This window comes from Marichromatium purpuratum 984 (assembly GCF_000224005.2).
GTDB lineage: Bacteria > Pseudomonadota > Gammaproteobacteria > Chromatiales > Chromatiaceae > Marichromatium > Marichromatium purpuratum.
This window is the reverse complement of sequence record NZ_CP007031.1, coordinates 579,378-810,063: the sequence shown is the minus strand read 5'-3', so window position 1 is coordinate 810,063 and position 230,686 is coordinate 579,378. Positions and strand designations below refer to the sequence as shown.

General features: G+C 68.3%; 183 protein-coding genes, 11 tRNA genes and 3 pseudogenes (2 of these 197 only partly in view). 70 read left to right on the top strand and 127 right to left on the bottom strand.

From position 1 onward, the window contains the following. From rpsG to MARPU_RS03595, 16 genes and pseudogenes are all read right to left on the bottom strand, one after another. A protein-coding gene (gene rpsG / locus MARPU_RS03665; RefSeq protein ID WP_005224645.1) for a 30S ribosomal protein S7 crosses the window boundary here: on the bottom strand, positions 1-69 show its start. The gene continues 402 nt to the left of window position 1, outside the view; the window shows 69 of its 471 coding nt (coding positions 1-69); it begins with the start codon at positions 67-69; the stop codon falls past the left edge of the window. A 30-nt stretch (positions 70-99) separates the two neighbouring features. Further along, positions 100-474: a 30S ribosomal protein S12 gene (gene rpsL, locus MARPU_RS03660; protein ID WP_005224646.1), complete on the bottom strand. Its 375-nt coding sequence runs from the start codon at positions 472-474 to the stop codon at positions 100-102. Positions 475-758: 284 nt separating this feature from the next. Next, positions 759-2,912, bottom strand: a pseudogene (locus MARPU_RS18205) (DNA-directed RNA polymerase subunit beta'); the annotation flags it as partial. Positions 2,913-3,170: 258 nt separating this feature from the next. Continuing rightward, a pseudogene (gene rpoC, locus MARPU_RS18200) lies at positions 3,171-5,279 on the bottom strand (DNA-directed RNA polymerase subunit beta'); the annotation flags it as partial. 164 nt (positions 5,280-5,443) lie between these two features. After that, positions 5,444-9,616, bottom strand: coding sequence for a DNA-directed RNA polymerase subunit beta (gene rpoB / locus MARPU_RS03650; protein ID WP_005224648.1), 4,173 nt, complete (start codon positions 9,614-9,616; stop codon positions 5,444-5,446). Between the two features lie 231 nt (positions 9,617-9,847). Then, on the bottom strand, positions 9,848-10,225 hold the full coding sequence (rplL, locus tag MARPU_RS03645; protein ID WP_005224649.1) for a 50S ribosomal protein L7/L12: 378 nt from the start codon (positions 10,223-10,225) through the stop codon (positions 9,848-9,850). A 58-nt stretch (positions 10,226-10,283) separates the two neighbouring features. Then, a complete protein-coding gene (gene rplJ, locus MARPU_RS03640; RefSeq protein ID WP_005224650.1) occupies positions 10,284-10,811 on the bottom strand; it encodes a 50S ribosomal protein L10 in 528 nt (175 codons plus the stop codon). A gap of 301 nt (positions 10,812-11,112) precedes the next feature. Next, on the bottom strand, positions 11,113-11,805 hold the full coding sequence (gene rplA / locus MARPU_RS03635) for a 50S ribosomal protein L1 (RefSeq protein WP_005224651.1): 693 nt from the start codon (positions 11,803-11,805) through the stop codon (positions 11,113-11,115). Next, entirely contained in the window at positions 11,805-12,239 is a 435-nt protein-coding gene (rplK, locus tag MARPU_RS03630) for a 50S ribosomal protein L11 (RefSeq protein ID WP_005224652.1), read from the bottom strand. The genes rplA and rplK overlap by 1 nt, the downstream gene beginning before the upstream one ends. 149 nt (positions 12,240-12,388) lie before the next feature. Then, positions 12,389-12,922, bottom strand: a complete 534-nt coding sequence (gene nusG, locus MARPU_RS03625; protein WP_005224653.1) for a transcription termination/antitermination protein NusG — start codon at positions 12,920-12,922, stop codon at positions 12,389-12,391. 2 nt (positions 12,923-12,924) lie between these two features. Next, a complete protein-coding gene (gene secE / locus MARPU_RS03620; RefSeq protein ID WP_005224654.1) occupies positions 12,925-13,302 on the bottom strand; it encodes a preprotein translocase subunit SecE in 378 nt (125 codons plus the stop codon). A 32-nt stretch (positions 13,303-13,334) separates the two neighbouring features. Then, positions 13,335-13,410 (bottom strand) — tRNA-Trp (locus MARPU_RS03615). A 57-nt stretch (positions 13,411-13,467) separates the two neighbouring features. Then, entirely contained in the window at positions 13,468-14,658 is a 1,191-nt protein-coding gene (gene tuf, locus MARPU_RS03610) for an elongation factor Tu (RefSeq protein WP_005224655.1), read from the bottom strand. Between the two features lie 66 nt (positions 14,659-14,724). Continuing rightward, a tRNA-Thr gene (locus MARPU_RS03605) sits at positions 14,725-14,800 on the bottom strand. A 35-nt stretch (positions 14,801-14,835) separates the two neighbouring features. Beyond that, positions 14,836-14,910 (bottom strand) — tRNA-Gly (locus MARPU_RS03600). A 99-nt stretch (positions 14,911-15,009) separates the two neighbouring features. Further along, a tRNA-Tyr gene (locus MARPU_RS03595) sits at positions 15,010-15,094 on the bottom strand. Between the two features lie 288 nt (positions 15,095-15,382). On the opposite strand from MARPU_RS03595, the gene MARPU_RS03590 reads away from it, so the two are divergent. Further along, the gene (locus MARPU_RS03590; protein ID WP_005224656.1) at positions 15,383-16,720 is read left to right on the top strand and encodes a UDP-glucose dehydrogenase family protein; all 1,338 of its coding nucleotides are present in this window, start codon (positions 15,383-15,385) and stop codon (positions 16,718-16,720) included. Positions 16,721-16,771: 51 nt separating this feature from the next. Here the strand turns inward: MARPU_RS03590 and MARPU_RS03585 are convergent, their stop codons facing one another. From MARPU_RS03585 to MARPU_RS03555, 7 genes are all read right to left on the bottom strand, one after another. Next, positions 16,772-18,199 (bottom strand): OmpP1/FadL family transporter, encoded by a 1,428-nt coding sequence (locus MARPU_RS03585; protein ID WP_232229494.1) that lies wholly within the window; start codon positions 18,197-18,199, stop codon positions 16,772-16,774. A gap of 313 nt (positions 18,200-18,512) precedes the next feature. Continuing rightward, entirely contained in the window at positions 18,513-19,097 is a 585-nt protein-coding gene (gene pth / locus MARPU_RS03580; protein ID WP_005224658.1) for an aminoacyl-tRNA hydrolase, read from the bottom strand. Between the two features lie 119 nt (positions 19,098-19,216). Further along, on the bottom strand, positions 19,217-19,828 hold the full coding sequence (locus MARPU_RS03575; protein ID WP_005224659.1) for a 50S ribosomal protein L25/general stress protein Ctc: 612 nt from the start codon (positions 19,826-19,828) through the stop codon (positions 19,217-19,219). 136 nt (positions 19,829-19,964) lie between these two features. After that, a complete protein-coding gene (locus MARPU_RS03570; protein WP_005224660.1) occupies positions 19,965-20,918 on the bottom strand; it encodes a ribose-phosphate diphosphokinase in 954 nt (317 codons plus the stop codon). Positions 20,919-20,954: 36 nt separating this feature from the next. Next, positions 20,955-21,030: transfer RNA gene (locus MARPU_RS03565), tRNA-Gln, on the bottom strand. A 48-nt stretch (positions 21,031-21,078) separates the two neighbouring features. Then, the gene (gene ispE / locus MARPU_RS03560; RefSeq protein ID WP_005224661.1) at positions 21,079-21,981 is read right to left on the bottom strand and encodes a 4-(cytidine 5'-diphospho)-2-C-methyl-D-erythritol kinase; all 903 of its coding nucleotides are present in this window, start codon (positions 21,979-21,981) and stop codon (positions 21,079-21,081) included. Further along, positions 21,978-23,705, bottom strand: a complete 1,728-nt coding sequence (locus MARPU_RS03555) for a tetratricopeptide repeat protein (RefSeq protein WP_005224662.1) — start codon at positions 23,703-23,705, stop codon at positions 21,978-21,980. The genes ispE and MARPU_RS03555 overlap by 4 nt, the downstream gene beginning before the upstream one ends. A gap of 438 nt (positions 23,706-24,143) precedes the next feature. On the opposite strand from MARPU_RS03555, the gene hemA reads away from it, so the two are divergent. Genes hemA through prmC form a run of 3 tightly spaced genes read left to right on the top strand, consistent with a single transcriptional unit; the run spans position 24,144 to position 27,366 of the window. Continuing rightward, positions 24,144-25,418: a glutamyl-tRNA reductase gene (gene hemA / locus MARPU_RS03550; RefSeq protein WP_005224663.1), complete on the top strand. Its 1,275-nt coding sequence runs from the start codon at positions 24,144-24,146 to the stop codon at positions 25,416-25,418. Then, positions 25,415-26,497 carry a peptide chain release factor 1 gene (gene prfA / locus MARPU_RS03545; RefSeq protein ID WP_005224664.1) on the top strand — a complete coding sequence of 361 codons (1,083 nt, stop codon included), beginning with the start codon at positions 25,415-25,417 and terminating at the stop codon, positions 26,495-26,497. The genes hemA and prfA overlap by 4 nt, the downstream gene beginning before the upstream one ends. Before the next feature lie 2 nt (positions 26,498-26,499). Beyond that, positions 26,500-27,366 carry a peptide chain release factor N(5)-glutamine methyltransferase gene (prmC, locus tag MARPU_RS03540; protein ID WP_005224665.1) on the top strand — a complete coding sequence of 289 codons (867 nt, stop codon included), beginning with the start codon at positions 26,500-26,502 and terminating at the stop codon, positions 27,364-27,366. On the opposite strand, the gene MARPU_RS03535 is transcribed toward prmC, so the two are convergent. Next, complete coding sequence (locus MARPU_RS03535) at positions 27,319-28,122, bottom strand: lysophospholipid acyltransferase family protein (protein ID WP_005224666.1); 804 nt, start codon at positions 28,120-28,122, stop codon at positions 27,319-27,321. The genes prmC and MARPU_RS03535 overlap by 48 nt on opposite strands. Positions 28,123-28,330: 208 nt before the next feature. Here MARPU_RS03535 and MARPU_RS03530 point away from each other — a divergent pair, with 208 nt between their 5' ends. Genes MARPU_RS03530 through MARPU_RS03520 form a run of 3 tightly spaced genes read left to right on the top strand, consistent with a single transcriptional unit; the run spans position 28,331 to position 30,102 of the window. Then, positions 28,331-28,741 carry a hypothetical protein gene (locus tag MARPU_RS03530; RefSeq protein WP_005224667.1) on the top strand — a complete coding sequence of 137 codons (411 nt, stop codon included), beginning with the start codon at positions 28,331-28,333 and terminating at the stop codon, positions 28,739-28,741. A 39-nt stretch (positions 28,742-28,780) separates the two neighbouring features. Continuing rightward, entirely contained in the window at positions 28,781-29,527 is a 747-nt protein-coding gene (locus MARPU_RS03525; RefSeq protein ID WP_025275091.1) for a HesA/MoeB/ThiF family protein, read from the top strand. A 44-nt stretch (positions 29,528-29,571) separates the two neighbouring features. After that, positions 29,572-30,102: a hypothetical protein gene (locus tag MARPU_RS03520; protein ID WP_005224669.1), complete on the top strand. Its 531-nt coding sequence runs from the start codon at positions 29,572-29,574 to the stop codon at positions 30,100-30,102. Here the strand turns inward: MARPU_RS03520 and ubiA are convergent. Both ubiA and recG read right to left on the bottom strand, forming a co-directional pair. Then, positions 30,087-30,989: a 4-hydroxybenzoate octaprenyltransferase gene (gene ubiA, locus MARPU_RS03515; RefSeq protein ID WP_005224670.1), complete on the bottom strand. Its 903-nt coding sequence runs from the start codon at positions 30,987-30,989 to the stop codon at positions 30,087-30,089. The genes MARPU_RS03520 and ubiA overlap by 16 nt on opposite strands. A 175-nt stretch (positions 30,990-31,164) precedes the next feature. Then, complete coding sequence (gene recG, locus MARPU_RS03510; RefSeq protein ID WP_084015130.1) at positions 31,165-33,321, bottom strand: ATP-dependent DNA helicase RecG; 2,157 nt, start codon at positions 33,319-33,321, stop codon at positions 31,165-31,167. Between the two features lie 70 nt (positions 33,322-33,391). On the opposite strand from recG, the gene MARPU_RS03505 reads away from it, so the two are divergent. Beyond that, positions 33,392-33,808, top strand: a complete 417-nt coding sequence (locus MARPU_RS03505; RefSeq protein WP_005224672.1) for a secondary thiamine-phosphate synthase enzyme YjbQ — start codon at positions 33,392-33,394, stop codon at positions 33,806-33,808. 7 nt (positions 33,809-33,815) lie between these two features. Here the strand turns inward: MARPU_RS03505 and mltB are convergent, their stop codons facing one another. Both mltB and MARPU_RS03495 read right to left on the bottom strand, forming a co-directional pair. Next, entirely contained in the window at positions 33,816-34,898 is a 1,083-nt protein-coding gene (mltB, locus tag MARPU_RS03500; protein WP_005224673.1) for a lytic murein transglycosylase B, read from the bottom strand. Positions 34,899-35,023: 125 nt separating this feature from the next. Next, complete coding sequence (locus MARPU_RS03495; protein WP_005224674.1) at positions 35,024-35,410, bottom strand: RidA family protein; 387 nt, start codon at positions 35,408-35,410, stop codon at positions 35,024-35,026. 115 nt (positions 35,411-35,525) lie between these two features. Between MARPU_RS03495 and MARPU_RS03490 the strand changes: the two genes are divergently transcribed. From MARPU_RS03490 to hcp, 4 genes are all read left to right on the top strand, one after another. Beyond that, positions 35,526-36,410 carry a phosphoribosylaminoimidazolesuccinocarboxamide synthase gene (locus tag MARPU_RS03490; RefSeq protein WP_005224675.1) on the top strand — a complete coding sequence of 295 codons (885 nt, stop codon included), beginning with the start codon at positions 35,526-35,528 and terminating at the stop codon, positions 36,408-36,410. Between the two features lie 312 nt (positions 36,411-36,722). After that, positions 36,723-37,100 carry a c-type cytochrome domain-containing protein gene (locus MARPU_RS03485; RefSeq protein ID WP_005224676.1) on the top strand — a complete coding sequence of 126 codons (378 nt, stop codon included), beginning with the start codon at positions 36,723-36,725 and terminating at the stop codon, positions 37,098-37,100. 140 nt (positions 37,101-37,240) lie between these two features. Then, the gene (locus MARPU_RS03480) at positions 37,241-37,819 is read left to right on the top strand and encodes a DUF302 domain-containing protein (protein ID WP_005224677.1); all 579 of its coding nucleotides are present in this window, start codon (positions 37,241-37,243) and stop codon (positions 37,817-37,819) included. 118 nt (positions 37,820-37,937) lie between these two features. Further along, complete coding sequence (hcp, locus tag MARPU_RS03475) at positions 37,938-39,233, top strand: hydroxylamine reductase (RefSeq protein WP_005224678.1); 1,296 nt, start codon at positions 37,938-37,940, stop codon at positions 39,231-39,233. A gap of 3 nt (positions 39,234-39,236) precedes the next feature. Here hcp and MARPU_RS03470 read toward each other — a convergent pair whose 3' ends face one another. Then, complete coding sequence (locus MARPU_RS03470; RefSeq protein ID WP_005224679.1) at positions 39,237-39,935, bottom strand: Crp/Fnr family transcriptional regulator; 699 nt, start codon at positions 39,933-39,935, stop codon at positions 39,237-39,239. A 164-nt stretch (positions 39,936-40,099) separates the two neighbouring features. Here MARPU_RS03470 and MARPU_RS03465 point away from each other — a divergent pair, with 164 nt between their 5' ends. The 9 genes from MARPU_RS03465 to MARPU_RS03425 all read left to right on the top strand — a co-directional run bounded on the left by MARPU_RS03465 (position 40,100) and on the right by MARPU_RS03425 (position 48,534). Then, a complete protein-coding gene (locus MARPU_RS03465) occupies positions 40,100-40,486 on the top strand; it encodes a DUF805 domain-containing protein (RefSeq protein ID WP_005224680.1) in 387 nt (128 codons plus the stop codon). A 69-nt stretch (positions 40,487-40,555) separates the two neighbouring features. Continuing rightward, on the top strand, positions 40,556-41,704 hold the full coding sequence (locus MARPU_RS03460; RefSeq protein WP_005224681.1) for an efflux RND transporter periplasmic adaptor subunit: 1,149 nt from the start codon (positions 40,556-40,558) through the stop codon (positions 41,702-41,704). After that, entirely contained in the window at positions 41,701-42,366 is a 666-nt protein-coding gene (locus MARPU_RS03455) for an ABC transporter ATP-binding protein (protein WP_005224682.1), read from the top strand. Before MARPU_RS03460 ends, MARPU_RS03455 begins: the two co-directional genes overlap by 4 nt. A gap of 109 nt (positions 42,367-42,475) precedes the next feature. Then, on the top strand, positions 42,476-43,549 hold the full coding sequence (locus MARPU_RS16495) for a GGDEF domain-containing protein (protein ID WP_005224683.1): 1,074 nt from the start codon (positions 42,476-42,478) through the stop codon (positions 43,547-43,549). Further along, the gene (locus MARPU_RS03445; protein WP_005224684.1) at positions 43,549-44,754 is read left to right on the top strand and encodes an ABC transporter permease; all 1,206 of its coding nucleotides are present in this window, start codon (positions 43,549-43,551) and stop codon (positions 44,752-44,754) included. The genes MARPU_RS16495 and MARPU_RS03445 overlap by 1 nt, the downstream gene beginning before the upstream one ends. Positions 44,755-44,774: 20 nt before the next feature. Beyond that, positions 44,775-45,962 (top strand): ABC transporter permease, encoded by a 1,188-nt coding sequence (locus MARPU_RS03440; protein WP_232229492.1) that lies wholly within the window; start codon positions 44,775-44,777, stop codon positions 45,960-45,962. A 71-nt stretch (positions 45,963-46,033) separates the two neighbouring features. Further along, entirely contained in the window at positions 46,034-46,399 is a 366-nt protein-coding gene (locus tag MARPU_RS03435) for an Hpt domain-containing protein (RefSeq protein WP_005224686.1), read from the top strand. 474 nt (positions 46,400-46,873) lie between these two features. Further along, positions 46,874-47,695, top strand: coding sequence for a glycine/sarcosine N-methyltransferase (locus MARPU_RS03430; protein ID WP_005224687.1), 822 nt, complete (start codon positions 46,874-46,876; stop codon positions 47,693-47,695). Continuing rightward, positions 47,692-48,534, top strand: a complete 843-nt coding sequence (locus MARPU_RS03425) for an SAM-dependent methyltransferase (RefSeq protein ID WP_005224688.1) — start codon at positions 47,692-47,694, stop codon at positions 48,532-48,534. Before MARPU_RS03430 ends, MARPU_RS03425 begins: the two co-directional genes overlap by 4 nt. Positions 48,535-48,645: 111 nt before the next feature. Here the strand turns inward: MARPU_RS03425 and MARPU_RS03420 are convergent, their stop codons facing one another. From MARPU_RS03420 to MARPU_RS03390, 7 genes are all read right to left on the bottom strand, one after another. Continuing rightward, a complete protein-coding gene (locus tag MARPU_RS03420) occupies positions 48,646-48,858 on the bottom strand; it encodes a cold-shock protein (RefSeq protein WP_005224689.1) in 213 nt (70 codons plus the stop codon). Positions 48,859-49,875: 1,017 nt separating this feature from the next. Continuing rightward, the gene (locus MARPU_RS03415) at positions 49,876-51,219 is read right to left on the bottom strand and encodes an EAL domain-containing protein (protein ID WP_232229491.1); all 1,344 of its coding nucleotides are present in this window, start codon (positions 51,217-51,219) and stop codon (positions 49,876-49,878) included. A 219-nt stretch (positions 51,220-51,438) separates the two neighbouring features. After that, complete coding sequence (locus MARPU_RS03410; RefSeq protein ID WP_005224691.1) at positions 51,439-51,639, bottom strand: DUF2061 domain-containing protein; 201 nt, start codon at positions 51,637-51,639, stop codon at positions 51,439-51,441. A gap of 104 nt (positions 51,640-51,743) precedes the next feature. Beyond that, entirely contained in the window at positions 51,744-53,759 is a 2,016-nt protein-coding gene (locus MARPU_RS03405; protein WP_005224692.1) for an ABC transporter ATP-binding protein, read from the bottom strand. Positions 53,760-53,851: 92 nt separating this feature from the next. Next, positions 53,852-55,270 (bottom strand): ABC transporter permease, encoded by a 1,419-nt coding sequence (locus tag MARPU_RS03400; RefSeq protein WP_005224693.1) that lies wholly within the window; start codon positions 55,268-55,270, stop codon positions 53,852-53,854. Positions 55,271-55,283: 13 nt separating this feature from the next. After that, complete coding sequence (locus tag MARPU_RS03395) at positions 55,284-56,261, bottom strand: ABC transporter permease (protein WP_005224694.1); 978 nt, start codon at positions 56,259-56,261, stop codon at positions 55,284-55,286. Next, positions 56,258-58,390 carry an ABC transporter substrate-binding protein gene (locus MARPU_RS03390; RefSeq protein WP_043762978.1) on the bottom strand — a complete coding sequence of 711 codons (2,133 nt, stop codon included), beginning with the start codon at positions 58,388-58,390 and terminating at the stop codon, positions 56,258-56,260. Before MARPU_RS03390 ends, MARPU_RS03395 begins: the two co-directional genes overlap by 4 nt. A 451-nt stretch (positions 58,391-58,841) precedes the next feature. On the opposite strand from MARPU_RS03390, the gene MARPU_RS03385 reads away from it, so the two are divergent. After that, positions 58,842-59,618, top strand: coding sequence for an enoyl-ACP reductase FabI (locus MARPU_RS03385; RefSeq protein WP_005224696.1), 777 nt, complete (start codon positions 58,842-58,844; stop codon positions 59,616-59,618). Between the two features lie 305 nt (positions 59,619-59,923). Here the strand turns inward: MARPU_RS03385 and MARPU_RS03380 are convergent, their stop codons facing one another. The 16 genes from MARPU_RS03380 to htpG all read right to left on the bottom strand — a co-directional run bounded on the left by MARPU_RS03380 (position 59,924) and on the right by htpG (position 77,916). Beyond that, entirely contained in the window at positions 59,924-61,849 is a 1,926-nt protein-coding gene (locus tag MARPU_RS03380; protein ID WP_005224697.1) for a SurA N-terminal domain-containing protein, read from the bottom strand. Positions 61,850-61,925: 76 nt separating this feature from the next. Beyond that, a tRNA-Asp gene (locus MARPU_RS03375) sits at positions 61,926-62,002 on the bottom strand. Between the two features lie 57 nt (positions 62,003-62,059). After that, positions 62,060-62,135 (bottom strand) — tRNA-Val (locus MARPU_RS03370). Positions 62,136-62,186: 51 nt separating this feature from the next. Continuing rightward, complete coding sequence (locus tag MARPU_RS03365; RefSeq protein WP_198015490.1) at positions 62,187-62,600, bottom strand: HU family DNA-binding protein; 414 nt, start codon at positions 62,598-62,600, stop codon at positions 62,187-62,189. 298 nt (positions 62,601-62,898) lie between these two features. Beyond that, on the bottom strand, positions 62,899-65,340 hold the full coding sequence (gene lon / locus MARPU_RS03360; protein ID WP_025275087.1) for an endopeptidase La: 2,442 nt from the start codon (positions 65,338-65,340) through the stop codon (positions 62,899-62,901). Positions 65,341-65,570: 230 nt separating this feature from the next. Beyond that, positions 65,571-66,836, bottom strand: a complete 1,266-nt coding sequence (clpX, locus tag MARPU_RS03355; protein ID WP_005224700.1) for an ATP-dependent Clp protease ATP-binding subunit ClpX — start codon at positions 66,834-66,836, stop codon at positions 65,571-65,573. A gap of 191 nt (positions 66,837-67,027) precedes the next feature. Next, positions 67,028-67,672, bottom strand: a complete 645-nt coding sequence (clpP, locus tag MARPU_RS03350; RefSeq protein ID WP_005224701.1) for an ATP-dependent Clp endopeptidase proteolytic subunit ClpP — start codon at positions 67,670-67,672, stop codon at positions 67,028-67,030. A gap of 80 nt (positions 67,673-67,752) precedes the next feature. Then, positions 67,753-69,054 carry a trigger factor gene (tig, locus tag MARPU_RS03345; protein ID WP_005224702.1) on the bottom strand — a complete coding sequence of 434 codons (1,302 nt, stop codon included), beginning with the start codon at positions 69,052-69,054 and terminating at the stop codon, positions 67,753-67,755. A gap of 143 nt (positions 69,055-69,197) precedes the next feature. Beyond that, positions 69,198-70,730, bottom strand: coding sequence for a long-chain-fatty-acid--CoA ligase (locus MARPU_RS03340; protein WP_005224703.1), 1,533 nt, complete (start codon positions 70,728-70,730; stop codon positions 69,198-69,200). Positions 70,731-70,740: 10 nt separating this feature from the next. Then, positions 70,741-72,126, bottom strand: a complete 1,386-nt coding sequence (gene hemN / locus MARPU_RS03335) for an oxygen-independent coproporphyrinogen III oxidase (protein ID WP_005224704.1) — start codon at positions 72,124-72,126, stop codon at positions 70,741-70,743. A gap of 228 nt (positions 72,127-72,354) precedes the next feature. Then, positions 72,355-73,278, bottom strand: a complete 924-nt coding sequence (gene prmB / locus MARPU_RS03330) for a 50S ribosomal protein L3 N(5)-glutamine methyltransferase (protein ID WP_005224705.1) — start codon at positions 73,276-73,278, stop codon at positions 72,355-72,357. 171 nt (positions 73,279-73,449) lie between these two features. Beyond that, entirely contained in the window at positions 73,450-73,893 is a 444-nt protein-coding gene (locus tag MARPU_RS03325; protein WP_025275086.1) for an Rrf2 family transcriptional regulator, read from the bottom strand. Between the two features lie 157 nt (positions 73,894-74,050). Beyond that, the gene (locus MARPU_RS03320) at positions 74,051-74,557 is read right to left on the bottom strand and encodes a DUF1249 domain-containing protein (RefSeq protein WP_005224707.1); all 507 of its coding nucleotides are present in this window, start codon (positions 74,555-74,557) and stop codon (positions 74,051-74,053) included. Between the two features lie 76 nt (positions 74,558-74,633). Next, on the bottom strand, positions 74,634-75,008 hold the full coding sequence (gene trxA / locus MARPU_RS03315) for a thioredoxin (protein ID WP_005224708.1): 375 nt from the start codon (positions 75,006-75,008) through the stop codon (positions 74,634-74,636). A gap of 126 nt (positions 75,009-75,134) precedes the next feature. Then, complete coding sequence (gene adk, locus MARPU_RS03310; protein WP_005224709.1) at positions 75,135-75,794, bottom strand: adenylate kinase; 660 nt, start codon at positions 75,792-75,794, stop codon at positions 75,135-75,137. Positions 75,795-75,999: 205 nt separating this feature from the next. Next, positions 76,000-77,916, bottom strand: a complete 1,917-nt coding sequence (gene htpG / locus MARPU_RS03305; RefSeq protein ID WP_005224710.1) for a molecular chaperone HtpG — start codon at positions 77,914-77,916, stop codon at positions 76,000-76,002. 323 nt (positions 77,917-78,239) lie between these two features. Here htpG and MARPU_RS03300 point away from each other — a divergent pair, with 323 nt between their 5' ends. The 3 genes from MARPU_RS03300 (at position 78,240) to MARPU_RS03290 (ending at position 82,627) form a co-directional block, all read left to right on the top strand. Then, a complete protein-coding gene (locus MARPU_RS03300; RefSeq protein WP_005224711.1) occupies positions 78,240-79,874 on the top strand; it encodes an alpha-D-glucose phosphate-specific phosphoglucomutase in 1,635 nt (544 codons plus the stop codon). 22 nt (positions 79,875-79,896) lie between these two features. Beyond that, a complete protein-coding gene (locus tag MARPU_RS03295) occupies positions 79,897-81,849 on the top strand; it encodes a sensor histidine kinase (protein WP_005224712.1) in 1,953 nt (650 codons plus the stop codon). A 295-nt stretch (positions 81,850-82,144) separates the two neighbouring features. Beyond that, entirely contained in the window at positions 82,145-82,627 is a 483-nt protein-coding gene (locus MARPU_RS03290) for a Crp/Fnr family transcriptional regulator (protein WP_005224713.1), read from the top strand. Here the strand turns inward: MARPU_RS03290 and MARPU_RS03285 are convergent. The 6 genes from MARPU_RS03285 to MARPU_RS03260 all read right to left on the bottom strand — a co-directional run bounded on the left by MARPU_RS03285 (position 82,590) and on the right by MARPU_RS03260 (position 93,908). Beyond that, the gene (locus MARPU_RS03285; RefSeq protein ID WP_005224714.1) at positions 82,590-83,993 is read right to left on the bottom strand and encodes a sigma-54-dependent transcriptional regulator; all 1,404 of its coding nucleotides are present in this window, start codon (positions 83,991-83,993) and stop codon (positions 82,590-82,592) included. The genes MARPU_RS03290 and MARPU_RS03285 overlap by 38 nt on opposite strands. Before the next feature lie 7 nt (positions 83,994-84,000). Next, positions 84,001-84,603 carry an HvfX family Cu-binding RiPP maturation protein gene (locus MARPU_RS03280; protein ID WP_005224715.1) on the bottom strand — a complete coding sequence of 201 codons (603 nt, stop codon included), beginning with the start codon at positions 84,601-84,603 and terminating at the stop codon, positions 84,001-84,003. Positions 84,604-84,606: 3 nt separating this feature from the next. After that, positions 84,607-85,638 carry a GGDEF domain-containing protein gene (locus MARPU_RS03275; protein ID WP_005224716.1) on the bottom strand — a complete coding sequence of 344 codons (1,032 nt, stop codon included), beginning with the start codon at positions 85,636-85,638 and terminating at the stop codon, positions 84,607-84,609. 3 nt (positions 85,639-85,641) lie between these two features. Next, positions 85,642-86,397 (bottom strand): PstS family phosphate ABC transporter substrate-binding protein, encoded by a 756-nt coding sequence (locus MARPU_RS03270; protein ID WP_198015489.1) that lies wholly within the window; start codon positions 86,395-86,397, stop codon positions 85,642-85,644. Between the two features lie 120 nt (positions 86,398-86,517). Continuing rightward, positions 86,518-88,521: a penicillin-binding protein 1C gene (gene pbpC, locus MARPU_RS03265; protein WP_025275085.1), complete on the bottom strand. Its 2,004-nt coding sequence runs from the start codon at positions 88,519-88,521 to the stop codon at positions 86,518-86,520. A gap of 8 nt (positions 88,522-88,529) precedes the next feature. Beyond that, positions 88,530-93,908, bottom strand: coding sequence for an alpha-2-macroglobulin family protein (locus MARPU_RS03260; RefSeq protein ID WP_005224840.1), 5,379 nt, complete (start codon positions 93,906-93,908; stop codon positions 88,530-88,532). Between the two features lie 252 nt (positions 93,909-94,160). Between MARPU_RS03260 and MARPU_RS03255 the strand changes: the two genes are divergently transcribed. Beyond that, entirely contained in the window at positions 94,161-94,787 is a 627-nt protein-coding gene (locus tag MARPU_RS03255; RefSeq protein WP_005224841.1) for a hypothetical protein, read from the top strand. A gap of 139 nt (positions 94,788-94,926) precedes the next feature. Here the strand turns inward: MARPU_RS03255 and MARPU_RS03250 are convergent. From MARPU_RS03250 to rplU, 6 genes are all read right to left on the bottom strand, one after another. Continuing rightward, positions 94,927-95,011: transfer RNA gene (locus MARPU_RS03250), tRNA-Leu, on the bottom strand. Between the two features lie 54 nt (positions 95,012-95,065). Continuing rightward, positions 95,066-95,139: transfer RNA gene (locus tag MARPU_RS03245), tRNA-Cys, on the bottom strand. 85 nt (positions 95,140-95,224) lie between these two features. Continuing rightward, the gene (proB, locus tag MARPU_RS03240) at positions 95,225-96,349 is read right to left on the bottom strand and encodes a glutamate 5-kinase (protein WP_005224842.1); all 1,125 of its coding nucleotides are present in this window, start codon (positions 96,347-96,349) and stop codon (positions 95,225-95,227) included. Between the two features lie 3 nt (positions 96,350-96,352). Continuing rightward, a complete protein-coding gene (gene cgtA / locus MARPU_RS03235; RefSeq protein ID WP_005224843.1) occupies positions 96,353-97,444 on the bottom strand; it encodes an Obg family GTPase CgtA in 1,092 nt (363 codons plus the stop codon). Between the two features lie 146 nt (positions 97,445-97,590). Continuing rightward, positions 97,591-97,848 (bottom strand): 50S ribosomal protein L27, encoded by a 258-nt coding sequence (gene rpmA / locus MARPU_RS03230; RefSeq protein WP_005224844.1) that lies wholly within the window; start codon positions 97,846-97,848, stop codon positions 97,591-97,593. Between the two features lie 13 nt (positions 97,849-97,861). Further along, positions 97,862-98,173 carry a 50S ribosomal protein L21 gene (rplU, locus tag MARPU_RS03225; RefSeq protein ID WP_005224845.1) on the bottom strand — a complete coding sequence of 104 codons (312 nt, stop codon included), beginning with the start codon at positions 98,171-98,173 and terminating at the stop codon, positions 97,862-97,864. Between the two features lie 414 nt (positions 98,174-98,587). Here rplU and MARPU_RS03220 point away from each other — a divergent pair, with 414 nt between their 5' ends. Further along, complete coding sequence (locus MARPU_RS03220) at positions 98,588-99,556, top strand: polyprenyl synthetase family protein (protein ID WP_005224846.1); 969 nt, start codon at positions 98,588-98,590, stop codon at positions 99,554-99,556. A 13-nt stretch (positions 99,557-99,569) separates the two neighbouring features. Next, positions 99,570-99,646: transfer RNA gene (locus MARPU_RS03215), tRNA-Pro, on the top strand. A 143-nt stretch (positions 99,647-99,789) separates the two neighbouring features. On the opposite strand, the gene MARPU_RS03210 is transcribed toward MARPU_RS03215, so the two are convergent. Both MARPU_RS03210 and pdxH read right to left on the bottom strand, forming a co-directional pair. Next, entirely contained in the window at positions 99,790-101,097 is a 1,308-nt protein-coding gene (locus MARPU_RS03210) for an MFS transporter (protein ID WP_005224847.1), read from the bottom strand. Positions 101,098-101,589: 492 nt separating this feature from the next. Beyond that, complete coding sequence (gene pdxH, locus MARPU_RS03205) at positions 101,590-102,231, bottom strand: pyridoxamine 5'-phosphate oxidase (protein WP_005224848.1); 642 nt, start codon at positions 102,229-102,231, stop codon at positions 101,590-101,592. Positions 102,232-102,521: 290 nt separating this feature from the next. Here pdxH and aceA point away from each other — a divergent pair, with 290 nt between their 5' ends. The 4 genes from aceA (at position 102,522) to MARPU_RS03185 (ending at position 107,234) form a co-directional block, all read left to right on the top strand. After that, entirely contained in the window at positions 102,522-103,826 is a 1,305-nt protein-coding gene (gene aceA / locus MARPU_RS03200) for an isocitrate lyase (protein ID WP_025275084.1), read from the top strand. 77 nt (positions 103,827-103,903) lie between these two features. Continuing rightward, complete coding sequence (rraA, locus tag MARPU_RS03195) at positions 103,904-104,389, top strand: ribonuclease E activity regulator RraA (protein ID WP_005224850.1); 486 nt, start codon at positions 103,904-103,906, stop codon at positions 104,387-104,389. A gap of 9 nt (positions 104,390-104,398) precedes the next feature. Continuing rightward, on the top strand, positions 104,399-106,159 hold the full coding sequence (gene aceK, locus MARPU_RS03190) for a bifunctional isocitrate dehydrogenase kinase/phosphatase (RefSeq protein ID WP_005224851.1): 1,761 nt from the start codon (positions 104,399-104,401) through the stop codon (positions 106,157-106,159). A gap of 61 nt (positions 106,160-106,220) precedes the next feature. Beyond that, positions 106,221-107,234, top strand: coding sequence for a thioredoxin family protein (locus MARPU_RS03185; RefSeq protein WP_005224852.1), 1,014 nt, complete (start codon positions 106,221-106,223; stop codon positions 107,232-107,234). Positions 107,235-107,264: 30 nt separating this feature from the next. Here MARPU_RS03185 and serB read toward each other — a convergent pair whose 3' ends face one another. From serB to rlmH, 12 genes are all read right to left on the bottom strand, one after another. Beyond that, positions 107,265-108,494, bottom strand: coding sequence for a phosphoserine phosphatase SerB (gene serB, locus MARPU_RS03180; RefSeq protein WP_005224853.1), 1,230 nt, complete (start codon positions 108,492-108,494; stop codon positions 107,265-107,267). A 175-nt stretch (positions 108,495-108,669) separates the two neighbouring features. Beyond that, positions 108,670-109,899 (bottom strand): SAM-dependent methyltransferase, encoded by a 1,230-nt coding sequence (locus MARPU_RS03175; protein WP_005224854.1) that lies wholly within the window; start codon positions 109,897-109,899, stop codon positions 108,670-108,672. Beyond that, positions 109,899-110,666, bottom strand: a complete 768-nt coding sequence (locus tag MARPU_RS03170; RefSeq protein ID WP_005224855.1) for a DUF1365 domain-containing protein — start codon at positions 110,664-110,666, stop codon at positions 109,899-109,901. Before MARPU_RS03170 ends, MARPU_RS03175 begins: the two co-directional genes overlap by 1 nt. Further along, on the bottom strand, positions 110,663-111,997 hold the full coding sequence (locus MARPU_RS03165; RefSeq protein WP_005224856.1) for an NAD(P)/FAD-dependent oxidoreductase: 1,335 nt from the start codon (positions 111,995-111,997) through the stop codon (positions 110,663-110,665). Before MARPU_RS03165 ends, MARPU_RS03170 begins: the two co-directional genes overlap by 4 nt. A gap of 161 nt (positions 111,998-112,158) precedes the next feature. Next, entirely contained in the window at positions 112,159-112,431 is a 273-nt protein-coding gene (locus MARPU_RS03160; protein ID WP_005224857.1) for a hypothetical protein, read from the bottom strand. Beyond that, entirely contained in the window at positions 112,428-113,777 is a 1,350-nt protein-coding gene (gene pmbA, locus MARPU_RS03155; RefSeq protein WP_005224858.1) for a metalloprotease PmbA, read from the bottom strand. Before pmbA ends, MARPU_RS03160 begins: the two co-directional genes overlap by 4 nt. A gap of 71 nt (positions 113,778-113,848) precedes the next feature. After that, positions 113,849-115,291: a metalloprotease TldD gene (gene tldD / locus MARPU_RS03150; protein WP_005224859.1), complete on the bottom strand. Its 1,443-nt coding sequence runs from the start codon at positions 115,289-115,291 to the stop codon at positions 113,849-113,851. A 221-nt stretch (positions 115,292-115,512) separates the two neighbouring features. After that, the gene (locus MARPU_RS03145) at positions 115,513-116,343 is read right to left on the bottom strand and encodes a carbon-nitrogen hydrolase family protein (protein ID WP_005224860.1); all 831 of its coding nucleotides are present in this window, start codon (positions 116,341-116,343) and stop codon (positions 115,513-115,515) included. 148 nt (positions 116,344-116,491) lie between these two features. Next, entirely contained in the window at positions 116,492-120,337 is a 3,846-nt protein-coding gene (locus MARPU_RS03140) for a YhdP family protein (RefSeq protein WP_084015128.1), read from the bottom strand. A 106-nt stretch (positions 120,338-120,443) separates the two neighbouring features. Then, positions 120,444-121,898, bottom strand: a complete 1,455-nt coding sequence (gene rng / locus MARPU_RS03135) for a ribonuclease G (RefSeq protein ID WP_005224862.1) — start codon at positions 121,896-121,898, stop codon at positions 120,444-120,446. Positions 121,899-122,034: 136 nt separating this feature from the next. Then, entirely contained in the window at positions 122,035-122,679 is a 645-nt protein-coding gene (locus MARPU_RS03130) for a Maf family protein (RefSeq protein WP_232229490.1), read from the bottom strand. Further along, complete coding sequence (gene rlmH / locus MARPU_RS03125) at positions 122,651-123,124, bottom strand: 23S rRNA (pseudouridine(1915)-N(3))-methyltransferase RlmH (protein ID WP_005224864.1); 474 nt, start codon at positions 123,122-123,124, stop codon at positions 122,651-122,653. Before rlmH ends, MARPU_RS03130 begins: the two co-directional genes overlap by 29 nt. Before the next feature lie 426 nt (positions 123,125-123,550). Here rlmH and MARPU_RS03120 point away from each other — a divergent pair, with 426 nt between their 5' ends. Then, on the top strand, positions 123,551-125,812 hold the full coding sequence (locus tag MARPU_RS03120; RefSeq protein WP_005224865.1) for an NADP-dependent malic enzyme: 2,262 nt from the start codon (positions 123,551-123,553) through the stop codon (positions 125,810-125,812). Positions 125,813-126,308: 496 nt separating this feature from the next. Here MARPU_RS03120 and MARPU_RS03115 read toward each other — a convergent pair whose 3' ends face one another. Beyond that, the gene (locus MARPU_RS03115; protein WP_005224866.1) at positions 126,309-126,857 is read right to left on the bottom strand and encodes a hypothetical protein; all 549 of its coding nucleotides are present in this window, start codon (positions 126,855-126,857) and stop codon (positions 126,309-126,311) included. 172 nt (positions 126,858-127,029) lie between these two features. Between MARPU_RS03115 and MARPU_RS03110 the strand changes: the two genes are divergently transcribed. Further along, the gene (locus MARPU_RS03110; RefSeq protein ID WP_005224867.1) at positions 127,030-128,565 is read left to right on the top strand and encodes an AmpG family muropeptide MFS transporter; all 1,536 of its coding nucleotides are present in this window, start codon (positions 127,030-127,032) and stop codon (positions 128,563-128,565) included. Between the two features lie 21 nt (positions 128,566-128,586). Here MARPU_RS03110 and MARPU_RS03105 read toward each other — a convergent pair whose 3' ends face one another. Continuing rightward, positions 128,587-129,150 carry a hypothetical protein gene (locus tag MARPU_RS03105; protein ID WP_005224868.1) on the bottom strand — a complete coding sequence of 188 codons (564 nt, stop codon included), beginning with the start codon at positions 129,148-129,150 and terminating at the stop codon, positions 128,587-128,589. Positions 129,151-129,447: 297 nt separating this feature from the next. On the opposite strand from MARPU_RS03105, the gene MARPU_RS03100 reads away from it, so the two are divergent. Then, positions 129,448-130,233, top strand: coding sequence for a hypothetical protein (locus MARPU_RS03100; protein ID WP_025275083.1), 786 nt, complete (start codon positions 129,448-129,450; stop codon positions 130,231-130,233). Between the two features lie 28 nt (positions 130,234-130,261). Beyond that, on the top strand, positions 130,262-132,457 hold the full coding sequence (locus MARPU_RS03095) for a sodium-translocating pyrophosphatase (RefSeq protein WP_005224870.1): 2,196 nt from the start codon (positions 130,262-130,264) through the stop codon (positions 132,455-132,457). A 42-nt stretch (positions 132,458-132,499) separates the two neighbouring features. On the opposite strand, the gene MARPU_RS03090 is transcribed toward MARPU_RS03095, so the two are convergent. The 9 genes from MARPU_RS03090 to nifH form a co-directional block, all read right to left on the bottom strand. Further along, positions 132,500-132,799 (bottom strand): hypothetical protein, encoded by a 300-nt coding sequence (locus MARPU_RS03090; protein WP_223806118.1) that lies wholly within the window; start codon positions 132,797-132,799, stop codon positions 132,500-132,502. A gap of 168 nt (positions 132,800-132,967) precedes the next feature. Further along, complete coding sequence (locus tag MARPU_RS03085; protein ID WP_005224872.1) at positions 132,968-133,912, bottom strand: hypothetical protein; 945 nt, start codon at positions 133,910-133,912, stop codon at positions 132,968-132,970. Positions 133,913-133,958: 46 nt separating this feature from the next. Continuing rightward, positions 133,959-134,222, bottom strand: coding sequence for a DUF6129 family protein (locus MARPU_RS03080; RefSeq protein WP_005224873.1), 264 nt, complete (start codon positions 134,220-134,222; stop codon positions 133,959-133,961). Beyond that, positions 134,219-134,905: a dinitrogenase iron-molybdenum cofactor biosynthesis protein gene (locus MARPU_RS03075; RefSeq protein WP_005224874.1), complete on the bottom strand. Its 687-nt coding sequence runs from the start codon at positions 134,903-134,905 to the stop codon at positions 134,219-134,221. Before MARPU_RS03075 ends, MARPU_RS03080 begins: the two co-directional genes overlap by 4 nt. Before the next feature lie 62 nt (positions 134,906-134,967). Then, positions 134,968-135,168, bottom strand: a complete 201-nt coding sequence (locus tag MARPU_RS03070) for a 4Fe-4S binding protein (protein WP_005224875.1) — start codon at positions 135,166-135,168, stop codon at positions 134,968-134,970. Positions 135,169-135,192: 24 nt separating this feature from the next. Then, entirely contained in the window at positions 135,193-135,411 is a 219-nt protein-coding gene (gene nifT, locus MARPU_RS03065) for a putative nitrogen fixation protein NifT (protein WP_005224876.1), read from the bottom strand. Between the two features lie 89 nt (positions 135,412-135,500). Next, positions 135,501-137,072: a nitrogenase molybdenum-iron protein subunit beta gene (gene nifK / locus MARPU_RS03060; protein ID WP_005224877.1), complete on the bottom strand. Its 1,572-nt coding sequence runs from the start codon at positions 137,070-137,072 to the stop codon at positions 135,501-135,503. Between the two features lie 132 nt (positions 137,073-137,204). After that, positions 137,205-138,686, bottom strand: a complete 1,482-nt coding sequence (gene nifD, locus MARPU_RS03055) for a nitrogenase molybdenum-iron protein alpha chain (protein ID WP_005224878.1) — start codon at positions 138,684-138,686, stop codon at positions 137,205-137,207. A 115-nt stretch (positions 138,687-138,801) separates the two neighbouring features. Next, positions 138,802-139,683, bottom strand: coding sequence for a nitrogenase iron protein (gene nifH, locus MARPU_RS03050; protein WP_005224879.1), 882 nt, complete (start codon positions 139,681-139,683; stop codon positions 138,802-138,804). Positions 139,684-139,862: 179 nt separating this feature from the next. On the opposite strand from nifH, the gene MARPU_RS03045 reads away from it, so the two are divergent. Further along, a complete protein-coding gene (locus MARPU_RS03045) occupies positions 139,863-140,714 on the top strand; it encodes an NAD(+)--dinitrogen-reductase ADP-D-ribosyltransferase (RefSeq protein ID WP_005224880.1) in 852 nt (283 codons plus the stop codon). A gap of 94 nt (positions 140,715-140,808) precedes the next feature. Further along, positions 140,809-141,387, top strand: coding sequence for a L,D-transpeptidase (locus MARPU_RS03040; RefSeq protein ID WP_005224881.1), 579 nt, complete (start codon positions 140,809-140,811; stop codon positions 141,385-141,387). A 184-nt stretch (positions 141,388-141,571) separates the two neighbouring features. Here MARPU_RS03040 and MARPU_RS03035 read toward each other — a convergent pair whose 3' ends face one another. The 6 genes and pseudogenes from MARPU_RS03035 to MARPU_RS16960 all read right to left on the bottom strand — a co-directional run. Then, positions 141,572-143,470: a saccharopine dehydrogenase NADP-binding domain-containing protein gene (locus tag MARPU_RS03035; protein ID WP_005224882.1), complete on the bottom strand. Its 1,899-nt coding sequence runs from the start codon at positions 143,468-143,470 to the stop codon at positions 141,572-141,574. After that, positions 143,467-144,615, bottom strand: coding sequence for a saccharopine dehydrogenase NADP-binding domain-containing protein (locus tag MARPU_RS03030; protein ID WP_005224883.1), 1,149 nt, complete (start codon positions 144,613-144,615; stop codon positions 143,467-143,469). The genes MARPU_RS03035 and MARPU_RS03030 overlap by 4 nt, the downstream gene beginning before the upstream one ends. A gap of 156 nt (positions 144,616-144,771) precedes the next feature. Next, entirely contained in the window at positions 144,772-145,596 is an 825-nt protein-coding gene (locus tag MARPU_RS03025) for a thioesterase II family protein (RefSeq protein ID WP_005224884.1), read from the bottom strand. Then, on the bottom strand, positions 145,581-150,179 hold the full coding sequence (locus MARPU_RS03020) for a non-ribosomal peptide synthetase (protein WP_005224885.1): 4,599 nt from the start codon (positions 150,177-150,179) through the stop codon (positions 145,581-145,583). The genes MARPU_RS03025 and MARPU_RS03020 overlap by 16 nt, the downstream gene beginning before the upstream one ends. Next, entirely contained in the window at positions 150,176-156,958 is a 6,783-nt protein-coding gene (locus tag MARPU_RS17950; RefSeq protein ID WP_051415124.1) for a non-ribosomal peptide synthetase, read from the bottom strand. Before MARPU_RS17950 ends, MARPU_RS03020 begins: the two co-directional genes overlap by 4 nt. 49 nt (positions 156,959-157,007) lie before the next feature. Then, a pseudogene (locus MARPU_RS16960) lies at positions 157,008-159,911 on the bottom strand (amino acid adenylation domain-containing protein); the annotation flags it as partial. A gap of 1,723 nt (positions 159,912-161,634) precedes the next feature. Between MARPU_RS16960 and MARPU_RS03005 the strand changes: the two are divergent. After that, positions 161,635-163,869 (top strand): TonB-dependent receptor, encoded by a 2,235-nt coding sequence (locus MARPU_RS03005; protein WP_005222752.1) that lies wholly within the window; start codon positions 161,635-161,637, stop codon positions 163,867-163,869. A 262-nt stretch (positions 163,870-164,131) separates the two neighbouring features. On the opposite strand, the gene MARPU_RS03000 is transcribed toward MARPU_RS03005, so the two are convergent. Both MARPU_RS03000 and MARPU_RS02995 read right to left on the bottom strand, forming a co-directional pair. Next, positions 164,132-165,124, bottom strand: coding sequence for an aldo/keto reductase family protein (locus tag MARPU_RS03000; RefSeq protein WP_005222751.1), 993 nt, complete (start codon positions 165,122-165,124; stop codon positions 164,132-164,134). A 91-nt stretch (positions 165,125-165,215) separates the two neighbouring features. Further along, positions 165,216-165,788 (bottom strand): cytochrome b, encoded by a 573-nt coding sequence (locus tag MARPU_RS02995; protein ID WP_005222750.1) that lies wholly within the window; start codon positions 165,786-165,788, stop codon positions 165,216-165,218. Between the two features lie 115 nt (positions 165,789-165,903). On the opposite strand from MARPU_RS02995, the gene MARPU_RS02990 reads away from it, so the two are divergent. Then, positions 165,904-166,842 carry a LysR family transcriptional regulator gene (locus MARPU_RS02990; protein WP_005222749.1) on the top strand — a complete coding sequence of 313 codons (939 nt, stop codon included), beginning with the start codon at positions 165,904-165,906 and terminating at the stop codon, positions 166,840-166,842. A gap of 22 nt (positions 166,843-166,864) precedes the next feature. Here the strand turns inward: MARPU_RS02990 and MARPU_RS02985 are convergent, their stop codons facing one another. Then, the gene (locus tag MARPU_RS02985) at positions 166,865-167,230 is read right to left on the bottom strand and encodes a winged helix-turn-helix transcriptional regulator (RefSeq protein ID WP_005222748.1); all 366 of its coding nucleotides are present in this window, start codon (positions 167,228-167,230) and stop codon (positions 166,865-166,867) included. Positions 167,231-167,311: 81 nt separating this feature from the next. On the opposite strand from MARPU_RS02985, the gene MARPU_RS02980 reads away from it, so the two are divergent. Next, entirely contained in the window at positions 167,312-167,908 is a 597-nt protein-coding gene (locus tag MARPU_RS02980) for an NAD(P)H-dependent oxidoreductase (RefSeq protein ID WP_005222747.1), read from the top strand. 68 nt (positions 167,909-167,976) lie between these two features. On the opposite strand, the gene MARPU_RS02975 is transcribed toward MARPU_RS02980, so the two are convergent. Then, positions 167,977-168,052, bottom strand: a tRNA-Thr gene (locus MARPU_RS02975). Between the two features lie 135 nt (positions 168,053-168,187). Here MARPU_RS02975 and MARPU_RS02970 point away from each other — a divergent pair. From MARPU_RS02970 to MARPU_RS02950, 5 genes are all read left to right on the top strand, one after another. Then, the gene (locus MARPU_RS02970; RefSeq protein WP_005222746.1) at positions 168,188-169,675 is read left to right on the top strand and encodes an FAD-linked oxidase C-terminal domain-containing protein; all 1,488 of its coding nucleotides are present in this window, start codon (positions 168,188-168,190) and stop codon (positions 169,673-169,675) included. A gap of 45 nt (positions 169,676-169,720) precedes the next feature. Further along, the gene (locus MARPU_RS02965; protein WP_005222744.1) at positions 169,721-170,710 is read left to right on the top strand and encodes a ribonuclease T2 family protein; all 990 of its coding nucleotides are present in this window, start codon (positions 169,721-169,723) and stop codon (positions 170,708-170,710) included. 74 nt (positions 170,711-170,784) lie between these two features. Continuing rightward, positions 170,785-171,774: an adenosine kinase gene (locus tag MARPU_RS02960; RefSeq protein ID WP_005222743.1), complete on the top strand. Its 990-nt coding sequence runs from the start codon at positions 170,785-170,787 to the stop codon at positions 171,772-171,774. A gap of 91 nt (positions 171,775-171,865) precedes the next feature. Then, positions 171,866-172,543, top strand: coding sequence for a tRNA (adenosine(37)-N6)-threonylcarbamoyltransferase complex dimerization subunit type 1 TsaB (tsaB, locus tag MARPU_RS02955; RefSeq protein ID WP_005222741.1), 678 nt, complete (start codon positions 171,866-171,868; stop codon positions 172,541-172,543). Between the two features lie 8 nt (positions 172,544-172,551). Further along, the gene (locus MARPU_RS02950) at positions 172,552-173,787 is read left to right on the top strand and encodes a glycerate kinase type-2 family protein (protein ID WP_005222740.1); all 1,236 of its coding nucleotides are present in this window, start codon (positions 172,552-172,554) and stop codon (positions 173,785-173,787) included. 6 nt (positions 173,788-173,793) lie between these two features. Here MARPU_RS02950 and MARPU_RS02945 read toward each other — a convergent pair whose 3' ends face one another. Both MARPU_RS02945 and MARPU_RS02935 read right to left on the bottom strand, forming a co-directional pair. Beyond that, positions 173,794-174,717, bottom strand: a complete 924-nt coding sequence (locus MARPU_RS02945; RefSeq protein WP_005222738.1) for an SDR family oxidoreductase — start codon at positions 174,715-174,717, stop codon at positions 173,794-173,796. A gap of 192 nt (positions 174,718-174,909) precedes the next feature. Beyond that, the gene (locus MARPU_RS02935) at positions 174,910-175,269 is read right to left on the bottom strand and encodes an HPF/RaiA family ribosome-associated protein (RefSeq protein ID WP_005222736.1); all 360 of its coding nucleotides are present in this window, start codon (positions 175,267-175,269) and stop codon (positions 174,910-174,912) included. A gap of 359 nt (positions 175,270-175,628) precedes the next feature. Between MARPU_RS02935 and MARPU_RS02930 the strand changes: the two genes are divergently transcribed. Then, positions 175,629-176,573 (top strand): DMT family transporter, encoded by a 945-nt coding sequence (locus tag MARPU_RS02930; RefSeq protein ID WP_005222734.1) that lies wholly within the window; start codon positions 175,629-175,631, stop codon positions 176,571-176,573. Here MARPU_RS02930 and MARPU_RS02925 read toward each other — a convergent pair. From MARPU_RS02925 to MARPU_RS02900, 6 genes are all read right to left on the bottom strand, one after another. Then, on the bottom strand, positions 176,519-177,085 hold the full coding sequence (locus MARPU_RS02925) for a hypothetical protein (RefSeq protein ID WP_005222731.1): 567 nt from the start codon (positions 177,083-177,085) through the stop codon (positions 176,519-176,521). The genes MARPU_RS02930 and MARPU_RS02925 overlap by 55 nt on opposite strands. Before the next feature lie 20 nt (positions 177,086-177,105). After that, positions 177,106-179,046, bottom strand: a complete 1,941-nt coding sequence (locus tag MARPU_RS02920) for a GumC family protein (RefSeq protein ID WP_005222729.1) — start codon at positions 179,044-179,046, stop codon at positions 177,106-177,108. A 121-nt stretch (positions 179,047-179,167) separates the two neighbouring features. Further along, on the bottom strand, positions 179,168-180,307 hold the full coding sequence (locus tag MARPU_RS02915) for a RuBisCO large subunit C-terminal-like domain-containing protein (protein WP_005222721.1): 1,140 nt from the start codon (positions 180,305-180,307) through the stop codon (positions 179,168-179,170). A gap of 35 nt (positions 180,308-180,342) precedes the next feature. Further along, on the bottom strand, positions 180,343-180,936 hold the full coding sequence (locus tag MARPU_RS02910; RefSeq protein ID WP_005222718.1) for a GNAT family N-acetyltransferase: 594 nt from the start codon (positions 180,934-180,936) through the stop codon (positions 180,343-180,345). 4 nt (positions 180,937-180,940) lie between these two features. Next, on the bottom strand, positions 180,941-181,948 hold the full coding sequence (locus MARPU_RS02905) for a transketolase family protein (RefSeq protein ID WP_005222716.1): 1,008 nt from the start codon (positions 181,946-181,948) through the stop codon (positions 180,941-180,943). Continuing rightward, complete coding sequence (locus MARPU_RS02900; protein ID WP_005222715.1) at positions 181,948-182,892, bottom strand: transketolase; 945 nt, start codon at positions 182,890-182,892, stop codon at positions 181,948-181,950. Before MARPU_RS02900 ends, MARPU_RS02905 begins: the two co-directional genes overlap by 1 nt. A gap of 746 nt (positions 182,893-183,638) precedes the next feature. On the opposite strand from MARPU_RS02900, the gene MARPU_RS02895 reads away from it, so the two are divergent. From MARPU_RS02895 to nifM, 7 genes are all read left to right on the top strand, one after another. Then, entirely contained in the window at positions 183,639-184,055 is a 417-nt protein-coding gene (locus MARPU_RS02895; protein WP_005222712.1) for a hypothetical protein, read from the top strand. 200 nt (positions 184,056-184,255) lie between these two features. Next, positions 184,256-185,134 (top strand): Fe-S cluster assembly protein NifU, encoded by an 879-nt coding sequence (gene nifU, locus MARPU_RS02890; RefSeq protein WP_005222709.1) that lies wholly within the window; start codon positions 184,256-184,258, stop codon positions 185,132-185,134. A 56-nt stretch (positions 185,135-185,190) separates the two neighbouring features. Next, positions 185,191-186,414, top strand: coding sequence for a cysteine desulfurase NifS (gene nifS / locus MARPU_RS02885; RefSeq protein WP_005222707.1), 1,224 nt, complete (start codon positions 185,191-185,193; stop codon positions 186,412-186,414). A gap of 194 nt (positions 186,415-186,608) precedes the next feature. Further along, positions 186,609-187,760, top strand: coding sequence for a homocitrate synthase (nifV, locus tag MARPU_RS02880; protein ID WP_005222706.1), 1,152 nt, complete (start codon positions 186,609-186,611; stop codon positions 187,758-187,760). A 13-nt stretch (positions 187,761-187,773) separates the two neighbouring features. Next, positions 187,774-188,112 (top strand): nitrogenase-stabilizing/protective protein NifW, encoded by a 339-nt coding sequence (gene nifW / locus MARPU_RS02875; protein ID WP_005222704.1) that lies wholly within the window; start codon positions 187,774-187,776, stop codon positions 188,110-188,112. Beyond that, positions 188,096-188,563, top strand: a complete 468-nt coding sequence (locus tag MARPU_RS02870; RefSeq protein WP_005222702.1) for a nitrogen fixation protein NifZ — start codon at positions 188,096-188,098, stop codon at positions 188,561-188,563. The genes nifW and MARPU_RS02870 overlap by 17 nt, the downstream gene beginning before the upstream one ends. Continuing rightward, positions 188,560-189,408, top strand: a complete 849-nt coding sequence (nifM, locus tag MARPU_RS02865; RefSeq protein ID WP_005222700.1) for a nitrogen fixation protein NifM — start codon at positions 188,560-188,562, stop codon at positions 189,406-189,408. Before MARPU_RS02870 ends, nifM begins: the two co-directional genes overlap by 4 nt. Before the next feature lie 12 nt (positions 189,409-189,420). Here nifM and MARPU_RS02860 read toward each other — a convergent pair whose 3' ends face one another. Beyond that, entirely contained in the window at positions 189,421-189,867 is a 447-nt protein-coding gene (locus MARPU_RS02860; RefSeq protein WP_005222698.1) for a hypothetical protein, read from the bottom strand. Positions 189,868-190,237: 370 nt separating this feature from the next. Then, the gene (locus MARPU_RS02855) at positions 190,238-191,803 is read right to left on the bottom strand and encodes an alpha/beta hydrolase (RefSeq protein WP_025275081.1); all 1,566 of its coding nucleotides are present in this window, start codon (positions 191,801-191,803) and stop codon (positions 190,238-190,240) included. A 634-nt stretch (positions 191,804-192,437) separates the two neighbouring features. On the opposite strand from MARPU_RS02855, the gene MARPU_RS02845 reads away from it, so the two are divergent. The 3 genes from MARPU_RS02845 to MARPU_RS16490 are packed head-to-tail and all read left to right on the top strand — an operon-like array spanning position 192,438 to position 193,691. Further along, a complete protein-coding gene (locus MARPU_RS02845) occupies positions 192,438-192,644 on the top strand; it encodes a Trm112 family protein (protein WP_005222694.1) in 207 nt (68 codons plus the stop codon). After that, positions 192,607-193,176 carry a Slp family lipoprotein gene (locus MARPU_RS02840; protein ID WP_005222692.1) on the top strand — a complete coding sequence of 190 codons (570 nt, stop codon included), beginning with the start codon at positions 192,607-192,609 and terminating at the stop codon, positions 193,174-193,176. Before MARPU_RS02845 ends, MARPU_RS02840 begins: the two co-directional genes overlap by 38 nt. Before the next feature lie 26 nt (positions 193,177-193,202). Then, positions 193,203-193,691, top strand: a complete 489-nt coding sequence (locus MARPU_RS16490) for a Slp family lipoprotein (RefSeq protein ID WP_051415123.1) — start codon at positions 193,203-193,205, stop codon at positions 193,689-193,691. On the opposite strand, the gene rapA is transcribed toward MARPU_RS16490, so the two are convergent. The 4 genes from rapA to MARPU_RS02815 all read right to left on the bottom strand — a co-directional run bounded on the left by rapA (position 193,688) and on the right by MARPU_RS02815 (position 203,286). Further along, entirely contained in the window at positions 193,688-196,471 is a 2,784-nt protein-coding gene (gene rapA, locus MARPU_RS02830; RefSeq protein ID WP_005222689.1) for an RNA polymerase-associated protein RapA, read from the bottom strand. The genes MARPU_RS16490 and rapA overlap by 4 nt on opposite strands. A 258-nt stretch (positions 196,472-196,729) precedes the next feature. Then, positions 196,730-198,574 carry a methyl-accepting chemotaxis protein gene (locus MARPU_RS02825; protein WP_005222682.1) on the bottom strand — a complete coding sequence of 615 codons (1,845 nt, stop codon included), beginning with the start codon at positions 198,572-198,574 and terminating at the stop codon, positions 196,730-196,732. A 217-nt stretch (positions 198,575-198,791) separates the two neighbouring features. After that, positions 198,792-202,274 (bottom strand): efflux RND transporter permease subunit, encoded by a 3,483-nt coding sequence (locus tag MARPU_RS02820; protein WP_005222680.1) that lies wholly within the window; start codon positions 202,272-202,274, stop codon positions 198,792-198,794. A gap of 7 nt (positions 202,275-202,281) precedes the next feature. Next, entirely contained in the window at positions 202,282-203,286 is a 1,005-nt protein-coding gene (locus MARPU_RS02815) for an efflux RND transporter periplasmic adaptor subunit (RefSeq protein WP_025275080.1), read from the bottom strand. Between the two features lie 210 nt (positions 203,287-203,496). Here MARPU_RS02815 and MARPU_RS02810 point away from each other — a divergent pair, with 210 nt between their 5' ends. From MARPU_RS02810 to amt, 3 genes are all read left to right on the top strand, one after another. Then, the gene (locus MARPU_RS02810; RefSeq protein ID WP_005222678.1) at positions 203,497-204,066 is read left to right on the top strand and encodes a LemA family protein; all 570 of its coding nucleotides are present in this window, start codon (positions 203,497-203,499) and stop codon (positions 204,064-204,066) included. 10 nt (positions 204,067-204,076) lie between these two features. Further along, positions 204,077-205,003 carry a GIDE domain-containing protein gene (locus MARPU_RS02805; RefSeq protein WP_005222677.1) on the top strand — a complete coding sequence of 309 codons (927 nt, stop codon included), beginning with the start codon at positions 204,077-204,079 and terminating at the stop codon, positions 205,001-205,003. A gap of 231 nt (positions 205,004-205,234) precedes the next feature. Beyond that, positions 205,235-207,493 carry an ammonium transporter gene (gene amt / locus MARPU_RS02800; RefSeq protein ID WP_005222676.1) on the top strand — a complete coding sequence of 753 codons (2,259 nt, stop codon included), beginning with the start codon at positions 205,235-205,237 and terminating at the stop codon, positions 207,491-207,493. On the opposite strand, the gene ccoS is transcribed toward amt, so the two are convergent. The 12 genes from ccoS to surE all read right to left on the bottom strand — a co-directional run bounded on the left by ccoS (position 207,483) and on the right by surE (position 219,873). Continuing rightward, entirely contained in the window at positions 207,483-207,704 is a 222-nt protein-coding gene (ccoS, locus tag MARPU_RS02795) for a cbb3-type cytochrome oxidase assembly protein CcoS (RefSeq protein ID WP_005222675.1), read from the bottom strand. The genes amt and ccoS overlap by 11 nt on opposite strands. A 17-nt stretch (positions 207,705-207,721) precedes the next feature. Further along, complete coding sequence (locus tag MARPU_RS02790) at positions 207,722-210,229, bottom strand: heavy metal translocating P-type ATPase (protein WP_005222674.1); 2,508 nt, start codon at positions 210,227-210,229, stop codon at positions 207,722-207,724. 10 nt (positions 210,230-210,239) lie between these two features. Continuing rightward, a complete protein-coding gene (locus MARPU_RS02785) occupies positions 210,240-210,758 on the bottom strand; it encodes a FixH family protein (protein WP_005222673.1) in 519 nt (172 codons plus the stop codon). 39 nt (positions 210,759-210,797) lie between these two features. After that, complete coding sequence (gene ccoG / locus MARPU_RS02780) at positions 210,798-212,216, bottom strand: cytochrome c oxidase accessory protein CcoG (RefSeq protein WP_005222672.1); 1,419 nt, start codon at positions 212,214-212,216, stop codon at positions 210,798-210,800. Positions 212,217-212,351: 135 nt separating this feature from the next. Continuing rightward, positions 212,352-213,266 carry a cytochrome-c oxidase, cbb3-type subunit III gene (gene ccoP, locus MARPU_RS02775; RefSeq protein WP_005222671.1) on the bottom strand — a complete coding sequence of 305 codons (915 nt, stop codon included), beginning with the start codon at positions 213,264-213,266 and terminating at the stop codon, positions 212,352-212,354. Then, positions 213,253-213,471, bottom strand: coding sequence for a cbb3-type cytochrome oxidase subunit 3 (locus MARPU_RS02770; protein WP_005222655.1), 219 nt, complete (start codon positions 213,469-213,471; stop codon positions 213,253-213,255). Before MARPU_RS02770 ends, ccoP begins: the two co-directional genes overlap by 14 nt. After that, on the bottom strand, positions 213,464-214,210 hold the full coding sequence (gene ccoO / locus MARPU_RS02765) for a cytochrome-c oxidase, cbb3-type subunit II (RefSeq protein WP_005222654.1): 747 nt from the start codon (positions 214,208-214,210) through the stop codon (positions 213,464-213,466). Before ccoO ends, MARPU_RS02770 begins: the two co-directional genes overlap by 8 nt. A gap of 14 nt (positions 214,211-214,224) precedes the next feature. After that, a complete protein-coding gene (ccoN, locus tag MARPU_RS02760) occupies positions 214,225-215,658 on the bottom strand; it encodes a cytochrome-c oxidase, cbb3-type subunit I (RefSeq protein WP_005222653.1) in 1,434 nt (477 codons plus the stop codon). A 416-nt stretch (positions 215,659-216,074) separates the two neighbouring features. Next, entirely contained in the window at positions 216,075-216,905 is an 831-nt protein-coding gene (locus tag MARPU_RS16485) for a tetratricopeptide repeat protein (RefSeq protein WP_005222652.1), read from the bottom strand. 195 nt (positions 216,906-217,100) lie between these two features. Continuing rightward, positions 217,101-218,168 carry an RNA polymerase sigma factor RpoS gene (rpoS, locus tag MARPU_RS02750; protein ID WP_005222651.1) on the bottom strand — a complete coding sequence of 356 codons (1,068 nt, stop codon included), beginning with the start codon at positions 218,166-218,168 and terminating at the stop codon, positions 217,101-217,103. Positions 218,169-218,188: 20 nt separating this feature from the next. Beyond that, positions 218,189-219,052: a peptidoglycan DD-metalloendopeptidase family protein gene (locus tag MARPU_RS02745; RefSeq protein WP_005222650.1), complete on the bottom strand. Its 864-nt coding sequence runs from the start codon at positions 219,050-219,052 to the stop codon at positions 218,189-218,191. Positions 219,053-219,120: 68 nt separating this feature from the next. Further along, positions 219,121-219,873 carry a 5'/3'-nucleotidase SurE gene (surE, locus tag MARPU_RS02740; protein WP_005222648.1) on the bottom strand — a complete coding sequence of 251 codons (753 nt, stop codon included), beginning with the start codon at positions 219,871-219,873 and terminating at the stop codon, positions 219,121-219,123. A gap of 250 nt (positions 219,874-220,123) precedes the next feature. Between surE and MARPU_RS02735 the strand changes: the two genes are divergently transcribed. Together MARPU_RS02735 and lgt are read left to right on the top strand one after the other, a co-directional pair. Next, entirely contained in the window at positions 220,124-220,681 is a 558-nt protein-coding gene (locus MARPU_RS02735) for a Smr/MutS family protein (RefSeq protein WP_005222646.1), read from the top strand. Positions 220,682-220,723: 42 nt separating this feature from the next. After that, the gene (gene lgt, locus MARPU_RS02730) at positions 220,724-221,560 is read left to right on the top strand and encodes a prolipoprotein diacylglyceryl transferase (RefSeq protein ID WP_005222645.1); all 837 of its coding nucleotides are present in this window, start codon (positions 220,724-220,726) and stop codon (positions 221,558-221,560) included. A gap of 109 nt (positions 221,561-221,669) precedes the next feature. On the opposite strand, the gene rpsT is transcribed toward lgt, so the two are convergent. Beyond that, positions 221,670-221,933 (bottom strand): 30S ribosomal protein S20, encoded by a 264-nt coding sequence (rpsT, locus tag MARPU_RS02725; RefSeq protein WP_005222643.1) that lies wholly within the window; start codon positions 221,931-221,933, stop codon positions 221,670-221,672. A 153-nt stretch (positions 221,934-222,086) separates the two neighbouring features. Between rpsT and murJ the strand changes: the two genes are divergently transcribed. From murJ to MARPU_RS02685, 8 genes are all read left to right on the top strand, one after another. Beyond that, entirely contained in the window at positions 222,087-223,628 is a 1,542-nt protein-coding gene (gene murJ / locus MARPU_RS02720; protein WP_005222641.1) for a murein biosynthesis integral membrane protein MurJ, read from the top strand. 624 nt (positions 223,629-224,252) lie between these two features. Continuing rightward, entirely contained in the window at positions 224,253-225,197 is a 945-nt protein-coding gene (ribF, locus tag MARPU_RS02715; protein WP_005222639.1) for a bifunctional riboflavin kinase/FAD synthetase, read from the top strand. Positions 225,198-225,251: 54 nt separating this feature from the next. Further along, a complete protein-coding gene (locus MARPU_RS02710; RefSeq protein ID WP_005222638.1) occupies positions 225,252-226,139 on the top strand; it encodes an alpha/beta fold hydrolase in 888 nt (295 codons plus the stop codon). A gap of 70 nt (positions 226,140-226,209) precedes the next feature. After that, positions 226,210-226,617 (top strand): DUF2177 family protein, encoded by a 408-nt coding sequence (locus MARPU_RS02705; protein ID WP_005222637.1) that lies wholly within the window; start codon positions 226,210-226,212, stop codon positions 226,615-226,617. 107 nt (positions 226,618-226,724) lie between these two features. Continuing rightward, a complete protein-coding gene (locus MARPU_RS02700; RefSeq protein WP_005222636.1) occupies positions 226,725-227,006 on the top strand; it encodes a FeoA family protein in 282 nt (93 codons plus the stop codon). A 58-nt stretch (positions 227,007-227,064) separates the two neighbouring features. Continuing rightward, entirely contained in the window at positions 227,065-227,298 is a 234-nt protein-coding gene (locus MARPU_RS02695; RefSeq protein ID WP_005222635.1) for a FeoA family protein, read from the top strand. Further along, a complete protein-coding gene (gene feoB / locus MARPU_RS02690; RefSeq protein WP_005222634.1) occupies positions 227,295-229,628 on the top strand; it encodes a Fe(2+) transporter permease subunit FeoB in 2,334 nt (777 codons plus the stop codon). The genes MARPU_RS02695 and feoB overlap by 4 nt, the downstream gene beginning before the upstream one ends. A gap of 18 nt (positions 229,629-229,646) precedes the next feature. Then, positions 229,647-229,865 (top strand): FeoC-like transcriptional regulator, encoded by a 219-nt coding sequence (locus tag MARPU_RS02685; RefSeq protein ID WP_005222632.1) that lies wholly within the window; start codon positions 229,647-229,649, stop codon positions 229,863-229,865. A gap of 414 nt (positions 229,866-230,279) precedes the next feature. On the opposite strand, the gene MARPU_RS02680 is transcribed toward MARPU_RS02685, so the two are convergent. After that, a protein-coding gene (locus MARPU_RS02680; RefSeq protein ID WP_005222630.1) for a hypothetical protein crosses the window boundary here: on the bottom strand, positions 230,280-230,686 show its 3' portion. 100 nt of this gene lie beyond the right edge of the window; the window shows 407 of its 507 coding nt (coding positions 101-507); its start codon lies beyond the right edge, outside the window; its stop codon occupies positions 230,280-230,282.

The window sequence follows — 230,686 nt, the reverse complement described above, 5'->3', positions numbered from 1 at the left end:
CAACAGCTCGCTTCCGTGCTTGGGATCCGGCAGGATCTGGCGACGTGCGGCAACGCGTCTTCTCGGCATGATCTACTCCGACCTAAATTGGATACTGACTCAGCTCTTCGGGCGCTTGGCGCCGTACTTGGAACGACCCTGACGCCGCTTCTCGACACCCGAGGTATCCAGCGTGCCGCGCACGGTGTGGTAACGAACACCCGGCAAGTCCTTGACACGACCACCGCGGATCAGCACCACCGAGTGCTCCTGCAGGTTGTGGCCTTCACCACCGATGTAGGAAGCCACCTCGTAGCCGTTGGTCAGACGCACACGCGCAACCTTACGCAGTGCGGAGTTCGGCTTCTTCGGGGTGGTGGTGTACACGCGAGTGCAGACACCACGACGCTGCGGACAAGCCTCGAGGGCCGGCACATTGCTCTTCGCCACGTTCCGCTTGCGGGGCTTCCGCACGAGTTGGTTGATCGTTGCCATGCAATCAGTCTCCAGGGGCGCCCTCGCGCCAAATTCAGGGAGTCAAACGACGCCTGCACGGCAGCAGGCCGCGTTGCAGCCAGTACGTCCGCACGGATTCGATCGATTGACTCGGGGACCGGGCAGATTTGCCCAGACCAAGGAACCGGACCAAGAAAATAAGGCCAGCTAACCTTTCGGCCAGCTAGCTGAGACAGAGCAGTATAGGGAGTGACCCTAAACGTGTCAACCTCCCTAACTGCCCGATCTTTCTTGGAATGAAACGCCTTTCGGCATGCTGCGGATCAGTCCGCAGCGGAGGTGTTGAGCGCCTTTTTCAATGCCTCTTCCAACTCCTCCGCGTCCATCTCGACCTTGCCGCCGGCGGCCTGCAGGTCGAGTTGACGCTGACGTCGGCGCTCGAGGTGCGACGACAGGCCGGTGCCGGCGGGGATCAGACGACCGACGATGACGTTCTCCTTGAGGCCGGCCAGGTGGTCGACCGAACCACGCACCGCCGCCTCGGTCAACACTCGGGTGGTCTCCTGGAAGGAGGCCGCCGAGATGAACGACTCGGTGGCGAGCGAGGCCTTGGTGATACCCAGCAGCAGCGGCTCGAAGAGCGCCGGCTGCTTGTCCTCGGCCATCATCCGCTTGTTCTCGTCGAGCACGGTGGTGTACTCCACCTGCTCGCCACGCAGCAGACGGGTGTCGCCCGGCGCGGTGATCTCGACCTTGCGCAGCATCTGGCGAACGATCACCTCGATGTGCTTGTCGTTGATCTTCACGCCCTGCAGCCGGTAGACGTCCTGGATCTCCTTGACCAGATATTCGGCCAGTGCGGTCACGCCCTTCAGGCGCAGGATGTCGTGCAGCGCCAGTTCACCGTCGGCGATCACCTCGCCGCGCTCCACGCGCTCGCCCTCGAACACATTGACGTTACGCCACTTCGGGATCAGCTCCTCGACCGCCTCACCGTCGTCGGTGGTGATGATCAGACGCTGCTTGCCCTTGGTGTCCTTACCGAAGCCGATGGTACCGCTGGCCTCGGCGAGCAGTGCCGGCTCCTTCGGCTTGCGCGCCTCGAACAGGTCGGCGACACGCGGCAGACCACCGGTGATGTCACGCGTCTTACTCGACTCCTGCGGGATACGCGCGAGCACGTCGCCGACCCCAACCATGGCGCCATCGTCGACACTGACGATCGCGCCCGAGGGCAGGAAGTAACGCGCCGGCAGGTCGGTACCCGCGATGTTGAGCTCGTTGCCCTGCTCGTCGAGCAGCTTGACCATCGGGCGCAGGTCCTTGCCGGTGGCCGGACGCTGCTTGGGATCGATGACCACGCGCGAGGTCAGGCCGGTGACATCATCGGTCTGGGCCTGCACCGTCACACCCTCGATGAAGTCGGCGAAGGCGAGCTTACCGGCCACCTCGGTGATGACCGGATGGGTGTGCGGATCCCAGGTCGCGACCACATCACCGGGGTTGACCTGCTGACCGTCGGCCACACCCAGGGTGGCGCCATAGGGCACCTTGTAGCGCTCCTTCTCCATGCCGCGCTCATCGACCACGGTCAGTTCGCCGGAGCGCGACACCGCCACCAGGTTGCCCGAGTGGTGCTCGACGGTCTTGATGTTGTGCAGGCGCACCGAGCCGCCGTTCTTGATGTCGATACTGTTGACCGCCGCCGCACGCGAGGCCGCACCACCGATGTGGAAGGTGCGCATGGTGAGCTGGGTACCCGGCTCACCGATCGACTGCGCGGCGATGACGCCGACGGCCTCGCCGATGTTGACCCGATGACCACGTGCGAGATCGCGACCATAGCACTGGGCACAGACGCCGAGACGCGACTCACAGGTGATCGGCGAGCGCACCCGCACCTGGTCGATGCCCTTCTCCTCGAAGCGCTCGACCCAACGCTCGTCGAGCAGGGTGCCCGCGGGGCAGACCAACTCGTCGGTCCCCGGGCGATAGACGTCGACTGCTGCGACACGACCGAGGATGCGCTCGCGCAGCGGCTCGACCACGTCGCCGCCCTCGATGATCGGGGCCATCAGCAGACCCTGATCGGTGCCGCAGTCCTGCTCGAGCACCACCATGTCCTGGGCGACGTCGACTAGACGGCGGGTCAGGTAACCCGAGTTGGCGGTCTTCAGCGCGGTATCGGCCAGACCCTTACGCGCGCCGTGGGTCGAGATGAAGTACTGGATGACGTTCAGACCCTCGCGGAAGTTCGCGGTGATCGGGGTCTCGATGATCGAGCCGTCCGGCTTGGCCATCAGGCCACGCATACCGGCGAGCTGACGGATCTGCGCCGCCGAGCCTCGAGCGCCGGAGTCAGCCATCATGAAGATCGAGTTGAACGAGTCCTGACGACGCTGCTCGGCCAGACGCTGATCGAGTGCGGCCAGGGCGCTCTTGACCCGAGCCCGCACCTCGACCGAGTCCACCTGATCGAGTTCGCCGAAGGCGTCGAGTTCGGCGCGCGCACCGCTGATCAGTGCATCGAACTCGCCGGCGAAGGCCTTGGCATCGAGTTCACCGGACTCGAGACGGGCGCCGAGTTCGGCAGCCGTACCCTGCAGCCGGTCGAACAGCCGGCGCGCGGCCAGGTGCTGCTCGGCGTCGTCGGCCACCAGCTCGTAGACGGCCTGGCGGTACTCGCCGAGGAAGCGCAGCGCCTCATAGGCCGGGCGGGTCTCCGCGACCGAGCCACCGAGCTTGCTCATCATCGACTTGGCGACCCGGTCGTTGGTGTGCGACCAGATGTCGACGACCTTGTTGTAGCGCTCGCCGTTGGTGACCAGACCCGAGGAGTACTGATCCTGGATCTCCTTGACCTCCTTCTCGGCGCCGGCCAGGATCTCCGTCTTCTCCTCCGGCACCTCCATGTCCTCGAGACCGATCGAGGCGCCGGCGCGGGTGGCCATGCGGAAGCCCAGATACATGATCTGGTCGGCGAAGACCACGGTGTCCTTGAGGCCGAGACGACGATAACAGACGTTGATCAGACGCGAGATCTGCTTCTTGCCCATCGGCCGATCGACCAGGTCGAAGGGCAGACCGGTGGGGACGATGGCGAACACCAGGGCGCGCCCCAGAGTGGTCTCCTTGATCGAGGTCTGCTCGCGACGACCGCCGTCCTGATCCTGGATCACTTCGTGGATGCGCACCCGGCAGCGCGCGTGCAGATCGGCCTGCCCGGTCTCGTAGGCGCGACGCGCCTCGTCGATGTCGGCAAACAGGCTGCCCTCGCCCTTAGCGCCGATGCGCTCACGGGTCATGTAGTAGAGCCCGAGCACCACGTCCTGCGAGGGCACGATGATCGGCTCGCCGTTGGCCGGCGAGAGGATGTTGTTCGAGGCCATCATCAGCGCCCGTGCCTCGAGCTGGGCCTCGAGCGAGAGCGGCACGTGCACGGCCATCTGGTCGCCGTCGAAGTCGGCGTTGAAGGCGGTACAGACCAGCGGGTGGAGCTGGATCGCCTTGCCCTCGATCAACACCGGCTCGAAGGCCTGGATGCCGAGACGGTGCAGGGTCGGCGCGCGGTTGAGCATCACCGGATGCTCGCGGATGACCTCCTCGAGGATGTCCCACACCTCGGGGGTGCCGCGCTCGACCATCTTCTTGGCGGCCTTGATGGTGGCGGCCAGCCCGCGCAGCTGCAGCTTGCTGAAGATGAACGGCTTGAACAGCTCCAGGGCCATGCGCTTGGGCAGGCCGCACTGGTGCAGCTTGAGATAGGGGCCGACGACGATGACCGAACGACCGGAGTAGTCGACACGCTTACCGAGCAGGTTCTGACGGAAGCGGCCCTGCTTGCCCTTGATCATGTCGGCGAGCGACTTCAGCGGGCGCTTGTTGGTGCCGGTGATGGCACGACCGCGACGACCGTTGTCGAGCAGCGCGTCGACCGACTCCTGGAGCATGCGCTTCTCGTTGCGCACGATGATGTCGGGCGCGACCAGATCGAGCAGGCGCTTGAGTCGGTTGTTGCGGTTGATGACGCGACGGTAGAGATCGTTGAGGTCCGAGGTCGCGAAGCGGCCACCGTCGAGCGGCACCAGCGGACGCAGCTCCGGCGGCAGCACCGGCAGCACGGTGAGGATCATCCACTCGGCGCGGTTGCCCGACTCGAGCAGCGACTCGAGCAGCTTGAGACGCTTGGAGAGCTTCTTGATCTTGGTCTCGGAGTTGGTGCTCTCGATCTCCTCGCGCATCCGCCGCACTTCGGCGGCCATGTCGATGGTGCGCAGCAGCTCGTAGACCGCCTCGGCGCCCATGCGCGCGTCGAACTCGTCACCATGGGCCTCGAGCGCCTCGAGATACTGCTCGTCGTTGAGCAACTGACCGCGCTCGAGATCCTGCACCAGACCCGGATCGATGACCACGAAGGACTCGAAGTAGAGGATGCGCTCGATGTCGCGCAGCGTCATGTCGAGCAGCAGGCCGATACGCGAGGGCAGCGACTTGAGGAACCAGATGTGCGCCACCGGGCTGGCCAGATCGATGTGGCCCATGCGCTCGCGGCGCACCTTGGCCAGGGTGACCTCGACGCCGCACTTCTCGCACACCACGCCGCGGTGCTTGAGGCGCTTGTACTTGCCGCAGATGCACTCGTAGTCGGTGATCGGGCCGAAGATCTTGGCGCAGAACAGCCCGTCGCGCTCCGGCTTGAAGGTGCGATAGTTGATGGTCTCGGGCTTCTTGACCTCGCCGAAGGACCAGGAACGGATCATCTCGGGGGAGGCAAGTCCGATCTTGATCGCGTCGAATTCGAGTGCCTGGCCCTGTTGCTTGATGATTTTCAGTAGATCTTTCAAGACCTTAATCTCCTGCCTGCGATAACCGGCTAAGCGCTAGCCCCACATGCGTCGCGTGCGTGGTGCGTAGGGTGCGGTGAGGCACGAACCGCACGGTCGCCAGATCATTGAAAGGACGCACTCCCCCACTCGGAGGGAATGCGTCCCGCGGCTTGATGGCTCGGTTAGTCCTGCTGCAACTCGACGTTGATCGCGAGCGAGCGGATCTCCTTGACCAGCACGTTGAACGACTCGGGCATACCCGCCTCCATGCGATGGTCTCCGTCGACGATGTTCTTGTACATCTTGGTCCGACCGTTGACGTCGTCCGACTTCACCGTGAGCATCTCCTGCAGGGTGTAGGCGGCACCATAGGCCTCCAATGCCCAGACCTCCATCTCACCGAAGCGCTGACCACCGAACTGCGCCTTGCCGCCGAGCGGCTGCTGGGTGACCAGGCTGTAGGGCCCGGTGGAGCGGGCGTGCATCTTGTCGTCGACCAGGTGGTTGAGCTTGATCATGTACATGTAGCCGACGGTGACCGGACGCTCGAACTGCTCACCGGAGCGGCCATCGAACAGGATGGTCTGACCACTGGGCACGCCCTGGGCGGTGTTGTCACGATCGGCCAGACGCAGCATGGCCTTGATCTCGTCCTCGGTGGCGCCGTCGAACACCGGCGTGGCCAGCGGCACACCTCGGGTGAGGTTGCGCGCGAGTTCGAGGATCTCGTCATCGCTGAACTCGTCGAGCGACTCGCGCTTGCCACTGGTGTTGTAGATCTTGTCGAGCAGCTCGCGCAGCTCGGCGAGCTTGGCCTGAGCCTGGAGCATCTTGCCGATCTTCACGCCGAGACCGTTGGCGGCCCAGCCGAGATGGGTCTCGAGCACCTGACCGACGTTCATGCGCGAAGGCACGCCGAGCGGGTTGAGCACGATGTCGACCGGCTCGCCGTCGGCCGAGAACGGCATGTCCTCGACCGGCACCACCTTGGAGATAACACCCTTGTTACCGTGACGACCGGCCATCTTGTCACCGGGCTGGATGCGCCGCTTCACCGCCACGTAGACCTTGACCATCTTGAGCACGCCGGGGGCGAGGTCGTCGCCGCTGGCGATCTTGCGCTTCTTGGTCTCGTAACGCTCGCGGAACTCGTCGCGCTGCTGCTTGACCTGGGTAGCGACCGCCTCGAGCTGGGTGGCGATGTCCTCGTCCTGCATGCGGATCTCGAACCAGAGATCGCGCGAGCCACGCGACACCAGGTCGCTCAGGTACTCGCTGGTGATCTCGGAGCCGGGGCGCAGACCACCGGGGCCGCCGTCGGCGACCTTGCCGACGAGCATGCGCTCGACACGCTGGAAGGTGTCGTTTTCCATGATCCGCTGCTGATCGGCGAAGTCCTTGCGCACGCGGTCGAGTTCCATCTCCTCGATCTGCTGGGCGCGCTTGTCCTTCTCCACCCCGTCGCGGGTGAACACCTGGACATCGACCACGGTGCCGTTCATACCCGAGGGCAGGCGCAGCGAGGTGTCCTTCACGTCCGAGGCCTTCTCGCCGAAGATCGCGCGCAGCAGCTTCTCCTCGGGGGTGAGCTGAGTCTCGCCCTTGGGCGTGACCTTGCCGACCAGGATGTCGCCGTCGCGCACCTCGGCGCCGACGTAGACGATGCCCGACTCGTCGAGCTTGGAGAGCGCGGCCTCACCGACATTGGGGATGTCGCTGGTGATCTCCTCCGGGCCGAGCTTGGTGTCGCGCGCTAGACAGGACAGCTCCTCGATGTGGATGCTGGTGAAGCGATCCTCCTGCACCACGCGCTCGGAGATGAGGATGGAGTCCTCGAAGTTGTAGCCGTTCCAGGGCATGAAGGCCACGCGCAGGTTCTGACCGAGAGCGAGTTCGCCCATGTCGGTCGAGGGCCCGTCGGCGAGCACGTCGCCACGCGTCACCACATCGTTCGGACGCACCAGCGGACGCTGGTTGATGCAGGTGTTCTGGTTGGACCGGGTGTACTTGGTGAGGTTGTAGATGTCCACGCCAGGCACGCCGGGCACGGCCTCCTCGTCGTTGACCCGCACCACGATGCGCGCGGCGTCGACCGACTCGATCACGCCACCGCGACGCGCCACCACGCAGACCCCGGAGTCCTTGGCCACCACGCGCTCGATGCCGGTGCCGACCAGCGGCTTCTCGGCGCGCAGCGTCGGCACCGCCTGACGCTGCATGTTCGAACCCATCAGCGCACGGTTGGCGTCGTCGTGCTCGAGGAAAGGGATCAGCGAAGCGGCTACCGACACCACCTGACGCGGCGAGACGTCCATGTAGTTCACCTCTTCGGGTGCCTTCATGGTGAACTCGTTGGCGTGACGGCAGGAGACTAGCGCGTCGCTCAGTCGGCCCTCGCCGTCGAGCGCAGCATTGGCCTGGGCGATGACGTAGTTGCCCTCCTCGATCGCCGAGAGATAGTGGATCTCGTCGGTGACGCGCCCGTCCTCGACCCGCCGATAGGGGGTCTCGAGGAAGCCATAGGCGTTGGTGCGGGCATAGACCGCGAGCGAGTTGATCAGACCGATGTTCGGGCCTTCAGGGGTCTCGATCGGGCAGACGCGACCATAATGGGTCGGGTGCACGTCGCGCACCTCGAAGCCGGCGCGCTCGCGGGCCAGACCACCCGGGCCGAGCGCCGAGACACGACGCTTGTGGGTGACCTCGGAGAGCGGGTTGTTCTGGTCCATGAACTGCGAGAGCTGACTGGAGCCGAAGAACTCCTTGATCGCCGCCGAGACCGGCTTGGCGTTGATCAGCTCCTGCGGCATCAGCCCCTCGGACTCGGCCAGCGAGAGACGCTCCTTGACCGCGCGCTCGACACGCACCAGACCGACGCGGAACTGGTTCTCGGCCATCTCGCCGACGCAGCGGATGCGGCGGTTGCCGAGATGGTCGATGTCGTCGACCGCACCGCGACCGTTGCGCAGTTCGACCAGCACCCGGAGCGCATCGATGATGTCGGAGCTGTCGCCGTACTTGGCCAGCAAATCCTGGGAGAAGGCATCGGCGCGATCACGGAAGTAATGACCGTCGTAGACCACGCCCGGGCCTTCCTCGTTCTCGCGACCGAGGCGGCGGTTGAACTTCATCCGGCCAACGGCCGAGAGGTCGTAGCGATCCGGGGTGAAGAACAGGTTGTGGAACAGGTTCTGGGCGGCCTCCTTGGTCGGCGGCTCGCCCGGGCGCATCATCCGGTAGATCTCGATCTGGGCGTCGAGATCGCTGGTGGTGTTGTCGATGCGCAGGGTCTCGGAGATGTAGGGCCCCTGGTCGAGATCGTTGACGAACAGGGTATCGACACGCTCGATGCCTTTCTCGAACAGGGTCTGCAACATCTCCGGGGTGATGATGCTGTTGGCTTCGGCCAGCACCTCACCGGTATCGGTATCGATCTGGTCGCGCGCGAGGATGCGCCCGAGCAGGAAGTCGATCGGCACCTCCAACTGCTCGACGCCGGCCTTCTGCAGCTCGCGGATGTGGCGCGCGGTGACGCGACGGCCGGACTCGACCAGCACCTCGTCGCCGATCTTGACGTCGAAGCTCACGGTCTCGCCGCGCAGCCGCTCGGGAACCAGGTCGAAGGAGATCTGGCGCTTGGCGAGGTGGAAGGTGTCGGTGTCGAAGAACCGCTCGAGGATCTCCTCGACGGTATAACCGAGCGCGCGCAGCAGCACCGTCGCCGGCAACTTGCGGCGACGGTCGATACGGACGAAGACGTTGTCCTTGGGATCGAACTCGAAGTCGAGCCAGGAGCCGCGGTAGGGGATGACGCGCGCGGAGAACAGCAGCTTGCCCGAGGAGTGGGTCTTGCCCTTGTCGTGGTCGAAGAAGACACCGGGCGAGCGGTGCAACTGCGAGACGATGACACGCTCGGTGCCATTGATGATGAAGGTGCCGGTCTCGGTCATGAGCGGCAGCTCGCCCATGTAGACCTCTTGCTCGCGGACGTCCTTGACGACCTTGGCGCCCGCCGGGGCATCCTTGTCGTAGATCACCAGGCGCAGCAGCACGCGCAGCGGCGCGGCGAAGGTGGCTCCGCGGAGATGGCACTCACGTTCATCGAAGACCGGCTCGCCGAGCCGATACTTCACATATTCGAGGACGGCATTGCCGGAATAGCTCTCGATCGGGAAAACGGACTTGAAGGCAGCGTGCAATCCGACGTCCCGCCGCCCTCGCTCGGAGGTGTCGGCCTGCAGGAACTCATGATAGGAGTCGATCTGCGTGGCCAGCAGGAACGGCACGTCCAGGATGCTGGGACGCTTGCCGAAGTCTTTGCGGATGCGCTTTTTTTCGGTGAACGAATAGGCCATTATGCCTTCCCTCGAGGTGCTTACTATGGTCCCTAACGGGGCATGGACTCTGGTGCTGGTTGCGCTCGGCGAGGATCAGCCGCGCAGCCGATCGGGGATCTAGCGCCAACCTCGGCGTCGGAGTCTCGATGCGAGACGCCGCGGGGTTGTTCGGCCCCAACGGGAAAAGGCCGGCGGCTCGTCGCCGCCAGCCCGAACGCTCCGCCGAAGACGTGGCGAGGCAATGCGCCCTTACTTGATTTCGACGCTTGCGCCAGCCTCTTCGAGCTGCTTCTTGGCCTCTTCGGCCTCGTCCTTGGACACGCCTTCCTTCAGGGTGGTCGGAGCGCCCTCGACGGCCTCCTTCGCTTCCTTCAGGCCAAGACCGGTGAGACCACGGACGGCCTTGATGACGGCAACCTTGTTGGAGCCGAACGAGGCGAGCACGACGTCGAACTCGGTCTTCTCTTCAGCGGCGGCAGCATCACCACCGGCAGCGGCCGGAGCGGCGGCAACGGCGGCAGCGGCGGTCACGCCAAACTTCTCTTCCATCGCTTCGATCAGCTCCACGACCTCGAGCACGGTCATGTTGCCAATCGCTTCGAGGATCTCGTCTTTCGAAACGGCCATGGGGATCTCCTAGGGATGAATACTGTTGATCGAACTGGTACGGGATGGGAAGCGCCTGTTAGGCGGCTTCCTTGGCATCGCGAATCGCGGCAACGGTGCGCACGAGCTTGCCCGGCACTTCGTTGATGGTCGCTGCGAGCTTCTGCACCGGAGCCTTCATGGTAGCCATGAGCATGCTGACGGCCTGATCGTAGGTCGGCATCTTCGCGAGATTACCGAGCTCCGAGGCAGGCAACAGCTTGCCGCCCAGGGCGATGAGACGCACCTGGAACTTGTCATGGTCCTTGGCGAAGGCCTCGGCGACGCGCGCGGCCGAGCCCGGATCTTCCTGCGAGAATGCAAGGATCAGCGGGCCGGTGAGACCCTCCTGCATGCACGCGAAGTCCGTGCCTTCCAGCGCGCGACGAGCCAGGGTATTCTTGACCACGCGAACATAGACGCCGGCCTTGCGTGCTTCCACGCGCAGCTGGGTCAGCTCGTCCACGGTCAAACCCCGATACTCGGCACCGACGGCCGAGTAAGCGCTCTTGGCGACTTCCGCGACTTCGGCGACGATCGCTTCTTTCTGGGCGAAATTCAGCGCCACTTCGTCACCTCCTGACTATATGAACCCCGACTTGCACCGGGGCGCAGATCATGGATGTGCATCCTGCGAGTCCACGACATGCGGATAGCGTGCGCCGTCATCAGTCATTGACTTGATTCTGGAGCACCGTCTGCGCAGGCGGGGCGTTCCCATTGAGTCATCCGCGCGCACACTCCGATGCGCCGAGGAAGACACCTGCGGTCTTTGACGGCCCCCGACCGTTAAATCGGGGCCCCAAAGATGTTTAGCGCACGAAGGCACTGCCTTCGTGCCCCGGGCACCAGGCCCGGGGACGTCGCACTCAGATCAGGCCCGAGTGGTCGACGGTCAGGCCCGGCCCCATGGTGGTGGAGACCGTCACCTGCTGCATGTACACGCCCTTGGCGCTGGCCGGCTTGGCCTTGACCAGGTTGGCCAGCAAGGCCTCGAGGTTCTCGCGCAGCTGCGCCGGCTCGAAATCGGCCTTGCCGATCGGGCAATGGATGATACCTGCCTTGTCGGTGCGATAACGCACCTGACCGGCCTTGGCATTACGCACGGCCTCGGCGACGTCGGCAGTCACGGTACCGACCTTCGGGTTCGGCATCAGACCACGGGGACCGAGCACCTTGCCGAGCTGGCCGACGATGCGCATCGCGTCCGGGGAGGCGATGACCACATCGAAGTCCAGATTGCCGGCCTTGACCTCTTCGGCCAGGTCCTCGAAACCGACCTTGTCGGCACCGGCTTCCTTGGCGGCCTCAACGTTGGCACCCTGAGTGAACACAGCCACGCGCACGGTCTTGCCGGTGCCGTTGGGCAGCACGGTGGAACCACGCACGACCTGATCCGACTTGCGCGGATCGACGCCGAGGTTGACGGCGACATCGACACTCTCGGAGAACTTCACCTGGGAAAGCTCCTTGAGCAACCCGAAGGCCTCTTCCGGAGCATAGAGCTTGCCCGGCTCGACCCGCTCACGGATCGCACGCATACGCTTGGTCAGCTTGGCCATCAGTTCACCCCCTCGACGTCGAGACCCATAGCGCGAGCGCTACCGGCGATGGTGCGCACGGCGGCATCCATGTCGGCGGCGGTCAGATCCGCCATCTTAGTGGTCGCGATCTGCTCGAGCTGCTCGCGGGTCACTACCCCCACCTTCACGGTGTTGGGCGTCGCACTTCCCTTCGGGATACCAGCGGCCTTTTTCAACAGGATGGCCGCAGGTGGCGTCTTGGTGATGAAGGTGAAGCTGCGATCGGAGTAGACGGTGATGACCACCGGGATCGGCAGACCCTTCTCGACGTCCTGCGTCTTGGCGTTGAACGCCTTGCAGAACTCCATGATGTTGACGCCGTGCTGACCGAGCGCGGGACCAACCGGCGGGCTCGGGTTGGCCTCACCGGCCTTGACCTGCAGCTTGATGTAGGCTGTGATCTTTTTTGCCACAATGATTCTCCAATGGGTGCAGACGCCGAAGATTCGAGACCTTGGCTCCCCAATGTCAGACCCCCGGGCGGGGGCTTGGTACGGAGGTCGCCGCTGAATGGCGACGACCGGGATACATCACGTCGTCACGGGGACGACACGAGTTGCGATCAACCCTTCTCGACTTGAGAGAACTCGAGATCGACCGGAGTGGCGCGCCCGAAGATCAGCACCGAGACCTTGACCCGGCTCTTCTCGTAATCGACATCCTCGACCACACCGTTGAAGTCGGTGAACGGCCCATCGATTACGCGCACGACCTCGCCCGGCTCGTAGATCACCTTCGGACGCGGCTTCTCACCGCCTTCCTCGAGGCGCTGCAGGATGGCTTGGGCCTGGGATTCGGGAATAGGCGCGGGACGATCACCGGTTCCACCGATGAAGCCCATGACCTTGGGGACACTCTTGACGAGGTGCCAGGTCTCGTCGGTCATTTCCATATTGACCAAGACGTAACCCGGGAAGAACTTACGCTCGCTCTTGCGCTGCTGACCGCCGCGCACCTCGACGACCTCTTCGGTCGGGACCAGAATCATCCCGAACAGGTCCTCGAGACCAGCACGCTTGACGCGATCTTCGAGTGAGCGCTTGACCTGCCCCTCGAACCCCGAGTAGGCATGGATGACGTACCACCGCTGTGCCATCTTCAGCCTCCTTGACCGGTCAGGAAACGCAGGATTCCCATCAGCATCATGTCGAACAACCAAAGCACGATACCAACGATCAGAACCATGACGATGACCACCAAGGTGGTCTGAATGGTTTCCTGCCGCGAAGGCCAGACGACCTTGCGGACCTCCATGCGCGCATCACCTGCAAATTGCCACAGGACACGGCCGCGCTCGGTCTTGAAGACAGCGAACGCCGCGACACCCGTGATAATCAGCAGACCGACGACCGCCAACAGGGTCGAGAGAGGTTTGAGGAGGTAGAAGGCAACGATACCGCCGACCAACAAAAAAGCAGCAGCAACCAGCTTGAGTGTATCCAAGCTGGCGCCACGGGCTTCTGCGCGTGAATTCATGGATTCGCGTGTCGCCTAAGCGATGAGTTGTATGGCAGGCCAGGAGGGACTCGAACCCCCAACCTGCGGTTTTGGAGACCGCTGCTCTGCCAATTGAGCTACTGGCCTAGAAACTAGGTTTTCCAAATCACGCACCCATCGGGCGCGTGACCGGAGATCAAACAATTACTCGATAATCTTGGAGACCACGCCGGCGCCGACGGTACGACCACCCTCGCGAACAGCGAAGCGCAGACCCTCTTCCATCGCGATCGGCGCGATCAGCTGGACGGTCATCTTGACGTTGTCGCCAGGCATGACCATCTCGATGCCCTCGGGCAGCTCGCAGGCACCAGTCACGTCGGTGGTGCGGAAGTAGAACTGCGGACGATAGCCGTTGAAGAAGGGCGTGTGACGACCACCCTCTTCCTTGCTCAGCACGTAGACTTCGGCCTCGAAGTTGGTGTGCGGGGTGATGCTGCCGGGCTTGGCCAGCACCTGACCACGCTCGACGTCCTCACGCTTGGTGCCGCGCAGCAGCACGCCGACGTTGTCACCGGCCTCGCCCTGGTCGAGCAGCTTGCGGAACATCTCCACGCCGGTGCAGGTGGTCTTGGTGGTGTCCTTGATGCCGACGATCTCGACCTCTTCACCGACCTTGATCACGCCACGCTCGACACGACCGGTCACCACGGTGCCGCGACCCGAGATCGAGAACACGTCCTCGATCGGCATCAGGAAGGCGCCGTCGACGGCACGCTCGGGCTCGGGGATGTAGCTGTCGAGCGCCTCGACCAGCTTGTCGATGGACGGACCACCGATCTCCGAGGTGTCGCCCTCGAGGGCGAGCTTGGCCGAACCGGTCACGATCGGGGTGTCATCACCCGGGAAGTCGTAGCTCGAGAGCAGCTCGCGCACTTCCATCTCGACGAGTTCGAGAAGCTCGGCGTCGTCGACCATGTCGGCCTTGTTCAGGTAGACGATGATGTAGGGCACGCCGACCTGACGGGAGAGCAGGATGTGCTCGCGGGTCTGGGGCATCGGGCCGTCGGCGGCCGACACCACCAGGATCGCGCCGTCCATCTGCGCCGCACCGGTGATCATGTTCTTCACGTAGTCGGCGTGGCCGGGGCAGTCGACGTGCGCGTAGTGACGGGTATCGGACTCGTACTCGACGTGCGCGGTGGCAATGGTAATGCCACGCTCGCGCTCTTCGGGTGCGTTGTCGATCTGGTCGTAGGCACGCGCCTCGCCACCGTACTTGCGCGCCTGGTGCGTGGTGATCGCAGCCGTCAGCGTGGTCTTGCCGTGGTCGACGTGGCCGATGGTGCCAACGTTGACATGAGGCTTACTACGTTCGAATTTTTCTTTGGACATGAACGGCTCCCCGCATGTTTCAAATCGACCAGGCGCGCCTGGATGCGCGCAACCGAACTGAAAAAATGGAGCCCATGACCGGAATTGAACCGGTGACCTCACCCTTACCAAGGGTGTGCTCTACCATCTGAGCTACATGGGCAAAACTTACTTCACAGTGCCAGGGCACCTTGAACTTGGAGCGGGTGATGGGAATCGAACCCACATCATCAGCTTGGAAGGCTGAGGTTCTAGCCGTTGAACTACACCCGCAAGGCAGATACGTCAGCTCACCCTGCGACGACCGACCCAATGAAGATCGACCACCGCCATGCCGCGGTCTTCGCGGCGCCGCCCCGCAGGACGGAAACTTGGTGGAGGGGGGAGGATTCGAACCTCCGAAGGCTGAGCCGTCAGATTTACAGTCTGATCCCTTTGACCGCTCGGGAACCCCTCCAAAAGAGCTGCACATTCTAGGCGTCGTTTTTAGCTTTGTCAACACGCCTACAGCACTTTATTTCTTGCCTCCAGCGCACCCGGTTCCCATTAACGCCTTGGACACTACTGACTGATACCATGATCAGCTCGAGTGAAGGACAGAATCGAGCGCTTGATGCCAAAGACCCAGTTGCTGACCGGGACAGCCCGTCGCCGACAACCGGAGTAGCCGCTTAAGATACCCGCTTCACGACCCCAAACGCAACCCAATCACACAGCCAATCACTTCGGACTCGGAGATCCCAGTATGGAAGTAACAATATTCGGCAGCGGCTATGTCGGCCTGGTCACCGGCGCCTGTCTCGCCGAGGTCGGGAACGATGTCCTCTGCATCGACGTCGACCCGGACAAGATCGACCTGCTCAACAATGGCGGAGTACCGATCTACGAGCCGGGACTCGACGAACTCATCCGCAACAACCGCGAAGCCGGACGACTGCGCTTCTCGACCGACGCCGAGGCCGGGGTCAAGCACGGGCTCTTCCAGTTCATCGCCGTCGGCACACCACCCGACGAGGACGGGTCGGCTGACCTGCAGTACGTGCTCTCGGTCGCCCGCACCATCGGCCAGCACATGGACGGCTACCGCATCCTCGTCGACAAGTCGACCGTCCCGGTCGGCACCGCCGACAAGGTCGCGGACACCGTACGCAGCGCCCTCTCCGAGCGCGGCCAGAGCGCCGACTTCGATGTCGTCTCCAACCCCGAGTTCCTCAAGGAAGGCGCAGCGATTGAGGACTTCATGCGTCCCGATCGGATCATCGTCGGCACCGACAACCCGCGCACCGCCGAGCTGTTGCGCGCGCTCTACGCCCCCTTCAACCGCAACCGCGACCGACTGATGGTGATGGACGTACGCTCGGCCGAGCTGACCAAGTACGCCGCCAACGCCATGCTGGCGACCAAGATCAGCTTCATGAACGAGCTGTCGAACATCGCCGAGATCGTCGGCGCCGATATCGAGAAGGTCCGTGTCGGCATCGGCTCGGATCCCCGTATCGGCTACCAGTTCATCTATCCCGGCTGCGGCTACGGCGGCTCCTGCTTCCCCAAGGACGTGCGCGCACTCGAGCGCACTGCGCGCGGCGTCGGCTACGAGCCGCAATTGCTGCAGGCGGTCGAGGCGGTCAACTTCCGCCAGAAGGAGCTGTTGTTCGACAAGCTCAAGGCGCAGTTCGACGGCGATCTCGCCGGGCGCACCATCGCGCTCTGGGGGCTGGCCTTCAAGCCCAACACCGATGACATGCGCGAGGCCTCGAGCCGGGTGCTGATGGAGTCGCTGTGGGCAGCCGGCGCCAAGGTACAGGCGTTCGACCCGGTGGCGATGGACGAGGCCCGCCGGCTCTACGGCGAGCGCCCCGACCTGGTGCTCGCCGAGGACGCCACCGCCGCGCTGGTCGGCGCCGATGCGCTGGTGATCGTCACCGAGTGGACCCAGTTCCGCAGCCCCAACTTCCGTCTCATCCGCGACACCCTCACCCGCCCGCTACTGCTCGACGGACGCAACATCCTCGATCCGCAGCAGGCCACCGCAGCCGGCCTGACCTATCTCTCGATCGGTCGCGCACCGGCCACCCCCGCCTGAAACACCCCGCCACGCGGTCGCGCACCGGCGCGACCGCGCCCTACCCCACCGTCAGAAACGCCGACTCCAGGCGATCTCGATATCGAGCTGCTGCATGTACAGGCTCCCGGTCTGGTCCTGGGTGATGCTCGGGTTAGCACCGTCGAGCCGCTCCTCCGGCATATAGGACAAGGCCAAGGTGAAGCGGTCGCGGTCGCTCGCCCGGTAGCTCGCCCCCAGCGTCAGGTGCCAGCGCACGGTCGCCGGGGTGAGGATGTTAAACAGGGCCATGGAGCCATCGGTGAAGTCGCTGTTGTAGCTCACCCCACCCATCAGGCTGAGCCGTTCGTCGACGTCGTAGCGCACACCGAACTTGAAGACATCCATGGTCTCCCAGCCGAACCCCACACCATTGTCGCCACCGAGACAGTAGGAGGGCTTGGCGCCGGGCGCGAAACAGGCGGAGATGTCGCGCGCATTGGAGTTGGCGATGGCGTCGATGTCGCCATAGAAGATGCGCTGGTAATCGAACGCCAGGGTCAGGTCACGCCAGGGCCGATAGCTCAGACCGAGATTGAGCATCGCCGGGATGTCGAATTCGCCACCACCGGCGAACAGCCCCTCGTAGTCGTCGAGATCGGTCATGTAGATACGGGTGCGGTAGGAGGCGCCGAGCGCTAGGCGCTCGCTCACCTGCCCATACCACCCCAGGTGCAGACCGGCGCCATAGGACCACTCCTCACCGTTGTTGGTCACCCGGTCCGGGGCAACCGATGCGCCACGGAAGGGCTCCAGGCCCTCGGCCTCGAAGCGCTGGATGGCGAACACCGGCGCGATGCCCAGCGCCTGACGGCCGCCGGCGAATCGGTAGGTATAGGGGATCTCGATGAACAGCTGCTCGAGACTGACACCGGTCGGTGTGGTCGCGGTGAAGTAGCCGCCGGGGTTGGCGTTGTTGCCCGTCGGCGGTGGCGGCACACTCGGGTCGGTCACCGGCTGCGGCGGATTGGTCGGCAGGAACAGCAACCCGCCCGGACTGGCGATCTCACCCGCACCCGGAACCCCGGCGAGCTGATCCGGCGCAGCAGCGAAGTTCTCCCACACCGCACGATCGCGATACCGGGTGTTCATCCCGCCGTTGCCGAAGACGCTGACCCCGATGGTGGCTCGCTCACCGAGCGGACGGTTGTAGCCGAAGCTCGGGATCAGGAACCAGTCGGCATCGCTGTCATAGTCACCCGGGGTGACGAAAGGGCCGGCCGGGAACCCCGTCGCCGGATCGACGGCGAAGTCGGGGTTGGCCTCGTAGCCGCGCGGCGACGGATGAAAGAAAGCGACACCGATATCTATCCCCTCACCGACGAAGGCCATGCCGGCGGGGTTCGTGGCTGCGGCCAGGGTATCTTGGGGAAGCGCAGTGGCGACCCCCGCCATCGCCTTGGAGCGCGCACCCCAGCCGTGCGAAAAATACCCATTGGTCGCCGACGCGAGCGTCGACACCCCCCCCAGCACCACTGACGCCACCAAGACGCCTCGAAACCTTGCCCCCATGCACTGCCCCTCCGTTGCGTGATCTGAGACGAAGCACTCGACGAACCGGCGGACTGCACTCCCTGTACAGCGATCGAGCCGTCCCGGCGCATGCCGACCTCGCCAGCATCAGCACAGCGACGACCGATCAAGGGGTTGGGACGGAATCCTGCTGGAACGATTGCGTTTTGTCAAAGACAAGCAGTCATCAGCATGTACGAAAGGGATTGTCGCCCGGGAGGATGGGCACTGAGGACACCCGCGGGCACAAGCGACGAGGAGATCAGCGCCCGGCGTGCAAGCGGTTCATCACCTGCTGGAAGCGTCCCTGCAACAGGTCGTCGAGGACTCGCTCGGTCTCGAACAGGGCATCGTCGATCGCCTGACGGTCACTACCCGAGGGTCGACCGAGCACATAGCCGGTCACCAGCGAGCGATCACCGGGATGATCGATACCGATCCGCAGACGCCAGAAATCACGCCCACCCAGGGCCGAGATCGAGTCACGCAGACCGTTGTGCCCGGCATGCCCACCTCCCTGCTTGAGTCGAACCGCGCCGACCGGCAGGTCGAGTTCGTCATGAGCGATCAGGATGGATTCGAGCGGGATGTCGAAATAGCGCGCCACCGCAGCCACCGAGCGGCCACTATGGTTCATGTAGGTCGAGGGCTTGAGCAGGCGCAGATCGCGACCGCCGATCACGCAGCGACAGAGTTCGCCATGGAAGCGACTCTCCGGGCGGAAGTCGACGCCGGCGGACCTGGCGAGGGAATCGACGAACCAGAAACCGACGTTGTGACGCGTCGCCTCGTACTGGGCCCCAGGGTTGCCCAGACCGACGATCAGACGAATGCCATCATTCGACATCTATGCAGGCTATTCCGTACAGAGGGACAGATTCAGGCATCGGGAGGATACCCGGAAAAGAACGGGGACGCCTTGCAGGCGTTTGCCCCGGCGGCACACCGCCGGGGCCTGGAGACCGATCAGGCCTCGGCGGAATCCTCGCCCTCGGACTCCTCATCGGCACCACCGCGCGGCGCCTGGATAGCGACCACCACCTCGTCACCTGCGGCGTGGGCCAGCTCGACACCGGCCGGCAGCTGCAGCTCGGAGAGGTGAAGGATGGCACCAACCTCCATCGCGACCATGTCGATCTCGATGTACTCGGGCAGATCCTGCGGCAGGCAGCTCACCTCGACCTCGGTCAGCGAACGCGAGACCAGACCACCGGCCTTGACGCCGACGCAGCTCTCCTCGTTGAGGAAGTGCAGCGGCACGCTCATGCGCAGCTTCTCACCCTGAGTGACGCGCAGGAAGTCGACGTGCTGGATGAAAGGCTTGGCGGGATGACGCTGCAGGTCCTTGAGCACCACCGACGAGGTCTCGTCACCGACCTGAAGGGTCAGCACATGGGAATAGAAGGCCTCGTGCTCGAGGTGCTTGAGCAGCTCGTTGTGCGGCAGGGTGATCATCTGCGGCTCCTGGTGGCCACCGTAGACGATGGCGGGCACCTCGCCGGCGCGACGCAGGCGGCGGCTCGCACCCTTCCCCACGGTTTCGCGCGGCTGCGCAACGATGTTGAAATCGACGCTCATCAGCGTTCTCCAGATCTATCAAGGGACTCAATGAAATACGCCGGGGTCCCGCGACCAGGACTCCGGCGCTCGATGGCCACATGCTTGCGGCCGGATCGCACGCCAAGAGGGAGCGGCGCACGACACCAGAACTGACTCAGTCGACGAACAACGAGCTGACCGACTCCTCGGTCGAGACGCGCCGCATGGTCTCGGCCAGCAGCTCGCCGATGCTGAGCTGACGAATCTTCGCGCACTCGGCGGCCGCACCCCGCAGCGGGATGGTATTGGTCACCACCAGCTCATCGAGCACCGAGTTGGTGATGTTGTCGACCGCCGGCCCGGAAAGCACCGGGTGGGTGCAGTAGGCCGCGACCATCTTGGCGCCGTGATTCTTCAGCGCTTCGGCCGCTCGGCACAGGGTGCCGGCGGTGTCGACCAAGTCGTCGACGATCACGCAGGAACGACCGCGCACATCGCCGATGATATTCATCACCTGGGCCTCGTTGGCACGGGGACGACGCTTGTCGATGATCGCCAGATCGGCATCATCGAGGCGCTTGGCCACGGCGCGCGCGCGCACCACGCCACCGACGTCGGGCGAGACCACCATCAGGTCGTCGTGCTTCTGGCGCCAAATGTCGCCGAGCAGGATCGGCGAGGCGTAGACATTATCGACCGGGATATCGAAAAAGCCCTGAATCTGGTCGGCGTGCAGATCGACGGTGAGCACGCGATCGGCGCCCACCTTGCCGATCATCTTCGCCACCATCCGTGCGCTGATCGGCACGCGTGCCGAGCGCGGACGCCGATCCTGGCGGGCATAGCCGAAGTAGGGAATCACCGCAGTGACACGCTTGGCCGAGGCCCAACGCAAGGCGTCGACCATCACCAGCAACTCCATCAGGTGGTCGTTGGTGGGGGCACAGGTCGGCTGGACGACGAAGACGTCACGCCCACGCACGTTTTCCTGGATCTCGGCCATCACCTCACCGTCGCTGAACTGGCCGACGACGGCCTTGCCCAGCGGGAGATTGAGGCGACTTGCGATTTCAGCCGAAAGCTCCGGGTTGGCATTCCCGGAGAAGACCATCATGTGGCTGGCGGGCACTGGCATCTTCCTGTCTGCGCGATTGCAGAGCTGATATGGCTGGGGCGCCAGGATTCGAACCTGGGGATGCCGGGATCAAAACCCGGTGCCTTAACCGCTTGGCCACGCCCCAAAAGATGAAAGACGATGTTCGGTTTGATACGACGAGACGCGCAGTCCCTTAAGCTTGGCCGTGTCGACTCGACAGCTGAGTGTCGATGTCTGCGAGCCGATCGAGCAGCGGAGAACGATTGCAGCCGCGTGCCACGAAGCCGTCGATTCCAGCGGGGCGCTGCTCCCAGGCTGCGAGTGCCTGATCGCGCCCGGCGAATGCCGCGAATACGCAGGCCCCGGTCCCGGTGAGCCTGGCCTCACCCCATTGGGATAACCAATCGAGGGCGTCGGCAACCGCTGGATACTCGTCGCGGACGACAGGGAGACAATCGTTGACGACATCCCCGTCTGTAAAGTCGGCAAGTTTGATCGGTTTCGAGTCGCGTGTCAATCGCGGATGCGTGAACACGGCCTGGGTCGAGACCGAGCAGCGCGGCACCAGCACCAGGAACCAGGGCTCGGGGAGTTCGACCGGGGTGAGCCGCTCGCCGACCCCCTCGCCCCAGGCTGCCTGACCGCGCACGAACACCGGTACATCGGCCCCCAGCGGCAGCGCCAACCGGGCCAACGCCTCGGTATCGAGCCCGGTCCCCCAGAGCGCGTTCAACGCCACCAGGGTAGTGGCAGCGTCCGAGCTACCGCCACCGAGTCCCCCGCCCATCGGCAGCACCTTCTCACAGCGGATATCGACCCCGAGCGAACAATCGGTCGCCGCCCGCAACGCGCGCGCAGCACGCACCGTGAGATCGGCCTCGGCATCGACCCCCGGTAGCGCGCCATCGCGTCGCACCTCACCGTCGTCACGCACCCGAAAACCCAGCCGATCACAGCGATCGACGAACTGGAACACCGTCTGCAGCTCGTGGTAGCCGTCGGCACGACGCCCCACCACCCGCAGCATCAGGTTGAGCTTGGCCGGAGCGGGCCAGACACTCCAGGCATCGTTGTCGGTGACGGCTTCGTCGATCATGGTTGCGACTCTCTTGGCTGCAGTTGGTTGTCATCGTCGGAGACGGTACGCGAGGAGCGATGACGCTCGATCACGTCCATCAGATAGGCGTGCCCCGGATGCGTCTCGAGCGCCGCCTCCCATACCGCCCAGGCTTCGGCGTGACGACCCAACACCCACAGCACTTCGCCAAGATGCGCGGCGATCTCGCCATCATCGAGCGCGGCCAGGGCACGCTCGAGATAGTCGAGCGCGGTGTCGTAATCACCGAGCCGGTAGTGGACCCAGCCCATGCTGTCGAGGATCGCCGGCTCATCGGGCTTGAGCGCATAGGCGCGCCCGATGTAGTCGCGTGCCTCACGGTAACGCTCGGTGCGATCGGCCAGGGTATAGCCCAGGGCGTTGAGCGCATCGGCATGCTCGGGATCGGCGGCGATGATCCGGCGCAGATCCCGCTCGGCGAGATCGAGACGATCTCGTTCCACGGCATAGAGCGCGCGAGCATATAGCAGGTTCGGCTCGTCCGGGTAGACCTCGAGGGCTGCGGCATAGACCGCCATCGCCTGCTCGGGCCGATCGACCTCGGCGAGGATCTCGGCCTCGACCATATAGAGCGCGATGGCGTCCTCGGGGGTGCGGTCACGCAGCCGCTGCAAGATCTCGCGAGCGCGCTCGAGATCCCCGCCGCGAGCCTCGATCAGGGCGATGCGCACCTGGGCATCGGTCTCGTTGGCATCACCCACCCGGGCGTACCAGACGACCGCCTGGGGATCGCGCCCGGCGCGCTCCTCGGTCTGGCCGAGATAGAAGGCGGCCTCGTCGCGTCGCTGCCCGGTGCCGTAGAGCCGCTCGAGGTAACCGCGCGCGGAATCGAGATCGTCGAGCTGCAAGGAGAGGATGCCGAGCGCGAACAACACATCGGGCTGCTTGGGCTGATTGGCGAGCAACCGCGCGAACACCTCGCGCGCGGTACCGTACTCCTGATCGTCGACCAGCAACTGACCATAGAGCATGCGCAACGCGGCATCGTCCGGGCTGTTGGCGACGAAGCCCTCGAGCAGGGTGCGCGCCTCCTCGCGCCGATCCCCCGAGAGCAACAGACGGACCAGGAACAGCCGCGGCTTGTTCCAGTCCGGGCGCAGTGCCAGGGCGCGCCGCGCTGCGGCGTCGGCGAGTTCAAAACGCCCGGCGCTGGCCGCCACCATCGCCAGCGACTGACGCGCCTCGGCGCTCTCAGGGAAGACATCGACCAGCGAGCGCATCAGTGCCAGACGGGTCTCCACGTCGGGGGCGCGGGCGACGATCGAGACCACCTGAGCATAGGCATCGGCGACCGTGTCGCCGGCCAGCTCGATGATCCGGCGCAGATGGTTCAGCGCCGCCCCCATGTCGCCGGCGCGGATGCTCAGAAAGGCCGCAACCTGGTGGGCCGAGACCGCCTCCGGCGCAAGCGTCAGCCACAACCGGGCCGCGCGCCAGGCGGCAGCATCCGCATCGGCGCTGATGGCGCTGCGCACCGCCAACTCGGCCAGACGCGGATTGCGCGTCAGCGTCGCCGCCTCCAGATAGTAGCGATGGGCCAGCGCCAGCTCGCCGCGCTGCGCCGCGACCTCGGCGGCGAGCACGGCGAACACCTGCTCGGCATCGGCACCCGCGGTCGGTGCCGCGGCGAACGCGCTGAGCGGCCAGACCAGCGCCAATCCGAGCAGGCTGGCGGGAATCGGCTTGAGAGGCATCGAGGACATGGAGGCTTCCAGGCACTTGGCATCTAAATGTGGACTCTGCCGGCGCCGCGGTCGGTCACCGAGCGTGGCGCTTGCACGCAACGCCGACGGAGCACTATTGTGCATCAGGACGCGCCAGCGGCGCGCAACCGGTGAGGGCCGACCGCAGCGCCCATCCCCCGACGGGCATAAACCGTCGAGACGACTGCGCCAGGTCAATCCGTATCCGTTTTTGCAACGCCCGGAGGGTGGACGGCATTGGTCCAGGGCGGCAAAAAGTTGCTACCATGTTGCTGCTTGCACCCATTGGATGCGCAGTCTATCGGTGGCAGGAACTCGGACGTAAGCCCTTTGAGATGATGCGACCGTGACGCCCCATGGGGCCGGGCCGGCGCCGACGGCAACGACGGCAGCCCGACCTCTCCCATCGCTGAGCGAAACTCCAAGACAGATACCGATATGAAGCTGCTTGTTCTCGGACTCAACCATAAGACCGCCCCGGTCGACATCCGCGAACGGCTGGCGTTTGGTCCAGACATCATCGCCGGAGCCCTGCGTGACCTGACCGGATGCCAGGACGTGAGCGAGGGGGTGATCCTCTCCACCTGCAACCGTACCGAGCTTTACTGCGCCATCGAGGACGGTGCCGAGCTATCCGTGCGCCACTGGCTGAGCCAGTTCCACGGCGTCGAACTCGAGCGTATCGACCCCTTCCTCTACGCCTATGCCGAACGTGACGCGGTCACCCACCTGCTGCGCGTCTCCAGCGGTCTCGACTCGCTGGTGCTCGGCGAACCGCAGATCCTCGGCCAGGTCAAGAACGCCTACCAGACCGCGCGCGACTGCGGCGCCACCGGCAAACTGCTCGGTCGGCTGTTCCAGCACACCTTCTCGGTGGCCAAGACGGTGCGCACCGAGACCGCCATCGGCAGCAACCCGGTCTCGGTCGCCTTCGCCGCGGTCAACCTGGCGCGCCAGATCTTCAGCGACCTGTCGCAGCAGACCGCACTGCTGATCGGTGCCGGCGAGACCATCGAGCTGGCCGCCCGTCACCTGCACAACAACGGCATCGGCCGCATCATCGTCGCCAACCGCACCGTCGAGCGCGCACACGAACTCGCCGCTCAGTTCGATGGCTTCGCCATCGCCCTGACCGAGATCGCCGGTCACCTCGCCGATGCCGACATCGTCATCGCCTCCACCGCCAGCCCGCTGCCGGTGCTCGGCAAGGGCACGGTCGAGCGCGCGCTCAAGAAGCGCAAGCACCGCCCGATGTTCATGGTCGACATCGCCGTGCCGCGCGACATCGAACCCGAGATCGCCGACCTCAACGACGTCTATCTCTACACCATCGACGACCTCAAGGAGGTCATCGACGAGAACCTGCGCTCGCGTCAGGCCGCCGCCGAGCAGGCCGAGGAGATCATCGCCTTCCATACCGAGGAGTTCCTCGCCTGGCTGCGCTCGCTCGATGCCGCCGGTCTGATCCAGGACTACCGTCTCCGTGGCGAGGCGCTGCGCGACGAGGTACTGGCCCGCGCACTGCGTCAGCTCGACGCCGGCAAGCCGCCGGCCGAGATCGTCAAGTTCCTCGCCCACACCCTCACCAACAAGCTGCTGCACGCGCCCAGCTCGCGGCTGCGTCAGGCGGCGCGTGACGGTGATGCGGAGATCCTCGAGGCGGCCAACGAGCTGTTCCAACTCGACACCAACAACCGTACCGCCAATTCATGAACCCATCGATCCGGGGCAAGCTGGAGCGTATCTCGGATCGCTTCGACGAACTCATGGCGCTGCTCGCGGACGCCGAGACCCAGGCGGATCCCAACCGCTTCCGGGACCTCAGCCGCGAGTATGCCCAGCTCGATCCGCTGATGGCCTGCTATCGGCGCTATCTCGAGGCCGAGGACGACATCGCCACGGCCCGCGAGATGCTCGCCGATACCGAGATGGCCGCGCTCGCCCGCGAGGAACTGGCCGAGGCCGAGTCGCGCTGCACAGCACTCGAACCCGAACTCATCGCGCTGCTGATCCCGCCCGATCCCAACGACCGCTGCAACGCCTTCCTCGAGGTCCGCGCCGGCACCGGCGGGGCCGAGGCGGCGCTGTTCGCTGGTGATCTGATGCGCATGTACATGCGCTATGCCGAACTGCTCGGCTGGCGTGTCGAGCCGATCTCCGAGAGCGCCGGAGAACTCGGCGGCTACAAGGAGGTGGTGCTGCGCATCAGCGGCAGCGGGGTGTTCTCGCGATTGAAGTTCGAGCCCGGCGCGCACCGCGTACAGCGCGTCCCCGAGACCGAGTCGCAGGGACGGGTGCACACCTCGGCCTGTACCGTCGCCGTGCTGCCCGAGGTCGAGGCGATCGACTCGATCGAGATCAACAGTGCCGACCTGCGTATCGACACCTATCGCGCCTCCGGCGCCGGTGGTCAGCACGTCAACAAGACCGACTCGGCGATCCGCATCACCCACCTGCCCAGCGGCATCGTGGTGGAGTGTCAGGAGGAGCGCTCGCAACACAAGAACCGCGCGCGCGCCATGTCGCTGCTGCAAGCCCGGCTGCTCGCCGAGGCCCAGGCCAGCCAGACCTCGGAGCAGTCCGAGTCACGCCGCCTGCAGGTCGGTAGCGGAGACCGCTCCGAGCGTATCCGCACCTACAACTTCCCGCAGAACCGGGTCACCGACCACCGCATCAACCTCACCCTCTACAAGCTCGACGAGGTGATGGCCGGGGCGCTCGATCAGGTCATCGAGCCACTGCTCACCGAATACCGGGGCGAGCAACTCGCCGCGATGATGAGCGGCGCCTGAGGGTGGCCCGAGCGCCCTCCCCCGCCACCTTCGCCGAGCAGCGCACCGACGAGATCCTGACCCGGGCCGCCGCGGCGCTGGGCGCGCTCGCCGGCGCGGCGGCGCGGCTTGAGGCCGAGCTGCTGCTCGAACAGTGCAGCGGCTGGTCGCGCACCAGCCAGCGTGCCTGGCCCGAGCGCCGACTCGATGCCACCACCGCCACGGCCTTCGCCGCGTTGCTCGGACGTCGACTCGACGGCGAGCCGATCGCCTACATCCGTGGCACCCAGGCGTTCTGGACCCTGGAACTCGGCGTCACCCCGGACACCCTGATCCCGCGCCCGGAGACCGAACTGCTGGTCGAGACCGCGCTCGCGCGCGGCCCGGCGGGCACGGCCACCGTGCTCGATCTCGGCACCGGCAGTGGCGCGATCGCCCTGGCCCTGGCCAGCGAACGCCCGCGCTGGCGGATCACCGCCACCGACCGCAGCGGTGCGGCGCTCGCCGTGGCGCGCGCCAACCGCGACCGTCTAGGGCTCGAGGTCGACCTGGTCACGGGCGACTGGCTCGGGGCCGTCGCCACCGGGAGCTGCGACCTGATCCTCAGCAACCCGCCCTATATCGACGGCGACGACCCCCATCTCGACCTGGGCGACCTGCGCTTCGAGCCCCCCGGCGCGCTGACCCCGGGTGCCGACGGGCTGGCGGCGATCCGCACCATCCTCGCCGAGGCGCCGCGCTGTCTGCGTCCCGGCGGCTGGCTGATGGTCGAGCACGGCTGCGACCAAGGCGTCGCGGCACGCGCGCTGTTCGGTGCCGCCGGACTCGTCGAGGTCGCGACCCTAGACGATCTCGCCGGACTCGACCGGATCACGCTCGGGCGCCGCTGAACGCGGCGCAGGCGTACCCATCCCCAACCGCCGCGCCGCAGTCTCGCGCATCCACTGCTCGACCCGCGCGCTGAGCCGCTCCGGATCACCATCGGGACAGCCGATCGGCGCCCCGATGATCAGCCGGATACGCCCGGGGCGGCGCAGCACCGAGCGCGCCGGCCAACAATGACCGGCATCGTGCACCATCGGCAGCACCCGCACCCCGGCCTTGCAGGCGAGCTTGGCACCACCGCCGTTGAACCGCCCGATCCGCCCCGGCGGCTGGCGCGTCCCCTCGGGGTAGATCACCACGCTGATGCCCGCGCGCAACCGCTCGCGTCCGAGCCGGAGGATGGTCTTGAAGGCGTTGACCGGACGGCCGCGATCGATCGCGATCGGCTTGAGCAGCGCCAGCCCCCAGCCGAAGAAGGGTATCCACAGCAGTTCGCGCTTGAGCACCGTGGCCTGCGGCGAGACCAGCAACTGCAGATAGAAGGTCTCCCACTGGCTCTGGTGATTGGCCATCACCACCACCGCCTCGCCGACGGGGATGTGCTCGCGCCCCTCGACGACGATCTCGACGCCATTGAGCCGGCGCAACAACCACATGGTGGCGCGCGACCACAGGTTGACGAAGCGATGGCGCTGCGCGAAGTCCATCCAGGGCGCCAGCAACAGCGAGACCAGGCTGTGGACGATCCCCATCAGATTGTAGAGGACGAAGAACAGGAAGCTGCGCAGCCACACCCCCAGATCGGCCTTGTCGTTGTACATCGGCAAATCCGCTCCCATCTCTCGGACAGCAGGTCTACGACAATCACCCCCGGCACAGCGCCCGGGACCAGGCCTTGCGTGCGCCGCCGGCGGGGCACCATCACCCCTCGGGACAGGCGCCACGAGGCCCGATTATAGCCACCGTCGCGACCGACCGGTCCGTCCGGGTTGATTCTTTCGCGACCACGACTAGCATTGGGCAGCCACTATGGACAGCGTCGACGTCGACCGCATCAAGGAGCGCGAGATCCCGTTCCAGGAGTTGCATCCGAACCCCGATCAGGCCGCGACCGCAGCGGCCTTCCTCGCCGAGGTCGAGGGCGTGCTCGCCACCGGGGCGCTCTCGCCCTGTCTGCTGCGGGTGCGCTACGATGTGCTTCAACTCACCCTGCAGGAGATCGACGAGGCGCTCGGCGAACTCGGGCTGCATCTCGACAACAGTCTGCTCCCCAAGGTCAGGCGCGCGCTCTATCACTACACAGAGGAGACCCAGCGGGCCAATCTCGGCTACCCCAGGTGCAAGGGCAACTGTCTCAAGCAGGTCTTCGCCAAGCGCTACGCACAGATCGAACACGGCTGTCGCGACCAGCGGCCCGAGCACTGGCGCCGCTATCTCTGAGCCACCACACCCCCGCCCGGGCCGGCCCGCAGCAGTACCATGAACCCGCATCCAGATCCACGCTACAGCCGCCAGATGCTGCTCCCCGGCTTCGGCGAGGACGGTCAGCGACGCCTGCGCCAGGCACGCGTGCTGCTGATCGGACTCGGCGGCCTCGGCTCGCCGATCGCCATGTATCTGGCCGCCGCCGGTGTCGGCGAGCTGCGCCTGGCCGACTTCGACGCTGTCGACCTCTCCAACCTGCACCGCCAGATCGTCCACGACAGCACCACCGTCGGCCGACCCAAGGTCGACTCGGCGATGACCCGGCTGGCGGCGCTCAACCCCGAGGTCGCGCTGGTGCCGCTCAAGGGCAGCGCCACCGCCACCCGGCTGCCCGAGCTGATCGCCGACGTCGATCTGGTAATCGACGCCTGCGACAACTTCGCCACCCGCTTCGCCATCAACGCCGCCTGCATGGACGCCGGCATCCCCCTGGTCTCGGGCGCGGCAATCGGCACCGAGGGCCAGGTCAGCGCCTTCTCCGGGCGTCCCGGCGGCCCCTGCTACCAGTGCCTCTATCCACGCGAGATCGGCGAGGAGGAGGGCTGCGCGGTGCGCGGCGTGCTCGGACCGGTGGTCGGCATCATCGGGGCGACCCAGGCCACCGAGGCGATCAAGATCCTCACCGGCATCGGCGAGCCGCTGTTCGGTCGGCTGCTGCTGCTCGATGCGCTGCGCATGCAGTGGCGCAGCCTGACCCTCCCCCCCGATCCCGACTGCCCGGTGTGCGGCGGGCACGGATGACCAGCAGGCCGCCTCGCGCGGCCCCGCAGCCGGAGACCTCACAGATGCGATTCGCAGTCAGCCCCGACGAACTCCGCCGCGCCAAGGTGCCGCACGAACTCTTCCTCACCAACCTGATCGGCAACCACATCCTAATGACGGTGGCCATCGGCGGCATCGCCGGCAGCTTCCCCTGGCTACTGGCGCTGATCCCGACGATCTCCTTCGCCATCCTCGGCTTCATCCTGTGGCGGGCACGCCGCGCCCGCGGGCGCGACCCCTGGTACGTGATGTGTCACTGGCAGGTGTGCGCGCGCCGCAGCCGGATCTTCCTGACCATGCTGACACTGCTGGTGGCGAGCGCGACCCTCGGCTGGGTCGGCTACACCTATGGCGGGATGATGAAGGAGGCGGTGTGGGCGCTGGTCGCCGGCACCGGCATCCTGCCGGTGATGGCGACCGTGCTGGTGTTGGTGATCGTCGAGTCCGACGCCCTCTACCACGCCCACGAGGCGCGGCTGCCAGCCTGGGTGGTGGCGCGCCATCCCGCCCCGACCGCACAACGGGCTGAGGGCGAGGCTCAGCCGAACGCGTAGTCGAGCACCAGCCCGACGAACACCGCCATGCCGAAGTAGTTGTTGTTGAGGAAGGCGGCGAAGCAGGGACCCGGCTCGCGCGCACGGATCAGCCATTGCTGATAGAGGGCCAGCCCGGCGGCGGCGGCCAACCCGAACAGGTACCAGTCACCGCGCCCGGTGACCGTGCCGACCCACAGCAACAGCGCCAACATGAGGAGTTGCAACAGCCCGATGATGACACGGTCCCAGCGCCCGAACAGGATCGCGGTGGACTTCACGCCGATCTCGAGGTCGTCCTCGCGATCGACCATGGCGTACTGGGTGTCGTAGATCAGCGCCCAGATCAGGGTGGCGACGAACAGCACCCAGGCATAGAAGGGGATGGTCCCGGTCACCGCGGTGAAGGCCATCGGGATCGCCCAGCCGAAGGCAGCGCCGAGGAAGAGCTGCGGCAGGTGGGTATAGCGCTTCATGAAGGGATAGAGCGCGGTCAGCGCCACCGCCACCACCGACAGCACGATCGTCTGCCAGTTGAGCAGCAGCACCAGGCCGAAGGAGGCCAGACAGAGGACGATGAACACCCCCAGCGCCTCGCCCGCGCTCACCAGGCCGGTGGCCAGCGGGCGCTGGCTGGTGCGCCGCACATGACCGTCGAAGTCACGATCGGCATAGTCGTTGATCGCGCACCCGGCTGAGCGCATCAGCACCACCCCGAGGACGAAGATCAGCACGATCGACCACGGCGGCTGCCCCGCGCCGGCGAACCACAGCGCCCAGAGCGCGGGCCACATCAGCAGCAGGCTGCCGATCGGCCGGTTGAACCGCACCAGCAGCATGTATCCATGCAGCCGCTCACGCCAGAAGGCGGGACGCAGCGCCTTGGCTGTTACCTCTTGAAGACTCATATCGCAGGTCGACTCTCACCTGATTCATGACATTGGCGACGATGCCCCCGTCGGGACGACGGAGGACGGGACGGTCGGCAGGGGTCGCGACGAGGCGGCCACGGGAGACGGGCCCCGGCATCGTCCGCAGGTGGGGCGATTATCGCACAGCCGCGCCGGGCGCGATCGATGCGCCTCAGGCGCGACCGTAGTCGACACGATCCCCGAGCCAGCGACGTACCAGCGGCTCGAACAGCCCGCGATGGGCGCTCAACACCTGGTCGGCGGCCTGCTGGGCGGCGGGCAGCAACTGCTGGTCGCGCAGCGGGTCGGCGATACGGAACTGCACCGCACCGGTCTGGCGGGTGCCCAGCACCTCGCCGGCGCCGCGCAACGCCAGGTCGCGCTCGGCGATCTCGAAGCCGCTGTTGGTGGCGCGCAGGATCCCCAGGCGTTCGCGCGCCACCGCCGAGAGCGGCGCACGATAGAGCAGCAGGCAGTGGCTCTCGACCGCGCCGCGCCCGACCCGGCCACGCAGCTGATGGAGCTGGGCGAGCCCCAGGCGCTCGGGGTTCTCGATGATCATCAGACTGGCGTTGGGCACGTCGACCCCGACCTCGATCACCGTGGTCGCCACCAGCAGGTCGAGTTCACCCGCAGCGAAGGCGGCCATCACCGCCTCGCGCTCGGCGCCACGGATGCGCCCGTGCACCAGCCCCACACGCAGCCCGCTGAGTCGCTCGGCGAGCTGACGCGCGGTCTCCTCAGCGGCCTGGCACTCGAGCACCTCCGACTCCTCGATCAGGGTGCAGACCCAGTAGGCCTGACGCCCCTGCGCACAGGCCTCGCGCACCCGTTCGATCACCTCGTCGCGACGGGCATCGGGCACCGCCACCGTGGTGATCGCCTGGCGCCCCGGCGGCAGGGCGTCGATCACCGAGAGGTCGAGGTCGGCGTACATGGTCATCGCCAGCGAGCGCGGGATCGGCGTGGCGGTCATGATCAGCTGGTGGGCCAGCGCCCCCTCGCCCCCGCCCTTCTCGCGCAGTCGCATGCGCTGGTGGACACCGAAGCGGTGCTGCTCGTCGATGATCACCAGTCCCAGCTCGGCGAAGCGCACCTCGTCCTGGAACAGCGCATGGGTGCCGACCACCAGCCGCGCCTCGCCCGAGGCGATGCGCGCCAGCAGCTCGGCGCGCTCGCGCCCCTTGTGACGACCGGTCAGCCACAGCGTGGTGATGCCGAGTTCGTCGAGCCAGCCACCGAGGGTACGGAGGTGCTGCTCGGCGAGCAGTTCGGTGGGAGCCATCAGCACCGCCTGGTGCCCACACTCGATCGCCTGCAGCGCGGCGAGCGCGGCGACCACCGTCTTGCCGGCGCCGACATCGCCCTGCAGCAGCCGATGCATCGGCCGCGGCAGCGCGAGATCGGCGGCGATCTCGCCGACCACCCGTTCCTGCGCCGGGGTCAGCGAGAACGGCAGACGCGCACGCAACCGCGCGCGCAGCGCACCGTCACCGGCGAGCGGCGGCGCGACCTGCGTCCCCTGGGTCTCGCGCAACTGACGCAGACTCGCCTGGTGCGCCACCAGCTCCTCGAAGGCCAGGCGCTGAAAGCTCGGGTGACGGCGCTCGACCAGCGCCTCCAGGGTCGCCTCGGGCGGTGGGCGATGGAGATAGCGCAGCGCCTCGCTCAAGGTCGGCAGACCCAGAGGGTCGAGCACGCTGGCAGGCAGGCACTCGGCCGGGGCGCGGGTCTCGAGCAGCGCCAGGGCCTGCTCGGTGAGTCCGCGCAGCGAGGCCTGGTTCAACCCCTCGGTGGCGGGATAGACCGGGGTCAGTCCGGGCTCGAGCCCCTCCTGCCCGGCACCCTGGATGCGATACTCCGGGTGCACCATCTCAAGACCGCGCGGTCCCTGGCGGACCTCGCCGTAGCACGACAGCCGTACCCCCGGGCGCAATGCCGAGACCTGTTGACTGCCGAAGTGGAAGAAACGCAGCATCAGCGCACCGAGTCCACCGTCGGTGAGCCACACCTTGAGCGAGCGGCGCCGCCCGAGAGCGATCCCGGCCTCGCCGATCTCGGCCTCGACCAGCGCCTCCTGGCCGACACGCAACTCGGCGAGTGGCACCGCGCGACTGCGATCCTGATAGCGGGTCGGCAGGTGCAGCAACAGGTCCTGGACGCTGTGGATACCGAGCCGGGTCAGGCGCTCGGCCACCCGGGGCCCGACACGGTGCAACCGCTCGACCGGGATCTGGTCGAGTGCCTCGGTGTCGCCAGGCTTGTGATCTGGTACGGTTTGAATCAAGGCGCTGCTGTCTGCTCTAATCGCCGCGCGGGCCCCGTACATGGCACCCGTCGCTGTACGGCGCCGCGACCCCACCTTCGTCACTGGACCCAGAGACCAGCAGCCCCCGCCGATGATCGAACAACACCACCTCAGCATCGCGACCCGGGGTCGCGGCACCTACGAGATCACCGACGCGGTTCAGCAACGGGTGTGCCAGAGCGCCATCGTTACTGGACTTTGCCACGTCTTCGTGCATCACACCAGTGCCTCGCTACTGCTGTGCGAGAACGCCGACCCCTCGGTCCGGCACGATCTGGAGCACTTCCTCGCCCGGCTCGCCCCCGACGGCGACCCGGTCTATACCCATGCCGCCGAGGGCCCGGACGACATGCCGGCGCACCTGCGCGCGATCCTCACCAAGATGGACCTGACCCTCCCGATCAGCGACGGACGCTGCGCGCTCGGCACCTGGCAGGGGGTCTATCTCTACGAGCACCGCACCGGCGCACAGCAGCGCCGGCTCACCCTCACCCTCAACGGGGCCTGAGAGGCGCTCAACGCCCGGCCAGGGCCGCGCCGTGACGGGCACGGACAGCCGCGGCGAGCTGGTGCACCGCCATGGCGTAATAGGTACTGCGGTTGTAGCGGGTGATCACCCCGAAGTTCTCGAACCCCACCCAGTACTCGGTGCCACCGCGCGCATCGAGCGCCAGCAGGCTCAAGCCTCCACGCCCCGGCACACCATCGAGGTCGACCCCGTGGGCACTGAGGGTGGAACGACCATGACGACTGCTGAAGCCGGTCTTGAGCGCCCCGACACCCTGCCCCGAACGCACCGACACACGCACCGCCACCGGTTCACCGCTGCGCCAGCCGTGGGCCTTGAAGTAGTGGGCGACGCTGCCGATGGCGTCGGTCGGGTCCCAGAGATCGCGCACGCCGTCGTCGTCGAAGTCGACCGCGTAACGCTGGAAGCTGGTGGGCATGAACTGTCCCAGCCCCATAGCACCGGCATAGGAGCCTTGCGGCTTGCGCGGATCGACCCCGGACTCGCGCGCCATCAGCAGGAAGGCCTCGAGCTCGCCGGTGAAGTAGTCGGCGCGGCGCGGATAGGCGAAGGCGAGCGTGGCCAGGGCATCGAGGGTGCGGGTGGTACCGACATAGCCGCCGTAGCGGGTCTCGACCCCGAGGATGGCGACGATGTACTCGGGCGGCACGCCGTAGCGCGCCCCGGCACGTTCCAGGGTGGCGGCGTGGGCGCGCCAGAAGCGCACGCCGCCGGCGATGTTGTCGGCGGTGACGAACTTGCCGCGATAGCGCGTCCAGGCCCCGTTCGGCGACCGCTTGGCGCGCGGCGCCTGACGGTCCATCAGCTCGATGATCCACTGCTCGCGGCGCGCCTCGGAGAGCAGCCCGGCGAGTACCTCGGGGGCGAAGTCGTGCTCCCGCGCCATGCGCGCGACGAAACGCGCGGCCGCATCGCTGGTGGCGAAGTCGCCGCGCACCTCGGCGTCGGCGGCCACCGGCAGGACACCGCTGGAGAAGGGATCGAGGGCGACGCGCTGCTGGGCGCTGGCGCTACAGCCGGCGACCAGGACCGGCACGCAGAGGGCGAGGACGAAGGCGATGCGATGCATGGCAGACCCGGTTGATGGCTGAGGTTGAAGGAAGGGAATGGACTGGCGACCGATCGCGCCGCGGGCGCTACCGCCAATGGTATGCCAGGATCGCGCGAATACAATTCGCCACGGCGCCGGGCGGTTCAGTCGGCCAGGGCCATCACCGCATCCATCTCGACCCCGGCCCCCTTGGGCAGCGCCGCTACCCCGACCACGGCGCGCGCCGGATAGGGCTCGGCGAAGTACTCGGTCATCACCTGGTTGACCACCGGGAAATGGCCGAGATCGGTGAGGAAGACATTGAGCTTGACGATATCGGCGAGGGTCCCGTTGGCGGCCCGGGCAACCGCCGTGAGATTGTCGAAGACCCGCCGCACCTGGGCCTCGATATCGCCCTCGACCAGGGTCATGGTCTCGGGGATCAGCGGGATCTGGCCCGAGAGATAGACGGTATCGCCGACGCGCACCGCCTGCGAATAGGTACCGATGGCCTGAGGGGCCTGATCGGTGGAGATCACGCGTTTGTTCATCGTAAGGACCTCACATGCTCTGGATGACGCGACGGGCGTCGGGGGCGTGCCCGATGGCCCACGAAGCGGCGTAAATCGTTATAATCTCAGCCTTGTCGTTCTGGGATCAACCGTCATGCCTGCGCTCTACGAATCGAACATCTCCACACTCCCGCTGCTCGGTCGCGGCAAGGTCCGGGACATCTATGCCGTCGGCGAGGATCATCTGCTGGTGGTCACCAGCGACCGCCTCTCGGCCTTCGACGTGGTGCTCCCACAGCCGATTCCGGGCAAGGGCGAGGTGCTCACCCGGGTCTCCAACTTCTGGTTCGAGCGCACCGCCGACCTGATCCCCAATCATCTCTCCGACATCCCCGTCGAGGCGGTGATCACCGACCCCGAGACACTCGCCACGCTCGGCGATCGCGCCATGGTGGTACGCCGCCTCAAGCCGCTGCCGGTCGAGGCGATCGTGCGCGGCTATCTGATCGGCTCGGGCTGGAAGGACTATCGCGCCACCGGCACGGTCTGCGGCATCGCCCTGCCCTCGGGGCTGCGTCAGGCCGAGCAACTCCCCGAGGCGATCTACACGCCTTCGACCAAGGCCGAGATCGGCGATCACGACGAGAACATCGACTTCGCCCGCACCGTCGAGCTGCTCGGGCGCGAACTGGCCGAGCAGGTGCGCGACACCGCCATCGCCATCTACACCAGCTGCGCGGCCTATGCGCGCGAACGCGGCATCATCATCGCCGACACCAAGTTCGAGTTCGGACTCGACGAAGCGGGCCGGTTGCACCTGATCGACGAGGTGCTCACCCCCGACTCCTCGCGCTTCTGGCCGGCCGACGAGTACCGCCCGGACACCAGCCCGCCGAGCTTCGACAAGCAGTTCGTGCGCGACTATCTCGAGACCCTCGATTGGGACAAGACCCCGCCGGGGCCGGAGCTGCCGCAATCGATCATCGACCGCACCGCCGCCAAGTATCTCGAGGCCGAACAGCGCCTGACCGGCGCCTGAGTCTGCCCACCCCGGGGCTGGCCTCAGCCCCCGTCGTCCAGCCCCGACACCGACCAGCGGGGCACGAGAAGCTGACCTGAGTCGGTATCGCGCGCCTTGTCGATAGCCGCGAGTCGACTAGCATTAGAATCAACGGGGCAATTGTCAGTGGCCCGTGCCCACCGGTGATGCGCATCAGGGGGCAAGCCGTCGAACTGCACGGCGAGCGGCCGGCATTCAGGGGCGGAACACCCTCGACCAGCGTGGCGAATACGGCAGGCCGACACCATCGGGTGGCGCGAGCTGTGTTGTGTCAACGAATGAGAGCGGGCGATGACCAGTCGAATCCGCACGATCGCGATCGGGCTCCCGGCACTGCTGATGCTCGGTGGCTGCGGGCAGCAGGATCGCATCACCTACGAGGTGCACATCCAGCCACTGCTCGAGACCCACTGCGTCGAGTGCCATCTGCCGGGCGGCGCCGGCGCCGAGGCCAGCGGCTTCCAGGTCGTCTCCTACGACACCCTGATGAAGGGCACCAAGTTCGGTCCAGTGGTGGTGCCGGGCGACGCGCTCTCGAGCAACCTCTACCGTCTGCTCGCCGGCGAGGTCGATCAATCGATCCGCATGCCCCACGGCAAGGATCCACTCGCGCCGGAGCAGGTTGCGCTCGTCGAGACCTGGATCGAGCAGGGTGCGCCCGAGCGCTGACCCCTCCAGTCCGGCTCGCCGCAGGCGCGCACGGGACCGGGCCTCAGGCCCCCAGCCCATCTTGAGCACATGCGCCCGTCCCCACCGGACGGGCGTCTCGGGGTCCCGCGAGGGGCCCCTTCGTCAATGGAGGGATATGGATGAGACTGGCCCGCAACCTGTTTGCCATCTTCGGGGTGCTCTGTCTGCTCGCCATCGGCTATGGCGCCGCACGACTGGCACCGATCCTCGCGACCTTCGACCCCGGCGCACCCCGGGTCTATGCCGAGTTCGGCCAGCGCCTGCTCGCGACCGGCGATCCCGGCATGGCGATGATGTGGTCGGTGCCGGTGGAAGACGGGCTCGCCGCCGAGGAGGTGGTCGACTCGCTCAAGAGCCTGGCCGTCTCCAACAACCTGCTGTTCGTCGGCGAATCGCCCTTCTATCAGCAGATCGAGGCGATCACCGGCGAGCCCTATCGCTATGTCAACTTCCTCTCCTTCTGCGACGCCCGGGTCGGGCGTCAGATGCTCGAACACCGCAACGAGTACAGCGGCTTCATGCCCTGTCGCATCGCCCTGGTCGAGGACGCCGAGGGAGGGCTGCACCTCTACAGCATGAACCTCGACCTGTTGATCCACGGCGGCACCCCGCTGCCTACGGAACTCGAGCAATCGGCCACCCGGGTACGCGACATCATCTGGAGCATCATGCAGGGGGCGGCGGTCGGCGAGTTCTGATCCGCGGGGACGGATTTGACCTCCATCAAGGGGCGATCGACGAGAGCGGACGAGACTGCGCCCGTCCCCGCCGTCAGCGGCGCGGGACAGGCCCCGTCCGCCCACAGGAGATCGTCCCATGTACTGCAATCAGTGTGAACAGACCTTCCGCAACAGCGCCTGCGTCAACTCGCCCGGCACCTGCGGCAAGGACGCCGACGTGCAGTCGCTGCAGGAGACCCTGCTCTACGGCCTCAAGGGGATGGCCGCCTACGCCCATCACGCACGCCGTCTCGGCCAACACGACGAGGCCGTCTCGGCGTTCATCGAAGAGGCGTTGTTCGTCACCATGACCAATGTCAACTTCGACCCCGAGGCGCTGCTCGATTACTGTCTGCGCTGCGGCGAGATGAACCTGCGGGTGATGGAGTTGCTCGACAGGGGACACGTCGAGACCTTCGGCGCACCCGCCCCGACCCGGGTGCGCGAGGGCACCGAGGCCGGTCCCGGCATCCTCGTCACCGGGCACGATCTGCTCGATCTCTGGGAGCTGCTGTGTCAGGTCGAGGGCACCGAGATCAACGTCTACACCCACGGCGAGATGCTCCCCGCGCACATGTACCCGAGGCTGCGCGATCACCCCAACCTCGCGGGTCACTACGGCGGCGCCTGGCAGGACCAGAAGCGCGAGTTCGCCGCCTTCCCCGGACCGGTACTGGCCACCACCAACTGCGTGCTGATCCCCCCCGAGCAGTACCGCGACCGGCTCTACACCATCCGCGCCACCGCCGTCCCCGGTGCCCGACACCTGCCGGACGGCGACTACTCGGCATTGATCGCCGCCGCCCGCGTCTGCCCACCCTGCGTCGCCGCGCCGACGGGCGAGTCGACCATCGGCTTCCACCGTCAGGTACTGCTCGATCAGGCGCCGACCATCGTCGAAGCGGTCAGATCCGGCGCGATCAGCCACTTCTTCGTCATCGGCGGCTGCGACGGCGCCGAGAAGGGACGCAACTACTTCACCGACTACGCCCGCGCCACCCCGTCGGACTCCTTCATCCTCACCCTCGGCTGTGGCAAGTACCGCATCCGCGACCACGACTACGGCGAGCACCTGGGGCTGCCGCGGCTGCTCGACATGGGCCAGTGCAACGACGCCTATGGCGCCATCGCCGTCGCCGCCGCGCTGGCCGAGGCCTGCGAGTGCGGCATCAACGACCTGCCGCTGACCCTGGTGGTGAGCTGGTTCGAGCAGAAGGCGGTGGCGGTGCTGCTGAGCCTGCTGCATCTCGGCGTGCGCGGCATCACCCTCGGCCCCAACCCGCCGGCCTTCATCACCCCCGGGGTGCTCGCGATCCTGCAGCAGCGCTACGACCTGCGCCTCACCGGCCAGGACCCCGCGGGCGATCTGGCGCGCGCGCTGGCCGCGGCCTGAGGCTCAGTCCGGCCCGAGCCCAGGCTCGAGAGCAGCGAGTTCGACCAGCCGAGGGCGATCGAGCAGGGTCACATGACGCCCCTCGAGTGCGATCACCCCGGCATCGACGAACTGACGCAGCGCCCGCGACAGGGTCTCGGGCTGGATCGACAGACGCGAGGCAAGCACCCCCTTGGGCACCTCCAGGCGCAGCGCGCGCCGCTCCGGCGGCAAGCGTTCGAGCAGATAGCGCGCCAGCCGACCGCTGGCGGTGTGCAGGGTGAGATGGTCGATCTCGCCGATCAGGCCACGCAGCCGCTGGCTCAGCGCGCCGAGCAGCAGAAAGCAGGTCTCGACCGACTCGCGCAGCATGGCGGCGAAGTCGGCCGCGTCGATCGCGATCAGCTCGGTCGGCGCGAGCGCGCTGGCGCACACCGGATAGCTCGGGCGGTTGAGGAACATCAGCGCCTCGGCGAAGGTCTGCCCGGGGGAGACGATCTCGATCACCTTGCGCGCACCATCGGGCGCGAGCCGGTAGAGCTGCATCTGTCCGGCGCACACCAGGAAGAAGCGCTCGGCCGCATCGCCCTGGAGGAACAGCGACTGCTCGGCAGCCAGGGTGAGACGGGTGGTCCGCGCGGCGACCCGCTCGAGCTGCGCCGATTCGAGCCGCGCGAGCAGGGGCGCGGCGCGCAATGACTCGATGATCTCGCGTTGCGACACTGTCCATCCCCAAGGTTTCGACCGTTCGTCGTGCATGCTAGCGCAGCCGGGCAGGCGACGCAGGCCGGGTATACTCTGGGAGACGCGCGCCAAGCGGCCGCATCCGTGGGGCGCAGCGCCAGCCGATCGCGCCCCGAACGAGAACCCCGCAACGAGACCCAGACATGCTCACGATCTTCTTTGGCGACATCAAGCACGGTCGTCTCTCACGCCTGCCCTATCTCGGCTGTCACGCCGCCCTGATCGCCTTGCTGGTGCTGGCCAGCTTCGGCCTCGCCAAGGGGCCCGAGGACTCGGCGCTGATCGCCGACATCAAGCTGGCCGTCCTGGTCGCCATCGCTGCCGTGCTGCTGGTCGCCCAGGCCAACATCGCCGCCAAGCGCATCCGTGACGCCGGACTGCCCGGCTGGTGGATACTGCTGTTGATCGCGCTGCTCAGTCTGACCATCGGGGCGCTGTTCGGTCACGAACTGATCGCCGGGCTCGACCTGCTGCTCCTGCTGCTGCTGCTGGTGCTGCCGACCGAGGCCTTCGGCCGACGCGAGACCTGAGCCACGCGTCGCACCCGCTGATCCGGCGCGCTACAATGGCGCCCCGACCAGCCTCGGACACCGTCCCCGATGAAAAGGCCGTCGCCCTCCCACCTGCTCGTCCTCGCGCTCGGCGGCACGCTGCTGCTCTGGTGGTACGCCAGTCGACCCGGACCGCCCCGGGTCGAGTTGGTCGCGGTCAGCGAGGGCGCCATCGAGCGGCTGGTCGCCAACACCCGCGCCGGCACCGTCAAGGCCTGTCGGCGCGCCCGGCTCGCACCCAGTCTGGGCGGTCAGATCGCCCGTCTCGAGGTCCACGAGGGCGACCGGGTGGGCGCCGGCGAGCTGTTGCTCGAACTCTGGAACCGCGACCTCATCGCCCGTGTCGAGCTCGCCGAGCGCGAGGCCGAAGCAGCCACGGCCCGCGCCCGCGCCGCCTGTCTGCACGCCGAGCAGGCCGGGCGCGAGGCCGAGCGCCAGCGCCGGCTCGATACCCGCGCCATGACCTCGGAGGAGGCGCTCGACCGCGCCCAGACCGCCGCCCGCGCCGGCGCCGCCGAGTGCGAGGCGGCACGCGCCAACGCCGAGGTCAGCCAGGCCCAGGTCGGGGTGGCCCGCGCCGAGCTGGAGCGGACCCGGCTCGTCGCCCCCTTCGCCGGGGTGGTCGCCGAGGTCTCGGGCGAGCTCAACGAGTACGTCACGCCCTCGCCACCGGGCATCCCCACACCCCCCGCGATTGATCTCATCGACGACGCCTGCTACTACATCTCCGCCCCCATCGACGAGGTCGACGCCGCGCGCATCGCCCTCGGGCTGGAGGCACGGATCACCCTCGATGCATTCGGCGATCGGGTCTTCACCGGAGTGGTGCGACGGATCGCCCCCTATGTCTTCGACCAGGAGAAGCAGGCGCGTACCGTCGAGATCGAGGTGGTGATGACCGAACCGCCGACCGACACGCCGCTGCTCGCCGGCTACAGCGCCGATGTGGAGATCGTGGTCGAGCGCCGCGAACAGGTCCTGCAACTGCCCACCGCGGCGATCCAGGCCGGCCTCACGCCGAGCGTGCTGCTGTTCGATCCGACCAGCGGACGACTGCAACGACGCGAGATCCGCATCGGGATCGAGAACTGGGAGCGCACCGAGATCCGCTCCGGTCTCGCGCCCGGCGAGCGCGTGGCGCGTACGCTCGGCGGCGAGGACGTGACCGACGGCGCCCGTATCGAGCCGGCGCCATGATCGCGCTCCGAGGGATCAGTCGCAGCTTCCGTGTCGGCGAGCAGCAGGTGCGGGCACTGCATGGGGTGGACCTGGATATCGACAGCGGCGACTATGTCGCCATCATGGGTCCCTCGGGATCGGGCAAGAGCACCCTGCTCAACATCCTCGGTCTGCTCGACCGCCCGGACCAGGGTCGCTATCGGCTCGACGACATCGAGACCACCGACCTCGACGAGGAGGCGCGCGCGGCGCTGCGCGGCAGCCGGATCGGCTTCGTCTTCCAGTCCTTCCACCTGATCCCGCGACTGAGCGCCGCGGAGAACGTCGAGCTGCCGCTGATGCTCGCCGGCCTCGCGCCCGCGGCGCGAGGCGAGCGGGTCGCCCGGGCACTCGACCGGCTGGGGCTGACGGAGCGCGCCGACCACCGTCCTGACCAGCTCTCCGGCGGCCAGCGCCAGCGCGTGGCGATCGCCCGCGCCACGGTGATGCAACCGGGGCTGCTGCTTGCCGACGAGCCCACCGGCAACCTCGACCGACGCTCGGGCGAGGAGGTGATCGCCACCCTCGAGGCGCTCAACGACCAGGGCGTCACCCTGGTGGTGGTCACTCACGACCCGGTCGTGGGCGGACGCGCCGGACGGCGCATCGACATGGAGGACGGCGGCATCCGTGCTCACTGACGGTCCACACCGAGGCCTCTGCATGGACGCACATGCACCAGGACGGCAGGATTCGCCCCATCGCACTTCGTGATCCCAGGCAACACACCTGATAGCAGGCACTCTCGCCATGCCCATGCCACTGCAGTCGCTGAAGCGCCTGCTCGAGACGCCACAGCGCTTTGCTCGGGACCCGCTGCTGTTTCGTCGCGCGCAGCTGCTCAACTTCATTCTGCTCACGCTCACTGCGCTGATGAGCGTTGCCGCGCTGTTCAACATCGTCATCATCGGCGACTCGAGACTCGCCCTGATCGAGCTGGCGATGGTCGTGGCCATACTGCTGGCGCTGTGGCGCTTTCGCCGTCACGCCAACCTGCACGGGTCGGCGTGGCTGGCCTCGTCCTCCGCGGGCGCGATGCTGTTGTATCTGATCGTCCATACCGAGGGCGACACCAACCCCTATGTGCTGTTGTTGCTCTACCCGCTGTTTGTCTATCCGCTGCACGGTCTGCGCGCAGCCACCATCGCTTACCTGCTGTTCGTCGCTGCGGTCCTCGCCATCTTCGTCTACGGCTGGGCGCACTGGAGCATCAGCTGCCCCGCCCAGACGCTGTTCAACATCACCACTGCACTGCTCATCGGTGGCGGCATCATCTATTACTACGAGCACACCCGCGAGGAGGCACTCAACCGGGTGCGCACCCTGTCGATGACCGACCCGCTCACCGGCATCTGGAACCGCACCATGTTCGATGAGATGCTCGCGCGCGAGATCGCCAAGACCGGTCGTCATCAGCGCTGTTTCTCGCTGATCCTGCTCGATCTCGACCACTTCAAGCAAATCAACGACACCCTGGGACACGATGTCGGCGACGCGGTACTGCGCGAGTTCGCTCGGCTGCTCGCCACACGCACGCGTGCCAGCGACGGTCTGTCGCGCTGGGGCGGCGAGGAATTCGCGCTGATCCTGCCCGACACCTCGTGTCAACAGGCCGAGCAACTCGCACGCGACCTGCTCGAGACCATCCGCGAGCACCGCTTCCCCACCGTCGGACGGGTCACCGCAAGCCTCGGGGTCGGAACCTTCCGCCCTGGCAGCGACCGCGATGCCTTTTTCCGCGCCATCGATCAGGCCCTCTATCGCGCCAAGCGTCAGGGGCGCGACCGCCATGCCATGAGCGACGACGATCGGACAGCCGACTGATGCGCCCCCGCGACACCGCCACCACCGCACTGCGCGCGCTCGTCGCCCATCCCGGCCGCGCTGCGCTGACCCTGCTGGCCGTCGCCCTCGGTTGCGCGGCGGTGGTCGTCCTGTCGGGGATCGGCGATGGCGCGCGCCGCTTCGTGCTCGACGAGTTCAGCCAGCTCGGCACCCGGCTGCTGATCGTCGTCCCCGGGCGCAACGAGACCACCGGGGGCGCGCCACCCCTGCTCGGTGAGACCCCGCGCGACCTCACCCTGAACGATGCCCTGGCGCTGCTGCGCGCCCCGGGGGTCGCGCGGGTCGCCCCGGTAGCGATGGGCGAGGCACCGGTCTCGACCGGGGCGCTGGCGCGCGAGGTCGGCATCCTCGGCACCACCGCCGACTATCTCGCCATCCGCGAACTGACACTTGCTGCCGGGCGCTTCCTGCCCGCCGCCGATCCCGGTCGCGCGGCGCCGGTGGCGGTGCTCGGCGCGACCCTGGCGCGCGAGCTGTTCGGCACCGCCAGCCCGCTCGGCCGACGCATCCGGATCGCCGACCGGCGCTTCCGGGTGATCGGCGTGCTCGCTGGCGGCGGCGTGTCGCTGGGCACCGACATGGCCGATCTGGCACTGATCCCGGTGGCCTCGGCGCAGGCGGTGTTCGACAACCCCGGGCTGTTCCGGGTGCTGGTCCAGGGGCGAGTCGGCGCCGACCTGGCGATCACCGCCGAGCAGGTCCGCGCCGTCGTCCGCGACCGCCACGAGGGCGAGGACGATGTCACCGTGATCACCCAGGACGCGCTGCTCGGCACCTTCGACCAGATCCTCTCGACGCTCACCCTGGCGGTGGCGGCGATCGCCGCGATCAGCCTGGTGGTCGCCGGGGTGTTGATCATGAACGTGATGCTGGTGTCGGTCTCCCAGCGCAGCGCCGAGATCGGGCTGCTCAAGGCGCTGGGGGCGAGCGCGGCCCAGGTGCGCGCGCTCTTCCTCACCGAGGCCCTGGTGCTCGGCGCGCTCGGCAGCCTCGCCGGGCTGGGCTGCGGTCACGCCCTGCTCTGGCTGATCGACCGCCAGCTCGCCGGGTTCACCCTCGCCGCGCCCCCCTGGGCGAGCCTGGCGGCGGTGCTCACCGCCATGGGCAGCGCGCTGATGTTCGGACTGCTGCCGGCACGACGGGCCGCGCGGCTCGATCCGGTCGCAGCGCTCAACGGTCGCTGAGGCAGGGGACGATGCGCACCATGGACCTGATGCGTTATGCCCTGGGCGCGGTCGGCGAGCGTCCCGGTCGCAGCCTGTTGACGGTGCTCGGGATCGCCATCGGGGTCGCCGCGGTGGTGCTGCTGACGGCGATCGGCGAGGGCGTGCACCGTTTCGTGCTCGCCGAGTTCAGCCAGTTCGGCACCAACCTGATCGCCGTCTCGCCGGGGCGCACCACCACCCTGGGGATGTCCGGGGCGCTGGTCTCCAACGTCCGACCACTCAGCCTGGATGACGCCCGCGCGCTCGCGCGCCTCCCCGAGGTCGAGGCGGTGGTCCCCGTGGTGCAGGGCAATGTCGCCGTCGAGCACGCCGGGCGCAGCCGCCGCACCACGGTGTTCGGCGCCGGCCCCGGGGTGCCCGAGATCTGGTCGATGCGTCTGGCCAGCGGTCGCTTCCTCCCCGAGCGCGGCGCCAATCCGCCGGCCTTCGCGGTGCTCGGGGCGGAGCTGGCGGTGCAGCTGTTCGGCCAGCGCTCGCCGCTCGGCGCCCGTATCCGCGTCGGCGGCGAGCCCTATCGGGTGATCGGGGTGATGGCACGCAAGGGTCAGATGCTCGGCTTCGATCTCGACGACACCCTCTACATCCCCGCCGAGCGGGCGCTGGCACTGTTCGACCGCGACAGCCTGATGGAGATCGACCTGCTCTACGACCGTCATGCCGACAGCGCGGTGGTGGCCGAGCGGGTGCGCACGCTGCTGATCCGTCGTCATGGCAGCGAGGACTTCACCATCACCACCCAGGACCAGATGCTCGCGGTACTCGGGTCGGTGCTCGGCGCGCTGACCACGGTGGTCGGGGCGCTCGGCGCGATCTCGCTGCTGGTCGGCGGGATCGGCATCCTCACCATCATGACCATCGCCCTCGGCGAGCGTCGGCGTGAGATCGGGCTGCTGCGCGCGCTCGGCGCCGGACGCGAGCAGATCCGCTGGCTGTTCCTGCTCGAGGCGATGCTGCTGGCGCTGCTCGGCGGCGGCATCGGACTCGCCGTCGGGGGACTGGTGATCCTGTTGCTCGGGCTCGCACTGCCCGGGCTGCCGCTGCAACCGGCCTGGGATTTCGTGTTGCTGGCCGAGTGCGGCGCACTGCTGCTCGGGCTGGTCGCCGGGGTCGTCCCGGCGCTGCACGCGGCGCGACTCGACCCGGTGCGGGCACTGCACGAGCAATGAGCCGCGCGGGTTGGACGACGACGAGGCGCCGGGGTTAGAGTCGCCGAAACACCCGGCAGTGGAGCACGATGATGCCGATCCCTGCACCCGAACAGCCGCTGCGTGATCCCGCGGCGGCCCTCGCCAGCGTTGGTGGCGACATCGAACTCGCCCACGAATTGCTCCATGCCCTGCGCGCGGAGCTACCGGCTGAACTCGAGGCGCTGCGCGCCTGCCGCGCCGAGACCGACTGGCCGGGTCTGGCCGACTATGTCCACCAGATGCGCACCGTCATCCGCTACTGTGGCGTACCGGCACTCGACGCCGCACTCGACGCGCTCGAGCGTGCCGCCCGCATCGGCGACGCGCTGCGCATCGATCGAGACCTCGCACGAGTCGCAACCCAGGCCGGACGACTGACCGGCATGCCTGAACCGGAGTCGATCGAACACGAATAGAAATCTCCCGAACCGATCCCAGTCACCCACCAATCCCCGACCCTGCGCAGCCTCCAGGCGCCCCTCCTCCAGCCTTCGCGTCACATCCTGCCTGCTCCTCCGAAAAACCCCGGAGAGCCACCAGACACGGCCTGACAATCAGATTCTCTGATAGAGAAAACAAATATTTAAATGCAATCAAACCGAGCGACGGGTTGATTCATCGTGACAGCCCTGTAGGATGAAACCTTCTTCCGATCGGGGCTAACCCGACTATCATCCGGTGGCATCCAGCTACCTCATCAAGTGCGCATTCGCGCTATTTCCTGCGGATCGAGCCGCGCATGCCAGGCATGCACCGGCGCCGAAAGAAAACCTAAAGTGTACTAACCAGATGTGCGGAACGTCCGCGCAGACGACCGAATCGCATCCCCTCGCGGCAAGGGGAGCGCGCACGTCATCACCACCGACCCGAGCAGGCTCAGGAGCGACGCCATGTACAACCCCACGCACACGCAACAGGACTATGGCAACGACCCGCTTGCAGTCAGACACACCGACCACTACCAGGCCGAGTACATCCAGTCCTTCGTCGAGAAGTGGGATCAGCTGATCGACTGGGACGGGCGCGCCCAGAGCGAGGGCGATTTCTTCGTCCGGATGCTGCGCGAGCACGGCGCGCGCAAGGTACTCGATGTCGCCACCGGCACCGGCTTCCACTCGGTGCGCTTGCTCAAGGAGGGGTTCGAGGTCACCAGCGCCGACGGCAACCCCAACATGCTGGCCAAGGCCTTTGCCAACGCCCGCAGCCACGGCAAGCTGCTGCGCACGGTGCAGGCCGACTGGCGCTGGCTCAACCAAGACGTCCACGACTATTACGACGCGGCGATCTGTCTCGGCAACTCCTTCACCCATCTGTTCGACGAGCGCGATCGTCGCAAGGCGCTTGCCGAGTTCTATGCCACGCTGCGCCACGACGGCATCCTGATCATCGATCAACGCAACTATGATGCTCTGCTCGATCACCAGGTCGCGCCCAGCCACAACTTCTACTACTGCGGCGATGACGTCCGCGCCACCCCCGAGCATGTCGACGACTCGCTCGCCCGCTTCCGCTACGAGTTCCCCGGCGAGAACGTTTTCCATCTCAACATGTTCCCGCTGCGCAAGAACTATCTGCGCCGGTTGCTGCACGAGGTCGGCTTCCAGAAAGTGACCACCTACGGCGACTTCAAGGAAACCTATCGCGAGGATCAGCCCGATTTCTTCATCCACGTCGCCGAGAAGCGCTACCGCCAGGAGGACGAGAACGCATGAGCACGCCCTACTCCGAGGTCGTCGAGACCGCCCGCAACTATTACAACAGCGAGGATGCGGACAACTTCTACTTCCACGTCTGGGGCGGTGAGGACATCCATATCGGCATCTACCAGCACGCCGAGGAGGCAATCGCCACGGCCAGTCGCCGTACCGTCGAGCGCATGGCCGCAGTCGCCGCGCCCATCACCCCGGAGACCCGGGTGCTCGACATCGGCTCGGGATTCGGCGGCGCGGCACGCTATCTCGCCGCCACCTTCGGCTGCACGGTGACCTGCCTGAACCTCAGTGAGAAGGAGAACGCGCGCAACCGTGCAATGCGTCGCGAGCAAGGACTGGAGGATCGCATCGATGTGCGCGACGGCAGCTTCGAGTCGATCCCGCTCGCCGACGCCAGCGTCGATCTGGTCTGGTCGCAGGACGCCATCCTGCACAGCGGTGAGCGCGAGCGAGTGATTGCCGAAGTCGCACGGGTGTTACGCCCAGGCGGGCGATTCGTCTTCACCGACCCGATGCAGGCTGACGACTGTCCATCAGGGGTGCTGAAGCCGGTACTCGAGCGCATCCATCTCAGCACACTGGGGTCATTCAGATTCTATCGCACAACGGCCCTGGACAACGGTCTCGAGGAGGTCGAGATCATCGATCTCACCGAACAGCTGGCGGTTCACTATAGCCGTGTCGGGGAGGTGCTGGAGAGGTCGCGCGAACAGCTGGCAGGGAAGATCTCGGCGAATTATGCCGCACGCATGCAGGAGGGTCTGGCGCGCTGGGTCGATGCGGGACGCGCTGGCTATCTGCGCTGGGGGATCATGCACTTTCGCAAACGCACTGATTGAGTGCGCTCACACCCGACGGACATGGGCATCGGGAGAACAGCGGACCGGGTGACAGGCACCCGATCCGCGCCCTGATCGGCCCTGGCCCCAGGGGCCGGGCCAGAATCAGGCTCAGACCGGGTTGACGTTCTCGGCCTGGGGGCCTTTCGGGCCCTGGGTGACCTGCATGGTCACCTGCTGACCCTCGAGCAGGGTCTTGCGGCCAGCGCCATTGATCGCGCTGTAATGCACGAAGACGTCCTTGCCGCCCTCACGTGCAATAAAACCGTAACCCTTCTCGTCGTTGAACCACTTAACCGTCCCGGAAACCATTTCGCCTGGCATATCAACCTCATCACAATATAAAGCACCGGCATTCATCTCGCCGGTATTGCTAAAAATCCGCGTCCCGCACGCAATACGAGCGCGGTTTCATCACCCTGACACGGCAGGATGATGAATCGAACGGGAGCCACGCAGGCATCCCGCAATCGGTGGCGACACTGGGTGTCGCACCATATCCGTTATCGACCCGTGTCGATGAACGAGACCAGGCTTCCGCCGGCGTACCGAACGCTATCCACCACCGAGTAGTGGGCAACGTGTCGTTCGGCACGCCTCCACGGGCACGGACAACGCGCCATCACAACGGATGACCATGGCTGTCCTGACCGGGGGAAGGGGCATCGTCGTGGCCGAGCATCAACCGTTCTGCGGTGCAGCTCACGCAGAGCGGCGACCGTTTTCGCGGCAGTCTCGAGGCCAGAGGCCCCATGCGATTGATCGGGCGGTATTGGTTCCGAGCGAGACGACCACTGGCCACCTAAAGCGGTGCTGGGCCGGCTCATCAGGCCTGCGGCCAAGATGACCGACAACCCGACACCGGATTCCGACGCCATGGGGTCCCGCGTAACTATCCTTCCATCAAGCACACGCATCCGGCGTATTCGTTCTCGAGGTGATGCTTCCAGCGTCACCAATGCTTCTTCGTCATTATGCGATTCTATTTTGCCAGTGTAAACCGGAGAACGTAATCGCATCATCGGCATTCGCGATCATCCCTTTTCATCGTTTCATTATCACCACACGACCAGGATCACTCAGGCAACACGGCCGGTGGCGGTCATTGCTATCGGGACGGACACGATGGATACACCCCGTCCACGCCACGCAAGACGACAGCCATGCGGTCGGAACAACGAACGTTGGAGGAATGCGATGATGATCGGCGGTGATACCGCGAGTGGGGGAAATGCGACGGAAGCGACCTTCAGTAGAGCGGAATCGAAATTCTCATGGCAGCTAGTGTAACCCTGAATCCCGCCCTTGGCGACGAAAATCTGCGCCTGGGTCACACTCCGCTCAGGAGTCGATGAAGCTCGACTCGGACTCGATACGTTGCACCGCCGGGTACATCAGGTCCTGATAGGGCATGCTGACGAAGTGTCCCTGGATAGCATCAACCCCAGCGCTGAACAGCATCGGCAGCAACCGGGCGCTCTCCACGGCGAGTGCTACCACCTGGATATCGCGTGCATGGGCACAGCCGACCAGACGATCGAGATCCCGCTGCTCGACCTCGCCCTCGACCAGACCACGAGTGATCCTGCGGTTGAGTTTGACGTGGGTCATCAGACCACCATGGCGCTCGAGGAAACGGCAGTCGCCGACGCCCGGGTCCTCGAGCAGGAGGCCGTGACGATTGAGGCGCAACAGCTCGGCGAGTTGCTCCACCCCCTCGGGCTCGCGCACGAAGGCGTCGCGATGGAGTTCGACCACGATCGAACCCGAGGAGATCCGCGCCGCCGAGGTGAAGCCGCCGATGGCCTTGATCAAGGCACGCGAACGCAGGGTCTCGGTGGCAAGGTTGACGAACAGCATGGCATCGGTGCGACCGGCACCTTGCAGCTCCTCGAGGATGGTCAGCGCCCGCCGGTAGATCCACAGGTCGATCTTGCCCATCCAGCCCGCCTCGGCAATGGTCGGCAGGAAGTCGCCAGGCAGTATCAGCGTCCCGGACTCGTCCTTGAGCCGTACCAGTGCCTCGAACTGACTGCGCGCCCGGTCGGGCGCCTCGAGCGGCACGATCGGCTGGAACTCGAGGGTCAGACCGCCCTCATCGATCAGCGACTTGATCCGCAACTGCTCGACGGACAACCCGGTCTCGTGAACGGTGGTCTCGGCAACGAACTCGGTCTGCGGCTCGGACTCCTGGGTCGCGGCCTTGCTCAGGTCAGTGATGGTCGGGATCACCACAGCACGCCCCTCTCGCCGCCCCTCACGGCTCTCAGCACGCCCCGGCGACGACTCCGGCGATGCAGTCCCTGCCTGCTCGAGCACGCGCAACCGTCGGCGCAACACGGCATTGCCGAGTTCGCGCTCACAGACCATCAGCAGGTGATCGGTATCGCCCTTCATCACCACATCGGCCGCGCCCCAGCGGTAACCCTCGGCCGGCGAGAGTTGGCTGTCCCTCGGCTTGATCAGCACCACCGAGGCATCGAGGACATCACCGATCGCATCAAGACGCTCATCGAGGGCCAGATCGAAGAAGGAGCCAGCCTCGCACAACACCAGGTCCCAGTGCCCCGGTTCGCTCAGGGCCTGATCGAGCGACGCCTGATCACTGGCCGCGCTCAGCTCGACCTCGATCCCCCGGCGACCGAGCAACGCAGGGATGCGCAGCTTGACGGGCTCAGGATCCACACACAGTATGTGCTTTTCTTCAATCATCCAAGGTCCACTGAAGCAGGTTGCGCCAAAACGCGTGTCCAGTGCGCAAAATAAGTCGCGTACGGGACTAACGCAACCCCAGGGACCAGGCGCACCGGCAAGACATCCCGGCCTAGGACAAACCGAAGGCGTCAGACTCCAACCTGATTACAACACCAGCCCCGGACGACCGACAGCGCCCAGCATCCTCGTCTAGACCTCAGCGGCCGCGATCGTCGCGGGTCGCTTGCGAATCCGTTCCCACACCAACTCATGGAAGAAATAGGCCACGGTATTGACCATCGGCTCGACCAAGGCGATGGCGCCGCCGACGACCCAGCTGCCGGTCATCAAGTAGGCCACGGTGAAGGCCACCGTCATGTGTACCGCGCCGAAGGTGAGTGTCTTGATCATGATCGCTACCCTCTCGATTACCTTGAGGACAAGGATAGACCGAGACAGACTTCAAATGAAATAGATTCTCATTTGCAAAATGATAGAGGATAACGATGATGTCCTCAGGTGCTCGGCGCGTCGCCCTCCTCGGCCCGGATACAGTGGACGCGATGCGTCGGGCTGAGCTGGCGGGCACCGGGATAGGCCAGGGCGCACTCGGGGCGCGCCTCGGGGCAGCGCGGATGGAAGTGACAGCCCGGCGGCGGCGCACTCGGCGAGGGCATATCGCCCTCCAGACGCAGGGTGCGCCGCTCGGCCCGGGGATCGGCCACCGGCACCGCCGAGAGCAGCGCGCGGGTATAGGGATGACGCGGACGCTCGAGGATCTCCTCGACCCGCCCCAGCTCGACCACCCGACCGAGATACATCACCGCGACCTCGTGGGCGAGATAGGCGACCACCGACAGATCATGGGTGATGAACAGATAGGACAACCCGAGACGGGCCTGGAGATCCTTGAGCAGGTTGAGGATCTGCGCCTGCACCGAGACGTCGAGCGCACTGGTCGGCTCGTCGCAGACGATCACCCTGGGGTCGACGGCGAGCGCGCGGGCGATACAGATGCGCTGGCGCTGCCCGCCGGAGAACTCGTGCGGATAGCGCTCGACGGCCGCACCCGGCATTCCCACCAGCTCGAGCAGCTCGGCAGCGCGGCGCAACCGCTCCGGGCGGGTGCGCGCCAACCCCAGCGCCTGCAGCCCCTCGCCGATCACGTCGCCGACCAGCATGCGCGGATTCATCGAGGCGTGCGGGTCCTGGAAGATAATCTGCAGGTCCTTGCGGAAGCGGCGCATCCGGCGATGGCCGAGTCCGGCGAGTTCGTGGCCCTGGTAGCGGATCGAGCCGGCGGTGGGCGCGATCAGCTGCAACAGCGCCTTGCCGGCGGTGGTCTTGCCGCAGCCGGATTCGCCAACCAGCGCCAGAGTGCGCCCCGGGCGCAGCCGCAGTGAGACCCCGTCGACCGCGCGCACCTGCCCGACCACCCGGCGCAGCACCCCGCGGTGGATCGGGAAGTGCACCTTGAGATCGGCCACCTCGAGCAGCGGGGCGGCATCCTCCCCGACGGGCACCTGCTCATCCTCCGCCACCGCAGGCTCAGCCACGGTGGCGGTGTCGACCAGGTCGGCGTCCCACAGATGGCAGCGCACCCAGTGCCCCGCCCCGGCCTCGTGCCAGGGCGGCAACTGCTCGGCGCAGCGCGCGAGCGCGCGCGGACAGCGCTCGACGAAACGACAGCCGGTGAACGCGCGATCGAGCGGCGGCACCCGCCCGGGGATGGCCGCGAGCCGCGCGCCGCGCTTGTCCGCCGTCGGCAGACTCTCGAGCAGCATACGGCTGTAGGGGTGCGCGGGCGCGGCGAAGAAGGCGGCGGTGGTCGCCGTCTCGACGATCTCGCCGGCATACATCACCGCCAGCCGCTCGGCGGTCTCGGCCACCACCCCGAGGTCGTGGGTGATCAGCAACACCGCCAACCCGCTGCGCTGCTGCAGGGTCTTGAGCAGGCCCAGCACCTGGGCCTGAATGGTGACATCGAGCGCGGTGGTCGGCTCGTCGGCGATCAGCAGCTCAGGGTCGCCGGCGAGTGCCATGGCGATCATCACCCGCTGCTTCATCCCGCCCGAGAGCTGGTGCGGGTACTCGCGCGCGCGCCGCTCGGGGTCGGGGATGCCGACCGCGCGCAGCAGCTCCAGCACCCGCGCATCCACCGCCGCGGCGGCGGCGCCCGCGTGCAGCCGCACCGCTTCGGCGATCTGCGCGCCGATCCGCATCACCGGGTTGAGCGAGGTCTGCGGCTCCTGAAAGATCATCGCCAGACGCGCGCCGCGCACCCGGCGCATCTCGGCCTCGCTGAGACGCAGCAGGTCGACCCCGTCGAGCCGCACCGCGCCGGCCTCGATCCGCCCCGCCGGCGGCAGCAACCGCATCAGCGACAGCGCGGTCATTGACTTGCCGCAGCCCGACTCGCCGAGCAGCGCGAAGGTCTCGCCGCGTGCCAGCTCCAGGCGTACCCCGTCGACCACCCGCGCCGCGCCGATGGTGGTGCTCAGCCCCTCGACCTCGAGCAGCGGCGCGCTCATCGCCAGGCCCCCGGGACGACGAGGATGACGGACGCGTGGCGACGATGGCGGATCACGGCGAGGGACCTCCGGGGTTGGGTGGACACGACGGCTCAGGCGGCGCCGCGCAGGCGCGGGTCGAAGGCATCGCGCACCACGTCGGCGAACAGGTTGGCGGCCAGCACCAGGGTGAACATGAACACGAAGGCGGCGCTCAGCGACCACCACACCACCGGCTCGCGCGCCAGCTCCAGCCGCGCGCCGTTGATCATGTTGCCCCAGCTGTTCATGGTCGGGTCGACCCCGATGTTGACATAGGAGAGCACCGCCTCGGCCAGCACCAGACCGCTGAAGTCGAGCACCAGGGTGATCAGCACGATGTGCATCACGTTGGGCAGGATGTGACGGCCGATGATGGTGAAGTGACCGACCCCGAGCGCGCTGGCGGCCTGGACATAGTCCGACTCGCGCAGCTTGAGCGTCTCGCCGCGCAGCAACCGGCACAGCCCGGTCCAACTGGTCACGCCGAGGATCAGACAGAGAAAGAGCAGGCGCAGGTCGGCGCGCTCGACCAGGCTGGCGAAGTCCTCGGCGTGGTTGCTCATGTAGACCTGCAGCATCAGCACCGCAGCGGCGATCAGCAACACCCCGGGGATGGCGTTGAGGGTGGTGTAGAGATACTGGATCAGGTCATCGACCCAGCCCCTGAAATAACCGGCCATGATCCCCAGCAGCAGCGCCGCGGGCAGCATCACCAGGGTGGTCAGGGTGCCGATCAGCAGTCCGGTGCGCACGCTCTTGAGCGCCTGGTAGAGCACGTCCTCGCCGACCTTGTCGGTGCCGAGGACATGATAGTGACCGGCGAGCAGCGCCACCGCCCCGCCGAGCGCCAGGATCAGCCCGAGGGTGAGCAGGGCCGCGCGCCACGGCACCTCGGTGCGCCCGGCTTTGATGCGCGCGCGCATCAAAGCCGGGGCGATGCCGCGCCGGCGCGCCAGCGCCGCGCTCAGCGCGAACAGGATCGCCCCCCACAGCGCCAGCCCCAGCAGCGCGCCGAGCAGCCCGCGCCAGAGGATGTCGAGGGCGCGCGCGTCGGGGTCGTCGAGATGGGCGCCGCCGTGCACCAGGCGGGGATAGTCGCGCAGCACCCGGCCATCGGGCAGCTCGATCGCCTCCTTGACGTAGAGATGGGTGGCGAAGGGCGCCGAGTAGGTCTTCTCCGACTGGCTGCGCAGCCCATCGAGCGCCAGATCGAGCAGGCTCAGCACCTCGGGCGAGTAGCGTGTCTCGGCGCTCGTCGCGCCGGGCGGGTCAGCGAGGCGCAGCCGCAGATGCACCGAGTCGAGCACCGCGACCAGCAGATAGCAGCCGAGCACCACCAGGGTGACCACCCCGATGCGCGAGCGCGCCACCCGACGCCAGGGCGCGCGCAGGTGCTCGTGGCGCGCGGCGTGCCAGGCGAACCCGCCGAGCAGCACCAGCAACAGATAGAGCAGCGCGTCGGTCCACAGCACTACCGGCATCAACGGCATGGCATCGCTCCACTCATTGCAACCGCACCCGTGGGTCGGCGAGGGTGTAGGAGATGTCGGTGAGGATCAGCCCGAGGATATAGAGCACGGCGCCGAGGAACACCATCGAGCGGACGATGGCGAAGTCCTGGTTGCTGATCGCATCGATGGTGTAGCTGCCCAGCCCCGGGATGGCGAAGAAGGACTCGGTGATCAGGCTACCCATGAACAACAGCGGCAGCACCACCACCACCCCGGTGAGGATCGGGATCAGGGCGTTGCGCAACACGTGACGGAACAGCACCAGACGCTCACCCAGCCCCTTGGCGCGCGCGGTGCGGACATAATCGCGACCGATCTCCTCGAGAAACAGGGTGCGATACCAGCGTGTCCCCGCGCCGATACCGCCGATCACCCCGACGATCACCGGCAGCACCAGGAACTTCAACCCGGCCAGCCCGCTGTCGTAGCCCGAGATCGGCACCAGCTGGAACAGCTTACCGAGCAGGAACTGGCCGCCGATGATGTAGAACAGCCCCGAGATCGACATCATCGTCACCAGCAGCACCACGCTGGCCAGATCGACATAGGTGGCGCGGAAGAAGACGATGAACAGCGCATAGCTGATGTTGAAGGCCAGCCCCACCAGCAGCACCGGCAGCGCGATCGCCAGGCTCGGCCACATCCGCTGGGCGATGTCGCGACCGATGTCGCGCCCATCGTCGGAGCTGCCGAAATCGAACACGAACAGCCGCACCGATTTGTCGAAGAAGATGGTCTCGGTCAACCGCCCCAGCCCCTCGGCCTCGGCGTTGTAGAGCATCGGCCTGTCGTAGCCGTGATCGGCCTTCCAGGCCGCGACCGCCTCGGCGGTCACCCGCTTCTCGCCGAGATGCATGCGCGCCATGTCGTCGGGCGAATTGACCACGAAGAAGAGCACGAAGGTCAGCAGGTTGACCCCGATCAGGATGGGGATGGCATAGAGCAGCCGACGCAGGATATAGGCACTCATAGCGCGCGACTCCGCTCGCGCCGGCGCACCAGCCACCAGGCCGGCAGCAGCAGCGCCAGCAGCACAGCGGCGGCCGCCCCCAGCGGCCACAGCACCGGCTGGTTCCAGGCACGGCGCAGCTCGGCGCGCAGCGCCGGGTCGATACGACGGTACTTGAGGGTGTTGTTGGCCATCTGGTTGGGGTAGGCGTTGTGGTACCAGCGGTGATAGAGACTGAAGGCGCGCGGGTGGAAGCCCCAGATCCAGGGCGCGTCGGTACGCGCGATCTCGACCATGCGATCGATCAGCGCCTGGCGCTCGGGACCGTCCTCGAGGTTGCGCATGCGCTCGAACAGCCGGTCGAACTCGGGGTTGGTGTAGTTGACCGAGTTCTCGCCCTGGTGCTCGACCCGACCGTTGGGGCCGTAGAGCAGGAAGAGGAAGTTCTCGGGGTCGGGATAGTCGGCGTTCCAGCCCCAGAAGAAGATCTGACCGGTGCCGTTGCGGATCTTGTCCTGGAAGCGGTTGTAGTCGGTGGAGCGGATCACCAGCTCAATGCCGAGCTTGGCGAACTGCTTGCGCAGCCAGTTGAGTCGGGCGCGATCGTCGGGGCCGGTGGCCACCGCCTCGTAGTTGAGCGTCAGCGCCCGACCGGTGTCGCGATCGCGCCCGCCGGGATAGCCGGCCTGGACCATCAGCGTGCGCGCCTCGTCGAGCGAGCGGCGCACCGCCCGCCCCGCCTCCCAACGGTAGACGAAGGGATTGATCCCGGCCTCGCCCGCGCGATGACCGAAGATGCCCGGCGGCAGCGGACTCTGGGCGACGACGCCACGACCATTGAGAAAGATCGAGATGAACTCCTCCATGTCGACCGCGATCGAGATCGCCCGACGCAGCAGGCGCGCGCGCTGGCCGTCGCCTCCGATCACCGGATCGAGCATGTTGAAGCCCATGAAGAAGATCGTCGGCTCGACCGCGGTCATCAGCTCGACCCCGCGCGCCTCCAGCGTCTCGGTGAGCATGGGGCGGCCGCTGGCATCGACCCGCACCGCCTGATCGAAGGCGTCCGAGGAGATCCCGGAGAAGTCGTAATAGCCCTGGAGGAACTTGTTCCAGCGCGGGATGCTCTCCTTCTCCAGGCTGTAGACGACGCGATCGATGAACGGCAGCGGCGCCCCGGCATCATCGAGGATACCGGTGGCGCGATCGCCCGGCATGCCGCTGTCGGGATAGCGCTCGCCGTGGAAGTTGGGGTTGCGCTCGAGCACCATGCGCAGGTTGGGGTCGTTCTCGGTGAGCATGTAGGGACCGGTGCCGACCGGGTACCAGTCGAGCACCAGGTTGCGCTCGCGCATCCCCGGCTGGGCGTAGAAGGCCTCGGCCTCCCAGGGCATGGGTGCGAAGAAGGGCATCGCCAACCAGTAGGAGAACTGCGGGTACTTGCCCTCGAGGGTGATGCGCAACCGATAGCGATCGAGCACCTCGACGCCCTCGAACTCGGTGTCGCGCAGCAGCGCCACCCGGGCGCGCGCCTGCTCCGGGTCCTCGGCCTCGAGCCGCTCGCCGAGCGCGGCGAAGCCGAGGATGTGCTCGCGCATCACCCCGTTGATCGGCGAGTGCAGCCAGGGCGCGGCCAGACGCTTGATCTGATAGGCGAAGTCGGCGGCGACCAGCTCGCGGGTGCCGTGCTCGGCGAAGTCGCCGAGGGTGTCGATCCCGGCGAGCGCGCCGGGCTCGAGATCGAGATAGCGCGGCGCGCCCTCGGTGTCGCGGGCAAGAGCCGGGTGCGGCTGGTAGCGGGTGCCGGGGCGAACGCGCAGCTCGTACTCGCTGCGGGCGATCGCCGCGACCGGCGCGTCACCGGGCAGCGGCTCGCCGGCGGCATCGTAGAAGCGCACCTGCGGCAGCTCGGCGAGGGCGAGCGGGATCAGTCGGTAGGGCCGATCGAGAAAATGATACTGCAGCGGTGGCTCGTAGACCTGGGCGATGAAGGTGTTTTCATTGACGGTGTAGGAGCGTGCCGGATCGAGATGCTTGGGTCGCTCGCCGAAGGAGCTGTAGAGGGTGTTGGTGGTGGCCGTGTCACGCGGATAAGGATCGTTCCAGGGGCGATCGTCGCAGCCGACCAGCCCCGCAACCAACAGCGACATCACCGACACCGCCCGGAGGCCTCGCCACAGCACACGCCATCTCGCCGCCTTGTCCACCATCGGCATCATCGTCCTCACCCGCTTCGCGCCACGACGACCGTCCTCGGTCCCCGGTCGCACGCGTCATCGGAACCCTTGGCCATCGACCTCTCCCTCGCGTACACCCTTCCACCTCAATACGAGTTTCGGTACTGTTATCGGTCCCCGAACCACGGGGTATCGGTTGCGGCCCGTGAGACCGCGAGGCTCGCCGCGCCCGATCCGGCGCCAGCGTCCCGGCCCCGGGTCCGACAGGAGCGGGTGTCCACGCCAGAGCCCCGAGCAACGATCCCCAATCATCGAATGATCTGACTGAAATGTCCAAGGGTGAACACGGACCATCAGCAGATCCCGACCCGAACGGTCGCCGGCGCACCCGCGCCCGGCCAGCGAACGCGAGAGACTACCGAACATGGGATTCCTTGAAGGCAAAAAGATTCTGATCACCGGCGTGGCGAGCAACCGCTCGATCGCCTGGGGCTGTGCCGAGGCGATGCACCGCCAGGGCGCCGAGCTGGCCTTTACCTACCAGAACGACAAGCTCAAGTCGCGCGTCACCGACATGGCCGCCAAGTGCGGCTCGGACCTGGTACTGCCACTCGACGTCAGCCGCGACGAAGACATCGACGCACTGTTCGCCGCGCTCGGCGAGCAGTGGGACGGGCTCGATGGCATCGTCCATTCGATCGCCTTCGCCCCGCGCGAGCAGCTCGAGGGTGAGTATGTCGATGCGGTCACCCGCGAGGGCTTCAACACCGCCCACGAGATCAGCGCCTACAGCTTCGCCGCCCTGGCCAAGGGCGGGCGGACGATGATGGAGGGGCGTAACGGCGCGCTGCTCACCATGAGCTATCTGGGTGCGGTGCGCGCGGTTCCCAACTACAACGTGATGGGCGTGGCCAAGGCCAGCCTGGAGGCCAACGTACGCTATCTGGCCGCCTCGCTCGGCCCGCGCGGCACCCGCGTCAACGCCGTCTCGGCCGGCCCGATCCGCACCCTCGCCGCCGCCGGCATCTCCGACTTCCGCGACATGCTCAAGCAGGTCGAGGAGCGCACCCCGATGCGCCGCAACGTCACCATCGAGGAGGTCGGCAACGCCGCCGCCTTCCTCTGCTCGGACCTGGCCAGCGGCATCACCGGCGACGTCCTCTACGTCGACACCGGCTACCACATCCTCGGACTCGGCTGAGTCTGCTCACGCCGCCACGCCCATCTGGTCGTGGCGGCGTTCCGGGGTGTCACTCGACGCCTCACCCTCCCCACGCTCCCCCTGCCCCGCCCGACACACCCTTCGGCCCCTGGGACACAACCCTGGACAGCAGGCAGGCGGCGAGCGCATCAGCGAGGCCGCGCACAAAAAAACCGCCTCGGCGCCGGCGTCATGACGCCTCCACCTGGCAGTTCTATCCTGTGTCCGTCGGTGACGCCGCGACGATGCATGGACATCGCTCGGGGCGTCGGCCGCGCGGCCGACTCCCGAGCGATGTCGCGGGATCAGAGCAGGTCGTCGTCCACGCTCAGGGGCTCGCGGGTGATCTCAGCGCGACGCTCGATGTCGGCGAGCACCGCATCATAGAGATCACGCCCGGCGAGTTCGGCGAGCAGTCCAGCCTCCGGGATGGTCGCGCCGTCACCATCGGCCGTCACCTCGCCATCCTCGACCTGGGTCAGCCGCACCACCACGGCATCGCCGTCGGCAAGCACCACCGCCTCCAGCTCGGACTCGCCGGATTGCGGCGCCGGCAGCTTGAAGGCGAGATCGAGCACCGCTTCGGGCAACACCGCGCCGCGCCCGACCAGCCCGACCGATTCGATCACCGCCGCGGCCATCGCCTCGGACCACTCGGCCTCGCCATCGCGCACCTGGGCGAGCGCCGCCTCCGCTGCGGCCATCGCGGCCTGCTGCGCGCGCTGCTCACGTAGCGCAACGACGATCTCCTCGCGCACCGTCTCGAGCGGGCGCTGCGCCGACTCGCGATGATCGCGCACCCGCACCACCACGGCGCTGAGCCGCTCGTGATCGGGCTCGATCAGCTCGCTGTTGTTGCCCTCGACCAGCACCTCGTCGCTGAAGGCCGCCGACAGCACACCGGGTTCGGCGAGCAGTCCCTCGCCACCCTCGCGCCCGATCCAATCGCTCTGACGCAGCTCCAGACCAAGCTCCTCGACTACCGGCTCGAGACTGTCCGGACGCTCGTAGGAGAGGGTTGCGAGGCGCTCGCCGAGATCGTAATAGAGCGATTCGGCCTGGGCGCGCGCCTGCTCTTCGTGCAGCTGGCCACGGACCGCCTCGAACGGCTGGGTCTCGCCGGGGCGGACTGCTTCGACCTCGATCAAGTGATAGCCGAAACGGGTCCGAACCGGCTCGCTCAGCCCTGCCTCGGACAGCGAGAAGACCGCCTCGTCGAACACCGGATCCATCATCCCCGGCTCGATCAGGCCGAGTTCGCCACCCTCGGCGGCGCTGCCCGGATCGTCCGAGTGCTCGGCGGCGAGATCGGCAAAGGACTCGCCCTCGAGGATGCGCGCGCGCAGCGCCGTGATCTCGCGCTCGGCCGCGGCGACCTGTTCGTCATCGGCCTGTTGCGGCAGCGCGATCAGCAAATGACGGACCTGTCGCTGCTCGGGCATGACGAACCGCCCCTGCTCGGCGGCATAGGCCTCGCGCAGCGCCGCCTCGTCGATCTCGATGCCCTTGGCCAAGTCGGCGACATCGAGGACCACGTAATCGAGCTTGACCTGCTCGGGGCTGCGGAAACGCTCGGCGTGTTCTTGGTAGTAGGTCTCGATCATCTCGTCGGCGATCGGCTCGTCGCTCAGATAATCGGCGGCGACGAAGCGCGCATAGTCGATGCCGCGCTGCTGGGCGGAGAGACGCTGGAACTGATCGAGTTCGAGACGGGTCGGGAACTCGCTGGCCACCACCGCACGGATCAGCTGGGTGCCGGTCAGCTGCCGGCGCAGCTGCTCGACGAACTGCTGCTCACTCATCCCCTGCAGTTGCAGCAGACGCTGGAAGGCCTCGTTGTCGAAGCGACCATCACGCTGGAAGGCCGGTTCGGAGAGGATGCGCAGCTTGAGTTCCTGATCCGAGACGCGCAGCCCCAGACGCTGCGAGACATCGATCAGCAGCACCTCGCGGATCATCTCCTCGCGCACCATGCGGCGCAGCTCTACGCTGTCGAAAGCGGCAGGGTCATAGGCGGCGCCGAGACGCTCGCGCAGCTCCATGCGAGTCTGCTGGACCCGACGATCGAGATCGCGCTCGGTGAGTTCGACACCATTGACGGTGGCCGTCACCGTCTCGCCATTGATGCCGAGATAGGACTGGATGCCCCAGAGCGCGAACGGAATGCTGATCAAGATGACGATGACCCAGGCGATCCAGCCCTGGGCACGATCCCTGATGGATTGAAGCATGGCGGTCGATCCAAACTGAAGGTGTGGGCCAAAAAAAAACGGGGCACCCTTGCGGATGCCCCGTTTTTATCGAATTTGGCGGAGCGGACGGGACTCGAACCCGCGACCCCCGGCGTGACAGGCCGGTATTCTAACCAACTGAACTACCGCTCCAGAAGAATTACCATTATACTGCAATCTTTTTTCTTTGCAACACCTTTTTTTCGGTGTTGGTGGGTGCTACAGGGATCGAACCTGTGACCCTCGCCTTGTAAGGGCGATGCTCTCCCAGCTGAGCTAAGCACCCCACCCTTCGGCTTGGGAGGAAGCATTTACCCTTCCCCCCGAAGGCGAAGCGCTATTGTACGGCATCCTTGAGCGCTTTACCAGCCTTGAATGCAGGCGTCTTCGATGCCTTGATCTCGATGGTCGCGCCGGTCTGCGGGTTGCGACCGGTGCGGGCGGCACGCTCCTTGACGCTGAAGGTGCCGAAGCCGATCAGCGACACGGTACCGCCGTCCTTGAGGGTCACGGCGACCGAGTCGGTGAAGGCATCGAGGGCACGGGCAGCCGCAGCCTTGGAGATATCCGCGGCATCCGCCATGGCTTCGATGAGGTCGGATTTGTTCATTGATCCCCCTGTTACCTGTCTCGTTTGGTACACACTGACTGCGCGACGACGATGAGGCGGGTGCCACACATCGAATGCGGGACCGGAAGCCCCTGTGCGCAAGCCTTCTTCAAGATTGACGCATGCTAAATCGGAGTCCATGCGAGGGCAACCGGCTTTTCTGCCTGTTGGTCACAAAAACCCGCCGTTAAGCAGAGCCGCGGCACTTGACATGGCAGATTAGCCATCGTGAGCAGACACAATCACCGTGTCAGCGCCGCTCATGACCTTAACAATCGAATCGGACTCCGTCGATACAACAGAGCAAATGATTGCCGCCGACACACCGCCCGCCCCCCCCCAGAGGGGCCGGACGATGGGCCGGAACGGGAACATCCATCGTGATATCGACCGGCACCCCGGATACGGGTACCGACCCGACGGCGACATGCCCATCACATCAGTGATGCAGCGGCGCACCCTGATCTCGCGCACCCTCGGCCGAGTCGGCCGACTCCTCCTCGGCCTCCTTGGCCTCGGCCGACTCACCGGCAGGGCGTGGCGGTTCGACCAGAGCGATATCGAGCACCTCGTCGATCCAGCGCACCGGATGGATCTCCAGGTGCTGCTTGATGTTCTTGGGGATCTCGACCAGGTCGCGCTCGTTCTCCAGCGGGATGATCACCTTCTCGATCCCACCACGATGCGCGGCGAGCAGCTTCTCCTTGAGTCCGCCGATCGGCAGCACCTCACCGCGCAGGGTGATCTCGCCGGTCATCGCCACCGTCGAGCACACCGGGATCTTGGTCAGCGCCGAGACCAGCGCAGTGCACATGGCCACGCCCGCGCTCGGACCATCCTTGGGGGTCGCACCCTCGGGGACGTGGATATGCACATCGAAGGTGCTGTGGAAGTCGGTCGGCACGCCGAGCCCCTCGGCACGCGAACGCACCACGGTCATCGCCGCCTGGATCGACTCCTGCATCACGTCGCCGAGCTGACCGGTATAGCTGAGCTTCCCCTTGCCCGGCATCAGCGCCGACTCGATCTGCAGCAACTCGCCACCGACCTCGGTCCAGGCCAGGCCGGTGACCTGACCGACCTGATCGCGCTCCTCGGCACGGCCATAACGATAGCGCTGTACCCCGAGATATTTCTCCAGCGACTTGGCGGTCACCGTGGTGGCGCTGTCGCGCTTCTTCAGCAGCACTTCCTTGACCACCTTGCGACAGACCTTGGAGATCTCGCGCTCGAGGTTGCGCACCCCGGCCTCGCGGGTGTAGTGACGAATGATGTCGCGCAGTGCAGCCTCGCGGATCACCAGCTCACCGGGCTTGAGTCCGTTGTTTTTGGTCTGCTTGGGGATCAGGTAGCGCTCGGCGATGGCGACCTTCTCGTCCTCGGTGTAGCCCGAGAGCCGGATCACCTCCATACGGTCGAGCAGCGCCGGAGGGATGTTGAGGGTATTGGCGGTCCCCACGAACATCACCTCGGAGAGGTCGAAGTCGACTTCCAGGTAGTGATCGGCAAAGGCGTGATTCTGCTCCGGGTCGAGGACCTCGAGCAGCGCCGAGGCCGGGTCGCCACGGAAATCCATCGCCATCTTGTCGATCTCGTCGAGCAGGAAGAGCGCGTTGCGCGAACCGGCTTTGGAGAGGTTCTGGATGATCTTGCCCGGTAGCGCACCGATGTAGGTACGGCGGTGACCACGGATCTCGGCCTCGTCGCGCACCCCACCGAGCGACATGCGCACGAACTTGCGGTTGGTGGCACGCGCGATCGACTGACCGAGCGAGGTCTTGCCGACACCGGGCGGACCGACCAGGCACAGGATCGGGCCCTTGAGCTTGCGCACCCGCTGCTGCACGGCGAGGTACTCGAGGATGCGCTCCTTGACCCGCTCGAGCCCGTAGTGGTCCTTGTCGAGCACCGCCTCGGCGACCTTGATGTCGTTGCGGATGCGCGAACGCTTCTTCCACGGCACCTGCACCAAGGTCTCGATATAGTTGCGCACCACTGTCGCCTCGGCCGACATCGGCGACATCAGCTTGAGCTTGTTGAGTTCGGACTGCGCCTTGTTGTGCGCCTCGCGAGGCATCTTTGCCTCTTCGATGCGATTGGCCAGATCCTCGATCTCGTTGGGGGCATCCTCGAGCTCGCCGAGCTCTTTCTGGATCGCCTTCATCTGCTCGTTGAGATAGTACTCGCGCTGATTCTTCTCCATCTGGCGCTTGACGCGCCCGCGAATGCGCTTTTCCATCTGCAGGATGTCGTTCTCCGACTCCATCAGCCCCATCAGATGTTCGATACGCAGCTGCACATCGGTCATCTCCAGCACGCGCTGCTTCTCGTCGAGCTTCAGCGACATGTGTGCGGCCATGGTGTCGGCCAGACGACCGGCCTCGTCGATGCTCGAGAGCGAGGTCAGCACCTCGGGCGGCACCTTCTTGTTGAGCTTGACGTACTGGTCGAACAGCCCGACGGCCGAGCGCATCAGCACCTCCTGCTCGCGCTCGTCGGTCTCGAGCGTCTCCTCGAGCGGCTCGATGACTGCGGAGAAGGTGTCATCGGTGGTGAGGAAACGCTCGATGCGGGCACGCTGATTGCCTTCGACCAAGACCTTGACGGTACCGTCGGGCAACTTGAGCAGTTGCAGGATATTGGCCAGGGTGCCGATCTCGTGCAGGTCCTTGACCTCGGGATCGTCGACCTCGGCACTTTTCTGTGCGATCAGCAGGATCTGCTTGTCGCTCGCCATGGCGGTATCGAGCGCGCGAATCGACTTGTCGCGCCCGACGAACAATGGAATCACCATGTGCGGATAGACGACGACGTCGCGCAGCGGCAGCACTGGCAGCTCCTGCGGAGTCGAGGATGTCAGGTTGGAATCGTGTTGCGCCATGGAAACCCGTTCTCATTGAAAGCGACGGCCCGCGGGGCCGTGGTCGGTACGATCGGGCCGAGCCCAGGGACCGTTCCACGGACGCCGACGTCGGTACGATTGGATGATGGGGAAAGGATCGGGGCGGCCAGCGCGCAGTTCAACGCGCCGGCGCGCCTGGATTGGGGGGCGGGCGGACAGTCCAGCGGCGGGTGTCCGTCCGCCTTCTGGGGGTGGGACAGCGCGATCGATCAGTCTCCCGATGCCGCCTGCTTCTCCATCCCGTCGTAGATCAGGAACGGCTTGTTCTCACCGGCGATCACCGAGGCGTCGATGACGACCTTGCTGACATGCTCCATGGAGGGCAGCTCGTACATGGTGTCGAGCAGCACCTGCTCCATGATCGTCCGCAGGCCGCGGGCCCCGGTCTTGCGCTCCATCGCCTTGGTGGCGATCGCGCGCAGCGCGTCCTCGCGCAGCTCGATCTCGACGTCCTCCATCTCGAACAGGCGCGAATACTGACGCACCAGCGAGTGCTTGGGCTCGGTGAGGATACGCATCAACGCCGCCTCGTCGAGTTCCTCGAGGGTCGCCATCACCGGCAGTCGGCCGACGAACTCGGGGATCAGGCCGTAGCGGATCAGGTCCTCGGGCTCGACGCCGCTGAGCAGCTCACCGATCATCCGCCCGTCGTCCTTGCTGTGGACCTCGGCGGAGAAGCCGATGCCGGTCTTGCGCGAGCGATTCTGGATGATCTTGTCGAGTCCGGCGAAGGCACCACCGACAATGAACAGGATGTTGGAGGTGTCGACCTGGAGGAATTCCTGCTGCGGATGCTTGCGCCCGCCCTGCGGCGGCACCGAGGCGACGGTCCCTTCGATGAGCTTGAGCAGCGCCTGCTGCACACCCTCGCCGGAGACGTCACGGGTGATCGAGGGGTTGTCAGACTTGCGCGAGATCTTGTCGATCTCGTCGATGTAGACGATGCCGTTCTGCGCCTTGTCGACGTCGTAATCGCACTTCTGCAGCAGCTTCTGGATGATGTTCTCGACGTCCTCGCCGACATAGCCCGCCTCGGTGAGGGTGGTGGCATCGGCGATGGTGAAGGGGACGTTGAGCAGTCGCGCCAGGGTCTCGGCGAGCAGCGTCTTGCCGGAACCGGTGGGACCGATCAGCAGGATGTTGCTCTTGGCGATCTCGATGTCTTCCTTGGCCTCGGCGACCTCGAGACGCTTGTAATGGTTGTAGACGGCGACCGAGAGCACCTTCTTGGCGAACTCCTGGCCGACGACGAACTCATCGAGACGCGCCTTGATCTCACGCGGCTTGGGAAGACTGCTGGCGGCCTCGCCGACGCCCTCTTGCATCTCCTCGCGGATGATGTCGTTACACAGCTCGACGCACTCGTCGCAGATGAACACGGACGGCCCTGCGATGAGCTTGCGGACTTCATGCTGACTCTTGCCACAGAACGAACAGTAGAGCAGCTTGCCTTCGTCGCTCTTGTTTCCACTCATCGGGAATAGCTCTCCGGGGGGTCGGTTGGGGATGGGGACCGGACAATCCCCATCGAGGCGAATTCAATCATAACGGTTTGCGCTTATATGGCAAGAGAGTGAAGAGACGAAGGCTTGGCGGTCGTCACACTCCGGCGACGCCCGACAAGCCTCCTGACTCCGACCGCTTGCGACGTCGCGCGTCGCGCCACTCACTCCTTGCCGGAGGCGACACCTCGCTCGCTGATGACGCGATCGATCAGCCCGTAGGCCTGGGCCTCTTCGCCACCCATGAAGCGGTCGCGCTCGGTGTCCTCGGCGATCTTCTCGATCGACTGACCGGTGTGCTCGGCGAGGATCTGATTGAGACGTTCGCGGATGTAGAGGATCTCGCGGGCGTGGATGTCGATGTCCGTGGCCTGGCCCTGGAAACCGCCGAGCGGCTGATGGATCATCATCCGCGAATGCGGCAGGCAGTAGCGCTTGCCCGCGGCACCGCCGGCGAGCAGCAGCGCGCCCATGCTCGCCGCCTGACCGATGCACATGGTGCTGACGTCGGGGCGGATGAAGCGCATGGTGTCGTAGATGGCCAGGCCCGCGGTGACCGCGCCACCGGGCGAGTTGATATAGAGATGGATGTCCTTGTCCGGGTTCTCCGACTCCAGGAACAACAGCTGCGCGACCACCAGATTGGCCATGTGGTCCTCGACCGGGCCGACCAGGAAGATCACGCGCTCCTTCAGCAGGCGCGAATAGATGTCGAACGAGCGCTCGCCGCGGGCGGTCTGCTCGATGACCATCGGCACCAGCCCCAGTGCCTCGGGCCTCCAGTCGGTGCGGCTCTCGATGTTGCTCATGGGATACGCCTTCAACTCTCTGCGGATTGACTCAGGAAGGCGTCCGCCGCCATCGGCGGACGCCTCGCGTTGGCTGTGGCTCAGCCTGCGGCGCCCGGGTTGGTCAGCGCCTCGAAGCTGGTCTGCTCGTCCTCGACCGTCGCCTGATCGAGCACCAGATCGACCACCTGGGACTCGAGCACCGCGGCCTCGAGTGCGGCCATGCGGCCACGCTCGGCCTTGTAGTAGTCGATCACCGCCTGCGGGTTCTCGTAGGTGGCGGCCATCTCGTCGAGCATCGCCTGCACCCGATCCTGATCGGCCTTGAGTTCCTGCTGCTTGACCAGCTCACCGATGATCAGACCGAGGGCGACACGGCGGCGCGCCGGCTCCTCGAACAGGGCGTCGGGCAGCTGTACGCCATCACCCTGCGCGCCTACCGAACGACGCATCTCCTCCTGCATCGAGCCGATCTCGTCGCGCACCAGTGCCTGCGGCACCTCGACCGGGTTGACCTCCATCAGCAGGTCCATCACTGCTTCCTTGGTGCGGGCCTCGAGACGCTGTTTCAACTCGCGCGCCATGTTCTCGCGCACGTCGTTCTTGAAGCGCTCGACGTCGCCGTCCTCGATGCCGAAGCGCTTGACGAACTCGCCGTCGACCTTGGGCAGGGTCGGCTCGGCGACCTGGCTGACGGTCACCTCGAAGCTCGCCGGCTTGCCGGCCAGCGCCTCGACCTGATACTCCTCGGGGAAGGTCACCTCGAGGGTCCGGGTCTCGCCGGCGGTGGCGCCGATCAGGCCGTCCTCGAAGCCGGGGATCATCCGCCCGGAGCCGAGTTCGAGTTCGACGTCGGCGGCCGAGCCACCCTCGAAGGCCTCGCCGTCCATGGTGCCGGCGAAGGAGATGGTGAGCTGATCGCCCTGAGCGGCGGCGCGCTCGACCGGGGTCCAGGTCTTGTGCTGGTCGCGCAGACGCTCGATCAGCGCATCGAGATCACTCTCGGCGAGCTCGCAGACCGGACGCTTGAGCGCGCGCCCCTCGAGCGTGGCCAGCTCAACCTCGGGCATCACCTCGAAGGTGGCGACATAGGCGAAACGACCGGCCTCGACGTCGATCTCGGGCTCGACCTGCGGCTGACCGGCCGGGCGCAGCGACTCCTGGGTGATCGCCTCGTAGAAGCTCGACTGCACCTGCTCGCCGAACACCTCCTCGAGGACCTGAGCACCATAGCGCTTGCGCACCAGCTTCATCGGCACCTTGCCGGGGCGAAAACCGGGCAGCTTGGCGCTGCGCGCGAGCTGCTGCAGACGCTGATCGACCGCACTGCTGACCTGCTCGGAGGGCAGTTCGACCTTCAGACGTCGCTCGAGACCCTCGCCCGATTCCACCGAAACTTGCATTGCTTCATCTCCTGTCGGCGCCGGAATCTGACCGGGTCCGCACCTTGCTGAAAAAACGAGTGCGGGCAGAACGCCCGCACGATCAAAAGTTGCTTAGTATAACGCGTGGTTTTTCGCCCCACCAAGCGTCATCGCGAACGCGATCAGCCGTCCGTCACCGCCTCCGGGGCAGCGGCGCCACGCCGCAGCGCGCGCTTGAGGATCTTGCCCGCGGCGTTCTTCGGCAACGCCTCGTGCAGCACCAGTCGTCGCGGCACTTCGTGGGTGCCGAGCCGCTCGCGACACCAGGCTCGCAGCTCGCCCGACGTGACCTCGGAGCCATCGGCGAGCGCCACATGTGCCACCACGACCTCGCCATGCTTGGGGTCGGGATCGCCGACTACAGCCGCTTCGGCAACCGCAGGATGGGCGTAGAGCGCCTCTTCGACCACCCGCGGATAGACGTTCATGCCATTGGTGATCACCAGATCCTTGATGCGATCGACCAGATAGACGAAACCGTCATCATCGATCCGCGCCAGATCGCCGGTGCGAAACCAGTCGCCGTGAAAACTCTCGCCGGTCGCCTCTGGCAACCCCAGATACCCCAGCATCACATTGGGACCACGCACGCACAGCTCGCCGATCTCACCGCTGGGCAGCACCTGTCCGGCGCGATCGCGCACCGTCAACTCCACCCCCGGCAGCGCCGGACCGATCGAACCCGGCTTGCGCGGCCCGCTCGGCCGGTTGACGGTGAACACCGGGCTGCATTCGGTCGCACCCGCGCCCTCCACCAAACGGGTGGCGAAGCGTGTCTCGAACGCGCGCATCAGCGCCGCCGGCAGCGCCGCGCCACCACTGATGCACAGCCGCACCCCGTGCCACTGCTCGACCAGGGCCTCGGCATGACGCAGCAGCACGCCGTACATGCTCGGCACTCCGAGGAACACGGTGGCGCCATGCCGGGCGATCGCCTGGGTGACCAGGCGCGGCTCGAAGCGCGACACCGGGATCATCGCCACGCCGTGGAGCAAGGGCGTGAGCATCGCGGTGGTGGCGGCGAAGGCGTGGAACAGCGGCAGCACCGCCAGCACGCGGTCGCCGGACACCAGCTCGAAGCCCTGCCAGGACCCCTCGGCGTTGGCGATCAAGTTGGCATGACTGAGCATCGCCCCCTTGGGCCGCCCCGTGGTCCCAGAGGTATAGAGCACTGCGGCAACCTCGGTGCCCGGCTGCGGCGACAGCGGCGGATGCGCGATCAGCGCGGCGAAGTCGGGGCGAGCGGCATCCAGCTCGATCCGTCTCGGCGTCGCCGCGCTGCGCGCGCCGGCCGCCTCGACGAGCGCGGCAAAGGCCGGCTGATGGAGCAGCAGTGTCGGCCTGGCGTCATCGAGGATGTAAGCGATCTCGCGGTCGCTCTGCAACAGGTTGATCGGCACCACGGTGGCACCAGCCTTGAGGATCGCGAGATAGGCAATGACGAACTCACGCCCGTTGGCGCAGAGCAGCGCGGCGCGACCGCCGGGCTGCAGCCCGGCGACGGCCAGCGCCCCGGCCATAGCGTCGGAGGCGCGATCGAGTGTGGCGTAATCGAGCACACCGACCTCGTCGAACAGGGCCGGCGCTCCACCGTGACTGGCCACACACCCCCGGAACCGGGCAGGGATGTCGGCAAGCTCGATCGTCTCCTCCATGTCCAGCGGTTCAGATGACCTTGGAGAAGCCGACCGGGCCGCTCTTGGCCGCGAGATAGGCGTCGAAGGTCATGCAGATGTTGCGCACCAGCAGGCGACCGCGCGGCAGGATGCGGATCCGCTCGGCGTCAAGTTCGACCAGACCGTCGTCAACCATCACCTGCAGCTTGTCGAGCGCATCGGCGAAGTAGGTCTTGAAGTCGATCCCCCAGGCGGCCTCGACGGCGGGGATGTCGAGCACGAAGTTGCAGATCAGCCGGGTGATGACGTCGCGACGGATGATGTCGTCACGGGTCAGCTCGATACCGCGGAACACCGGCAGCTGGCCGGCGTCGATGGCGGCATAGTACTCGTCGAGTTCGCGCTGATTCTGGCCGTAGGTGTTGTCGACCTTGCCGATCGAGGTCACACCGATGCCGATCAGGTCGCAGTCGGCGTGGGTCGAGTAGCCCTGGAAGTTGCGGTACAGGGTGCCGGCCTGCTGGGCGATGGCCAGCTCGTCGTCGGGACGGGCGAAGTGGTCCATGCCGATATAGACGTAACCGGCGTCGGTGAGGCGCTGGATGGTTGCCTGGAGGATGTCGAGCTTGACCTCCGCGGTCGGCAGATCCTCGTCGCGGATGCGCCGCTGCGGCTTGAAGCGGGTGGGCAGGTGCGCGTAGTTGAAGATCGACAGACGCTGCGGATTGACCGCGATCACCCGCTCGAGGGTGTTCATGAAGGTCTCGACCGACTGGAACGGCAGGCCGTAGATCAGGTCCAGGCTGATCGAGCGGAAGCCCTCGGCGCGCGCCGCCTCGAGCACCGCCATGGTCTCGGCCTCGCTCTGCACGCGGTTGACCGCCTTCTGCACCCGCTCGTCGAAGTCCTGCACGCCGAGACTCATGCGGTTGAAGCCGATGCGACGCAGCAGCGCGATGGTGTTGGCATCGGCCTCGCGCGGGTCGATCTCGATCGAGTACTCACCGACATCGTCGTCGGCGAGCTTGAAGTGACGACGCGTGGTCTCCATCAGCTCGACCATCTGCTGGTCGTTGAGGAAGGTCGGAGTACCACCGCCCCAGTGCAGCTGCTCGACCACGCGGGAGTCGTCGAACAGCGCCCCCTGCATCTCCAGTTCGCGATAGACACGGTCGAGATAGGGCGCGACCCGCGAGCGGTCCTTGGTCACGACCTTGTTGCAGGCGCAGTAGAAGCAGACCGTGTCGCAGAACGGGATGTGGAAATAGATCGACAGCGGGCGGCCACTCTCGTTGCTGCGCGCGCAAGTAGCGCGGTAGGCCGCCTCATCGAAGGACGCATCGAACTCGACCGCGGTCGGATACGAGGTGTAGCGCGGACCGCTCTGGTCGTAGCGACGGATCAGCTCAATATCGAAGGAAACGCCTTGTTCCACCTAATCAACCCTCCAGCCGCACGGCGCCATGCATCCGGCCCGGTACGGCATTCTTCGTAACGCCCGTTCAGGCATCATCCCCGCCCACCGAGGCCCACTGGGGCGCGTCGATCTGCACGAGCAGGGTATGGAATGGAATCTCTTCCAGGAATCGGCCCGACGCCTCACTGCGCGACCGCGAGCGCCCGGCCTCGCGCCGGCGCCGGGATCGCACGAGCGACGTCGGTCTCATGCCTCGACCGCCGCTGCGATCTCGGCGCGATGCGCCACCAGTTGCTCGCGCGTCAACACTAGCACGCCCTCTCCACCACGCTCGAACTCCAGCCAGGTGAAGGGCACCCCGGGCAGGCGCTGCTCGAGCGCGAAAGCCGAGTTGCCGACCTCGAGGACCAGCACGCCCTCGGGCTCGAGGTGGTGCGGGGCGCGCTCGAGGATGCGCAGCGCCAGCGCTAGCCCCTCATCGGCGGCGACCAGCCCGAGTTCGGGTTCACGCAGGAACTCCTCGGGTAGGGTGTCGTACTCGGCACGCGGCACATAGGGGGGGTTGGAGACGATGACGTCGTAGCGGGTAGTGCCGAGCGCGGCGAAGAGATCGGACTCGATCGCCCGCACTCGCTCATCGAGTCCGTAGCGCTCGATGTTCGTGCGCGCAACGGCCAGTGCCGCCGGCGAGAGGTCGACCAGATCGACCTCGGCATCGGGCAGGTGCAGCGCGGCGGCGATGCCGATACAGCCACTGCCGGTGCAGAGATCGAGCACCCGCTCGACCCGCGCCGGGTCGACCCAGGGGTCGAAGCCGACCTCGAGCAGCTCGGCGATCGGCGAGCGCGGCACCAGCACCTTGCTGTCGACGGTGAACTCGAACCCGGAGAACCAGGCGCGACCGGTGAGATAGGCCACCGGCACCCGCTCGCGGACGCGGCGCTCGATCAGTGCGGCAACGCGCTCGCGCTCGGCAAGGGTGAGGTGGCAGGAATGGAAGGCGGCGGGCAGGGAGTGATCCAGGTCGAGCGCGCCGAGCACCAGTTCGGCGGCCTCGTCGAGGGCGTTATCGGTGCCGTGACCGAAGAACAGGCCAGCGGCCTTGAAACGACTCGCGCCCCAGCGCACGAAGTCCTGGATGGTGATCAATCCGTCGGGTTGTGCTGACATCGCGGCTCAAGCATGGTCCGGTACATGGACTGGCGCCCGGACTCGTCCGCCACGCCAGGAAACAAGCCGCGAAGGATACCATCCTTGGCTCCCGCTGTTCAGTCGGTCGTCCACCGATGCCGGGGCGTCGCCGCGCCCGACCGGGGACGGGCGCCCGAACGGCCGAGGGCATCAGGCCGCCCGGCGCTTGCCCTCGGCGGCCAGCACCTCGTCCTGACCACGTTCGACCAGATCCTGTAGCGAGATGTCGCTGAGGAACTGGAAGATCTGGTCGCTGAGCTGATCCCAGAGGTGATGGGTGAGACAGCGCTGACCGTCGCGACAGTTCTCACGCCCACCGCAACGGGTGAACTCGACCCACTCGTCGACGGCACAGATGATGTTGGCGATCGAGATCTCCTCGGCCGACTTGCCGAGGTAGTAGCCACCACCCGGCCCGCGCACGCCACGCACCAGCTGCTTGGCGCGCAACGCCGCGAACAGCTGCTCGAGATAGGACAACGAAATGCCTTGGTTTGCCGAGATATCGGCCAGGGTGACCGGCCCCTTGCCCGCGTGGAGCGCCAGATCGAGCATGGCGGTCACCGCATATCTGCCCTTGGTAGAGAGTCTCATCGTCGAATGCCCGTATAAGGTATTGATTGACAAGGAGACCGAGTAGGACCCGATCACCCGACCCTCCTACTAAATTAGTCAAGCAAAGGCCTATTTCAATACGTGCATTGCGGTCGATGACGACGGACGGGGAGAGCGGAGGGATGCGCGGGTGCGCTCAGGGGCAGATCGGCAGCCGACGCCCAGGGGATGTCGCCCCGGAGACGGCCGGCCGGGCGGCGAGGAAGCAGTGTCCCTGGCCCAGACAGTAGTTCAGCCACTTGGCGAGGAAGAGGTTGGCACGCCACTTGTGCGCGAGCGTCGGCGGCGCATAACCGTTGCGCATCGACCACAGCGACTGCTCGAGTTCGAGCACCTCGAGTTGACGGGCGTCGTGATAGGCGCGCAGACGCGCGTCCGGATCGCTGCGCACCCCGCCCTCTCCCGTCGGGAACAGATAGGTCAGGCGCAGCAGGGTCATGTAACGGGTCTGCGACTCGACCTCGAGTACCAAGTCGACCCCGGAGGCATGAGGCGACAGCCGCCGGCCCTCGAGCTGGCTCAGGTCCGGTGCCAGCCGCGCCAACCGGGCGAAGTTCTCCTCGCACAGCGCCAGCAGCGCGCCCACGCTCGGGCGCGCGACCAGTGGCAAGGCGTCGGCCCAGGGATAGCTGGAGACTTGCATCATCGCATCCGGTAAAAACGCCGACGCCGGGCACGAGGCCCGGCGCCGAGACGTCGACTGGTTAGGCCGCGGGCGTTCAGCCGTTCTGCGCGGTCTGCTGCTCGGCGACCTGGCGCTTGACCTCTTCCATGTCGAGCGCGGCGGCCTTGGTGAGCAGCTCGCGGAAGGAGCGCTCGGGCAGCGCGCCGGGCTGGGAGAAGATGATGACCTGCTCGCGGAAGATCATCAGCGTCGGGATCGAGCGGATCTGGAAGTGTGCCGCCAGCTCCTGCTGCGCCTCGGTATTGATCTTGGCGAAGACGATGTCGTCGTGATCCTCCGAGACCTTCTCGAAGGTCGGGGCGAAGGAGCGGCAGGGACCGCACCAGGGCGCCCAGAAATCGACCACGACGAAATCGTTGTCCTTGATGGTCTGTTCGAAGTTGTTGGTGTCGAGTTCCAAGACGGCCATGCGAATATCCTACGAGATAGCTAAAGATTGTCGGGCATATTAACAGAATCGCCATCCACTCGCAGATTCCGCAACCCACCCGGAGCGCCGGTCACTGCCACCGGGGACAGACGACCGGCGACGACCTCAGAGCGCCCCGAGGCCCTCGAGAATACGGTCGCGGATCTCCTCGACCGACCCGATGCCGTGCACCTTGAGGTACTTGGGCGCGCCCTCGCCACCGGCCTCGGCCCAGGTGGAGTAGTAGCCGATCAGCGGCTCGGTCTGCTCATGATAGACCGCCAGGCGGGCCTTGACCGTCTCCTCGCGATCGTCGTCGCGCTGAATCAGCGCCTCGCCGGTGACGTCGTCCTTGCCCTCTTCGCGCGGCGGATTGAACACCACGTGATAACTGCGCCCCGAGGCCGGATGCACCCGCCGCCCGGACATCCGCTTGACGATCTCGGCGTCGGGGACGTCGATCTCGACCACCGCGTCGACGAAGACGCCACTCTCCTTGAGCGCGTCGGCCTGGGCGATGGTGCGCGGGAAACCGTCGAAGAGGAATCCGCCCCGACAGTCCTCGGCGTCGATGCGCGCCTTGACCATGCCGATGATGATGTCATCGGACACCAGCCCGCCCTCGTCCATGATCTTCTTCGCCGCCTTGCCGAGTTCGGTACCCTGCTTGACGTGGGCCCGGAGCATGTCACCGGTGGAGATCTGAGGGATCTTGAAGTGTTCCTTGATGAAGCCGGCCTGGGTGCCTTTTCCGGCGCCCGGGCCGCCGAGCAGGATGATGCGCATGACGCTCCTCGTTATGGTTGCGATTGAAAAACATTGACCTTGAGTGTGCCACAGCCGGATCGGGCAGGACCACAGCCGGCTCGGCGCCACCATCGCGAATCCGCGCGCGGCACGGCACAGGTCGATCGGGGAATGCGCGCGGTGCACGCGCGACAAACTGGGTGGGACGATCACCGCGCCGGCGGCGCGGTGATCGCGTGGGGGATCAGCCGCCGCTGACCATCATGTTGAGCATCAGCTTGTTGAGCCGGCCGACGAAGGCGGCCGGATCCTCGAGCTGACCGCCCTCGGCGAGCTGGGCCTGATCGAACAGCACCATCGCCAACTCGGCGAAGCGCTCGTCATCGGTTTCGGCCTCGAGACGCTTGAGCAGCGGGTGCTCGAGGTTGACCTCGAGCGTCGGCTTGGTCTCGGGGGCGTCTTGGCCGACCGATTTCAGCACCCGCGCGAGGTTGGCGCTCATGTCGTGCTCGCCGACCACCAGACAGGCCGGAGAGTCGACCAGCCGGGTGCTCGCGCGCACCGTCTCGACCTGTTCGCCGAGCGTCTGCTTCATCTGCTCGAGCAGCGAGCCGTGCTCCTCCTCGGCCTTCTCCTTGGCGGCCTGGTCCTCGGCATCGGCAAGCTCACCGAGATCGAGGTCACCCTTGGTCACCGACTGCAGGGTCTTGTCCTTGTACTCGGTGAGATGGCTCACCAGCCACTCGTCGACCCGGTCGGAGAGCAGCAGCACCTCCACGCCCTTCTTGCGGAAGACCTCCAGGTGCGGGCTGTGACGGGCCGCGGCGGGGCTGTCGGCGGTGATGAAGTAGATCTTCTCCTGCCCCTCCTGCATCCGCTCGATATAGCCATCGAGCGACTCGCGCTGGGCATCGCCCTCGCTCGCGGTGGTAGCGAAACGCAGCAGCCCGGCGATGCGCTCTTTGTTGGCGAAGTCCTCCGCCGGCCCCTCCTTGAGCACCCGGCCGAACTCGTCCCAGAAGGCGCCATAGTTCTCCGGCTCGTCGCGCGCCATCGCCTCGAGCACACCGAGCACGCGCTTGGTGTTGGCCTGACGGATGGTGTCGATCTTGCGATTGTGCTGGAGGATCTCGCGCGAGACGTTCAGCGGCAGGTCATCGGCGTCGACCACGCCCTTGACGAAGCGCAGATAGTGCGGAGTGAGCTGGTCGACCTCGTCCATGATGAAGACGCGGCGCACATAAAGCTTGACGCCGTGCTTCTGCTCGCGGTCCCACATGTCGAAGGGCGCGCGCTTGGGCACGAACAGCAGCGCGGTGTACTCGTTGGTCCCCTCGACGCGGTTGTGCGAATAGGCCAGCGGCGCCTCGAAGTCGTGGGCGACGTGCTTGTAGAAGTCGTGATACTCCTCCTCGGAGATCTCCGACTTGTTGCGCATCCACAGCGCGGTGCCGCGGTTGACCTGCTCGTACTCGGGGGTCTCGGGCTGCTCCTCGCCCTCCTCACCGTAGTGCTCCTTGCGCATCTCCACCGGCAGCGCGACGTGATCGGAGAACTTGGCGATGATCGCGCGCAGCCGCCAGCTGTCGAGGAACTCCTTCTCGTCCTCCTTGAGATGGAGGATGACGTCGGTACCGCGGCTGGCCTTCTCCACCGTCTCCAGGGTATAGCTGCCACGCCCGTCGGACGCCCAGCACACCCCGTGCTCGGGGCCAAGCCCGGCGCGGCGCGAGATCAGGGTGACGCGGTCGGCGACGATATAGGCCGAATAGAACCCGACGCCGAATTGACCGATCAGGTTGCTGTCCCTGGTCTGGTCACCGGAGAGGTTCTCGAGGAAGCGGCGGGTGCCCGAGCTGGCGATACTGCCGATGGTCTCGGTGACCTCCTGACGGCTCAGGCCGATGCCGTTGTCGGAGACGGTCAGGGTACCGGCCTCGCGGTCGACCTCGACGCGGATACGCAGCTGCGGGTCGCCCTCGTACAGACCGTCATCGCTCAACGCCTCGAAACGCAGCTTCTCGGCGGCGTCGGAGGCGTTGGAGACCAACTCGCGCAGGAAGATCTCCTTGTTCGAGTAGAGTGAGCGGATCACCAGGTCGAGCACTTGGCTGACCTCTGCCTTGAACTCCAGGGTTTCCTTGTGCGCTTCTACTGTCATGCTTGTCGTGTACCTTGAGGAATGAAGATCGTTTGCGAACCAAGGGTTCGAGTCACCCGACAGGGTTCGGACCGAACCATGCCGGTATTGTCGCACGGCGACAGGGGGATACAATGCCTCGACGGCGGAGCCCCGGCGATGGCCGCCCCGAACGGGGGGCGTCACCCGGTCGGCGCGACCCACAGGGACCGTGCCCTCGCACCGCAGCGGGTCGCCCCGCCACCGCACCCCCTCGCCATGGGAGACGTGCACGGATCGGCACGCGCCGCACGCGGCCCGGCCAATCGGGCACCGCCTCTCCCCCACCAGTCAAGGGTCTGAAGATGGAACCGCAAATCATCGCCACCACCCCCTTCGAAGGTCAACGCCCCGGCACCTCGGGGCTGCGCAAGAAGGTCCGGGTGTTCCAGCAACCGCACTATCTCGAGAACTTCGTCCAGGCGATCCTCGACACCCGCCCCGAGCTCGTCGGCGGGACCCTGGTGGTCGGTGGCGACGGGCGCTACTACAACCGCGAGGCGGTCCAGACCATCCTGCGCATGGCCGCAGCCAACGGCGTCGCCCGGGTGCTGGTCGGGCGCGGCGGACTGCTGTCGACCCCGGCGGCCTCCTGCATCGTGCGCAAGCACCACGCCGAGGGCGCGATCGTGCTCTCGGCCAGCCACAACCCCGGTGGTCCAGACGCCGATTTCGGCATCAAGTTCAATGCCGCCAACGGCGGCCCGGCGCCGGAGTCGATGACCAGCGCCATCCACGCCCGCACCCAGGAGATCGAGCGCTATCTCACCCTCGACAGCACCGCCGTCGACCTCGACCGGATCGCCACCCTGACCCTCGGCGCAACCTGCATCGAGGTCATCGACCCGGTCGCCGACTATGCCGAGCTGATGGCCTCGCTGTTCGACTTCGACGCCATCGCCGGGCTGTTCGCCTCAGGCGGGTTCCGCATGCGCTTCGACGCGATGCACGCGATCACCGGTCCCTATGCCCTCGAGATCCTCGAGAACCGGCTCGGCGCCGAGGCCGGCACCGTCCTCAACGCCGAGGCCCTGCCCGACTTCGGCGGCGGCCACCCCGACCCCAACCTGACCCATGCCGCGGCCCTGGTGGCGATGACCCGCGGCGCCGACGGGCTCGACTTTGCCGCCGCCTCCGATGGTGACGGCGACCGCAACATGATCCTCGGGCGCGACTGCTTCGTCACCCCCAGCGACAGCCTCGCGATCCTCGCCGCCAACGCCCATCTCACCCCCGGCTACCGCCAGGGCATCCGCGGCGTGGCCCGCTCGATGCCCACCAGCCAGGCCGCCGACCGGGTCGCCGAGGCACTCGGCGTCGAACACTTCGAGACCCCCACCGGCTGGAAGTTCTTCGGCAACCTGCTCGATGCCGGACGCATCACCCTGTGCGGCGAGGAGAGCTTCGGCACCGGCTCGGACCACCTGCGCGAGAAGGATGGGCTGTGGGCGGTGCTGTTCTGGCTCAACCTGCTCGCCGCACGCCGCCAGTCGGTCGCCGAGATCGTCACCGAGCACTGGCGTCGCTTCGGACGCGACTACTACACCCGTCACGACTACGAAGGGGTCGCGTCGGAAGGCGCCGAGGGGCTGATGGCCGCGCTGCGCGAGCAGCTCCCCACCCTGCCCGGCCAGCAGCTCGGCGCGCGCCGTGTGGCACAGGCCGACGACTTCGCCTACACCGACCCGATCGACGGGGGACGCGCCGAGCACCAGGGCATCCGTATCCGCTTCGAGGACGGCGCGCGCATCGTCTACCGCCTCTCCGGCACCGGTACCGAAGGGGCAACGCTGCGCGTCTATATCGAGCGCTTCGAGCCCGACCCGACCGGCCACCAGCTCGACCCCCAGGAGGCACTCGGCGAGTTGATCGCAACCGCCCGCGAGTTCGCCGGGATCGAGCCGCGCACCGGCCGTGCGGCACCAGACGTCATCACCTGAACCGCGCCCGGCCGACGACGTGATGCCGCTGCCGGCGCGCAACAGCAGTCTCGGCTTCCAGGTCAGCGCCGCCTTCGTGGCGCTGATCCTGCTGTTCATCGCCGCCGGCCTCCACGCCCTCGGCGCCTTTCAGCGCCAGCTGGTCTACGATGCGCTCACCGACAGCGCCAGCCGACTCGAGCTGGCCGCCGAGCGGATGCATGTCCAGGGCATGAACTACAAGCGCTTCGCCCCGCGCGACTACCCCACTTACTATCGCGACCTCGAACTCTACTACCGCGACCTGATGGACTATGTCGCGACCTTCGACAACGAGGTCGGGCGCTTTCGCGACCACGCCTTCACCGATGCCATCCCCGCATTGTTGCCCTGGATCACCCCCCGGGTCGGCATCGAGGTCGAGCACGCGATCGACCGTCTCAGCGAGGTTTGGGACGACTACCGCGCGGCGCTCTTCGCCGCGCTCGGCGACGATCTCGAGGAACCACGCCTGGAGTACGCCGCCGAACACAGCATGGCCGCGCACCAACAACTCTCTAACGCCACCCACGCACTGAGCTGGGCGCTGCGCGCCTGGTCCGAGCGCACCTACCGGGCGATGCTCACGGCCACCACCGTGGTCGCCGTGCTGATCGCGCTGATCGCGCTGCTACTCCTGGTAGTCCTGCAACAGCGGGTGCTCGCCCCGCTGCGCACCACCATCGACGGCATGCGCCGGATCGCCCAGGGCGACTTCGGATATCGGCTGAGCATCACCGGCAGCGCCGAGCTGCGCGGCCTGACCACACGCTTCAACCAGCTCTCGGCACGCCTGGCGCTGCTCCAGCGATTGATCGATCGGCTGCAGCAGGGCAAAGATCTCGACGACCTGATCGACGGCCTCAAGGATGACTTCAAGGCGCTGCTCGGCTGCGACTGGGTCGGCGTGGTGGTGATCGATTCGACGCGCTCCGGGGCGAGGATCGAGACCTGCCGGATCGACGGCGCTCGTCCACGCACCAGCCCGCGACTGTTCCGGTTGCACGGCACCCTGCTCGAACACGCGCTCGAACACGGCGATCCGCTGGAGATCGACGACATCCCCGCCGAGACAGCAGCCAACCCGGAGTACGAATTCCTCGCCCATCTCGCCGCGCAGGGGATGCGCGAGGCGCTGCTGCTGCCACTGACGCCCCAGACCGGCGCCCCGCTGCCGGCGGTGGTGGTGCTCGCCCGTCGCGCACCCGGGCGACTCGAACCCGAGCAGCGCGGCTTCCTCGGCAACCTCGCCCAGCTGATGACCCACAGCTTCGCGCGCACCGCGCGACTGGCCGAGCAACAGCGTCTGGCCACGGTCGGTGAATTCGTCGCCGCCATCGCCCATGAACTGCGCACCCCGATCAGCACCGTTGCCATGGCCTTCAGGCACCTCGAGCAACAGCCGCTCGCCGAGCGCACCCGCCAGCGCGTCATGCTCGGCGCCGAGGAGACGACGCGCATGGGACGGTTGCTCGACGACATCCTGCGCTATGCCCGACCACTACGGCTCGAACTCGTCGAACTCGACGTGCACGCACTGCTCGCGCGCTTCGTCGCCGACTACCGGATTGCCCATCCGCAGCCACCGCTGGTACTCGAGACCGAACAGCAGCCACGGCTGCTGCTCGGCGATCCCGACCGACTGCGTCAGATCTTTACCAATCTCACCGACAATGCCCGGGAGGCCTCTCCGCCCGACGCCGCCATCCACTGGCGCATCACCACCAACGCCGAGGACGAGATCGTGCTGGAGGTGCACAATCAGGGCGACCCCATCCCCGAGGCACTGCGTGCGCGCATCCTCGACCCCTTCGTCAGCGGCAAACCGCAGGGCACCGGACTGGGACTGGCGATCGTCGCGCGACTGCTCGAGCAACACGGCGCGCAACTCGCCATCGACTCATCGCTCGCCCATGGCACCCGCATGCGCGTGACCTTCCCCCCCCTGGCGCACTGAGCCGACACGCGCGCAACCCCAGCGCCGACAGCGACTTGCCGCAACCGTGCGCACCGACCACAGTTGCAGCCGTACACCTCGAACCAGTAGGATTCGGTACAGATTTCCCCATCTTGGACAAGGGTCTGCGACGACCCGGACTGCGCCACCCATCGCGCATAGCACCCGTTTCCCGAGACGCCTGTACGCGCCCTGCGGATGACCGGAGCGCAGCGACGACCGTGGCGCCGGGGACAAGAAGACAGGGGCGGTCGAGCGGCCTCCCCACGCATCCACAGCACGCGGAGCTATTGCAATGAGCCAATTCGACAAGATCCAGGCGCTCAACCAGTCGATCCTGGGCGCCGAACTCGACGACGCCGAGTGCGCCGTCCTCGCCGACCGCATGGGCGAGGTCGCACTCACCAACGGCGACACCCTGGTGACCGAGGGCGAGGCGCGCCAGACCCTGTTCCTGCTCGGCGAGGGCAAGATCGACGTCATCCGTAACCAGGGCGGCAGCGACGTCCACCTCCACCGCATGCGCGCCGGCGAGTGCGCCGGCACCCGCGCCTTCGTCGACGGCTCGGACCGCAAGGCCGCGCTGCGCGCCGTCGGCGAGGCCCGGGTGCTGACCCTGGAGCCGATCGACTTCGAGTCACTGCTCGACGATCACCCGCGCATCGTCTACAAGGTGATGCGCGCGATCTTCCGCATCACCCACGCCAACCTGATGCGGATGAACCAGGAGAGCGCCGAACTCAAGAACTATCTGGTTCGCGCCCCGGGCCGCTACTGAGCGACGCCGACCGCCCGGGCAGACGCAGGTCGTACTTGAGGATCTTGCGATCGAGCGCCGGGCGCGAGATACCGAGGATCTCGCAACTGCGCGCCTTGTGCCCGCCGGTGTGGTCGAGCACCCGCTGCACGTGCTCGGCCTCGACTGCGGCGAGGCTGCGCAGCGGCGACGTGGCGACCACCGGCGCCGGCGCGTCATTCGTCCCCGGCTCGAGTCCGTCGAGGAGATCGGCGGTGATCGCCCCCTCGCGGGCATGCACCGCCGCCTGGGTGAGCACGTTCTCCAGCTCGCGCACGTTCCCCGGCCAGTCATGGACCTCGAGCCGCGCCAGGGCATCACGTCCGAGTCGCAACCCCTGGCGCCCGACCCGTTCGGCCACCCGCGCCAGCAACCCCTCGGCGAGCAGCGCGATGTCCTCGCGCCGTTCGCGCAACGGCGGCAGCCGGATCTCGAGGGGATTGAGCCGGTAGAGCAGATCCTCGCGAAAGCGCCCGGCCGCCACCTCGGCGGCCAGATCACGATTGGTCGCCACCACCACCCGGGCGCCACTGTGCAGCGTCTCGCTTCCCCCCACTCGCTCGAAACGACGTTCCTGCAGCGCGCGCAGCAGTTTGGCCTGGAGCGGCGCGGCAAGCTCGCCGATCTCGTCGAGAAACAGCGTGCCCCGATCGGCCAGCTCGAACTTGCCCGCCTTGCGCGTCACCGCCCCGGTGAAGGCACCACGCTCGTGACCGAACAGCTCACTCTCGAGCAGGGTATCGACGATGGCCGCGCAGTTGACGGCGACAAAGGGGCCGTCGCGGTTGCCGTAGCGATGGATCAGGCGCGCCACCACCTCCTTGCCGGTACCCGACTCGCCGCTGACCAGCACACTGGTCGAGGTCGCGGCACTGAGCGCGATCTCCTTGCTCACCGCGAGCATGGCATCGCTGCGCCCGATCAGCTCGCGCGCCAGCTGCGCCGGGTCGGGAGCGGGCCGCGCACGCACACGCGCCGCCTCGAGACGATGCTCGAGCAATCGCACCACCTGCTGCTGCAACTGCTCGATCCGCACCGGCTTGTGCACGAACTCGGCCGCGCCCCGGCTCACCGCCTCGATCGCCAGCTCCAGATCGTGAACCCCGGTCATCATGATCAGGGCCGGCGCCGAGGGCAGCGCCCGCGCCTGCTCGATCAAATCGACCCCGAGACCGTCGGGTAGCTGCTGATCGAGCACCACCAGATCGAGACCACCACGCTCGAGTCGCGCCAGCGCCGCCCCGCAGCTCTCGGCCAGCTCGACCGCGAATCCCAGGTCCTCGAAGTGCATCGTCAGCATCCGCCCCAGCGCGCGGTCGTCCTCGACGATCAGCAGCCGACCGTCCATCGTCGACTCAGCCCGCCACGCCCAGTCGCCGCCCGATCCAATGATCGAGACTCACCCAGCGCCCGGCACCGACGAAGAAGAGCACCAGCAGCAGCACGAAATAGGTCGCGGCGAATTCGATCCCGTTGTTGAGCATCACCAGGCTGCCGTATTCGGTCAGCCAGCTATAGTCGCCGTGCGCGCGCAGGATCTCCTTGGCCTCGGCCAGACGCTCGAGCGCGAGCAGGGTGCGCTCGGTGGCAAACAGCGAGCCACCACCCTCGGCGATCGCCAGCCAGCCGTTGTGCCAGTGCACGGTGAGCGCGGCGACCGCCATGGTGACCATCAGCGGCACCGCCACCCAGCGCACCCCGAGCCCCACCACCAGCAACACCGCCCCCAGGGTCTCGGTCCCGGCGGCGAGCACCACCATCAACTCAGGCGCCGGCAGCCCCAGCCCCCACTCCGGGTTACCGAACCAGGCCACGGTGTCGTCGAAGTTCGCGAACTTCTTGGTGCCGGCCATCCACAACACCGGCGCCAGATAGAGTCGCAGTGCCAGCGGCGCGAGGAAGTCCAGCCCCCGGGTCATATCCAGCAGTCCTTGAAGGCGTCTCGCTAGATGCCACATCGCTCACCCCTCCGTTGTTGAGTCCTCCCCCTCACCCTCGAACCAGCGGTTGCGCCCGGCGCGCTTGGCGCGATACATCGCCGCATCGGCGCAGCTCACACAGCGCTCCAGCCCATCCCCCGGCGAGCAGGCGCACACCCCTAGACTGATGGTGACCGACTGCGGCAAACCAAAGTCATGCGAGGCGACCAGACGACGCAGCTTCTCGACCAGGGCGCGCGCCATCGCCAGGTCGGTGTGGGTGGAGAGCACCAGGAATTCCTCCCCACCCCAACGCACCAGATAGTCGCTGGCGCGCACGTGTCGCGACACCAACCCGGCGAGCTGGCGCAACACCCGATCACCACAGTCGTGGCCGTGCTGGTCGTTGACGCGCTTGAAGTGATCGATATCGAAGATGATGATCGAGAGTCGTAGACGATGACGACGCGCCCGCGCCGACTCGCGCTCGAACAGCGCCTCGACCACGTGACGATTGAGCAGGCCGGTGAGCGGATCGTGCTCGGCCAGATAACGGATGTCGTGCTCGGCCCGGCGCAACCTGGCCAACGGATAACGGCAGAAGAGCGCGGCGAGGATGGCGCCCACGACACTGAGCAGCAGCGCCAGCAGCAACGAATCGACCAGCAACGGACGCAGTGAGGCCGAGGTCTCCAGCACGCCCACCACGCGACCGGCGTCGAGCAGGGGCGCGCGATGCCCCAGAGCCGGCGACAGGGGTGGCTCACCGACCTCGGCCACCACCCCCTTGGCCTCGGCGTGAATGACCTGACGCACCCGGACGCCGCACAGCTCATCGCGCAGCAGGCCGGTGACACGACCCTCCTCGTAGTCCCAGAGTTCGGGGTTGCGGGCGATCACCTGGCGCATCAGCTGCTCGGCGGTGAGTAGCGAGAGCGTGGTCAGGTTGCCATCGAGATAGCGCCGCTGGATGTCGAAGTGGAGCACCGGCACGACCAGCGCGACCAGGGCCACCACCACCAGCACGACCAGACGCAACAAGTCGGCGAGACTGCGGCCAACGCCGAAGGGCACGTGTCAATCCTCCGGCTCGGGCGGCGCCACAGCCCCACCGGCCTCAATCACCGTCCGCCCGGTGGCGGAAAAGACGAACTCGACAAAGTGTCTTACCCGCGCATCGGCGCCATCGAACAGCAGGGTGAACTCGGCGACCAGTGGATAGTGCCCGGCGGCGACCGCCTCCAGGGTCGGCGCCTGTCCGTCGAGACGTAGCACCCGCAGCGGCAACGACTCGGCGACCCACTGCGCCCGACTGAGATAGCCGAAGCTCCCGGGCACCCGACCCAGTACGGCGGCATTCTCCTGCGCCGTCAACGTCACCACCAGGTCGGGACGCGTGAAGGCCTGCTCGAGCGCCGCCTCCAGTCGTGGATCGAGTGCGCGCAGCAGCATGGTCTCGGCGTCGTATTCGGCGCGCAGCACCGGACGGCAGGGGCTGCCATCCGGCCAGGTTGCACGCTCACCGCGATAGATCGCCACCAGCTGCGCGATGTCCACTGAGTCGACGGCGACCCCGGGGTGGGCGACGAAGAGCAGTGGGCAGCGTGCGAAGACCCGCACCTGGGCGACCCGTTCACGCTCGGCGTCGGTCAACGCTCGTCCGGCCAGAGCGACATCGAGATGGCCGTCGGCCAGCGCCCGCACCCCGCCCCCCGTACCTAGGCTGGGCAGCACCCTGGGCTGCTCGCCACAGCACGCGCCATAGCGCGCGGCCAGCGCCTCGGCAATCCCCAAGGCCCCGCCTGTGCCACCGATGCGCAAGGGCTCGGCCACACCAGTCACCGTCCAGACCACCGCCAGGACACCGAGCCACCGCCACACATCGACCTCCCCGGACAGAGCACAGCTCGCGTTTCCCCTTGTTGCGAGTATAGACAGCCGCGCCACACCAACTCATTCGAGCCACACCCGCACCCGATCGCTCTCACCGCGGGCATCGACCACCGCGAGATCGACATAACCGGGCTCGCGCGGCCACCAGTCCAGGGTCCGGGCGACGGGCGCGCGCCCGATCGGCACCCCGTCGGCGAACCACTGGAAGGGCGCCCTCCCCTCGTGCACCCGCAGCCGCAACAGCGCCGCCGCGCCGTCTCCGTCGAGTCCGAGCGCGACCCGTGACCCGGCCGGCGGATAGGCGATGTGCGGCCCCGCGCGCGGCAACCCCGCGAGCGTCAGCGCCGGTGCCGGCGCGCGCGCCGGTGGCGGCACCGGTAACGGCGAGCCCGGCCCCAGCCGGGCGAAGACATCGCGCAGCAGCGGCGCCGCCGCACCGGCGCCGGTCAACCCGGGGACCGGCGCGCCATCGGCGCGCCCGACCCAGACCCCGACCAGATGACGCCCGTCGTAGCCGAGCGCCCAGGCGTCGCGATGACCGTACGAGGTCCCGGTCTTGTGGGCAATCCCCCGCCCCAGCGCGGTGCCCGCCGGCGGCGCGGCGGCGAGGATGGCGCCGACCCGGCGCGCTGACTCTGCCGCGACCAGCGGGGTGGCCGATGACATGGCCGGCGCCGCCGCGCGCCGCTGGCGCAGCGCCAGCGCTCGACCGTCGTTGGCGAGCGCGCCATAGACCGCGAACAGCTCCTCGAGCGAGAGCCCCACCCCGCCGAGCGCGAGCGCCAGCCCCGGCCGTGCGCCGGGCGGCAGGCGCGGCGCAACCCCGGCACGACGCAGCCGCCCGAGCAGGCGCTGCGGCCCGACCCCCTCGAGCAGGGTCACCGCCGGCACGTTGAGCGAGCGCTGCAGCGCCCGCGCCACCGGCACCCGGCCCTGGTAGTCGCGATCGAGGTTGCGCGGTGCATAGCCGTGGAAGTCGCGCGCGCAATCCTCGATCCAGCCGGCCGGGTCGGCGACCCCGGACTCGAAGGCCAGGGCATAGATCAGCGGCTTGAGGGTCGAGCCCGGCGAGCGCACGGCCCGGGTCATGTCGATCCAGCCGCGCCGCCCCTGATCGAAGGGCGCGGCCGCGCCGAGGTGGGCGAGCAGGATGCCAGCGCGATGATCGGCGACCAGCAGCGCCACCGAGACCCGGGGACCGAGCGCCCGGACACGCGCCAGCGCCAACGGCTCGAGCCGTGCCTGCAGCGCGCCGTCGAGGGTCAGGTGGTGGGAGGCGCGCGCTGGCTCGGCCCGGTGCAGCCGCGCGGCCAGGTGCGCGGCCCGTGCCGGCAGCGCCCGACGCACCTGCGGCACCGGGGTCGCCGCGGCCCGTGCCCGCGCGCGGGCGTCGATCAGCCCGGCGGCCTCGGCCAGCGCCAGCACCCGGTCGCGGGCGCGACGCGCGGCCTCGGGATGGCGGTCCGGACGTCGCGCCTCCGGCGCCTGGGGCAGCGCCACCAGCAGCGCGGCCTCGGCAAGATCGAGCCGACGCGGCTCCTTGCCGAACCAGGCCAGGGCGCCGGCACGCACCCCCTCGAGGTTGCCGCCGAAGGGCGCCAGGGTCAGATAGGCATCGAGGATGCGCGACTTCGGATAGACGCGTTCGAGCGCCAGCGCGGCGCGGATCTGCGCGAGCTTGGCCGCCGGGGTGCGGGTCGGGTGGCCGGCGCGCAGCCGCGCCAACTGCATGGTCAAGGTCGAGCCACCGGAGACGATCCGACCGCGTGTGGCCCACTGCCAGGCCGCGCGCACCAGGGCGCGCGGATCGACGCCGGGGTGGCGGTCGAAGCGCCGGTCCTCGATCGTCAACAGCAGGGCGAGATAGTCCGGGTCGAGTGCGGCGGCGGAGGTCGCCAACCGCCAGCGCCCGTCCTCGACGGGGAAGGCACGCAGCAGTCGCTCGTCGCGATCGAGCACCTCGACCGCGACCGGGACCTCGAGCCCCGGCGCCGTACCGCCGAGCAGCCAGCTCAGGCCACCGAGCAGCAGCGCGAGCCCCGCCGCGATGCCCCAGCGCCGCACCGGTCGGCTCAGGGCGCCGGCGGCGCCACCCGCAGCTCGCCGCTCGCGCCCCAGCCGCGCAGTCGCGGTCGGTACATGTCCTCAACCCGCGCCGGGGCCAGGGTGAACACCCCGGGCGCCACCGCGCGGGCGCGATAGGCGAGACGGAAGCGCCGTGGCGCCGCCTCGTCACGCTCGAGCGCGACCACCAGGGCATCGCGCCCGAAAGACTGGTGCAACGGCCATTCCAGCGTCTCGCCCAGCCAGTCGAGCCCGGCGGCTCTGTCACCGCCGAGCAGCCGCGGGCTGTCGATCGCCAGCCCGCCGGGCAGCGGGTCGACCACCAGCAGGCGTCCGCGCCGCGCCCGGCTCGACTCGACATCGAGCACCACCACCAGCTGCTGACCCTGCACCAGCGCGGCGGGGTCGAGCGCGCGACCGTCGAGGTCGTGATAGTGGCGACTGATGCGATAGCCGACGCCACCGGCGGCGACCGCACCCTCGGGCACCCCGATCCGGGTCTCGACCAGGGTCAGCGGACCCTCGCCCGAGTTCTCGATCCAGGGCGCGGCGGCGAGCGCGGCGGGGTCGAGGCGCAGCGGCAGCACGCCCTCGTCATCGGGACCTGAGAGCACCCCGGCGGCGCGCGCCAGCCAGGCGAGTTCCTGGGTGCTGAGCGCGCCCTCGAGGTCGAGTCCGGCGAGCAGTTGCGCCGGCGCCTCCAGCGCCACCCCGGACTCGGCGGCGAGCACGATCACCCCGGCGCGATCGCGCAGCCAGGAGCCGTAGTCCTCGCGCCAGCCGTCCGCGTCACCGGGCGGCGTCATCGCCACCGCGCTGGCGAAGGCGCGCGCGGCGCGCTCCTGCTCGCCATAACGGGCGAGCGCGGCACCGAGCTGGGCGCGCGATAGCGGTGTGGCGAAGTGCTCGAGCCGGGCGTCGAGGTAATAGCGCAGGTCGCCGAGATCGGCGCGCCCGGCGCGCGCCAGCACCGCCAGGGCATAGGCCAGCGACTCGCCGCCGTGGCTGAACTCGGGGGCATAGGCGACCTGGTTGGCAAGGTTGTCGAGCGCGAGCGTCAACGCCTGCGCCGGCACCGCCAGCCCGTGGGCCTCGGCGCGCACCAGGAAGTCGCTGACATAGGCATCGAGCCAGGCCGCGCCGCCGTCCTGCCCCCAGCGCCCGAAGCCGCCGTCGGCGCGCTGACTGGCGAGCACCTCGGCGAGGGTCCCGGTCAGTCGCGCCGCGACCTCGCGCGGCGCCTCCAGCGCGCGCGCCCGCTCGGCGAGCGTGAGCAGCGGCAGGGCACGACTGACCCGCTGCTCGGTACAGCGATAGGGATAGCGATCGAGCGCGAGCAGCGGCCCGGCGACATCGATACCGATCATCGCGGCATCGGCGAGCACCAGGCTCGCCCCCGCCGGCGCCAGCCCGACGAGGGCGTCGGCGGCGGGCCGCCAGCGCTCGCCCGGGGCGAGACGATGCCAGCGACGGCTGAGCGTCGCGACGCGCTGATCGCGTACCTCGAGCGTGAAACGACGCTCGATCGGCGCACCCACGGGCGGCACCAGCCGCACCCGCAGCGCCCCCTCGCCCGCCGCGGTGGCGCTCAACGGCAGGTCGAGCGCCACCGGCGCACCGGGCGCGAGCACCAGGTCATGGCCACGCGCCGCGGCCGGGATCTGCAACGGCCCGAGCGGGGTGACCTCGACCCGGGCCGCGCCGCTCACCCCCTCGAAGGCGGTCAGCTCCAGCCCGAGGCGGCTGCGATCGCCGGGGGCGAGCAGCGCCGGCAGGCTGGCGCGCACGCTCACCGGGTCGCGCACCAGCAGCTCGCGCGCGGCGTGTCCGACCCCATCGGCCGACCAGGCCATCGCCGCCAGTCGCACCCGCCCCTCGAACTGCGGCAGCGCGAGTCGCACCCGCGCGCGCCCCTCGGCGTCGACCTCGAGGATCTCCGATTGCAGCGCCAGCAGCGGCTCGGTCGGCGGCGGCGCACGGCGCTCGAGGATGCCGCCGTCGCCACCGCTGCGCACCACGCCCGGGGTGGCGCCGAACGGGTCGATCAACCGACCGTAGAGGTCGCGAATCTCGGTGCCGAGACGACGCTGCCCGAAGTACCAGTCGTCGGGGGCCGGGGTCGGATGATCGGTGAGCGCGAGGATGCCGGTATCGACCGCCGCCAGGGTGACGTGGACCGGCTCCTCCGGGCTCGCGCCCGCGACCTGCAGCGTCACCTCCAGCGGCGCGCGCGGACGCGCCAGCGCCGGGGCCTCGATGGCGACACCGAGGCGACGCGCACCGGGGTCGACCGCCGCCCAGCGCAACCCGATGGCGCGCCCCGGCATGCGCCCGGCGGCGGCATCGAGCGGGCGGTGCAGCAGCACGCAGACATAGGCCCCGGCGCCCCACTCGGCCTCGACCGGCAGCTCCAGGGTCAACCCCTCGGCGGGCACCTCGACCTGCCGGCGCGCCAGCAACCGCTCACCGACCACCAGCACCGTCGCGGTGCCAGCGAAGCGCGGCTCGAGCCGCACCCGTGCGCGATCACCGACGGCATAGCCGGGACGATCGAGGGTGACGCCGAGCAGGTCCGGGGTGTCCTCGCGCCCGGGGGCCGTGGTCCAACCGGCATCGAAGTCGAGCGCAACCGGCAGCGCCCGACCGTCCTCGTCCTCGACGCTCAGGCGATAGCTGCCCCAGTCAACGACGGTCTCGAGCCGCGCCGGCGTCCCAGCGTCGAGCGCCAGCTCACCGCTGGCCACTCGCCGGCTGGTGACGATCGGCTCGTAGCGCCAACGACCGTCGAGGCGATGCCACTGGAAGCGGGTCTCGAGCCGCGCCAGGGTCCAACGCGCGCGCTCGACGGCGATCCGCTCGCCGCCCGGGTCGAGCGCGATCAGCTCGAAGGCGGCGCTGGCGCCGCTCTCGACCCGGTCATCGAAGAGCGCGCGCGCGCCGAGCCTGGGCGCCGGATCACGCAGTGCGCGGGTCAGCCGGCGCTCGACCGGGCGCGCGCCGTCCTCGCTCGCGCGCACCTGCAGCGTCAGCGCCAGCGGTCTGGTGGTGGGGTCGAGTTCGGGGAGCACCAACGGCATCCGTGCCCGACCGGCGGCATCGGCGCGGCGCGTCGGCAACGCCGCGCCAAGCGGGGTGAAGTCCTCGTCGGCGAGGCCGAAATGGAACCCGGGCGCGGCCTCGAGCTGGTCGCGGGCGACCACCCGCAGCTCGCCGTCGAGCTGCAGCCCCGCGCCCGGGGCACCGTAGCGATAGCTTGCCTCCAGCCCGAGATCGGGCAGCGCGGCGGGGTCGAGCGGACCGGGCGGCAGCTCGGCGACGAGTTCGACACGCTCGGGGACGAAGTCCTCGACCAGGAAGGCCACCTCGGCCAGCGCCGGGCCCTCGGGGTCGGCGTGGAGACGGGCACGCCAGGTGCCGTGCATGGCGGTGTCGGCGAGCGCGACGCGGGCACGGTAGGCGCCGCCGCCCTGGTCGTCGAGCCGCTGACGCCGGGCGACATGACCGTCGGGGCGCTCCACCACCAGAGTGGTGGTCAACCCGGTGACGGCGGCGGCGAGCCGGTCGCGCACCAGCGCGGTGAGCACCACCGACTCACCCGGACGATAGGCGCCGCGCTCGCTGCTCAGGAAGACATCGAGCGCGGCGGCGGGCGCCCGCCCGGCGACACCGCGATCGCGCAGGTCGAAGGGGGCGCGGGCGAGGTCGAGGAAGGCGTAGTCGCCGGCCGCCTCCTCGGCCTCGGCCACCAGCAGCGCCGGGGCATCGCCGCCGCGACCGCGCAGCAGCCCGGGGGCGAAGCGGGCATAGCCCGCGGCGTCGCTGCGGGTCTCGCCGAGCACCCGGTCGTTGACCGCGAGCAACCGCAGCCGCACCCCGGCGCGCGGCTCGGCCGTGCCCAGGGCGCGCACCAGGACGTGCAGCCCGTCGGCGCCGGTGAGCGCGCTCAGCCCCAGGTCTGAGACCACGAACCACTGGCTCGCCAGCGCCCCGTCACGCTCGGCGGACAGCTCCTGCGGGCGTGCGGTGAGCAGATAGACCCCGGGCTCGAAGCGCTCGACCAACTCGTCGAGCGGGATGCCGGTGCTCACCTCCTGGTTGCGACGGGCATCGACCGCGACGCTGCCCGACCACAGCGCCGAGCCCAGACGCTCGGCGATGCGCTCGCGCGACCAGCGATCGAGCTGGCGCTCGAACAGGCCCTCCTCTCGCACCTGGGTGAGCGCGCGGTCGTCGACCCGGTAGAGTTCGAGCGCCAGACGCGCGCTGTTGACCGAGACCACCGGCAGACGCGCGCCGCTGCCGCGCGGCAGGACATAGGCACGCGACTGGAAGCGGGCGAGCGGGGCGCGGTCGCGGACATAGAGGTCGAGGTCGACGTCGCGGGCCAGCACCTCGCCGGCGGCGCTCGGCAACCCGGCGCGCAGCCGCACCCGATAGCCCTGACCGTGGCGCACGCCATCGAGACAGAGCTGATCGCGCTCGGGCTGGAGGGCGAGGTCGGGGTCGCCATCGACACGCACGAAGTCGCCGATCTCGGCGCGGTCGCGGGCGATCGGCTCGCTGAAGCGCACACAGATCCTGGGGGCGGCGGCATCGGCGTCGATGGCATGATCGAGCACCCGGAAGCCGTGCTCGGCGAGCAGGCGGGCGTATTCGGCGCGCAGCGTCGCATCCTCGTGCAGGGCGAGCGCGGCGCGGGTGGCACGGATCGCCTCGGGCCACGACTCGCGCGCGGCGAAGGTGCGCCCGAGCAGGGCCAGCGTGGCGCCGTCCTCCGGGGTCAGGCGCGCGGCGTTGAGTGCTGCGGCAAGCGCCTCGTCGCGCGCGCGCCAGTCCTCGGCGGCCACTGCCAGCGCGGTCTCAGCCAGGGCGCGCCACGCCGCCGCATCGGCCGGGGCCAGCCGCAACAGCGCACGCAGCCGCGCCCGGCGCTGTGCCGGGGTCTCGCCCGGCGCCGCCCGCGCCAGCGTGGCCAGCTCCTGGCCGGGGGCCGGTTCGAGCGCCAGGGCGCGCGCCTGTTCGCGCGCGAGGGCACGGGCATCGGGGGGGATGAAGGCGAGCGTCTCGGGCAGGGCCCCAGGGGCGTCCCAGAGCAGTCCCGGGCGATAGCCCGAGCGCGCCCCCGGCGCGGCACGCGCCTCGCCGGGACCTGACTTGAGGAAGCACCAGCCGGAGCGCTGGTCGTAGGTGAAGGCGAGACAGTCGGAGTCGTCGGCGCAGGCGCGCTCGCAGCCATCGAGCGGGACCGACTCCAGGGTACGCAGGTCGGCACCGAAATAATCCACGCCGGGGCTGTGCATCAACTCCTGGGCAGCGACGCCAGCGCTCATCAGTAACCAGGGGAACAGCAGCATGAGCAAGCGGCGCAACCCGATCGAACCCAGCATCAGCGTCTCCCGCCTTGCAGATCGATTGATCTCAGGGACTGTAGCCCTTGGGTGATGACGGGTAAAGACGTCACGAACCGTCACCACGCCGTGGATGACCTGATTGCACTCGTGGATGTAGTAAACCCTTAAACTTAGTTTCGGTAAGGGTTAAGATTCAGAGCGCTTGACGCAATCGATGGCCGGAGGGGTGTTGTCGATCCGGCCATCGGCCACTTACCACACAGTACCCGTACGCAAGGAGGGTCAGTCGTGTCAAAGTCAGCAGCCTCGTCCGAGGTCAAACCCAAGCAAACCCCCTTGATGGTCGCTATCCTGCCATCGGTCTTTATCTATGTTGCCGCAGTGATACTGGTGCTCTTCGCTCGCGACGATCTCGCCAGCACCACCCAGTACTGGGAGTTCTTCCTCCCGGTCGTTGCCTTCGTCTCGTTGCTCTCGGGCTGGTCCCAGGCCTACGCCCTCGACCGCTCGCGCTTTGTCTACATGATCAAGCAGATCCTGCACTGGGGCGCGTTCGGTAGCCTGCTGTGGGCACTCCAGGAGCATGGCGTCCGTGACGCCATCACCGCCGAGCAGTTCAACCTGACTCAGCTCTACGTCCTCGCCCTGGCGGCACTGGTGGCCGGACTCTATCTCGACACCCGGATGTTCCTCTTCGGGCTGTTCATCGGCTGTTGCGCCTACGTGCTCGCCGATCCGGCCAATATCGCCGTCCTCAACCCGCTGGGCGAGGCGCTCAAGATCGCCAACCCTCAAGAGAAGCCGCAGACGATGATCATCGCCGTCGCCGCACTGGCATTCGTTGCCAGCTTCCTTGTACAACTCAGCACGCGTGGCGCCATCATGGCCAAGCGCGCCCGCAAGGCACGGAGCTGAGCCAACCCGAGCCGTCCCCTGCAGCACGCGACGGGACGGCTCGGCAAAAACGCGCGCGCAGACGAACGAACAAGATCGCAGTACGAGGAGGAAGAGGAAGAGGAAGAGGAAGAGGAAGAGGAAGAGGAACGAGAAGAGATGGTGCCCGGGGCGGGACTCGAACCCGCATGACCGAGGTCGAGGGATTTTAAGTCCCCTGCGTCTACCAATTTCGCCACCCGGGCGGGTGCGGGGCTGTTGCCCGAGTTCGGTCTCGACGGGGACTGAGAAACGCGATATGGAGGCTGAGCCCGGAATCGAACCGAGGTACACGGCTTTGCAGGCCGCTGCATAACCACTCTGCCACTCAGCCAGAGAACGCGCAGTATAAAGGCTTGTCGGGGTCTTGTCACCCCTCATTTTCATGTCCGGCCCGCGTGCCGCCGAACAACCGGCCTTCAGAGCAACACCAGGTTGTCGCGATGGATCAGCTCGTCGTCGTCGACATAGCCGAGAATCTCGGCGAAACGATGCGATGAGCGACCCTGGATCCGGCGCGTCGCCTCGGCGTCGTAGTTGACCAGACCGCGCGCGACCTCCCTGCCCTGCTCATCGACACAGGCGACCACCTCGCCGCGCTCGAAGGCGCCGTGGACCGCCCGCACCCCGACGGCCAGCAGACTGGTACCCTGCTCGCGCAGCGCCCGCACCGCACCGGCATCGAGCACCAGCCGACCACGCACCTGCAGTTGACCGGCGATCCACTGCTTGCGCGCCGCCTGCGGCCCCTGGAAGGGGATCAGCAGGGTGCCGATCGACTCACCCGCACCGATCCGCGCCAGCACCCGCTCGCCACGGCCCGGGGCGATCACCGTCGGAGTACCGGAACGCGCAGCCAGACGGGCCGCGCGGACCTTGGTGACCATGCCGCCGGTGCCCAGACCGGAGCCGCTGCCGCCGGCGACCTGATCGAGCATGGGATCGTCGACCCAGGTCTCGGTGATCAGCCGTGCCTCGGGATTGTTGCGCGGATCCTGGTCGAAGATGCCGTCCTGGTCGGTGAGCAGCACCAGCAGATCGGCCTCGATCAGGTTGGCGACCAGCGCGGCGAGGGTGTCGTTGTCACCGAAACGCAGTTCGTCGTTGGCAACGGTGTCGTTCTCGTTGATCACCGGCACCACGCCGTGACGGATCAGGGCGCGCAGAGTGCTGCGGGCATTGAGATAGCGCACCCGGTTGGAGAGGTCGTCACGGGTGAGTAGCACCTGAGCGGTGTGCCGGCCATGATCGCGAAAACAGTCCTCGTAGGCGCGCACCAGCCCCATCTGGCCGATCGCGGCGGCCGCCTGCAACTCGTGCAGCGCGCCAGGGCGCTCACGCCACCCCATCCGCGCCATGCCCTCGGCCACAGCCCCCGAGGAGACCAGCACGACCTCGGCGCCGGCACCATGACGGGCGGCCATCTGCGCCACCCAGGGCTCGAGCAGGTCGCGCCCGACCCCGCGACCGTCACGGGTCAGCAGGGTGCTGCCGATCTTGATCACCCAGCGTCGGGTCCCGGGCAGTTCCTCGCGCGAGATCATGGCTCAGCCCAGCGGATGCCAGTCGTCTTCGGCGGCATCGTCCTCGCTGGTCCCGTCCTCGGTCTCGACGACGGTCTCGACCGCGCGCAACCGCTCCAGGTAGTTCATCAGGTCCTGCATCAGCAGCTCGGTCCCCTTGCCGCTGAGCGCGCAGATGGCATAGACCGGCCCCTGCCAGTCGAGCCGTTCGAGGAGGGCGTCGCGACGGGCAGCGAAGGTCTCCTCGTCGAGCAGGTCGACCTTGTTGAGCACCAGCCAGCGCTCCTTGTCGATCAGCTCGCGCCCGAAGGCGCGCATCTCGGCCTCGACCTTGCGGATCTCGTCGTAGGGATCGGTGTGATCGCCGAGCGGCGCGACATCGACCAGGTGCAACAGCAACCGGGTGCGCGACAGATGCTTGAGGAAGCGGGTGCCGAGGCCGGCGCCCTCGGCCGCGCCCTCGATCAGCCCGGGGATGTCGGCGATGACGAAGCTGCGCTCGCGCCCGAGACGCACCACCCCGAGGTTCGGGTGCAGGGTGGTGAAGGGATAGTCGGCGACGCGTGGACGCGCGCTCGAGACCTGGCGCACCAATGACGACTTGCCGGCGTTGGGGAAACCGACCAGACCGACGTCGGCGAGCAGCATCAGTTCGAGATGGAGATCGCGCCGCTCGCCCGGGGTGCCCGGAGTGGACTGGCGCGGGGTGCGGTTGGTGCTGGACTTGAAGCGGGCGTTGCCGATGCCGTGGAAGCCGCCCTGAGCGACCAGCAGGCGCTCGCCCGAGGCCAGCAGCTCGCCGATCAGCTCGCCGGTGTCGCGTTCGATCACCCGGGTACCGACCGGGACCCGGACCACCAGATCCTGACCACTGCGCCCGGTCATGTCGCGCCCCATGCCGTTCTGGCCGCGCTCGGCGCGCTGGATGCGTTGGTCGCGCAGATCGACCAGGGTATTGAGGTTGTTGTCGGCGAGCAGATAGACACTGCCGCCGTCCCCGCCGTCGCCGCCATTGGGGCCGCCCTTGGGGATGTATTTCTCGCGGCGGAAGCTGACGCAGCCGCTGCCGCCATCACCGGCTTCGACCCGGATGTATGCCTCGTCGACGAATTTCATGCGATCGATCCGTTGTGCGATTGCCGATGCAGGGGTCGCGGGCGCACACCCTGACGGTGCGGCAGAAACGAAAAAGCCTCGTCACCCGGACGAGGCTGCGCGGTCTCCACGGAAGGGGCGGGGCCAGAGCTGGACCCGCTCGCGGATCAGGCGCCTTCCACGGTGACGAACTTACGCTTCTGCGGACCCTTGGTGACGAACTTCACGACACCGTCGGTCAGGGCGTAGAGGGTGTGGTCGCGCCCGCAGCCGACGTTCACACCGTCGTGGAACTGGGTGCCACGCTGACGCACGATGATGGCGCCGGCGCTGACACGCTGACCACCGAAGACCTTGACGCCAAGGCGCTTGGACTCTGAATCGCGGCCGTTGCGCGAACTACCGCCTGCTTTTTTATGTGCCATCGGTAATCTCTCCTCAGCCGGCGTTGATGCCAGTGATCTTGAGCGACGTGAACCACTGGCGGTGGCCCTGACGCTTCATGTGGTGCTTGCGACGACGGAACTTGATGATCGAGACCTTGTCGCCACGACCGTGCGACTCGACCACGGCGCTCACCTTGCCGCCCTCGACGAAGGGCTTGCCGACCTTGACGGTCTCGCCGTCGGCGACCATCAGCACTTCGAAATCGACGTTGGAACCTTCCTCGGCGGCGAGCTTCTCGACCTTGAGTGTGTCGCCTTCCGAAACCCGGTATTGTTTTCCACCGGTTTGAATGACCGCGTACATGATCAGCAGATCCCCAGAATAATTCGGAAACAGCCGACGCAGCTCGCAGCTCCGCGCCGGAACAAAGAAGCGGAATCCTACCGCGAAGCCATGACGTGCGTCAACGTCGACGCTTCTCCGAATGTGACAACACACTCCCGCGAGCCGGTCGAGACTTGACGCGCCAGGACGCAGTTGGCAGATTGGACGAAGAAACGGCTGACTCCTGATCCCTGGAGCGGGAGGCGGTCGCCCGAGGCCCGGCAACATCAGGCGGCGTCCTCAGGGCCGCAGGAGCCGAGACAGCCCGGACCTGCCAGCACACCCGTTTCCGTTGCCGTGGGAGGACGCACGCACTGCGATCCGCGACCTCCTTGACAGCTCGGTGCCTCGCACCTAGCATCCGCCGTCACTATCGATAGACCCCGCATACGAATGGACCTCTCCACGATTCGACACCCCGTCGCCGACGACTCGAAGGCGGTGGACGCCCTGATCCTGCGTCGGCTCGAGTCCGATGTCGTACTGATCAATCAGATCGGTCACTACATCGTCAACAGCGGCGGCAAGCGGCTGCGTCCGCTCTCCGTGTTGCTCGCGGCGCGCGCCTGCGGCTACGGCGGCGAGCACCACATCGACCTGGCCGCGATCGTGGAGTTCATCCATACCTCGACCCTGCTCCACGACGATGTCATTGACAACTCCGAGATGCGTCGCAACCGCGAGACGGCCAACGCCGTCTGGGGCAACGAGGCGAGCGTACTGGTCGGCGACTTCCTCTACTCGCGCGCCTTCGAGATGATGGTCGACGTCGGCAGCATGCGGGTGATGGAAGTCCTCGCCCACGCCACCAATCGCATCGCCGCGGGCGAGGTGCTGCAGCTGCTCAACGCGCGCGACGCCGATACCGACGAGGCGCGCTACATGGAGGTCATCGAGCGCAAGACCGCGACCCTGTTCGCCGCCGGCACGCGCCTTGGCGCGATCCTCGCCGAGACCTCACCCGAGATCGAGGCCGCGCTCGACAGCTATGGTCTCAACCTCGGCATCGCCTTCCAGCTGATCGACGACGCGCTCGACTACAGCACCAACAACGAGAGCCTCGACAAGAACGTCGGCGACGACCTCGACGAAGGCAAGCCCACCCTGCCGCTGATCCGCGCCATGGCCGTCGGCACCGCCGAGCAGCGCGCGATGCTGCGCGACTGTATCGAGCACGGCGGTCGCGAGCGAATCGACGCCGTGATCGAGGCGATTGCATCCACCGACGCAATCGCCTATACTGGTGATCTTGCTAAACGGCACGCTGCGAAAGCTCGTAAGGCTCTCGACGTCCTCGACCCGAGTCCCGCGCGTGACGCTATGGCAACGCTGGCAGACTTCGCGGTCAGCCGGTCGTATTAAGAATTCCCGATATCGGGGTGTAGCTCAGCTTGGTAGAGCGCTGTCTTCGGGAGGCAGAAGTCGCTGGTTCGAATCCAGTCACCCCGACCAATCTCCGCTAGACAAGAAAACCGGCCGCGCGCCGGTTTTTTTGTGCCTGCAACCTCTCCACCCCTGCCCCACCAGCACCAACATCCGGCCGGGCACGGCTGATCGGCCGGAGCGCACGGCGGCGCCCCGGCCGACCCGCTCCATCAGCGCCCGACCGCACCCACCTGGGGGTGACGCCAGCGCACATAGAGACTGGCGAACAGCAGCAGCAGATTGATCGCGCCGACCACCGCGAAGGGCGCGCGCGGATCGACCTGGTCGAAAAGATAGCCGCCGACCAGGGTGATCAGCAGGATGCCGATCGCGCCGGTGACGTTGAAGGCGCCGAGCACCGAGCCGCGTTGCGCCGTCGGTGCCTCCTGACCGATCAGCGACTGTCCGGCGAGAAAGACACTGATCTGACCGATCCCGAGCAGGATGAAGAAGAGGATACCGATCCGCGCCAACGGGTCGTCGAGCAGCAGCGGCGCCAGGTTGCCGAGTGCGGCCAGCCCCATGCACACGGCCATCGCCGAGACCCGATCGATGCGATCGAGCAGCGGGCCGAGCAGCGGCGCCCAAACCAACGCCGAGAGCTGGGTGATGATGAAGATCACCGTCCCGGCGAGCACCGCCTCCGGCGTCTCCATCCCCGCCGCCTTGCCGGCCAGCGTCCCCCACAGGATGATGAAGGTCGCGTTGACCGACTGATCGCCCCGCGCGATGAAGGCCGAGGCATAGGCGAGCAGGATGCGCGGGTTGCGCGCCTGGGCGAAACCGCTGGCGAACAGGGTACGCAGGTTCGGGCGCTCGTCATGACGCACCGGCACCCCGGGCTTCAATCCCCAGAAAACCAAGGCAGCGACCGCCACCGACAGCCCGGCGATGATGAAATGGGTCAGGCGACCGGCCTCGACACCGTCGAACCCGGCATTGGTGAAGACCTTGGGCAGCGCCCCCAACCCCTGACCGACGATCACCACGCCGAGCCCGCTGAGCACCCCGACCAGCGCCACCAGCTTGCCGCGCGAGCGCTCGGCGGGATAGTCGGCGAGCACCGTCGACAGCGCTCCGGCGACCGCCACCACGCCGAGGGCGTAGATCACCCGAAAGCCGTAGAGCATCTCCACAGAGGTGGCGAGGGGATAGAGCACATAGGTCAGCGCCAGCAGCAGAAAGCCGACACCATAGACGGTACGCCGCCCGAGGCGGTCCATCAGCACCCCGGCGGGCAGGAACAGCAACAGGGTGACGATCTCGGTGAGGAACACCAGGTTACCGCTGATGCGGCCCTGACTCGACTCGGGGATACCGAGATGCTCGTTGAGGATATAGGTCTGGCCAATGGAGACGAAGACCATGAGCCCGATCGAGAAGAAGGCCACGACCATGAAGGTCCAACCGTGGCGCAGGCTAATCTCGGGGGCAAGATGAATCGGGCCGATACGATGGGTCTTGGCGTGTTCGGACATGGATACTGGGTCTCGGGCCGGCGCCGGCCACTCGGTCGGGTTGCAAGAACGAACCGGCATTATTCAGCTTTCAGCCGCCAGCCGCCAGCCGCCAGCCGCCAGCCGCCAGCCGCCAGCCGCCAGCCGCCAGCCGCCAGCAGATTGAACCGCAAAGGCGCGAAGGGCGCAAAGCAAGCGAACGGTCTGCAGATTCGTAGACCGGGCAGCAGCCTCCCCGACTGGAGGCTGGAAGCTGATCGCTGGAAGCTGGTTCGAGCCGCAAGGACGCAAAGGCGGCGAAGCAAGGGGGGAGAGCGTCCAGCCGCCAGCGATCAGCGACCAGCCGCCAGTGGGGAAGGAGCGGCTGCATGACTGGCGGCTGGCGGCTGGCGATAACCAAAAGCCGCCCCTAACTTTGCGCACTTCGCGTCTTTGTGGTTCAAACCAGCAGCCGTCAGCGGAAAACTGCCACTGGCGGCTGAAAGCTGATGGCTGGCGGCTGAGCCCCCGCCCCTAGGGCGCCAGCCGCTCGATGTCCCAGCCCGAGGCCGCACGGCGGTAGAGGAAGCGGTCGTGCAGGCGGCAGTCACGGCCCTGCCAGAACTCGATGCTGTCGGGGACAACGCGGTAGCCGCCCCAGAACTCGGGCAGCGGGATCTTGCCGTCGCGGAAGCGCTGGCGCATCTCCTCGACTTTGGCCTCGAGCATCGCCCGCGAGCGGATCACCTGGCTCTGCGGCGAGGCCCAGGCACCGATCTGGCTACCGCGCGCCCGCGAGGTGAAATAGCGGAAGGACTCGGCCGCCGAGATCCGTTCGGCACGCCCCGAGATCCCCACCTGACGCGCCAGCGCCACCCAGGGAAACAGCAGATAAACCCTTGGGTTGGCCTCGATCTGGTGCGACTTGCGACTGGCGTAGTTGGTGAAGAAGACGAACCCACGCTCATCGTAGAGCTTCATCAGCACGGTGCGCGAGGAGGGCTGTCCCTCGGCATCGACGGTGGAGACGGTCATTGCGTTGGGCTCGGGGATACCGCTGCCGACCGCCACCTGGTACCACTGCTCGAACTGGGAGAAAGGATCGGCGGCGAGCGACTCGCGCGCCAGCCCCTGCGCCATGCCCTGCGCGCGGATCTCTTCGGGGTTCGCCGTCATGCCACCACCCCGGCGACTTGGAGGCGGAGCGGGGCGCGTCCGGTCGGACGCGAGGGGAAAATCAGAGGATGTCTTCTCATTGATAATTATCAAAACTAATGGACAGGATTAGGATAATTGACTCGCCAAATGCTCGGAACCCGGGGTAGTTTCATCCCTCCAAGACCTACCAAGACGGTCAATCATCCGCCGATTCGCTTCCACGGGCTATCGTGAACGGATACCACGGAGCCTGGAAGGTGGCATAGATCGCACGAACCGACACGATCAAGAAGGAGTACCCCATGCCGATGACCCGCCAAGACCAGATCAAGGCCCTGGAACAGGACTGGGCTGAGAACCCCCGCTGGACCGATGTCAACCGCGCCTACTCGGCGGCCGATGTCGTCAGGCTGCGCGGCTCGGTGCAACCCGAGTACACCTATGCCCGACGCGGCGCCGAACGACTCTGGGGGCTGATCCACGGCGACGCCAAGAAGGGTTACGTCAACTGCATGGGCGCGATCACCGCCGGTCAGGCGATGCAGCAGGCCAAGGCTGGGATCGAGGCGATCTATCTCTCCGGCTGGCAGGTCGCCGCCGACGGTAACACCTCCGAGACCATGTACCCCGACCAGTCGCTTTACGCTTACGACTCGGTCCCCACCATGGTGCGTCGCATCAACAACGCCTTCAAGCGTGCCGACGAGATCCAGTGGGCCAAGGAGATCGAACCCGGCGATCCGGCCCACGTCGACTACTTCCTGCCGATCGTGGCCGATGCCGAGGCCGGCTTCGGCGGCGTGCTCAACGCCTTCGAGCTGATGAAGAACATGATCGCCGCCGGCGCCTCCGGGGTGCACTTCGAGGACCAGCTCGCCGCAGTGAAGAAGTGCGGCCACATGGGCGGCAAGGTGCTGGTGCCGACCAGCGAGGCGGTGCAGAAGCTCGTCGCCGCGCGACTCGCCGCCGACGTCATGGGCGTGCCCACGCTGCTGCTGGCGCGTACCGATGCCGAGGCGGCCAACCTGCTCACCAGCGACGTCGACGACAACGATCGTCCCTTCGTCACCGGCGAACGCACCAACGAGGGCTTCTACCGGGTCAACAACGGTCTTGAGCAGGCCATCAGTCGCGGCCTGGCCTACGCCCCCTATGCCGATCTGGTGTGGTGCGAGACCGGAACCCCGGACCTCGGCTTCGCCCGCGAGTTCGCCCAGGCGGTGCTGGAGAAGAACCCCAACAAGCTGCTCGCCTACAACTGCTCACCCTCGTTCAACTGGAAGAAGAACCTCGACGACGCCACCATCGCCAAGTTCCAGGACGAGCTGGCGGCGATGGGCTACAAGTACCAGTTCATCACCCTGGCGGGCATCCACAACATGTGGTTCAACATGTTCGACCTCGCCTACGACTATGCCCGTGGCGAGGGCATGCGCCACTATGTCGAGAAGGTGCAGGAGCCGGAGTTCGCCGCCCGCGACAAGGGCTACACCTTCGTCTCGCACCAGCAGGAGGTCGGCGCCGGTTACTTCGACGACGTCACCACCACCATCCAGGGCGGTGTCTCCTCGGTCACCGCGCTGACCGGCTCGACCGAGGAAGAGCAGTTCTGACAACACCCCCAGCGCCGGGGCGATCACGCCCCGGCGCTCGCCCCGCATCGTTCCAGCCGTACCAGGAGACCCCGCGCATGGACTTCAAGACCGCCGACCTCTACGACCGCGAGGGCGACGCCCTGCAGGTCTGCGACCCGGTGTTCCAGGACTTCGGCGGCCACTCGCGCTTCAGTGGCGAGGCGGTCACCGTCAAGTGCTTCGAGGACAACTCGCTGGTCAAGTCGACCCTGGCCGAACCCGGCGAGGGTCGGGTGCTGGTGGTCGATGCCGGCGGCTCGCTGCGCTGCGCCATGCTCGGCGACCTGATCGCCGCGCGTGCCGTCGAGCAGGGCTGGGCCGGGGTGGTGATCCACGGCTGCGTGCGCGACCGGGTCGAGCTGGCAGCCATGGCGATCGGCATCAAGGCGCTGGCCAGCACCCCGCGCAAGAGCCATCGTCGCGGCGAGGGCCAGCGCGACATCCCGATCCACATCGCCGGGGCGCGCGTCAACCCGGGCGATCACATCTATTGCGACGAGGACGGCGTGGTGATCGCCGAGCGGTCGCTCACCGACGGCTGAGGACGCATCATGGCCTGGACCGAGGCGAAGCTGATCGCCGAGGCCATCCTCGATGGTTTCGAGCGTCATTACCGACTGTTCCGCGCCTGTACCGGCGAGGCCCGGGCGCGCTTCGAGCGCGCCGACTGGCCGGCCGTCCAGGCCGCCGCCCGCGCACGCATCAGCTACTACGACACCCGGATCGGCGAGACCGTGGCGCTGCTGCGCCGCGAGTTCCATCTGCGTGACCCGAGCGACGCGTTGTGGCAGCGGGTCAAGGTCGAGTATCTACGGCTGCTGCCGCTGCACCGCCAGCCCGAGCTGGCCGAGACCTTCTACAACTCGGTGTTCTGTCGCCTGTTCGACCGGCGCTACTACGACAACCGCTATATCTTCGTCTGGCCGATGATCTCGACCGAGCACCTCGAGGCCGAGGTGCCGATCTACCGCCCCTACTACCCCACCCGCGACGGCTTCGCCCGGGTGCTCGCCCGCATCCTCACTGAGGCCGGCTTCGAGCGACCCTTCCGCGCCCCACGCCACGACCTGCGCTGTCTGCTGCGCGCGCTGCGCGAGCGCCTGCCCACAGCACAGACCCGGCAGCAGAACTTCCAGCTCGCGGTGCTGCGCAGCCCCTTCTTCCGCAACAAGGCCGCCTATCTCATCGGCAAGGCGATCAACGGCGCCGACCAGATCCCCTTCGCCATCCCCATCCTCAACGACGAGCAGCGCGGGCTCTATGTCGACACCCTACTGGTCGGCGAGGACGAGCTGTCGGACATCTTCAGCTTCTCGCGCGCCTATTTCATGGTCGACACCGAGGTACCGGCGGCGGTCGTCGAGTTCCTCCGCCCGCTGCTGCCGCGCAAGGGCAAGGCCGAACTCTACACCGCGATCGGGCTGCAGAAGTTCGGCAAGGCCGAGTTCTACCGCGACTTCCTCAAGCACCTGCGTCACTCCGCCGACGAGTTCGTCATCGCCCCGGGGATCCGCGGCATGGTGATGTGCGTCTTCACCCTGCCCTCCTTCCCCTTCGTGTTCAAGGTGATCAAGGACCGCTTCCCGCCGCAGAAGGAGATGAGCCGCGAGGCGGTGAAGGAGAAATACCAGCTGGTCAAACTCCACGACCGCGTCGGGCGCATGGCCGACTCCTGGGAGTACTCGCACGTTGCCTTCCCCGCCGCGCGCTTCTCCCCGGCGCTGCGCGCGCTGCTCGAGGAGGAGTGCGCCGGCAGCCTCGAGCACGACGGCGAGCACCTGATCATCAAGCACCTCTATATCGAGCGGCGCATGGCCCCGCTCAACCTCTATCTGCAAGAGGCCGACGCCGAGGACGCGCGCCACGCAGTGGCCGAGTACGGCGACGCCATCCGCCAGCTCGCCGCCGCCGACATTTTCCCCGGCGACTTCCTGTTCAAGAACTTCGGCGTCACCCGGCGTGGGCGGGTGGTGTTCTACGACTACGACGAACTCTGCTATCTCACCGAGTGCAACTTCCGCGAGATCCCCGAGGCGCCCTACCCGGAGCTGGAACTGGCCGACGAACCCTGGTACAGCATCGCCCCGGCCGACGTCTTCCCCGAGGAGTTCGAGACCTTCCTGCTCACCGACCCGCGCATCCGCACACTGTTCCGTGAACTCCACGGCGAGCTGCTCGACCCGGGCTGGTGGCGCGAGCGCCAGAGCCACATCCGCCGCGGCCGACTCGAGGACGTCTTCCCCTACCCCGAGGCGCGTCGCTTCCCCGCTCCGGCAGCCCCGCGCGGCGTCGGGGCGCAGGCCATCGGCTAGACTGCGGACAGGCCGCGCCATCCCCGGCGCGCCCCAGACCGGTCCGCCCGGGGAGGCCATCATGCCCATCCGCCCGCGCCTCGTCCTGCTCGCGCTCGCGCTGCTGCTGACATCCGCCGGCGATGTCCTCAGCGCCCCACCAGAGCACCCACCCTGGTTCAAGCAGTCCTTCCTCGATCTCGCCGAGGATGTCGCCGAAGCCACCGCCGCAGACCGCCGGCTGATGCTCTACTTCTACCAGGACGGCTGCCCCTACTGCGCCCTGCTGCTGCGGGTGAACCTCGCCGACCCCGAGATCGCGCGACTGGCGCAGGAGCGCTTCGAGGTCATCGCGCTCAACATCTGGGGTGATCGCGAGGTGGTCGGACTCGACGGCCAGACCACCACCGAAAAGGGGCTGGCCGCTGCCCTCGGCGTCCAGTTCACCCCGACACTGCTGCTGCTCGACGAGGCCGGCGCGGTGGTGCTGCGCATCAACGGCTACCAGCCACCGGCGCGTCTCGCCGCCGCGCTGACCTATGCCGCCGAACGACGCGAGCAGTTCGGCGAGCGCTTCGCCGACTTCCACGCCAGGCGCGGTGGCCCGCCGGCGAGCGGAGAGCTGCACCACGAGGCCGGTTTTCTCGAACCGCCACTACGCCTCGCCGACAACCGCGACCGCTCGCCACGTCCCTTGGTGGTGCTGTTCGAGCAGCGCACCTGTCGCGGCTGCGACCGACTCCACGACGATCTGCTGCGCCGCCCACCCCTGGCCCATGCGCTCAGCGCCTTCGACGTGGCACTCGTCGACATCGACGCCGAGACCCCACTGCAGACCCCGGACGGCGCCGCGCGCGCCGCGAGCGACTGGGCCGACGCGCTCGGCATCCTCTACACCCCGACGCTGGTGTTCTTCGACGCCGCCGGGCGTGAGGTCTTCCGCGCCGAGGGCGAGCTGCGCGCCTTCCACCTGCACGGCGCGCTCGACTATGTCGCCACCGGCGCCTATCGCTGGCAGCCGAGCTTCCAGCGCTATCTGGCGGCGCGGCGCGAACGCGTCGAGGCCTTGGGGGTCGAGATCGAGCTGATGGAGTGAACGCCGGGGTCAATCCCGGCGCGGTGCGGATCAGATGCGATCGAGCGCGGCGAGGTCGCGATCACGCATCCCCAGCAGATAGAGGATACCGTCGAGTCCGACGGTGGCGATCGAGTGACGCGCCTGCTGGGTGACGATCGGCTTGGCGTGGAAGGCGATGCCGAGTCCGGCGATCGAGAGCATCGGCAGGTCGTTGGCGCCGTCGCCGACAGCGATCACCTGTTCGAGACGGATGCCCTCGCGCGCGGCCAGTTCGCGCAGCAGCTCGGCCTTGCGCGCGCCATCGACGATCTCGCCGGCGACCTCACCGGTGAGCCGGCCGTCACGGAACTCGAGCTGGTTGGCATAGACGTAGTCGACACCGAAACGTCGCTGCAGATGCTCGGCGAAATAGGTGAAGCCGCCGGAGAGGATGGCGATCTTGTAGCCGAGTCGCTTGAGCGTGGCGATCAGCCGATCGGCGCCCTCGGTGATCGGCAGCCGCTCGGCGATCCCCACCAGCACCGACTCGTCGAGTCCCTCGAGCAGCGCCATGCGCCGCCGGAAGCTCTCCTGGAAATCCAGCTCGCCGCGCATCGCCGCCTCGGTGATCGCCGCCACCTCGTCGCCGACCCCGGCGGCGGCGGCCAGCTCGTCGATCACCTCGGTCTGGATCAGGGTCGAGTCCATGTCGAAGCAGACCAGCCGCCGGGTGCGGCGGAAGACGGTGTCCTCCTGGACCGCGACGTCGACATCCATCACCTGGCTGAGCCCGAGCAGCGCGCCGTGCAGCGCGGTGAGATCATCGACCGCGCCGCGCACCGAGAACTCCACCGAGGCGAGCGCGTGCGGCGCCGGCGCGGTGCGCCGCGAGATGCGACCGCTGAGCCGGTTGATGCGATCGACGTTGAGTCCGCGCTCGGCGATCAGCGCCGAGACCCGGGCGATGTGCTCGGCACCGATCTCGCGCCCGAGCAGGGTGAGGATGTGACGCGGCTGCCCCTGCTCGCGCACCCAGCGCTCGTAGTTGTCGCCGTCGATCGGGGTGAAGCGGATGTCGAGCCCCATGCCGTGGGCGATGAACAGCAGGTCGCGGAAGACGCCGCTGTCGCGATCGGCCGCCGGCAGTTCGACCAGCATGCCCAGCGCCAGGGCGTCGTGGATGGTCGACTGGCCGATGTCGAGCACCGGGATATGGTAGCGGGCCAGGGTCTCGGTGAGTGCGGCGATGATGCCGGGACGGTCTTCACCGGCCACGTTGATCAGTACGATTTGGCTCATGAAGGTCTGTATCGGGTCGCGAGGATTCGGATCGATGCGGGCGCGTCCGTCCTGGACACCCGGCCGGGGCCGCGCCGCATCCGCCGGAGACGTCCCTGCAACGGCGGCACGGGTCGGGATGTCCGGCCCGTGGCTGATGGATGACGCTACTTTAACGCAGATCGCCGCGCCCGAGTCAGGCGCGCCGCGGCACCTCGAGCAGGGTCTGCACCAGATCGACGCAGCCGGCGCGGAAACCGGCCTCACAATAGGCCAGATAGTAGTCCCACATGCGCCGGAAGGCGGCATCGTAGCCGAGTGCCGCGACCTCGGCGTCGACGGCGTGGAAGCGCGTGCGCCAGCGGCGCAGGGTCTCGGCATAGTCATCACCGCACCAGCGGCTCTCGCGCACCCGCAACCCGGCGCGCGCGGCCTCCTCGCTCATCCGGCGGGGCGAAGGCAGCATGCCACCGGGGAAGATGTAGAGCTGCACGAAGTCCGGGGTGCGGCGATAGATCGGGAAGTCGTCCTCGTTGATGGTGATCACCTGCAGCGCGATCCGCCCGCCCGGGCGCACCAGTCGCCGCAGGGTGTCGTAATAGGTCGACCAGTAGGCCTCACCGACGGCCTCCATCATCTCGATCGAGATGGCGTGATCGAAGCTGCCGTGCAGCTCGCGATAATCGGCGAGATGGAACTCGACCAGGTCGGCGAACCCCGATGCCGCCAGTCGAGTGCGGGCATAGTCGAGCTGGGCGCGCGACAGGGTGATGCTGGTCACCCGCAGCCCACGCCGTGCCGCGGCCTCGGCCAGCCCGCCCCAACCACTGCCGATCTCGAGCAGGTGCTCGCCGGGACGCGCATCGATGGCGTCGAGCAGGCGCTCGTACTTGCGCGCCTGTGCCTGCTCCAACGACTCATCCCCCGCCTCCGGCGCGAACAGCGCCGAGGAGTAGGTCATGCCGCGATCGAGCCAGAAACGATAGAAGTCGTTACCGAGATCATAGTGACGGGCGATGTTGCGCCGACTGTTGCGACGATGGTTGCGCCGGCGCAGATGGGTGAGACGATTGAGCCAGCGCCCCCAGCGCATCCCCTGGGGACCACCGCCGAGATGCTCGAGGTTGTCGTAGAGTACCCCGAGCAGCGCGGTGAGATCGGGCGAGGACCAGTGCCCGGCGATATAGGACTCGGCGAAACCGATCTCGCCGCGCGTGACCAGTCGGGTGACGAAACGCCAGGGATGATGAATCGCCAGTTCACCGGCGCCGCCACAGAAACGCCCGCGATAGAGCCGGGCGCCGTCGGCGCCCATGCGCACCAGCACCTGACCGAACAGCAGATCGCGGAAGAAACGCTCGAACAGGCGCCAGGCGCCCCTGGTATCGGCCGGCTGCGGCCCGGACAACGGCTCTTCGACGGACATCAGGACACCTCTTCGCGGGGCGGCTCGGGCTTGGCGTGATAACGCCCGCCACGGAGCCAGATCTTCAGCGCCTGCCAATGGATCATCAGCATCACCTTCAGCGTCATCAGCGGATAACTCAGTGCGGCACGCAACAGACCGGCATCATCACAAGGCAGCAGCCGGGCGCTGTGAACGGCCGCCAACATCAACCGTTCCTCCTGGAACTCGCGGATGACGACGCTGTGCTGCTGCCCGTCACGCGCGAACCTGAACTGATAGTCGGCGGCCATGCCGATGAAGGGCGAGACATGAAAATCCTTGGCATGACGCGCACGGATCGGCCAGCGCAGCGGCGCTCCGTCCTCGTGGAGCAGATAGCTGTGACTCTCGCCGAAGGTGTTATGGACCTCACAGAGCACCGCCAGCGGGCGATCCTCGGCGTCGAAGCAGGTCCAGATGCTCAGTGGGTTGAAGCCATAGCCGAGCAGACGGGGAAAGCACTGCAACTCGACCCGCGCCACCGCGACCTCAAGCCCCTGCTCGCGCAGCCGCGCCAGCAGCCAGGGCTTGAGCGGCGAGCCATCGCGCGGGCCATGATCGCGATCGTGGAAGGCGAGCAGGTTGAAGCGATTGTGCGAGAACCAGCGTGATCCGGCGGCCAACTCATCGAGACGATCGAGATCGAGCAGCAGACTGAACACCCGATAGACGAAACGATAACGCACCGGGAACAACCGCCGGTGCATCACCTCGCCGAACAGCAGTCCCGCCGCCGGCCTGGTCATGACACGACCGGCGGCAGTTCGCCGCCGCGCACACCGCAACCGGCCGGCGCGGTGCGCGCAGGCGCCCAGGGCGGGGGCGCGCCGAGCGCCTCGGCCACCTCCAGCGCCGCGCGCAGCCCGTCCTCGTGGAAGCCGTAACCGAGATAGGCGCCACTGAACCACAGCCGATCGCGCCCCTGGATCTCGCCGATACGCTGTTGCGCCTCCATCGCCCGGGCATCGAACAGCGGGTGATCGTAGTCGAGTTCGGCGATCACGTGCTGCCGGGCCGGCGCCCGGTGCGGGTTGAGGCTGACGAAGATGTCGCGCTCGGGCGGCAGCGCCTGCAGGCTGTTCATCCAATAGGTGATGGTCACCGGAAGGTCGGCCGGATCGCCACGATGACGCAGATAGTTCCACGACGACCACACCCGGCGGCGGCGTGGCATCAGCGTCCGGTCGGTGTGCAGGTAGACCTTGTTAGCCTGATAGCGGAAGCTGCCGAGCAGCTCGCGCTCGCGCGCGCTCGGCGACTCGATCAGCGACAGCGCCTGATCGGCGTGACAGCCGAACACCACCGCATCGAAGCCGAGCCGCTCGCCATCGGCGGTCTCGACCTCGACCCCACCCTCGACCCGCCGCACCCGGCGCGCCGGGGTCGAGGTGCGCACCTCGCCGCGCATCCGTTCGAGGATACGGGCGACATAGGCGCGACTGCCGTCGCCGACCGTCTCCCACTCGGGCCGGTCGATCAGATCAAGCAGTCCATGATTGGCGAAGAAGCGAGCGAAGGCGAGGAAGGGGAAGTCGAGCATGTCGGCGGTCGGACAGGACCAGATCGCCGCGGCCATCGGCAGCAGATAGTCCTCGGCGAAGCGCCGGGAATAACGCCCGCGGTCGAGAAAATCACCGAGGGTCAGGGTGGTGCCGGGGTTGGAATTGATGAAGGCCTTGGCCGCGCCGTTGAAGCGCAGGATCTCGCCGAGCATCCACCAGAATCCCGGACGCACCAGATTGGCGCGCTGGCCGAACAGGGTATTGAGGCCGGAGCCTGCATACTCGATCGCGCCATCGTCGAGGCTGGCGGCAAAGGACATGCTGGTGGGATAGCTCTCGACCCCGAGCTGCGCGAACATCGCGCACAGCAGCGGATAGTTGCGACGGTTGAACACCATGAAGCCGGTGTCGACCGGAAAGCGCCCGGAGACCCCCTCGACCTCCAGGGTATGGGTGTGGCCGCCGACATAGTCGTTGCGCTCGAGCAGGGTCACCCGATAGCGCGCGTCGAGCATCCAGGCGGCACCGAGCCCACCGATCCCGCCGCCGATCACTCCGATGGTTTCCACTGGCATCGTCTGACCCCGAATCGCTTCGGCTCCCTCCGTCCGTGACACGTACGCCAATACGCCCCTCACGGGAACATCGAGCCCCATCGCGAGAGATCAAGTCATCGACACACGCAGGTTTCCCGCCATCCTGCCGTGGTTGCAACGTCGGCACGACGAACGGCACCTCAACCGCGTACCACGGCCTCGATGCGCGCGCGCAACTGGCGCCATTCCGGGGTGGCGACGCCGCCCGTCGCCAGCGTCTCCATCAAACCATAGGCGATCGACCGATGCGCCGGCTCCAGGTCGAGGAGCTTGTCGAGCCGGAACAGACAACCCGAGCGCGGCTGCTCGAGGGTGCACACCAAGGCATAGAGGGTGAGCGCCGAGGCCGAGCCCGGCGCCGCGGCGATCGCCGCCAGCGCCTGCTCCAGCGGTTGCGCCCCGGCCGCGGTCATTCGCCGGCGACCGTCATCCGCTCGATCAGCCAGGAGCCGGTGCGGGTACTGCCGGGGAAGTCGCAGTCGTCGCCGACGGCCACCAGGTTGGCGAACATCTCGCGCAGGTTGCCGGCGATGGTCACCTCCTCGACCGGATACTGGATCTCGCCGTTCTCCACCCAGAACCCGGCGGCACCGCGCGAATAATCGCCGGTGACCATGTTGACGCCGTGCCCCATCAGCTCGGTGACCATCAGCCCGGTGCCCATCTCGCGCAACAGCGCGGCGCGATCGAGCGGCCCCGAGTCGATGATGAGGTTGCGCACCCCGCCGGCGTTCGCGGTGGTCGGCATCCCCAAGCGGCAGCCCGAATAGGTATCGAGCACATAGGTCTGCAGCACCCCGTCGCGTACCAGATCCTTGGCCCGGGTCGCCACGCCGTCGCCGTCGAAGGGCGCGCTGGCCAGCCCGCGCGGCAACAAGGGCTGCTCGTGGACACGCACGAACTCGGGGAAGATGCGCTCCTCGAGACTGTCGAGCAGGAAGCTCGCGCGCCGATAGAGACTGCCGCCACTGATCGCCCCGATCAGCCCGCGCAACAGTCCGGTGGCGACCTCGGCGCGAAACAGCACCGGCACCTTGCGCGTCCCCAGACGACGCCCGTTGAGCCGGGCCACGGCACGTGCGGCGGCGCGCGCGCCGATGCGCGCGGCGGCATCGAGGTCCTCGGGCGCGCGCGCCGAACTCCACCAGTAGTCGCGCTGCATCGACTCGCCCTCCTGGGCGATCACCGAGCAGTTGAGCCCGTGCCGGGTGGTCGGATAGCCGCCGATGAAGCCGTGACTGTTGCCATAGACACGCAACCCGAAATGGGTCGACAGGCTCGCCCCCTCGGAGTTGACGATGCGCGGGTCGTGACCGCGCGCGGCCTCCTCGCACTCGACGGCGAGGGCCACGGCGGCATCGACCCCGATCGGCCAGGGGTGACAGAGATCGAGGTCCGGCAGCTCGCGCGCCATCAACTCGGGCGCGGCAAGATGGGCGCAGCTGTCCTCCTGGGTGTACTCGGCGATGGCGCAGGCGGCACGCACCGCGTCGCGCACCGCCGCCGGCGACAGGTCGGTGGTGCTGGCCGAGCCACGGCGCTGACCGAAATAGACGGTGATGCCGAGCCCGTTGTCGCGGATGTGCTCGACCGTCTCGACCTCGCCCAGCCGCACCGCGACCTCGAGTCCGGTGCTGCTGCCGATCGAGGCCTCGGCCGCGCTCGCACCCCGGCGCTCGGCCTCGCGCAGCATCTCCTCGACGCTCTCCTGCAGCCGCGCCAGACGCTCGGCGGTATCCTCTGTGGCACTGATGGACATGCGGTTTCCTTCAGACTGGATTGAATTCGACACGCGTCGCGACCCAGGATCGAGCCCGGGTCGCGACGGGCTCAAGCGCTGGTGCCGCCGACGGTGAGCGCATCGATGCGCAGGGTCGGCTGCCCGACCCCGACCGGCACGCTCTGCCCGTCCTTGCCACAGGTCCCGACCCCCTCGTCGAGCTTGAGGTCGTTGCCGATCATGCTCACCCGGGTCATCACCTCGGGACCGTTGCCGATCAGGGTCGCGCCCTTGACCGGCCGACCGATCCGACCGTTCTCGATCAGATAGGCCTCGCTGGCGCTGAACACGAATTTGCCCGAGGTGATGTCGACCTGGCCGCCGCCGAAGTTGGCAGCATAGAGCCCCTTGTCGACCGAGGCGATGATCTCGGCCGGATCACGATCCCCGGCGAGCATATAGGTGTTGGTCATGCGTGGCATCGGCAGATGGGCGTAGGACTCGCGCCGGCCGTTGCCGGTTGGCGCCACGCCCATCAACCGGGCGTTGAGCTTGTCCTGCATGTAGCCGCGCAGGATGCCGTCCTCGATCAGCACCGTGTCCTGGGTCGGAGTGCCCTCGTCGTCGATCGCCAGCGAGCCGCGCCGTCCCGGCAGGGTGCCGTTGTCGACCACCGTCACCCCGGGCGCGGCCACCCGCTCGCCGAGCCGCCCGGCGAAGGCCGAGGTGCCCTTGCGGTTGAAGTCGCCCTCGAGCCCGTGACCGACGGCCTCGTGCAGCAACACCCCGGGCCAGCCGGGACCGAGCACCACCGGCATGGTACCGGCCGGTGCCTCCTCGGCCTCGAGGCTGGTGAGGGCGAGACGCACCGCCTCGCGGGCGAAGCCGAGCGCCCGCTCCTCGGCGAGGAAGAAGCCGAGATCGGTGCGCGCGCCACCGCCGCTCGAGCCCTGCTCGCGCTGCCCGTCGGCCTCGACGATCACGCTCACGTTCATCCGCACCAGCGGGCGCACGTCGGCGGCCAGCGAGCCGTCATCGGCGAGCACCAGCACCACGTCGTGCACCGCCACCAGACTGGCAATCACCTCGCGCACGCGCGGGTCGGCCGCGCGCGCCTCGGCGTCAACTTGGCGCAGCAAGGCGATCTTGTCGGCATCGGCGAGGGTATCGATGGGATTGATCGGCGGGTAGAGCGTGCGCGCCGCCACCCCGGTGCCGACCGCCACGCTGCGGCTCTGGCCACCCCGGGCGATGGCCCGCGCCGCCTCGGCCGCCTGCGCCAGGGCGGGGAACTGCAACTCGTCGGAATAGGCGAAACCGGTCTTCTCGCCACAGATCACCCGCAGCCCGGCGCCCTGCTCGATATTGAAGTTGCCGTCCTTGATGATGCCGTCCTCGAGCACCCAGGATTGCAGGCGACTGGACTGGAAATAGATGTCGGCGGCATCGACCGAGGCGCCGGCGAGCAGCCCGAGCAGACGGTCGAGATCGCCGTCGCAGAGACCGACCGGCGCGAGGATGCTGTCGCGCGCGAGCGCTAGTGAATCGTTCATCGGATCTAGAGGACTCCTGGGGAGCATCTCCCCGACCGTGACCGGCCGAGGGGTGAACTGGCGGGCCCGAAATGGACGTGGGACGAGGCAGCTTCAGCGCAGCGCCGTGCGACCGCTCCCCGCCCCCCTCGGCACGAGCAGGGACTGCTGGGACCCGGGGGGGATGCTCCCCCCGGAGCGGGTCCGCCGGCGGCGGACCCCTTTGCGATCTAGCTGAGGCTTCAGCCGTGACATTTCAAACGACGGTGCTCGATGGTCGGGAAATTGCGACGCACCGACTCGAGGAACTCCTCGTCGACCGGGCAGCAGATGCTGCCGGCCCCGCGCGGCACCTGCGCCAGCACCGAGCCCCAGGGGTCGACGATCATGGTGTGACCATGGGTCTCGCGCCCATTGATGTGGAAACCACCCTGGGCGGCGGCAACCACATAGACCAGGTTCTCGATGGCGCGTGCGCGCACCAGGGTCTCCCAGTGCGCCTTGCCGGTGATCGCGGTGAAGGCCGAGGGCACCACCAGGATCTCCACCCCGCGATCGAGCATCTTGCGGAACATCTCCGGGAAGCGCAGATCGTAGCACACCGCCACGCCGAGCCGTCCCAGCGGACTGTCGATCACCACCACCTCGTCACCGGCCTCGATCGCGGCCGACTCGTGATAGCGCTCCTCGACCTCGGGCAGACTGACGTCGAACAGATGGATCTTGTCGTAACGCGCCACCCGCTGGCCCTGGTCGTCATAGACCATGCACGCGGCGCGGACCTTGGACGAGTCCTCGGCCACCATCGGGATGGTGCCACCGACCAGCCACACGCCGTACTGCTTGGCCACCCGCGCGAGGAAGGCCTGCAGCGGCCCCTCGCCGTCCTCTTCGCGGAGGGTGAGTTGATCCTGGTCGCGCTTGCCCATGAAGGCGAAGTTCTCGGGCAGCACCACCAGCTGGGCGCCGCCCTCGGCCGCCTCCTTGATCAAGCGCTCGGCCTCGAACAGGTTCGCGCTCACGTTGGGGCCGGTCGCCATCTGCACCGCCCCGACCTTGGGTTTCGCATTCATCGTCTGCACCGCCTCGCCGGTTTGGTCGGCCCGCGACCTCGCCGATCTCCGCCTTTGCGCCCGAACAGCCATCCGCCGATGGCGGCGACTGCGTACCTATCGGAAAGATACCATCCCCCCGGGCGAGCCGAAACCGCCGACCGTGCGCTCACTCGAGAAACAGGTTCACCGGCTCGTCACGACTCGGCGCCTCGTCCTCGGCGACGGACTGCACCAGCTGCGGGTCCCAGCCCAGCGGCGTCACCCGCGGCTCGGTCCAGGGACCGCTGACCCGATATTGATAGCGCCCCAGCCGATCGATGGCGTTCCCCGCCACCCGGTCGACCAGATAGACCGCGGCGCCGACCACAGGACCGCCGGCCACGGCGCTGGCCAGGGCGACGCTGGAGCCGAGCTTGGGCTCGAGCACCACGGTCTGATCGAAGCGCCGCTCGACCAGGTCGGTCAGTCCACCGATGATCAGCCGGCTCGAGGGACCGACCACCTCGAAGCGATCGCTGCCGGCCTGACCATCGGCGAGCAGCAGTCGCCCCTGCATCCGCTCGAAGGCGAAGCCCTGGGCATAGAGATCGCTGAAGTCGAGCGCCAGACGGCGGCTGATCGCCCCCAGGTTGAGGAAGCCGAGCACGCGTCCCACCCCGGGCTCGAGTTCGAGCAGACGCCCGGCGCCGATGTCGACATCGATCCAGCCGTGGGTGCGCGCCAACGCGTAGTCACCCGGCGCGCCCGGCCAGTCGAGTTCGGCATGGGCGTCGACCGGTGCGCCCTCGAGCACGCTGCGATAGCCGAGCCGGCGCAACAACTCACCGAGATCGCCCGACTCCAGCGCCAGGGTGACCCGGCTGTGACCGCCGCCGGGGCCGTCGCGCCAGTTCGCCGAGCCGCTCAGCGCGAGCCGCTCGCCATCGCTCAGACGCAGCCGGGGGATGCCGATGCCGGCGGCGCTCGGCCGCAGCTCCAGGGCCAGCCGACCGAGCCCCTCGCCGCCCCAGCGCAGATCGCTGACGGCGAGATCGAGCGCCGGCCAGTCGCCCGGCGCGCGCGCCGCGCCCCCGGCGCCACCACCGCTGGCGAGCAGGGCGTCGAGTTCGAGCCGATCGAGATCGAGTCGCAGCGGCGCGCCGGGCGCACCCGGCGCAGTGGGCAGCACCATCTGCCCGGCCAGCTCGCGGCTGTCGAATCCCAAGCGCCAACCGCGCGCCTCGGGCGCCAGCGCAAACGTGGCACGATGCAGCCGCAGCGCGCCGAGACGCGCCTCCTCGGCGGCGACCTCGACCCCGACGAGCGGTGTGGCACCCGCGCCGCCACCCGGGCGCCGACGCGCCCAGGTCGACCAGGCATCGAGATCGAGCCGCTTCACCCGGCCGTCGATGAACAGCCCGTCGCGCCCCGGCCGGGGCGCGGCGCCGTCGAGACGCAGATGGCCGCGCTCGAGCCGCGCCGGGGCCAGCCCCAGGGCGAGATTGACGCCGAGCGAGCCGACCCGACCAGCGACGTCGAGGCGCTGGTCGGGCACCAGGGTGCCGGCGAGGTCGAGCCGCCGCCGACCCTCGGCGCGCTTGCCGAGCGGCGCCGGCAGCGCCAGCGCCAGCCCCTCGAGGCCGCTCTCCAGCTGCCAGTCGAGCCGGGGGGCGGAGGCGCCCAGCTCGGCGTGAGCCAGCCCCAGCGTCAGGCGCCAGTCGAGTTCGCCGTCGAGGCTCGACCACAGCGGCGCGGGCAACTGCGCGGCCAGGGTCTCGACCGGGGTGCGCGAGGCGGCCTCGAGCACCACCCGCTCGGGCTCGGTGCGCAGCGCCAGTTGCAGCGACCGCCCCCAGAGTCGGGCGGTCATCGACTCGGCGGCGACCCCCTGGGTGTCGAAGGAGAGCACGCCATCGAGACCGACCAGTCGCAGCGGGGTCTCGGTCAGGCGCAGCGCGGCATCGTCCTCGGGCCAGGTCAGGCGCCCGCTGAGCGTCAGCGGCTGCTCGCGCTTGAGCGGCAACCCGATATCGAGCGCCAGGTGCGAGTCACCGCTCGCCTCGAGCCGCGCGGCCAGGGCGCCGAGGCGCGTGCGCAACGGGCTCTCGCGCAACACCCGCACGCCGTCGGCGAAGGGGCCGTCGGCCTCGGCATGGATCTCCAGCACCCGGCTGTCGCGCAGGTCGGGAAGCCGCGCCCAGCCGGCGCCGACGTCGCTGTCGAGGACGCGCGCCCGGTCGAGACGCACGCTCATGCCCTGGTTGAGAAAGCGCAGCTCGCCGCTGGCCCCCTCCAACGGGGGATAGCCGGGGAGATAGTCGAGCCGGGTGTCGGCATAGTCGAGGCGCAGCTCGAAGCGCCCCTCCTGAGCGCGGAAGGGGTAGGCGGCCAGCGGACCGCGAAACAGCACCTCGGCCTCGGGCACCCGACCGGCGACGATGGCGCGCTCCAGCCAGGCGACCAGACGCGGGTGCATCTGCCCGACCGGGAGATAGCTGCGGGTCTGGGCGGCGTCGCCGTCGTGGAAGCGCGCGCGCAGATCGAGCAGCGGGCTGGCGCCGTCGCCGGGCAGGTGGAGACTGAAACGCGCATCACCGGCGAGATCGGCGGTGGCCAGTTTGAGCGACTCGGCCGCCAGCTGCCAGCCGTCATCGGCATGGTGCCAGCGCAGCGTGCCGTCGAGTCGGGAGAAGGCCAGCGGGCGATCGAACAGCGGCGCCAGATCGAGCGCGAAACGGCGCGGCGCGAGCGCCAGCCGCCCGCCGTCCTGGTCGACGCTCAGCGTCCCGTCGAGCCCGCTGAGACCGGGCCAGTGTCCGTGACGATCGAGACCGATCCCGGCGAGCCGGGCGTCGAGACGCCAGCGCGGTGGCGCATCGACCGGCAGCGCCACCTCCAGGGTACAGGCGTCGAGCCGGCCGCGCGGGGCGCTGGCCAGGAGCCCGGCGAGCGCATCGGGCAAGGGCCGCGGACTGGCGCGCAGCAAGGTGCCGAGCGCGGCGAGATCGAGGGTGCGGGACTCGGCGACGAGCGCGCGCGCGCGCCCTCTGGGATCGAGATCGAGCGCGAGGTCGCCGATCGCCACCGTGCCGCCCGCGGCCCCGACGAGATCGAGGTCGGCCAACCGTAGCTGCCAGCCGTGACGATCCGGACGCAGCCGTGCCAACGCTCGTGCCCGGCGCAACACCGGCTCGCCCTCGGCGCTGGCCAGCCCGTCGAGGGCCAGCGCCAGGCTGGCGCCGGCCAGCCGGCCGGGCACCAGCTCGACCCACAGCTCAACCTCGCCAGCGGTGAGCCGGGGCAACGCCTGCCCCGCCCATTGCGTCGGCAGCGCCTCCAGCCGTGAGGCCGCCACCCGCGCCACGACGTGCCCCCACCAGCGCGCCGGTTCGCGCAGCGGTCCGTGCAGCCGGGCGCGCGCCTCGATGTGCCCGGCGAGCGCCGGCACGGCAGCGGCGAGCGCCACCCGACGACCACGCCAGCCGTTGTCCAGGGTCAGCGTCAGCCCGTCGAGGTGCAGCGGCCCGGACAGCCGCGGATCGTGATAGTCGAGATCGATGTCGGTGAGCGTCACCCGACCCCGCTCGAGCAGTCGCACCAGCCCCTCGGGGTCGCCGCCGCCGAGGCCATCGAGCGCCGGCAGAGACAGCCGCCCGGCACCATCGCGCACCAAGACCAACTGGCCACCGGCGAGCCCCAGTCCGGCGAGTCGGGGGGCGCCGGCACGCAGCGAGTCGAGCGGCGCAAACTCGATCGCCAGGGTGTCGAGTCGCAGCGGCGCCGCCGCGTCCGGGGCGCGCAGCACCAGGCCATCGAGCGCCAGATAGGGACGCAGCCCGACCAGCCCGGCACGCAGCCGCTCGGCCTCCAGCTCGACGCCGAGCGCGGCGGCGACCGAGCGCAGCAATGGCTGGCGATAGTGATCGATCAGCGCGAGCCCAACGCGAACGCCGGTGAGCGCGAGCGCGCACACCACCAGCACGACGAGCATGGACCTGGACAGGAGCGCGGACGGACGACGGATCGAGGACATGGGCAGTGCTTCGCGGCTGGCGTGAACGGATGGCGGAGCGCCGCGACCGGGGACCGGTCCGCAAGACCTGGTCGAGCGCCCCGGGGGTGTTCCCCGGGGCGCCCGGTCAGATCAGCACCACGTCGTATTGTTCCTGAGTATAGAGCGCCTCGGCCTGGAGCCGGATCGGCCGACCGATGAACTCCTCGAGTTCGGCCAGGTGTGCCGACTCCTCGTCGAGCAGCCGGTCGACCACTTCCTGGGAGGCGAGCACCAGTAGGCTCTCGACGTCGAACTGACGCGACTCGCGCATGATCTCGCGGAAGATCTCGTAGCAGGTGGTCTCGGCGGTCTTGATCGAGCCGCGACCGCCACAGCAGGGACAGGGCTCACAGAGCACGTGCTCGAGCGACTCGCGGGTACGCTTGCGGGTCATCTCCACCAGCCCGAGCGAGGAGACCTCGGTGATGTGGGTCTTGGCGTGGTCGCGCGCCAGACACTTCTCGAGGGCACGCAACACCTGTCGCTTGTGCTCCTCCTCGGTCATGTCGATGAAGTCGATGATGATGATGCCGCCGAGGTTGCGCAGACGCAACTGCCGGCAGATCGCCTGGGCCGCCTCGAGATTGGTCTTGAAGATGGTCTCCTCGAGATTGCGATGACCGACGAAGGCGCCGGTGTTGACGTCGATGGTGGTCATCGCCTCGGTCTGGTCGATCACCAGATGACCGCCGGATTTGAGACTGACCTTGCGCTGCAGCGCCTTGCGAATCTCGTCCTCGACGCCGTAGAGATCGAACAGCGGGCGTTCGCCCTGATAGAGGTCGATACGGTTCTTGATCTCGGGAATGTACTTGGCGGTGAAGGGAACCGCCTTGTCGACCATCGCGCGCGAGTCGATGCGCACCCGCTCGACGTCCGGGGTGACCAGATCGCGCAACGCGCGCAGCGCCAGCGGCAGGTCCTCGTGGATCAGACCATCGCCGGAGGCATTGGCGCAGCGCTCCTTGACCCCGCGCCAGAGTCGATCGAGGAAACCCATGTCGCGCACCAGCAGATGCTCGTCGACGCCCTCGGCGGCGGTGCGGGCGATGAACCCGCCCTGCCCGTCGTGGTCATCGACAAAGGCCTGGAGGATATCGCGCAGGCGCCGCCGCTCGTCCTCGTCGTAGATCTTCTGCGACACGCCGATGCCGCCGAGAGCGGGCATGCACACCAGATAGCGCGAGGCGACCGAGATGTTGGTGGTCAACCGCGCACCCTTGGTGCCGAGCGGGTCCTTGACCACTTGGACGACGATCGGATCGCCCTCGACCACCAGCGCCTGGATATGCTCGCTCAAGGGTTCGCCGCTGGGGCCGACGATGTCGGATGCGTGCAGGAAGGCGGCGCGCTCCAGACCGATCTCGACGAAGGCCGCCTGCATCCCCGGCAGCACCCGGCAGACCCGGCCCTTGTAGATATTGCCCACCAGGCCGCAGCGCTCGGCGCGCTCGATGATGATCTCCTGCACCACGCCGTTCTCGACCACGGCGACACGGGTCTCGGGTGGCGTGACATTGATCAGGATCTCTTCGCTCACGGGAGGTTCTCACTTATGGATTTGGATATGGAGATGGGGGCGCCCGCGCCTGGTGGCACGCGCGCGAAAACCATGAGGCGACGCTCGCGCCGCGACCGGCGGCGCGAGCGGTTCACCGCGTGAAGCTGTGGACGGATCAGTCCCGATCGGGTGGCGGCGCGCCGAGCACCGGAATCCCGGCCTCGGCCAGCAGCGTCGCAGTCTCGAACAGCGGCAGCCCCATCACCCCCGAGTAGCTGCCCGCGATCGCGGCGACGAACACCGCGCCGAGCCCCTGGATGGCATAGCCGCCGGCCTTGTCACGGGGCTCACCGGTCGCCCAGTAGCGCGCGGCCTCAGCGGGCGCGACCCGGCGAAAGCGCACCCGGGTCTCGCTGAGACGCAGCGACTCGCCGGCGGCGCCGACCAGGGCCACTGCGGTGAGCACCCGATGTTCGCGACCGGAGAGCCGTTCCATCATCTCCAGCGCGTCGGCGCGATCGCGCGGCTTGCCGAGGATGCAAGCGTCGACCACCACTGCGGTGTCGGCGGCGAGCACCAGGGCATCGGCGCGCGCGGCGACCCGCGCCCAGCCGGCTCGCCCCTTGTCGCCGGTGACTCGGCGCACATAGTCGCCGGGGGCCTCGCCGGGACGGACGGTCTCGTCGACCTCGGCATCAAGGCGCGTGAAGCGCACGCCGATCTGCTCGAGCAGTTCGGCGCGTCGGGGCGAGCGCGAGGCGAGATGGAGGCGCGGTGCGGCGGCGTCCATCTCAGTCGCCACGGTGGTAGGGGTGGCCATGCATCAGCGACCAGGCGCGATAGAGCTGCTCGGCCAGGATCACCCGGACCAGAGGATGCGGGAAGGTGAGGCGCGAGAGCGACCAGGACTGCTCGGCGCGGGCCAGACAGCGCTGATCGAGTCCGTCCGGGCCTCCAACCAGCAGGGCGCGATCGCGACCGTCGGCGAGCCAGCCCTCGAGCGCCTGGGCGAGACGCTCGGTGCTCCAGGGCTGACCACCACCGTCGAGCGCGATCACCGCCGCGCCCTTGGGCACCGCCTTGAGGATACGCTCGGCCTCCTCGGCCTTGTAGCGCGCCACGCTGCCGTTCTTGACCCGGCGCGCCGGCTCGACCTCCTGGAGCTGCAGGGCACACTCCGGGGGCAGGCGCCTGGCGTACTCGGCATAGCCCTGCTCGACCCAACCGGGCATGCGGCGCCCCACGCTGATCAGCTGAATCCGCATCCGCTCCCTACCCGTCTCGCGCCCATCGTCTTTCCTCGGATCTCGTCCATTCTCCAGAGGCGTCAGCGACCCCACCCCGGGGCCGTGCACCGCATCGCAACCGATGATGATAGCCGCCTGCCCCCCTCGACCGCCAACCGCACTGATGCCGACTCGCTGCCCACCCCCTCCAACAGGTATACTGGTGTGTCGCAGCGAGCGTGATCGGGCGTACGCACGGGCGAGACGCCCGCTGCACCGCGACCGATGCGCGCCTCCCCGATCCATGACGTCCGGCGCCGCGTCCCCCGTCCCCGAGCCCACCACGATACCGGCCTGCGACGCGCCGAGCGCACGCACTCGCTGTGTCACGCCATGAGCAGCGGGGATCGACCCCGCCACGAGAGAGACTGCGGCGCGACCGCAAACCACCATTCGGAGACCCCGATGTCGGAAGAATTCGACCAGAGCGCACTCGAGTACCACCGTTACCCCAAGCCCGGCAAGCTGGAGATCAAGGCCACCAAGCCGCTGGCCAACCAGCGCGACCTGGCACTGGCCTACTCGCCCGGCGTGGCCGCGGCCTGTCGCGAGATCACCAAGGACGAGCTGGCCGCCTCCGAGGTCACCGCGCGCGGCAATCTGGTGGCGGTGATCAGCAACGGCACCGCGGTGCTCGGACTCGGCGCCATCGGCGGTCTGGCCTCCAAGCCGGTGATGGAAGGCAAGGCGGTGCTGTTCAAGCAGTTCGCTGACATCGACGTGTTCGACATCGAGGTCGATGAGCGCGACCCCGAGGCCTTCATCGAGACCGTCGCCCGCCTCGAGCCGACCTTCGGCGGCATCAACCTCGAGGACATCAAGGCCCCGGACTGCTTCATCATCGAGAAGGCGCTCAAGGAGCGCATGGGCATCCCGGTGTTCCACGACGACCAGCACGGCACCGCGATCGTGGTCTGCGCGGCCATCCTCAACGGCCTGCGGGTGATCGGCAAGGACATCAGCAAGGTGCGCCTGGTCACCGCCGGCGCCGGCGCCGCGGCACTGGCCTGTGTCGACCTGCTGGTGACCCTCGGCCTGCCCAAGGAGAACATCACCCTCACCGACATCGCCGGCGTCGTCCGCGAGGGTCGCACCGAGGAGATGGACCCCTACAAGGGTCGCTATGCCAAGGTCACCGAACAGCGCACCCTGGCCGAGGCGATCGAGGGCGCCGACATCTTCCTCGGGCTCTCGGCCGCCGGCGTGCTCAAACCGGAGTGGCTGGGCAAGATGGCCGAGTCGCCGATCATCATGGCGCTGGCCAACCCGGTCCCCGAGATCATGCCCGATCTGGCCCGCGAGGCGCGCCCGGACGCGATCATCGCCACCGGCCGCTCGGACTACCCCAACCAGGTCAACAACGTCCTCTGCTTCCCCTTCATCTTCCGCGGCGCGCTCGACTGCGGCGCCAGCGAGATCAACGAGGCGATGAAGGCCGCCTGCGTGCGCGCCATCGCCGACCTGGCGATGGCCGAACCCTCGGACATCGTGCGCGCGGCCTACGGCGGCCACCAGCTCAGCTTCGGTCCCGAGTACCTGATCCCCAAGCCGTTCGATCCGCGACTGATGGAGCACCTCGCCCCGGCGGTGGCGCGCGCGGCGATGGAGAGCGGCGTGGCCACCCGGCCGATCGTCGATCTCGAGGCCTATCGCCGCGACCTGCATGCGCGCTCGCACCGCACCGGCATCGCCATGAAGCCGGTGTTCGATCAGGCGCGCATCGCCCCCAAGCGGGTGGTCTTCGCCGAGGGCGAGGAGGATCGGGTGCTGCAGGCCGCGCAGCAGGCGGTAGCCGAGGGCATCGCCCGACCGCTGCTGATCGGTCGTCCCGAGGTGATCGGCGCGCGCATCGAAGCCCTCGGCCTGAGCATGCGTCCCGAGCAGGACTTCGAGGTGGTGGTGCCCTGCGAGAACCCGAACTTCGAGAACCACTGGCAGGCGGTCTACGACCGGGTGCAGCGACGTGGCTATGCCCCCGACGAGACCCGTGAGTACATCCGCAACGACCCCACGGTGCTGGCCGCGGCCATGGTCCGCTGCGGTGACGCCGACGCCATGATCTGCGGCGTGGTCGGGCGCTATGCTCGTCACCTGCGTCATGTCGAGGAGGTCATCGGCACCGCCGCGGGCGTCACCCACCTCACCGCGATGAACGCCGTGGTGCTGGAGAAGGGGCCGCTGTTCATCGCCGACACCTATGTCCAGGCCGACCCCGACGCCGAGCAGCTCGCCGAGATCACCCGGCTGTGCGCGGCCGAGGTCGAGCGCTTCGGCCTCACCCCCAAGGTCGCGCTGCTGTCGCACTCGAACTTCGGCAGCCACAACTCGCCCTCGGCGCAGAAGATGCACAACGCGCTGCAACTGCTGCGCGAGCAGGCCCCCGAACTCGAGGTCGAGGGCGAGATGCACGCCAACCTCGCCCTCGACCCCGAGGGCCGACTGGCACGCTTCCCCAACTCGCGCCTGACCGGTGCGGCCAACCTGCTGATCATGCCCAACCAGGACGCCGCCAACATCGCCTTCAACCTGCTGCGGATGCGCGACGAGGGCGCCTCGCTCGGTCCGATCCTGCTCGGCTCGGCGCACGTCGCCCACATCGCCACCCCCAGCACCACGGTGCGCGGGCTGCTCAACATGACCGCGCTGGCCGCCGTGCAGGCCGGCTGACCCGCCACGCTGCCGACAGAAGCTGTCAGCTGACAGCTTCTGTCAGTCCCGCCTGTTCGCCGCGACACTGTCGCGGCATCCCCCCGCGGATTCCCGCACCCCATAAAACCGCATAAAATTCAAAGCACAAGAAAAAACCACGTCTCTAGCGAAAAGCGTGGCATGCCTCATGCATTTATTGAGATCGAGGCAAGGCCCCGAAGGACGCACAGATCGGCGCCATACGCCCGAAACAAAGAGAAGCCGGCCGCACCGGCTCGTGAGGTCGCACAGACCGGTAGACACGGGACGGATTGCGAAGCCGGACAGTTCCCGGCGTCACGATCCCAGGGTCGGCCGGACAGGATCAAACGTCGGCGCGCTCACTCCCCCCGGGCCCCGACGTCCCTGACCGCGCAGCGAAAGGAACTGAGCATCCCCGGGGAACGCGGCACTCCTCCTCGCGTCTCCCCAAGGTTGGCCATCGTGATCCGTGGCGGCGGATCCGATGGCCTTTTTATGCGTGCTCCATCTCACCCGTACCGACTTCGAGCCGATGGCGTTGCCAGACCAGGGTCACCACGATGGCCACCACCACGGCGAGCACGGCGACCGCCACCGCGGCATCGTCGAGAAAGGCGATCGCCACCGCGCTCAGCATCAGCACGCCCCCGACCCCGGCCATGCGCAGATGCCCATAGATCCCGGCGAGCAGCGCCGAGAAGCCGAGCAACAGCACCATCATCAGCCCCATCACCGCGTTGTCGAACACCGCCTGGAGCTGCGGCAGATAGAGCAGTCGCACCAGTACGAACAGCGCCGCCCAGTGCGCCAGGGTACGCACCACGAAGGCGGTACGCGCACCCGAGTCGGACTCGAAACCGTCCCAGCCGACCCAGAGCGCAAGCGCCCCGAACAGCGGGATCAGCACCTGCCAGTAGAGCAACGCGGTCCCCGGGGCCAGATTGGTCAGCCCAACCCCGATGATGACCGCGACATAGAGCACCACATAGGGCCACTCGGCCAGTAACAGACGACGCAGACTGCCTGCAGCGGGACTCGACACGATGCCACCTCCTGTCAGCACGAATGGCGCCCGGCCACAGCGCCGGACGCGACTGCTGCCCCAAGGGTAGTAGGTCGGAGCCAGGCCTGCCGACACGACGTGGGCTTGCGCCAGACCCATTGATCCCGCTAGCGTAACCGCACGCCACCGCCCCAACCCGACCGGATCCCGGATGCCCCAAGCCGACGGCCAGACCGCCACCGACTGGCGACAGACCCTGCTCGCCCTGTTCGAGCGTCGCGTGATCGCGATGCTCTTCCTCGGCTTCTCGGCCGGGTTGCCGCTGCTGCTGATCTTCTCCTCGCTGTCGCTGTGGCTGCGCGAGGCCGGGATCGAGCGCAGCGCGGTGACCTTCTTCAGTTGGGCCGCGCTCGGTTATTCGTTCAAGTTCGTCTGGGCACCGCTGGTCGACCGCCTGCCGCTCCCCCTGCTCACCCAGGCGCTCGGACGCCGCCGCGGCTGGCTGCTGCTCGCCCAACTCGGGGTCGCCGGAGCGATCATGCTGATGGCCCTCACCGACCCCGCCGGTGGCGAGTCGGCGCTCGCGCGCATGGCACTGGCCGCCACCCTGCTCGGGCTGACCGCAGCCACCCAGGACATCGTCATCGACGCCCTGCGTATCGAGTCGGCCCCGCCCCGACTGCAGGCGCTGATGTCCTCGACCTATATCGCCGGCTACCGTGTCGGCATGGTGGTCTCCGGGGCCGGCGCGCTCTATCTCGCCGCCTGGTTCGGCTCGACGGCCGAGGCCTATAGCTATAGCGCTTGGCGCGACACCTACCTGGTGATGGCCGCCACCCTCGGCGTCGGGCTCATCACCACCCTGCTGATGCGCGAGCCCGAGACCGGACAACGGCTCGCGCGCCCCTATCCGGGGCGTGACTATCTGCATCTGGTGATGGTGTTCGTGGTGGTGGCGGCGAGCTTCGTCGGCGCCTTTTTCCTCGGCGCGCCGCTGTTCGCCGCGCCCGCCGGCGATGCGCTGCTGCGCTTCGCGCTGGAGGTGACCCATCTCGCTGCGGCCATCGCCGTGGCGGCGACGCTCGGCTGGGCGCTGGTGCGCCTCGGCCTGCTCGAGCGGCGGCTGGCGCGCGAGACCTGGATCGAGCCGGTGGCCGACTTCTTCTCGCGCTACGGGCTGCGCACCGCGCTGCTGCTGCTCGCGCTGATCGGGCTCTACCGGATCTCGGACATCGTCCTCGGGGTGATCGCCAACGTCTTCTATCAGGACATCGGCTTCACCAAGCCGCAGATCGCCGCGGCGGTGAAGACCTTCGGGGTGCTGGTGAGCATCCTCGGCGGACTGCTCGGCGGCATCCTCGCCACCCGCTTCGGGGTGATGCGCATCCTGCTGCTCGGCGCCCTGCTCTCGGCCCTCACCAATCTGGTGTTCGTACTGCTGGCCCATGCCGGCAACGAGCCGCTGCTGCTCTATCTCGCGGTCAGCGCCGACAACCTCGCCGCCGGGCTGGCCAGCGCGGCCTTCGTCGCCTTTCTCTCGAGCCTCACCAGCATCTCCTTCACTGCGGTGCAGTACGCTATCTTCAGCTCCTTGATGACGCTGCTGCCCAAGGTCCTCGGCGGCTACTCCGGTTCGCTGGTCGACGGCCTCGGCTATCCCGGCTTCTTCGTCTTCACCACCCTCATCGGTATCCCGGTGGTGGCCCTGGTGTGGCGGGCCGGACGGCTGTTGCGCGACGCGCCCTGAGCCGCCCGCCCCGCCCGGGGATCAGACCGCGCCCCAGGTGGTGCGCTTGGCCTCGGTCTTGGTCGCGAGCATGGTCTCCAGGTCGCGGCTCGGCAGCTCCGGCCGGTAGTCGGCCAGGGCCTCGAACACCCGGATCACCTTGTCCTCGCCGGAGAGCCCCTTGAGGTCCTGCTTGTCGAGATAGCAGCACTCGGTGAGCGCGCTCCACACCACCCCGTCGCTGTGCTGGATCAGCACATAGGAATGGCCCTGGATCTCGACCTCGGCGCTCTCGGCGAGGTTGTCGATGAAGAGCACCGGACGACACTCCGGGGCCAGTGCCGAATGGAAGCGCGCGACGAACTCGGGCAGCTCGTCGATGCTCGCGAAGTTGCCCACCACCATCTGCAGCTGGCTCTCGTCGCCGACCATCACCGCCTGCTTGAGCACCGCCTTGGGTGGGGTGCGCTTGCCGGTCGAGGCCTTGAGTTCACCCTCGAGCACCACGAACTCGCCGCGAAAGACCTGCAGGCCCTCGCGGCTCGGTGCGCCGAACAGGGTCTTGAGCCAGAACCGTTCCTGTTGTTGATAGCTATCGAGCAACATTGATCAGGATCTCCACAAAGGACAGGGAATCAGGGTGCGTCCGTCGGGGTGGGAATCTCACAGTGATGTCGGTTTTGCCACCAAGAGGTTCTGAGCCAATCTGCGTTCTGGTGACACAACCGCTTGCCGATCAAGGAAATACCCACCCGACGGAAGCACGGGTTCGACCCCACGACGGGGTCGCAGTCGAGGGTTAGCAAGAACGAGGCCCACTCCGAGGTCGTCATCGCGCTGATCTATAGTGACAGTGATGTGCCGGCATTACCGACCGACACCACCGCCAAGGCGAGGCTCCGCATGTCCGATCCTCAGCACCTCTACCTGTCCCTGATCCCGCAGGCGCTGATCGCCTCGATGCTCGACCCCGAGGCGTTCGGCAGCTATTACTCGATCGGCGCCAAGGTCCATGTCCAGGGCGAGTCGATCTTCTTCGAGGTCGACCCCGGGTTCCGTGACGCCGACCTGCCCTTCGAGCTGATCGAGGCGCGTTGCGTGCGCACCCCCGAGGGCGCGCTCAAGCGCTCGGTCTATCTCGCCATCTATCGGGTGCTCGAACGCATCCCGGTCGCCGCCCTCGGCAACCTCCATCTGGTCACCAACGACGGCAAGACCCTGACCCTGGAGCGCGCACCCTACCAGCCCCACCCCGAGCCACGCTCGCACCTCTACCAGGAGTTCAGCCCGGTCACCCCGCTGGTCGCCAGCCGGCTCGAACCGCACGACTTCTGCGACTTCATCACCGACCCGGACAACCCGGTGCACGTCCCCCGGGTGGTGTTCTCCGAGCTGCGTCTCGGGGCGCTGGCCACCGATCCCGAGCACGGCGCGGCCGACGACCTGCCCTATCCCAACCTCGCCCATCTGCGCGACGTCCTGGTCGAACTCAACAGCGACGCCACCACCAAGTCGAGCAAGCTGGTGCTGCGCCAGGTCAAGGCCGGGGTGCTCTATCGCATGGTGCACAACGGTTTCTATGTCGGCGATCAGCAGGACTTTGCCTATTACCCCTTCCCCGATCACGAGCAGCTCGAGGACCAGTACCGCGACTGGTGGCGCTCGGCCCAGCTCGGTCCGCTCGAATGATCCGCAACACCCGTCAGGGAGACACCCGATGAACGAGATCGCCTTCTGGATCGCCCCCGTCGCCGCGCTCACCGCACTGGTGGTCGCGACGCGTTTCTTCCGCGAGATGCTCGCCGAGGACCAGGGCAGCGCGCGCATGCGCGAGATCGGCGACCATGTCCGCCACGGCGCCATGGCCTATCTGCGCCAGCAGTACCGGCTGATGCTGCTGGTGTTCGCGCTGCTCACCGCGCTGTTCGCGCTGCTCTCCTACGGGTTCGGACTGCAGAGCACCTGGCTGCCGGCGACCTTCGTCTGCGGCGGGCTGTTCTCGGCGCTGGCCGGCTACATCGGCATGCAGACGGCCACCCGCGCGGCCACCCGCACCGCCGCCGCGGCACGGACCTCGCTGCCCCAGGCGCTGCGTATCGCCTTTCGCAGCGGCGCGGTGATGGGGCTGGTGGTGGTCGGGCTCGGACTCGGCAACATCGTCGTCTGGTTCGCCCTCGCCGACTGGCTGCTACCGGCCGGCGAGGACGCCGGGGTGCGCATGGTGCTGGTCACCACCACGGTGCTGACCTTCGGCATGGGCGCCTCGATGCAGGCGCTGTTCGCCCGGGTCGGCGGCGGCATCTTCACCAAGGCCGCCGATGTCGGCGCCGATCTGGTCGGCAAGGTCGAGAGCGGCATCCCCGAAGACGATCCGCGCAACCCGGCGGTGATCGCCGACAACGTCGGCGACAACGTCGGTGACGTCGCCGGCATGGGCGCCGACCTGTTCGAGTCCTACTGCGGTTCGATCCTCGCCGCCTGCGCCCTCGGCGCCGCGGCCTATGTCGGCGACCCGACGCACCAGATCAAGGCGGTGGTGGCGCCGATTGCCATCGCCGGGCTCGGCGTGCTGTTGTCGATCCTCGGCGTCTTCCTGGTGCGCACCCGCGAGGGCGCCGACCAGCGCGCCCTGCTCGGCGCGCTCTCGCGCGGGGTCAACGCCGCCGCGGCGCTGATCGTCGTCGCCAGCGCGCTGCTGTTGTGGGCGCTCGGCGTCGCCAACCCCTGGGGGATCTGGGGCGCGGTGGTCAGCGGACTGCTCACCGGCATCGTCGTCGGTCGCGCCACCGAGTACTACACCTCACCGAGCTATGCGCCGACGCTGCACATCGCCCAGCAGGCCGAAGGCGGACCAGCGACGGCGATCATCGCCGGCATCGGGGTGGGGATGCTGTCGACGGCGGTACCCATCCTCGCCGTCGGCGCCGGCACCCTGGTCGCCTTCCTCTGCGCCTCGGGCTTCGACCCTGGGGCGCTCAACCAGGGGCTCTACGGCGTGGCGATCGCCGCGGTGGGGATGCTCTCGACACTCGGCATCACCCTGGCGAGCGATGCCTACGGCCCGATCGCCGACAACGCCGGCGGCAACGCCGAGATGAGCGGTCTCGGCCCCGAGGTCCGCGCCCGCACCGACGCCCTCGACGCCCTCGGCAACACCACTGCCGCCACCGGCAAGGGCTTCGCCATCGGCTCGGCGGCGCTCACCGCGCTGGCGCTGATCGCCTCCTATGTCGAGGTGGTGCGCATCGAGCTGATCCGCACCGGGGTCGCCACCCTCGAACTCGGTCACGAGGTGGTGGTCGCCACCGCCGGGGCGACCCTCGCCGACTTCATGACCTATTTCGACGTCACCCTGCTCAACCCCGCGGTGCTGGTGGCGGTGCTGCTCGGGGCGATGGTCGCCTTCGTCTTCAGCGGGCTGACGGTGCAGGCGGTGGGCCGCGCTGCCGGACTGATGGTCGAGGAGGTGCGCCGTCAGTTCCGCGCCGACCCCGGCATCCTCGCCGGCACCTCGGAGCCGGACTACGAACGCTGCGTGGCGATCTCGACGCTCGGCGCCCAGCGCGAGATGCTGGTGCCGGCGCTGATCGCGGTGAGCGCGCCGGTGGCGGTGAGTCTGCTGCTGGGGGTGGCGGGGGTGATCGGGCTGCTGGTCGGTGGGCTGTCGAGCGGCTTCGTGCTGGCGGTGTTCCTGTCGAACTCGGGCGGCGCCTGGGACAACGCCAAGAAGCACATCGAGGCCGGTCACCACGGCGGCAAGAACTCACGCGCCCATCGCGCCTCGGTGATCGGCGATACCGTCGGCGATCCCTTCAAGGACACCTCGGGGCCGAGCCTCAACATCCTGGTCAAGCTGATGAGCGTGGTGGCCATCGTGATGGCAGGGGTGAGCACCAGCCACAGCCTGTTGTGAGCGGCGGGACGCCCGGCCCGAGGGGGGCCGGGCGGGGTCGGTCTAGATGTGGGTCGAGAGCGGAGCCTCGTGGGCCAGCGGCTCGCCCAGCTCGTCCCAGCTGAACAGGTTGAAGGCGCGATGACCGTTGTGATCGAGCACCCGCAGGTCGTCGGTCTCGGTAAAACCGTTGGTGACCTTGCGGAAGTGGCCGCCATAACGCTGTTCGGCCAACTCCAGCGGGATCTCATAGGCGAGAAACTTGGGGATCCCCTTGTTGTTGAGCCGCTCGAGCAGCTTCGGATTCTCGATCGAGTCGTAAGAGGTCAGGATCACGATCGGGCCGTTTCCGGTCAGAAGCATGGCGCATTTCATAACCAACTCCCCTGGTTGACCGCCCGCGCAGGCGCGGTGCGGTAATGAAGGCAGGACTGCCTGTCGGGTCGGCATGCGCAAACCGGCATGCCTCCGTGGCCCGATTCTAGCACCGCCTCAAAACCTCGGGGCCGCAGTCGATCGCAAACCTGCGGGTCAGACACCATACGGATCTCGATACCAGTCACGCAGCACTTGCAGGTCGCGCGCCGGCAGATAGTCGTAGGCGCCCATCAGATCGGCATGCACCGCCTCGACCAGCTGGTGCGACACCCGCGGGCTGGTCAGCATGTGGAAGTACCAGGCGAAGGGATAGCCCAGGCGACGGTCGAAGGCGTGGAGCTGGTTGGCCAGCGCCGTACCGCGCATGCCCTCGCCGACGGTCAGCGGCGGGGCGGCGGCGCAGGCCGCCACCGGTCGGGCGCTGCCGCGTCCTCCGCCATCGCGCACCGCGACAATCCAATGGTGACAGAGCTGCGCCTGTTCACCGGCGGAGCTGCGCGCCCAGTCGGCGAAGAAGCGACGCAACCCGGTGTCGTGCTCCTCCAGGGTGTCGAGACGCAGCAACCGTCGGAACACCAGTCGCGGCGCCCCCACCGGCTCGGGCTCGACCCTGGGGACATCGACCGGGTCGATGAACTCGCCGAGCCCCTCCGGGAACCAGTCGGGATCGGTCAGCGGGCGCTCGAGCACCTCCTGAAGCTCCTCGACCTCGATCTGGATGGCGGCATCGGGGCTGTGCCCGGTGGCGACGGTCAGGTAATGGGTGCAGCCCTCGATCCGGGTGGCGAACAGACGCCCCTGCGGCAGCTCGTCGAGCATCTGCTCCAGATCACCGCCGGCGGCGGCGAGCGCCGCCTCGGCCCAGGGGCGGATCTGTTCGGCCACCCGCTCACCGTCGAGATCGACCACGCCGCCGAGCCGATACCAGCCGCCGCGGGTGAGGACGTGGCGCAGCGGCCAGGCCGGGAACAGCCGTTGGAGTGTCGTGACCAGGGACCCGATCCCGCCCTCGGGCGGACAGTCCTGACAGTGCCGTGCGACGGCGAGTTCGAGTTCGGCGACAGGCGGGTGGACGGTGGTGCTGGCGATCATCGTCATCGGACTGGACTCGATTCGGTGACAGGAGCACGGGCCGGCCCCCGGCTCATGCGTGGGTGGCGAGCAGCAGCCCGCTGGCCTCAGCCGGATCATCGGTCAGGGTGGCGCACCCCGAGGCGCCGGCGCCGACCAGATAGAGGCTCACCCCGGGCAGCTCGCGATAGGGCTCGCGGACGCCGACCTCATCCTCCAGACAGAGGGTGAAGTGCAGCTCGTCGAAACTCTCGCGCAACGCCTGCACGGTCTGCGCGTTGGCACCGATGCGCGAGACCACGGCGGAGACCTGCTCGATCCGCTCGGGCGCGATCATGTCGCGACCCCGCTCCGGGCGCCCGCCTGCCCCATGGCCTTGGCCAGCCACGGCGGGACATGCCCGGCGAGAACGCCCTGCAGCTCGCGCAGGTGCGCGCGCGCCTCGCCGCCATCGACGACGCGGATCGGATGGACGTCGACCTTGACCACCTTGGCCGCCGCCGGCCCCCCGATCGAGGCGACGTAGAGCAGCTGACAGTCGGCGATCAGACCGGCGCGATAGCTGTTGCGATCGTCCTCGGCCTGGCTGTCGTCGATCTCACGGACCTCGATCAGCCGTATCGCCTCGGCCGAGACCTGATAGACCAGGAAGCGTCGCGCCGCGCCGAAATGGCCGTCGAGCTGCTCACCCGAGTCCGAGGTGCAGGCGACCCGGATCGAATCCGGCAACTCACCCTCGAGATAGGGTTCAGGCAGCGGCGGCGGCTGGGTCTCGCCGGCCTCGCCCTTGAGGATGGCGAGCGCGTCCCTGAGACGCTCGGGCTCGAGGTCGGCGAGCGCACCGTCAGCACCCTGGCGCAGATCGCGCAATCGCAGACGATCGAGCTTGTCGGCGGTCGGTGGCAGTCCCAGGGTGGTCTCGAGCACGCGCAGCAGACGCGCGACATCGATCTCGGGGAGGATGCGGGCGGCGAGCCCGATGCGCAGCGCGATGTCGTCGGAGAGTGGTACGGCGGTCATGAGGGTGACTCCCTGGTGTTGGCGGGACCCGTCCCAGCGCATCGGGACGGGCCGGATCCGGCTCAGGCCGGGACGATGCAGTCCTCTTCCATGCAGGCGTCGAGACACTGCGGCATCCCCGGTTCGCCCTCGCCATCGCACTCGGTACAGGTGGCGGCGTCGATCCGGTAGACCCCCTTCCAGGGGCTGATCGACTGGTTCGGGCAGGCCTGCTGGCAGTCGCCGCAGGCGGTGCACAGGTCGCGCTGGATTTGATAGGCCATGATTGGGTACCTCCTCAGGGCGGTTCAGTCGTCCACGCGGCGAAAGCGCAGCGTCGTGGGGAAGCTCGGCGGCGGGCTGATCGGGTCGATGTACCAGCGCGAGCCGTCGGTCAGCGCCACCTCCCCACCCCAGCGCTCGGCGCTGTCCTGCTCGACCGAGGCGATGGTCTCCTCCATGTCCTTCTTGGCGACATAGAAGAGCAGCGCCCCGGTTTCGTTCTTGCGGATCATCACGTTAGGCATGGGTATCTCGACTGTCGTTTGCCTAAAGGTTCGCGGCTACGGCGGCCAGCCACCGGCCTCCAGCTGGTGGCTGATGGCTGGTGGCGCCCCTAGCGCACCAGGTCGTAGTTGAAGTCGGTCACGCCCATCTCGCGCGTCTCCTCGTCGAGACGCTCGAGCACCGCGTTGACCAGGGTGGTGAGGATGTACATCGCGCCCTCGTAGCCCATGGTGGTCATGCGGTGGAGGTGGTGACGGTCGAAGATCGGGAAGCCGATGCGGATCAGCGGCACCTCGGCATCCTTGCCCTTGTGCAGGGTGTCGCGCTGGATGAATTTGCCGTAGCTGTTACCGATCAGGAAATCGGGCTTGTCGGTGAAGCACAGCGAACGCAGGTGCCAGAGGTCGTGGTTGACGTAGACCTTGCCGGAGGCGCCGTAGGGCGACTCGGCGAGCAGCTTCTCGACGGCCTTCTTCCAGCGCTTGTTGGCGTGGCTGCAGAGGATGTGGGTCGGCTCGGCGCCCAGCTCCATGAGGAACTGGGTCATGCCCATGACGAAGTCGGCGTCGCCGTAGAGCGCGAACTTCTTGCCGTGCAGCCAGGTGTGGCTGTCGGTCATCATGTCGACCAGGCGACCGCGTTCGCGGGTCAGCGACTCGGGGATCGGCTTGCCGGTGAGCTCGGAGATCTTCATCAGGAAGTCGTCGGTCCACGCCAGCCCCATCGGGATGTTGAGTGCCGGGACATCGTGCTTCCAGGTCTGCTGGGTGAACTTCTTGGTCTTGACCAGCTGCCAGGGCTGCAGCAACAGGGTGTCGACGGCGTTGGGCGCATCCTTGACCTCGGCGATCGAGGTTCCCCCCTCGTACATCCGGAACTCACCGTCGGCCGGGGTATCGAGCACCTCGGCGGGATCGCACAGCAGGCTGTAGTCGACCCCCATCTCATCCATCATCCGGTGCATCACCCGGTAGTTGCCGAGATAGGTCTCGAAGCCCGGCACCAGGTTGATCTTGCCGTTGGAGCCGACCGTCTTGTCCTCCATCGCGTTGAGGGTGAAGTAGCGCTGGATCCCCTCGAACATGTTGTCCCAGCCGGTGGTATGGCTGCCGACGAAGCTCGGGGTGTGGGCGAAGGGCACCGGGAAATCCTCGGGGACGTGACCTTCCTTGCGCGCGTTGCCGATGAAGGCGTTGAGATCGTCACCGATGACCTCTGCCATGCAGGTGGTGGAGACGGCGATCATCTCCGGCTTGTAGAGCGCACGGGCGTTCTCCAGTCCGTCGAACATGTTCTTCTGGCCGCCGAACACCGCCGCGTCCTCGGTCATCGAGTCCGAGACACAGGCCACCGGCTCCTTGAAGTGACGGTTGAAGTAGGTGCGGAAGTAGGCCACGCAGCCCTGCGAGCCGTGCACATAGGGCAGCGTCTTCTCGAAGCCGAGCGAGCAGAGCACCGCACCGAGCGGCTGACAGGCCTTGGCCGGGTTGATGGTCAGCGCCTCGCGCTTGAAGTTGAGTTCCTGGTACTCCGCGGTGGTGGTCCAGGTAAAGGTCTCCTCGATCTTCTCCGGCGAGGCGACCTCCTCGACGGTCTCGCGCTTGTTGGCGAGGCTCTCGACATAGTCCGCGTCACGGAACAGCGGGTAACAGGGCTTGATGTTGTCGACGGTCTGGCTCATGGCTTGTGCTCCTGCCGCGCCGCAAATCCGCGGACGACGGCATCTAGGTCTAGGGCTGTCTGCCGTCAGCCTCCAGCCACCAGCCCGGGCGGGCTGGTCGCTGGCGGCTGACCGCTGGGGACTAACGGATCATCAGGCGCTGGCGGCGGTCGCCTCGGTCTCGGCCGCGGCCGGCTTGAGCCAGGGGGCCTGCATGCTGCTCCAGCAGGGGTTGTTGACGGTCATGTCCATGTCGCGGGCGAAGATGGCAAAGCCGTCGTAGCCGTGATACGGCCCCGAGTAGTCCCAGGAGTGCATCTGACGGAAGGGCACGCCCATCTTCTGGAAGATGTACTTCTCCTTGATACCCGAGCCGATCAGGTCAGGCTTGACGCGCTTGACGAACTCCTCGAACTCGTAACCGGTGACGTCGTCATAGAGCAGGGTCGCGTTGTCGACTTCCTTGATGGTGCGGTCGTAGTCGTCGTTGTGGGCGAACTCGTAACCGGTGCCGACGACCTCCATGCCGAGATCCTCGTAAGCGCCGATGACGTGACGCGGACGCAACCCGCCGACATAGAGCATCACCTTCTTGCCCTCGAGACGCGGACGATACTTGGCGATCACCGCCTCGTACTCGGCCTGGTACTTCTCGATCACCTTCTCGGCGTTGGCCTGGATGGTCTCGTCGAAGAAGGCGGCGATCTTGCGCAGCGATTCGGCGATCTTGGTCGGACCGAAGAAGTTGTACTCCATCCACGGGATGCTGTACTTCTCCTCCATGTACCGACTGATGTAGTTCATCGAGCGATAGCAGTGGATCAGGTTGAGCTTGACCTTGGGGGTCAGCTCCATCTCCGGCAGGGTGCCGTCGCCCGACCACTGCGCGACCACGCGCAGCCCCATCTCCTCGAGCAGGATGCGCGAGGACCAGGCGTCGCCACCGATGTTGTAGTCACCGATGATGGCCACGTCGTAGGGCGTCGACGCGAACGCCTCGTCGTCGCGATTGCCGAGCACGTGATCGCGAATCGAGTCGTTGGCGATATGGTGACCGAGCGACTGCGACACGCCACGGAAACCCTCGCAGCGCACCGGCACCACCGGCTTGCCGTGCTCCTTGGTCTTTTTCTTGGAGACCGCCTCGATGTCGTCACCGATCAACCCGATCGGACATTCCGACTGCACGCTGATGCCCTTGACCAGGGGGAAGAGCTGCTCGATCTCGTCGATCAGCTTCTCGAGCTTCTTGTCCCCGCCGAAGACGATGTCCTTCTCCTGGAAATCGGAGGTGAAGTTCATCGTGCCGAAGGTGTTCACCCCGGTGTGGCCGGTGTAGTAGTTGCGACGCCCGGCGCGCGAATAGGCGCCACAACCAACCGGACCGTGGGAGATGTGCACCATGTCCTTGATCGGACCCCACACCACGCCCTTGGAGCCGGCGTAGGCACAGCCGCGGATGGTCATCACGCCGGGCTGCGACTTGCGGTTGGAGATGATGCACTTCTTCGACTGCTCGACCGACTGGTCGTTGGCCGCGAGATGCTTGGCGCGATCCTTCCGCGCCTTGTCGGGATAGGCCTCGAGCACCTCTTGGATGAGGGCCTTGGTCTCTTCGAGGGTCATGTTCGACATGCTGTGTCCTCTATACGGCGCCGCGGCCAATCCGCCGACGGTCGCGCGGTGAGAAACGCTGGGGGACTGGACGTCGCCGACGGCGGCGCGTCCGCGCGATGGCTCGAGACTGGGCTCAGGCCACCGCCTCGTCTGCCGCGGTCTTGCCGACGATGCTCTCGTCCTCTTCCTCGAGCACGCCGAACTCCATCAGCAGGTCCTCGAGCGCATCCATCGAGATCGGCGTCGGCACCACGAACATCTGGTTGTCGATGATCTTCTGCGCCAGCGTGCGGTACTCGTCGGCCTGGCCCGACTTGGGGTCGTACTCGATGACCGTCATGCGACGGATCTCGGCGCGCTGCACGATGTTGTCGCGGGGGACGAAGTGGATCATCTGGGTGCCGAGCTGACGGGCAAGCTCCATGATCAGCTCGTCCTCGCGGGCGGTGTTGCGGCTGTTGCAGATCAGCCCGGCGAGACGCACGCCGCCGGAACTGGCGTACTTGACGATGCCCTTGGCGATGTTGTTGGCCGCGTACATGGCCATCATCTCGCCGGAGCAGACGATGTAGATCTCCTGCGCCTTGTTCTCGCGGATCGGCATCGCGAAGCCACCGCAGACCACGTCGCCGAGCACGTCGTAGAAGACGAAGTCGAGATCCTCCTCGTAGGCGCCCTCCTCCTCGAGGAAGTTGATCGCGGTGATGACGCCGCGACCGGCGCAGCCGACGCCCGGCTCGGGGCCACCGGACTCGACGCACTTGATGTCGCCGAAGCCAACCTTGAGCACGTCCTCGAGTTCCAGATCCTCGACCGAACCGGCGTCGGCGGCCATCTGCATGATGGTCTCCTGGGCCTTGGAGTGCAGGATCAGACGGGTCGAGTCGGCCTTGGGGTCACACCCGACGATCATCACCCGCTTGCCCAGCTCGGCGAGCCCGGCGACCAGATTCTGGGTAGTGGTCGACTTACCGATACCGCCCTTGCCGTAGATGGCGCATTGCCGTGTTGCCATGGTAGGTTCCTCTCATTGGCTCGCTTGGCGAGCGTTGCACGACGTTATCCACACGGAGGCTCAAGCAGCCACCGTGCCAACATCGATAAAACGACCTACCGCATTGATTTGGCTCGATTAACCACCCCCCTCGGGCAGAGGCCGGATGGTCGTATCCACGACAAAGCCGCAGGGGCTGTATGGATAGCAACAGACAACCGACCCAGACGCCCGACCCGCCGCCACCCTCGCTCCCGGCACACGCCCGACTCACGCTCAACCGCTGCAACCTGCCGGCGGTGATCCTCGGCAGCCTCACCTACCAGCACCATCCCGTCGACCTCGAACTCGACGGCATCGCCCCGCTCCACACCCCACTGCTGCGCAACCTCGACGCCATCCCCGGTCATCGCGCACGCGCGCGTCACTTTCAGGACTACATGCGCTGGCGCTTCTTGCTCGACCTCCCCGAGGAGGCCGGGCTCACTCGAGGACGTCGCGGACGCGCCAAGGCCGACTACCAGCGCATGGTGCGCGGCTGGTCGTTCGACTCCGACGGTCGCGAGGGTGCGGTGCTCAAGCGCTGGGTGGAGAGCCGCTTCGGTCTGCTCGCGCGCCACCACGCCGGTCCGCTGCACGGACGCGGCAGCGAGACCTATCTGCGCTATGTCGCCGCCGGCACCCAGGGGCTCTACGCCACCAACGCGCTCGAGTCCCAGCTTGACCTGCTCTATACCTATGGCCAGTACGAGTTGGGACGCCGAGCCCCCGCAGACACCCACCTGCGGCTCTATCGCGGGATCAACCGCATCGACGAACACGAGGTCCTCGAGCGGGTCGGACGCCATCGCTATCGCGTACTGCTCAACAACCTCAACAGCTTCACCAGCGAGCGCGAGCGCGCCGACGAGTTCGGCGACTACATCCTCGAAACCGAGGTGCCACGCCCCAAGGTGTTCTTCTACAACCGGCTGCTCCCCGACCTACTCAAGGGCGAGGACGAGTACGTGGTGATCGGCGGGGTCTACGAGGTGCGGATCTCGGTGTTATGAGCGGCCGGGCGGCGCGGACAGGGAGGGGCGCGACGCAGATCAACCCGGCGGACGCCGGCCCCGGAGACGGGCGGACACGCCGAGGGAGCGACCCATGGAGCAGCCGAGCGACACGGCCCATCCCGCCACCGCCATGACCATCCTGCTCGCCACAGCCCTGCTCGGCAGCGGCTGCGCGGCGCCACCCGACCGCCCTGCGCCGGAACCGGCCGACGTCCCGCCCGTGACGACCGCGACCGTCACGCTCGCGGCCGAACCGCCAGCACCGATGACATCTCCAGCCACAGATCCCGGCCCACCGAGCGGACCGAGCACCGCCGCCAGGCGCGCCATCCGCATCGAGCTCGGCGAGCAGCGCTTCACCTACATCGAGGACGGCGCACCGGTGCACAGCGGCCCGATCTCATCGGGCCGCGCCGGTCATCCCACCCCACGCGGACGCTTCGCCGTGCTCGCCAAGGACGCCGACAAGGTCTCCTCGCGCTACACCAACCAGCTCGGCTGGCAGGCATGGATGCCCTACGCCATCCAGTTCCACGGTCACTACTTCCTCCACGAGGGCTGGCTGCCCGGTCATCCCGACTCTCACGGCTGCGTGCGCGTCGGCGAGCAGGATGCCCGCTTTCTCTTCGAGCGCCTGCGGCTCGGCGACCGCGTCGAGGTCGTCGACTGAGCCGGACGACAAGGCGCGCGCTCACGGTGACGGACATCGGAACGCCGCCCCGGACGGAGCGGCGCACAAGGGAGGACAGCACCTGACCCGGGCAGGTGCCGACACGCACCCGACGGGGCGAGCGCCCCGCCCGAGGGCTCGGCACTGCGACCCGTCGAGCGGGGCAGGACCGCGCGGGCAGCCGTCAGACCGCTTCGGCGGGGGCTGCCTGCACGACCGCCGAGGGCGCGCCCAGCACGATCTCGGCGGTACCGTCCTCGTGGCTCGTCCAGTTCACCCGCAGACCGCTGTGCGCGGCCATCGCCTCCAGCGCCTCGCGCTCCATCTCGCGCACCAGCAGGGCCAGCTCCGGGCAGTCGAGTCGCGCGAACATCTCGGCATAGGCGCAGTACTCGATCATGCAGCTGATCCGTCCCTGCTCCTCGCGCAGGCGATAGCGCAGCACGCCGAGTGCCTCGCAACCGGCGAGGAAGGCGATCCAGTAGTCGGACACCGCCCGCCAGGGCTGGTCGAAGGCGGCGAAGACACTGGCATCGGGCCACAGCCAGCGCATCTCCATGCGCCCGGTCTCCAGAAACATCTTGCCGTACAGACGCAGCGCTTCATCGCGCCCCAGCACCTCGCGCGCGTGCGAATAGCCGGAGGTGAACATGGCGATGTCGCGGGTCACCGCCTGCCACAGCTTCGCCGTGGCGGCATCGTCGCGCACACGCAGATCTGCCAGCGCCCGGTAGTGACGCCGCCAACGCATCAGCGTGAGGAGGATGAAGGTGATCCAGCGCGTCCCGCGCCGCGCACCGCGCAGCGCCGCCCAGACCTCGGACTCGACCAGGAAACGCTTCTGCAGCGGCACCATCTTGGGATGCACCGGCTTGGCGGTGTACCAGTTGGCGCCATAGTGTGCGAGATCGGAAACCGCATCACCGGCCACCGCCTCGACCCAGCCGAAATCGAGCCCCTGGGCACGCAGCGCCGCCAGATCGGCGGGCTTGCTGGAGATGCCCCGGCGTGCCAGATGACCGCTCAGTCGCTCCCAGCTCTCCGGCTCCAGCTGGTCGACGGTGTACACCCCCTGATAGTCGGCCAACTCGTCGGCCAGCCAGGCATCGGCCAGGGCGCAGGCCATCAGCGCGGTCAGATCGTAGGAGGAGATCACGCCCTGCACCAGCAGCCCCTGCTCCGGAGCCTCGTGCGGATAGACCCAGAGCACGGTATCCGGGTCGGCGTCCTTCTTCGCCTTCATCGTCTGACCGCTGGCATGGAACTTCCGCGCCAGACGATCGAGGGTGGTCTCGCTCCAGCGAAAACGTGCCATGAAACGCGCGAACCCCGGTTTCAGGTACTGGATGTGATAGCGCGCGTCGAGCGCGGCGACCCCGTCGGCGACCCGACTGCGGCCCGAGCCCAGACTGGCCGTCTCCAGCGCGGAGAAGGGGATGGTCTGGAGCGCCTCGGCCTGTCCGGGGAACGGGCAGGATCCCTGGGCGTCGCGCCAGGGGGTCGGCACACGCCGGCGACAACCACCCTCGAACACCTCGATGTGGTCGCTGAAAGTCGCCAGGATCGCGTGCGGACTGCTCTCGCCGCCACCGTAGGCCGCGCCCATGCAGCTGCGGATGTGGTAGCGACCGCTCGGCGAGGCACGTCGCGCCGCCAGCTGCGCGAGCAGCAGGCTGGAGAGCCCCGGCGTGAAGCCCATGCCGGTGAACACCCGGCGCCCGAGATCGCGGGCCTGCGCGTGCAGTGCCAACACCTGATCGGCGACCGCCAGGCTGTCGTTGATGTCGATGCAGTCGACCCCGGCCTCCAGGCACAGACGATGCACCTCGGCACCGAAGGCCGGGGTCGGCCCCATGGCGAGGATCGCGAGATCGAACTCGGCGATGGTCGCCCGCGCCGCCTCGCGCTCGCGCAGGTCGAGCTGAACGCACTCGCGCCGCCCCGGCCCTGCCTCGACGACGTGCGGACGGCGCGCGGCGCTGGCCACGCGCAGCCGCGGATAACGCCGCGCGAGATGGTCGACGATCCGTCGCCCACTCTCGCCGCTGCCACCGAGGACGATGATGCCACCCGAAGCGCTCATGCCGACACCTCCCCGGCGGCGACGACGGCCCCCGCCGCCGACTCCCGCCCGATCTCGACCAACCCCTGCTCGCGCAGGCGCGCCATGAAGGGCACCGCAGGCACCGCCTCGTGCAGCAGTTGCACACCTGGCTCGGGCGTCTTCTGTTCGAGCAGTGCGGCGGCGGTGAGGGCGATCACCGCCCCCGTGGCGCGATAGGTGTCGGTCAGGGTCAACAGCGCCGTGTCGCTGGCACCGTCGCGATAGCGCAGCCGGGCACGGATACCGTAGGCCGGAGCCAGCTTGCGCATGTCGCGCGCCGAGGCACGGACGAGCCAGCGCGCACCACGCTCGATCCCGGAGCGCGAGGCGTGCCAGCCGAGCATCTTGGCGAGCATGCACACCAGCGCCGCACGGGGACCGATGTTGGCACCGTGGACGTGGGCCTCGGTGATCGCGTGCGTGCGCGCCAGACGTGCGATCTCCTCCGAGTAGAGCAGCATGGTCGTGGCGGCCCCGATGGGTTCGGGGAAGGTGGCCTTGTACATGGCTCGGCGCATCGGGGTGCTCACCACCTGCTGCTCGCGCAGATAGCAGAAACCACGGTCCTCGCCGAAACCACCGAGGCTGGAAACGATGTCCCAGGCCGAGTGATAGGTCCAGGCATCGCGCCCGACATAGGCCAGGTCGAGACGCTCGACGGCCCGTCCCCGTGCCTGGGTCTCGATCAGCCACTGCGGGAACATCCCCGACAGCCCGGGCAGCAGGCCAACGTTGATCACCAGGGGCGCGCGCGCCGCGGCCCGTTGCTCATCGGCCTCCAGGGCGTGCAACAGCGGGTCGTAGCCACCGGCGTCCACCAGCGGCACGCCGACACGCTTGCAGGCCAGCGCCACGCGATCGCCGATCAGCCCCGAGGGACCGACACAGGCGATCACCAGCCGACTGGCGGCACAGGCGGCATCGAGCGCCGCCGTGTCCTCGACGTCGAGCACGCGCGACTCGACGCGCGCGCCGAAGGCGCTCATCCACTCGGGCAGCGCCCGCGCGCGCCGTCCGCACAGCAGCAGCGACAACTCGCTGTTCTCCAGCAGATAGCGCGCCGCTTCGAGCCCCACCCGACCGAAGCCGCCGAGTAGCAGAATCCGTTCATCACGCCTGCTCATCGTGCGACCACCCGGCCGAGACGACCATACGCCCGAGACGACGCGCGGCCGAGGGCGCGCATCAGGTTGCCAGTTTCCATCAAGCTCTCCAGTGTCAAAAGGGAATGCATTGCGGCCCGCCCCGCACGGCACGGACCGCGCCCGAGCGGCCGGGACTCAGGGCAGCGCCAGCGCGCGCCAGGATGGCGAGGTGGGCAGCGCGGCCGTCACCCGTGCGCTCATCGCCACAGCCTGCGTCGAGGGATAGAAGTGCCCACCACTGAAGGCATGGAGTTCAAAGCCACGGCCGGCGACCCGCGACCAGGCGCGCGCATCGTCCTCGGTCAGCTCTTCGTCCTCGCGCCCGACCCAGGCCTGCACCGGCACCTGCACGCGGGGGAAGAGGTCGGACGCCTCGTGGTAGGTCTCGATGAGGCGGTAGTCGGCACGCAACGCGGGCAGCACCATGGCCGTCAACTCGGGCGAATCGAGCAAGGGGCGCAGGTTCTGGTTGAGGCGCACGATCTCCTCCAGGAGCACCTGATCGGCGGCCTGATGGAGCCGCGTGCGCTTGCCCCGCCCCGGCCCCTCGCAGGCCGACAGCACCAGCTGATGCGGCAGCCGCACCTGATGACGCTGCAACCACAGGCACAGCTCGTAGGCCACGGCCCCGCCCATGCTGTGCCCGAACAGCAGGTAGGGGCGATCGAGCAGTTCAGGCGTGCCTACCAGCGCCTGACCGAGCGCCTCCACCAGCTCCGCCATGGTCTCCACACAGGGTTCCCCGAGCCGTTCCTCGCGCCCGGGGTACTGGACGGCCACCAACTCCCCCACGCCGGACAGTGCCCGCGCCCAATCACGGAAGAAGCTGGCCGCGCCCCCGGCGTGCGGCAGGCAGAACATCCGCCACCCGGCACTCGGGGCCGGCTGGAAGACCCGGAACCAGGCGCGTCGACGCGCGCCCGCCGACGGTCGCGTGGCGTACGTCAGGTCGATTGACATGCGCCCCCCCGCTCCGCGCCCTTCAGCGATCCGAAATGCTCGAGCAGCGGCAGGAAGTAGTCGCGCTCGACCCGGTGCGGATCTCGCCCCTGCGCGACGAGCACCTCGCGCAGGTTGTCGATACGGTACTGGTGGTGTCCCCCCTGACTGATGCCGTGACGGAAATAGCGGTTGATGAAGCCGCGACCGAAGCTGTCGTCGAGACGCTGGTTCCAGCGCTCGAAGTCGAGCGCGGCGAACTCGCACCCCAGCTCGTTGAACCAGCGGTAGATCTGGTTGCCGCCCAGACTGCGTTCGGAGACCAGATGGTAGTTCTGCCCCGTACCGCCGATCTCACGCCCGACCAGCATGCCGATGTACTCGGCCACCAGGTTCACCGGGGTGACACTGATGAGGATCGATGCCTCTGGGTAGGCATTGACACTCGAGCAGGTGCGGAAGAACTTGACGAAGGCGTCGTCGTTGATGAAGGGCCGTTCCTGCTCGCTGTCCCAGGTGATCGCGCCGGAGCGGAAGATGTTCACCGACACGCCGCGCTGGCGCGCCATGTGGAAGAGCTGCTCGGCCATGTACTTGGTGTGCTCGTAGGTCAACTCCGGCTTGTGCCAGGGCGCGTCCGGGCCGGTCGCCTCCGGGATCGGCGGCTCCTCCTCGCCATAGGGCAGGCGATAGTGAACACCGATGGTCGACATGTAGTGGATCGGTTTGCGCCGCCCGGTGCAGGCCAGCTCGATCGCGTTCGCCGAACCCTTGACGTTGATCGGGTAGAGCCGCGAGAGCGGCGCGATCAGGCTGATCAGTGCCGCCACGTGCACCACCTTGTCGATCCGCTCGGCCAGCTCGGCATAGACCGCGTCGGACAGGCCGAAGCGATCGGCAGTCAGGTCGCCGGGCAGGATACGCACCCGCTCGGGATCGAGTTCCAGCTCGACGCCCTTCTCCTCGGCGACCTGACGGATGCGTTGCAACCCGTCCTGCGGATCACGGCACCGGACCAGGCAATTGAGCCGGTTGTCGCTGTCGCGCAGCAGCCGACGCAGCACATAGACCCCCAGATAACCGGTCGCGCCGGTCATGAAGATCTCGGTCGGCCCGTCAGTGGCTCGCTCCGGTCGTGCCGCATCGAGATGACGCATGGCATGTGTCGCCAGCGCCTCGAGGTCGATCTCCTCGCGGAAGCGCTCCTCGGCGTCCGAGGCATGACGCAAGGCCTCAACCATGTCGCGGAAGACGGAGTGATTGAAGATCAGGTCGATATTGACCCCGAACCCCTCCTCCATCAGCCAGTTGAGCAGCCCCACCGCGCTGAGGCTCGAACCTCCGATCATGAAGAAGTCGTCGTCGCGCGAGACCCGCTCGGCCTCGGTCAGCTCCCGCCAGACCTGTGCCAGACGCTGCTCGAGCGGGTCGTCCAGCGGCGGCTCGAAATCCGTCTCGCGGGGCGTCGCGCCTTGGAAGTGCTCGGCCAGCGCCTTGCGATCGACCTTGCCGTTGCGACTCAGGGGGATCTGCGGCAACACCTCCAGGGCCACCGGGATCATGTAGCCGGGCAGCAGCTCGCCGAGTTCCCGCCGCAGGCGCTCGGCGAACTCCGCCGGGGCCTCGGCCCGGGGATCGCTGGGCACCACTGCAGCGACCAGGTCGAGCGGCTGCGCACGCACCAGCGCAACGCCGCGCGCCACGCCGTCGATCTCGCCGAGCGCCGCCTCGACATCACCCAGCTCGATGCGGTGGCCACGGATCTTCACCTGGTTGTCCTCGCGACCGAGGATCTCGATCACCCCGTCGCCGCGATAGCGGCAGATGTCGCCGGTGCGATAGAGGCGTTCACCGCTCCGCGGATGGGTGATGAAGCGCTGCGCGGTGCGCTCGGGGTCGTTGGCAAAGCCCAGGGCGACGCCGGGACCGCCGACATACATCTCGCCCGCCACCCAGTCCGGGCAGGACTCGAGCCGACGGTCGAGCACATAGAGACGATGATTGCTGAAGGGCGATCCATAGGGGATCGACGTCGCGCCCTCCGGCACCTCGTCGATCCGGTGATGGATGCAGGTCACCGAGATCTCGGTCGGCCCGCCGAGGCTGTTGAGCTGCAGGCCGGGCAAACGCCTGCGGACCTGCTCGGGCAGGGTCACCGGAATCCAGTCCCCGGAGACGAAACCGAGCCGCAGGCTGGAGAGATCGCTGGCGTGCGAAAGGCTCGCCAGCAGCATCTGCATGTGCGCCGGCACCGAGTTCCAGACCGTCGCCTTGTGGCGCTCGATGGCCGCCACCCAGGAGGCCGGATCACTGCGCCACTGCCCTTCCGGCAGCACCAGCGTGGCCCCAGCGGTGAAGGTGCAGAACAGGTCCAGCACCGACAGGTCGAAGCTGTAGTTGACCAGCCCCAGCGCGCGATCCTCGGCATGGAGACCAAACTGGCGATTGAAGCCGACGATGGTGTTGAGCACCCCCTGGTGGGTCAGCATGACCCCCTTGGGCCGCCCGGTAGTGCCCGAGGTATAGAGCACATAGGCGAGCCGACTGGCGGTGTCGCACGCCTCGCCCCGCGCGATGGCGGCCTCCAGCGCGGCACGCCGCGCAGCCTCCGCACGCGCCTCGCCGGGTTCGCCCATCGCCACCACGACCACCGCCTCGGGCCAGGCGTCAACGGCCCGTGCGGCATCCGTCACCACCACCCGGGCACCGACGTCGGCGAGGATGCGCGCGCGCCGTTCGCTCGGCTGGGTGACGTCGATCGGCACATAGGCCGCATCGGCCAGCAGGGTTCCGAGCACGGCAGCGACCTGCGCCGGCCCCTTGTCGAGGCACAGCGCCACCGGCTCGCCCGCCACGCAACCGGCCGCCTGCAGACGCTCGGCGAGATCCAGCGCCCAGTCGGCCAGTTCGCGATAGCTCCAGCCCCGAGCACCGCACAACAGCGCCGGGTGCTGCGGCGCCTCCAGTGCGCGACGGCAGAAACCGCCGTGCAGGTAGCCACGCGGCAGAGGCGCGTCGCGCTCGTGATTGATCTGCTCGCGCTGCAAGCGGGTCGACTCGGGCAGTGCCACCGGACGCTCGGCCCCCCAGGCCGCCTCCTCCCGCGCCAGACGCGAGACGACCTCGCCGAAGGCGGCGAAGGCCTGCTCGATGACGCCCGCCGGGAAGATCCCGCGCCGCACGTCCCAGTCGACATGCAACGCGCCACGCCGCTCGGTCGCCTGACAATCCAGCCACACCTGTGGGGTCTGAGTGATGCCGTAGTTCAGCTTGGCGTCGTGCATGAACGCATTGCGCGGCAGCTCGTCACCACTCACCCCCAGGGTACTGGTGAAGACCACCGGGATCAGACGGTTCTCGCGCTGCTGGCGCGAAAGCTCGCGCAGCACCTCGATGCCGCTGAAATCGGCGTGCGCCATGTCCTGCCACAGCCGCTCCTGCACGGCACGCGCACGATCGAGGAAGGTCGCGCCGCTGTCGCCACGCACCTCCAGCACGTTGATGGCGATGAAGTCGCCAACCACGCGTCGCGCCTCAGGCGCCTGTGCCGGGCGGTTCAGAAGAGTCAGGTTGATGCAGAAATCCTCGCGCCGCGACCAGCGCCGCAGGACCTCGGTGAAGACCGCCATCACCGCCGCGGTCGGGGTCAGCTGGTGGCGCGTGGCGCTGGCGCAGAAGGCCTGCCAGTCGGCGGCAGGCAGGTCGAAGCCGAAACGCTCGAAGCTCGCGCCCTCGACCTTGCCGCGCACGGTCGCCGGCAACAGCGGCAACTCCGGGGCATCCGGCAGCTCGGGCAGGCGCTGCATCCAGTACTCGCGATGCGCCCGGCGCCGTGCCTGGGTGTCGGCCTGCTCGCCTCGAGCGCGCTCGCCGGTCACCAGATCGCGGAAGGTCAACGACAACGGCGGCAGCGCCCGCTCGGGGTGTTCGTAGCGCTCGCCCAGCTCGGCCAGCAACAGTTGGATGCTGGCGAAGTCGGCGATCAGCAGGTCCGTCGAGTAATGCAGGATGGACCGCTCGTCGCCGAGGGTCAGACGCAACTCGTAGAGCGGCCAACGCTCGGCGTCATAGCGTCGGAAGGCCATCTCGTCACGGCTCGCCAGCACCGCCTGCTCGAAGACCTCGGCCGAGGCCCCGCGCCGATCGTCGCAACGCAGCGGCGGCAGGGAGACATTCCTCAGCACGCGTTGGGTACCGTCGCTCCCGATCACCGCGCGCAACATGTCGTGCCGCTCGATCAACTCGTGCCAGGCACGCTCCAGGCGCTGCGGGTCCAGCGGCGGCAGGTCAAGCTCCAGATAATTGTGACAACCCACGCCGCCGAGGTCGTAGTTGTCGCGACGACCGACGATATAGGCCAGCTGCAGGTCGGTCAGCGGGAAGGGCTCGTAGCGCTCCGGTGAAGTCGCGCCGAGCGCCTCCTCGCCCCCCGCCAGATAGGCGATGATGGCCTCGCGGTTGCTCTTGATGGCCGCCCGCCGCCGCTCGTCGAGCGCCCCCGCGGGGGCCTTGAAGCGCAACTGTCCGGCCTCTTCCCAGAGCAGGATACCGGCCCCGCCCAGCTCGTCGATGAGGTCGCTCACGAGCCGATTCTGATCGTTCATAGGATTCCTTCTTCAATGAGGTCGTCGTTGTCGTCGGTCACGCCGAACGCCTGCCACTGCTCGCGCACGTGGTCGGCGAGCGCGGCGACAGTGGGGGACGAGAAGAACACCTGCAGCGTAATCGGCTGCGGGCAGACATGACGCTCCTGGAGCAGTCCGGCGATACGCGTGGCGTTCAGGCTGTCGCCGCCGACCAGGAAGAATTCGTCTTCACGGGAGATCCGTTCGACTCCCAGCACCTCGCACCAGATCGCCGCGACCTGCTCCTCGAAGTGGTCGCGCGGCGGCTCGTAGGCACGTCTCTCGACGACCTGGGCCTCGAGCAGCGCCGTCAGCGCCTTGCGATCGACCTTGCCGTTGGCGCTCAGCGGCAGCGCGTCGAGTTCCAGCAGGGTGTGCGGCACCATGTAGTCGGGCAGTGCCTCGCGCAGACGTGCGCCGATCGCCGCCTGGTCGAGCACGGCACCGGCGGCGGGCACCAGCACCGCGGCGAGCGCCGCCGGGGTGCCGTGGGTGAGCGCCACCGCGCGGGCGATCTCCGCCTGGCCGTTGAGCACCGCCTCGATCTCGCCGAGTTCGATGCGATGGCCCCGCACCTTGACCTGGTGGTCGAGTCGACCGAGGAACTCGAGCGTGCCGTCGGGCCAGTAGCGGCCCTGGTCGCCGGTGCGGTACCAGCGCTCGCCGGCGTGCTCGACGAAGCGCTGCGCGGTCAGCTCGGGGTCGCCGCAGTAGCCCAGCGCCACGCCGAGGCCACCGATCCACAGCTCGCCCGGCACCCAGTCGGGGCAATCGCGCCCCTGGGCGTCGACGACACGGTAGCGCTGGTTGGCCAGCGGTCGGCCATAGGGGATCGAGCGCCAGTGCGGCGGCAGCGGCAGCTCGACGTCGTGGGCGTTGGACCAGATCGCCGCCTCGGTCGCCCCGCCCATCGCCACCAGGCGCACGCCGGGGCGGCTGCGGGCAAACAGGCGCTCGGGCAGGTCGAGCCCGATCCAGTCACCGGAGAGGTAGACCTGCTCGAAGGGCAGCGGACGCGGGTCGCGCTCGGCCATCACCAGCAGCATGTCGAGCAGCACCGGCACCGAGTTCCACAGGGTCACGCCGTGACGGTGGATCTGTTCGAGCCACGCTCCGGCATCGCGCCGCTGCGACTCCTCCAGCACCACCACCGCGCCGCCGACCGCGTGCAGGCCGAAGAGGTCGTGGACGGAGAGGTCGAAGTCGAGCGCGGAGACGGCCAGCACCCGGCTGTCGGGGCCGACGGCGTAGCGCGCGGCGAGGTTCTCGAGGGTGTTGACGGCCGCCGCGTGGCTCACCTCCACGCCCTTGGGCGCACCGGTCGAGCCGGAGGTGAAGATGATGTAGGCGCGCTGCTCGGGGTCGACGGTCACGGGGGCGGCCAACGGCTCCAGACCCGCGGCCTCGGCGATGTCGAGCGGCACCGTGCCGGGGCTGGCTGCGGCCTCGCGGTGGGCGGCATCGGTGAGCACCCAGCGGATCGCGGCGCTGGCATGGATGCGTGCCTGACGCGCCGCCGGTTGGCGCACGCCCACCGGGACATAGCAGGCCCCGGCGGCGAGCACGCCGTAGACGGCGGCGACCTGCGCCGGACCGCGCGGCAGGCTCACCGCCACCGCCTCGCCCGGGGCGACGCCACGGGCGCGCAGCAGCGCGCCGATGCGCAGCGCCTCGGCGGCCAGCTCACCGTAGCCGAGTCGGTGCTCACCGGCCAGCAGCGCCGGGCGCTCGGGGGCGCGCGCGGCCCACTCGAACAGACCGGCGTGCAGCAGGTGCCCGCGGCGCGGCGCGGCGGTGGCGTTGACCGCTGCGCGGGTGGCCTGCTGCGGCGACGGCAGTTGCGGCGACGGCAACGCATCGGCGTGCCGTGCCAGCCGTTCGAGCAACTCGCCGAGCGCGGCCAGCATGTCGTCGAGCAACCCATCGGGGAACAGCGCATCGACACTGTCCCAGGAGATCAGCAGGTCACCACGATGTTCGTACATCTGATGGTCGAGCCACACCTGCGGGGTCTCGGACAAGCCGCCGTGGACCAGCTCGGGGAAGTCCTCCGGCATCTCGTCGAGCAGACCGTCGGACATGCCCAGGGTGCTGGTGAAGATGATCGGCAGCGCCGCCGCCATCCGCTCCAGCGTCTTGCCGCGCTCGCGCTGCACCCAGATCGAGGAGACCTCGCGATGATCGAGTGCCTCGGCGATCTCCTGCTGCATCGCCTCGGCGCGATCGAACAGGCTCGCCCCGGCCTCCGGCCGATAGGCGATCGGCGAGAGCGAGGTAAAGTCACCGATCAGCGAGCCGATGTCCGGGTGCAGCGGCTGACGGTCGAAGCGGGTCAGGTTGACAGTGTGGGCGGCACCGCCGCTCCAGCGACTGAGCACCTCGCCATAGGCCGCCAGCACCAGCACCGAGGGGGTGATGTTGCGCTGCCGCGCGGCCTGCTTCAGGCGTCCCCAGTCATCCCCTTGCAGACGCAGGGTCCGACGGCTGAAGTGAGGATTGGAGAGACTGTACGGATCGCGCGCGAGCGGCAACGCCGCGGCCCGTGGCAGCGTGTGCAGACGCGCGTGCCAGTGGGCCTCGGCACGCTCGACATCACGCGGGTCTGGATGCACCTGCATCAGGTAGTCGCGGAAGGAGACGCCGATCTCCGGCAGGCTGCGCTGCGGGTCGTCGTACAGCGCCGCCAGCTCCTGCACCAACAGGCGGATGCTGTAACCGTCGAGGCTCATGTAGTCGAGCAACAGACCGAGACGGCAGCGCCCTGCGGGATAACGCACCCGATGCAGGGTGAAGCCCGGCGGCACCGGCTGACGGGTCTGCTCACGCCACCAGGACAGCACACGGGTGGCGGCCTCGGTCGCATCGCCCGCCTGCTCGTCGCTGACCTCCACGGCCGCGACCGCGTCCGCCGGCAGGATGCGTTGCCTGCCGTCGCTGTCGAGCACCGAGCGCAGCATCTCGTGGCGCGCCACGAGTCGGTCACAGGCATGCTGCAAGCGCGCGCGATCGATCTCCGCGCCGTCGAACTCAAGCAGATAGTGAGTGCCGCAGTTGAGCGGCAACCCGGGTAGCTGCCCCATCCAATAGGCCTGCTGCACCTCGGTGAGGGCGAAGGGTTCGTAACGGTGCTCGGGGTCGGCGACGATGGTCACGGGTGCGCGCGGCTCCTCCGTCGTCGTCAGTCCGGCGGCGAAGTCCATCAGTCGTGGCTGGGCGAACAGCAGCCGCAGCGGCTGCGGCGCGCTCAGGCCCTGCTCGCGCAGCGCCGTCACCGCACGGGTCGCCAGCAGGCTGTCGCCACCGAGGTCGAAGAAGTTGCTCTCGCGGCCCAGCGTCTCGGCCCCGAGCAGTGCGCTCCAGACCGCGGCGACACGCCGCTCGGTCTCGCCGCGCGGCGGCTCCAGGGTGACGACCTGCTCATCGACCCGGGCCTCGAGCAGCGCCGTCAGCGCCTTGCGATCGACCTTGCCGTTGGCGCTCAGCGGCAGCGCGTCGAGTTCCAGCAGGGTGTGCGGCACCATGTAGTCGGGCAGTGCCTCGCGCAGACGTGCGCCGATCGCCGCCTGGTCGAGCACGGCACCGGCGGCGGGCACCAGCACCGCGGCGAGCGCCGCCGGGGTGCCGTGGGTGAGCGCCACCGCGCGGGCGATCTCCGCCTGGCCGTTGAGCGCCGCCTCGATCTCGCCGAGTTCGATGCGATGGCCCCGCACCTTGACCTGGTGGTCGAGTCGACCGAGGAACTCGAGCGTGCCGTCGGGCCAGTAGCGGCCCTGGTCGCCGGTGCGGTACCAGCGCTCGCCGGCGTGCTCGACGAAGCGCTGCGCGGTCAGCTCGGGGTCGCCGCAGTAGCCCAGCGCCACGCCGAGGCCGCCGATCCACAGCTCGCCCGGCACCCAGTCGGGGCAATCGCGCCCCTGGGCGTCGACGACACGGTAGCGCTGGTTGGCCAGCGGTCGGCCATAGGGGATCGAGCGCCAGTGCGGCGGCAGCGGCAGCTCGACGTCGTGGGCGTTGGACCAGATCGCCGCCTCGGTCGCCCCGCCCATCGCCACCAGGCGCACGCCGGGGCGGCTGCGGGCAAACAGGCGCTCGGGCAGGTCGAGCCCGATCCAGTCACCGGAGAGGTAGACCTGCTCGAAGGGCAGCGGACGCGGGTCGCGCTCGGCCATCACCAGCAGCATGTCGAGCAGCACCGGCACCGAGTTCCACAGGGTCACGCCGTGACGGTGGATCTGTTCGAGCCACGCTCCGGCATCGCGCCGCTGCGACTCCTCCAGCACCACCACCGCGCCGCCGACCGCGTGCAGGCCGAAGAGGTCGTGGACGGAGAGGTCGAAGTCGAGCGCGGAGACGGCCAGCACCCGGCTGTCGGGGCCGACGGCGTAGCGCGCGGCGAGGTTCTCGAGGGTGTTGACGGCCGCCGCGTGGCTCACCTCCACGCCCTTGGGCGCACCGGTCGAGCCGGAGGTGAAGATGATGTAGGCGCGCTGCTCGGGGTCGACGGTCACGGGGGCGGCCAACGGCTCCAGACCCGCGGCCTCGGCGATGTCGAGCGGCACCGTGCCGGGGCTGGCTGCGGCCTCGCGGTGGGCGGCATCGGTGAGCACCCAGCGGATCGCGGCGCTGGCATGGATGCGTGCCTGACGCGCCGCCGGTTGGCGCACGCCCACCGGGACATAGCAGGCCCCGGCGGCGAGCACGCCGTAGACGGCGGCGACCTGCGCCGGACCGCGCGGCAGGCTCACCGCCACCGCCTCGCCCGGGGCGACGCCACGGGCGCGCAGCAGCGCGCCGATGCGCAGCGCCTCGGCGGCCAGCTCACCGTAGCCGAGTCGGTGCTCACCGGCCAGCAGCGCCGGGCGCTCGGGGGCGCGCGCAGCCCACTCGAACAGACCGGCGTGCAGCAGGTGCCCGCGGCGCGGCGCGGCAGTGGCGTTGACCGCCGCGCGGGTGGCCTGCTGCGGCGACGGCAGTTGCGGCAGCGTGGGCTGCGTCCAGTCCTGCTCGGCGAGTCGACCGAGCAGCTCCAGATAGGCGGCGAACATGTCGTCGAGCAGTCCCGCCGGGAAGAGACTCTCGACCGCGTCCCAGGAGAGGGTCAGGCTCCCTTGGTACTCGTAGAGCTGGTGATCGAGCCACACCTGGGGCGTGCCCGAGAGACCGCCGGAGACCAGGCGCGGGAAATCGGCGGGGGCCTGGTCGAGCAGCTCACCCATTCCCAGGGTGCTGGTGAACACCACCGGCAGCGAGGAATTGGCGAGATGCGTGCCACGCGCCCGCTCGCGCTGCACCCAGATCGAGGAGACCTCGCGGTATTCCAGCGCCTCGGCGATCTCCTGCTGCAACGCCTGCGCCTGCCCCAGGAGCGCGTCGCCATGGCTGGCGAGGAAACGCACCGGAGCCAGCGAGGTGAAGTCACCCAGCACCCGGTCGACATCCGGGTGTACGCGTTGCCGATCGAACAGGGTCAGATTGAGGGTGAAGTCACGCCCGCCGGTCCAGCTGCGGATCACCTGACCATAGGCCGTCAGCAGCAGCACCGAGGGGGTGATCCGGTGGGCGCGGGCGCGCGTCTTGAGACGCGCCCAGCAGGCGGCGTCCAGCCGCGCCTCGCGACGCTGGAAATCCATCTCGGTCAGGGTCTGCGGGTCGGTCGCCAGCGGCAGTTCGGGGCCCGGCGGCAGACTGAGCAGACGCTCGCGCCAGAAGGCCTCGGCACGGAGCAGCGCGGCGGGGTCGGGGGACAACTGCTCGACATAGTCGCGGAAGGACAGCCCGATGTCCGGCAGCTCGGCCTGCGGCCGGGCATGGAGTTCGGCGAGCTGACCGAGCAGCAGCTGAATGCTGTAGCCGTCCAGTACCAGATAGTTGAACAGGATGCCGACACGCTGGCGCGTACCGCCGTAAGCCAGGGCGTGGATCTCGAGCGGCGGCCACTCGGCGGCGGCATCGCGCCGTGCGGACAGTTCCCGCCAGCGTCGCCGCAGATAGCGCTGCGCGGCGGCGGCGGAGTCTTCGCCAGCGAGTTCGGCGGCCGCGCCGTGCATCAGGCGCAGTTCCGCAACCTCTGCCAGGATGCGCTGACGACCGTCCTCGTCGACCACCGCACGCAACATCTCGTGATGACGGATCAGTCGGTTCCAAGCGGCCTCGAAGCGTTCGAGATCGAGATGCTCGCCATCGAGTTCGAGCAGATACCAGGTCCCGCAGCTCAACGGCAATCCCGGCGACTGCCCCATCCAATAGGCCTGCTGCACCTCGGTGAGGGCGAAGGGTTCGTAACGGTGCTCGGGGTCGGCGACGATGGTCACGGGTGCGCGCGTCTCCTCCGTCGTCGTCAGTCCGGCGGCGAAGTCCATCAGTCGTGGCTGGGCGAACAGCAGCCGCAGCGGCTGCGGCGCGCTCAGGCCCTGCTCGCGCAGCGCCGTCACCGCACGGGTCGCCAGCAGGCTGTCGCCACCGAGGTCGAAAAAGTTGCTCTCGCGACCCAGCGTCTCGGCCCCGAGCAGTGCGCTCCAGACCGCGGCGACACGCCGCTCGGTCTCGCCGCGCGGCGGCTCCAGGGTGACGACCTGCTCATCGACCCGGGCCTCGAGCAGCGCCGTCAGCGCCTTGCGATCGACCTTGCCGTTGGCGCTCAGCGGCAGCGCGTCGAGTTCCAGCAGGGTGTGCGGCACCATGTAGTCGGGCAGTGCCTCGCGCAGACGTGCGCCGATCGCCGCCTGGTCGAGCACGGCACCGGCGGCGGGCACCAGCACCGCGGGCGAGCGCCGCCGGGGTGCCGTGGGTGAGCGCCACCGCGCGGGCGATCTCCGCCTGGCCGTTGAGCGCCGCCTCGATCTCGCCGAGTTCGATGCGATGACCCCGCACCTTGACCTGGTGGTCGAGTCGACCGAGGAACTCGAGCGTGCCGTCGGGCCAGTAGCGGCCCTGGTCGCCGGTGCGGTACCAGCGCTCGCCGGCGTGCTCGACGAAGCGCTGCGCGGTCAGCTCGGGGTCGCCGCAATAGCCCAGCGCCACGCCGAGGCCGCCGATCCACAGCTCGCCCGGCACCCAGTCGGGGCAATCGCGCCCCTGGGCGTCGACGACACGGTAGCGCTGGTTGGCCAGCGGTCGGCCATAGGGGATCGAGCGCCAGTGCGGCGGCAGCGGCAGCTCGACGTCGTGGGCGTTGGACCAGATCGCCGCCTCGGTCGCCCCGCCCATCGCCACCAGGCGCACGCCGGGGCGGCTGCGGGCAAACAGGCGCTCGGGCAGGTCGAGCCCGATCCAGTCACCGGAGAGGTAGACCTGCTCGAAGGGCAGCGGACGCGGGTCGCGCTCGGCCATCACCAGCAGCATGTCGAGCAGCACCGGCACCGAGTTCCACAGGGTCACGCCGTGACGGTGGATCTGTTCGAGCCACGCTCCGGCATCGCGCCGCTGCGACTCCTCCAGCACCACCACCGCGCCGCCGACCGCGTGCAGGCCGAAGAGGTCGTGGACGGAGAGGTCGAAGTCGAGCGCGGAGACGGCCAGCACCCGGCTGTCGGGGCCGACGGCGTAGCGCGCGGCGAGGTTCTCGAGGGTGTTGACGGCCGCCGCGTGGCTCACCTCCACGCCCTTGGGCGCACCGGTCGAGCCGGAGGTGAAGATGATGTAGGCGCGCTGCTCGGGGTCGACGGTCACGGGGGCGGCCAACGGCTCCAGACCCGCGGCCTCGGCGATGTCGAGCGGCACCGTGCCGGGGCTGGCTGCGGCCTCGCGGTGGGCGGCATCGGTGAGCACCCAGCGGATCGCGGCGCTGGCATGGATGCGTGCCTGACGCGCCGCCGGTTGGCGCACGCCCACCGGGACATAGCAGGCCCCGGCGGCGAGCACGCCGTAGACGGCGGCGACCTGCGCCGGACCGCGCGGCAGGCTCACCGCCACCGCCTCGCCCGCTGCGACGCCACGGGCGCGCAGCAGCGCGCCGATGCGCAGCGCCTCGGCGGCCAGCTCACCGTAGCCGAGTCGGTGCTCACCGGCCAGCAGCGCCGGGCGCTCGGGGGCGCGCGCGGCCCACTCGAACAGACCGGCGTGCAGCAGGTGCCCGCGGCGCGGCGCGGCGGTGGCGTTGACCGCTGCGCGGGTGGCCTGCTGCGCGGGCGGCAGTTGCGCGAGCAGCGGACGGGTCCACTGCTGCGGGGATTGCGCGAGCTGCTCCAGCAGCCCCGCATAAGCGGCGAACATGTCGTCGAGCAGTCCCTCGGGGAACAGCTCCTCGACCGCGTCCCAGGCCAGCAGCAGACCGCTCTCGTCCTCGTAGACCTGGTGGTCGAGCCACACCTGGGGGGTCTGCGAGATCATGAAGTTCAGGCTGCCCAGGGTGGCCTTGCACTGCGGCGTCAGCAGGGGCGTGCCGAGGTTGCAGGCGAACACCACCGGGGCCGAGACGCCGTCGGCACGGCCCTCTCTGGCCAGATCGCGCTGCACGCTGACCGCCGAGTAGGCGGCATGCTCGACATCGGCGTGGAACTGGCGCTGGATCGCCCGCGCGCGCTCCAGGAAGGAGGCCGGTCGACGGCAGTCGCAGTGCAGCAGCAGCAGGTTGGTGAAGTCGGCGACCACCTGGTCGATGCCGCTATGGTCGCTCTTGCGGTCGAACAGGGGCAGGTTGAGGAGAAATTCCGGCTCCGCGCTCCAGCGTGCCAGCACCTCGGCATAGGCGCTCACCAGCACCATCGCCGGGGTCAGCTGATGGGCGGCGGCGTGCGCGCGCAGCGCCTGCCAACGCGCCGTCGACAGCACATGGGTCCGCCGCACGAAGCGCGGCCTGCAGACCGACTGCGGGTCCTTGACCAGCGGCAGGCGCGGCCCGGAGGGCAGCTCGGGCAGGCGCGCCTGCCAGTGCCGACGGGCCGCCTCGCGGGCGTCGGCGCTGCGTTCGGCCTCCAGCGCCAGATAGTGCGAGAAGCGCCAGGCGGGATCGGCCGAGAGGGTGCCGCCGCCATAGGCCGTGGCGAGATCGCGCAGCAACAGGTGCAGGCTCTGCACGTCGGCGACCAGCAGATCGATGTCGAAGTGGAGACGGGTCCGTCCCGCCGGCAGCAGTGACAGTTCGAGCCCGGCAACCGAACCGGCCTGGATATCCAGACGCCGGTGCGAGAGACGCTCGCGTACCGCCAGCAGCTGCTCGGAGGTGCTCGACGCCGACAGGGTGCTGAAGTCGTTCACCTGCAGCGGCGGAGCGGCGACCTCGTCGTCGATACACTGCATGCCGTCGTCGGTGAAGCGTGCCCGCAGCATGGCATGGGCCTCAAAGAGACGTCGCCAGGCAGTCTCCAGACGCGCCGGCTCGACCCCCTGACCGTCGATCTCCAGATAGGCGTGACAGCCAACCTCGCCGAGCGGCTGCTCGTCCTGGCGCCCGATCCAATAGGCGTACTGGACGTCGGTCAGGGGAAAGGGGCGACCATCCTCGATCGCAACGACTGCGGCCTCGGGCACGGCCTCGACCGGCGACGCGGCGGGCGTCTCCACCAGCGTGCGCCAACTCGCCAAGGTCGGGTTCTCCATCAGTCTGGCGAAGGTCACCGATACGCCGGCCTTGCGCCAGCCGTCGACCAGTCGCATGACGTGCAGCGAGTCCAGCCCCAGTTCGATCAGGTTGTCGTCCTCGCGCCCGGCGAGCGGAACCGACAGCAGAGCCTGCAGCTCGGCGGTGAGATCGATATGCGTGCCATGCGACATCAGTCGACCTCCCGCATCGGGCCGAGGGCCGTCCCAGCATCGATCACGGCCGTGCATGCGTCGATCCGCTCAGCGCGCACCGCGCCGCGGCACTGGCATGGCCGATACCTCCACTGCTGATCAGCGTGCCCGAGCACTGCAGGCCCGTGTCGACCCTGTTGCATAGCATTCCCCTCGCGCCAACGACCGGGGTGCGGCAGCTGTCGCGCACGATGACCGATCGCACGACGAGGCTGCCGCCCAGGACGAGCGCAGACATTCAAGAAGTGATTTTGGTTGGGGAAGCTTAGGGACGAGGGAGTCGACACCACCACCCGAAGCGGTCTGTCTTCCCCCGGAAAAGATATTTTTCGATAATGAAAATCACTATTATTAACGCCATCGACATCCGCTCGGCCTGCCCACGACCTGGAGCGCTCGCCCCCTTAAGGGCGATGACGGACAACGACGCCACGCGCGGACCTGCCGGTCGGCTCCGGGGCAGCGCCGACCGGCACGACGAGAGGCGCCTCGATCAGCAAGCCGAGGGCGGCCGGGGTCGCCCCGTCGACGCGCTCACGCCAATCGACTCCACCGCGCGGGACGGGCCGGATCGAGTACTTGCCATGGCCTGGCCAGCACCATGGCGATACTCGGCCAGGGACGCCGAGCCCGGCGACAGCACCCGCGCCAGTGACCAGCCCTGTCTTTGGACGCAGGCCAACATTGACACTAGATGACAATGCAATCAAGATGCGTTTGCATCTAGGGAAGATCCTGCTGTATCCGGAGAGATCCTGACACCATGAAGTCATCAACCAGCGACCTGGAGCGCGTGGCCCGACAGATCCGCCGCGCGTCCCCCCGGGGAACTGCCAGGGGTGGTTTCGGTATGACATGGACGGTCGTATTCCCGGTCGTTTCCGTCGCGGCCATCACTGAGACGAGTCGTCGCACACCATTCGCCTCCACCACGCCGCCCTCGCCCCCCTCCTCCGGCCGTGGCGCCTCCCTGACGCATATCGACACGGCAGGCGACGGCAGAACCCTGACCACGTTCACCCTCAGCCGACGCGAGACGCCAGTGGGCACGGCCCGCCGACGACATGCCCGAGGGAACAGACAAAACCTTGACCAGACGGCTAATCCGGTTTCCCTCGAGGTCGACCGACAACGGCTGGAGCCGAGGCGCCGCACCATGTGTCACCTCGTCACAGCAGCCACCGCCATCCGGCCCCGGGCACGACCCGCAACCCTCGGGTACCGCGAGCAGCACACGCGCCTCCCGCGCGCCTACCGTCACGCGATCACCACCCATGTCAGGACGACGCTCCAGCCCCGTGCTCACCATCGCTCAGACCGTGGCACCTTCATGCGACGTCCGCGGCCCGAACGCGCCCGGCACGCCGGCGAGCGCCGGCACCGCTGAGGCCCAGGCGACACCGGAGCCCGCTCCGCGCGCGACGCGAGACCGCTCCACACAGGCTCCGCAGCCGCGCCCACCCGGCAGATGGTCGAGCGACACCCGGTCGCGGCAAGGACCGGCTCGAACACGCGCGTCTCGACAACGCCCTCCCTGGTGACCAGCCAGGTGACGGCAGATATCGCGAGCGCGCACTGACTCCGTCTCGGCGTCCTCTCCGCAGGCATGCCCCGTGGTCCGGCACCGAGAGACGAGAGACTCGGCCGGCTCATCGAGCCGAGTGCACGATCCACACCCAACCCCGTAGACAGGTGATTCAGCATGACTCGAAGTAACACCAGGAGCGCGACCCCGCGCCTCCGAGCCGAAATCGACGGCTTCCGACGACGCCCGGTCGCCCTGGCGATCGCCGGCGCCCTGTGCCTCGGCACCACCGCAAACGTACTGGCCGAGGATGCCAGCGATGCGGAGAGCGAGGCTGCGGTGACCCTCGACACCCTGACGGTCACCGCACGCCGCTCCGCCGAGCTGGCCAAGGACATCCCCTTCAGCATCTCCACCGTCAGTGGCGAACAACTCGAGGAGCGGCGGCTGCAGACGCTGAGCCAGATGCTGCAACAGACACCGAGCGTCGACTTCGTCTCGAACATGGGTATGAGCAACCGGACGCTGCGTATCCGCGGCGTCGGTTCGCTGCAGAAGGTCAGCGGCGAGGACACCTCGGTCGTCATCAACCTCGACGGCCTGCCGCTCTCGGCGACCAGCTCGACGATGAACCTGCTCGACGTCGAGCGCGTCGAGGTCCTCAAGGGTCCACAGGGCACCCTGTTCGGGCGCAACTCCGAGGCCGGGGCCGTCAACATCACCACCCGCCGGCCGACGCGCTGGACCGAGGGCTATGTACGCGGCGAGGTCGGTGAGGACAATTACTGGATGCTCGAGGCGGCAGTCGGCGGGCCTGTGACCGAGACCCTCAGCGCCCGCATCGCCGCGCGCACCTCTCGGATCGACAGCTTCGTGACCAACGAGGTCGACGGCGACCCGGTCGTCGAGCCGACCGATCAGGCCGTCCGCGGCTCGCTGCTGTGGGAGCCCGTCGTCGGCACCAGCCTGCTGCTCACGGCCGGTCACGAGGAGCAGAAGGACAGCGACGTCGACTACGTACTCTACCCCTACAGCGATTCCCCCAGGGTGAACCAACCCTCGGGCAGCCTCTCCGACAGTCACCGGATGAACCGCTTCACCGCCGAACTCAACCATGAGCTGAAACATGCCGTGCTGACGCTCTTGAGCGGCTACTCGGAGTCGGACAACAAGAACACCACGCCCATCTACGAGGGACGGACCTATCAGCAACTCGTCGGCACGCAACCGGACGCGCGCTGGAGCACCGTCTCCGACGAGACCGTCTATAACAACGAGATCCGTCTATCCTCCAAACCCGGATCCGAGCTCTTCTGGGTCACCGGTGTCAATTACTATTACTCCGACCGCACCTGGGACAGCCGCGACAACTACGACAACTTCTATCCTTACAATCCCTACAACGCCAGGATCGACCGCGACTTCACCACCGAGGCGCTCGCCGTCTTCGGCGAGACGACCATGCCCATACCGAACATGGAGCGCCTCAAGCTGACCCTGGGCGCCCGCTACACCTGGGAAGAGAAGGACTACGAGGCCGACTGGGTCGCCAATCCCAGCAATCCCAGCTCGATCCGCACGGCGCACGACGAGCAGAGCCTGAGCGACGACTACCTGACCGGTCGCATCGCCCTGGGCTATGCGCTGACCGAGGAGATCAACCTCTACGGTCTCTTCGCCCGCGGCTATAAGAGCGGTGGCTTCAACCAGGAGGGCACCAACTTCACCGCCGGTGGCGAGGACCCGCCCTACAAGGCCGCGACTGTCAACAGTCTGGAGACCGGCTTCAAGTTCGAGAGCGCCGACGGTCGCTTCGGACTCAACGGCGCGCTCTTCTACAACAAGGTGAAGGACGACCACCTGCTGAGCTTCGATCCCCAGTCGATGTCGACCCTGGTCGAGAACTACGACACCGAGAGCAAGGGTGTCGAGCTGGAAGGCGTCTGGCGGGTCGGCAACGGCCTCACCCTCAGCGGCGCGGTCACCTACCTCGACGCCCACATCCTGGTCGACGGCGACGACAGCGCGAGTCCCGTCAAGGACGACAACGAGGTACCCGAGGTGCCGAACTGGGGCGCCAGCGTCTCCATCAACTACATCAGGTCGCTACCGGCCTTCCTGGGGCTCGACTCGCCCACCCTGAGCACCGAGCTGACCAACCGCTACGTCGGCTCACGTCCCGCCGACCCCGAGAACCACTTCGAACTCGACGCCTACAACAAGCTCGACCTGCGCATCGGGCTCCAGGAGAAGGGCGTGGAATTCTATGTCTGGGGCGAGAACCTGCTCGACGAGGACTACGATCTCTACGGCTACCACATCGCCCCCTACTACCCGGGAGGCAACAGCGCCCGTATCGGCTATCCGGGTCGGCCACGCAGCTTCGGCGTCGGACTGAGCTACGTCTTCTGAGCCACACCCGCCATGCCCGGGAACGGATGACCGGGCATCCCCTCCTCCTCCACAGCCCACCACGGACGAAGACGCAGCGCCAACCGTGAGCCCATCGACGGGGAGACCATGCCAAGGAAGGCCTGCGGGTCGACCCCGTCCGCAGCGTCTTCGCGACCCGATCAACCGTCGAAGGAACGTGGGATCCGGTCAGCTCGTCGGTCGCTGCCCCGTTCATCGAGGCCGACGCGCATGAACCACGCGCGGCGCACAGACCGCGTCCTCAGACGATCGTGTAGGGATCCGGGCAGGTGCGCCGCGCCACGCCGGCGCCGAGCGCATCGATCGCTCGTATCTCCTCGGCGTCGAGGACGAAATCGTGGATCGCCTGGTTCTCGACCATGCGCTCTGCCCTAGAGGTCTTGGGCAGCGCGGTGCGACCGCGCTGCAGGTGCCAGCGCAACACGACCTGACCGGGGCTCTTGCCGTGACGCCCGGCGATGGCGACCAGGACCGGATCGCGCAGCAGCTCGAAGGCCCCGCTGGCGAAGGGCGCATAGGCGGTGACGACGATGCCCTGCGCGCGGCAGAAGGCCTCCAGCTCGGGGTCCCGGCAATAGGGGTGAATCTCGACCTGATTGACCGCGGGACGGTACGCCGGCTCGGGCACGTCGGTGATCAGCTGACGCAGATGGTCGATGGTGAAGTTGGAGACACCGATGGCGCGCGCCGCGCCCTTGTCGGCAAGCGCACAAAAGGCGCGCCAGATGGTGGCGCGGGCGCGCCGCGAGACCTCCGGGTCGCCGCCGGGCGGCGCGCTGAAGCTCCCCGGCCAGTGCACCAGCAACAGGTCGACATAGCCGAGCCCGAGATCATCGAGGCTGTCGACCATGTCGTCGCGGACCCGCTGGGCGATGTCCTCGACCCGATCGGCGTCCCAGGTCCGCTTGTGCGAGACGTTGAGGTGCGGCGGCGCGGCCGGATGGGCGAGCTTGGTGGTGATGAACACCGCCTCGCGAGTCAGGGCGCCGCTGGCAAAGCGCTGACCGAGCAGGGTGCCGACCATGCGCTCGGTGCCATAGGCGTGGGCACAGTCGAACGCCCGATAGCCGTTGTCCAGCGCCAGATCGACGGCGCGCCAGGCCTGTTCGGGGAGGAAGCCCTGGAAGGCGGTCGCGCCCACCCAGTCGCCGAAGGCGGTGCCGAAGGCGAGGGTCGGCATCCGCACGCCGTTGTGCAGGGTGACGGTTCGCAGGTCATGGTGCGCGTCGCGCATGTCTCGCACTCCCAGAGTTGGTCATGTCGAGGCAACACTAGCAGCGCGGCGACGACGGACCAACCCGGCCCGTCGCGCCAACCGACCGGCCTCAGCTGTCGACCTGCACCTCGGCACCGAGCATCCGCCGCAGCGTGCCGTCGCGATCAATCAGATGGTGCTTGAGCGCGCCGACGAGGTGCAGCGCCACGGCACCGATCAGCAGGTTACCGCCGAGACCGTGCAGCCAGTGACCGAGCTGCGCCAACAGCGCGTTGATCGGCACCACCTGCTGCGGGTCGGCCGGGTCCGGGTTCGGCGCCACCAGCTCCAGCCCGAACAGCGACACGCCGTGCCCGCCCAGCGCCGACATCATGAAGCCGGAGACCGGCATCAGCACCGTACCGACGATCAGCAACCAGTGCACCACTCTGGCCAACCACTGTTCGATCTGGGTATAGCGCCCGACGTGCGCAGGCCAGCCGTTACGGATGCGCCAGAGCACTCGCAGTGCCACGAACAACACGATCAGCACGCCGAAGGACTTGTGCCAGGGGTAGAGGGCGTAGAGCTTGGCCTGCGCCATGTAGAGTCCGCTGAGGGTCAGCACGATCATCATCACTGCGACGATCCAGTGCAGCGCAATGGTGCTGCCGCTCAGTCTGGTGGGGGTATCGAGGCGCATCGTTTAGTCTCCATCTAGCACCGCCGGGATGGCGGTCGCTGGGTTGTAAACGAACAGCCTAGAGGGTGTGCCGTGATGCTTCCAATGCATCAAAAAGATAATGCATATTTGCTAAATGAATCTTCGCGATCTCGACCTCAATCTGCTCGTGGTACTGCACCAACTGCTGGAGGAGCGCCACGTCTCACGCGCCGCCGAGCAACTCGGCATGAGTCAGCCGGCGGTGAGTCGCGCGCTGGGTCGCTTGCGCGCCCTGTTCGACGACCCGCTGCTGGTACGCACCGCCGGCGGCTATGTGCCGAGCACCCGCGCCGAACAACTGCTGCCGGGACTGCGCCAGCTGCTCAGCGACACCGAGCGGCTGGTCAGCGGCCCCGACTTCGACCCGGCAAGCGCATCCCGGACGGTCCGCTGCTACGGCCCCGAACCCGAGATCGGCTGGTTCCTGCCCCCACTGTTCGCGCGCCTGAGCCGACTGGCGCCGGGAATGGTGCTAGAGATCCACAGCGAACCGCGTGAACACTTCGGGCAACTCGAACGGGGCGACGTCCACTTCGTCCTCTCGACCTTCAGCCCCGACGCCGCGACCGGCGAACTCCACAGCACCCCACTGGCCCCGCTGAGCTTGGCGCTGTTGATGCGCGCCGATCACCCGCTGGCCGAGGGTGAACTGACGATCGAGCGTTACATCTCGGCCCGTCACGGGCGGGTCTCCCTGACCAGTCGCGGCGAGGGGCTGCTGACCCGGACACTGGTCGAGCAGGGATTGCTGGCCCCGGGGGAGCGACTCCAGGAGCCGTTGCGCCTGTCGAGTTTCAGCGCCATCGCCGCCTTCTGCGAACACAGCGACATCGTCTTCCAGCTCCCACGACGTTTCGCCGAGACGGTCAGTCACGGTCGCGCGCTGGTGGTCCGCGACACCCCGTTCGACGATCTCGAGCATCCGCTGGTCCATCTCTACTGGCACGAACGCACCCATCGCGACCCGATGTGCGTCTGGGTACGTCAGCAACTCAGGATCGCCCACGGCCTGGCACCGGAGCCCACCCCCTGAGCCACCGGCATCCGTCGCGCCCTTAGACTCCGTTGGCCTCGGCCCACGTCTTGAGCTGCTCGAGCACGCTCAGCGACGAGCGCCCGAAGGCGGTGATCTCGTAGGTGACGGCGATCGGGCGGGTGCTGAGCACGGTGCGCTCCACCAATCCCATCTCTTCCATCTCCCTGAGCCGCTGCGCGACCATCTTCCTGCTGGCACCGCCGAGCTGGCGTGCTAGCTCGTTGAAGCGCACGGGGCCGTCCTGCAGGTGCCACAGGATCGAACCCTTCCACTTGCCACCGATGATCCGCATGCCGCGCTCGATCGGACAGGGCTCGGTGCAGGTGCCGAGGCCGCCCTGGCAATCACCAGCGATGTGATCGAGATTTATCCCCTCTTCATTCATGGTTACTAAAAGTATACTGATTGACGTTGGTTACCAAGAGTAACAACATGCGGTCACATGTTCACCGACCGGAACCGACACATGTCGAACATCCTCATCATCAACGCCCACGAGCCCTACCCCTCGTCCCCGGGCAGACTCAACGCCACACTCGTCGAACGCGCGAGCGCCCTGCTCTCCGAGCGGGCACACCGAATCCGCACCACCGTGGTACACGACGGCTACGACACCGTCACCGAGCTGGAGAAACATCGCTGGGCCGATGTCGTGCTGCTGCAGACGCCGGTCTACTGGATGGGGGTACCCTGGACCTTCAAGCGTTACATGGACGAGGTCTACTCGGCAGGACTGGACGGCACCCTCTGCCACGGCGACGGCCGCAGCCGTCGCGAGCCCTCCAGACAGTACGGCTCCGGCGGCACCCTGACGGGCAAGCGCTACATGCTCTCGCTGACCTTCAACGCGCCACGCGCGGCCTTCGACGACCCCGCGCAATACCTCTCCCGGGGGCAGTCGGTCGACGACCTCTTCCTGCCGATGCACATGACCTTCCGCTTCTTCGGCATGGAGGCGATCGAAACCTTCGTCTGTCACGACGTCATGAAGAACCCGGACATCGAGAACGACCTGATGCGCTTCGACGCCCATCTGGAACAGCACCTGGCGGGATATTCCTGAAACAACGACGGAAAACGACGCGCGGAGCGCGGCGTGCGAGATCATCCGGGGACAGGCAGGACGATGGATGGAGCTGGCGGACGGATTCGAACCGACGACCTACTGATTACAAATCAGTTGCTCTGCCAACTGAGCTACGCCAGCCTTGAGGTAGGGGTGCCGGCACCCAAGAAGGGTGCTGGGGGAGGCGATTCTAGCGCGAAGCGCAGCCGATGCTCAAATGCCGTCGTTCGTCCCGACCGACGGCGCACCATGACACCAGCGCCGAGGAGACCGCCGATGAGTCGGATCCAGCCACCCGGACGCCCGTTCGACGACCCCGAACTGTGCGCCAGCCGCGCCGAACTGGCGCGCGCGCTGCGCACCTTCCTCCCCGCCGAGGCGGTGCTCGCGCGCGAGGAGGAGGTGCGCCCCTACGAGTGCGACGGACTCTCGGTCTATCGCCAGACGCCACTGCTGGTGGTCCTGCCGCGCGATGTCGCCGAGGTGCGGCAGGTGATGCGGCTGTGTCATCAGCGTCGGGTGCCGGTGGTCGCGCGCGGCGCCGGGACCGGACTCTCGGGCGGCGCCCTGCCCTGCGGCGAGGGCATCGTGCTCAGCCTGGCGCGGCTCGACCGCATCCTCGCGCTCGAGCCCGAGGCGCTGCTGGCGCGGGTCCAGCCCGGGGTGCGCAACCTCGCCATCAGCGAGGCGGCGGCCGCCCACGGGCTCTACTACGCCCCCGACCCCTCCAGCCAGATCGCCTGCACCATCGGCGGCAACGTCGCCGAGAACTCGGGCGGGGTGCACTGTCTGAAATACGGCCTGACGGTGCACAACGTGCTCGCGATCAAGCTGGTCAGCGCCGCGGGCGAGCTGATCGAACTCGGCGGCGAGGCGCTCGACGGCCCCGGCTACGACCTGCTCGCGCTCTATATCGGCTCCGAGGGCATGCTCGGGATCACCGTCGAGGTGACGGTACGGCTGCTGCCCCGCCCGCCGCTGGCGCGCGCCCTGCTCGCCGCCTTCGACGACGTCGGCCGCGCCGGCGCGGCGGTGGGCGAGATCATCGCCGCCGGCATCCTCCCGGCGGGGCTGGAGATGATGGACGGTCCGGCGATCCGCGCCGCCGAGGACTTCATCGGCGCCGGCTACCCGGTCGAGGCCGCCGCCATCCTGCTCTGCGAACTCGACGGTACCGAGGCCGAGGTCGCCGCCCAGGTCGAGGCGGTCGAGACCCTGCTCGCGCGCGCCGGCGCCACCGAGGTACGGGTCTCGCGCGACGAGACCGAACGCGCACGCTTCTGGCAGGGGCGCAAGTCGGCCTTCCCCGCCGTCGGCCGGATCTCCCCCGACTACTATTGCATGGACGGCACCATCCCGCGCCGCGCCCTGCCCGAGGTGCTGCGCCGCACCGCCGAGCTGGCCGCCGAGCACGACCTGGCGGTGGCCAACGTGTTCCATGCCGGCGACGGCAATCTACACCCATTGATCCTGTTCGACGCCAACCGTCCCGGCGAACTCGAACGCACCGAGGCGCTCGGCGCCCGTCTGCTCGAGCTGTGCGTCGAGGTCGGCGGCACCATCACCGGCGAGCACGGGGTCGGGGTGGAGAAGCTCGGACAGATGTGCGTACAGTTCAGCGCCCGCGAACTGGCCCAGTTCCACGCGGTAAAATCGGCCTTCGACCCCGCGGGACTGCTCAACCCCGGCAAGGGCGTGCCGACGCCACGACGCTGCTCGGAGTACCGTCAGCTGCCCTCGCCCGCGCACCCGCACCGACATTGATCGGCCCGGCACGCGCCGGGCCCGCGCCAGCGAGGACGTGACCGCATGACCCGAACCCCATCGATCAGACCGCTGCCGACATGGCGCGCGACGGCGGCGCTGCTGCTCGCGCTCGGCGCGCTCGCGCCGCTGCGCGCCGCGCCGCTCTCGGCGACCCTGATCGCCGAACGCGCCTGCCCGGCCACCGTCGCCATCCGTCACGACGCCAACCCCGGGGCGATCCATCTCGACCCGGGCACACGCTACCCGGTGGTCGGTGCCAACCGCCCCGACCAGCCCAGCCACTACCTGCTGCGCCTGCAGGGCGTCGAGCCGTCCCAGCGTTGGGTGGCGCGTGACTGCGGGCGGCTGGTCGAGGTCGCCGACACGGCCACGCCGCCGGCCCCAACCGGCGAGCCGCGCTATCTGCTCGCGGTGAGCTGGCAGCCGGCCTTCTGCGAGCGCCGTGGCCGCGCGCCGGAGTGCCGCGACCAGACCCCGCAACGCTTCGACGCCCGCGCCTTCTCGCTCCACGGGCTGTGGCCACAACCGCGCGACAACGTCTATTGCGACGTCCCGGCGAGGGCGCGGGCGCTGTCGCGCGACGGCGACTGGCAGCAGCTGCCGGCGCTCGCGCTCGCACCCGACACCCGGCGCGAACTCGACCGGGTGATGCCGGGCACGCGCTCGGCGCTGCACCGTCACGAGTGGGTCAAGCACGGCAGCTGCTACGGCGACGACCCCGAGGGCTATTTCGCCGACTCGCTACGGCTGCTCGCCGCGCTCAACGCTTCGCCGGTCCGTGACCTCTTCGTCTCGCGCATCGGCCAGCACCTGCGCGCGAGCGAGGTACGCGCGGCCTTCGACAGGGCCTTCGGCAAGGGCGCGGGCGAGCGGGTGCAACTGGTCTGTCACGACGGCCTGATCAGCGAGCTGCGCCTCGCCCTCAAGGGGCCGATCGAGGCCGGGCACGGGCTCGACGCGCTACTGCGCACCGCACCACCGCGCGCTGCCGGCTGCAAGGGTGGACGTGTCGACCGCGCCGGTCGCGACTGAGCACATCGCCGTCCTGCACCCCCGAGCGACATCTGTACAATGTGCCCCCTCGACTTCAGGAGCACGGAGACACTATGGCCAAGTACGACATCTATGGGATCGGTAACGCACTCGTCGACATGGAATTCGAGGTCGATCCCAACGACCTCGGCATCCTCGGTATCGACAAGGGCGTGATGACCCTGGTCGACGAGCAGCAACAGGCAGCGATCATGGATCACCTCCGTGATCGCCGGCACCAGCGCGGCTCGGGCGGGTCGGCGGCCAACTCAGTGATCGCGCTCGGTCAGTTCGGCGGCACCGGTTTCTACTCCTGCAAGGTCGCCGACGACGAACTCGGTCACTTCTACATGCAGGATCTGGTCGAGGGCGGCATCGACACCAACCTCCACACCAAGAAAGAGGCCGGCGACACCGGCCGCTGCGTGGTGCTGGTCACCCCCGACAGCGACCGCACCATGTGCACCTTCCTCGGCATCACCCAAGGGCTATCGACCGACGAGTTGGTCGAGGACGCGCTGCGCGACTCGCGCTGGTTCTACACCGAGGGCTATCTGGTCACCTCCGACAGCGCCCGCGAGGCGGCCAAGGCGGCCAAGCAGCTCGCCGACGAGGCCGGCGTCAAGACCGCCCTCTCGCTCTCCGACCCCAACATGGTCAAGTTCTTCAAGGACGGCCTGCTGGAGATGATCGGCTCGGGTGTCGACCTGCTGTTCGCCAACGAGTTCGAGGCCATGGGCATGGCCGGCAGCGAAGACCTCGGCGACGCCGTCGCCTATCTCAAGACCCTCAGTCGCAGCTTCGCCATCACCCGCGGCCCACAGGGTGCGCTGGTGTGGGACGGCGCGCAGATGCTCGAGATCGCCCCGGTGCCGGTCGAGGCGGTCGATACCCTCGGTGCCGGCGACATGTTCGCCGGCGCCTTCCTCTATGGTCTCAGCCAGGGCTGGGATCATCAGCGCGCCGGCGATCTGGCCTCGGCCGCTGCGGCGCGACTGGTCACCAGCCTCGGCCCACGTCTGACCACGGAGCAGACCCAGGCGGTGCTGCGCGACTTCGCCTGATCCCGCCCGCCCCGGCCCGCCGGGACCCTGGCCCCGGCGTCATCGCCCGTCCTCGACGGGCACCATCGATCACCCCGGTAACCCCACCATCATGAAGCTCCTCGCGATCGACACCTCAGGTGAGACCTGTTCAGCCGCCCTGCTGCAGGACGGGACCCTGACCCAGCGCCTCGAGACCGCCCCCAGACGCCACGCCGAACTCATCCTGCCGATGATGCAGCAGCTCGTCGACGAGGCCGGACTGCGGCTCGCCGATCTCGACGCGCTCGCCTTCGCGCGTGGACCGGGGTCCTTCACCGGGGTGCGGATCGCCGCCTCGGTGATCCAGGGCGTGGCCTTCGGCGTCGACCAGCCGGTGATCCCGGTCTCGACCCTGGCGGCGATCGCCCAGGGCGCCTACCGCCGCAGCGGTCAGACCCGGCTGCTGGTGGCGCTCGACGCGCGCATGGACGAGGTCTACTGGGGGGCCTTCGAGATCAACGAGGCCGGGCTGGCCGAGGCGCGCGACAGCGAGCGTGTCTGTGCCCCCGAGGCGGTACCAGTGCCGGAGGGCGATGGCTGGTACGGGGTCGGTCCCGGCTGGACGGTCTATCAGTCACGGCTGCGCCCGCAGATCGGCGCGGCGCTCGCCGGGATCCTCGAGGAAGGGGTCTGCGAGGCGCGCGACCTGGCGGTGCTCGCCGAGGCCGAGCACCGGCTCGGTCACGAGGTGGCGCCGGAGCTGGCCATCCCCGTCTATCTGCGCGATCAGGTCACCCGCAAGGGCTGATCCCGGGAATGACCGACGACCAGCGCCTGCTCATCGACTGCTTCATGGCGGCGATCGCAGCCGTCGGCGGCACCCGGGCGGTCACCCGCGCACTGGAGGCGCGCGCGCCGCCTCACCCGGTCGAGCTGTTCGCCATCGGCAAGGCCGCAGCCGCCATGGCCCGAGGCGCCTGTGACACCCTCGGCGCCGAGGCGATCACCGGCGGTCTGCTGATCACCAAGCCCGGACACGTCGACCCGGCCGACTTCCCCCGACTCGATTGCCGTTGCGGCGGCCACCCGCTGCCCGATGCCGGCAGCCTCGCTGCCGGTCAGGCGCTGATCGCGCGGCTCGCCGCGCTGCCCGCCGGGGTCGAGCCACTCTTTCTGATCTCCGGCGGGGCCTCGAGCCTGGTCGAGGTACCGGTCGCCGGGGTCGATCTCGATACCCTGGTGCGGGTCAACGACTGGCTGCTCGCCAGCGGCCAGTCGATCGCGACGATGAATCTGGTGCGCAAGGCGCTCTCGCGGATCAAGGCCGGCGGCCTGCTCGCCGCCTGTCCGGCGTGGCGGACACCCCGGGTGCTGGCGATCTCCGACGTCCCCGGCGACGACCCCGGGGTGATCGGCTCCGGGCTCTTGGTGCCCGAACCGGAGCTGGCGGCCCGCTGCAGCGGGCTGCGCGGGCTGCCCGACTGGCTCGATCGGCTGGTTCGCCACGGACTCGCCGTGCGCCGCGCGCCCACCGGTCCCGGCCCGGAGATCGAGCTGGTGGCCACCGCCGCCCACGCCCGCGCCGCCGCGCTCGCACACGCCCGCACACTCGGGCTCGCGACCTGGCCGCAGCTCCAGCCGCTCGCCGGGGACGCCGCCGTCGCCGGGCAGCGCCTCGCCGAACGGCTCGGGACCACGGCCCCGCCGGGGCTCTATCTGTGGAGCGGCGAGACCACGGTCACGCTGCCGCCCCGCCCCGGACGCGGCGGTCGCAACCAGCACCTCGCGCTAGCCGCGGCCATCGCCCTCGACGGCCGCGACGACGTCACCCTGCTCAGCGCCGGGAGCGACGGCAGCGACGGGCCCACCGAGGACGCCGGGGCGCTGATCGACGGGACGAGCTGCGCGCGAGCACGCCGGCTCGGGCGCGACCCCGCCGAGCACCTCATCGGCGCCGACGCCGGCAGCCTGTTCGCCGCCACCGGCGAGCTGCTGCGCACCGGCCCCACCGATACCAATGTCATGGACCTGGTGCTGGCACTCAGGCGCTGAGACGGATTAGTCCTTGAGATAACCGAGCTGGTCGACGTTGAACGGGGTCGGGGTCAAACCGAGCCGGGCGAAGCTGTCGTTCTCGCTACAGACGTTGCTCTCGAGCAGCATCTGGATCTGGTCGCGACTGATCGGGAACCAGGGATAGCGATCGAACAGCCCGGCCATCGCCCGGACTGCAAACACCGGCGCCGGGACCATCGCCTTCTGCTTGCCGACGGCCGCGGCGATGGTGCCGAGGATCGCCTTCCAGCTCAACCGCTGCGGGCCACACAGGCTGTAGGTCTGGGACTCGGTGCGCGGCTCGCCGAGTGCCAGGGTGAAGGCGCGGGCGACGTCGTCGATATGCACCGGCGCCAGCTCGAAGGCCCCGGCCTGCTGCGGCAGCAGCCCGTCGTAGAACAGCGGCGCCGGGATCGGCGCGCCGATGATGTCCTTGTTGAGCTGTGAGCAGAACTCCATGCGCCCGCGTGGATCGCCGAAGACCACCGAGGGACGGAAGATGGTCCAGGTCAGCCCAGAAGCCTTGAGCGCCTCCTCGGCGGCGAACTTGGTACGTTGATAGGTCGTACCATCGGGTCGCACCCCATTGGCGCTCATGAGCAGGAAACGCCCCACGCCGGCGGCGCGCGCCGCGGCAATGGTGTCGACCACGCCTTGGTGCTGCAGCCCCTCGAAAGTGATGCCACGCGCCGGGAACTCGCGCAGGATGCCGATCAGATAGATCACCGCATCGGCGCCGCGCACGCAGGCATCGAGCGCGGCGCGCTCGGCCAGGGTGCCGGGCACCAGCTCGCACTCGGCGCCACGCTCGACCTTGGACTCGCTGCCCGGGCGCACCAACAGCCGGGGCACATGACCGGCGGCGAGCAGATGATCGATCAAATGGGTACCGATAAAGCCGGTCCCGCCAATGATTGCAACCTTCATGTTCGAGGAACTCCTGTTCTACGGTCGCGACCACCCCGCACGACGGTCGCTCGAAGTCGACGCGAACACCGGATACGCACACCCGTGCCCGCCCATGGCGAAGGATGTGGGGACGGTGATGGACGGAGCGAAGTCCGGGCGGGGTGGAGGCAGCAGCCGGGATGGCGGCGTGCATCCCGGCACGAGGCCGGCTCAGTGACCGGCCATCTCGGGGGCGTGCTCGCCGGACTGACCGGCCGGGGCGCGCTCGAGCACACCCTGCCAGCGCACCCGCCGCACGCTGCGGCGCGCCGCGCCGAACACCCCGGTGATCGCCTCGACGGCGGTCTTGCTGGCATCGCGCACCACCAGCTGGCGGCCCTGCGCGAGTTTGATGCGGAGTTCGCAGCGCACACGGTGACCGTGCAAGCGGTCGAACTCCTCCTTGATGGTGGCCTGCGTCTCGATCCGCTCATCGGTGAAGCGATCCTCGAGCTTCTTGGCCTCGGATTCTATCTGGCGACGAATATCCGCATCGAGCGCGAGGGTGTCGCCGCCTATCTTAATGGACATACTTGATCTTCTCCCAAGACTCGGTCCAGGCGGAAGATACAGACCGCGATATCGGCGACCGAGTGGATTCGCTATGAGGGCTACCGCATCGACTGTGATGGCGTCTTCAGGGGCTTCTCCGGGGAGGAGAACGGACGCGGTGCGATGGACTGCGGCAGTGTCGTGGATCATGATGCCGAGAACGGCGAAAAGCAAGGGCAAAACCCCCAACCATGGCCTTTGCAATGGATTTGCACGCCCCGACAATGACCCGGATCAGCGATTGCGGGCATCGCCCGGCCCCGCAATGGGGCGACGCGCACCCCTACTCGCACCATGACATGCCGCCCCCTTGATCGAACCGCTCAGGTCACTACCCCATGCACCACCGCCTGACCGACTGGCTGCTGCTCCTCGCGCTCACCGCGCTCTGGGGCTCGGCCTTCGCGCTCACCGGGATCGGCATCGAGGCACTGCCGGTTCAGCTGGTGGTCGCCGCCCGACTGCTGATCGCTTGCGCCCTGCTGCTGCCGACAGCGCTGCTGTTCGCCCGCCGTCCGGCGCACAGCGCACGGCTGTGGGGCGCCTATGTGCTGATCGCGCTGTTCGGCAACGCCCTGCCCTATTCGCTGGTGACCTGGGGACAGCAGACGATCGCCAGCGCCCAGGCCGGTATCCTGATGGCGACGATGCCGCTTGCCACCCTCGGCATGGCGCACTATCTCGTGCCCGGCGAGCGCATGACCCGACACCGTGCCGGCGGCTTCCTCGTCGGATTCTGTGGGGTTGCAGTGCTGATTGGACCGGCGGCCTGGGGCGATGTCGACCCGGCGCGACTGCCGGCGATGGGGGTGATCCTGCTCGGCGTCTGCTGCTATGCCGTGGCCGCCATCCTGGCGCGACTGCGGCCACCGAGCGACGCCCTCTACAGCGCCGCGGCGACCACCACCCTGGCGACCCTGATGTTGCTGCCGACACTGCTCGCGCTGCCGGCGACACCGACCGCGCGCGCGCCCGAGGGGCGCCACCTGCTGGCGCTGCTCGCCCTCGGCGGCGGTTCGACTGCGCTCGCAGCGATCCTCTACATGCAGCTGGTCAAGCGCGCCGGCGCGGCCTTCGTCTCCCAGCTCAACTATCTGATCCCGCTGTGGGCGCTGGGGGTCGGGGTGGGACTGCTCGGCGAGCCGCTCGCCTCCCGCCACCTGCTCGCCCTGGCGCTGATCCTCGGCGGCATGGCGCTGGCGCGCCGCGAGCGCGGCGCCGGAGCGGATCAGATCGGGTCGGACTCGAACAGATCGGCGAAGGCGCGATCGAAGCGGCGATAGGCCTCCCAGCCGTCCTGGTCCATCACCTGATCGATCACCCAGCGATTCTCCTGCCCCTCACCCATCAGCCGCTGGATCTCGAAGCCGAGATGACGCAGCAGCGGATAGCTCGGTCCCTCGTCGGTAAAGCCATACTCGGCGTATTCCCCGGAGCGGGCATTGAGCCGCTCGATGAAGGCCGCACCGTGCGCCCCCGGCCCGAGCAGATCGGTGGCATTGTCCTGGACATGATCGAAGACCCGGCGCGCGAACCCGGTGATCAGATCGCGCCGCCGGTCCTCGTCGAGACGGGCATGGGCGAGCCGATCGGCGATCTGGATCAGGAACACCAGATATTCCTCGATCACCGCCAGACGCTGAGCGTCGTCGCGATAGACGAAGCGCTCACAGTGCAGGTTGATCGCGCGATCGAGGGCGATGCGCCAGGCGATGAAGGCCAGCGCGCCGGCGACCTCGTCGAGCGAACGGGCGCGGTCCGGGTCCGACCAGTGACTCTTGATCCTCAGTGCCATCTCCTGCCCTCCATCGATTGTCAGTCACGCAAGACCGGATAAACCCAGTCGATCGCCTCGCCACGCTGACCGGCGACCATGAACTTGCGCAACGCCGAGCGCAGCTCCGGGGCCAGCGGACCGACCCGGTGCTGCAACCACTCGAAACCGGCGCCCTGGTGCGCCAGATAGACCAGATAACTGTGCCACAGCGCCTGGGCGTCGACCCCGCGCCGCTCACGCAACATCGAGGCCCCGGCGGCCTTGCCCAGCGCGCGGTCGAGGCGCTCGGCGGCGAGCGGCCCGATACCGCGTCTCAGGCCATCGAGCAGCGGCTCGAGCCAGCCCCAGGCCCCGGGCGCGAGCGCCAGCTCACGCCGTCCCGCGCCCGGCACCGAGACCGTGCCCGCGACCGGATCGAAGCAGTCGCGATCGAGCAGCATCAGCTCCGCCGGCTTGACCCCCGAGAGCAAGAGCGCGCAGTGACCACGCACCTCGGTATCGACATCGCGCAGCAGCAGCTCGATCTCGGCCGGCTCGAGCAGCCGTGGCAACCGCGGCAGATCGATCACCGCCGCGCGCGCGCGCGGCGCCTCGAGCGCTGCCGACTGCCCGGCGCCGTCGTCGGGCACCGGCGCGGCGGACTCGACCAGGCGTACCCCGTCAGCATCCTCGCCACCCTCGATCCGCACCCCGAGATAGGAGACCCGCGGCGCCCCGGAGCGCTCGCCGAGATAGTCGGTCAACCAGGTCAGGAAGAGCGCGGCGAGGAGCGCGGCGGCGAGTGCGATCGGCAGGTCGCGGGCATAGTCGGGACGAATCGGCGCGCTCGGCGCATAGGCCCACTCGACCACCTGGATCGGCGGATACTGCTCGAAGTCGCGCAGCGCGATCTCGGCGAGACGCTGGGCGTTCTCGGCAAAACGCGTCTCGAGCCCGTCGAGCCCCTCGCGCAACCCCTCGAAGGTCGTGAAATGCCGCGAGAAGGTCTGCACCGCGCGCTGCTGACGATCGAGGTCGTCCTCGAGCAGAGCGACGGTCTCGCGCGCCGCCTCCAGCTCCTGGCGAGCCTCGTCGCGGACGGTGATGCGCGCGACCAACAGCGCACGCTCCAGCGACTGCTCGAGCGCCGCCTGCTCGCCGGGCAGGTCACGCAGCGCCGGGTCGCGATCGATATAGGCCTGGGTGTAGCGGGCATGGAGCTGGTCGAGTCGATCGCGGCCACGTTCGACATAGCGCTGCAACCGGGCGATGTCGTTCTGCTGCTCGCGCGGGATCAGTCGTTCGCCGCGCGCCACCGCCTCGTCGAGCGCGCGCAGCCGGGCGAGTGCCTCGACCTCGCGATTGCGCGCCTTGCCGAGCGCATCGTTGAGATCCTCGAGTTCGGCGAGCGCGCGACTCTCGGCGCGCTCGATGCCGACGATGTCGTGCTCGGCGGCGAAGGTCTCGAGTTCGGCGCGCGCCGACTCGATGCGTCGCTCCAGTCGCGCCTGCTCCTCTTCGAGTTCGGCGGTGGTGCGCCCGGCGCTGGCCGAGACCTGCTCGGCACGCAGCCGCTCATAGGCCCGCACCCAGTGATTGACGATCACCGCCAGACGCTCCGGGTCGCCACCCTCGGCGCGTAGCTCAAGCAGATTGGTCTCGGGGATCGGCTCGACGGCGAGCCGCGCGCGCAATGCCGCCACATCGCTCGCCACCCCGGCCTCGGCCAGATCGATGGCGAGCCGACCGAGCAGCGACTCGCCGAGCAGCAACCGACGTTGGATCATCACGTGCTCGGGGTCGGCGGTGGCGCTCGGGGCATCGACCGCCTTGGGCTTGACCGTGAGCACCGAGGCGCTGGCGCGATAGACCGGCTCGCGCCCGTAGACGATACCCAGCGCCAGCGACAGACAGAGGACGCTGGCCAGGGCGAAGACCAGGGCGCGCCGACCGAGCAGCGGATGTGTTCGAGCCGAGCGGCTCGGGAACCAGCGTATCACGGGCAATCACCTCCGGGCAGCGCGTGCGCAGAGGCGCACGCCGGATGACGACAACGGAGCGGACGGCGGTGGGTCTCCATCCCCGCCTGCATGGTCGTCGTGCCCGTCCCCGGCACCGATCTCAGGCCGTCGCGGCGGCGACGAACCTGGCGCAGTTGGCGCTCAGGTCTCCGCGATGCAGATCGCCCCCGATCAGGAGAATGGCGTCGCGACCATAGAATTCGAGTAGTTCGCCGACCCGATCGAGCCGCATCCCGCCGGCCGGGACCGGCAGGATCGGACGCAGCCCGGCGAAGGGGCGGCTGGCCCCGGCGACCAGCGCGCGACATTCCTCCGCGGTATAGGCAAAGCGCCCGCCCCAGCTCGGGAAGATGGTCGCGTCGGCCCCGGCCAGACGATTGAACAGACCATAGAGCACAGCGTGCGCGAGCCCGCCGTCGGGGCTGGCGCAGTGCGCGCCCTGGAAGGCCGGATGGGCGAGGATCGGCAGCCCCAGGGCATCGTCATCGGCCAGCGCGCGCATGGCATCGAACCCGACCAGCCCGGGACAGACCAGCAACCCGCCGGCACCGGCCGCGCGTGCCAGCCGCGCACGCGCCCTCAGCTCGCCGGCCGGGGCGGTGACATTGGGCAGATAGCGAGTGTGACCGCCGCACTCGCGGTTGGCACGCGCCACCGCCTCGGCGCACAGTCGCACCCGGGGCTCGAAGCGGCAGAAGGACTGATCGGTGAGCCCGTGGTCGTCCTTGATCAAGTCGATACCGCCACGCGCCAGCCGGTAAGCCAGCTCGGCCAGCTCGGCGGGCGAGCGCCCCATCGGCTTGAGCGCGGTGCAGAGCAGCGGGCGCGCCGGATCGCCGCAACAGGCGCGCAGCCCCTCGCGCCCGAAGCGCGGACCGCGATAGCCGGCGGCGAGCCCCGGCGGCAACTCGAGATCGACCAGCCGCACCCCGGGCTGGATGCTGATGTTGCCGAACAGCAGGTTGATCAGCTGGGTCAGCTCGGCCCCTGCCGCCTCCACCGGATAGGCCACCACCAGCTCGAAGCGCCCCGGCGCGAGCGCGCGCAGCGCGCGCACCTCGCCGATCACCTGGTCGTGGATCGCGACCTCGGCGATCAGCTCGGGGGGAAACTCGACGGTCTGCTCGACACAGATCGCCCGCGCCCGCGCCTCGGCCTCGGCCTCGGCGGCGCTCGCGCGCAGGTGATAGGTGGCAGTCAGTCGCTCGCCGCTCAGCGCGAGCCGGGTGCTGTCCTGCATGACGATGGGGTCCGGTGACGATCGAGGGCCATAGACTAGCCGATCCCGCCCCGATGGTCGCGCTCCGGGGCAGACGCCGCCGTGCCGTGCCAGTCGGCGCGCCCCAGACGGCACAGTCGGTGTGCGCGCAGGCGGTGTCCCGGCGGCAGCGCCGGATACGCGAAGGGTTGGGGATCGGCGCGCATGCCGAGACGCGCCATCAGCGCCAGCGAGCGCTGGTTGTGGAGACTGGTGAAGGCGACGATCTCGTCGAGCCCGAGACGGGTGAAGCCGAAGCCCAGCGCTGCGCGCGCCGCCTCACCGGCGTAGCCCTGACCCCAGGCATGATGGGCCAGACGCCAGCCGATCTCGACGGCGGGGGCGAAGGGTAGCTCCGCGCCGCAGCGATGCAGCCCGACGAGCCCCAGGAAGGCACCCTCGGCGCGCCTCTCCACGGCCCAGAAGCCCCAGCCCTGGACGGCGATCAAGCGCCGGCAGCGCGCCGCCATGGCCGTGCTCTCGGCGCGACTGAGCGGACGCGGCAGCCAGGCCATCACCCGAGGATCGGCGTTGAGCGCGGCGAAGGGAGCGAGGTCGCGCCCGTGCCACTGACGCAGCCGCAGCCGCGCGGTCTCGAGCACGGGCGCCACGGCCTCAGAGGTCCTCGGTCCGCTCGGCGCGCCCCATGGTCTCAAGGCGCACCGCAGCGAGCGCGTCCTCGTCGATCCCCAGCGGCTCGCCGACCAGCCGCTCGGCGGCGCGCACCAGGGCCATGGCGTCAAGCCCGTACTCGCGCATCAGGTACTGACGACTGGCGCCGTGGGCATAGGTGTCGCGCAGCCCGAGACGGATCAGCCGGGCGCCGATGCCGCGCTCGGCCATGAGTTCGGCCACCGCCGAGCCGAGCCCGCCGACGATGCTGTGGTTCTCCAGGGTGATGACCCCGAGCCGGGCGCTGGCGAGCGCCGCGCGCACCCGGGGATCGTCGAACGGCTTGAGGGTGGAGACGTGCAGATGACCGACCGAGAGGCCGTGGGCGCGCAGCGCGCCGGTGGCGCGCAGCGCTTCCTCGGTGCAGATCCCGGAGGAGAGCACGATCAGGTCCTCGCCCTCGCCGAGCAACCGCGCCCGCCCCAGCACCATCGGCTCGGCGGGGTCGAACAGCCGCGGCACCTCGCCGCGCAGCATGCGCACGTAGACCGGCCCCGGCACCGCCTGGGCGAGGTCGAGCACCTGCTCGACCTCGGTGGCGTCCCCGCACTCGAGCACCGTCATGTTCGGCAGCAGACGCATCAGCCCGATGTCGTCGACCGCCTGGTGGGTGACGCCGCCCGGGGTGGTGATCCCCGGCAGGAAGCCGATCAGTCGCACCGGCAGGTTCGGGTAGGCGATCGACATCGCCACCTGGTCGAAGGGGCGGCGCGAGACGAAGACCGCGAAGGTGTGGACATAGGGGAAGAAGCCCTCGCGCGCCAACCCGGCGGCGAAGCCCATCATGTTCTGCTCGGCCATGCCCATCGAGAAGAAGCGCTCGGGATAGACGTCGCGGAAGCCGTCGGCCTCGCACGAGCTGGTCAGGTCGGCCGAGAGCACCAGCACCTCGGGGCGCTGCTCGGCCCAGCGCACCAGGTTGTCGCGGTGCGGCCGCTGCACGATCTCCATCAGGCATCCCCCTCCGACAGGCCCGCGAGCAGGCCGCGATACAGATTGAACTCCGCCTCGTTCTTGAAACGCACGTAGTGGAGCTTGGGCCAGCGCTCGCGCAACCGGTCGATGCCGCGACAGGGGTCGGTGCGGGCGATCACCACCCGCGGGAGGCCGTCCTCCCCGACCCCCTCCCCGGCCGCGGCCAGCGCCACGGGGTCGTGACCGTCGACCTCGCGCACCTCGGCGCCGAAGGCGCGCAGCCGCGCGGCCAGCGGCTCGGTGGTCATCACCGTGTCCATCGGGCCGTCGCACTGCTGGGCGTTGGCGTCGACATAGATGCCGATGTTGCCAAGCCGGTGATGCGCCAGGGCGGCGAAGGCCTCCCAGGTCTGTCCCTCCTGGAACTCGCCGTCGGACATGAACACCCACACCCGCCCGCGCTCACCGCGCAGCCGACGCGCCAGCGCGATCCCACCGGCCTGGCTCAGCGCCTGACCCAGCGACCCGGCGGTGACCTCGTGGCCCGGCGAGTGCTCGGCGCCGATCAGCTCGACGGTGCTGCCGTCGCGGTTGAACGCATCGAGCGCATCCGGCCCCAACCGACCGAGTTCGATCAGCAGCGAGTAGAGCACCAGCGCATAGTGCACCGGGGAGAAGATGAAGCGATCGAGTTCGGGCGCGGGCGCACCGTTGTAGTCGGCACCGGTGAAGGCGTGCGGGTTGTCCGCGCCGGGTACCCCGGCGAAGGGGCGCGGGATCGGCGGGGCCGTGCTCGGCCCGAGTCGCATCACCCCGAGATAGAGGGTGGCGAGGATCTCGGCCGAGGAACAGGCTTGGCTGAGGTAACCGCCGTTGTTCTCGAGGGTGTGTTCGAGCACCCGGCGCCGGATCGCGGTGGCGACACGACGGATGTCGCCCGGCGCGGTCGCGGCACCGGGGCGCGCTGGGATGGATTCCATAGATATGATCGTCTCGACTGCCTGCCTCAAATCAAGCCGCGCGCGGACCAGCCCGGACCGCCGCCCCGGACGACCCCCGCCCGGCGGCGAAATCCTAGCATGAGCGGACGGCCGTCGCGGGGATGATGAATGACCGGCGGCCAGCGGCCAGCGGCCAGCGGCCAGCGGCCAGCGGCCAGCGGCCAGCGGCCAGCGGCCAGCGGCCAGCGGCCAGCGGCCAGCGGCCAGCGGCCAGCGGCCAGAAGATTGAACCGCCAAGCCACAAAGACCGCAAAGGGATTCAAGCGCCCAGCCATCCGTGAGTGTGCGGCCGCGACGACGGCGTGACCTCCCATCAACTGTCGGCACCGGTCAGCGAGCGTTCTCGGCGTCAGCGCTCTAGGACAGGCCGCGACTGATCGCTGGCAGCTGGCGGCTGGCGGCCGGTGGCTGGCGACTGGCGACTGGCGGCTGACGGCTGGTCGCTGGTCGCTGGCGGCTGGTCGCTGGCGGCTGGCGGCTGACGGCTGGCGACTGGCGACTGGCGACTGGCGGCTGACGGCTGGCGGCTGACGGCTGGCGACTGGTGGCTGGTCGCTGGCGACTGGCGGCTGGCGGCTGGCGGCTGGCGGCTGACGGCTGGCGACTGGCGACTGGTGGCTGGTCGCTGGTGGCTGGCGACTGGCGGCTGGCGCCTGCTCGCTGGTCCCGGCACGCCCCGTGCAATACCGCACGGATCACCCCGAGCCATTCAGGAGGGCCGTGCCATGAGCGATCCCCGCCTCATCCTCTATCACCAACACCCGGTCAGTGCCCGGACGCGCTTCCTGCGTCTCGGCCATGGCGGTATCTGCGCCCCCGGGCCGCTACCGCCAGGGAGCCGGATCATCGAGTCGGGGGCGACGCCTCAGGTCGTCGTCCATCCCGGCGCGCTGCTGCGCGCGCTCGAGCGCGAGCTGGCGCTGGCCCAGGGCGCGCTGGCCATCACCCTACGCTTCCCGATCCAGCTCGCCGTCGACGAGACCACCGCGCCGGTCTTCCTCGCCCGCTTCGTCGACCACGATCCACCCATCGCCGAGGTCGGCGCCCAGGGCGCGCGCTTCATCGCGCTGACCCAAGCGAGTGCCCTCCCCCCGGTCGAACTCGACCTGCTGCGGCATGCCTACGAGGCACTGCTCGGTTGAGACGTCGCTGTCGGGTTTGCCACCACCGGGGCGGCGCGCCCTGTCCCGGACCCGACAAGCCGTGAGGGTGATCGCGCCCCGCCCGGCGTCCCGGCTCGCCCGCCACGGTCACACAAGAGTGGCGCGGAGGTTGCTTAAAGACTCTACAAGCCCCGGGCAGCATGCGCCGGCCCCAGCCAAATGACACGGGAGAGCAATCCATGTGGGACTATTCCGAGCAGGTCCAGGACCACTTCTTCAACCCTCGCAACGCCGGCCCGGTCAAGGACGCCAACGGCGTCGGTGAGGTCGGCTCGCTCGCCTGCGGCGACGCCCTGCGGCTCTCGCTCCGGGTCGACCCCGAGCGCGAGATGATCCTCGAGGCCGGTTTCCAGACCTTCGGCTGCGGCTCGGCGATCGCTTCCAGTTCGGCGCTGACCGAGATCATCAAGGGCATGACCCTGGATCAGGCGCTGACGGTCACCAATCAGGACATCGCCGACGTCCTCGGCGGCCTGCCGGCGGAGAAGATGCACTGCTCGGTGATGGGGCGCGAGGCGCTGCAGGCGGCAATCGCCAACTATCGCGGTGAGCGCTGGGCGGACGATGACCACGCCGAGGGCGCGCTGGTGTGCAAGTGCTTCGGGGTCGACGCCGGGATGATCGAGGAGACGGTACGCGCCAACGGGCTCGACTCGGTGACCGCCGTCACCCATTACACCAAGGCCGGCGGCGGCTGCTCGGCCTGCCACGAAGGGATCGAGGAGATCATCGCCCGGGTCAACCCCACCGCCGTGGCGGTCCAGGCACCGCGCGCCCCCGAACCTCCGCAACCCGCCGCGCCTCGCGTCAACACCCTGCAGCGCATCCGCCGCATCGAGCGGCTGATCGACACCCTGCGCCCAGAGCTGCAGCGCGACCACGGCGACCTCGAACTGGTCGACGTCGACGGTCGCACGGTCTATGTCAGCCTCAAGGGCGCCTGCGCCGGCTGTCAGATGGCCTCGCTCACCCTCTCCGGCATCCAGGAGCGGCTCAGCGCCGAGCTCGGCGAACCGCTGCGGGTGATCCCCGCCGCGCCCCAGCAGATCGCCTGCTGACGTCCCACGGCGCGACGCGATCGCCAACCATCCCCATCCGCAGCGAGGAGCCACCGATGAGCGAACAGACCCCCGGCATCTATCTCGACAACAACGCCACCACCATGGTCGCCCCCGAGGTGGTGGAGGCGATGCTGCCCTTCTTCACCGAGCAGTACGGCAACCCCTCCTCGATCCACCGCTACGGCGATCGCGTCGGTCGCGCGCTGCGCACCGCACGCGCCCAGGTCGCCGCCCTGCTCGGCGCGACGCACGACTCCGAGATCATCTTCACCTCCTGCGGCACCGAGTCCGACGCCACCGCCATCCTCTCGGCGTTGCGCGCCCAGCCCGAGCGGCGCGAGATCATCACCACCGAGGTCGAACACCCGGCGGTGCTGAGCCTGTGCGACCAGCTCGCCAAGGAGGGTTATGTGATCCACCGTCTCGGCGTCGACGACCACGGGCGACTCGATCTCGATGCCTATCGCGCACTGCTCACCGAGCGGGTCGCCATCGTCTCGGTGATGTGGGCCAACAACGAGACCGGCACCCTGTTCCCGGTCGAGGAGATGGCCGAGATGGCGCGCGCGGCGGGCGTGATGTTCCACACCGACGCGGTGCAGGCAGTGGGCAAGCTGCCGATCGCGCTCGCCGACAGCGCCATCGACATGCTCTCGCTCTCCGGACACAAGCTCCACGCCCCCAAGGGCGTCGGCGTGCTCTACGTGCGTCGCAACACCCGCTTCCGGCCGCTGCTGCGCGGCGGTCACCAGGAACGCGGACGCCGCGCCGGCACCGAGAACAGCGCCGCCATCGTCGGGCTCGGGCTCGCCTGCGAGCTGGCCGGCGCCGCGCTCGAGCACGAGCGTACCACGGTGCGCGCGCTGCGCGACCGGCTCGAGCGCGGCATCCTCACCGCCGTGCCCCACTGCTTCGTCACCGGCGATCCCGACAACCGTCTGCCCAACACCAGCAACATCGCCTTCGAGTTCATCGAGGGCGAGTCGATCCTGCTGTTGCTCAACCGTCACGGCATCGCCGCCTCCAGCGGCTCGGCCTGCAGCTCGGGCTCGCTCGAGCCCTCGCACGTGATGCGCGCCATGGGCATCCCGCTCACCGCCGCACACGGCACCATCCGTTTCTCGCTCTCGCGCTACAACAGCGCCGCCGAGATCGATCGCGCGGTGGACACCCTCGTCCCGGTGATCGAACAGCTGCGCCGACTCTCGCCCTACTGGGGCGAGGACGGTCCGCTCGGCGACGCACACACGCCCGGCTTCTCGCCGGCCTATGCCTGACCCGACACGCGGCACCGGCGCACCATGCCGGTGCCGCGACGCGTCGGCTCCGCGACACGCCTGCCCTCGCCACCCTGTCGCAAACCCTGCAACGCCCGAGCCTCCTCGCTCGCAAGCCGCTGAATCCACGTCATCGACGACGCTGGCACTGCCTTTGCAAACAAGTCTCGTCAAGTGCTGTACGGAGCCCACAGATGAAGGATTCAGTCCGCCCGATCACCATCAACGACACCACCCTGCGCGACGGCGAGCAGTCGGCTGGGGTCGCCTTCTCGCTCGCCGAGAAGCTCGCCATCGCCCGCGCGCTCGACGCCCTCGGCGTCCCCGAGCTCGAGATCGGTATCCCGGCGATGGGCGCCGACGAGCGTGACGCGATCCAGGCCATCGCCCGACTCGGGCTCGCAGCGCGGCTGATGCTGTGGTGCCGGATGCGCGCGGACGACATCGCCCGCTGCGCGGGGCTCGACGCCGATCTCGTCGACCTCTCGATCCCGCTCTCCGACCAGCAGCTGGCGCGCAAGCTCGGCCGTGATCGCGACTGGGCGCTGCGCCAGATCGCGCGCTGCGTGCCCCAGGCGCGCGCGCTCGGGCTGGAGGTCTGCGTCGGCGCCGAGGACGCCTCGCGCGCCGATCCCGAGTTCCTCGCCCGCGCCGCCGAGGTCGCCCAGGCGGCCGGCGCACGCCGCATCCGCTTCGCCGACACCGTCGGCTTGATGGAGCCCTTCGGCGTCTATTCACGCATCGCCACGCTGCGTGCCGCCTGCGACCTGGAGATCGAGATGCACGCCCACGACGACCTCGGGCTGGCTACCGCCAACACCCTGGCCGCGGCCCGTGCCGGGGCGACCCACCTCAACACCACGGTGCACGGACTCGGCGAGCGCGCCGGAAACGCCGCGCTGGAGGAGGTGGTGATGGGACTCAGACACACCCAGGGGATCGACCCGGGGGTCGACCTGCATGCCTTCGAGCAGGTCTCGACCCTAGTCGCCCAGGCCTCGGGACGCCCGGTGGCCTGGCACAAGAGCCTGGTCGGCGACGGTGCCTTCACCCACGAGGCCGGGATCCATGTCGACGGTCTGCTCAAGGACCCGCTCAACTACCAGGGCATCGACCCGGCCGAACTCGGGCGCCATCACCGCCTGGTGCTCGGCAAGCACTCGGGCCGCCAGGCGGTGCGCCAGGCCTATGCCGAGTTGCTGCACCAGGAGGTCGGACTCGATCAGGCCGAGCGACTGCTGCCGCTGGTGCGCCGCTTCGTCACCGCGACCAAGCGCGCACCGGTCGCCGCCGACCTGCAGCGCTTCCTCTGCGAACTGCCCACTGCAACCGCCCACACCGCCTGAACCGGAGCCGCCGATGAACGACGACAGCGATCTGCACGACCTGGTCAGCGCCGAGGACTTCCTCGAGCACTTCGAGATCGACTACAACCCGGCCGTGGTCCGGGTCAACCGGCTGCACATCCTGCAGCGCTTCCACGACTATCTGGCCGACGCCGAGCCCCTGCCCGAACAGGCCGAGGCTCGTCACCGGCGGCGCGCCGAGCTGCTCACCCGCGCCTATCACGACTTCGTTGCGTCCGACGCGCGCACCGAGCGGGTGTTCCGGGTCTTCCATCTGCACGGACCGCGCAGCGGCGTGCGCGTCGACCTCCAACTCGACCCGGCGGGAGGTAGCCATGCGCCCCAACTTTGAGTTCGGCGATGCGGTGCGAGTGACCCGCAATCTGCGCAATGACGGCACCTTCCCCGAGGGCTCGCGCGGCGATCTGCTGGTGCGGCGCGGTGCCGTCGGCCATGTACGCGATGTCGGCACCTTCCTCCAGGACCAGATCATCTACGCGGTGCACTTCATCGAAGAGGGCCGCGTGGTCGGCTGTCGCGAGGAGGAGCTGCAGGCAGCCGACGCGCCCTGGACCCCGAGCCGCTTCGAGGCGCGCGAGCGGGTCGCCGCCGCCCGCCGACTGGCGCTGCGTGGCGAGGTGCTGGTCGAGCCCGGTGAGGTCGGAGAGGTGCTGCGGGTCGAGCGCGATCACCCGCAGGGGGTGTGCTATCAGGTGTTGTTCGCCGGGCGTAGGCCGCTGCTGGTGCCCGAGTCGGCGCTGGACCAACCCGAAGACCAGCTCGAACCCCAGGAGGCCGGATGAAGGTGTGCATCGACCCCTACCACCTGATCCGCGCCTCGGCCAATCGCTTCCAGTGTCCACCGACCCAGCTCGACGCCGTCCAGCGCGCCGAGGCCGAGCGTCTGGCCGAGCGCAGCCAGCAGCTCGAGGCACTGGTGCTCGCCACCGCCGAGGCGGCGGCCACGCAGATCACCGACCAACAGCTCGACGCGAGCCTTGCCGAGCTGCGCGAGCGCTACGAGGATGAGGTCGCCTTCGAGGCGGCGCTCACCGATGGCGGACTGGATGTCGCCGCGCTACGCCGCGCCCTGGAGCGCGAGCTGCGCTTCGACGCCGTGCTGCGTCGCATCGGCGCCCAGGCCCCGGCACCGAGCGAGGACGAACTGGTGGCCTTCTATCAGCGCCACCGCGAGCGCTTCGTCCAGCCCGAGCGGCGCGAGGCCCGCCACCTGCTCATCACCATCAACCCCGATTACGCGGAGAACCGCCCCGAGACCGCGCGCGCGCGCATCGCGGCGCTGGCCGTGCGGCTCGCCGCCGACCCGGACGCCTTCGGCGCGCTCGCCAGGCGTCACTCGGAATGCCCGACCGCGCTCGAGGAGGGTCGGCTCGGCACCCTGACCGCCGGGCAGCTCTACCCCGCGCTCGACGCCGCGCTGTTCGCGCTCGCGCCGGGTGAGATCAGCGCCGTGGTCGAGAGCCCGCTGGGACTCCATCTGCTGCGCTGCGAGCATGTCCACCCGGCCAGGACCCTGTCGTTCGAGACGGTCCGCGAGCAGCTGCGCGTCCAGCTCCGCGAGCAGGCCGCACGCGCCCGTCAGCGCGACTGGATCAGCGTGCTGCGTGGGCGCATGGCGGTGGCCTGAAGACCGCTCGGCTCAGGCCACTTCCTTGTCGTTGCCCTGGACCTGACGAATCAGCGGATAGAGGTGCTCGGTCTCGCGTTGGATGCGGTCCATCACCAGCGCCATCATCTGCTCGGTGTCCTGGAGGAAGGCGGCGTGATCGCCGATGGTGAGGCTGTGGCGCTGCTGCGAACACCATTGCTTCACATAGGCGGCGAAGATGCGCTTGATCTCGATCGAACCCGAGAGAAAGCGATTGGCGGTGTTCTTCACCTGCTGCTCGGAGTGGGCGATGAGCCGACCGCAGAGTTCGCGATCGACCAGCTCCATGTGCTCGCGGATACGCGTGGTGAGATCGAAGAAGAGATCGCAGGCGACCTCGGTGTCACACATCGAACGCTCTCGCACCAGATACAGGAAGACGTTCGAGAGCTCGATGATCTTGTGGTTCTGGGCATGCAGTTGGGCAAACGCGACCATGGCCATGCTCCTCCGGCTCGATTGGTGGTAAGCGCGATCGTTGTCGTGAACGGACAACCGGCGTGGCCGCGTTTGTGTGGGATCGCGGCTCATCATCCTGTCCGCCGGCGTCCGGTCAGTCTACATCCAGAGCGGCCGGGGTGCGAAGACCGTAACAGCGCCAGCGGATTGAACCGCCAAGACGCCAAGAGCGCAAAGGAGAGAAGAGCCTCCAGCCACCAGTGGCGACCTACCCTCAAACACTGGCGCCAGACACCTACGCGACGGCTGGTGACTGATCGTTTGCAACTTGAGCCTCTTTGCGCTCTTGGCGCCTTCGCGGTTCAACAATTCCCAGCAACCACCCCGCTGGTCGCTGGCGGCTACCCCCTCACCCCACCACCGGGAAGGTCACCGCCACCGCCGAGGCGAAGGCCAGGGCGTTGGCCAGGGCACCGGCGAGCGGGTGGTTGACGCGGCGATAGACCCAGCCGCTCAGCAGCCCGTAGACCAAGAAGAAGACCAGGATCGCTGGGATGATGATCACCAGGAAGAACAGCTCGGCGAGGTTGAGCGCCACGGCCAGCGCCAGCGACAGCAGGAACAGCAGCTTGGTCGCGGCATAGGCGCCGCGCCCGGCGCCCTGTCCCCGGGTCAGCCACTCGTCGGCGCCGAAATAGAGCGCGGTGCCGCAGAGGATCGCCAGCACCAGCGGCAGACGGTGGGCGTCGGGCACCAGGGTGGTGACGAAGCGATCGATCGGCAGGGTCAGCGCCACCCCGAAGTAGAGCATCACCGCGAACGTGGCCAGCGCCAGCCGTGACCAGTCGACCGGCACGGCGCGCGTCTCGCTGTCCGCGTCCCCTCGACGCACCCACCACAACGCGGCCAGGGTGAGCAGCCCGTAGAGTCCGAAGTGCAGCGACAGATAATCACCGAGCAGGATCGGCAGCCAGCCGGTGGGCAGCGGCCACAGCAGCAGCGGGGTCAGAATCGCGGGGGCCACCGCAACCGGCCACGATCGGCGCCAGCCGAGCCCGGCGCCGCGTGGCGTCGCGGCCGCACGCGGCAGCAGCGCCGCCAGCGGCCAGGCGAGCGTCACCAGCCCGAGAAAGAGCAGCGCCAGCGCGCCGCCGCGCCGATCGACGCCGCCCTGGCTGACATGGCCGAAGCTGCGATCGAGCCAGTCGAGCGCCAGACGCTGCCCACCCTCGGCATAGAGCACGCCGATGTGCTCGGCGCCCTCGACCAGCATCAGCCCGCGCCCGTCGCCCGTCTCCGGCGCGCCGTGGATCTCGCCCGGCGCCACCTCGGTGTCGAGCACCGCTGCGAGCCGCTCGAGCCCCTGCGCGTGCAGCATCTCGGGTTCGAGCGCGCCGTAGACCAGCAACAGGTTGCGGATCGAGGCGACCTCGGTCTCGGGCGAGAGATAGGGCGAGAGCAGCACGCTCGCCACCACCGTCTCGGGGTGGGCCGCGGCATGGCGCGCGAGCACGTCACCGGCCATCGAATGACCGAGCAGCGCCACCCGCCCGCTCGGATCGGCGTGTTCGAGGGCGAGCGCCACCGCCGGGGCGAGCCCGGCGCTGAGGGTCGCGAGACGCCGCTGCTGATCCTCGAGCGAGGCGACGAAGGGCGCCGGGTTGCGCCCGTGACCGGCGAAATCGAAGGTGACGGCGACATAGCCGTTACGCGCCAGGGTCAGGGCATAGGGCTGCATCATCCGCTGCGAGCCGGCGAAGCCGTGGGCGATCACCACCGCCGGTGCGCGCTCGACCCCGGCGGGCCGGTACAGGGTCAGCGGCACCCCGTCGATGCGCTGGGTGCTGATCTCGACCCCGGCGCTGGCCGCATGCAGCCGCCACAGTGAACTGAGGATGGCGACCAGGGCGATGACGGCGACGAGCAGGCGCAGCAGACAGCGCCCCCGACAACGGGTGAGCGATGGCATGGACATGGGCGATATCGAGGATTCCGGTGGTTGCAGGGACCGCCCCGACACCCCAGGTCCCGGGACGGGCGTGCTGAACGCCCATTCTAAGATGACGCCGGGCGCGATCTCCACCGCCAGCGGCCAGCGGCCAGCGGCCAGCGGCCAGCGGCCAGCGGCCAGCGGATTGAACCGCCAAGCCGCAAAGAACGCAAAGAGGTGTTGGGGTTGCCAGCGATCAGCCGGCCGGTGGCCGCCGGTCCTCAAGCACGGCCCTCAAGGACGTGCGCGAGGGTTGACGGCACGCCGTGCTGTTGTCGAGGGCGCCTACCCACTGGCGACCGGTGGCTGGCGACTGGCGACTGGCGACTGGCGACTGGCGACTGGCGACTGGCGGCTGGCGACTGGCGGCTGGCGGCTGGCGGCTGGCAGCTGGCGGCTGGCGGCTGGTAGCTGGCGGCTGTTGGCTGGCGGCTGGTAGCTGGCGACTGGCGACTGGTAGCTGGCGGCTGGCGGTCGCCCCCTGCAACCGGATCACGCCCTCGTGACGCTCGTCCCCGTCCGCCCGTCGCGCTCGCCAGCGCAACCATCGGGCGGGTAAACTCAGCCCAACCTGGGGCACCGGCGCGGTCCGCCCCCATCCATTGCTGAGGAGAACAGAATGCTCGACAAGAAACTGCTCGATATCCTGGTATGCCCGGTGACCAAGGGGCCACTCATCTTCGACAAGGCGCGCAACGAACTGATCTCGGTCTCGGCCCAGCTCGCCTATCCGATCCGCGACGACATCCCGGTGATGCTCGAGGACGAGGCACGCAGGCTCTCCGCCGATGAACTCGACACCTACCGCGAAGCCAAGGCGGGCTGAACCGGCTCACCGGCTCGGCGCCATCCTCGCGCTCGGCCTGCCGCTATGGCTCGCCGGCTGCGCCAGCGGTGTGCCCGAGGCCATCCGCCACGCCACCGGGGTGGCCACCACCCCGGCCGCGGCACAGCAGGCCCCGATGGCCCATCTCGGCGAGCGGGTCCGCTGGGGCGGCACCATCCTCGCGGTGCACAACCACGCGGAGCACACGACCATCGAGCTGCTCGCCCGAGCACTCGACAGCAGCGGCGAACCCGATCCCGAGGCCCCCGGAGAGGGACGCTTCCTCGCCGAGTTCCCGGGCTTCGTCGACCCTGCAGGCTATCCCGAGGAGCGCACCCTGACCGTCGTCGGTATCCTGCTACCGCCCCGTACCCGCGCGGTCGGCGACTATCCCTATCGCTACCCGGTGGTCGCGGTCGAGCACTCGCACCTGTGGCCGGAGCCGGTCCCGGCGCCGCGCTATCCCGCCGGGGTCTATGCGCCCTACCCTTGGTACGGCCCCTGGCGAGGCCCTTGGTACGGTCCGTGGTGATGCGCCTCGGGAGATATGCAGGGCTCTTGCTCGGGAGCTTGCTGCTACAGGGTTGCGCCGGGACGCCCGAGCACTGTCATCACCCCGTCGGCGACACCGCGCTCGCCCCACAGACGGCACGCGCCAGCGATCAGGGCACGGTGGTGAGCTGGGGCGGCGTGTTGCTCAGCACCCGCAACCTCGCCACCACCACCGAGCTGATGGTCGAGGCCCACCCGCTCGACGATTGCGGTCGTCCACGCACCAGCCTCCCCGCGCGCGGGCACTTCCTGATCCGTCGACCAGGGTTCCTCGATCCGGCCGAATATCGTCCGGGGCGCGCACTCACCGCCACCGGACGGGTCACCCTGGTCACGGACGACCCGCCACGACTCGATCAGGCATCGCTACAGCTCTGGCCGACAGCCGACGCACAGCGCCCCGCCAGCCGGCCGGTGACCCGTCCCTGGATCAGTATCGGCATCGGCAGTGGCGGCTTCCACGGGGTCGGCGGCGGCATCGGTATCGGCTTCTAGGCGATCACCACCACCCGCACCGCGTCGAGTCGCAGGTGGGTCTTGCCGAGATAGCGCTCGAGCTGCGCGCGCCGCGCCGCCAGCCCCTCGAGCTCATCGGCACGCACATTGGGGTTGACCTCGGCGAGCGCGGCAAGCCGCGCCAGCTCGCCATCGAGACCCTCGCGCATCCGCGCCCGCGCGGCCACCTCGAGACGCTCGCGCGCCTGCTGGGCCAGCGTCTCGGCGCGCAGCAGCATCGCCGCCAGTCTCGGGGTCTGCGACTTGATCACCGAGCGCGCGAGCTTGATGTTGCGGGTGAGGCACTCGCCGGCAAGGGTGTCGTGGGCGAGCGTATCGGCCAGATCATTGCCCTCGGGGTCGATCAGCAGGCGCAAGGGGGTCGGCGGCAGGAAGCGCCCAACATCGAACTCGCGCGGCGCCACGCACTCGGCGACATAGAGCACCTCGAGCAGCATAGTGGTGCGCTCGAAGCGCGAGTCGCGCATCAGCGTCACCGCCGAGGTGCCGAGATCGGAGTCGCACAGCAGTTCCATCGCCTCACGCACCATCGGGTGCTCCCAGGTGAGGAACTCGCGATCCTCGTGGGCGAGCGCGTCGGTGCGATCGAAGGTGGCGGTCAGCCCCTCGGCGTCGAGCCTGGGAAAGTGCTCCTGGAGCATCTTCTGCCCCGGGCGCACGATCACCGAGCCACCGCTGCCGGGCTCGTACTCGACCCCGAAGGCATCCCAGAAACGGCCGATGTAGTCGGCCACCTCACGACCGCCATCCTCGGACTCGATCGCCTCGACCAGCGCGGCGGAGCGCTCGGGACGGTGCGAGTGCAGCTCAAGCAGGCGGTCGCGACCGCCGGCCAGATCCTGCTCCAGCGCCGCGCCGTGCGCGCGCGCCGCGTCGATCAATGCCGGCAGGTCCTCGGGATCGCGCAGGACCTGGAGCAGCTGATCGGAGAGCGACTCGAACACCGTGGTAGCCGCCGGTCGCGGCTGCTCGAAGGCGCCCAGCCCCTCAGCATACCAGCGATACAGGGTCTCGCCCGGACCGCCGACGAGATAGGGGACGTGGATGCGAATGGTCTCGGTCTGACCGATACGGTCGAGCCGACCGATGCGCTGCTCGAGCAGATCGGGCTCGAGCGGCAGGTCGAACAGCACCAGATGGTGGACGAACTGAAAGTTGCGCCCCTCGCTGCCGATCTCCGAACACATCAGCAGCTGGGTGCCGTCCTCGTCGGCAGCGGCGAAATAGGCCGCGGCGCGATCGCGCTCGACGATCGACATGCCCTCGTGGAACACCGCGGCATGGATCCCGGCGCGCCGCTGCAGGGCCTCGCGCAGGGTCAGCACGGTCGCGGCATCGGCGCAGATCAGCAACACCTTGGCCGGGCGCAGCGCGCGCAGGGTCTCGATCAGCCAGTCCACTCTGGGGTCGTGTGTCTCCCAGTCGGGCCCGAAGCCACGCTCCGGGTTGAGCCGCGCGCCGGTGCCCAGGATCGCGGCGAAGGCCGGGGGTTCGGGCAGGGGGTGCGGGATCAGCTCGCGCGCGGGGAAGCCGTCGATCGCCGCGCGGGTATTGCGAAACAGCACCCGCCCGGTGCCGTGACGGTCGACCAGGCGCTCGATCAGCTCGGTGCGCTCGACCCCTTCGATGTCACCGACCAGCCCGGCGAGCAGCGCCGCCTGGTCCGGCTCGAGCGGGGCCTCGTCGAGCAACCGCGCGGCCAGCTCGGCGACCGGCGCGTACTCGGCCTCCTCAGCCTGGAAGCTGGCATAGTCGTGGAAGCGCGCCGGGTCGAGCAGGCGCAGCCGGGCGAAGTGCCCGGCTCGCCCGAGCTGCTCGGGGGTGGCGGTGAGCAGCAGCACCGCGGGGGTGATCTCGGCGAGCGCGGCGATCAGGTCGTACTCGAGGCTCGCCTCTTCCTCGTCCCAGGTCAGGTGATGGGCCTCGTCGACCACCAGCAGGTCCCACTGCCCGTCGAGCACCGCGCGCGCGGCATCGGGCTCGCCGGCGATCATATCGAGGCTGCAGAGCACCTGCTGTTCGGCATGGAAAGGATTGTCCTCCTCGATGGCGTCGAAGCGCTCGCGGTCGAACAGCGCGAAGCGCAGATTGAAGCGTCGACGCATCTCCACCAGCCACTGGTTGAGCAGTGGCTCCGGGGTCACCACCAGCACCCGGCGCGCCCGCCCGGTGAGCAGCATGCGGTGCAGGATCAGGCCCGCCTCGATGGTCTTGCCCAGCCCCACCTCGTCGGCGAGCAGCACCCGCGGGGCCTCGCGCTCGGCGACCTCGGCGGCGATATGGAGCTGGTGCGGCACCGGCGCGACCCGCGCGCCGAGTAGCCCGAACGCCTCGGAGTCGGCCTCGCGCTGTCCGCGCAGCCAGGTCTGATAGCGCAGACTGAACCAGCGGTCGCTGTCGATGCGCCCGGCAAGCAGGCGCTGCTGCGGACGGTTGAAGCGCTGGCGGTCGTCGAGTTCGAGTTCGGGCAGCTCGCAACGCGCCCCCTCACAGTCCTCGCAGACATAGTTGATGACCCCGCCTTGGGTGCGAATATCGACCACCACCAACTCGCGCCCAGCACGGTCGCGGATCCGTTCACCGGGGGCGAGTTCGACCCGGACCAGGGGCGCGCTCTGGCGCGCATAGAGTCGCGTCTCGCCCACCGCGGGAAAGGCGATCTGCACGCAACGCGCGTCAACGGTGGAGACGATGCCCAGACCCAGTTCACCCTGGGTCTCGCTCAGCCAGCGCTGGCCGGGTACGAAATCATCCATCATGCTCGATTCAAAGTCGTCGGAGAAAAGCGCGCTATGCTACACCGACGCACCCGGCAACCCCAGGGGCGGAAACACGCTCAGCCAGCAGCTTCCAGCGATCACCAGTGGCTGGTGACTGGTGACTGGTGGCTGGTGACTGGTCGCTGGTCGCTGGTCGCTGGTCGCTGGTCGCTGGTGGCTGGTGGCTGGTGGCTGGTCGCTGGCGGCTGGTGGCTGGCAGCTGGTCGCTGCCAGCTGCCCGCTGCCCGCTGCCGCCCCTCACGTCTCGAAGCGCGCGATGTTGCGCGCCAGGGCCTCGGCCTGGGTGGCGACCTGCTCGGCGGTACGGGCATCGTCCTCGGCGCGCGCGGCGGTCTCCTCGGTGAGGTCGCGAATAGTCACCAGATTGGCATCGAGCGCGCGACCGACCTGACTCTGTTGCTCCACGGCGGCGGCGATCTGGGTGGTCATGTCGAGCATCCGCGCCACCTCCACGGCGATGCGTTCGAGCAGCTCGCCGGCCTCGCGGGCCTTGGCGACGCTCCCTCGCCCCTGCTCCAGACTGGCATCCATCTCGCCCATCATCGCGCGCGCCTCGGCACGCACTCGCTCGAGGGTCTCGCCGATCTCGCGGGTCGAGCCCTGGGTGCGGTCGGCGAGCGCGCGCACCTCGTCGGCGACCACCGCGAAACCGCGCCCGGCCTCGCCGGCGCGCGCCGCCTCGATCGCGGCGTTGAGCGCGAGCAGATTGGTCTGCTCGGCGATGGCGCCAATCACCGCCAGCACCGAGTCGACCTGCTCGGCATGCTCGACCAGGGTCGCGCCGATCCGCGCCGACTCGGCGAGCCGCTCGGTGAGCGCCTCGATCCGCGCCACCGTCTCACCGACGGCCTGCTGCCCGGCCTGGGCATTGCCGCTGGCCTCGCGCGCCTGCTCTGCGGTGAGATCGGTATTGCGCGCGATCTCCTCGATGGTCGCAGCCATCTCGGTGACCGCACTGGCCACCTGCTCGGTCTCGGCGCGCTGGGTACGCAGCCCGGCGATGGTGTTCGCCGAACTCTCGCTGAGCGTCGCGGTCGCCCCGCGCAGCGCAGCGCTCGCCTCCCCGCCCTGCTGAAGCAACTCGCGCAGCAGCTGGATCATGGCGTCGAAATAGCGCCCCATCTGCGCCAGTTCGTCACGCCCGGCGAGGGCGATGGTCTGGGTGAGGTCGCGCCGCTCGGCGATCCGGCGCATCACCCGGGTGCTGTGCCCGAGACCACGGTCGAGCTGACGGGCCAGCCCCAACACCAGCGCCACCACCAGCACGGAGATCACCGTCATCAGTCCGAGCAGGGCCAGCGCGGTGCGCTGGCGTGCGCCTTCGAGCAACGCGTCGACCTCGCCGATCACCATGCTGAGCTGGGCCTGGCTCTCGGCGAGTCGCGTCTCGAAGGTGCCACGCAACCCGCTGTCGGGCGCGAGCCCGATCCGCTCGCGACCCTCGACCAGGGCGAGGAAGTCATGCCGATAACGCTCCAGCGCGGCACGGGTCATCGTCTCCGTCCCCCCCAGGTCGGCGAGCAGTCGGGCATGGTTGTCCTCGAAGCGGACGACATAGTCGCGCGCGTCGCGCAGCATGAAGTCCTTCTCGTTGCGTCTGAGCTGGAGGATGTCGACCAGCAGATCGTCACGCCCCAGCGCCTCGACCGCCGCCTCGGCCTGATGGACGGCCTCGCGCAGACTGCCGTAGAGCCCCGAGCGCGGATCCAGCCCGACCTCGCGGTAGGTCGCCACCAAGCGCTCGAAGGCATCGGTGGCCTGATCGAGCGCGACGGCAAAGGGGTTCAGGACATCCTTTCCGAGCCCCTGTCGAGCAAGCCGCGCGCGCAGCGCGGCGCGCGACCGCGCGAGCGATTGGGTATGCGTCTGGCAGCGACTGATGGAGGCCGGATCGAGTTGGTCGATGAAGAGACGGGCCTCGCGCTCGAGCCCGGTCAGTTCGAGCGCGAGTTCGAGCATCTGTTCCTTCGAGTCATCGAGCGAGACGGCCCGCTGCCAGGCCCACCAAGTGGCACCCAGCACCGTCGTCAGTGCCAGCAGGATGAGCATGGCCAGGGCAATGAGCTTGAGACGAATGCGCATACTACGGCTCCTCACCAGGAGATCGTGCATCATCGCGCTCGGTGGCAGGGGGAGCGCGCCCAGCCCGCTTGCCCGGTCGGGTCACCGAGGACGCATACGCCGCTCGAGACCCTTCGATCGCACCGTCGCGCACCCCTTCGGCGTCAACGGCGCGCACCCGCTTCAATCGGGTCACACACCCAGGAGTATAAGCCATCCGCGCATGGACGATGGCCGCTCAGGGCGCAGTCCCGGTCTCGAAGCCACGCAGCACGCGTTCGAGTTCGAGCAGATGACGGGCGTGAGGATCGACCCGACGGGCATGCGCGAGATAGCGCCGGGCGCGCTCGACATAACCGGCATCGCCTCCCAGGCGGTGGAGATAGAGCAGCAGCGCCTGTACCAGCGCCGAAGCGAACAGGGTCGACTCCGGGGCCTGGTCGGCGAGCCACTGCAGCTCACGGATCGCCGGTTCCAGCTCGCCGGCATCGACCGCAGCGACCGCGGCGCGATAGCGCTCGCGCCACTCCAGATCGGGGATGCGCGCGGCCGGGACGCGCGCGCGCCGGCTCCCGCCACCGAGCCGCTCCGACCAGCGCCCCCAGGGGCCGGGCTCACCCTCGACGAGCAATGGCAGCAGCGCCAGACGCTGCAGCGGCGAGGGCGGCGGACGGGTGAAGACCAGATAGAGCGCGGGGATGAAGAACAGCGTCAGCAGGGTCGAGAAGCCGAGCCCCCAGACGATGGCGGTGGCCACCGGCCCCCACATCAGCGATTCACCGGCCAGCCCGGTGGCCAGCGACACCAATCCGGCGATGGTGGTCAGCGAGGTGATGATGATCGGCACCACCCGACGACGCGCGGCAGCGACGGCGGCGCGCGTCACCCCCAGCCCACCGGCGAGATAGCGGTTGGCGGTGCTGATCAGCACGATACAGTCGTTGGCCGCGATCCCGGCCAGCGCCACCACACCGTAGAGGGTATAGAGACTGAGCGGGTTGGCGCTGACGAACAGCCCCACCACCACGCCGATGAAGGCCATCGGCACGGTGGCGAGCACCAGCAGCGGTTGGCGATAACTGACGAACTGGGCACCGAGGATGAGATAGATCAGCCCGAGGCCGACGACGAACAGCACCAGGATGGCGTTGAGACTCTCCTCGATGTCGTCGTTCTGCCCGGTGAGGTCGATGTCGACGCCGGGGTAGCGGTCACGGGTCTCGACCCAGAAGGCGCGGATGGCGAGGTTGGCGCTGACGGTATCGGTCAGCGTACTGTCGATGTCGGCCTCGACGGTGATCGCGCGGCGGAAGTCGTAGTGACGGATGTTGCTGGTGGTGCGCTGGGTCTCGACCCGCAGCAGCTTGCCGAGGGCGATCTCGCTGCCATCGGGCAGCCCCACCGGATGATCGAGGAAGGAGCGGGTGTCGAGCAGCGCGCGCGGCGCGCCGCGCACCCGCACCTCGAGCCGCTCGCCCTGGTGCTGCATGCTCGCCACCACCTCGCCGTCGGCATAGAGGCGCACCATCCGCACCACCTCCGCCGGACTCAGCCCGGCGCGCACGATGGCGTCGGGATCGAGCCGCACCTCCAGCTCCATGCGCCCGCGGGTATCGTCGTCGCTGATATCGACCACTCCCGGGGTGGCGGCGAGGAAGCGCTTGATCTCGGCGCTGGCCGCGCGCAACTCGGCGACGTCGTCGCCACGCACCTTGACGTTGATCGCCTTGAGCGTCGGCGGCCCGATCTTGCGCCGCAGGAAAGAGACCTCCAGCGGTCCCGGCACCGCCTCGACCGCCGCGCGCACCGCGCCGATCAATGCCTCGACCCCGCGCCGCCCGGGCGCAGCCGGCTCGAGGCTGACGAACACCTGCCCCTTCTCCTCGCCGAACACCGGCTCGGTCTCGGTGAAGCGCTGCCCGGCATAGCTGATCAACGCCCGTGCCTCGCCCTCGCGCAGCTCGGCGCGCACCCGCTGCTCGATCGTCTCGAGGGTGGCGAGGGTCTTCTCGACCTTGGTGCCGGGCGGCATCTCGACGTTGATGTAGAACAACCGATAGAGATCGGTGGCGAAATAGTCGACCCGCACCAGACCGCCGCCGACCATCGCCACCGCACCACCGAGCAGCACCACGCCGAGCGGGGCGATCCACCAGCGTAGCCCGAGAAAACGCACCAGCGCCCGCGCGAAGCGCCGCCGCAACCAGTCGGTGGCGCGCAGTCGGGCGCGCTGTACCTTGCCGGGATGACCGGGATCGACACGCGCCTCGAGCATGTGGCTCGGCAGCATCCAATAGGCCTCGACCAGACTGATCAACAGCGCCAGGGTGACCACCGCAGGGACGAACTTCATGTAGTCGCCGAGCACCCCGGGTATCAGCATCAGCGGCAGGAAGGCGGCGATGGTGGTGAGCACCGCCGAGCCCACCGGCACCGCCACCTCCTGCAACCCGGCGAGGGCGGCAGCCACCCCCTCGTAGCCCTCACGCAGCTTGTAGTAGATCGCCTCGACCACCACCACCGCGTCGTCGACCAGCATCCCCAGACTGATCACCACCGCCAGCAGGGTGGTCGAGTTGAGTGTCTGACCGAACAGCGCGAGCAGGATGAACACCCCGCCGAGCACGAAAGGGATGCCGATGCTGGTGAGCACCGCCACCCGCAGGCCGAGGAACAGCCATACCATCACCAGCACCAGCGCCAGCCCGACCAGGGCGTTGCGCTCCATCACCCGCACCGCGTGCTGGGTGGCCAGGGTCTGGTCCTCGAGCAGCACCAGCTCCAGGCCCAGGGTGGCGAACCCGGTGTTGACCCCCTCCATGTAGTCGCGGATGCGCGCGAGCAGCTCGATGTTGTTGATCTGGTCGGCCTTGAACACCGACAGCAGCACCCCCGGACGACCGCCGTAGCGTACCAGTTGGTCGGGCTCGTCGTGACCGCGCACGATCTCGGCCACCGAGCGCAGCGGCAGCTCGCCGAGCGCGGTGACGATCGGCAGGTCCTCGAGATAGCGCGGATCGTCACTGGTGCCGACCACGCGCACGAACCACTGCTGATCGCCCAGCGAGATACTGCCGGCGGCGAGGTCGCGGAAATAGGCGGTAACGGTGTCGGCGAGATCGACCGGTGAGACGCCGAGCCCGACCAGCTGCTCGGGGGAGAAATCGACCTGCAGTTCGGGGTCGGTCTGACCGATGGTCTCGACCCGATCGACCCCGGACATCCGCTGCAGGTCCTTGCGTACCTGCACCGCCGAGCGGCGCAGCTGCTCGTCGGCGGCGCGCCCCACCAGCGCCAGGGTGGCGGTGGGAAAGGCGTTGGCGCTGCTGACCTCGACGATCTCGGGCTGGCGCGCCTCGGCCGGCAGCTCGCGCAGCTGGCTCTGGATCTCGCGTCTGAGGTCGTCCATGCGCTTGTCGAAGGCATCGGGGCCGATATCCTCGAAGCGCACCAGGATGAAGGCGATCCCCTGACGGCTGTTGCTGCTGACGAACTTGGTGTCGTCGACCCGCTCGATGCCCTCCTCCAGCGGTTCGGTCACCCGGGTCTCGATGTCCTCGGCCGAGGCGCCGGGCCAGATCACCCGCACCGTCACCCAGTTGAAGTTGACGCTCGGATCCTGCTCGCGCGGCAGCTGCAGATAGGCGATGGCGCCGAGCACCACCACCAGCAGAAAGGTCAGGTTGGTGAGGACGTGATTGCGGATCAGCTGCGCGAACATGGTCGTCTCAGTCCACCGTCACCGCCTGACCGTCCTCGACCCGGAAGCGCCCGTCGACGATCAGCCGGGTGGTCGGTGCCAGGCCGGTGGCCGCCGGGTGGCCCGCACGCGCCTCGGGCAGCGGCTGGAAGCGTGCGTGGCCGTCGGCAAGCACGAACACCCCGAGACCACCGTCGCGCTGCACCAGCAGATCGGCGGGGATGCGCCCGCCGCCGACCCGCCAGCGCAACCGCCCAGCAGCACCCGGTGGTGCCGGCTCGGCGGTGAATCTCAGCCGGACCTCATAGGTGCGCAGCCGCCGCTCGAGCAGCGGCAGCACGGTGCGCAACCGCACCGGATGATCGCGCAGCCGGCCGGTGAAGCGCACCTCGGCGGCGGCCTCCAGACCGTCGAGGTCCTGTTCCTGGACCTTGGCGCTGACCTCGACGTTCTCGTCGTCGAGCAGGCGCAGGATCTGGGTGCCGGGCACCGCATAGTCGCCGACGCTGGCGATACGCTCGATCACCACCGCATTGAGTGGCGCGGCGATGGTGCACTTAGAAGCGGTGTATCCGGCGGCGTCGAGCGCAGCCTGGAGCCGGTCGAGTTCGGCCTTGCGGGTACGGGCGTCAGCCTCGCGCTTGTCGAGTTCTTCCTGGGAGATGCTGCGCCGCTCCGAGAGCCGACGCGCGTTGTCGAGCTGCAGCTCGCTGAACTCCAGGGTGGCGCGTCCGGCATCGAGCGCGGCGCGAGCGCGGGCGACCTCGATGCGGTGCGGGGTGCAGTCGACCCGGGCAAGGACCTGACCGCGCTCGACCCGATCGCCGACGGCCACATCGATCGCGGCGATCACCCCGTTGATCTCGGCGCCGAGCCGGGTGTCGTTGAGTGCCACCGCCTCGGCCGGCGCCTCGCGCACCGGATGCACCAGCACCGCCTCCAGCTCGACCGTGGTCACCGGCAGGGGCGACTCGGCGCCGACCAGTTCCGGCAGCAGCAACAGTACCCCAGTGATGAACATCCGCAGCATCATTCAGCATCCCTGTCCCGCCCCTGCCGTGACGACCGACGACCGTCTCAGCAAGGGGCTCGTGCCCTTATCACGGAATCGACCGACACCGACGTGACGATCCCCTCAAAGCATAGACCGGATCCGGGACAGGGTCGGGAGGGGCGTGTAGCATTGATTGCGTGCCGGACGCGGATGCACACGGCCCGACGGACACCACACGAGGTCACAGCCATGAGCCTGACGCTTGTCATCCTGCTGGTCGCGCTGGCGCTGCTCGCCATCTACGCGATCGCCGTCTACAACGCCCTGGTGCGGCTCAAGCATCAGGTGGCCAAGAACTGGTCGAACATCGATGTCGTGCTCAAGCAGCGTCACGATGAGCTGCCCAAGCTGGTCAGCGTCTGTCGTCAGTACATGCGCTACGAACAGGAGACCCTGCAGCGCGTGGTCGAGGCGCGCGGGGCGGTGTTCGCCGCCCGCGAGCGCGGCGACCTGCGCCAGCTCGGCACCGCCGAGACCGCGCTGCGCGCCGGACTCGGTCAGCTGCTGGCGATCGCCGAATCCTACCCCGAACTCCAGGCCGACCGCGCCTTCCGCGACCTCGGGGCGCGCATCACCCAGCTCGAGGACACCATCGCCGATCGCCGCGAGCTTTACAACGAGAGCGTCAACCTGCTCAACGTCCGACTCGCCCAGTTCCCCGATCTGCTGATCGCGCGCCGGCTCGGCTTCACCCCGGCGAGCCTCCTCGAGTTCAGCGAGGCACGCGCCGACGTCGATCTCGACGCCCTGTTCGGCTGAGCCGGCGACCATGCTCGAGACGCTCGCCGATGCCCTGGCGCAGACCCCGGCCGAGCAGTTCTGGATCGGCTGGACGATCGTCACCGCCGCGGCGCTGTTCGCGCTGCGCTGGACCCTCGGCCGCTACCACGACCTGCGCCGGGTCACCGACACCCCGACGGCGCGGATCCGCTCCGCCGCCCAGGGACAGGTCGAGCTGCAGGGACTGGCCGCGCCCCACCAGGCGCCCCTGCTGGCACCGCTCACCGGCGCCCCCTGTCTGTGGTATCGCTACCGTATCGAGGAGCGCCGCGACAGCGGTCGTCAGCAACGCTGGGTGCGTGTCGAGGAGGACAGCTCAGAGGCCCCCTTCCTACTCGACGACGGTACCGGACAGTGCCTGGTCGACCCACATCGCGCCCAGGTGCGCTGTCACCGCGCGCGGGTCTGGTACGGCCCACGCCGTGGCGCCCCTCCCGGCACCGCGCCGAGCGCCTGGCAGCAACTGTTCGGCGGCGCGCGGCGCTGGCGGATGCGCGAGGAGCGCATCGAGCACCACGACCTGCTCTATGTCCTCGGCCATCTCGAGACCCCGCGACGCGGCCCCGAGGCGCGCGATCGCCTCACCCGCGCGCTGCTCAACCGCTGGAAACGCGATCCCGAGCGAATGCGTGCGCTCGATCGCAACGGCGACGGCGAGATCGATCTCGATGAGTGGGAGCGGGCACGCACCAAGGCCGCGCAGCTCGCCGAGCACGCCGAGCGCCAGCTCGCCGCGACCCCGCCGCTACCACGCGTGGGACACGGCCCCGATCCACGACTGCGGCCACTGATCGCCAGCGGCGACGAGGCCTCCCTGATCGGACAGCTGCAGTGGCGCACCGCCACAGGCGCCATCCTCACCGGCCTGCTCGCGCTCGGCAGCGCCCTGGCCCCGGCGCTGCGGCTCGGCGCCTGAGCACACCCCGCCGCTCCCGCCACACCACATGGCCCCTCGCCGCACACCAGACCACTCACCCCGTCCATCAACCCCGACTTGACCTCACCGGCAACGACAGCATTTTGCCCTGATAAGGTCAGGACAAACATCAGATTGGCATATCCCATGCTTTAAAAAAGGGCATCGAGGTGACGCCCGATCGACATGCACCAATATCGATCAGTCACTCATCAAGGATCGGATCCAGACATGCGCAAAGCCCTTATTATTCTTTCCCTTGCCTTCTGCCCTAATGTGTTCGCTGCGCCGTCAGAAGCGCTCGATATCGGTGCACGACTCGACCTCATCTGGGTGCTGATCGCCGCTGGGCTGGTGTTCCTGATGCAGGCCGGGTTCACCGCGCTCGAATCCGGGCTGGTACGCGCGAAGAACAGCTATAACGTCGCGATCAAGAACATCAGCGACTTCCTGGTCGCGGTGATCCTGTTCTGGCTGATCGGCTTCGCACTGATGTTCGGCACCAGCCAGAACGGCTGGATCGGGCTGCACGGGTTCAACGGTTCGCTGCTCGGCGCACCCGGCGACTATGCCTTCTTCCTCTTCCAGGCGACCTTCGTCGGCACCGCCGCGACCATCGTCGCCGGCGCCGTGGCCGAGCGGATGAAGTTCAACGCCTATCTGATCATCTCGGCGATGATCAGCCTGCTGATCTATCCGGTCTCGGGGCACTGGGTCTGGGGCAGCGCCTTCGCCGACACCACCCCCGGCTGGCTCGAGGCGATGGGCTTCATGGACTTCGCCGGCTCCACCGTGGTGCACTCGGTCGGCGGCTGGGTGGCGCTCGCCGGGGTGATCGTGCTCGGTGCGCGACGCGGGCGCTTCGATGCGCGCGGCGAGCCGCAGCCCATCCCCGGTCACAACCTGCTGCTGGCCACCCTTGGCATCTTCATCCTCTGGTTCGGCTGGTTCGGCTTCAACGGTGGCAGCGCCCTCGCCGCCGATGCCTCGGTGCCCAAGATCATCCTCAACACCGTGCTCTCGGCGTCCGCCGGCGGACTCGCCAGCCTGCTGCTCGCGCTCACTCTCAATCAGGGCCAGGTGCCGGTCGAGCGGGTGCTCAACGGCACCCTCGCCGGGCTGGTCTCGATCACCGCCGGCTGCGCCTTCGTCGAGCCGGGCAACGCGCTGTGGATCGGCGCCATCGGCGGTCTGCTGGTCTATGGCATCGAATCGGCGCTCCTCCATCTCGCACGACTCGACGACCCGGTCGGGGCGATCGCCGCCCACGGTTTCGGTGGGGTCTGGGGGACGCTGGCGCTCGCCCTCTTCGCCCCCGCCGACCAGCTCGCCACCGGCGGCCACCTCAGTCAGTTCGGGGTGCAGTTGATCGGAGTGGTGGCGGTGTTCGTCTGGGCCTTCGGCAGCGGCCTGGTGGTGTTCCTCGGGCTGCGCCTGTTCCACGACCTGCGGGTCAGCCCGGAGGAGGAGGACGAGGGGCTGAACGTGGTCGAGCACGGCGCCCGCACGGTCTGGCTCGACACCATGCGCACCATGCAGCAGATCGTCGAGAGCGGCGACCTGCGGTTGCGCGCGCCGGTGGAGAACGCCACCGAGGCCGGCGAGACGGCGCTCGCCTTCAACCGCATGCTCGACCGCTTCCAGGAGAGCATCCGGGTGATGACCGAGGTCGCCGGTCGGGTCCAGCTCGACAGCGACCAGCTCGCCGCCCTCGCCCACCAGACCCGCGACGGCGCGCGGCGTCAGCGCCAGGACGCCGAGGAAGCGCAACGCTTCGTCGAGCAGATGCTCGGCCATGCCGGGCACACCCTTGCGAGCGCCCAGCGCGGGCTGGCCTCGGGACACAGTGCCGAGCAACGGGTGGAACACGGCAGTGGTCAGATCGGTCGACTCAATACCCTGGTCAGCCAGCTCGCCGGCCAGCTCGACGGCGCCTCGGAGCAGGCCGGATCGCTCTCGGCGCAGAGTCAGTCGATCGGCGAGGTGGTCGATCTGATCCGCGAGATCGCCGATCAGACCAATCTGCTCGCGCTCAACGCCGCGATCGAGGCGGCGCGCGCCGGCGAGCACGGGCGTGGCTTCGCCGTGGTCTCAGGCGAGATCCGTCAGCTCGCCACCAAGACCCGGCTGGCCACCGATGACATCCGTGAGCGCATCGAGCAGTTGCAGAGCGAGAGCCAGCGCACCGCCGAGACGCTCAGACGCGGCATGGCCGAGGCCAACCAGAGCGCCGAGCAGGCGGCGGCGACGATGCAGGCGCTCGGTGAGATCGTCGAGGCGGTGGCCGAGATCAGCGCGGTCAACCGCGAGATCGTCGAGGCGGTCGAGCAGCAGCATGCGCTCTCCGAGCAGGTCGACACCCGCATCCGCGCAATCCACGACGTCTCCGAGGAGAGCAGCCAGGGCAGCGCGCTGATCGCCGAGAGCGCCACCGGGCTGCGCACCCAGGTCGGCAGCCTCAACACCCAGGTCGCCGGCTTCAGTACCTGAGGCGATCGTCCGGCGCGCGCCCCGACGACGCCTCGTCTGGGTCGGCGTCGGGCAGGCGGCGCGGGTCGATCTCATCCTCGTCCATGAGGATGCGCCGCCCGTCGCCGTCGAGGTCGTCGAACTGGCCGTTGCGCGCGGCCCAGAACAGCACCGCGACCGCGGCCAGGCCGAGCACCAGCATGCCCGGGATCAGTGCATAGATGACATCCATCGGTCGGTCTCCGCGTATCAGCGAGGCGCGCGCCCCGGCCCCGGCGGATCGTCGAGACCGGGGCGGATGCGCGCGGAGTTGGCGATCACCGCCAGCGAACTGAGCGGCATCGACACCGCGGCGATCAGCGGGGTGATGATACCGGCCATCGCCAGCGGCACCATGATCAGGTTGTAGGTCATCGAGATGGCGATGTTCTGGCGGATCGCGCGCAGGGTGCGCCGCGCCAGCACCACCGCCTCGACCACACGCTCCAGCTCGCCGGTCATCAACACGATGTCGGCGCACTCGATCGAGACATCGGTGCCGCTGCCCATGGCGATGCCAACATCGGCGGCCACCAGCGCCGGGGCGTCATTGACGCCATCGCCGACCATGGCCACCGCCGCGCCCTCGGCGCGCAACCGCTCGACCACCCGCGCCTTGTCCTCGGGCAGCACCTCGGCGATGGTCGCCATGCCGCCGAGACGCTCGGCCACCTCATGCGCACGCGCCGCGCGATCACCGCTGAGCAGGGTCAGGCGCATGCCTGCGGCGCGCAACCGCGCCAGCGCCCGCGCGGCATCGGCGCGCAACCGGTCCTCGATACGCAGCACCAGTGCCAGCTCGCCGTCGATCGCGCAACAGACCTCGCCGGGCTCGCCCTCGGGCAGCGCGATGCCCGCCCCGGCCAGCCACTCGGCGCTACCGGCGAGCACCTCCCGCCCCGCCACCCGAGCGCGCACCCCGCGACCGGGCAGCGCGACGAACCCCGCGACCGGCAGCCCGCCGTGCGCCACGCCGAGCGCCGCGCAACAGGCCACCACGGCGCGCGCCAGCGGGTGCTCGGAGTGCTGCTCGAGCGCGCCGAGCGCGGCCAGCGCCGTGCGCTGCGCCTCGGTCAGCCCGGTCTCGGGCGCGCGCCAGTCCTCGCCGGGGGCACGCAACGCCACCACCCGCGCCCGGCCCTCAGTGAGGGTGCCGGTCTTGTCGAAGACCAGATGACGGATCGCCGAGAGCCGTTCGAGCACCGCGCCGTGCTTGATCAGGATGCCGCGCGCCGCGCCCCGCCCCGAGGCCACCGCCACGGCCATCGGCGTGGCCAGCCCGAAGGCGCAGGGACAGGTGACGATCAGCACCGCGGTCGCCGCCATCAGCGCCGACTCGAGGTCGTGACGCACCCAGATCATGAAGGTGACGAGCGCCAGCCCCAGGGTGGCGGCGACGAACCAGGGCACCACCCGGTCGGCGAGACGCTGGATCGGTGCGCGCGAGCTCTGCGCCGACTCGACCAGGGCGATGATTCGCCCCAGCGCGGTCTCGGCGAGCACCCCGCCGACGCGCAGCCGCAGCGCGCCAGCACCGTTGAGGGTGCCGGCGGCGACCGTCGCGCCCGGCCCCTTGGCGACCGGGCGCGACTCGCCGCTGAGCATCGACTCGTCGACCCCGCTCTCGCCGGCGATCACCTCACCATCGACGGCGATGCGCTCGCCGGGACGCACCAGCACCGTCATCCCCGGGGTGATCGCGCGCACCGCAACCGGGCACGCCTCGCCCTGCGCGTCGAGCACCGTCGCCACCCGGGGCTGGAGGTCGAACAGACGCTGGGTCGAGGCCACCGCACGCCGTCGCGAGATCGCCTCGAGATAGCGCCCGAGCAGGATCACGAAGAGGAAGTTGACCACGGTGTCCCAGTAGACGTGCCCCTGCTCGCCGAGCCCCAGGGTGACGGCGAGCGAGTAGCCGTAGGTGACGCTGACCCCAATGGCGATCGGCAGGTCCATGCCGAGCCGGGCGTGACGCAGTCCGGCCCAGGCGCCACGGAAGAAGGGCGCGCCCGAATAGAGCAGGGTCGGGGTGGCCAGGGCGAAGCCGAGCCAGTGGAAGAGCCCGCGGAACTCACCCTGATCGGCGCCGCTGTAGAGCGCGATCGAGATCCACAGCAGGTTCATCATCGCGAACCCGGCCCAGGCGAGACGAAACAGTAGGTCGCGGTTCTCGCGCGCCAGCGCGCCCTCGGCGGCCTCCGGGTCGAAGGGCACAGCGGCATAGCCGAGCGCGGCGAGCCGCGCGAGCACTCGCGACAGGCGCAGCCGCTCGCTGTCCCAGCGCAGCCGCAGCCGTCGTCCGGTGAGGTTGACCCGCGCCTCCTCGACCCCGGGCAGCGACTGCAGCCCGTTCTCGATCAGCCACACGCAGGCGGCGCAGTGGATGCCCTCGACCTGGAGCTGGATGTCGCGGCAGCGCGCGCTGGTATCGGTGAAGGCCTGCTGCACCGCGTCGAGATCGTAGTGCTCAAGGTCGCGCGGCGGCTCGGGCGGCGGCGCCAGCGGCTCGTCGGCACCGGTGCGGCGATAAAAGCCCTCGAGCCCGGCGGCGTGGATCGCCTCGCACACCCCCTTGCAGCCGCTGCAACAGAAGCGGCACTCGACCCCGGCGATCAGCGCCCGCTCGCCACCGCCGGGTCCGATCGGCAGGCCGCAGTGATGACAGCGCGCGGGCGCCTCCCCGGTCGTCGGCGCATGCTCCTCGATGATCGCGTCCATCGCGGTGGTCTCAGCGCGGGCCGACCTCGAGACGCTGGTCGAGACTGTACTCGTCCTCGCCGTGACCCACGGCGATCAGGGTGTCCCAGACCCCGGGCAGCGGGAAGGCGACCTCGGCGACATAGCGCCCCGCACCCTCGCGGCGCATCGGTACGCTGAAGTCGCGCGTGGCGTCGGCCGGGCGATAGGCGTGGAGGGTGACGGCATCGGCCTCGACCGGCTGGCCGGCGCGATCGACCAGGAACAGCCGGATCGCCTCGGCGCGCCCCGGCTGCAGCGGCGGGATGTCGGCCTGCATCACCCAACCCGGATCGCGCGCGCGGCGCGAGACCAGGGTGCGCTCGTAGTCCTGGCCGCGCTCGTAGTAATCGGCGTTGACCAGACCGGGGTTGGTGGCGACGGCGAGATAGACCATCAGCAGGTTGACCAGCAACACCACCACGATCAGCCCGACCCAGGCGATCACCCAGGGGCTGCGCCAGGCCGGGAGGGGTTGCGCCGGATGGGCGGTGCCCGATTGTATCTGCATCTTGACCTCCTCCGCGCCCGTCGGGACGGGCACGGCGACTCAGGGCGCGGGGGCGATGAACACGCTCTCGCGCGCGGTGTCGAGCCGCTGGCCGTCGCCACGGCACGCCTCGGCATGGAAGACCACCGGCTGCTGCTCGGCGGCGAGCGCCGACTCCGGCACCCGCACGAACACCAGCGCCGGGGTCACCACCCCGGCGGCGGCCTGGATCGGCCGCTCCAGCCCGCTGACCTCGAGCCCGGGCGGTCCGCTCACCCGGATCTCGACGGCGAGGGGCTCCGGGGTCTTGTTGAGCAGTTTGAGGGTATAGCGGTTCTGGATCGAGCCGTCGCTCAGGCGCACGAACAGCGGCGCGCGCTCGTGCAGCACCTTGAGATCGAGCGCGGCGAGCGAGGCCAGGCCGTAGACGATCCCGGCGAGCGCCAGGGTGAGGATGCCGCCATAGAGCCAGACCCGTGGGCGCAGTGCTAGGGGCCGGGTCGCTCGTCCCTCGAGTTCGTCGAGCGAGGCGTAGCGGATCAGCCCGCGCGCCTTGCCGACCTTGTCCATCACCTGATCGCAAGCATCGATGCACAACGCGCAGGTGATGCAGCCCTCCTGCTGCCCCTGGCGGATGTCAACCCCGGTGGGGCAGACCGCGACGCACTGGTTGCAATCGATGCAGTCGCCCTGCCCGGCGGCGGCCTCGCCGCCGCGCCGCAACCGTCCGCGCGGCTCGCCACGCCCGGTGTCATAGGCTGGCACCAGGGTGGTGGGATCGAGCATCACCCCCTGGATCCGCGCATAGGGACAGAGCCAGAAGCAGGTCTGCTCGCGCAGGAAGCCGGCGAGCACATAGGTGCCGGCGGTGAACAGGGCCACGGTGACATAGGCGGTGACTCCGGCCTCGCCGGTGAAGAAGGTCCGCCACAGCGTCGGCGCATCGACGAACCAGGCGACGAAGCTGAACCCGGTGAACCAGCCGATCACCAGCCACAGCAGGTGCTTGGGCAGGCGCACCCGCAACCTGGTGGCGAGCGACGCCTGGTCGAGCCGACGGCGCGCCGCCGGCGGCCCCTCGAGGCGTTCCTCGATCCAGGTGAAAACATCGGTCCACACCGTCTGGAAGCAGAAGTACCCGCACCAGGCGCGCCCCACCACCGCCGTCACTACCGCCAGCAGGATGGCGAAGAACAGCAGCAGCAGCGAGAGCATCCAGAAGTCCTGCGGCAGCACGGTGGCGCCGAACAGGTGGTACTGACGGTTGGGGATGTCGAAGAGCACCGCCTGACGACCGTCCCAGCGCACATAGGGGCCGAGGAAGAATACCAGCCAGACCGAGGCGGTGAGCCACTTGAAGGTGCGCCAGCGACCCGACAGCCGCTTGGCGTGGATGGTCTCGCCGCCGGCGTTGACATGCCACTGCGCGGCCTCGGCGTACAGCCCCTCGACCTCGGTGGCGCGATCTCGGCTACTCATCGACATCCCTCGGGGCGAGACCCCGCTGCGACGGGGCACGACCGGCCCCGGTTGATGCCCCACGACTCACCGGTCAGGGGCAGCGTACCGGTCAGAGCATTGGGGCACGACGCCCCGTGACCAAGCACCGGCGTCTCAGAGACCACCGCCGAGCAGGTGCACGTAGACCACCAGCTTCTTGATCTCCTGGGGATCGAGACGGCGGATCTCGACGTCCTCGACCCGCGCGGTCGGGCCGAAGGCCGGCATCACCGCCTCGCGGGTCTGCTCCACCCCGGACTGGTTGACGCCGTAGAGGATGGTGTGGCGCGCGCTCTCGTAACCGCCGGGCTCGAAGCGCCAGATACGGTCGGTGAGATCGGCCGCGCCGACGGTGATCACCTCGCCGCCGGGCAGCTCGGCGAGCACGCCGTTGGCCGTCGGGCCGTGACAGCCGCTGCAACCCTTGGTCGAGAACAGCTGCCAACCGGCCTCGCTGCCCGGCTCGCCCTGACTCATCTCGACCGTCCAGCGCGCCAGGGTGTCGACCTCCTCGGCGCTGAGGATGTCCTGATGCGCCAGCATGTTGCCCTTGCGCCCCTGGGTGATGGTCTCGGTGAGCTTGGCGGTGCTGCCGCCATAGAGCCAGTCGTCGTCGGCGAGCACCGGATAGCCGGGGTTGCCCTGACCGCCACTGCCATGACAGGCGGCGCAATTGTCGCCGAACAGCACCTTGGCCGAGGCCAGGGTGTACTGGGTGAGCCCGGGGTCGGCGAGAATCTCCTCGACCCCGAGCGTGCCGATGCGTGACTCGAACTCGGCGCGCCGCGCCTCGATCTGCGCCACCCCGCGCTCGTACTCCTCGATCTGGGTCCAGCCGAGGATGCCGGGGGTGGCCTCCTCGCCCACCGGCCAGCTCGGATAGAGGATGGTGTAGCCGACCACCCACAGGATCGAGGTCCAGAAGCCGATCATCCACCAGCGCGGCGGCGGGTTCTTCAGCTCGCGCAGGTCGCTGTCCCAGATGTGACCGGTGTTGTTCTCGCCGGGGAAGGGGTTATGGTCGGCCATCGCGCGCTCCCGTGCCTTCGTCGTCGTCGTCATCGAAGGGGATGTGCTTCATGGACTCGAGACGGTCGCGGTTCTTCGGGCGGAAGACCAGGAAGTAGGCCACCACCATCAGCACGAAGATCACCACGGTGAGGATGGTGCCGATCCAGTCGTTGACCGTCATCGCCTGCCAGTCGGTGTGGAAGTAATCGCTGAGGCTATTCACGATAGGTCTTGGCCTCGTCGAGTGCGACCATGGTGCCGAGCACCTGCAGATAGGCCACCAGGGCGTCCATCTCGGTCTTGCCCTCGAGCAGCGCCGGGGCGGCCTCGATGTCGGCCTCGGTGTAGGGCACGCCGAGCGAGCGCAGCCCGCGCATGTGCCACTGGATCCGCCAACCGCTGGGGTAGGCGGTGTCGAGCCAGGGATAACCGGGCATCACCGACTCGGGCACCACCGCACGCGGGTCGCGCAGGTGCTGACGGTGCCAGGCGTCGGAGTACTTGCCGCCGACCCGCGCCAGGTCCGGCCCGGTGCGCTTGGAGCCCCACTGGAAGGGGTGGTCGAACATCGACTCGGAGGCGAGCGAATAGTGGCCGTAGCGCTCCTTCTCATCGCGGAAGGGGCGCACCATCTGCGAGTGACAGGTGTAGCAGCCCTCGCGCTGGTAGATATCACGCCCGACCAGTTCCAGCGGGGTATAGGGTCGCACCCCCTCGCCCGCAGTCCAGTTCCACTGCTCGCGCCCGTTCTCGTCGACGGTGACGATCGGGGCCTCGCCGGCCTTGGCCCAGACGATCTCGGGGAAACGCGCGTGCTCCATGGTGTTTTTCATGTAGAACAGCGGCACGATCTCCACCAGCCCGCCGACCGACAGCACCAGGGCGAGAACGATCAGTAGCCCCCAGATATTGACTTCCATCCACTCCTGGAAGCTCTTCGGCTTGGTCTTCTGCCTGCTCATGGGACAACTCCGGTTCAGGCCGGCGCCGGCAGCGCGCGGGCACGATCGAGATTGCCCTCGGCGAGCGACTTGCGCACGGTCATCAGCACGTTGAACAGCATGATCACGGCGCCGAACAGGAAGATCATGCCGCCGGTGGCGCGCATCGCGTAGTAGGGATGCATGGCGTCGACCGACTCGACGAAGGTGTAGGCGAGAGTCCCGTACTCGTCATAGGCGCGCCACATCAGCCCCTGCATGATCCCCGAGACCCACATCGCGACGATATAGATCACGGTGCCGATGGTGGCGGTCCAGAAATGCAGGTTGATCAGCCGTATCGAGTACATCTCGGTGTGATAGAGCCGGGTCATCAGGTGGTAGATGGCACCGATGGAGATGCCCGCGACCCAGCCGAGCGCCCCGGAGTGGACGTGCCCGATGGTCCAGTCGGTGTAGTGCGAGAGCGCGTTGACGGTCTTCAGCGACATCACCGGTCCCTCGAAGGTCGACATCGCGTAGAAGGCCAGGGCGATGATCAGGAAGCGCAGCACATAGTCAGTGCGCAACCGGTCCCAGGCCCCGGAGAGGGTCATCATGCCGTTCACCGCCCCGCCCCAGGAGGGGATGATCATGGCGATCGAGACCGCCGCGCCGAGCGAGCCGGTCCAGTCAGGCAGCGCGGTGTACTGCAGATGATGGGCGCCGAGCCAGACGTAGCCAAACATCAGCGACCAGAAGTGGATCACCGAGAGGCGGTAGGAGTAGACAGGCCGACCGGCCTGCTTGGGCACGAAGTAGTACATGATGCCGAGGAAGCCGGCGGTGAGATAGAAGCCGACGGCGTTGTGCCCCCACCACCACTGGATCATCGCATCCTGCACCCCGGAGAAGATGGAGTAGGACTTGAACAGCCCGACCGGGATGGCGAGGCTGTTGACGACGTGGAGATAGACGATCATCACCATCATGCCGAGGAAGAACCAGTTCGACACATAGATGTGCGAGGTCTTGCGCCGGGCGATGGTCATGATGAAGTTGATGGTGAAGGCCAGCCACACCACCGCGATGAGGATGTCGATCGGCCACTCCAGCTCGGCGTACTCCTTCGACTGGGTCAGCCCCAGCGGCAGGGTGATCACCGCCAGCAGGATCACCAGGTTCCAGCCCCAGAAGGTGAAGCGCGCCAGCCGCGGACTCCACAGCCGCACCCCGCAGGTACGCTGCACGGTGTAGAAGGCGGTGGCCATCAGGGTACAGCCACCGAAGGCGAAGATAACGGCGTTGGTGTGGAGCGGGCGCAGTCGCCCGAAGGAGAGATAGGGGGAGTCGAAGTTCAGCGCCGGCCAGGCGAGCTCGGAGGCGATGTAGACCCCGACGGCGGCGCCGACGACCAGATAGACCACGGCCATGACCGTGAACCAGCGTACGACGTCGAGGTCGTATTTCTGCTCCAGATTGGCATCCATAACGGCTCCTCTGGACACGACGATGGATGAGCCGGGAAGCGCCGCATCCGTGACGATTCCCGAGGTGCGAGCGCGCACCGCCCTGCTCGGGCGTCCCGGCAAGACGACCGGTCACGCCCCGACGGTCGACTCGGAACCGACCCATCCGCTGCCGTCGATACCGACACCGCCGGGCAGATAACACTGGATCCGCGCCTCAAAGTCAACCAAAACACTCGGGTAATCTCCACGCCACCCTCAGTTCCAGCGAACAGCCGAGGCACCGGAGACGACGGATGCGAAACCGCCGCACACCGCGGCGAGCGCGTGACATCACCCATGGTGAAATTGCGTCCATCCCGATACGCGAACAAGGGCGGCGCGACGGATCCGCGCACACCGCTCGTCGGCACGCGTGCAATCGACGGCGTCGAGGGCTAGAAACCGAGTGGTAGTGGTTGGGCCGGACCGGTGGGATGTGGCAGATCACGATCGATATGGCGCGAACGATCCTGGGCGCGATCGATCTCCTCGGTCGAGAGCATGCGTCGCAGCCGGTCGCGATCGATCTCGGCATGGGTGTCACCGCGCGCCGAGGCGAGATTCAGCCAGACATAGGCCTCGACCAGATTCTTCTCGACACCACGACCGGTACGCAGCATCCGCCCCAAGCGCGCCATCGCCTGGGGATCGCCCTGAGTCGCGGCACGCCGATACCAGGCGAGCGCCGACTCGTAGTCCTGGATCACCCCACGCCCCTTCTCGTAGAGCCCGCCCATCACCAACTGGGCGCGCACATGATCCTGCTCGGCGGCCTTGGCGATCCAATCGGCGGCCTCGCCGAGACGGCGCTGTTCGCCACGCTCCCAATGCCGCTGCACGATCGCCAGCCCCAGCTGGTACTGCGCCTCGGCATCCCCGGTGTCGGCCGCCGTCAATAGCTCGGGTTTGTCATAGGCGGCGGCGAATCCATAGGGCTCGGGCGCCAGCACGGCCAGCACCGGATCCTCCGATCTGGAGCGCTCGAGTTCGACCACACCGCCATCGGACTGGCGCAGCGCCGCCCACCACCCCACCCCACCGATCATCACCAGGGCGATACCAGCCATCGCCCACTGCTGGATGAGGAAGTAGTCGATGCTCTGGAAGCGCGCGCCACAGTCACAGCAACGAAACCAGGAGCGAAACCAGAGTCGCGCACCCCGCCCCCTGGACTGCAAGCGCGACTTGCGGGTGTTGTAGCTTCCACACTGCGGACACTGTTCCATGACGACACCGGGAGAAACTGGAGCAGGAGCAACACGATTCAAGGACGCGGCGACAACGGACACCGTCCATTCACGCAATGGCAACGCAGCGCCGAGGCCTCAATATTCCATATCGGTGCAGCAAACACAAAGGCAGGCGACAAGACACGGGGTGCGCCGCGCCCGTCACGAAAAGTGCTCAATGTGTGGGGAACACTATTTGAAAAACGCGTCGACCGAGAATCCTTCCTTCTCGAGGATGTCGCGCAGCCGGCGCAACGCGTCCATCTGGATCTGACGCACCCGCTCGCGGGTCACACCCAGCTCTTGCGCCACGCTCTCGAGGGTCGAGTGCTCGTAGCCGTGCAACCCGAAGCGGCGCTCCACCACCTCACGTTGCTTGTCGTTGAGCTTGCCGAGCCAGTGGTCGAGATTGGTCTGGATGTCGGTATCCTGGATGCGCTCGGTGGGGTCGTCGGCGGCCTCGTCCTGGAGCATGTCGACCAACGGCTTGTCGGCGTCCTTGCTGAAGGGGGTGTCGACCGAGGCGATGCGCTCGTTGAGCCCGAGCATGCGCTTGACCTCGGTGATCGGACGATCGAGCAGCTCGGCGATGTCCTCGGTGGTCGGCTCGTGATCGAGCTGCTGGGCGAGCTGGCGGGCAGCCTTGAGATAGACGTTGATCTCCTTGACCACATGGATCGGCAGACGCACGGTACGGGTCTGATTCATGATCGCCCGCTCGATGGTCTGACGGATCCACCAAGTGGCGTAGGTCGAGAAGCGGAAGCCGCGCTCGGGGTCGAACTTCTCGACCGCGCGGATCAACCCGAGGTTGCCCTCCTCGATGAGATCGAGCAATGGCAAGCCGCGATTGAGATAGCGCCGGGCAATCTTCACCACCAGCCGCAGGTTGCTGACGATCATCCGCTGACGCGCGGCATTGTCGCCGGCCTGCGCCAGGCGCGCGTAGTACACCTCTTCCTCGGCGGTGAGCAGTTTCGAGCCGCCGATCTCGTTCAGATAGAGCCGGGTGGCGTCAAAGTCGGCGTCACTCGATGGCAGGCGAGTGGTCGTCGGGCTGCGTTCCCGTTCACTCGCTCCGTCACTATCGTTATCGCTGTCACTGTCACCATCGCTTTCAGAATCGTTCTGATCGACAGTGTCAGAGTCGCGGCCCTCTTCCAGGCCCCTCTCATCGTCACGCTCATAGCCCGAGACCAGGGCATCGTCCTCGGTCGCGTTGGGGTTGTCGTGGGCCTGTCGACCTTTGGCGGTTGGCATCCACCTCTCCCTCCGTTGAATCAACGGGGTTGTTTACGCACGGGCAAGTAGAGTACCGGATCGACGGCCGTGCCGTGGCGGCGAATCTCGAAATGCAGCAGATAGGCGCCATCCGGGGCCTGCCCGATCTCGGCCAGGGCCTGGCCACGCTTGACCAGGGATCCTTCCTTGACGAACAGCTTGCGGTTGAATCCGTACGCGCTCAGATACTTCTCGCTGTGCTTGACGATGATAAGGTTGCCATATCCCTTGAGTCCACCACCGCTGTAGACCACCTTGCCGGGAGCCGCCGCGCGCACCTGCAGCCCCGCGCGGCCACCGATGCGGATCCCCTGACGGGTGCGGTCGGCGTTGCGGAAGTCCTGCACCACGGCACCGTCGATCGGCCACTCCCAGTCCACCCCGGAAGCAGCGCGACGGCTACCCGCAGCGCCCGCCGGACTGGTGTCGACGCGCGCCACCCCGAGCTTGGACGGCGGTGTCCGACGAGACGGCGGCGGACGGCTATCCTTGCCACCAGACGACTGCGTCACGACAGATGTCGTCGGCCCGGCACGTCGCTTGGTACCCGTCGGGGGCTCGATCCGCAACAGCGTTCCGGCGTAGATGGTGTAAGGCGCCTCGAGCCGGTTCCACTCGGCCAGTGCACGCAACCGCTGGCCGCGCCGCACGGCGATCTCGCCGAGGGTGTCGCCGGGGCGCACCAGATAGAAGCCCTCGGGAACCGGTCCCTGCCAGTCCCAGTCATAGACCGGCGCCGGCCCGATCGGGCCGCAACCACCGAGCGCGAACACCAAGACCAGCGCCAGCAGTACCAGCCAGCCCACCCCTGAACGCCTGCGCGCGATACGATCGGGGTCCATTCCTCGGGGACAAGTCACCACTGTATCGCCTCCAGTCATCCTTCAATGGGTATCGACGTGCGATAGACAAGGGGTGGGGCGACAGACGTTCAACGGCGCTCGCCATCCAGCCATTGATCAAGGGTCTCGAGCGCACTGTATCGGGTCAGGTCGATCTGCAGCGGCGTGATCGAGACGAAACCATTGCGCACGGCATGGAAGTCGGTGCCGACCCCCGCGTCCTGCTCCGGCCCGGCCGGCCCCACCCAGTAGATGGTCCGCCCGCGCGGGTCCTGCGCAGCGACCACCGGCTCGGCCTTGTGACGCTGTCCCAGCCGCGTCGCGCGAAAGCCGGCGAGCGACTCATAGGGCAGGTCCGGCACATTGACGTTGAGGATCAGGTTCGGCTCGAGCGGCCGTTCGCGCAGTCGCGACACCAGCTCGACGACGACCCGCGCGGCGCTGTCGAGATGACGCGGCGCATGCACCGCGCTCGACACCGCGATCGCCGGTAGTCCGAGGAAACGTCCCTCGGTCGCCGCGGCGACGGTGCCGGAATAGATCACATCGTCCCCCAGGTTGGGGCCGTGGTTGATCCCGGCAACCACGATATCGGGTTCGATCTCGGGCAATCCGGTGAGCGCCAGGTGCACACAGTCGGTCGGTGTACCGTCGACACTCATGTAGCCGTTGGGGCGGCGTCTGACGCGCAGCGGGACATCGAGCGTCAGCGAATTGCTGGCGCCACTGCGATCGCGTTCGGGCGCCACCACGTGCACGGTGCCGAGCGCACGCAGTCCCTCGGCCAATGCCACCAGTCCGGGTGACTGATAACCATCATCGTTGCTGACCAGGATCTTCATGCGTTGGTTGTCTGTCGATTACTGAGATGGATGCGGACAGGCTGACGGGACACGTCAGCGTCGGCGCCGACGCCCCCGGAGACGTGGACACGGGCCGGGTGACGGAGCGGCGGGATGAGCGGAGATCATACGCAAAAGGCGCCTCTCCGACACCCGTGCCCCGGCGCGCGCCCCTGATATACTGCCCCGCGCCTGGCCACGGCCATCTCCATCTCAATGCCCAGGACAACCCACAGCCCGGACCCCCCGCATGAAGAGACAGATCGAGCAAGCCGATGTGGAGCTGTTCCTGCAGACGGTCGGCGAGGTCACCCGGCTGGAGGTCGAGACACCACCACCGAGCGAGCGGCGTCGACCGTCACCCGTCCCGCGCCCGCGCGAACCCGAACTCGACGACCCGGAACCCATCGCGGGCCTCTCCGAGGCCAATCTCGAGACCCCGGAGTACCTGCTGTTCTCGCGTCCCGGAGTCCAGCGCCGGGTACTCGGGGAGCTGCAACGCGGCGCCATCGAGGTCGGGCTTGAGGTCGACCTGCATGGCCTCAACGCCACCTACGCCAAGGCGCTGCTCGGTGACTTCCTTGCCGAGTGCGGACATCGCCGGATCCGTTGCGCGCGCATCATCCACGGTAAGGGCTACCGTTCATCGGGCAATCAGCCGGTGCTCAAGCAGAAGCTCAACTACTGGCTGCGGCTCTACGATCAGGTCCTCGCCTTCTGCTCGGCGACGCGACGCGACGGCGGCACCGGCGCGCTCTACGTGCTGCTGCGCAATCCCGACAAGTCGCGTCGTCAGCAACGCCGCTGAGCCTTCATCCAACCGCCACTCCCGACCGAGATCACCGCCCTCATGCTGACCTATCCCGACATCGACCCTGTCGCCCTCGCCCTCGGCCCACTCCAGATCCACTGGTACGGCCTGATGTACCTGCTCGGCTTCGCCGCCGCCTGGGGCCTGGGGCGCTGGCGCGCCGCCCGTCCCGACAGCGGCTGGAGCGGGATCATGGTCGATGACCTGATCTTCTACGGGGTGATCGGGGTGATCCTCGGCGGGCGGCTCGGCTACATGCTGTTCTACGGGCTCGAGCAGGTACTCGCCGACCCGCTGGCCCTGCTCCGGGTCTGGGAGGGCGGCATGTCCTTCCACGGCGGCCTGCTCGGAGTGCTGATCGCCACCGCGCTGTTCGCGCGCCGCCAGGGCCTGACCTTCTTCCAGGCCACCGACTTCCTCGCCCCGCTGGTGCCGCTGGGACTGCTCGCCGGGCGCATCGGCAACTTCATCAACGGCGAACTCTGGGGACACCGCACCAGCCTACCCTGGGGGGTCCAGCTGCCCTGCGATCGGTTTCCCCGACAGTGTCTCGACCAGCCGGCCACCACCCTGCTGAGCCCGGCGGTGCACGCCTCGCAACTCTACGAGGCGCTGCTCGAAGGGTTGGTGCTGTTCGTCCTGCTGTGGCTGTTCTCCGGCCGGCCGCGCCCGACCATGGCCGTCTCCGGGCTGTTCCTGGTCGGCTACGGGGTGGCGCGTTTCAGCGTCGAGTTCGTGCGCCTGCCCGACGCCCATCTCGGCTATCTCGCCTTCGGCTGGCTGACCATGGGGCAGCTGCTCACCCTGCCGATGATCCTCGCCGGGGCACTGCTGCTGGCGCTGGCCTATCGACGCCCGAGCGGTGAGCGGGCCTGACGGAGTGCGCCCGGCCGCCGGGCCGCGCGCCCGTGGCGCCGGGATACGGACACAAAAAAACCGGCCAGTGGCCGGTTTTTTCGGTGCCGGAAGCGGGTGCTTCGACGGATCAGCCCATCGCCTTGATGTGTGCGTTCAGGCGGCTCTTGTGACGAGCGGCCTTGTTGGCGTGGATCAGGCCCTTGCGGGCGGCACGATCGATACGGGGAGCGGCGTCCTGGAAGGCCTTGACGGCTGCTTCCTTGTCACCGGCCTGGATGGCCTTGATCACCTTCTTGACGAAGGTACGCAACGTGCTGCGCTGCGCCATGTTGTTCTGGCGACGGGTTTCGGCCTGACGGGCGCGCTTGCGGGCTTGTGCTGAGTTGGCCAACGGGAGTCTCCTGGAAATCCGGCAAGTTGTTCTTTAGAAGAGCGGATAAAGACCGAGCATTTTTCCGTCATCCAGACCGATTGTCAAGGACCTTGATACGCTAAATCCCTCATTCGCCATTATAATGTGCGATTTCCCGAGGAGTCCCACCACGTGTCATCGCTCTCCGGTTCAGCGCTCGTGGTCGGCGGCAACACCCTGCTCTCGCGCGTCCTCGGCTTCGCCCGTGATCTGGTGATCGCCCGTACCTTCGGCGCCGATGCCACCACCGATGCCTTCTTCGTCGCCTTCAAGATCCCCAACTTCCTCCGCCGGCTGTTCGCCGAGGGCGCCTTCGCCGCGGCCCTGGTACCGGCATTGGAGGAACGCCGTCGCCACGGCGGGCGCGCCGGGCTGACACGACTCGTCGCCGAACTCGCCGGCACCCTGGGGCTGCTGCTGGTGCTCTTCACCGCGCTCGGCACCCTCGCCGCGCCACTGCTGATCCTACTCTTCGCCCCCGGCTTCGGCGCCGACACCGATCAGCTCGCACTCGCCGCCGAGCTGCTGCGCCTGACCCTGCCCTATGTGCTGCTGATCAGCCTCACCGCACTGGCCGGCGCGGTGCTCAACTGTCACGAGCGCTTCGCCGTCCCAGCCTTCACCCCGGTGCTGCTCAACCTGGCGCTGATCGGCGCGGCGCTGTTGCTCGCCCCCCACCTCGAGCGCCCGGTGCTCGCGCTGGCCTGGGGGGTGTTGCTCGGCGGCAGCGCACAGCTCGCGCTACAGCTCCCGGCGCTCGCCCGGCTCGGGCTGCTGCCACGCCCGCGCCTCGCCCTCGACTCGCCGGTGGTGCGGCGCATCCTGCGCCGCCTGGGCCCGGCGCTGCTCGGTGTCTCGATGGTCCAGCTCAGCCTGCTGCTCGACACCCTGCTCGCCTCCTTCCTCACCCCGGGCAGCATCTCCTGGCTCTATTACGCCGAGCGGCTGATGGAGTTCCCGCTCGGGCTGCTCGCAGCCGCACTCGGGGTGGTCATCCTGCCCCGACTCACCCGTGGCAATGGCGCGGCGAACGCGCGGCGCTTCTCCGCCACCCTCGACTGGGGGCTGCGCTGGACGCTGCTGCTCGGACTGCCAGCAGCGGTGGGGCTGGCGCTGCTCGCCGAGGGGTTGATCGCCACCCTGTTCCAGTCCGGCGCCTTCAGCCCCGAGGATGTCACCCTCGCCGCTCAGGCACTGAGCGCCTACGCGCTCGGCCTGCTCGCCTTCATCGCGATCAAGGTGCTCGCCCCCGGCTGCTACGCGCGTCACGACACCCGCACCCCGGTGCGGATCGCGCTGATCGCCCTCGGGGTCAATCTGGCACTCGATCTCGCGCTGATGGGCCCCCTCGGACACGCTGGACTGGCGCTGGCCACCACCCTCGCCGCCCTGCTCAATGCCCTGCTGCTGCTGCGCGCGCTGAGACGCGACGGCAGTTATCGCCCGCGCCCCGGCTGGTCCGCACTCGGCGCCGCAGTACTCGGCGCCAGCCTGGCGATGGCCGGGATGCTGCACTGGGCGTTCGGCACACTCGACTGGGGCGCGCTCGCGCCCTGGGACCGGGCCTGGCACCTCGGCGGCGCCATCCTCGCCGGCGCCACCCTCTACGCCGCCCTCGTGCTCCTCGCCGGTGTGCGTCCGCGCCACCTCGCCGCCCCCGAGCGCCGGCGCTGACGCCAGCGGCCAGCGGATTGAACCGCAAAGCCACAAAGCACGCGAAGGGAGAGGAAGGATCAATCGATGACCATGGCGGTCACCCTTCCCCACCGGCGGCTGGCGGCTGATCGCTGGCGGCTATGATCGACAGGCCGGATGTCGATGCGCGCGGTCTTCGCTTGGTCACTCACCCCAGCCTACGTCTCCCCCCCTTGGCGTCCTTGGCGCCTTTGTGGTTCGATCCCTCGCTGGCGGCCAGCGACTGGTGGCTGGCAGCTGGCGACTGGCGACTGGCGACTGGCGACTGGCGACTGGCGACTGGCGACTGGCGACTATGATCGACAGGCCGGATGTCGATGCGCGCGGTCTTCGCTTGGTCACTCACCCCAGCCTACGTCTCCCCCCCCCTTGGCGTCCTTGGCGCCTTTGTGGTTCGATCCCTCGCTGGCGGCCGACGGCCGGCGACTGGTGGCTGGGCGGCTGGCGGCTGGCGGCTGGCGGCTGGCGGCTGGCGGCTGGCGGCTGGCGGCTGGCGGCTGGCGGCTGGCGGCTGGCGGCTGGCGGCTGAGCCTCTCACGCCCCATCGTCGACCCACGACGCGTATACTCAGCACCTTTGCCCATTGTTCCCTGCACTGCTGCCATGAGGCTTATCCGCGGTCTTCACAACCTGCGTCCCGGCGACCGGGGCTGTGTCGCCACCATCGGCAACTTCGACGGCGTCCATCTCGGACACCGCGGCATCTTCCAGCGTCTGCTCGAACAGGGGCGCGCGCGCGGACTGCCAGCGACCGTGATCACCTTCGAGCCGCAGCCGCTCGAGTGCTTCGCTCCGGAGACCGCGCCGGCGCGGCTCACCCGGCTGCGCGAGAAGCTCGCGGCGATCGCCCACTGCGGCATCGAGCGGGTGATGGTGCTCGGCTTCGGCCCCAGGCTCGCGGCGATGCCCGCCGAACGCTTCGTGCACGAGCTGCTGATCGAAGGGCTGGGGGTCGGTCACCTGCTCGTCGGTGACGACTTCCGCTTCGGTCACGGTCGCGCGGGCGACTTCGCGCTGCTCCAGCGTATGGGCGCGACGCACGGCTTCAGCCTGGAGAACCTCCATACCGTGACCCACGCCGAGGAGCGCATCAGCAGCACCCGGGTGCGCGAAGCGCTCGCCCGCGGCGATCTCGAGCAGGCCGAGCACCTGCTCGGGCGCCCCTATCGCATCGCCGGGCGGGTCGGTCACGGCGACAAGCGCGGACGCACCATCGGCTTCCCCACCGCCAACATCGACCTGCACCGCCGGGTCAGCCCGCTGCACGGCGTCTACGCGGTGCGGATGCACGGGCTCGGCCCCGCGCCCCGCCCCGGGGTCGCCAACATCGGCACCCGGCCCACGGTCGACGGTCGTGCCCATCAGCTCGAGGTCCACCTGTTCGACTTCGCCGCCGACATCTACGGGCGTCAGGTCGAGGTCGAGTTCTGTCTCAAGCTGCGCGACGAGCAGCGCTTCGCCTCCTTCGAGGCGCTCAAGCACCAGATCCAGCTCGACGCGGACGCCGCGCGCGCCTATCTCGGCCGCGCCCCGACGCCCGCCCCCTGATCCCCGAGCGGCCACGGCGCCGCCCGCAACCTCGAGAGCGAGAGCATCATCGTCATGGATCCAATCGCCCCCACCGACCCGGCCGCCGACACCGCCCGGTTCATCGACTGCAACGGCTTCCGTCTCCACTACCGCCGTCTCGGCGACGGCCCCCGGCTGCTGTTGCTGCTGCACGGCAGCTTCCTCAGCCTGCGCTCCTGGCGCGCGGTGATGGCACCGCTGGCCGAGGCCGGCTACACCGTGGTCGCCTTCGACCGCCCCGCCTTCGGCGCCAGCTCCAAACCGCTGCCCGGCGCCGACGGCCAACCCGGCTACAGCGCCCACGACCAGAGCACGCTGATCGCCGCGCTGATCCCGGCGCTCGGCTTCGAGCGCGCGGTGCTGGTGGGCAACTCCACCGGCGGCACCCTGGCGCTGATGACCGCGCTCGAACACCCCGAACGGGTCGAGGCGCTGGTGCTGGTCGACGCAATGATCCTCAGCGGTTACGCCACCAGCGAGATCCCCGGTTTCGTCAAGCCGCTGATGCGCGCCCTCACGCCCTTCTTCTCCTGGTTGATGGGCCGACTGATCGCGCGGCTCTACGACAAGGCGATCCGCGCCTTCTGGTACCGCCCCGAGCGGCTCGCCCCCGAGGTGCTCGCAGCCTTCCGCGCCGACATGATGCAGGGTCCCTGGCCGCGCGCCTTCTGGGAGCTGTTCCTCGCCACCCGCAAGCTCGGGCTCGAACCCCGACTCGCCGAGGTCACGCCGCCCACACTCGTGCTCACCGGCGCCTACGACCAGACGGTGAAGGTCGCCGAGAGCGAGCGCATCGCCGCGGCCATCCCCGGCGCGCGGCTTGAAGTCATTGCCGACAGCGGCCATTTGCCTCACGAGGAGTCGCCACAGGCCTTCGTCACCACCCTCACCGACTTCCTGCAGACACCGCCGGGACACTGATCCAGGCCCATGCCGGGAGGGCCACCTCCCGGCGGCGACGAAGGTCCAACCACCACCCCGGGAGCGCGTCATGGGTCCCTGGTTCGTCGTCAAGCTCTATCTGCTCACCTTCACGGTCTTCATGGCCATCGATCTGTTGTGGCTGGGGGTGATCGCCCGCCGCTTCTACCGCGCCCAACTCGCTCATCTGCTCGCCGACACCACCCGCTGGCCGGCGGCCATCGCCTTCTATCTCATCTATGTCGCCGGCATCCTGGTGATGGCAATCCTCCCCGGCGTGGAGGCGGGCTCGCTCGACAAGACCCTGTTGCTGGCCGCCGGCTTCGGCTTCTTCACCTACATCACCTACGAGCTGACCAACATGGCCACCCTGCCCGACTGGCCGCTGCGCCTGGTGCTGGTCGACACCCTGTGGGGCGTGGTGCTGTGCACCCTGGTCGGCGCCGCCGGCTTCTCGCTCGCCCAACTGCTCGGCTGATCCACGAGAGGGGTCAGTCGAGCGGCATCATTGAGAACGATTTGCAATAAAAAACCTGGAGGAATATGCTGCGAATCATTCCTATTGACGTACGAGGCGGCACCCACATGCACACGGCACCGACTTCGCTCCCCGCTCAGCAACAATCCCCGCACCCGTCCTATCCGCTCACCATGGCCGACGACAACACCCTGGTACGAGTCTGCACCCTACTGGGCGGGCGCCAATTGGTGCGTCGGCTCACCGAACTCGGGCTCAACCAGGGCGCCGAACTGCGTGTCGTCCAACGCCAGGGCGGCGGACTGATCGTCGCCCGCGGTGAGACCCGCATCGCACTCGGCGGCGGCATGGCCGCCAAGATCCTGGTGACCGACGCCGCCATCGCCTGAATCCCGGTCCCTCACGCCGCCCGCACTCCACTGCACTGCAACCGCTCAAGACGTCATCATGAACACGACCCTGAAAGACCTCGTCGTCGGAGACCACGGGGCCGTCCGCGGCTATCGCCCGGGCGCCGACGCTTACCGCCGCAAGCTGTTGTCGATGGGCCTGACCCCGGGGGCCGCCCTGGAGGTAGTCCGGGTCGCGCCGATGGGCGACCCCGTGGAGGTGCGAGTGCGCGGCACCCGCGTGACCCTGCGCCGCGAGGAGGCGGCCATCCTGGAGGTCGAGCGGGCATGACGGCACGACTCACCCACACCATCGGGGTCATCGGTAACCCCAACTGCGGCAAGACCACCCTGTTCAACGCGCTGACCGGCTCGCGTCAGCGCGTCGGCAACTGGCCCGGGGTGACGGTCGAACGCAAGACCGGCCACTTCCGCTTCGACGAGGCCGACTACACCCTCATCGATCTGCCCGGCACCTACTCGCTGGACGTCACCGAGGGCGCCGTCTCGCTCGACGAGCGCATCGCCCGCGACTTCGTCCACGCCCGCGAGGCCGACCTGATCCTCAACATCGTCGATGTCGCCAGCCTCGAGCGAAACCTCTATCTCACCACCCAACTGCTGGAGATGGAGCGACCGATGGTGGTCGCGCTCAACATGATGGACGTCGCCGCCGAACGCGGGCTGCGGGTCGACGCCGCTGCGCTGGCCGAACGGCTCGGCTGCCCGGTGGTGCCGATCGTGGCGACCACCGGCGACGGACTCAATGACCTGCGCGCGGCGCTGCAACAGGCCGTCGAGCACCCGCCGGTCCCGCAGACGCGGATCGACTACGCCCCGGCGCTCGAGCGCGTGATCGAGCAGCTGCACGAGCGCATCGAACCGGTCGCCAGCAGGCACGGCGATCCGGCGCGCTGGTTGACCACCCGCCTGCTCGAAGGCGATGACCTCGCCCGCGAGTTGATCGGCGATATTGTGCCCGCGCACGAGGTCGCCGCGTTGCTCGGCGAGGATGCCGAACAGATCGACATCCTCATCGCCGATGCCCGCTACGGCTTCGCCCACGCCGTCACCCAGGCCTCGCTGACACAGAGCGGCGAGATGCCGCGCAGCCTCTCCGACCGCATCGACCGGGTGATCCTCAACCGCGCCCTGGGCATCCCGATCTTCCTCGCGGTGATGTACCTGATGTTCATGTTCACCATCAACATCGGCGGGGCCTTCATCGACTTCTTCGACATCGCCGCCGGCACCCTCTTCGTCGACGGCGTGGCGCACCTGCTCGCCGGTCTCGGCACCCCGGAGTGGGCGATCCTCGGGCTGGCCGACGGCATCGGCGGCGGCATCCAGGTGGTGGCCACCTTCATCCCGGTGATCGCCTTCCTCTATCTGTTCATGTCGGTGCTCGAGGACTCGGGCTACATGGCCCGCGCGGCCTTCGTCATGGACCGCTTCATGCGCTCGATCGGACTGCCCGGCAAGTCCTTCGTGCCGCTGCTCGTCGGCTTCGGCTGCAACGTGCCGGCGATCATGGCCGCGCGCACCCTGGAGCAGCCGCGCGACCGTATCCTCACCGTGCTGATGGCGCCCTTCATGTCCTGCGGCGCGCGGCTGCCGGTCTATGCCCTGTTCGCCGCCGCCTTCTTCCCGGTCGGCGGTCAGAACGTCGTCTTCGGGCTGTATCTGATCGGCATCCTCGCCGCTGTGCTCACCGGCTTCCTGCTCAAGCGCACCCTGCTCGAGGGCCAGGCGATGCCCTTCGTGATGGAGCTACCGCCCTATCACCTGCCGACCCTCGGCGGCGTGCTGCGCCGCACCTGGGAGCGCACCAGCAGCTTCATGTTCCGCGCCGGCAAGGTCATCGTGCCGATGGTGCTGGTGATCAACGTGCTCAACAGCCTCGGCACCGACGGCAGCGTCGGCAACGAGGACACCGACCAGTCGATGCTCGCCGAGATCGGTCGCACCATCGCCCCGGCCTTCTCGCCGATGGGCCTCGACGCCGAAAACTGGCCGGCCACCGTCGGCATCTTCACCGGCGTGCTCGCCAAGGAAGCGGTGGTCGGCACCCTGGACGCCACCTACTCGGCGCTCGGTGCCGACCCCGAGGCGGCCGACGAGGAGGCCGCCGCCTACGACCTCGGCGCCGGTCTCACCGAGGCGCTCGCCACCATCCCGGCGGCGCTGGGCGATGCGCTCGGCACCTGGTCCGACCCGCTCGGCGTCGGCATCGGCGAGGTCAGCGACCCCGAACTGGCCGCCGCCGAGCAGGAGGTCACCAGCGCCACCTTCGGCGCTATGCACGAGCGTTTCGACGGCGCCGCCGGGGCCTTCGCCTATCTGCTGTTCATCCTGCTCTACTTCCCCTGTGTGGCCGCCATCGGCGCCATCGCCCGCGAGACCAGCGGCGGCTGGGCGCTGTTCGCCGCGCTCTGGACCACCGGCCTGGGGTATGTGAGCGCGACCATCTTCTACCAGGCGGCCATCTTCGCCCGCGACCCGGTCAGCTCGTCGATCTGGATCGGCATCATGACCGCGCTTTTCCTCGCCACCGTGCTGGGGATGCGTTGGTGGTCGCGACGTGACCCGGCACTCGCCACCCCGGCGCGCGACCCGGCCTGAACCGACGGAGGGACACCCATGATCATGTCCGATCTCACCAGTCATCTGCGCAGCCAGGGGCGCGCCGCGCTGCGCGACCTCTCCTACCGGTTCGATACCGACCCCGAGGCGCTGCGCGGCATGCTCGAGCTGCTCGAACGCAAGGGCCGGGTGCGCAAGCTGCCCGGCGGCACCCCCTGCAGTGGATGCAGCAGCTGCGACCCGGTCGCGATCGAACTCTACGAATGGGTCGACTGAGTCCGATCTGACCACCCGCGGTCGACCGCCACAGGGACGTGGCCGAGCGCGCCGGACCTGGCCACCACCAGGCCCCCGAGTTCTCCCTGCGCCGCTCGCACCCCTCGGGGTCGGGCGGCGTTTCCTTTTGCAGCGACCAGCGACCAGCGACCAGCGACCAGCGACCAGCGACCAGCGACCAGGGGATTGAACCGCCAAGCCGCAAAGAACGCGAAGAGGTTCAAGTTGCCAGCGACTAGCCGCCAGCGAGAGGGGACGGGCTTGTCTCGTCCCTTCAAGGTTGACTGCAAACCGACACTGGAGGCTGTTTGCTGAAGGCTGGTCGCTTTCTTCGCGCCCTTCGTGCCTTCGCGGTTCAATCCATGCTGGCGGCTGGCGGCTGGCGGCTGGCGGCTGGCGGCTGGCGGCTAAAAGCTAACGCCGGGTCTCGAAACGGAAGGGGGCGACCAGCAGGCCGTCCGGGGTCTCGAGCAGCACCCGCGCCTCCCAGCGCATCAGGGTGCGCGCGCAGACCGGGAGCATAGTCTCGCCGGCGAAACGCGCTGCACCGAGCGGGGCGAGGCGCGCGCGGTTATAGCCCATCTCCATGTCGACACCAATGAAATCGACCGCGACGCTCTCGACCTGACGCCCGGTGACGACGACTTGTAGACGCAGCGGTGTGACCAGCGGGATCGGGTCGCGTGGCGCCACCGCCAGTCGCACCTCGCCACCACCGGGAAGGACCAGCGTGCAGTCACGGCTGGCGATATCGCAGCGCGGATCGGGATCGGCCCAGCGCGCATTCGCACCGACGCCACTCAGCAATCCACGCACTCCCA

What these genes read in the sequence shown, in the direction of transcription:
- MARPU_RS03030 (WP_005224883.1), bottom strand. Translation starts at nt 144,615, where the DNA reads ATGAGCAGGCGTGATGAACGGATTCTGCTACTCGGCGGCTTCGGTCGG.
- MARPU_RS02805 (WP_005222677.1), top strand. Translation starts at nt 204,077, where the DNA reads ATGCTCGAGACGCTCGCCGATGCCCTGGCGCAGACCCCGGCCGAGCAG.
- MARPU_RS03385 (WP_005224696.1), top strand. Translation starts at nt 58,842, where the DNA reads ATGGGATTCCTTGAAGGCAAAAAGATTCTGATCACCGGCGTGGCGAGC.
- MARPU_RS02930 (WP_005222734.1), top strand. Translation starts at nt 175,629, where the DNA reads ATGCACCACCGCCTGACCGACTGGCTGCTGCTCCTCGCGCTCACCGCG.
- MARPU_RS02900 (WP_005222715.1), bottom strand. Translation starts at nt 182,892, where the DNA reads ATGGAATCCATCCCAGCGCGCCCCGGTGCCGCGACCGCGCCGGGCGAC.
- MARPU_RS03485 (WP_005224676.1), top strand. Translation starts at nt 36,723, where the DNA reads ATGACCAGTCGAATCCGCACGATCGCGATCGGGCTCCCGGCACTGCTG.
- MARPU_RS16485 (WP_005222652.1), bottom strand. Translation starts at nt 216,905, where the DNA reads ATGGAACAGTGTCCGCAGTGTGGAAGCTACAACACCCGCAAGTCGCGC.
- MARPU_RS03285 (WP_005224714.1), bottom strand. Translation starts at nt 83,993, where the DNA reads ATGGACGGTCGGCTGCTGATCGTCGAGGACGACCGCGCGCTGGGGCGG.
- nifD (WP_005224878.1), bottom strand. Translation starts at nt 138,686, where the DNA reads ATGTCGAACATGACCCTCGAAGAGACCAAGGCCCTCATCCAAGAGGTG.
- ccoS (WP_005222675.1), bottom strand. Translation starts at nt 207,704, where the DNA reads ATGGATGTCATCTATGCACTGATCCCGGGCATGCTGGTGCTCGGCCTG.
- MARPU_RS03140 (WP_084015128.1), bottom strand. Translation starts at nt 120,337, where the DNA reads ATGTCCTCGATCCGTCGTCCGTCCGCGCTCCTGTCCAGGTCCATGCTC.
- nifH (WP_005224879.1), bottom strand. Translation starts at nt 139,683, where the DNA reads ATGGCAACACGGCAATGCGCCATCTACGGCAAGGGCGGTATCGGTAAG.
- MARPU_RS02710 (WP_005222638.1), top strand. Translation starts at nt 225,252, where the DNA reads ATGGATCCAATCGCCCCCACCGACCCGGCCGCCGACACCGCCCGGTTC.
- ccoO (WP_005222654.1), bottom strand. Translation starts at nt 214,210, where the DNA reads ATGAGCAGGCAGAAGACCAAGCCGAAGAGCTTCCAGGAGTGGATGGAA.
- MARPU_RS02820 (WP_005222680.1), bottom strand. Translation starts at nt 202,274, where the DNA reads ATGTTCGCGCAGCTGATCCGCAATCACGTCCTCACCAACCTGACCTTT.
- MARPU_RS03020 (WP_005224885.1), bottom strand. Translation starts at nt 150,179, where the DNA reads ATGAACGATCAGAATCGGCTCGTGAGCGACCTCATCGACGAGCTGGGC.
- hcp (WP_005224678.1), top strand. Translation starts at nt 37,938, where the DNA reads ATGTACTGCAATCAGTGTGAACAGACCTTCCGCAACAGCGCCTGCGTC.
- aceK (WP_005224851.1), top strand. Translation starts at nt 104,399, where the DNA reads ATGGCCTGGACCGAGGCGAAGCTGATCGCCGAGGCCATCCTCGATGGT.
- MARPU_RS03480 (WP_005224677.1), top strand. Translation starts at nt 37,241, where the DNA reads ATGAGACTGGCCCGCAACCTGTTTGCCATCTTCGGGGTGCTCTGTCTG.
- MARPU_RS03380 (WP_005224697.1), bottom strand. Translation starts at nt 61,849, where the DNA reads ATGCTTCAATCCATCAGGGATCGTGCCCAGGGCTGGATCGCCTGGGTC.
- nusG (WP_005224653.1), bottom strand. Translation starts at nt 12,922, where the DNA reads ATGGCACAGCGGTGGTACGTCATCCATGCCTACTCGGGGTTCGAGGGG.
- MARPU_RS03440 (WP_232229492.1), top strand. Translation starts at nt 44,775, where the DNA reads ATGGACCTGATGCGTTATGCCCTGGGCGCGGTCGGCGAGCGTCCCGGT.
- pmbA (WP_005224858.1), bottom strand. Translation starts at nt 113,777, where the DNA reads ATGTCCATCAGTGCCACAGAGGATACCGCCGAGCGTCTGGCGCGGCTG.
- MARPU_RS02700 (WP_005222636.1), top strand. Translation starts at nt 226,725, where the DNA reads ATGCACACGGCACCGACTTCGCTCCCCGCTCAGCAACAATCCCCGCAC.
- MARPU_RS03080 (WP_005224873.1), bottom strand. Translation starts at nt 134,222, where the DNA reads ATGATCGCGCCCGAGCGGATCGAGCAGGTCTCCGCCGTGGTCTCGCGC.
- MARPU_RS03420 (WP_005224689.1), bottom strand. Translation starts at nt 48,858, where the DNA reads ATGCCAGGCGAAATGGTTTCCGGGACGGTTAAGTGGTTCAACGACGAG.
- trxA (WP_005224708.1), bottom strand. Translation starts at nt 75,008, where the DNA reads ATGGCCGTCTTGGAACTCGACACCAACAACTTCGAACAGACCATCAAG.
- MARPU_RS02855 (WP_025275081.1), bottom strand. Translation starts at nt 191,803, where the DNA reads ATGTCCATGCCATCGCTCACCCGTTGTCGGGGGCGCTGTCTGCTGCGC.
- MARPU_RS02905 (WP_005222716.1), bottom strand. Translation starts at nt 181,948, where the DNA reads ATGGAGATCGTGCAGCGGCCGCACCGCGACAACCTGGTGCGCTGGGCC.
- MARPU_RS03495 (WP_005224674.1), bottom strand. Translation starts at nt 35,410, where the DNA reads ATGAACAAACGCGTGATCTCCACCGATCAGGCCCCTCAGGCCATCGGT.
- MARPU_RS03070 (WP_005224875.1), bottom strand. Translation starts at nt 135,168, where the DNA reads ATGGCCTATCAAATCCAGCGCGACCTGTGCACCGCCTGCGGCGACTGC.
- MARPU_RS02925 (WP_005222731.1), bottom strand. Translation starts at nt 177,085, where the DNA reads ATGGCACTGAGGATCAAGAGTCACTGGTCGGACCCGGACCGCGCCCGT.
- MARPU_RS03110 (WP_005224867.1), top strand. Translation starts at nt 127,030, where the DNA reads ATGCCCCAAGCCGACGGCCAGACCGCCACCGACTGGCGACAGACCCTG.
- MARPU_RS03300 (WP_005224711.1), top strand. Translation starts at nt 78,240, where the DNA reads ATGGAACCGCAAATCATCGCCACCACCCCCTTCGAAGGTCAACGCCCC.
- prfA (WP_005224664.1), top strand. Translation starts at nt 25,415, where the DNA reads ATGAACCCATCGATCCGGGGCAAGCTGGAGCGTATCTCGGATCGCTTC.
- rpmA (WP_005224844.1), bottom strand. Translation starts at nt 97,848, where the DNA reads ATGGCACATAAAAAAGCAGGCGGTAGTTCGCGCAACGGCCGCGATTCA.
- ispE (WP_005224661.1), bottom strand. Translation starts at nt 21,981, where the DNA reads ATGATCGACGAAGCCGTCACCGACAACGATGCCTGGAGTGTCTGGCCC.
- MARPU_RS03340 (WP_005224703.1), bottom strand. Translation starts at nt 70,730, where the DNA reads ATGGAGGAGACGATCGAGCTTGCCGACATCCCTGCCCGGTTCCGGGGG.
- MARPU_RS02960 (WP_005222743.1), top strand. Translation starts at nt 170,785, where the DNA reads ATGGCCAAGTACGACATCTATGGGATCGGTAACGCACTCGTCGACATG.
- rplA (WP_005224651.1), bottom strand. Translation starts at nt 11,805, where the DNA reads ATGGCCAAGCTGACCAAGCGTATGCGTGCGATCCGTGAGCGGGTCGAG.
- MARPU_RS03325 (WP_025275086.1), bottom strand. Translation starts at nt 73,893, where the DNA reads ATGAGACTCTCTACCAAGGGCAGATATGCGGTGACCGCCATGCTCGAT.
- recG (WP_084015130.1), bottom strand. Translation starts at nt 33,321, where the DNA reads ATGTACGGGGCCCGCGCGGCGATTAGAGCAGACAGCAGCGCCTTGATT.
- MARPU_RS03090 (WP_223806118.1), bottom strand. Translation starts at nt 132,799, where the DNA reads ATGCTTCTGACCGGAAACGGCCCGATCGTGATCCTGACCTCTTACGAC.
- MARPU_RS03590 (WP_005224656.1), top strand. Translation starts at nt 15,383, where the DNA reads ATGGAAGTAACAATATTCGGCAGCGGCTATGTCGGCCTGGTCACCGGC.
- MARPU_RS03175 (WP_005224854.1), bottom strand. Translation starts at nt 109,899, where the DNA reads ATGTCCGTCGAAGAGCCGTTGTCCGGGCCGCAGCCGGCCGATACCAGG.
- MARPU_RS03390 (WP_043762978.1), bottom strand. Translation starts at nt 58,390, where the DNA reads ATGTCGCTGTTGGTTGCGGGGCTGGTCGGCTGCGACGATCGCCCCTGG.
- MARPU_RS03105 (WP_005224868.1), bottom strand. Translation starts at nt 129,150, where the DNA reads ATGTTGCTCGATAGCTATCAACAACAGGAACGGTTCTGGCTCAAGACC.
- MARPU_RS02735 (WP_005222646.1), top strand. Translation starts at nt 220,124, where the DNA reads ATGAAGAGACAGATCGAGCAAGCCGATGTGGAGCTGTTCCTGCAGACG.
- lgt (WP_005222645.1), top strand. Translation starts at nt 220,724, where the DNA reads ATGCTGACCTATCCCGACATCGACCCTGTCGCCCTCGCCCTCGGCCCA.
- cgtA (WP_005224843.1), bottom strand. Translation starts at nt 97,444, where the DNA reads ATGAAATTCGTCGACGAGGCATACATCCGGGTCGAAGCCGGTGATGGC.
- MARPU_RS03045 (WP_005224880.1), top strand. Translation starts at nt 139,863, where the DNA reads ATGGATAGCAACAGACAACCGACCCAGACGCCCGACCCGCCGCCACCC.
- rpoS (WP_005222651.1), bottom strand. Translation starts at nt 218,168, where the DNA reads ATGCCAACCGCCAAAGGTCGACAGGCCCACGACAACCCCAACGCGACC.
- MARPU_RS03465 (WP_005224680.1), top strand. Translation starts at nt 40,100, where the DNA reads ATGCTCACGATCTTCTTTGGCGACATCAAGCACGGTCGTCTCTCACGC.
- nifS (WP_005222707.1), top strand. Translation starts at nt 185,191, where the DNA reads ATGAGCGAACAGACCCCCGGCATCTATCTCGACAACAACGCCACCACC.
- MARPU_RS02705 (WP_005222637.1), top strand. Translation starts at nt 226,210, where the DNA reads ATGGGTCCCTGGTTCGTCGTCAAGCTCTATCTGCTCACCTTCACGGTC.
- MARPU_RS03035 (WP_005224882.1), bottom strand. Translation starts at nt 143,470, where the DNA reads ATGAGCGCTTCGGGTGGCATCATCGTCCTCGGTGGCAGCGGCGAGAGT.
- MARPU_RS03005 (WP_005222752.1), top strand. Translation starts at nt 161,635, where the DNA reads ATGACTCGAAGTAACACCAGGAGCGCGACCCCGCGCCTCCGAGCCGAA.
- MARPU_RS03365 (WP_198015490.1), bottom strand. Translation starts at nt 62,600, where the DNA reads ATGGACTCCGATTTAGCATGCGTCAATCTTGAAGAAGGCTTGCGCACA.
- MARPU_RS02845 (WP_005222694.1), top strand. Translation starts at nt 192,438, where the DNA reads ATGCTCGACAAGAAACTGCTCGATATCCTGGTATGCCCGGTGACCAAG.
- MARPU_RS16495 (WP_005224683.1), top strand. Translation starts at nt 42,476, where the DNA reads ATGCCCATGCCACTGCAGTCGCTGAAGCGCCTGCTCGAGACGCCACAG.
- pdxH (WP_005224848.1), bottom strand. Translation starts at nt 102,231, where the DNA reads ATGACGGCGAACCCCGAAGAGATCCGCGCGCAGGGCATGGCGCAGGGG.
- MARPU_RS02785 (WP_005222673.1), bottom strand. Translation starts at nt 210,758, where the DNA reads ATGCAGATACAATCGGGCACCGCCCATCCGGCGCAACCCCTCCCGGCC.
- MARPU_RS02990 (WP_005222749.1), top strand. Translation starts at nt 165,904, where the DNA reads ATGAATCTTCGCGATCTCGACCTCAATCTGCTCGTGGTACTGCACCAA.
- aceA (WP_025275084.1), top strand. Translation starts at nt 102,522, where the DNA reads ATGACCCGCCAAGACCAGATCAAGGCCCTGGAACAGGACTGGGCTGAG.
- MARPU_RS03085 (WP_005224872.1), bottom strand. Translation starts at nt 133,912, where the DNA reads ATGACGATGATCGCCAGCACCACCGTCCACCCGCCTGTCGCCGAACTC.
- MARPU_RS03530 (WP_005224667.1), top strand. Translation starts at nt 28,331, where the DNA reads ATGGACAGCGTCGACGTCGACCGCATCAAGGAGCGCGAGATCCCGTTC.
- pth (WP_005224658.1), bottom strand. Translation starts at nt 19,097, where the DNA reads ATGTCGAATGATGGCATTCGTCTGATCGTCGGTCTGGGCAACCCTGGG.
- MARPU_RS03395 (WP_005224694.1), bottom strand. Translation starts at nt 56,261, where the DNA reads ATGAGTGCCTATATCCTGCGTCGGCTGCTCTATGCCATCCCCATCCTG.
- adk (WP_005224709.1), bottom strand. Translation starts at nt 75,794, where the DNA reads ATGCGCATCATCCTGCTCGGCGGCCCGGGCGCCGGAAAAGGCACCCAG.
- amt (WP_005222676.1), top strand. Translation starts at nt 205,235, where the DNA reads ATGCGCAAAGCCCTTATTATTCTTTCCCTTGCCTTCTGCCCTAATGTG.
- rlmH (WP_005224864.1), bottom strand. Translation starts at nt 123,124, where the DNA reads ATGCGGATTCAGCTGATCAGCGTGGGGCGCCGCATGCCCGGTTGGGTC.
- MARPU_RS03460 (WP_005224681.1), top strand. Translation starts at nt 40,556, where the DNA reads ATGAAAAGGCCGTCGCCCTCCCACCTGCTCGTCCTCGCGCTCGGCGGC.
- prmB (WP_005224705.1), bottom strand. Translation starts at nt 73,278, where the DNA reads ATGTCAGCACAACCCGACGGATTGATCACCATCCAGGACTTCGTGCGC.
- MARPU_RS02695 (WP_005222635.1), top strand. Translation starts at nt 227,065, where the DNA reads ATGAACACGACCCTGAAAGACCTCGTCGTCGGAGACCACGGGGCCGTC.
- MARPU_RS03260 (WP_005224840.1), bottom strand. Translation starts at nt 93,908, where the DNA reads ATGCTGGGTTCGATCGGGTTGCGCCGCTTGCTCATGCTGCTGTTCCCC.
- mltB (WP_005224673.1), bottom strand. Translation starts at nt 34,898, where the DNA reads ATGCATCGCATCGCCTTCGTCCTCGCCCTCTGCGTGCCGGTCCTGGTC.
- MARPU_RS03455 (WP_005224682.1), top strand. Translation starts at nt 41,701, where the DNA reads ATGATCGCGCTCCGAGGGATCAGTCGCAGCTTCCGTGTCGGCGAGCAG.
- MARPU_RS03075 (WP_005224874.1), bottom strand. Translation starts at nt 134,905, where the DNA reads ATGACCGCCGTACCACTCTCCGACGACATCGCGCTGCGCATCGGGCTC.
- MARPU_RS03170 (WP_005224855.1), bottom strand. Translation starts at nt 110,666, where the DNA reads ATGACCAGGCCGGCGGCGGGACTGCTGTTCGGCGAGGTGATGCACCGG.
- ccoG (WP_005222672.1), bottom strand. Translation starts at nt 212,216, where the DNA reads ATGAGTAGCCGAGATCGCGCCACCGAGGTCGAGGGGCTGTACGCCGAG.
- nifW (WP_005222704.1), top strand. Translation starts at nt 187,774, where the DNA reads ATGAACGACGACAGCGATCTGCACGACCTGGTCAGCGCCGAGGACTTC.
- MARPU_RS03425 (WP_005224688.1), top strand. Translation starts at nt 47,692, where the DNA reads ATGAGCACGCCCTACTCCGAGGTCGTCGAGACCGCCCGCAACTATTAC.
- clpX (WP_005224700.1), bottom strand. Translation starts at nt 66,836, where the DNA reads ATGAGTGGAAACAAGAGCGACGAAGGCAAGCTGCTCTACTGTTCGTTC.
- MARPU_RS03290 (WP_005224713.1), top strand. Translation starts at nt 82,145, where the DNA reads ATGAGCCAATTCGACAAGATCCAGGCGCTCAACCAGTCGATCCTGGGC.
- nifM (WP_005222700.1), top strand. Translation starts at nt 188,560, where the DNA reads ATGAAGGTGTGCATCGACCCCTACCACCTGATCCGCGCCTCGGCCAAT.
- MARPU_RS03100 (WP_025275083.1), top strand. Translation starts at nt 129,448, where the DNA reads ATGTCCGATCCTCAGCACCTCTACCTGTCCCTGATCCCGCAGGCGCTG.
- MARPU_RS03120 (WP_005224865.1), top strand. Translation starts at nt 123,551, where the DNA reads ATGTCGGAAGAATTCGACCAGAGCGCACTCGAGTACCACCGTTACCCC.
- MARPU_RS03520 (WP_005224669.1), top strand. Translation starts at nt 29,572, where the DNA reads ATGCGATTCGCAGTCAGCCCCGACGAACTCCGCCGCGCCAAGGTGCCG.
- MARPU_RS02685 (WP_005222632.1), top strand. Translation starts at nt 229,647, where the DNA reads ATGATCATGTCCGATCTCACCAGTCATCTGCGCAGCCAGGGGCGCGCC.
- clpP (WP_005224701.1), bottom strand. Translation starts at nt 67,672, where the DNA reads ATGAGCAACATCGAGAGCCGCACCGACTGGAGGCCCGAGGCACTGGGG.
- MARPU_RS03575 (WP_005224659.1), bottom strand. Translation starts at nt 19,828, where the DNA reads ATGAGCGTCGATTTCAACATCGTTGCGCAGCCGCGCGAAACCGTGGGG.
- MARPU_RS03280 (WP_005224715.1), bottom strand. Translation starts at nt 84,603, where the DNA reads ATGTGGCATCTAGCGAGACGCCTTCAAGGACTGCTGGATATGACCCGG.
- ribF (WP_005222639.1), top strand. Translation starts at nt 224,253, where the DNA reads ATGAGGCTTATCCGCGGTCTTCACAACCTGCGTCCCGGCGACCGGGGC.
- MARPU_RS03040 (WP_005224881.1), top strand. Translation starts at nt 140,809, where the DNA reads ATGGAGCAGCCGAGCGACACGGCCCATCCCGCCACCGCCATGACCATC.
- nifU (WP_005222709.1), top strand. Translation starts at nt 184,256, where the DNA reads ATGTGGGACTATTCCGAGCAGGTCCAGGACCACTTCTTCAACCCTCGC.
- MARPU_RS03435 (WP_005224686.1), top strand. Translation starts at nt 46,034, where the DNA reads ATGCCGATCCCTGCACCCGAACAGCCGCTGCGTGATCCCGCGGCGGCC.
- tig (WP_005224702.1), bottom strand. Translation starts at nt 69,054, where the DNA reads ATGCAAGTTTCGGTGGAATCGGGCGAGGGTCTCGAGCGACGTCTGAAG.
- MARPU_RS03145 (WP_005224860.1), bottom strand. Translation starts at nt 116,343, where the DNA reads ATGAATGCGAAACCCAAGGTCGGGGCGGTGCAGATGGCGACCGGCCCC.
- MARPU_RS02935 (WP_005222736.1), bottom strand. Translation starts at nt 175,269, where the DNA reads ATGTCCATTAAGATAGGCGGCGACACCCTCGCGCTCGATGCGGATATT.
- rpoB (WP_005224648.1), bottom strand. Translation starts at nt 9,616, where the DNA reads ATGGCCTATTCGTTCACCGAAAAAAAGCGCATCCGCAAAGACTTCGGC.
- MARPU_RS03220 (WP_005224846.1), top strand. Translation starts at nt 98,588, where the DNA reads ATGGACCTCTCCACGATTCGACACCCCGTCGCCGACGACTCGAAGGCG.
- nifT (WP_005224876.1), bottom strand. Translation starts at nt 135,411, where the DNA reads ATGCCTAACGTGATGATCCGCAAGAACGAAACCGGGGCGCTGCTCTTC.
- MARPU_RS02915 (WP_005222721.1), bottom strand. Translation starts at nt 180,307, where the DNA reads ATGCAGGACAGCACCCGGCTCGCGCTGAGCGGCGAGCGACTGACTGCC.
- rraA (WP_005224850.1), top strand. Translation starts at nt 103,904, where the DNA reads ATGGACTTCAAGACCGCCGACCTCTACGACCGCGAGGGCGACGCCCTG.
- MARPU_RS02970 (WP_005222746.1), top strand. Translation starts at nt 168,188, where the DNA reads ATGAGTCGGATCCAGCCACCCGGACGCCCGTTCGACGACCCCGAACTG.
- MARPU_RS03185 (WP_005224852.1), top strand. Translation starts at nt 106,221, where the DNA reads ATGCCCATCCGCCCGCGCCTCGTCCTGCTCGCGCTCGCGCTGCTGCTG.
- MARPU_RS02815 (WP_025275080.1), bottom strand. Translation starts at nt 203,286, where the DNA reads ATGATGCTGCGGATGTTCATCACTGGGGTACTGTTGCTGCTGCCGGAA.
- MARPU_RS03445 (WP_005224684.1), top strand. Translation starts at nt 43,549, where the DNA reads ATGCGCCCCCGCGACACCGCCACCACCGCACTGCGCGCGCTCGTCGCC.
- rplL (WP_005224649.1), bottom strand. Translation starts at nt 10,225, where the DNA reads ATGGCCGTTTCGAAAGACGAGATCCTCGAAGCGATTGGCAACATGACC.
- MARPU_RS03555 (WP_005224662.1), bottom strand. Translation starts at nt 23,705, where the DNA reads ATGTCCTCGATGCCTCTCAAGCCGATTCCCGCCAGCCTGCTCGGATTG.
- feoB (WP_005222634.1), top strand. Translation starts at nt 227,295, where the DNA reads ATGACGGCACGACTCACCCACACCATCGGGGTCATCGGTAACCCCAAC.
- MARPU_RS03000 (WP_005222751.1), bottom strand. Translation starts at nt 165,124, where the DNA reads ATGCGCGACGCGCACCATGACCTGCGAACCGTCACCCTGCACAACGGC.
- rapA (WP_005222689.1), bottom strand. Translation starts at nt 196,471, where the DNA reads ATGATGGATGATTTCGTACCCGGCCAGCGCTGGCTGAGCGAGACCCAG.
- nifV (WP_005222706.1), top strand. Translation starts at nt 186,609, where the DNA reads ATGAAGGATTCAGTCCGCCCGATCACCATCAACGACACCACCCTGCGC.
- MARPU_RS02860 (WP_005222698.1), bottom strand. Translation starts at nt 189,867, where the DNA reads ATGGTCGCGTTTGCCCAACTGCATGCCCAGAACCACAAGATCATCGAG.
- hemA (WP_005224663.1), top strand. Translation starts at nt 24,144, where the DNA reads ATGAAGCTGCTTGTTCTCGGACTCAACCATAAGACCGCCCCGGTCGAC.
- tuf (WP_005224655.1), bottom strand. Translation starts at nt 14,658, where the DNA reads ATGTCCAAAGAAAAATTCGAACGTAGTAAGCCTCATGTCAACGTTGGC.
- MARPU_RS02980 (WP_005222747.1), top strand. Translation starts at nt 167,312, where the DNA reads ATGTCGAACATCCTCATCATCAACGCCCACGAGCCCTACCCCTCGTCC.
- MARPU_RS02995 (WP_005222750.1), bottom strand. Translation starts at nt 165,788, where the DNA reads ATGCGCCTCGATACCCCCACCAGACTGAGCGGCAGCACCATTGCGCTG.
- MARPU_RS02825 (WP_005222682.1), bottom strand. Translation starts at nt 198,574, where the DNA reads ATGCGCATTCGTCTCAAGCTCATTGCCCTGGCCATGCTCATCCTGCTG.
- ubiA (WP_005224670.1), bottom strand. Translation starts at nt 30,989, where the DNA reads ATGAGTCTTCAAGAGGTAACAGCCAAGGCGCTGCGTCCCGCCTTCTGG.
- MARPU_RS03400 (WP_005224693.1), bottom strand. Translation starts at nt 55,270, where the DNA reads ATGCCGTTGATGCCGGTAGTGCTGTGGACCGACGCGCTGCTCTATCTG.
- MARPU_RS02985 (WP_005222748.1), bottom strand. Translation starts at nt 167,230, where the DNA reads ATGAATGAAGAGGGGATAAATCTCGATCACATCGCTGGTGATTGCCAG.
- tsaB (WP_005222741.1), top strand. Translation starts at nt 171,866, where the DNA reads ATGAAGCTCCTCGCGATCGACACCTCAGGTGAGACCTGTTCAGCCGCC.
- MARPU_RS03525 (WP_025275091.1), top strand. Translation starts at nt 28,781, where the DNA reads ATGAACCCGCATCCAGATCCACGCTACAGCCGCCAGATGCTGCTCCCC.
- proB (WP_005224842.1), bottom strand. Translation starts at nt 96,349, where the DNA reads ATGATCTCGCGCGAGGAACTGCCCGGGACCCGACGCTGGGTGATCAAG.
- MARPU_RS03320 (WP_005224707.1), bottom strand. Translation starts at nt 74,557, where the DNA reads ATGCAAGTCTCCAGCTATCCCTGGGCCGACGCCTTGCCACTGGTCGCG.
- MARPU_RS03025 (WP_005224884.1), bottom strand. Translation starts at nt 145,596, where the DNA reads ATGTCAATCGACCTGACGTACGCCACGCGACCGTCGGCGGGCGCGCGT.
- MARPU_RS03505 (WP_005224672.1), top strand. Translation starts at nt 33,392, where the DNA reads ATGATCGAACAACACCACCTCAGCATCGCGACCCGGGGTCGCGGCACC.
- MARPU_RS03210 (WP_005224847.1), bottom strand. Translation starts at nt 101,097, where the DNA reads ATGTCCGAACACGCCAAGACCCATCGTATCGGCCCGATTCATCTTGCC.
- MARPU_RS02965 (WP_005222744.1), top strand. Translation starts at nt 169,721, where the DNA reads ATGACCCGAACCCCATCGATCAGACCGCTGCCGACATGGCGCGCGACG.
- MARPU_RS02950 (WP_005222740.1), top strand. Translation starts at nt 172,552, where the DNA reads ATGACCGACGACCAGCGCCTGCTCATCGACTGCTTCATGGCGGCGATC.
- MARPU_RS03165 (WP_005224856.1), bottom strand. Translation starts at nt 111,997, where the DNA reads ATGCCAGTGGAAACCATCGGAGTGATCGGCGGCGGGATCGGTGGGCTC.
- MARPU_RS03405 (WP_005224692.1), bottom strand. Translation starts at nt 53,759, where the DNA reads ATGAGCGCGCCGCTGCTCGAGGTCGAGGGGCTGAGCACCACCATCGGC.
- MARPU_RS03490 (WP_005224675.1), top strand. Translation starts at nt 35,526, where the DNA reads ATGCCTGCGCTCTACGAATCGAACATCTCCACACTCCCGCTGCTCGGT.
- lon (WP_025275087.1), bottom strand. Translation starts at nt 65,340, where the DNA reads ATGGCGCAACACGATTCCAACCTGACATCCTCGACTCCGCAGGAGCTG.
- secE (WP_005224654.1), bottom strand. Translation starts at nt 13,302, where the DNA reads ATGAATTCACGCGCAGAAGCCCGTGGCGCCAGCTTGGATACACTCAAG.
- ccoN (WP_005222653.1), bottom strand. Translation starts at nt 215,658, where the DNA reads ATGGATGCCAATCTGGAGCAGAAATACGACCTCGACGTCGTACGCTGG.
- tldD (WP_005224859.1), bottom strand. Translation starts at nt 115,291, where the DNA reads ATGAACGATTCACTAGCGCTCGCGCGCGACAGCATCCTCGCGCCGGTC.
- MARPU_RS02810 (WP_005222678.1), top strand. Translation starts at nt 203,497, where the DNA reads ATGAGCCTGACGCTTGTCATCCTGCTGGTCGCGCTGGCGCTGCTCGCC.
- MARPU_RS02840 (WP_005222692.1), top strand. Translation starts at nt 192,607, where the DNA reads ATGAACTCGACACCTACCGCGAAGCCAAGGCGGGCTGAACCGGCTCAC.
- MARPU_RS03410 (WP_005224691.1), bottom strand. Translation starts at nt 51,639, where the DNA reads ATGATCAAGACACTCACCTTCGGCGCGGTACACATGACGGTGGCCTTC.
- MARPU_RS03095 (WP_005224870.1), top strand. Translation starts at nt 130,262, where the DNA reads ATGAACGAGATCGCCTTCTGGATCGCCCCCGTCGCCGCGCTCACCGCA.
- surE (WP_005222648.1), bottom strand. Translation starts at nt 219,873, where the DNA reads ATGAAGATCCTGGTCAGCAACGATGATGGTTATCAGTCACCCGGACTG.
- ccoP (WP_005222671.1), bottom strand. Translation starts at nt 213,266, where the DNA reads ATGGCCGACCATAACCCCTTCCCCGGCGAGAACAACACCGGTCACATC.
- MARPU_RS03535 (WP_005224666.1), bottom strand. Translation starts at nt 28,122, where the DNA reads ATGTACAACGACAAGGCCGATCTGGGGGTGTGGCTGCGCAGCTTCCTG.
- MARPU_RS03160 (WP_005224857.1), bottom strand. Translation starts at nt 112,431, where the DNA reads ATGACCGCGGCCGGGGCGCAACCGCTGGAGCAGGCGCTGGCGGCGATC.
- rpsL (WP_005224646.1), bottom strand. Translation starts at nt 474, where the DNA reads ATGGCAACGATCAACCAACTCGTGCGGAAGCCCCGCAAGCGGAACGTG.
- htpG (WP_005224710.1), bottom strand. Translation starts at nt 77,916, where the DNA reads ATGACAGTAGAAGCGCACAAGGAAACCCTGGAGTTCAAGGCAGAGGTC.
- MARPU_RS02870 (WP_005222702.1), top strand. Translation starts at nt 188,096, where the DNA reads ATGCGCCCCAACTTTGAGTTCGGCGATGCGGTGCGAGTGACCCGCAAT.
- MARPU_RS02895 (WP_005222712.1), top strand. Translation starts at nt 183,639, where the DNA reads ATGAGCGATCCCCGCCTCATCCTCTATCACCAACACCCGGTCAGTGCC.
- MARPU_RS02945 (WP_005222738.1), bottom strand. Translation starts at nt 174,717, where the DNA reads ATGAAGGTTGCAATCATTGGCGGGACCGGCTTTATCGGTACCCATTTG.
- MARPU_RS03430 (WP_005224687.1), top strand. Translation starts at nt 46,874, where the DNA reads ATGTACAACCCCACGCACACGCAACAGGACTATGGCAACGACCCGCTT.
- MARPU_RS03130 (WP_232229490.1), bottom strand. Translation starts at nt 122,679, where the DNA reads ATGGCCACCCCTACCACCGTGGCGACTGAGATGGACGCCGCCGCACCG.
- MARPU_RS03295 (WP_005224712.1), top strand. Translation starts at nt 79,897, where the DNA reads ATGCCGCTGCCGGCGCGCAACAGCAGTCTCGGCTTCCAGGTCAGCGCC.
- serB (WP_005224853.1), bottom strand. Translation starts at nt 108,494, where the DNA reads ATGAGCCAAATCGTACTGATCAACGTGGCCGGTGAAGACCGTCCCGGC.
- rplU (WP_005224845.1), bottom strand. Translation starts at nt 98,173, where the DNA reads ATGTACGCGGTCATTCAAACCGGTGGAAAACAATACCGGGTTTCGGAA.
- MARPU_RS02790 (WP_005222674.1), bottom strand. Translation starts at nt 210,229, where the DNA reads ATGGACGCGATCATCGAGGAGCATGCGCCGACGACCGGGGAGGCGCCC.
- nifK (WP_005224877.1), bottom strand. Translation starts at nt 137,072, where the DNA reads ATGAGCCAGACCGTCGACAACATCAAGCCCTGTTACCCGCTGTTCCGT.